Genomic DNA, 227702 nt, shown 5'->3' on the forward strand with positions numbered 1-227702 from the left:
AACCGCTCGCTTCCCTCGAATAATTCTACGTTCAATTTAGCTATAGTGTATCTGCAGTAGGCATTATCAGACTCGGCAAAATACAGGATGTCTGCATAACAATACAAAAACGGCTGTTCCACACCGTCTTTCTCGTATCGCCTATATATATGCTCCAAAGTGCTGGGAGCCACCGGAGCTTCCGCTCCATACTCAGGCTGAGCGTCTCGGCTCTCTTTTGCAGATTTGGCGATCATCAACAGGATTCGCCGAAGTTCCCCGTCATCGTGCATATCGAGGAGGGGTTGTTTCAAAGCCTTCTGCGCGAGGATTATTGCTCCTCGGCTACCTGGACAGAACCGACTTTGGTAGTCGCCTGAATATTCTATCGCTACCAGGCAATACATATAGCCACGATGCAGTGGATACCGGGAGACATAGGCGTACAAAGCTTTGTCGGCAGCTGCTGTGGCGGCGGTGTCGGATGAGGCCGCATAAGCTGCAGACGCGAATACCAGAGGGGCCAGCAATGCCACAGCAGCGAAGGGCGCTCGAACCAATGGCGAAGCCTGCAAACCTGGGATAGATAACGGTCGCCACTCTCGATTGCGCAGCTTCGCAAGAAATTCAACAACCGCCACCGATAACACCCCCATAAGTATCATGGTGCGATATTCATAGTGCATGGGTTGCATATTTTGCAAGCTCCTTCGTAGAACCGGTGAAGGCAATCTTAACAGTCGATTGAGCCACCCGGTCGCCACCCAGCATCCAAACCGACTGCAGTAGGATGCGATGAATTTGAGAACGACAATTTGCCGCCTCGCGCGAACCTAGTTTCCTTACCGAAATCGGCCGAGCCGTCTTTGGGATTCATGATGCTTTGATGCGAGCCAACGGCAGGCGAATTCGTCGATTAAGGTGGATTGCTCGACCGGGGCGCTGTAACCGCGAACAATCGTGGACCTTTTGTTTCAAGTGTTGCAGCGCCGTTGAATATAGTTGTTCCGGTAAGGTCCCTTCGCTGCTCGAAATCCATCCGTCGAACATTTCCCTGGAAACGTGGATGATGCCCCTTTTCGACCTCATCCGAAAAGCGACCAAGCAAATGGCCCAGGCGAAACGTCTGAACGCGAGGCAACGAGGACGTTCTGGACGAAATCCTGAATGGGGACGGATGACGGCCGTGTGCGACAGTATCCATGGGCCTGCGCCCCCCTTGCGCCGCCAATTGCGAACATTAAGCGTTCGCAAAACCGACGTACAGTTTCAGCGACAGACTACGGACTTGGCTGGGGTTGAATATCCAGAGCACTTTGCCTGGAACTGGACGGTCCGACATAACGTCATTGTAACTTCCGGCTCGATAAGACCGCGCAGACTCGGTCGGAGCGGGCCGATCCATTCGCTAACCGGCCCGCCGATGAAACACAAGTGCCTACCTGTCATATTGAAACGCTGCCATCATTGGGGCGGCATTCGGTGGTCAGAAACCACCATGCCCATGTATATTTCGCGGAGCAACGGCCCTACAATTATGCGTGTGCTTAACACCTGCGCCCTTCCGGTATTCCGTGCTCGCTCTTGTCGTTCCTAACAGGTCTTCACCTCAGCGTTTCACCAACCCGTAAGCCGGAGTGATGATGCGTTCACGCATCGTCCCAACGTCGGCGCTACTTCCAGGTTTGCTGTAATTGCCGCCTCTTGTCAGCAGAGCCCAAACTATTCGCGCGGTCTTGTTCGCCAACGCTACCGCCGCCACCTTAAAAGGACGCCTTTTCCGGAGCTTTGCTAGCCACGGAGAGACTCGTTCGGCTGTTTTGGCGCTTCGAATAACCGACATTGCTCCGGTTACAAGCAGAGTTCGGAGGTGGCTATTTCCCATCCTGGAAATATTGCCCAGCGCTTGGCTCTCTCCGCTCGAATGGCTCTTCGGAGTCAGGCCAATCCAGGCCGCAAAATGGCGGGCCGATTTAAATCCACTAAGGTCAGGAACAAGCGCTGTGATGGCGACCGCAATTATAGGCCCGATGCCAGGGATGGTCATGAGTCTCTTGATATCGGCGTCGTTCTTCGTTCGAGCTAGGATTTCGCGATCAAGTCGTGCGATGTATTCGCCCAGAAACTCAATCTGTTTAAGAATTTGCTGCAAGGCGAAGCGAGCGGAAGCCGGAATCCGGCCGTCGTGCTCATCGTTTGCGATGGCGATAAGTGCTTTCAAACCGGTTCTTCCTTGGGGCGTCGCGACCCCCAGTTCAGCCAAATGGGACCGAAGTGCATTTATCGCTTGCGTCCTCTGTCGTATGGCCAAGGTGCGCGTCCGGAAGATCATCGCCGATGCCTGTTGTTCAGCCGATTTGACGGGGACAAACCGCATCGTCTTTCGCGTCAAAGCTTCGTTGATTGCTTCCGCGTCATTGAAATCAGTCTTCCCCCGTTTCACGAAGGGCTTCACATAGGCGGGATGTATTAGACGAACTTCATGTCCAAACTCAGCGATGCGGCGAGCCCAATGATGAGCGGTGCTGCAGGCTTCCAAACCGACTAGGCACGGCGGCAATTTTTTGAAGAATTCGAGAAGGTCCGCCCGTTTGATTTTCCGGTTAAAAGCTGTTGAGCCATCAGCATCCGCTGCGTGAACCTGGAAAACGTTCTTTGCTATATCCAGTCCGATAGTCGCTATTGTCTTCACGACACAACTCCTCAGGTTGGTGAACAACGGCGAGGATTTTGTCGCACGACTCAGGTCGACGGCAAGAATAAGTTCTGGCAGGTCACTTGATCAGGGGCAAACGCTTTACGGATTTCACTTTCAATCCCTGTTCCGACAGCTTAGGTGGCCGTTCGCGGGCGGGATGAGCGGCGACCCAAATTTCCGCGAGTTCCACCATGCGTGAGGTGAGCGAAGGATAGCCCTCGACAATCTCCTCGATAGTCGCGCCTTGAGCTTTTATCGCGGCAATCGTTCGCACTGGAACGCGAGTACCTTTAAATATGGGTTCGCCGCCGACAACACTCTCGATGCTCTGGATCAAATCCTCGGCTTCGCGAAGCGCCTCGGCGGGCGGTCCAACTCCATCTCCAGCAACCAATTCGATATCTCCCTAACAATCCGGCCCGGCACGCCCCGAATGACTCAAGCCATTCCATCCACATCCCCGACGCTCACGTACAGGTTTCCTGTGCTGGAAATCACCACGGCACCGACCTCGCCAAATAAGCAACCGCCTGTGGTCTGATAGAGCCTGATCAGCTCTGCAGCTTGCTCGATGAGGTTTTGTTATTCATGTGGCCAGGGTAGCATCTCGGCCCACTTCACCAAGGTCCTCATGGATCAATGGGACATGTTTCTGCCGACGGCCAAGGGGGCTCGCGAACTCCACTCTAAGACTTCGAAGGATTTCCTCCCGAGAGTGGCCTTCGGAGTGCAAGTTTACGACCCGCGCGACAAAGCCCCGATGATCTGGAGAAATCTTCAGCTCATTGCACGCATCGATGATGATCGCCTGGAGGAATTCGAGGTCGTCAACATCAATCGCGAAATCAGAAAGCAGGCCCAATTCCACCCCCCCGCAGACAGAGGCAGAGAGCGTCTTTACCTAAACATTTCGCGCCTGGGACAAAAAATGGCACACAGCGCGAAACGTTTGCGAAAAGACCCTTCGAAGCCACGTTTTGTGAGTCCGGCACGACAGCCGAATGGAGCGAAACCATCAATTTTCACGATTCCACGTTTGAGTAAGTGGCTGGAGATAGCCCCGGCTCCGGTTAGGAGGCCAGGCTAATTGCGGCTGCCAACGGTGAGAGCCCGGCAACTGGCCCAGGGTGCGTTCCAGTTCGCCTTATCACGCTTCGGATTTGTCCCCGACGGAAGCTGCGACCAAAATTGCAGAATGGGCCCCCCAAAAAAAATCTCGGCGATAGTCGCTCCCCAAGGTATGCGTTCTGATGGAAGAAGAGACTAGAACAGATCGGAGTCGCCGTGTTCACATTGATCGTTGACTACGCCGTCGCACCTGACGGTGGCTCGCTTGCCCTGTCTGTTGAACGACTTGACGGAAAAACGGAGTGCTTCGTCATCAACCGCTCCTTCGCTTCTCGCGGGACCCCCGACTACAACGTAGTCAGATCGACACTCCGTTCCCTCTCTCAAAACGAATGCGAGGAAATTGCGAACCATTTGGACAGGCTAGCTGTCGGGGCGACTTCAATCGATCTAGTCGCTGATTTCATCAAGACCTTAAAAGCTCAGTCGTCGAAGGGGCAGAACATCTAGCTGGAGGACGATTAGCGGAGACCGCTGAGCCACTCGTCTCGCATTGCTGTCGGAGAATGGCGACGCCTGAACTTGAGGCTTGACGCCAGGCCTGGATACAATGGGCAAAGATCATTGCCGATTGACCACGTCCGCGTCGAATCCATAGGCTCTTTGAACCAGCGCAACGCGGATTTCATAACGCGTATACCAGTCTGTCTTGCCCCGACTTTGCGCCTCGACGTGATCGAGAACCGCTTTCCATGCCAGGATGCTTTCCTCGTCCTTCCAATAAGAATTGATGATGCCGAAACCGTCAGCACGGCGGACGCTTTCGAAACCCAGAAAGCCGGGCTGTTGCTTTGCCAATTCCACCATCGCAGCACCGACGTCCCCATAGCCGTCATCGACCTCCGTTCGTTGCGATGAGAAGCAGACGACGTAGTAGGGTGGTGCAGGTAATGTAGCGATAGACATTACAACCTCTCGTTGCTGATACACTCGGACCATTGCATCACGCGTCTTGACGTCAATCCCCTACGTCGTGCATCGGGGATGCGGATAGTCTCAAGGTCCTGTCGATAAAAGGTATTCCAGGCATAGCTTCGGAGCTACTTCCAATAAGGTCTTGGCTTTCACGAGCGGGCACTAAACGCTGTCGCGGTTTGGGCAAGCCGCGAGGGCGAGCCTTAGAAGTTCACCCATTCGGACATGGCTTACGCCATTGCCAACCTTCGATGACGGCGCTGATCTGGGCACTACGACGAGGTCAAGCTTAGGTAACACGATGACATACTGCAACGCCCGAGATTCGTAGCCTAGCCGTAAAGACCAAAAAAAGGCTGCGCAACAGTAGTATTGGCCTTGAAAGTTCTATTTAACCGGGTAGTCTGCAGAAGCCGTCCAACATACTTCGTATCCGCATTTCCTAAACTTGAGGGGGTTTTTGAAATGGACCGCTTGCGCACGCTTTTGCTGTCATGTGCTACTTTGCTTGCAACCAATTCCTGGGCTGCTGACGCCAAGATCGTTTCCTGGAACATTGCCGCGTCGCCATACGAGAAGGTCCTGGCTCGGGCGTCCGACTATAAGAAGATGGCCGACACCTTGTCGCCCGACGTGATCGTGCTGATCGAGCTGACCGGACGACCCGACATCAAGGCAATCGCCGACGCAATCGGCTGGCAGACCTATTTTGCGACGATGTCCGATGGTCAGGTCCAAGGCGACGAAATCCATGCAAGCTTGGAGGTCGGCGTCCTCTCGAAGATACCGATCACATCCGTGATCGAGTTCGATCCGAAGCCGGAAGGACATACCCACCAGGTTCTCACCAACGCCAAGCCGGATGGCGACAGCTCGATACCGGTCACAGAGATGCCGTTGAAGGGCATCGATATGATGGGGTTGGCGGCAACTGATCGCGGAACCCTTCGTGTCGATCTGGCAAATGGCCTGACCGTCTTCCCGGTTCATCTGAAATCGAATTCAAACGACGCCTGCTTTGCCGCCGACGATGCAATCAAGGGCTTGAAAAAACTCGACCTGCCTCCGGTCCCTGCCCTCCAAAGCATTCTGGACAACGGTTCAGACGTGAAGGCCAAGGCGGATAAGGACAACGCCTTCAAGCGCGAACGAGTGATAGCGGCAACCAAAACGGTCGCCGACCAAGCTGTTGCTGATGGCCGCACGGTGCTGATCGCTGGGGACTGGAACACGTCCTTCGAACCCGGCAAGTTCGGCCAGTCTTTCGACGACTGTCAGTTGGCTGCCTTCTCCTGCGCGAAAGCCCCCTTTCCCGCCAGCACCTGCACAGGCGATGGTTTTGACGACACCTTTGCGGTCATGACGGTGCCACTCGTCGGGAGCCCAAAGTGGGCGATGCTGACCAAAGACCTTGGCCGGACATATGACGATACGGATTTCGCCGACAAGGCTATCGACCACATGTCCGTTCCGGCCTCCCAGGCTGCGTCGTTCGTCGCGCCCAAGGTGGCACCAGACACATTCGGCTCCGACCATTTCCCGATCTTCACCGTCTGGACCACCGGTCCCTAATCGCTCGTTCGAACGGAGATATCGGCATGGGAAGAACGCGCGATGCCCGTCCCGACAACGTGCATAGTAAAGTTCGACAGCTCTCCCCTGGGGACCAGCTGCGGCTGACAGCAGGCGAATACAAGCACCCTATCGTTCTGTCAGCGCTCGTCGGGAGCGAGGTCGATCCGATCACCATCTGCAGCTCTGGCGCGGTGCTCGGGTCTGGCCTCACCTTCAGGGAATACAGGAAGACCGGCAACGAGTTGGCGGCTGCTCAGGAGGCCGGAGGGCGCTTTCCGGGTCTCTATTACCTTGCTGACAACGCAGCCCTGGTCCTGAAGAATTGCCAGTGGATCAACATCGAGAAATTGGTCTTTGAAGGCTGCTGGCCAACGGCGGTCTACCTTGAAAACTGCCAGCACATCACGCTGCGAGGTCTCAAGATCAGTGGAGGCACATTCGCCATCGGTGCCACCGGCGTTGCAACGCGTCACATTCTTATTGAGGACTGCGATTGGGTGCAGGACCCAAGCGGAAATGGCTGGGAGATATGCGAGGCCCTTCGCCACGGACGATCTATCGAGAAGGAGCTTGACGGCACCCCATCGAAGCTTTGGCAGGACGTCGATTGGATTCAGGTGCATGGCGAACGGCCGGAGACTGGAAAGTCAGTTAGCATCGAGGACGACGCGCGGGCATACGATGGCGACTTCTTCCGCGCCTGGAGTATTGCGGGCTATGTCGTCATCAAAAACAACATCATCGCTGACGCATTCAACGGCATTCACTTCTTCAACCAGGTCGCCGAGTCGATTGTCGAAAGCTGTTCGCGCAACGTCCTAATCGAGAATAACTGGTTCATCCGCATTCGCGATAATGCCATCGAGCCCGAGCACTTTGCCTGGAATTGGACGATCCGCCACAATATGATCGTCGACTGTTATATTCCGTTCTCGATGCAAATGGCACGATCCGGCTATTTCTACGTTTACGGAAATGTCGGATGGAATCTCCGAAAACCCGGTCCCGACGAGGACACGCACACGAAGGGTCAGCTCTTCAAATTCCCGACTGAGCACGTGGCCGACGGCCCCCACTACGTCGTCAACAACAGCTGGGTTCTGCGTGCCCCGCTAGCGAAGAAGATGCGCTTCGCGAATTTTGTGCACGTCAACAATGCAATCGATTATTACGAAACCGATCCGTCAGTGACGGCACCATTTGGCAAGAATTTCGACGATCCCGCTCCAGCCGGATCACAGAAGGAAGAAACCCTAAAATTTGAGGGTGAACACTTCACAAGGGCATGGCAGTACCTTGGGATGAGATTCGACGGCGACGTGATCAATCATCCATCGTTTCCCGGCGTATTGCGGAAGGCCGGTTTCCCAATCGGCGCTGATGCCAAGGGCCAATCCCCCAACTTCACAAATCAGGTGCCGGGGCTTCCAAGGGGTTTGATGACTGATAGCTGGATCGACGCCGTTGACCTCACCGTGCTGCGGCCCGATGGCACGGTGGCGGCGGCAATCGATGGCACCACGCATCAGATGGGTGCTTGGCAGGGAAACGATCTGATCAGGATGGAAGACCCGGTGTTCTGGTCGCACTGGCCTGGCCGACAGAAACGCTGTGAGGTTTCGTGAAGCGTTTCAAAGTCCCATTTGTCGTCACGCTGGCAAGAACGGTTCGCCTACCTGAGTGCCGCGCTCCTCCATCGTCAATGGCCACAGGCGGAGCCGGGTCGACGAGCTACTGCCGTGGAATTATGCTGGACGAGCAAGCGACTGAGGTCCGCTATCGGCCGATTGCGGACCCAATGCTCGATGTGATCAATTCAGCATCTAAGCACGGGATGCCGATGACCGACTGGGGATAAATTTATGAGGGGCAGACCATCGACTACGAAGCTCCTGCTTGCCACAGCTTTCCTTATAGCGCTGTTCTTATCCGGCGGAGCCATCTTAGACCTGGGTTATGGGTGGTTGACGGCACCTGGTAGAGAAGCCAGCTTCTCAGCCAAGGTACTTTCTGCCGAAGAAGAGACACGCTGCAAAAGTGCGTCACATGCAGCCCTCATCGAAGGTGCCGCAGACCGCTATGTCCAAGCCGGAATCGCTCATGAAATCGGTCACCAGCGGACGGAGAATAACCCGTGGCGCTACACGTCCGTCTCCAATTTCCTAGAGGTCAATCCCGACTGTTGCGAAGTCTTAGCGAACATTCCTGGCGATTATTCGCCTAAGGCACAAAGCCTCGGAGCCCGCACTCCGATCCCCCCGACTGTATGCGGTGAGGATGGCCTTCAAGGAGTGGAGGAGTGATGAAGACACTTTCACGAAGCATGAAGTCGTTCTGGTCAACTGCTTCGGAAAGGCCAGCGGAGGCGTAAGCTTCGATCTGAGACGAGGTATCCTTTGACCGCTGTTGGCGCGTTCTTGCCAAAACCGGTAGGCGGCTATCGGCCCTAAGCGGGCTTTAGAGGTTTTATCTTGTGGCGCACTGATGCCATCAATCTCACGGCGGTAGTCATCGGAACTGCCTGTCGCGCTTGGTCAATGTGGGATGAAGACACCGCTTACGTTTGACAGGCCAGTGGATCGAGAGCGCTTGAACGTGAGACTTGATCATGTGAGCGTGGGCAAGACGATGTTGGTCACTGGCGAAGGCACGCGTTCTATGGAAGAAGAAAGTCTATTGGAGGGCGGCGGGCGTACCCGAGTTTCGCGACGCGGAAGCGTGTTATTTCGCGCATCGGGTCCATGGTCTCATACGGTCATAAGTCTTCTGCAGCATCTTGAGCGCTCTGGTTTTTCTGAAGCACCGCACGTAATAGGCCAAGGTTTCGACGAGCACGGACGTGAAACATTGTCGTTCATTGAGGGTGACGTTCTTCATCCCCAGCCTTGGGCCGACGACGCCGTTCCCCGGTTGGGAGAGATGCTCAGACGACTGCACGACGCCACCAGTTCGTTTTCAGTTCCAAAAGGTGCCGTTTGGCGTCCATGGTTTGGTCGCACTATCGGTCGTGGTCCACTGGTCATTGGTCACTGCGACACTGGACCCTGGAACATTATATCCCGTGCAGGTTTGCCGATTGCTTTAATTGATTGGGAAGTTGCCGGTCCGGTGCGCCAGGATATCGAACTGGTGCAGGCATGCTGGTTGAACGCGCAACTCTATGATGATGACATTGCCGAAAAGGTGGGCCTCGGCCCGGCAACAGCGAGGGCACGACAAGTCCGCATGCTGCTCGACGGATATTGCCTGGCACGGAATGCTCGAAGCGGGTTCGTCGATCAGTTGATCGAATTCGCAGTGCTGGATGCGGCAGCACAGGCAATCGAATCCAGCGTCACGGCGGAAAGTACGGACCCTGAGCCGCTCTGGGCAATAACTTGGAGAACAAAGAGCGCGGCCTGCATTCTCCGGAATCGCCACATGTTAGAGGCCATTCTTGTTTGACGATGCACGCGGCTTCATCATACCGGCGCTCAGACGACTTATTTAAGCATCCGAGATCGCGTGGCAAAGGGGTCGCACGCAATGGTACCGAGACGAAGAATGACTGCCGAACTGGACGCTGCAACTGTCTTGCAGCTCGTCCAGCACCTTGAGCCTGATCTCACCGTCAGCGGTTTCTCCCGGCTGGAGGGAGGCAGCACTGAGGTCTACAAGATCGATCTTGCGAATTCCGATTATGGGTCGCTGGTTCTCAAGATTTATCCGGACAAGCCCGAGTGGGGACCGTCTAAGGAGGCGCTCGTAGCGGGCTGGCTGAAGGATTTGACCTTGCCGGTTCCCACCTGGCTGCGCGTCGATGAATCGCGGTCCCTTTTGCCGCTACGCTACTCCTTGTTGACGCACCTGCCCGGCCGCTCGCTTCGTCACTGGATGGCGGAGCCTGATATCAAAAGCGCCTATCGCCAGATGGGGGAGCTTCTAAGACGCATTCATGCGGTACCGATGCCTGGGTATGGCTACGTGCATGGCCAGGGCATCGACAAACCGGTACACACTAACGCAGATTACATGACGGCAGCGTTTGACGATGTGTTTCGGCGGTTTCGCGAGCTTGGCGGCGATCCCGAGCTGGCGCGTCGTTTGCAACAATTGGCCAAGGGCAGCTTCGATCTTTTCGACGCAAGCGACAGTGCAGTCCTCGCCCACGACGATCTTCATCAGGGCAATGTGTTGGCGTTACGTGACAAGGCTGGCCGACTTGAATTGAGCGGGCTTGTCGATTTCGGAAACGCACGCGCTGCGGACAAGCTCTTCGACTTGGCCAAGGCCCTTTTCTGCTCTGCGCATGAAGACCCGCGCAGCTATCAGCCCATTTTGGAAGGTTACGGCTCGGTCGATCACCCGGACACCGAAAGGGCGCTTCGGCTCTACACTCTTTTCCATCGGGTCAGCATGTGGTGCTGGCTCACGAAGATTGGCGTAGACGCTGCAGCCGAGGACGGCCCTGGCGGGCTTATCCGCGATCTCAGAGAAATGGTCGTGTAGGAAGCAGGTAGAGGCGGGTGCGACACACAGTGCTGGAGCACGGGGGAAGCCTACTCAATGAGGCCAGCGCCTGCCTCAAGTCTGCGGGCATCCGACGCGCCTGGCTCGCCATCGATACAAACACCCGGGCCGAGAAATTCTATCGAGCGGCTGGTTGGGAACATGATGGCCATGTATTTTCTCCGATACTGAGAGTGTTTCTACTGATTTTCTCGCCAATTTGAAATAAGTGACCGCAAAGTCGCGTCGATCTTGCGTATTTCACTCACCGAAATGCTGCTTCAGCGTTATGTGCGCTGACAGATGAAGATCGCGAAGATTGAGGAAGCCAGTACAGAGGTCGATGAGATCACAGGAGATAAATACCTCGGTATCATCGGTAGCCAGATGCCAACGAGTACCTTCAGTGACCGTCCATCCTGGCTTTATCTCCTCTAGACCGTCGATTACTTTCACGGACCCGGCTGTGACCGCGCGTATAGTGTTTCTGTAGCGTAGTGAGGGATCGAAATAATCTTGTGGCGCACGGTCGTAGAACTGGAGCGCTTGGAGTTCGACCAAATCAGACGGTGCTTCATTTCCGAAACCAACACCATCGTAGGAATAATCAATTTCGCCAGTGGGGATTGAAACCTTCCCATTAAATCTGAATTGGATTGCAAGCTTGTTTACACCTAGTTCGCAGCTGTGCAGGTTTGCGCGTGGTCGGCCCGAAAGAAATACCCACGGCACTGAAAATTCGTAAGGGCCTAAGACGACAGCAAATATCCGCCTCGGATTGAGCGCAGGTGCGGGATTCGGCGTTAGGTCGGGTTCGAAAGCGTCTACACACTGAGGGATTCGGCCGCTAGCCGGTTGGGCGAGCACCGTAGAGCCGCTAATGATCAGCGCCATGGTGCACAGCAAGGTCATTATCGTCTTGTGCAGTCTGGTCATGCGTTAAACCTAGACGGGAATGGGCGTTAATATCGGCAACCGGCCGGGCGGTGATGCTAAAAAGGTCCTTCGGGCCAGCGGCAGAATTGACACTGTCGTGCAGCTACCCGGTCCAAATTCATCGGCGGCTCCAATTGACCTGTGAGATGACATCACGGCTGCCGTGGTTGGAGAGCGAGGTGAAGTTTCTGTCTTCGACGATCCAAACGGCCGATACGATGCTTTAGAGGTCAAAGGACAATACGCTTAACTTATGCGGGCCGACATCACGTTCCAAAACGCTCCAGCCAAAAGCGGTGTAGAAGGCTTCCAACTCTTGATGGCAGCATATGTACGAGACCCGATATCCCAGATCGGCAGCAGCTTTTGCTGCTGCCTCGACGAGTGATTTTCCTACGCCACGCTTGCGTTTATTCTCCTCCACCCAAACGGCCGCTACCCATGGCTTGTATTGTTGCCGCTCCTCCAAATCGCAATCGATGAGGAAGGCTGATCCGAGATAGCCGCTTTCGTCATGAGCAACGACCGCCGTAGGGAGAGAGCGATCATCGACCATTTCGGTCAGATGATGCGTAACGTCGGAAAGATGAAGACCCGCGTCTTTCCACCACGCATTCCATATTCGATCAGCAATAATTGGACCGAAATTTTGATGGTCCCGATAGTCCGCAACCTGATGCATATAACACTCCTCCTGCAGGGGAGCCTTCGTAGTGCATGCGGAGTAATATTTCAACCACTGCATGCGCCGCATCGCCAATGGCACGTTAAGCGACGCATCAGGCTGAACCATCTGTGGATGCAAATATTCTGGGGAACGCCAACAGAGACTCTTTGGAGCGAATCGGCTCGTTAGTGCTTCAAGAGTTCGGATCAAAGACGGCAATTCATTTTCGCTGTCGATTTCTTCGACAGGCGCACCGGCACAACTAATTGTGTCTACCTGTGTGAACGGGATAAGCCATTTGTGAAACTCATCCAGCGTCTACCTGTCAAACCCATTTCCCGAACCATCAAAGTCGCCGCGCCATCGAACGTATCGGGGCGAAGCTCGACGGCGTGTTGCGCCACCATATGCGTACGCGCGATGGACGACCTACCCGACGTTCAGCCCCGTTGTGAGCTTTCAAAATACCGCTTCACAGTTTCCTTGACTTCGCTCGAACTGAATCCTGGAATCCACCTGTGCGGTATCGCTACGGTCCTTTCAAGAGGCTGCCGCTTGCGCAACTGTCGGAGTATCTCCGGATCAGCGTCCTTGCGCACGGTCAGATAGATCAGCTCCGCCCAGCGGGTCTGAGGAATATCAACGCGTTCGATCATTGACCAAGGGATGAGTTTTGGCAGTTTTTGAGCAGTAATGCCGTCGGGACCGATCACCATTATTGGTTTCGTGAAGTCCACCTGCCGGGCCTTTACTACAACAAAGACGATGATGACGAGGAACAGGATCGCGAACAAGCCCTCTCCGACACCACTGGTGGGTCTGCTCATTTCGATCTGACCAACGGCGATGAGCGACAGGTAGACGAAGAAGATTGCCATGACGCAGACGACACCGATGAGTGCCCTAGTGCTTGGTTGCAATACCAGGACGGGCTGCGTAGCGCTCTGGTGGCTGTTGATGGTCGTAGGATGATCATTGGTCATTTGTCGAATTCAGCTCTCCGGGGCCCAATTAGCTGTTTTGTAGGCAGAACGTTCACGACTGCTGTGCGCACCAGGGTCGAGGCGTTCTCGGACAGCGGTTTCCTTCACAGATGAACGGGACGGCAAGGCCCTCCCCGATCAGGATTTGTCCGACGTCGCGGCCGTCGACCTTTAAGACGCCGCAACTACGTCCATGATTGCAGGCGTCCGTTCCTTCAGAACCGGCCGGACAAGCACAAGGCACTTTTGTAAGCTGAAGGTTGGGGGACCTGACCAGCTCCCTCAACCGGGAAGATGCCCGCTCTCCCAATTTGCGTTCATATTCACATTGGGGCGAGAACTTCTCAGGCGTGTTAAAACCAACTAGCCGCGTCCCTGCCCGCTCTCCTGCAAGGTGGACCGTATCGCCGTCCGTGACTGTGAATGCTTGGTCGACCGGCCCCATTACATGCGACGACTTGCCGACCGTGCCAAGAAAGGATTGCACCGGTCCAGTTTCGAATAATGAGTAGAGAAGACCGACCATTACGATCAGCGCCACCACCACCGCGTCCCGGACAAGCCGCCTGCGCGACCACCTGATCCGTCGTGACAGGAAGGAAGGCGTGCGGAAGCCAGTGCGATGTGCGTGCCGGGTCGTTCGAGACGTCGCTGCCGCCTCGTGACGCCGAGTTCCGCCGCCTCCAAGGATTTCATTCAGCTTCAGGACTTGTTTATCGCTCAACCGTGCGCGGCTGCCGTACTTCTCCAACTTGGATAGCACATCCAAGAGAAAGCTCCGCTGCCATGGGCTGAGAGCCGCCTCCACCAATGCGCCGCGAATATTCGCTTTGAGATGTTCCGTCTCAAAGAGCACGAGCGTCGCACCGCCTGGCTTCGTATCCGAATGGCTCTGCATCTAGCGAGACGGTTCCATGCCCTGGGTCGACTTTTTATAATGAACCCAAATGGCGACAAGGAAGGCGAGCATGGCGAAACAATACCAGCCGAACATCAGAACAAGGAGCCATAAATGCTCGCCATCGCGAAGGCCTAAAGCCCCTGCGACCAGCGCAATATGAGCGAGGAGAAATCCAATCGTAATGAAGAGCACCCAGCGCAACCCTTGTTAGTATTTTGATTGTACGCAAAACAACCATTGCTTCCAAGATGGGGCTGGCCCCGGTTTAAAACCTGGTAAATGCCGAATTACGAAACGAGTCCGGTCTGCTGGGTGATTGGTCGATGGGGGCTCAAGATTGACCGCGCCTCGGAAGAGACGGCGCGATTGTGACGCCGGTGGTTGCAATTTGTTTGGAATCTCGTCATCTCAATGTGCTGCCGTCGTCCGACATCGCAACACAGGCCGACGGCAGCTCAGGGCGCTCCGACATGAGGTTGTAGAGCGCCCTTTCTTTGCTTGCGGCAGCCGTGCATCAAAGCAGTTATGCGCCATATTTTTCAATCCAGATTTAAGATGCACACGTATATTGCGCTTGGGGACCGCAGTATCCGTGCCTTGAGGGGTCGAGGACAATGAACTGGAACACATCGTCGGCATTCACGCCGGTCGGGCTAGCTCTGCGCGGTCCGGCAACACACAAGCTCGTATGTACGCTCGGCGACGCAGCGCAAATTCTGATCAGGGATTGGCCATCCGATGAAGGCGAAGAATATGTCGCCGCCGTCAAGGCCTGCGTCGATGCCATTAGCGGACAGATTGCTCCGGAGCAATTTCGAGAAGCGCTTTTGCGTGCGGCCGATGAGGCGGGCATAGCAGCTCTAACAGTCGTTCACCGATGACAAGGTAGGAAAGCGGCTGGCCAAGATCATACGGTCGACATCTCCGCGATCAGCATGGTGAACACAATCCCAACCGTTCTCCTAAATGTGAAGATATCGCTTTTTCAATAGCTTAATTCACTCGCGTTATGTTTGAGTGGAATAGGAGAGCGCCCCCATGCCGCGCAGACAGTTTGCCACCTACGCCAGCATACTCACGGTGGCGATGATCGCATTTACCCTTGGCTTCCCATTTCTGCTGTTTGCCCTCGCACGCGCGATCCACTGTGCTCCAGATACCTGTGGAGCAGTTGGGCTCGTTCTCGGGTTGTATGGTCGGATGCTCGGTGTCCTCATATACGGCATCGCAATGCTGACCGTCATATCTGCTCGCTGCAGACGCGCTGGATTGAGTTCTTGGTGGGTTGTCGCATCGCTTTTCTGGCTGCTTGCCGCTCGCGACGTTCTGATGGCAGGCTTGAATTTTTGGGCCGTGGGCTTTTCCTTGGGAATCCTGTCGTTCCAATGGCCGATAACGCTGATCTTCTTCTTTGCCTTCGTTACCTTCCTATCGCTCTGGAAAAGCTCGGACGAGAACGGGAGTGAACCACCGCGAAGGAGCTGGAAGATGGCCCAGGTGAACGCGGCATTATCTGCGATCATCGGTGTCGTCATGTGCATCCCGCTTTTTGTGACACTTGCGTGGATTGGCGGACTTAGGCTGATCAGCCCGCTGAGCGCTGTGATGTTTCCCCAACATTATCTCTACGTTCGCATCGGGACGCACTTCATCACCCTCACGACCGCTCTTTGGTTGCTCCTGTTGGTTTTTGCGGGCGCATTGATCCACATCCTTGTTGCGCAACGTCGGGCAAGCCTCGAAGTGCCTCCCACGAGACTTTCGCGCCCGGTTTCGTAGCAGGGCGACGAAGCTTCGGTGACACGCCCCACAGACGGTTCTTAGTTTCAGCTTGCTGCTCTCTCGATGCAGTTGGAAACGACAAATATTTGAGGTTCATGAATGCAATTTCTCTCTTTGCTAATCCTTTTCCGTGACGGCTTGGACGATTTGACTGCGCTACAAGCCGCGCTTGCCCAGTACCGTGAACCCCTTAGGCAGGTCGCTCCGGACCACTTGAAACTCGGTGCACCGGTTGAACTGGATGTTCAATTGGCCAGCGAGAGCGATGTCCTGATTGAATCCCAAGAGATAGCGGAATTTTTTCCTCAAAAAGACAGTAGCGCAATTGCACTCTGCAATCGGCGTATCGAACTGTCATGGGACATGAAAGCCGATCCGGGCTTGATCACAAATCTCATCGGTTTTGTGGAGCCTGAGGTACGTCGTCTGGTCGGCAAGTGCTGGACGTTCGACCCCCACGGGGGCGTGTGGTTTTAATTGCTCCGAAAACGCAACGACGGGGCAACTCCCTATGGCTTGATGTGACCGATCTCCCCCTGCGAATGCGGCTGCCGCAACGCAGGGCGGGTCGACCAGCGTTAAAGGCAGAGCATCCGAAAGGGCGAACCAAAGTTCATCGAGATCGATTGGGGAAACCTGCTTGGTGTCAGTCCTGCCTAGAAAGCCGGGCTTTTCGTGAAATGAGCGGATCACGTCGAGAGAAGGCCTGAAAACAGCTTCCTGATCTCACTCGCGGCATTTTTCATTCCCGCGATCAAAACCACGAGCCGACGCTGATCCAAAGGAGCAAAAATGCGAGATGATGAAGACAATCCGAGCATGTCGCGTGGCCTTTTGAGGTCGGGACGCTCTGCCTAGTTGTTGTTCTTATCTCGTATTTCTTCTGGGACATGTTCAGCGAGAGCGCTGCCCTTCGGCGGCTGGCGGCGACGGCAAAAAACTATCGTTATGCTGAGAGATGCGATGCCGACGGCAATTTGATTGCCACAGGACAACCGAATTGCGTTGATCTGAATCATTACGTGTTCATCTACGGTCCCGTCAGCAGGGCCTTCCGCAGAGCTTGCTCAGGAAAGACGGCAGCGATGCTATCACTTGAGGCAGGCAAGGTGGCGAGAAGCGAGATCAACCTGGTCGAGAAGATGTTGCAATTTCGAGCTAGGAACGGAGTGAATTCCCCGTGTGGGCCTTACGACTCAGGAAAATGAGCCCGAAACATAAGGTCAGCATTTGCGCCGATTGGCCTCGCTCTGCGCACTTCGGCAGCTTGCAAGGTCGTGCCTACAATCGATATCTCCGCGACTAGCATGGATAAATTGAACGCGCAGCCTTATGCACCAAATAACTGCAAAGGGCAGCAACCACCTAGACCGTGCATATCTCGAAGCGAGCATCGCTTAGAGAAGCGTTGGCTGGGACACCGGCTCCCCGGACGTGGTCATGATGGTCGAACCATAGGGCTCTCGTGATGTCACCACGATCTGGTCGTTTGGAAGCGGCCGGGCGAGCGCCTTCGCCTCCTCCCAGGGTGCACGCATCCATACATCCACCTCTTCCCGCGTCAGCAAGAGGACCGGCATTGCCTTTGGGTGAATCGGTTTGACGATGTCGTTGGGATCGGTCGTCAAAAATCCGTAGAGATCATCTGTGGTCAAGCCGTCTTTGACCTTCCGAACGCTCTGCCACTGCGGAACGTGCACGCCCGCGAAGAACATAAGCGGCTTGCTTTCGTCGCGAGCGAACCACGCATTCGGCGTGCTTCCACCGTCCTGTTTGCTGGCGGGGTCGGGTTCGGCAAAGCTGGTCACCGGCACGATGCAACGGCTCTGCACACCGAACCATTTCTTCCAGTGGGAAACACTGAGGTTCCGGATGTTGGTGACGCCCTTGTCCGGCTCCATCCGGATGAGCATGTCCATGTCGACGGGCTTGCCCTTCTGGCGCAACTTCTCCGACCGAGCCTCGGCCGCCTGCTTGATCACGAAAAACGGCGAAGGCAGCCCCCATCTCGCATATGCAAGCTGCTTCCCGCCGTCCGGCGTATTGCGAACGATTGGCCCAGCTTGGTCCGGGTTCATCTGATAGGCGGGCATCAGATTGATCAGGCTCTCGGCGTCCCGGGCCCATTTGCTAACCCAGTCCTTGTCCTCCATGCGGTAGAGATTGCACATTGATCGCAACGACCTCCCTTTCGCGTTGCGGACAGCCTATGCATTTCAGACAGGACGTCAAATATTAGCCCAGCAGGCGATATTGGCGGAGTGCGATGCTTAGGGTTCCGGCCAAGAGGCTGACGGGCACCGGCGCGTTGGAATGTTTTCGCCTAATAGCGGCGACGTTGCCCCTGATGCTGGCAGTTGGTAGACGTGGATGCCGTTGCTTGAGCACCAAAGAAGAATGCGAACTGATCCCGACAATGCAGAAGAGACTGTCAAGGTTCTTGAGGCCAACGACGGCCTAAGGCGTGTTCGGATAGTCCAGCGATCCGATGCCGTGTACGTTCTCCGACCGGAAGAATGGTATCAAGACGTGTTCGAAGGCGAGATCGTCGCAGAAGGGTGGAAACCCATATATGGCAATTTGGGACTATTCGGAAGCGCCGACTTGGCCGAGAGTGAAGCGATGGCCAGCTTTGAATGGCTAGTGCATTCTCCACGTAAGAATGCCTAGTATGCGGTGTGGATCGCACATTGATCGCACGCCCTTCATTACTCATTGCTCGCAGCCATCCCTTTCGGACAGGGCGTCAAACTGTCGGCCGAGAGTCCCTATCATCGCCACCCGTCGGGCCACTCAGGTTTTTGCTCAACCGACATAGGCGTTTGGCGGAAATCGCTTGTAAACCCACCATCTCTTGGCGACAGGAGCCTTCGGCCCATCTGAAGGAAGTGACGTAAAGACCGTCCTTATCGTTTCATCGCCGAAGTCCGCGACGACCTCAGATGCGACGACTTCCATACGCTCTCGATCTTCATCGTTGAAGTCCGAGGCAACCAAGAATTCGAGGACAATCTCGTTGCCATTCCAGCCGCACGTAACAGCGGCTACTGCTGATGAGACTGCCCCAAGCAACGCGCGTTGCACGCTAAGTCGAAGTCGTATTTCTCGATCAAGTGTGGGCATCGAACCTCTGTTATGGAGCGCTTTACGGCAACATTCCGACGGACTATTCAACAGGATCAATCCCGGCAAAGCTATCGAATATCACTCCGTCCTTTCCCTGATCAGCTCGACGTCCGCCACCGGGATAGAAGGGTGCGAAGTCCATCCCCGTGTGAACGATCATCATCGTAACCGGTGTTCCGTCCCCACGTTGCCCCTCTCCGTTAAGATTTTCCGAGATCAGGGAAACGACCTATCTAGGTCTATTGACGCTAGCTGAGAAGGCATTTGATTGCTGGCCTGCGAGGTTGCCTTTGCGAAGACTTCCCGGAAACAATTATTTGGAACAGCTAGTGGCTTACCGGCGAGCAAGGAGGCCTTGAAACACCATCGGTAACAGCGAAGTGTATGCGAATTGGCTCGGAGCGGGGATTAGATGAATTTGAAAGCAGCGTCAGTAATTGCCTGTACCGTGGGGTCTCTAATCGCGGCATTTGGGATTATCGATGCGGCCACCGCTGCTCCTGAACAGATTGGCTGCTACGGCGACAATTGGGGTCCCACTCTCGCCATGCTTGAGCCGACGCCCGCTGGTCCGATGACGTTCAAGACCTTGCGGTGCACGCCGATCCCAGAAGGCTGGCCGAGGATGGTCCCGCCTGCGCTCTCGCCAAACGGCGAGTTTGTTTACGCGTTCGGTTCTTGGAAAGGTTTGTGGCTCGGTGATGTGACGCGTGGTGGTCGCGCTCATAGGGTGAATGAAAAGCTTCCTGGAGACCTCTTCACACTGACGGCTCCCTTTACTTGGCTGGATGACTCCTCGTCAGTTATCGGCGTGAAGCGTGAGACGACCGTGGCAGGCAGCGTCTCGTATAGTTCTCTGCGGCCATATCTATTCAACATGGACGGCTCACAGACGAAGCTGCCTGAACTCGCTCATCCAGGTGGCTCACTCGATAAGCTTTACTGGATCGATGGTTCGGGGTTAGCACTTGCGGGCTTTGGGATGGACGAGCGTGACGACGAGAAGACAGTCCAGCATGCACCAATACTCGCCTTCGTTGACGCTCATACCGGAGCAATTTTACAAGCGGTGGAAAAGGCAAGCGTGCCAGGGCTAGCCGATCAAAGAAGCCTGGAAGCTGTTAAATCCAAGACCGACCCATCCGGGAAGGCACACGTCCTCATGAAATGGGAGCCCAGCAAATGGTTGCTCTGGGTTCAAGGTCAATCCCCGCAAGTCGTTCCTTTACCGTCGGCTGCTCGGTGGTCACCATTCGTGCTTTCGAGCGATGCCTCGGGCGTCTTGATAATGGGCAATTTGAGCGCGATGGGTTGGGTGTGTGAACTATCAGACCGTTGCCCCCAGCCCATACCACAATCGGGAATGATCGCTGAATTCCGGGACCTCCCAACCGGTCTCGTGAAATGGACGATTTCTGGCACTGCTTCGTATTTTTCCCGGAGTCTGCATCCGGCCGTCAGCCCAGATGGCCGCTGGGGTTTGATATCGCTCCCGGACGAGCAAGGAGCCGCACTTGCATTGATTTCAATGACATCTGGTAAAGTGATTCAGAAAATGCGGCAGCCGGGTTGGGGGCAGATAGGCCTGTCATTCTCCGCTGACAGTAAGTCCGCATTCGTCACGGGTGGAACGATTGTGGCTACATATGCCGTGGCCGAATAAGTGCCGTTTCCATCACCATAAAGCGAGAGTCGCGTGCTGGTTGGATGTCAACCTCTCCGCCAAGTATCGCTGCAGTCGGTAAGCGGTGTCCGGTCGCATCTTGACCGGTATTCTTTATGCACTTCCGAAAACTGTTGTCATGACGGAACGGTCACTTTGCACCAATTGCGGAATTGCCCCGCCCGTAAAGCTGTCAGATGTCATCGGGCTGGCGGTCATCACGGACAAAGCATCGAACCAGCGCGAAATTGGGGTCCGACTTAGTGAGAACGTCTAAACAGGCACCACCCGTAATAAATCGGTAGTGTACCGCCTCACGATATTGATCGCGGTAGAATTCGGATTGGGACAGAAAGAAGCGGCTATTCTCCACGCGATAGGCAAAATGGTAGCGCTTCACACCGATACGCTCGATGCCATACTCTTCGGTGGAAAGCAGAAGCTCATCAAGCACGCGCACAACGTCTGCATCGCTAAAGTGAATTTTTAGCAAATCGTCGCCAGTTGGCAGAGAAAAATGAGCAGTTAGAGGCTTTCCGTCGTCTCCGAAATAACTGTGGCGAAGATCGTAAAGCTCCATCCCGGTGCACGTAAAGTTCTGAAAGACGTCAAATGGTGTGTAGCGCGTCGTCATCATGCTCCCCGGCTTGAGACGCGACTATATTTGTCTGCATCTGATTTTCCAATCGGGCGCGTATCACACTGAAGGATAGTTCCACGGCAATAGCTCTGCAATCCGACGCTGCTTGTGGCCGTTGACAATGGCGGTGAGCGTGGTGGTCAAATATGCAAACGGATCGACGGCGTTGAGCTTGCACGTCTCGATGAGCGAGGCGATGGTTGCCCAGTTCTCCGCTCCGGCATCATGCCCGCCACACCCACCGCCATCGTCAACGGTCACAGGCAGAGCCAGATCGACGTGCTGATGCCTTCGAATTATTCGCGGCGGACAAGCGGCTAAAGTCTGCAGTCGGCCCAAACCGGTCATAACGACCAACTTGCAGCGGGAGGGGCAATGATCGTTTGCGGCGCGAAGCAGAAGCTCGCGATGGCTGCACTCGGCAAAAAGCACACATGGGTCGGCGCAAAAATCGGCGGTGAAACTCTGATTTTTGCGAGTGAGTTCGCGACGAGCTGTACTCGTGTTTCCAGAGGGACCGAAACCTCGCAAATGTTAGGTATTGCGCGACGGTATGATGCCGAACCGTTGCCTAAGCATAGGCTAGGCACCAGCCGGGACCGCGAACCCAACATTGCTCGGTCGGCAGCTCGTCATTACGGTACAGCCGCGTCACCCTCTTGTGCTCCCCGCTCTCGAATGCGGCCGCGAGCGCTTTTTCAGATTCCGCGTCGCGCATTCCCTCACAGGGGAAAATGGCCACCGGGGAAATCCATTGCGCGTGGAATTCCTCACCCTTGCGCGTCACGAGGAACACCGCTCCTCGAAGGTGCATGTTGCTCCAATTGCGTTGGTGAATCCAAGATCGGTTGTAAGCGGGAAGACCACCCTTCCGCCATCATTGAGCCGGTCCAGCCAGGTATCCGCCGGTCGGGTTGCTCCAGCATTTACATAGATCACATCGGCTGAATCGAAAGCCACGAAACTGCCATCCCCCTGAATGACGGAAACGTTCCGATAGGGCGTGAGATTTGCTTTTGCCCGAGCGGCAAGCTGCGGCTCGAACTCGATTGCGGTCACCCTGCCGGATGCGGTCACGAGGTGCGCCATGATCGCAGAATAGTACCCGGCACCAGCACCAACATGCACGATATGCTCGCCTGCTTGCAAAGCGGACTGCGAAAGCAGGAAGGCATGAAGTGACGGCTGCCCGTTGTTGATGTGGCGCTCGGGGACGATGCCAACGATGTCATCCGTATAGAGGTAGACCGGATCGGCAGTCGGGGTTGGAACATAGGCTTTCCGCATTCGGAAAATCGGCCAGGGACCGGGACCAAGGAAATCTTCTCGCGGCACGTCGGCAAAAGCCGCTTCAACACGTTCATCGACAATTCTCACAGCCGCCGTGATCTGCTTCGCATAAGCTCGCCGCACGATCTTCAATTCATCTGGTGTCATCAGCAGACCCAACTCTAATGAATAGTTTTGCTGTCGCGATATTGCCGATTCGAGCAGCAGTCTTGCGACTGAGTTTTGCGACGTCGCATCCGCCAGCGGTACAGAAGGATGCGCAGACCGTCGACAATGACTTCCTCCTTAGGAACGGCATCCTGATCGAAGTTCAGCCGAAAACCAAAGTTGCCGCGATGGCCGAAGCAGAGCGCCTTGCCGCGCGTAGGGAGCGACCTTTCACGGTTTGAGAGAATTGAAGATTGCTCTGGCATTGTCCGCGACGATAGCCGACTGCGTTATGAAAAGCTCGGCGGTGCTTCTGAAATCGTACGAGATGGCGAGCTTGTCTGATAGTTCCTCTGTTGCCGTGCAGGAGAGCCAAGGTTGGCTTTTGGATCGATGGTCGTAGCATTGAGCGAAGTATCCGTCCGGCCGCTGCAGATAGATGTCGTTTTTCGAGCGATAGGTTCTGAGACCATCGGACGCCACAATGGCCCGGTTCTTCAACATGGCGTCACGTTCGCGGGCCGAAGGATCAAAGCCCGAAGCTTTGACGGAAACGGTCATTTTCACAGGCTTGTCGGGAATAACGTCGGTCGGGATCAGGTGACAAGCCATCTCTGCCCAGGGATACTCCGGATGAAGACGTGAGCAGAACGGTCGTTTGGTCTCCATTTCTCTCCGCGCCGGACTGCCATCCAGCGTGAAGACCACGGACTTCAAGGTCGCGCTGCCTCCGTCTGCCTCGTTGCAGAAGGCGCGTGCATCTGGGTTGCTCCAGAGAATGTAATGATCGTCACTCGTTCCATCGCCGTAGAGCAAGATACCAGGTGCGACTGGAATCGTGATGGCGACATCGGCAATCCGGGCAGGATGCAGGTTGTCGAGGCATGCGGCAGAGGGCGGCGCATATCGGGCTTCTCTGATTTTCTGCTGGGTCCAGGTGACCGCGAAAAAAGCTCCGAAGCCTAAAATGAAGACGACAGGAAGCACGTATACGGCCCGCAGCGCCTGCAATCGTGTCGTGCGGCCGATCAATACGACTCCGCTTGCGACGAAACCGCTGGCGGCCCCGATCATCGCGAAGATCACGAGGATGATCCCGAATGCTGCGCCAGCTCCGTCCGAGGCATTGACACTCGCGTATTCGATTTTGGCCAAAACTGCCGCCACGAGCCCAGCGGGTACGAGCAGCCACCAACGCCGCCAGAAACATAAGGCGAGGAAGCCAATGGCGTAGGGTAGGCCCACGAAACTGAGAAAGTGCCCGAGATAGTGCATGAAGTCATCGTGTTCCGCGCTGGATGATGCTTCTATCGCATCAACCTCAAGACGAACCGTGAAGAACTTCGTTTAAATTGCACGCAATGCGGAGTCCGCAGCAGCAATGAAGGACGAGACATTCGAGGTAAATCGCGAGTCATCGGTGGCCCAGTCCCTCTATTACATTTCCGCGACGCTACCAATGTATAACTGTAAGGATTTGATGTCTTTTATAATATATAAAAGAATTCCTTGATCATTGAATATTTCAACAGACAGAATACACTGGCATCCCATTGGGGAGAGAAGCAGCCTTGCCGACGGATACCTCAAGTACCGCCACTCTACAGGCGGCACCATCGTTTAAAAAAAGAATCACCGAAGGCGATCTTCGGGATTTCATTCGAAGTATTCTCGTCCGAACCGTTGCCTTCTTGATTTTAGGAGCATTGCTGTCCTTCGCTTTTGTTGACTGGAGCAATTTTGCTCCCGTTGTTGCGGCGCGTGACGCAATCGGGAATGCCAATATGGAAGCTCAGGCCTACGGAAAGCCATTGCCGTTCTCAAACTTGAAAATGACCTTGATTTCTGTGCAGAACGAGGCCTGTGAAGAACCTCGTGAGGTTCCAGACGACTGCGCACTATCCGCCACTATCAACCGATCACAGCTTGCAAAGCTCATCGCTCTAACCGCACAGAGTGGTGCACGCGTACTTGCGATTGATGTGCTGCCATCTGTCAAAACAACTTGCGACAAGGCGACCACCGATCTTCTGCAGGCCATAACGGCTGCCTCGCAGCAAATGATTGTCGTTATGTTGAGACCGCTAGTCGGTTCGGAGCCCTATTCTGAAGCGCAAATGTTTTGGGACCAATGTTCGGTAGTTCCAGAAATACCCGACTTGCCGGTATTTTTCGGCCACGCCTTTCTTTCCTCAACGTCGTTGGATGACAATTACTTCGGTTTGACCGGAGCAATTCAACCCTGGGTCATCGCGGACATTTCTGGAACAAAACAGGGCGACGTTTACCGCCGACGCATACCTTCATTCTCACTCGTTGTCAGTCTCGCAGCTCAAGCGGAGAATGCAGCCGCCCTGAGGAAGAAGCTAGATGATGCCGGTCTCGAAACGAGACGGCGCGTCGCAACGGCCAATCGGAAAAGCACCGAGAGCCTGCACTATTGCGCTCGGCCCGACGCACGTTGCGACCTGGTCGTTGGAACAATGAAACCTACCCCTGACGCGCTGCGAATAAACTTCCATCTGGGTTGGATAGGAACTGTAACCACAGACTTAGATAGAGAAAAAGCGGCCGTATTGAAGATTGTCCAAAGTCGATATTTCAATTCCGAAACAGCAATATATCAAAGAACAAACGAACCAAATGGTATAACTCTCATCGCTGCGGGAGACCCGGCGTCAGGGGACTGGCATAGCACTCCGATTGGTAGAATACCGGGCGGACTTATCGTTGCAAACGCAGTATACGCGTTCACCAATGCACAATTTCTTCAGGTAGAAGACTCTTCAGGCGTATGGTTCAGTGAGTTAATTTCAATGGTAATTGCCGCCATTAGCGCCGCCGTGGTCAGCACTGTGATCATCTTTTGGCGAGCCTATTGCGATCATCGAAGTGGTAGAGCAGTTCGGCTCGTCCACACTTTGAAATGGGTGTGGCCACTTGTGTTAATTGGGACTTCGATATGTGGCGTTTTGTTAGCTTGGCAAAAAATGCATTCGGACTTCAGCAACGGCGTATTATCCTTTGCGCTTGTGGGGGTCGTTGTTGGAGTGGTGAACATCCGAGATGCTATCGAAAGTTTTCTGTCCACAAAGGTGGAGGACTTGGTATGAAAAGAATAGCATTTGCCTTATTGCTGTTGGAAACTCTGGCGTTTGTCTCGGTGGAATCGTCATCCGACTACGCCAAGGCTGCCGAACGCGAGATCGTGGGTTCCCTTCGCTCGATAGACAACCGCAACCACGGCGGGACCATCAAAAGGACTTCGACAGAAGAGCCAGACCCCAAACCGATTGGACCCGGCGCTTATCTCTATAGCCTTGACCGTCTCAGTTTTTCGTCCATTGAGGTCACAATTGAAGTTTGTAAAGCTTCATCGAAGCATAGGTATTTTAACTCGTCGGCATCGATTAGCATGCCAGAGAGATGCGATAACGATTCCAGAAAACCTAAACCGCCTGCAGTTGGTGGGGGCATGGCTGGAATCGACAATGGTATCAGGGTGGCATCCACAACTACTAAAACCGGTCAACCACCACATGAGCGCAATTTGGCGATCTCATTGGAGCAAGCGCTAAAGTATTACGAGGCAAACGACCTTGTCGGACTTGGAAGTGTTGACGACGGCACCTACACACCGAAGCTCGTGGAGGTCGGACCAACTGACACTCTTTCTAGCCTTGCTGACCGCTTCGGCGTTGCGCCGGACAAACTTCGTTCCGCTAATGCTCTCGGACCGAATGACGAGCCGCAGCCGGGCAATGTAATTGAAGTTCCCCTTGTCACCGGAAAGGAGCTGAATTGGCCTTTGACCGGAGAATTCAACGTCACCGCAAACGGTGGCATCGAAATCGTCGGAGTCAGGAATGCAGCCGTCTGGGCGGCCGCCGACGGCGAGGTCACCTCAGTTACCCAAGAGGACGGACAGCCATGGAAAGTCGTTGCAATAAGCCATAGTGACGGCTTAACAACCCGCTACTATGGATTGCAGCAAACATTCATTACGAAAGGGCAGAAGGTCACAGGGAATACGCTAATTGGCGGGATGGGTAACGATAAACTCTACTTTGCCGTCGACAGACAAGCGAAGCCTATCGACTCATTGAAGGTGCTCAGTATAAACGCCAAATAATATCGGGAACTGACGGAATAGTCCTCAACTGAGGCGTTCATACTTGTGACAATGCTTCGACCCAGTCGAGAAAAAACATGGATTGGCCGTTGCAAACCCGGGCGGCTTCGCGTTTGCAGCGAGAGGCGGTCTCGAAGCGCATGATGGATGACTTTCGCATTGAGGCAAAAAGCATTCATTTCCTAGTGAAAATTCCGGCTCTTCACCTTGAGTTGGTCAATATGCAAATCGGGAATGAAGATATCCCGCGACTTCACTCCTTGGCCCGACGGCTCGCGCGAATCCGGCCTGCCGGGCGTGCCACGGGCTAACTCATCACCTCTCCCCGTCGGCAGTCGGAATTCCAGATCGCGATCCGCAAGCCCCATCAGGCTTCCCGAAAGATCGAACAGCTGCTGGGCAACCAGGTGAACGACATCGCCCTCACGCTGAATTCGGCCATTGATCGCCAACATCGAGGCTCCCAGCGCAACCCTTCTCGACCGCTCGAACAGCTTGGGCCAGATGACGACATTGGCCACACCTGTCTCGTCTTCAATCGTCATGAAGATGACGCCCTTTGCTGAGCCCGGCCGCTGGCGCACCAACACCAGCCCAGCCGCCATCAGCCATCGACCATCGCGGGCCGACATCGCTTCCGCGCAGGTGACGATCCGACGTTCCTCCAGCTCCCGACGGAGAAAACTGACGGGGTGTTCTCGCAACGTCAGACCGGTATGCCCGTAATCGAGGACGACGTTGTGCCCCTGAGTCATCTGCCGCAGTTCGACCGCTGGTTCCTGCTGCTCCGCAATCGTTCTTGCCTCCCGCTCCGCAGCCGCCGCAAAAAGCGGTAGTGGCTCATCTCGCAATGCCTTGATCGCCCACAGCGCATCGCGGCGCTCCAGCCCGAGCGATGGCAGAAAGGCGTCCGCTTCGGCCAGCTCTACCAACGATGCAGCCGGAACGCCCGAGCGCCGCCACATATCGTCGACGCTATCGAAAGGCTGATCGGCGCGGGCAACAACGATCCGGGCAACGTCGGCAGTGGCGAGGCCACGTACCATTCTCATACCCAGGCGAACAGCATGTCGGTCGGAGCCCTCGATGAGTTCGAGCGTGGAATCCCAACGGGACCGGTTGACGCAAACTGGCCGCACCTCGACGCCATGTTCACGAGCGTCGCGAACGATTTGGGCGGGCGCGTAGAACCCCATTGGCTGCGAATTCAGCAGCGCCGCGCAGAAGACATCAGGGAAATGGCACTTGATGTAGCTCGACGCGTAAGCGATCAGGGCGAACGATGCTGCGTGGCTCTCCGGAAAGCCGTAGCTGCCGAATCCTTCGAGCTGGCTGAAGGTCTTCTCCGCGAACTCCGGCGTATAGCCATTGCGGACCATCCCGTTCACAAGCTTGTCCTTGAAACGGCTCACGCCTCCGGTGAACTTGAAGGTCGCCATGCTCTTTCTGAGTTGATCCGCCTCGCCGCCAGTGAAACCGGCACAAACCATGGCCACTTTCATCGCAGATTCCTGAAACAGCGGCACCCCTAGCGTCTTGTTGAGAACCGCCTCCAGTTCGGGTGTCGGGTATTCGACCTTTTCCTTACCCTCTCGGCGACGGAGATAGGGATGCACCATGTCGCCCTGGATCGGACCGGGGCGCACGATGGCCACCTGGATGACGAGGTCGTAGAAGGTTCGAGGTCTCAGGCGCGGCAACATCGACATCTGAGCCCTGCTCTCGATCTGGAAGGTGCCCAAGGTGTCGGCCTTGCGGATCATCGCGTAGGTTTGGGGCTCCTCCTGCGGGATCGTTGCGAGATCGAGATCGATGTCCTTCTCATGGGCGAGGAGCGTAAAACTCTTGGCCATGCAGGTCAGCATACCGAGCGCCAACACGTCCACCTTCATGAACTTCAGGGCTTCGACATCGTCTTTGTCCCATTCGATGACCTGGCGATCCACCATCGACGCCGGTTCGATTGGCACCAGGTCATCGAGACGCTCATGCGTCAAAACAAAGCCGCCGGGATGCTGACCCAGGTGACGAGGTGCACCCATCAGCTGCTGCGCTAACTGAAGCGTCAACGCGAGACGCCGGTCTTCGGGATTGAGATTGAGGTCCCTGACTTGCTTCTCGCCGACGGCTTCTGACCATGCCCAGACACCAGAGGACAGAGCCTTGATCAGGTCCTCGGGCAGGCCTAGTGCTTTACCCACGTCTCGGATCGCACCCTTGGTCCTATATCGTGTGACCGTCGCGCAAAGTGCCGCCTTGTCGCGCCCATAGGTTCGGTAAATCCATTGGATGACCTCCTCGCGTCGCTCGTGCTCGAAGTCGACGTCAATGTCCGGCGGCTCGTCGCGTTCTTGCGACACGAACCGTTCGAACAGAAGATCGTTGGTTTCGGGATCGATGGAGGTGACGCCGAGCACGAAACAGACGGCCGAATTCGCTGCAGACCCTCGGCCCTGGCAAAGGATTCCCTGGGATCGGGCATAACGGACGATGGAAAAAACTGTCAAAAAATAGGGGGCGTATCGCATCGTTTCGATCAGCACCAATTCATGCCGGATGATCTTTTCGACATGGGTGGGCAAACCATCAGGGTAGCGCACCTTTGCGCCTTCCCAGGTGTAGTGCTCCAATGATTGTTGTGCCGACATGCCGGGTATCAGGGCTTCTTCCGGATACTGATAAGTCAGTTCGTCCATTGAGAATTTGCAGCGCTCGACAATCTCCATCGTCCTGGTCAGCGCTTCCGGATATCGCTGGAAGAGACGCTCCATCTCTTCTGGTGGCTTCAAAAACCTGTCGGCGTGCCGTTCGCGCTCGAAGCCGACATCATCGATGGTGGCCTTCGTCCTGATGCAGGTAACGACATCCTGGAGCTGGCGGCGCGAAGGATCGTGGTAGAGCACGTCATTGGTGACGACCGTGCGGACCCTGTACCTTGCCGCAAGATTGGAAATCTCGTGCAGCCGCATCTGGTCGTTAGGACGACGCCGAAGGCAGAGGGATAGATAAGCGCGGTCCCTGAAGACCTCCGACATCTTCCGAAGCTGAACGGCGCAGGTCTCGTCGGCCAGGTCCGGCACCAGAATGGCAAGCAGACCTTCGGCGTAAAGCGCGACGTCTTCGAGGTTCAGAATGCACTTCGCCTTCCCGCCCCGCGACTTGCCAAGGGTCAGCAATCGGGTCAGGCGCGAATAGGCAGCACGATCCGTGGGGTAGACCAGGATCGACGTGCCGTCCTGCAGGTCAAGGCGGCAGCCAACGACGAGACGGACGCCGGTCGCTCGCGACGCTTCCAATGCTCGAACGATACCGGCCAAGGAGTTCCGGTCGACGATGCCGACAGCTTCGATGCCGAGTTTCTTGGCGGTGGCTAACAGCTCGTCGGACGAGGATGCGCCACGAAGAAAACTGAAGTGGGTCGTGACCTGGAGTTCTGCGTATCTCATGCGAATGTCCCGTGGATAAACCACCGATGGGAACCGGTCTCCGAATCGACACCGTCACCGGAACGGTAAATCCAGTAGCGCTCACCCGCCTCATCCTCGACGACGAAGTAGTCGCGGACGGCAACCCATTCGGAGGTTCGCCGCCACCACTCGCCGTAAATGCGCTCCGGACCATCCGCCCGTTTGACGCGCCTGCGCTTGCCACGCCAGGTAAACCAGACAGGTGGATGGTCGGGTAGCAGAGCCATGACCTCGATCAGTTCGGGTCGATCCATCAGGCGCACGGGACGCGGCCAGATCAGTGGCCATGTGTGCCCCTCTTCGTCGGCAACTGGCGAGATGCGCTGCACCGAGCGTTCCGGCACATCGCTCGCAACAGGTGCCAGCCGATAGATGCGTTGCGTCCCACGATTGCCCAATATGTCGATCAAGGAGGTAACGTCGACGGCGGCGGCCTCAACGAGACTGGAAACAATCTGTCGGTCATTCAGCGGCTCGACCATGGTGGCGGCAAGGCTGAGCTTCTCGATACCGAAGCCTGGATCGATCTTCTCGATGCGATCATGGAGGAGCTTCGTGAGCCAGACGGCATCTCTCACGGGCTTCGCCGTCCCTGCTCGCAAAGCCTGAATCGTGTTGTCGAGCCGGTGGACAATCAGGTCCGTACGGCGGACGCCGAGACCTTTTGCCTGCAGTTCGAGACAGAGCTGCGTCACGAGCCGGGAAACGTACTTTGCAATGGTCTCGGCCGCACCGATTGGCTCTGCGAAAGCACGATGGACTTCGATGATCTCAGGACAGCGGATCGGATCAATGGGTTCGGCGACGCGGCCCAACATCTGGTCGAGGCGGCGGCCAATCTCCGGACCAAAGCGGAGGGTCAGTGGCGCACGCGGTGTCGCAGCCAACTCGCCGATTGTTTTGAAGCCGAGCGTGCGCAGGCTGACAATCGTCTCGGCGTTCAACCGCATTGCCGAGAGGGGAAGTCGTGCAACAGCCTCCGCCGTTTTCCCTGTTGAAATAACCTTCGTCTCCGCCCTCATGGACCGCGCCAGCCCGTATGCGGCTCCCCAGGTATCGGCAATGACAGCACGAGCTGGCAGCCCGCGTGCGCGAAACCGGTTCACGAGACCGGACAGCATTAGCTCTTCGCCGCCTTGCAGGTGATCGGCCCCTTCCGTGTCCATGACGATGCCATCAGGAGGATCGGTTGCCACAACGGGTGAATATTGAGACAGCGCCCAAATCGTCAGGCGTTCGAGTGCAGCAAGGTCGGCCGCCGGATCAGCGTCAACCATATGCAGACCCTGGACAAGTGCCTGTGCTTTTGCGGCTGCCATGCCAATGTGCAGGCCGACCATTGCCGCATTCTGATCGACAGCCGACAGCCACCGCTTCGACCCACTCCGGGCGACGACGACAAGCGGCGCTTCAGCCGGAATGGAGGGATCGGCGCGTCTGACCCGATCCGTCGGCAGCGTCGGAAGAAATACTGATACGACCCTGGCCATCACATGCCTCTAAGATGAAATCTGCACTTTCCCCTGCCTTGATCCGGATCAGTTCTGCCAACCATTGGGCTCGGCCCACACCAGGAACAGGCAACGGCTTCGATGGCAAAACCGATATGCGCCAGCGCGAGGCCGCAGCTGTCGGATGTCCGAAATCCCCGGCCTCGGTCTGCCGCCGCCATCGTCGGACGATCAAGCCAATGGTGCCGGAGCTTTCGGCAGCGAGCTGTAGACGGCGCGAGGCAACCATCGGCAACCGCACCAACTCCGCGACGACTGCCCCAAGGCCACCGAAACGCAACGCCTCTTCGCAGGCTTCGAGGACGAACTCCTCTTTGATCGCTTCGACATAGATCACACGATCAGGATGGAGGCCGACTTGGGCCAATGCCGGAGCGAAGAGGTCCGGGCGAGCGAGGCACCAGACGATCTTGCCCTTCGTGCGGGCAGCGATCCCTGCCACGAACAGGGCAGCCGCAGCCCCATCCACGGCTCCTGCTCCGCCCCCGGCAAATTCGTGCAACGCGCCGTAGGCCAGCCCGCCACCTGGAAGGTGGGCGTCAATCTTGGCCACCCCGAACGGCAAGACCGTTTTAGGCCGGGCGGCCGTACCTTCGAGATGCTGGATGCGCACTCGGAGGTCGGAAATAATCCGGTTTGCGCTCGCCTGAGCCATTCTCAGCTTTCATCAAAAACAAGTTTTCTTCTCGCTCGAAAGCAAGCGTGTTCCTCTTTTGTTCTTATTCGAAATGTGAGTCAATGTGCATATAAAAGTGGGCGCTCCGCGAACTGCAACCTGTCCACATGCTACTGCAGCCGAACTGCGAATGGATTCAATCACCTAAAGAGGGGCAATCCACAGGCGCTAAAATGTCATCGATAAGAAAAAATACCTACGATCAAACTGGCCGCGCTCCGCAACTATCAGAGCGCACTCGAATGCAAAACGGTGTGAAGCGAGGCGGTCATTTCCGCCGTTAACGGACCTCGCCCTATAGTCACAACCAAAAAAAGTCGGTGAAGACAACTTAAAGGTTAATTTGACGCTTGACGAAAATGGGTGTGCGGGCACAGTCAGAGCATGTGGTCAGATAACGAAACAAGCATAGATTACCTCAATTACATCGAAGTCGCGGAACTGATCTGTGACATGGTCACCGATGAGAGCCTGTTACCTCTCTCCGTCGGGGTGTACGGCGGCTGGGGCGCTGGAAAATCCAGTGTCCTGAAGCTGGTCGAAAGCTCGCTGTCCAAAAGATCAGACGTCATCGTCATTGAGTTTGACGCTTGGCTCTACCAGGGGTTCGACGAAGCCAAAACTGCCCTGATGACGGTCATCGCGTCCGAACTCATGGCCAAAGCACCTGACTCAGTGAAAGACAAAGCTCTCGATCTGATGCGACGCGCGAATAAGTTGAAGTTCCTTGGCCTGGGAGCCGAACTTGGCTTGGCGGCGATGGGCATGCCAACCTTCGGCTTTGTCTCGAAAATGCTGGGATCAGCACAAGACGCGTACGAAGGAAACGCTGACGAAAAAGACCTCGAAACAATCCAAGACGGCGCAAAGGTTGCCAAAGCCAAAACCGAGGGACTGTTTCGGCCGAAAGATATCAAAACGCCGCCGGAGGAAATCACCGCGTTCAAGGCTGAGTTCAGTGCGGTGCTGCAAGCGATGGGAAAGCGGCTGGTCGTATTCGTCGACAATCTCGACCGTTGCCTGCCCGAAAATGCGATCAAAAGCCTTGAAGCGATGCGCCTTTTCCTATCCATGCCCAATGCGGCCTTCATCATTGCCGCAGACGTGGACATGATCAGACACGCAGTGTCGGCGCAGTTTCAGGGGGCTTCGCCACGCCACGTCGTCGACTATCTCGACAAGCTGATCCAATTCCCGGTGAACGTCCCTAAGCTTGGCATGCGAGAGGTTCTATCATTCCTTTGCATGTTGATCGCCAGCCGCTCCGGCGTACCCGAAGAAAAGATCGAAACTCTCAGGTCCTACCTCATCGGAAGTATCCAGACGTCATGGAGGAATGACGTCGAACTGAAGCGCGACGACGTCGTCGCTGCCCTTGGGGCGGACGCCGCCCTCGCGGCCCAAATAGACATGGCCTTCCGCATCGCTCCGATCCTTGCTCATTCCAAGGCTGTCGGCGGGAACCCGCGCGTCATCAAACGCATGATGAACATCATCAGGATGCGACATGCAACGGCAAAGCGGCGGTCCATGCAATTGGACGAGGCCGTGATTACCAAGCTCGCCCTCTTCGAGCGCTGTACCGACGAGGCGGCATTCAAGGCGTTGCTTGACCTCATCAACGCGGCCCCGAATGGCAAGCCGCAACTGTTCGAGCCAAATCAGAAGGCACCTATCCAAGTGCCTGAGGCATTCGAGAAGCACCGAACTTTTGTTGATGAGTGGCTCGATATCGAACCGTCTCTCAAAGACGTCGATTTGCGCCCGGCCGTGTATCTAGCCCGGGAGACCTTGCCGTTGCAGCTCAAATCAAAAAGCCTTTCGGCCGAGGCCAGAAAGGCCGTGGGCGACCTCCTGAAAATACCAACATTGAGTTCGCAAGCAGCGCTTGTCACGATTTCCAAGATTCCAACCGACGAGACGCTGGACGTCATGCAAGAGCTTGTTGGTGCTCTTCGCCAGAACAGTGACTGGAGCCGCAAGCGGACTGACCTCACGGGACCAATTATCCTGGCGCAGGAGAGACCCGACAGTGCTGGCGTGCTCGCGGCTTTCTTGAATCAAATTCCAGGTAAAGCGCCGTGGCTCCAACACATGTTGAAGGGGCTTAACGAATGAGGGGGGAATATGGGAACATCAGCATCATCAAGGGGCACCAATAGTAGCCAGCCGCTGGTGCCTGCATGGGCGGACGATGAACCAGGCAAGCCATTGCCGACGCCCGAGGCACAACGTTTCCGCTCGTTCAGGACCGCCTTCGGCAAAGCTGTTGCCGGTGGAGGCGACAAAGGCGATCTAAGAAAAGCGCTTGGTCACTTCGCCCGAACAGCGACGGGTGGAAGCGCCGTCGGACCTCGCCGCTTTGGAAATGTTTATACGGCAGGCGGCGGGCTGTATTCGGCCCTGCGCGATATCGCCGATGGCAACGCCGTCCCAGGTCTCGACCCAAGCCAATTTGTCGGCAGGTCGACCGACTACTTTGCCCAAGCGCTTGGTCAGTTTCTAGCAGGCGACACAGCCGACGCCGATAGGATCAACGCCGCTGTCCAGGAAGCGGTGGCTGCCGTTTTAGACTTGAACGAGACGTTTGATCCAGCCGCACTAACGGATGACGTCATCTCGGAACTACTCTCGGAATTTCTGTCGCAGTCCGTTTTCCAGGCCATTGTCGAAGAAGCTGGCGGCGCATGGGACCGCGCCGATGACGAGAAGAAGACTGCTGATTGCGAGCAGGCTTTGCTCGATCTCGTACGGGTGGTCGTCGACAAGTCCCTTCAGCAACGGTTGAAAGGTGGTTCAAGGGGCTTCACCCAAACCGAGATAAAGGACTTCATGCGAGAGGCAACAACGACCGCCTGGAGCGACTGGGAGAGCTACCAATGACCGTCAATCGTCTAAAATTCCACACAAGCGATTTTGATGCAGCCTCCCGTAGCGGAACGGGTATCCTCGACATAAGGCTTTACGGGGTCACGAACCTGGCGGATGCCGCTCACATCGGTAACAGCGTTCCAGAGCAAGTCGAGCGCCTAAGCGCTCCCACCTCAACGGCGGCATTTGACTTTCTCTCAATCGCTCTTGCTGTAACGGCTGCGGATTCTTTTTCACCACGTCACGTCAGCGGCGAAAACGGTTGGGCCCGGACATTTGAGCTGGACGTGCCGCTGGTGAGCCCACAGACATGGCAACCAGTTCGGGAGCGCCTTGAGAAAGTGCTGGCTTTCCTGAGCGGCGACACCTGGACTTTGGCTTTTAGAGCTGGCGGTCGAGGCAAGCCGCCCACCATGCAAACCAGAAAGAGACGATCCGCAAATCTAGGCGGTGTCGATTGCGTCAGCCTTTTTTCCGGCGGCCTCGATAGTTGGATCGGAGTGAACAACCTGCTACGCGACAGGAAGGTCCCCGTCCTTGTCAGCCACGCGTATACGGGCGACCGCCAATATCAGAACAGATTGTTTCCATCTCTTCGCGGCCGGGCCGAGCGCTTTATCGCGAACGCAAGTCCTATGAGGCAGTTCAGTGGTCATGATACCACGATGCGAACCAGGAGCTTTAACTTCCTTGCCTACGCTGCCATCGCAGCAGACGCTGTCGCCCAGCTGAGACCAAATTCCGGGCCGGTGCCGCTCTACGTTCCCGAGAACGGCTTTATCGCCCTCAATGCGCCGCTGACGCCGCGACGGATCGGCTCGTTGAGCACACGAACGACCCATCCCCATTTCCTCTCTGAACTGCAAGATATTTTGACGGCTGTCGGAATTCGGGCAAAGATCGATAATCCGTACAGGCACATGACAAAGGGACAAATGCTAAGGGAGTTCAAGCCGGATAGCTCGGAAATGGCTGCTTCAATGAGGACCGTTTCTTGTGGCAAGTGGAAACGGAAAGGCGTTCAATGCGGCCACTGCGTTCCCTGTATAATCCGACGGTCGGCATTTTTTGCTGCAGGGATAAAAGATGTAACGCAATATGGCCGCACTCTTCGGGATGCAATCAACGACGACAATGTCCACTTGAAGGACGACGTTATGTCGATGGTGGCAGCTGCTCAGACAACGACGAAAGCAACGCTGCACAAACGAGCGTTGTCAAGCGGGCCTCTTCCTTGGAATACGCAGGAACGCCAAGGCTGGTTTGACGTACATGAGCAGGGGCTATACGAGGTCGGGCAGTATCTGCGATCCGAAAGCATCATGAGTTGATCGACTTCCATTGCCACCTTGACCTCTTTCCCGATCCTGTCAGGGCTGTAGCGGCAGCAAGAGAGGCAGACCTCTACGTCCTCTCCGTAACGACCACTCCCAAAGCTTTCATCAAGACCGCCAAACTGGCTTCGGGCTGCAAAAAGATCAAGACGGCTCTCGGTCTTCATCCGGAAATCGCACATGAGCGGAAATCCGAGCTGCCGCTGTTCGACCGCCTGATAACGGAAACGCGCTACGTCGGAGAGGTCGGTCTGGACGGAAGCCGCGACTACGCTGATCATTTTGACGACCAGAAGGTGGTCTTCAATCATATCTTGTCGACCTGTTCCAAGGTAGGTGGCCGCATCCTATCGATACACAGTCGCAATGCCGCCACCAAGGTTTTAGACGCACTGGAGCGCCATCCGGATTTCGGCATTGCTGTTCTTCATTGGTTTTCCGGAACTCCGTCGCAGCTTCAAAGAGCAACTGAGATGGGGTGCTGGTTTTCGGTCGGAGCCCCGATGGTCAAATCTGCCAAGGGGCGAGAATTGATATCCCAGATGCCGATGCAAAGGGTACTCACCGAAACCGACGCGCCCTTCACCTCAAAGCCGGGAGGAACTTATTCTTCTGCGGAAGTGAATTTTGCGACCGAGGGCCTCGCTGCGATCTGGGGGAAAAGCATCGTCGAGACGAACAGGATGATCACGGAGAATTTGAAGTCGTTGCTGAAGAGCTGACGCTAATATTTGCGATCTACCCCCTCGACGAAGATCATCCGTGTGACCTTTCCTTGCAATCACTCCGAATGTAGCGCATCGCCCACGCCGCTGATCATTGTTTTCCCCTTGGGTGGATCGAGGCTTTCAGCAGTCATCCGCGCCTCTCCTTCCCCTTTGGAGTAAATGGCAAGGAGACGAGGATTCCAGCAGATGCAGGCGAGGCGCTCGGAGCATCACCAAGGGTTACCACTTGGGAAATGTTTTATGGCTCGGGACGCGAGACTGAAACGATATATTCTTGAGTGGACAATGCTGACTCTTACGGGCCAAGCCGCTAGCCTCATTTAAAGAAGTTAGTTCCTCCGACGCAGAGAACGCACATCCGGACTTACACATCGTGCATGAAGTGGTTGGAATGTCGCTTTTCAGAAATTCCGTCGTCCATGTTGGTTCCTGGGCCGCCCTCGTCGGCTTCGGGCTTTGGGCCTACCATGAACCCGGTTTCGAGCCGATTATCGGCCTGATCGCCGGGGCAGTCGGTATCGTTACCAACTTCGAGGATTTCCCACTTGGTCGTGGAAACCGCCGGAAACTGACTCCCGAGGCGAAGATTGCGCTACGCGACAAGTGGCGTCCCGTTTTCGAAAATTTCTTTCTCATAGCCGCACGCGACAGCTACCGCACCGACGTCATCGTTCATGATGTTGCCCGCCTCGACCATTATCCGGACATCGACGAGAAAAGCCAAGGCATCTCAGCTTGGTTTCGAGTTGGCTTAATGGGGACCTACAACCGGGGTGTCCTTCTTGGCCTCCGATGGACCTTTCTACGGCAGGAAGGAAATGGTGAATGGGTTGAATATCTGTCTCACCCTCCAGAAGATGCACTGAAGGTCATGCTCTTAGCGGAGATGCCCTACGAGTTGATCGAGTCTTTCACCCCTGACGGCGATAAGTTTTACAACAAGCCGCATCTGTTTTGTCATTTCGACTATGGTGGCCAGCCATATGAGCGCCTCTTTTACGGAGAACAAACCCAACTGTTTGCGAACTCTCCTTATCACTATACGGAGATAGCCGAATTCAAGCCACCACCGTTTTTGGAGCGGCTGAAGGAGAAGTATCGTCTTTTCTGAAACGGACGACGAAGGGGCCCTTCGTCCAACGCCATCAATATCATAGGGTGCTCCGCAGAAGCATGACGACCGATTTTAAAGGGCCGGAAACATCCATAGCGGCTTTGGCCGAAACTACAGCACGTCAAGGAACCGCTGGCGACCGCCATCCCACACCGACCCCGTCCAAGGATCGTCAGGATTTCTTGTTGAGAAATGGCGGTAGTCATTCGCGCACCGCGACCGATTTCCTGACGATGTGCAATTTGCGAACCCAGCCTATCGGAGCTTTGAGAATTCGGACATGAATCCTTGTCGATCTGTTCGTTCGGGGCCGGAATACGGAGAAACCGAGCCCGCGCGGGCATGTCCTCTGGCCGCATATAGAGGAATCTCGATGCCTGATCCGTCGACAGCGTGCCTGTGCCCCAGAGCCGAAGGATTTCCCTTTCCATCTCGTCGTATTTGGCCGGGAAATTGAACGGTGCCATTTCGGCTGCCAGTGCCCGCCCGTAAGCTTCGCTGGCCTTCGCAAGTTCATGGTAGCTGTTAAGCGGCAAATCCCGTTCGATGGCTCGTTTTTCCAACTTGTCACCGTCAATTCCAAGCAAGACAGTGGCCGGTTGAGTTCCTAGCCGGTCGTCGCTCCATGCACGCAACACATGATCCGTCCATTCAGGGTGATCCGGACCGATTTCCTGCGGCTGCTGTTCCCGATAAAGAGCAACGGCCTTGTCGATCATCTCTAGGGCAATAGCTCCCGGCATGTAGCCAGCGTCGGGCCACTCGCCCCAAGCTTCGACATGCCACCACATCGGCGGGCGGTCCCCGTCTTCGACATAGCCAATTTCGAGACTCCATTGTGCCCCTCTCGCTCGGAAATAAAAGGGTCGACCGTCAATGTTACCTTCGCCTTGAACGGGGACGCTTCCGCCAAGCCAACGCAAGACGTATCCGTTGCGCTCGATTCCTTTCATCCTTCCGCCTCCTATTGCACACTGTCGTCGGAAGTCGTCAAAACCCGTGCAGACGCCACTAGTCAGCGTTCAGATCGAGCGTTCGTCGAATCGGCCAGGATTCTCTCAATATCCGGGTGGCTCTCGTAAGACATCGAGATTTGTAGACCGTCAACATCATCGTATTTTACGTTGATCGAGTCCTGCCACAGCGGCTCAGTAGGCTGAATGAAACCCCGTTGCCGGATTTTTGTTGACGTGAACTCGCCTCTCAAAAAACATGTGCTGACGAACGGCGAATTCCACTACAACTTCGGGATATCCTTGATTGGGTCAAAGGGATGATGCCGGGTTTTGTCTTACCATCAGGTCTAGATCGTCAGGGGGCCAACTCGCTTTTTGCCGCACCTCGCAGAAGTTGTCGTAGGGCCATCTTCCAGCGTACCCGCCGCTCGATCAATACATCAGCCTGCTTATCCAGATCGGCTTTGATCGGTTTATGAAATCCGATATCTCCACATGTAAAGGCCTCACCTTCTCCGGGTGTCGTCTTGCTGAGTGACTTCCCCGTTTTGGCACCGGCATGCCGAATGCGAGCCCATTTCGGATGGTTCTCACGGAATATAAATTGCAGAAATAAAGAATGAACACGCGAATTTATGAAAGAAAATTGTCAAAATGCGAAGGCCAGAGACGCCTTCATTCATCCATTGAAGACTTGGTTTAAATAGACATCTCCTTACGATTCGAACAAATCGCCAAGGAAACGGCATCGACAATTAGTTATAATTCCGAAAATCGTAAAGAAATTGAATATAAATTCACTTCGTGAATTATTCATACTGTCTTACGCCGCGATTAACAAGCAACACTACCCGCTCAATAGTCCGCACCTTTACAATAGTCGCCCCTTTGCTTCACGATCACAAGCGTGTTGGACGGTTATCCACACCTAGTGCACTTAGAACACAGCGTCGCGCGGTTTAAAGGAGTGGCGACTATGGGAAAGCCTACAGACGGGAGCGACGGGCACTACAGCGTAAGTGATCAAGCCAAATCAAGCCGATTTCGCGGCAGCAGGCGGTCCACTAACCTCAAATCAAGCTTCCACATAAGTCAGATCAGGCGAAACCGCAGGCATCGTATCATCCGGCTATCCTTTGCTCCGTTTGTACCACCCACCGAGTTGGAGGTGAACACTCTCCTTACAACCCTCGGCGAGGCATTAGAAACGTGTTCTCAGAACTGGAGGAATGCTCGTGACCGTCCAACCAGCTGAGAAAGCGGATAACAACCTGCCCAAGCCGGGCACGACCATGGTCATTTACTGCCGCACCGTATCACGGGATTCCGACATTGACCGGCAGGAACTTCATCTTCGTCAGTTCGCCGAGCGCAACGGTTGGCACATCCTTTCAGTATTTCACGACCGGGGCAAATCCGGACTGTCACGTGAGAGAGATGGGCTAAACCGTCTTTGCTCTCAGGCGCTTCATCCCCGTCGCCCGTTCAACCATATCCTGACTACTTCGCCCTCGCGAATCTCTCGCGACATAGTCCACTACAACGAACTAGTGAGGACGCTGCTCGATAAAGGGGTCCACTGGGTCTTTGCTGATGTACCGACCAACAGTGGGAACCACGGCCCCCTTAGGGATCTGAGCGGCATTTTCGACAGCTACATCGCCCGACGCGAAGCGATTGAAAAACATGAACGGTCGAACAAGGGGGAAAACAGTGACCACTAAAAGGCGTAGCAAAAAATCGGGTGTCCTGCGTGAACCTTTGCCAAAAATAGGTTTCCGGCGTGCTTTCTACTTCAATCAATTCTGTGGCGGGTATGGCCGATGAAAAAGCGTCTTCACCAAAATGCCTATCAGGGGAAAGCGCCAATGATACGACCGACAAATATCTCGCGCCGAGAACGGAGTCCCAGCCGGACATCAGGGCGGGTTAGCATTCTGCTAATCAAGGACGATTGGCCCGACAAGTCACCCATACGCCCAATAGAAGTTCGAGTCGTCCAAGATTATTTGAGTGTCGAGATTAACGCGATCCTGCCGCCCTCGTCCAAGGTTCCTCATTAGCTTCAAACGAAGGAAACGCACGACAATGGAAAGAGTTGATGAAGCATCCAGCCCAAAAGTCAGACGAGCAGCTGGATATTTTAGGGTCTCCACCGGCCGACAAGCAGAAAGCGATTTGTCTATTCCGGATCAACGGAACCAGGCGCTTGAATACTGCCGCCGAAAAGGATGGGAACTGGTCGATGAATTTATCGAACCGGGACAGTCCGCGACCGATGACAATCGCCCGGCTTTACAGGAAATGATCGCGCAAGCGATAAGCCACGGAAATCCCTACGATGTCATCATCGTCCATTCGTACTCGCGGTTTTTCCGCGATGACTTTGCGATGGAATATTACATTCGAAAATTGGCTAAGGCCGATGTCGAAGTCGTTTCAATCACACAGGAACTCGGTAACGACCCGGCCCAGATAATGATGCGACACATAATCGGGCTCTTTGATGAATATCAATCCAGGGAAACCGCTAAACATACGCTCCGATCAATGAAAGAGAACGCTCGTCAGGGCTTCTATAACGGTGCCCGGTTACCACTCGGATACAAAGCCGTAGAAATTGAAACACGCGGTCATCGGGTGAAGAAAAAGGTCGTTGTCGAGCCAACAGAAGCGGAAACGGTCAGACTGCTTTTCCAGCTCTATCTTCGCGGCGACGGCACTAGCGGCCCTCTTGGTTGCAAGGCACTTGTCAGTTGGTTGAATGAGCGAGGATACCGAACCAAAACGGATTCACGGTTCGGCGTCGGATCGGTGGCGTTCATATTGAAGAACCGCAGCTACACAGGCGAGTTTATCTTTAATCGACAAGAGTCAAAGACTCGGAAATTAAAGCCGATTTCGGAACAGGTGGTCGTGCCCGTCCCACCCATTATTTCACGAGAGGAATTCGAGGCCACTCAAGCAACGCTGCAAGTAAGGAATCGCCAAGTGACCCCGCCTCGGATTGTGACAGCGCGGACCTTACTGTCTGGCCTAGTTTATTGCTCGCAATGCGGTGCCAGTATGATGCTACGAACGGGCACCTCCCATACTGGAAAAGTCCATAGGTACTACTCGTGCCGAGCGAACCTGCGGACTGGCAAATCCGCGTGCGACGGCATCTCGATCAGAATGGAAACGCTGGATGCTGACGTGGTGCGACATCTTTCGGATCGATTGCTGACAGTAGAAAGAATAGCGGAACTGATATCGTCCATATCTGCGGATCGAAATGAAAAGAACGCTAGTGCTGGTCGGAGGGTCGCCGAACTAACTTCCGACCTCAGGGAAACTGAGGCTCGATTGAGGCGGATTTATCTTTCCATTGAAGAAGGTGTCGCTCAGGCAGACGATCTATTTCGATCCAGAATTGCCCAGTTACAGGCTGACCGTCAAAAAGCCATCGATGCTTTGGCGCGTTTGAGAGCGACAACCAAAATTGTCGAAGCAGTGACGCCTGAGGCTATTCTCAGATTTTCTGAAGTGATGCGTGAGAATATTGCCACCGGCGAGCCTGGATTTCGCCGCGCGTACATGCGATCTGTCGTTGAGCGCATCGTTGTAGGCCCAAGAACAATCAAAATCTTTGGAATTAAGGCGACGCTCGAAAGCGCTCTAAGAGCTGACTTCTTACCTTACACGTCGGTTCGCAGTTTTGAACGGAATTGGCGACCCCTGCAGGAATCGAACCTGCGACAACCTGCTTAGAAGGCAGGTGCTCTATCCAGCTGAGCTAAGGGGCCGTCCGGCGGCCGCGTCTCACGAGCGCGACCGGATGCGGCATATCTGGACCAGAAATCTCAATGCGTCCAGGGCTGCGTGCGGGTATAGCGGAAATTGTCCGGATAGGCGACGACCTGGCGAACCGGATCCTTCGGTGCGATGACGCGGTATTCGATGCCGTTGCGCTGGGCGTAGGCTTCGGCGAGTTCCTGCGTTTCGAAGGTGAGCTTCACCTGCTGGCGCATATCGCCCGAGGAAGTGTAGCCCATGATCGGATCGATTTTGCGCGCCGACTCCTGATCGTATTCAAGCACCCAGAGATGGGTCTTGGCCTTGCCTGACTGCATGGCGGTCTTGGCTGGACGATAGATCTTGGCAGACATGACTGCAGCGTCTCCGACTATGCGGGCAGCGCCCGCCTTTCATGGTCTCAATCCCGTTGCCGGCCCGTTCTCGGACCTTGGCATCATCGCTGAGGATAATGCCAAGAGATGAATTTTGCTTAGCCGCGAATCCCCGCTTTTTCAAGATAAAAGGCGGTGTGCGACACGGCTGCCGACTCCGTCGCATGACGGCCGACACCGCCTCCCCTTCAAATCCGGTGATTGCCAGCCGGATTTCGCAATATTTCCGCTTGTCTCACCTTGTGATCACAACCTGATTGCCGCTGCCTTCCCTCGGCACTAGTTTACGGCTCAATCGATTTCAGTGGATTTGCAGCTCATGATGAGACGTTCGGCGGAGTTCAATGCCATTGTGATAGGCGCTAGCATCACGGCGTTCTTCTACGTTGTCATCAGCTACGCCCAATATATCGGCCTGATCGCCCACGGCTAATTTAGCCTTGTGCTGACGTACAATTGCGCCAGGCAGACCGAACTCGTGCGCCTGGCAAGCAGGCTGGCCGCCTATCAACATTTTTCTGCCTTGCATCCACAGGTCCGGCGAGGAATCTTCGGCCACAGCTGGATTTATGGGTTGCGACGGCGAAGTGAACCGTGTATCTCCCCTGCCATTCACGGCACGGAGTGTAGCGCAGCCTGGTAGCGCATCTGGTTTGGGACCAGAGGGTCGGGAGTTCGAATCTCTCCACTCCGACCATTCAAATATCCCGATATTGTTGAATTCCTTGACAGCCGCGTCGCGGCTCGCATGCGCCGTCACTTCGCCTTCTTCGTCGTCGTGGCGCTGACGATCCTGTCGCCGGGCTTGATTCCGAGTTTGGCAACGATGCCGGCATTGAGTTCGACGACGTATTTCACCGCAACCATCGAATCGATGATGTCGCGCGAATAGGGCACTGCCTTTTCCTTGACGTGGCGGATCGTGCCGGTGTCGTCGGCAAAAAGCATGTCGAGCGGCAGGATGGTGTTTTCCATCCACATGGTGACGCGCCGCGGCTGGTCGAAATCGAAGATCATGCCGGCATCATCGGCCATCGTCTTGCGAAACATCAGTCCGCGGGCGCGCTGATCCGGGGTCGCGGCGATCTCGACGGTGAAATGCAGCACCTTGCCCGCAGCGGTCTGGATGAGCAGCGGCTCCTTGTCGAACCGCATCTCCTCGTCAGCCAAGGCCGGCAGCGCAACCATGAAAAAAAGCGCCAATAAGGCGCTTCTGATGGCATCAAATAGGATTAGGCCGCGCATGTTCAGTGCGACCGGCTTGCCGGGCTCGGAACGTCGGGATGGATCTCTGCGGCCATCAGGCCCTTTTCGCCGTCGCCGAAGCGGACGAGAACCACCTGGCCGGGGCGGAGCTCCGTCAGGCCGAAGCGGCGGAGCGTCTCCATATGCACGAAGATATCTTCGGTGCCCTCGCCGCGCGTCAGGAAGCCGAAGCCCTTGGTGCGGTTGAACCACTTGACTAGCGCACGCTCGAGGCCGCTCGTCGCGGTAACCTGCACATGGGTGCGTACCGGCGGCAGCTGCGAGGGATGAACCGCGGTCGACTGGTCCATCGAGAGGATCTTGAAAGCCTGGTAGCCGCGCTCGCGGCGCTGGATGAGGGCAACGATGCGCGTTCCCTCAAGGATCGTCTGGTAACCGTCGCGGCGCAGGCAGGTCACGTGCAGGAGAACATCCTGCAAGCCGTTGTCGGGTACGATGAAGCCGAAACCCTTGGCGACATCGAACCACTTGACGACGCCGGTGATTTCAACAAGATCGACCGCCTCTCCTGATAGCTCGTCGAGGTCGGAGTATTCGTTCGATGAAATCCTGTCAGCCATTGTCGCCAGCCCCTCGAATACGCGTCACACTGTTACGGTTAACTGATTCTTGAAATCAAGATTAACATCTTGGTAACGGATAAGCGCAAGTCCTAGTTTTCGGTTATTCCCAGGTGCACATTTTATAAAGTTGACTTGCCCGAAGCTGACCTCGGTTCGCCGAAAAAAGCCAGCCCCAATAAAGGAGTAAATAGAATGCGTTATCTACATACAATGGTTCGTGTCAAAGACCTGGACGCCTCGCTTGCCTTTTACACCACGCTGTTCGGACTGGAGGAAATTCGCCGCCACGAAAACGAGAAGGGCCGCTTCACCCTGGTTTTCCTGGCTGCTCGCGACGATCTCGACCGTGCGCGCAGCGAAAAAGCCCCCTGCCTCGAGCTTACCTACAATTGGGACACGGAAGATTATAGCGGAGGTCGCAATTTCGGCCACCTCGCCTATGAGGTCGACGATATTTACGCCACCTGCCAGAATCTGATGGACAACGGCATCACCATCAACCGGCCGCCGCGCGACGGGAACATGGCCTTCGTGCGCTCGCCCGACGGCATCTCGATCGAAATCCTGCAGAAGGGCAACCCGCTTCCGGCCACTGAGCCCTGGGCCTCGATGGGCAATACCGGCGCCTGGTAAGGGTTTTTGCCGCAAGGCTTTTGCGAGGCTTGCGGCTTTTTCGATTTCGGGTCCGGCCGGCGCCTCGGCGCTTGCCGCGATCCGACGCCGCAGGCAATCTCCTGGCGACTCGAAGCGGATAGAGAAGCGTTTTTCGCTTATTTTCCGCATCAACTGGAGACTGTCGCTTGCGTAAGATGCAGATGCGGATGCCCGTGACGGGCGCTTTGCTGATCGCCACCTCGGTGCTGGCGCTGTCCGGCTGCGCGTCGGACAAGAAGGCGCTCGATTCGGCGGCGGTGGTTCCGGCTGTGCCCGCCGCAGCACCACAGCTGGCCACGGCAGCGCCTGCAAGCCCTGCCCCACGTTCGGTCTATACCGATCCCCGGCTCGTCAACGTCTCCGGCGTCCCGGGCGCGCCTCAGGTCGTGGCACAAGATCCGAATGCAGCCGTCCCGCCCGCCGGTTCGGCAACGGCGGCGCCCGCCAATATCGGCGGGCTCGTCCTGCAGTCGACCCGGATCAACGCGCAGGCGATGAGCATCTTTTCCGATCACCAGCCGGCGCCGCAGAACAACAGCACATCCACCGTCATTCAGCCGCAGGCCTATGTGCCGGTGGAAAGTGCAGCACCGGCGCGAAGCAGCGTCTACAGCCAGCCGCCCGTGCCTCCACAGCCGGCGGAGCCGGTGCTGCCGCAGCAATCCTCGCAGAATAGCAGCACGCAGCTTGCGCCCGTGCAGACGGCGTCGCTGGCGACGGGCAGCATTCCCACCTCGACGATGAACGCGCTCTACAGCGCGCCGAAGCAGAACCTGCTTGGCAGCCTCTCCGGCCTACTGCACAAGGCGTCCCTGCCCGGCATGACGCGCATCGCGCCGAACGGGCTGCATCTCCAGAACGACAAGGTCGAGGTCGGCTGCTTCAAGCCCGACCTGCTGAAAGTGATCAAGATGGTCGAAAGTCATTTCGGCCGGCCGGTCATCGTCACCTCCGGCTACCGTGACGAAGAGCATAACCGCCTCGTCGGCGGCGCCGACGAATCGATGCACAAGAGCTGCGAGGCCGCCGACATCCAGATCGACGGTGTTACGAAATGGGATATCGCCGCCTATATCCGCTCGTTGCCGGACCGCGGCGGCGTCGGCACCTACTGCCACACGGATTCGGTTCACCTCGACACCGGCAAAAGCCGTGACTGGAACTGGGGCTGCGGCGGCAAGCGCGCACCAATAGCGACGGCAAGAGCGATCTGACGGCCGCGCGGTTTTCGCATTACGTTACGGCAGCAGCACCTCGTCTCGTTAAAGAAACAACCGGCAGCCTATTGATTCAGCTTCAATAATCGGCTTCTCGACCGCGCTCGGATTTCCTGTCATTTTTTTGAAAGAAAACCGCAATTCCGCTTGCGGGATTCAAAACGCCTGACTATAAGGGCGCCACCACGAAGGAAGCGCCCTTCGTCTATCGGTTAGGACACCAGATTTTCATTCTGGGAAGAGGGGTTCGACTCCCCTAGGGCGTACCACTTTCTCTCCAAATAGAAGCCATCACTTCCGCTTGCAGAAGCCGGCGCACGCTCCTATTTTAACGAGGCTGCCTGCGCCCTTCGTCTATCGGTTAGGACGACAGATTCTCATTCTGTAAAGAGGGGTTCGACTCCCCTAGGGCGTACCAAATTCTATATAAATCAAATAGTTCTTTCAAAGTGAGACAAAAGTCGCCTCACTGAAATCATTGCGCTCATCTGTCAGTCGATTTCGCGCGTCGACTATTTGTTAGGTTGGCGAGGCCACTTCACCGGTTCCTCTGGCCAGTTTAGATTTTCCGGAGGAAAGCCTTGGCGAGACAACGATGCGAATTGGCTGCCTCTATCCTTTAAGTCCGAAGATGACGGTGTGAAGGTGTTCTTACTCTCGATTGTCGTCAGATAGCCGTCAATCAGTTCGTAGTGCACCTTATCCCGAAGAAGCTCAAAAACGATCACCTCCAGGTTCTCTACTCGACGGTTGAGCTGCGCGATCCGGAAGTCCCGGCGATCATCCTCAGTGTCACCATTCACTCGGAGGTGTTTGTCTGGTTGTAAGCCCACAGTATTCTCCTTCGTTGCCTGAGCTGCAATATCGGCTTAATGCTGCACCGAGGTGGTCGAGACACAGATTTTGTGAGTGATGTGCGTATCTAGCTCCCAAAATATGTGCCAGATTTAGTAGCTTTCAGCCGATCGCCTATACGCATCGTGGGGCTCGATATTTCGTCGCCAACACTTATGCTGCCGAAAGGCGCGTCGCTTTTAATATCTTATCGCCACGGAGCGATCATCCCCGGGTTCATACACTTCGAGGCTATAGATGGTTTTTTTACTCACAGGCATCTCCCCTTCATCAATTCTTTGATTCCGCTGTTTCTTTTGAAGTCAACGAGATCCTAAAGGGATCTGGCGCACACGCCTTGCAAAGCATGGTGCCTTTGGGCCCAGGACTTCCTCCATAAAAATGGGGCCCAAACTGGAATTCGATGGCGCAGCGATCACAGTTGTAGAAGTATTTGTCGTCGCGCATCTCTTTAAACGGCACAGCGGCATCCTCCAGAATCAGTGTCACGCTGTCATGACTATCGGCGAGGACGCAAGATGATCATGACTGAACCGGGGCGACCAATGGGAAGGGCACTATCCGCATCCTTCCGAGATCCTGCGCAGTCTGATTGAGCCCCATGCGCAATTTTGCGCTGGGGTACTGTAACTCAGGCGCGCGGCCGATCTGGCATCGCTAGATCGGCAATGCTTCGGTCGACGACAGTTCTTGGCCGCCTTTGGCGAAAGCCGTATACTTTCCATCGCTGTCGATCGTTACAACTTCGCCGGAAGTCGTCGTGAATGTGATCTGACGATTTCCGAAATCGATATTCTTGACAAAGGCTTCTGGATGAAGCCATCGAGGACACGGGACGCGCGGCGCGGCGCGGCGTGCTTATCACTTCGGAGGTGTTGGATAACCTGTGTCTGCCAAGGCTCATCACTTCGTCCCTCAGTTCATTTTGCGTAATTTCACCGACAATTGTGGTCACCTACATTTCTGGCGGCGCGACAAGGGAGTGGAGAATATCGGTATGTCGTCGCCGAGAAATCTCTTCCAAGAGACGCATCTTTATTCTTCCTACTCACAGGACGGTCGTCGGGATAATCGATTGGAACAGTTTTTTGCTAATAAAATTGAACCCGACACCGCAACGCTGTTCAGACGGTTGCTAGACGAAGTTCGGTCGGGGAGCGTGCCGGAGCTTTCAGCGAAGGACTGGGCAACTTGGAGAAGCTTCTGGTATTTTCAAATGAAGCGATCGCCCGGCTATATGCGCTCGATGGCAGATGTGACCAACGTTGAAAGGTATGTTGACGGCCAACTCGCCAAAGCTCAAGCCGACAATGTTATCGACGCGACAGTCGCGCAGACGCTCAAACCAAGGATGCTTCAAAACATCAATGTCGCCGCACAGGCTGCTGGTCCAAGTGAGAAGGTCCAGAGACGGCTAGCTGGTCTCGGGATAGCTATCTACTATTCGTCAAATGCACATAAGAGCTTCGTGGTCGGCGATATCCCGGGGGCCAGCGTTTCATTGAAGTCGGCTGACGGAACAACGACGTTCGCGCGCTTCTTGCCGATCTCCGATGACGTTGCTTTGGGCTTAAGTGACGGTCCTCCTTCCGTGACCATAGTTAACGTACCGCCCACGGTAGTCCGCAGAATGAACGAGGCGACATTGGCGCGGTCGGAGGTCATCGCTGGAAGATCGAAAGCTCTCGTTGCATCACTCGCGCGCGCAGCAACGATGCAGGTTTCTGCCGCACTCTCTCCTTCCGGATCGGGAACAAAATAGAGACACAGTTTGTCACCTTTTGTGGGTGACAAAAAGTGAGACAAAAACGCCAAAAAAAATTAACAAAATCAAAGGCCGATTTTCCCCATGTCCCCTTAGGGCGTACCACTCCTGATGATAGGCCATCGTCATCCGTTTCGATCGACCTTGGCCGGCCCTATGAGTCCCCTTGAGGAGAACCCTTCGGGTTCGCGCAATGCGGCCCATCCTAGCCCACCGGCTCGATTTTTCTCCACTCCGCCGTAACCAACGCCGCGATTTTCCACAGCAGCAAAAAAATCGGCGAAAACGATGATTTTTTCGCGCCTTGGCGCTTGCGGCCTTCGAAGGTGCTGACTATAAGGGCGCCACCACGAAGGAAGCGCCCTTCGTCTATCGGTTAGGACACCAGATTTTCATTCTGGGAAGAGGGGTTCGACTCCCCTAGGGCGTACCACTTTCTCTCCCTTGACACTTCCCATCGTCAGCGCTCTTGCGCGACCGCTCTATTTTGCCGGCGCTGCATCGCAGACGCGGAGCTGGATGCGGCGTGCGCCCTGGTAATGATCGGCACCGAGCGAACCGGCGACATGCAGGCTGGCGCCGCGTGAATTGATGAGAAGATTACCAAGCGGCGTATCGGCGGCGCGGAAGGCGATGCCGTCGAGCCGCGATCCGTCCATGGCCTCCAGCGTCACCTTCACATGTTTCTCGCCGACCAGGCGGGCATCGCGCAGACGATGCGCCGGCACGGCAAAGAGCGGCTGTGCGTGGCCAGAGCCATAGGGGCCGGCGGCCTCCAGGCGATCGATAAGTTCGAGGGTGGCGCCGCTTGCGCCGATCGCGCCGTCGATCTTCAGCGTTTCGTTGGCGACGAGGCTGGCCACCGTCCTCTCGGCCTTCTCCGTGAAGAAGGTCCTCAGCCTGCCGAGATCGGCGCGCTCGACCGTCAGGCCCGCAGCCATGGCGTGGCCGCCGCCCTTGACGAGCAGCCCCTCGTCGACCGCAGCCCGGACCATCCTGCCCATATCGAAGCCGTTGATCGAGCGGCCCGAGCCGGTGCCGCGGCCGGAGGGATCGAAGGCGATCGCGAAGGCCGGGCGCTTGAATTTCTCTTTCAACCGCGCCGCGATCAGCCCGACGATGCCGGGATGCCATTTCTCATGGGCGGTAACGATGACGGAGGCGCCCTCGCCGTCGCCATATTCGGCAAGTGCCTCGGCTTCAGCCTCCTGCAGCATGATCGCCTCCATCGCCTGGCGTTCGCGATTGAGCTCGTCCAGGCGCTGCGCGATCACCTCCGCCTCTCCGGCGTCATCAAGCGTCAGCAGCCGGCTTCCGAGTGCCGCGTCGCCGATCCGCCCGCCGGCATTGATGCGCGGGCCGATCAGGAAACCGAAATGATAGGGTGTCACCGGGCCGGCGAGCCCCGCCTTGCGGAACAGTGCTGCAAGCCCGGCATTGCTCTGGTGGCGGGCAGCGACCAGGCCCTTCACGACATAGGCGCGATTGAGGCCCTTCAGCGGCACGACATCGCAGACCGTCGCAAGTGCCACGATATCCAGCCATTGCAGCAGGTCGATCGCCAGGATGCGCTTGTTGCCGGCCGCACGCAGCAGCCGGAGCGTCGCAACCAGCACCATGAAGACGACGCCGGCGGCGCAAAGATGCCCCTGCCCCGAGAGATCGTCCTCGCGGTTCGGGTTGACCAGCGCATGGCAGCGCGGCAGCTCATGTGTCACCTGGTGGTGATCGATGACGACGACATCGATGTTGCGCGCGGCAGCGGCGGCCAGAGCCTCATGACTGGTGGAGCCGCAATCGACGGTGACGATCAGTTGAGCGCCGTTATCGATCAACTGGTTGATCGCCGCCGGATTGGGGCCGTAACCTTCGAAGACGCGGTCGGGGATATAGATGGTCGCCTTGACACCGAAATGGCTGAGAAAACGAAACATCAGCGCCGAGGAGGCTGCGCCGTCGACGTCGTAGTCGCCGAAAATCGCGACGCTCTCGCCGCGCTCGATCGCGCGCAGGAGGCGGGTCGCGGCCTTTTCGCAGTCGGTCAGCTTATGGGGATCGGGCATCAGGCTGCGGATCGTCGGATCGAGGAATTCGATCGCCTCGTCTACCGTCACGCCGCGCCCGGCGAGCACCCGGGCGATCAGATCCGGCAATCCATGTATCTGCGACATGGCCAGCGCGCGGTTCTGACCTGCCTGGTCGAGCCGCGCCACCCAGCGATTGTCGAGCGCGGATTTCTCCACGCCGAGAAACGCGCGCTGTACCGGATCGACGAGATCTGCCATGCCACACTCCGCTGACTTCATCTGCTCTTTCTACAGGAGCAGCGGAGATAACATAGCGATGGATTTGCAGACACGGGTTTTTACCAAAACACCGCCCAGATGATCATGGCGATGCCGGCGAACTGCACCAGCAGGAACGAAAACAGCGTCAGCAGAATGGCCCAGTTGCGGCCTTCCGTGTTTTCCTCGTCATCAGCCTCATCAGAGACCTCTTGAAGAATTTCACGGTAGGCCGGCTTGAGGATTTCCTCAGGCATATCAGGATGGTTCGGCGGCACATCGCTCGGGTAGCCATACCCCTTCCCGGCGTGGCTGTCCTTGCTCATGAAATTCTCCACCCAGACGACTCACCATCTTAGGTTTAGTTATATCAATATTTCGGTATCTGTTAATATAGACTTCCGTAACGAAAGGTTGAATAGATAACAAAAAAACCGCCCTGCAGGGACAGGGCGGCGCAACGGTCCTCCGGGACGAGAAAAAGGCTCAGCCTTCCTCTTTCGGCCGTTCGATGCGAATGACCTGCGGCTCGCCGAAGAGATAGCCTTCCGACTTGATCGAGGCGACCGCCCTGCGCACCGACTCTTCCATCGTCGCATGGGTGACGAGAATGATTGTCTGGTGGTGCGATGGCGCCAGATGCTGCTTGGAGCGCTGGACGATCGATTCCAGCGAAATGTTGTTTTCGGCCATACGGGTTGCGACGCTGGCAAAGACGCCGGTGCGGTCGAGCACGGTCAGGCGGATGAAATAGCCGCCCTCGTGGCTCTGCATCTGCGCCTTGCGGTAGGGCTCCAGCGTCGTTGCGGGATGGCCGAGCACCGGCACGCGCTGAGCGCCCGGCTGGCTCTTGGCGATATCGGCGATATCGCCAAGCACCGACGAGGCCGTGGCGTTGCCGCCGGCGCCAGGCCCGACCATCAGCAGTTCGCCGAGCACGTCGGATTCGATCGCCACCGCATTGGTGACGCCGTCGACCTGGGCGATGACCGAATCGACCGGCACCATTGTGGGATGGACGCGCTGCTCGATGCCGGTATCGGTGCGCTGGGCAACGCCCAAGAGCTTGATGCGATAACCGAGCTCGGCCGCGGCGTGGATATCCTCGATCGAGATGTTGGTGATGCCTTCCAGATAGATGTCGTCGGCGGCGATCTGATTGCCGAAGGCGAGCGTCGTCAGGATGGAAAGCTTATGGGCCGTGTCGTTGCCCTCGATATCGAAGGCCGGATCGGCCTCGGCATAACCCAGCCGCTGCGCCTCCTTGAGGCATTCGGCGAAGGAAAGCCCCTCCTTCTCCATCTTGGTCAGGATGTAATTGCAGGTGCCGTTCATGATGCCATAGATACGCGAGACGGAATTGCCCGTCAGCGATTCACGCAGCGCCTTGATGACCGGGATGCCGCCGGCGACCGCCGCCTCGAAGTTCAGCAGCGACCCTTTCTCCTCGGCGATCGTCGCAAGCTCGACGCCGTGATAGGCAAGCAGCGCCTTGTTGGCTGTCACCACATGGAGACCACGCTGGAGTGCCGTACGCACCGAGATGTTGGCAGCCCCTTCGGCGCCGCCCATCAGCTCGACGAAGACGTCGATATCGCCTTTTTCGGCAAGCTCTTCCGGCCGGTCGAACCAGGTAACAGTGGAAAGATCGATGCCGCGGTCCCTCGCCTTGTCACGTGCCGAGACGGCCGTGATGGTGATCGGACGCCCGCAGGTGACGGCAAGCTCGTTGCTCTTCTGCTGAATGATGCGGACAAGCGAGGCGCCAACGGTGCCCAAGCCCGCAATGCCGATTTTGAGGGCATCTGCCATGGATCGATCCTGAAATATCTGTGTGGCGGCAGCCGCCGGACGCGGCTGCCCGAGAGTTGGATTAGCGGTGTGCGTTCAGCGAGATGACGTTGTGCATCGTCTCGTCTGCCGTCGACATGAACTTCTTGATGTTGCGCGCAGCCTGGCGGATGCGGTGTTCGTTCTCGACAAGTGCAAGACGGACGTAGTCGTCGCCCATTTCGCCGAAGCCGATGCCCGGGGCAACGGCGACGTCGGCCTTCTCGACCAGCAGCTTGGAGAATTCCAGCGAGCCGAGATGACGGAACTTTTCCGGGATCTTTGCCCAGGCGAACATCGTCGCAGCCGGCGGCGGCACCTCGAAACCGGCCTTGCCGAAGCTTTCGACCATGACGTCGCGGCGACGTTTATAGACGTTGCGGACTTCCGCAATGTCGGAGCCATCGCCGTTCAGCGCATGCGTCGCCGCCACCTGGATCGGCGTGAAGGCGCCGTAGTCGAGATAGGACTTGACGCGGGTGAGCGCCGCTATCAGTCGCTCGTTGCCGACGGCAAATCCCATGCGCCAGCCGGGCATGGAGAAGGTTTTCGACATCGAGGTGAACTCGACGGTCACGTCCATCGCGCCCGGCACTTCCAGAACCGACGGCGGCGGGGCGCCGTCGAAGTAGATTTCCGAATAGGCAAGGTCGGAGAGCACGATGATGTCGTGCTTCTTGGCGAAGGCGATGACGTCCTTGTAGAAATCGAGCGTCGCGACATAGGCCGTCGGGTTCGAGGGATAATTGAGAACCAGCGCCAAGGGCTTCGGGATCGAATGCCGGACGGCACGTTCGAGCGGTTCGAAGAAGCTCGCATCCGGCTCCACCGACATGGAACGGATCACGCCGCCCGCCATCAGGAAGCCGAAGGCGTGGATCGGATAGGTAGGGTTCGGGCAGAGGATCACGTCGCCAGGCGCGGTGATTGCCTGCGCCATGTTGGCGAAGCCTTCCTTGGAGCCCAAGGTGGCGACCACCTGCGTATCCGGGTTGAGCTTGACGCCGAAACGGCGGGCATAATAGGCGGCCTGGGCGCGGCGCAGGCCCGGAATGCCCTTGGAAGAGGAATAACGGTGCGTGCGCGGATCCTGCACGACCTCGCACAGCTTGTCGACGATCGACTGGGGAGTGGGAAGGTCGGGGTTTCCCATGCCGAGATCGATGATATCGGCGCCGCCCGCTCGCGCGCTTGCCTTCAAACGGTTGACCTGTTCGAAAACATAAGGCGGCAAACGCCGGACTTTGTGAAACTCTTCCATCTCATTCCCCATGGAAAGGCGGCATTTCGGGCCGCAGTCGAAGTTCGTTCCGTCTCCCGGCGGCTGCGACACGAACTTCAGAATCGCAACGCCGTATTCATCAGACCCAAGCGACGCGGCGAATCTTTGACGGAAAGGCCGCGTAACGCGCTTTATCGGGAAAATTGTATCTTCCGATCCTTGCCGAAGGCTTTGCGTCCAAATTGCCTGAAAGGCAAGGTCTATTTGGAGATTTCAGACAGCGTATCAGTGCCGTGCTCGGCGGCGAGACGCCGCATTTCGGCGACCTTGGCCTGATATTCGGCTTCCGAAAGCGCCCCTGCCTTGCGCCGGGCGGCAAGTGCCGTCAGCTGATGCTGCAGTTCGGCCGCCTGCTCGTCGCTCATCTGGACATTGGCGGCGGTCAGCGGCGCGCCGAAATTCGGATAGCCGTCCGGGTATTTTGCAAGGCCGCCCTCGGCCGCCTCGCCCTTGGTGGCAGGCATGACGACGGCGGTCGGCGCCGCTCGCTTGGCGGCGGCTGCGGCTTTTTGTTCCGCCGTCAGATTGCATCCGGCAAGAGCCATCGCCGCCGCGGCGCAGATCAGTGCGGTGCGGTTGAAGGTTGCGATGCGCCGAATGCCGTTCTTCGTCATGCCTCAAAAATCCAGTTTTGACTGCTTCGACTGTTAAATTTGTCGCAGCCACAAAGCAATAGCATGAGCCGATGCGGGTGGAACTTGTTTTCTCGTTCGATCACGATGTACAACGAATGGATAAAAAGAGTGGTGCTGCCGCCGGAGGAAATGGTGACCGACAGCAAGCAGGAGAATGGCGGCAAGGCCGGCTTCGACGCGACCGATCTCGATCCCTATCTGTTGAAGGATCCTGAGGCCATGGCGATGAATTTCGCTCGGGCGCTCGAAAATCTCGGACAAGCAGCGTCTGCCTGGCTTGCGCCGCGCGAACGCGGCGAGATCACCGAAAGCGCCGCGGATCCGATGACCGACATGGTCAAGACGCTTTCCAAGGTCACCGAATACTGGATTTCCGATCCGCGCCGCACCTTCGAGGCACAGACGCAGCTGATGTCCTCGTTCTTCGGCATCTGGATGCGCTCGATGCAGCGAATGCAGGGCGATCCCACGCCACCCGAGCCCGACACCCGCAAGGACAAGCGCTTTTCGGACGAGGACTGGCAGAAGAATCCGTTCTTCGATTTTCTCCGCCAGGTCTATTTGGTGACGACGGACTGGGTGGAAAAGATGGTGTCGGAGACCGAGGGCCTCGACGAGCACACCAAACACAAGGCCGGCTTCTACGTGAAGCAGATCACGGCAGCGCTTTCGCCGACCAACTTCATCGCCACCAATCCGCAGCTCTACCGCGAGACGATCGCGACCAGCGGCGCCAATCTGGTGCGCGGGATGAAGATGCTGGCCGAGGATATCGCCGCCGGACATGGCGACCTTCGCCTTCGCCAGACCGACATGACGAAATTCGCCGTCGGCCGCGACATGGCGCTGACGCCAGGCAAGGTGATCGCCCAGAACGACATCTGCCAGATCATCCAGTACGAGGCTTCGACCGAAACGGTGCTGAAGCGGCCGCTGTTGATCTGCCCGCCCTGGATCAACAAGTTCTATATTCTCGACCTCAATCCGCAAAAATCCTTCATCAAATGGTGCGTCGACCAGGGTCAGACGGTCTTCGTCATTTCCTGGGTCAACCCGGATGCGCGCCACGCCGACAAGGACTGGGCGGCCTATGCCCGCGAGGGCATCGATTTCGCGCTTGATACAATCGAGAAGGCGACCGGCGAGAAGGACGTCAACACCGTCGGCTACTGCGTCGGCGGCACTCTGCTTGCCGCGACACTGGCGCTGCATGCCAAGGAGAAGAACAAGCGCATCAAAACCGCGACACTCTTCACCACCCAGGTCGACTTCACCCATGCCGGCGACCTCAAAATCTTCGTCGACGAGGAGCAGCTTGAAGCGCTCGAAGAGCATATGCAGGCGGCCGGTTATCTCGATGGCACGAAGATGTCGATGGCCTTCAACATGTTGCGCGCCTCCGAGCTGATCTGGCCTTATTTCGTCAACAACTACCTCAAGGGCCAGGATCCCCTGCCCTTCGACCTGTTGTTCTGGAACGCCGATTCGACCCGCATGGCAGCGGCAAACCATGCCTTCTACCTGCGCAATTGCTATCTCAAGAATGCGCTGACGCAGAACGAGATGATCCTCGACGGCAAGTCCGTGTCGCTGAAGGACGTGAAGATCCCGATCTATAATCTCGCCACCCGCGAGGATCACATCGCCCCTGCCAAGTCCGTCTTCCTCGGCAGCCGGTTCTTCGGCGGCAAGGTGGAATTCGTCGTGACCGGCTCCGGACACATCGCCGGCGTCGTCAATCCGCCCGACAGGAAGAAGTATCAATTCTGGACGGGCGGCCCCGCCAAGGGAGACTACGAGACCTGGCTCGAGCAGGCGACGGAGACGCCGGGATCATGGTGGCCGCATTGGCAGGCCTGGATCGAGACGCATGACGGCAGACGCGTGCCGGCACGCAAACCCGGCGGCGATGCGTTGAACGCGATCGAGGAAGCGCCGGGAAGTTATGTGATGGAGCGCGCCTGAGAAGGCCCAACGCATCTCTTTTTGAGACGTCGAAAGACAGAGCGACGCCGCGTAAACAAATTAGAAACCATAATTCGTCATCCTTGCGAGACAGTCGGACGTCGTGGGTGGTCTAAATTCGGCCCATTTGCGCCTGTACCGGCCCCGGCGAAGTGTAGTCAGTCAGTGCCGCCGGCCTGCGTAGCGAGTTTGAAAGACGAGTGTAGTATGGCGTGTGCGGTCGGGACGTTCGATGACGTCACCCCTCTTGGCGGATCTGCTTTCCGTTGGCGCAGATCTCGCAGTTTCCTTTACGGTGTTGTCGGCGCCGGATTTCTGACCTCCACTTGGCTGATCGCGACCTTCGCGACGATGCACTCGATAGCCGCTCCCTATTCTCCGTCCGATCGCCTGGCACAGGTGGCGGCTGCGCCGAAGGTGGCGCCGTCAACGCGCCATGAGAGGCTGATCCATGTCGGCAAGGCCGACCGGCTGGCCGCCTTCGATGCGAAGCCGAAGGTCCCGCTGACGGCGAGCCTCATTCAATCCCATGCAGAAAAGACCGCCGCCGCTGCAACGGCGCTTGCGGTTCTCGCCAAAAACAACCGGCTTGTCATGGCTGCCGAACAGCCGGTCGTGGCGGCGATTTCCGACAGCGCCAAATTCCGCAAGGACGATGTGATCGCGGCGGCGCCGGTCGAGCTCGCCTCGGCCGAGACGGAAGAAGACGACGGCGACCGGATCATCGTTCCCTCGAAAGAGGCGGTCGCCGCAGCCGAACTCCCGACCCTGCTTGCTCTTGCCGATGCCGGATCCCGGCAAATCGCGCCGGCTCCGGTCGAGCCAACCGCATCTCCCCTCAAAACGGCCTCCATTCCCGCATCGGAACCAGCTCCGGTGGTCGTCGCCGCCACGGAAGACGCGCCACCCTTCGATCTCGTGCTGGCGCCGGACGAAGGTTCGGTGCCGCTGCCGATGGCGCGTCCTGACGGACTCATCGGCAAACCGACGCCGGCCCCCAAGGGTTCTGAGCGCTCAGCCGAGCCTGTGCTTGCCTACGCCGAGCCGAACTCGCCGATCGAGGATGACGAGGACGATGCAGTGCCGCGCTACGACAAGCCGGTCTTCTCGCCGAAGCTGCGCGCAGGCGTGGCGATCTACGATATCGAGAACAGCACCGTCTATCTGCCGAACGGCGAGCGGCTCGAGGCCCATTCCGGGCTCGGCAAGATGCGCGACAAGCCGCGTTTCGCCAACAAGAAGATGCGCGGACCGACACCGCCGCATACCTATGCCCTCACCATGCGCGAGAGCCTTTTCCATGGCGTCGAGGCGCTGCGGCTGACGCCGGTCGAAGGTTCGGACGCCATCTATGACCGTGTCGGCCTGCTCGCCCACACCTACATGCTCGGCAAGAACGGCGATTCCAACGGCTGCGTCTCCTTCAAGGACTACCGCCGCTTCCTCGCCGCCTACAAGCGCGGCGACATCAAGCAGCTCGTGGTGGTGCCGCGGTTGAACAACAAACCGTCTTCGACCTTTGCTTCGCTGTTTTCGCGACGCAGCTGAGGATTGGAGAGCGCACTGCCGCTTGCCCGGCAGCGGACGTTACTTCAACCAGGCTGCGATTCGCTCCACCGCCTCGGCGATTTCCGCTTGCGAGCCCGCATAGGACAGACGCAGCGTTCGATTTCCCTCCAGCGGATCGAAATCGAGACCGGGCGTGGCGGCGACGTCGATTTCCGCGAGCATACGTTTGGCGAAGCCCATGCTGTCATTGGTGAAGCGGGTGACGTCGAGATAGGCGTAGAAGGCCCCGTCCATCGGCGAGGCAATGGAAAACCCGATCTGCGGCAGTCGCCGCATCAGCAAATCGCGGTTGGCGGCGTAACTGACCTTGTAACGATCGAGCTCGGCGCCGGCGCTTAGAGCGGCCGTGGCGGCGATCTGGGAAAGCTCGGGCGGGGAAATATAGAGGCTCTGCGCTACCCGCTCGATCGGCCGAACCAGGCGCTCGGGAAGCACCATCCAGCCGATTCGCCAGCCGGTCATGCAATAATATTTGGAGAAGGAGTTGATGACGATCGCCTCGTCGGTCAGCTCCAACGCGCTCGCCTCCTCGCCTGCGAAGGTCAGCCCGTGGTAGATTTCATCGGAGATGAAAGCGATGGAATGGGCCGCGCAGTAATCCGAAAGCGCCTTCAGCCCATCGCGGCCGGTCACCGTGCCAGTCGGATTGGCGGGGCTTGCGAGCAGCACGCCTTTCAGCGTGATGCCGCTTTCCTTCTGCGCCGCTTCGAGGCTTTGCGGCGTCAGGGTGAAGTGGGTCTCGGCCGTTACCGGCACTTCGAGAACCTTCAGACCCAGCGCGCCGAGGATATTGCGATAGGCGGGATAACCGGGTCTTGCGATCGCCACCGCATCGCCGGCATCGAAGAGCGACAGGAAGGCGAGATTGAAGCCGGCCGAGGAACCTGTGGTGATGGCGATGCGTCTGGGATCGATCTCCAGGCCGTGGCGATCCTTGTAGTGCCCGGCGAGCGCCGATTTCAGCCGTGCCGTGCCCAGCGCATCGGTATAACCGATCCGGCCTTCGGCAAGGGCTGCGCGCGCCGCTTCGAGGGCCGCCTGAGGCGCCGGATGCGAAGGCTGGCCAACCGCCATCGAGATGACGGGATGGCCGGCCGCACGCCGCTTCGTCGCCTCCGCCAGGACGTCCATGGCGTGAAAAGGCTCGACTTCGCTGCGTTTCGATATGGAAAACAAGATCGTTTCTCGCTCAGCTTCTGCAATCACGGCCCGACAATTGCCGCATTAATCGGCTCATCACAATCCCGCGAGGGCCGCGCGGGGACGAAAAATTCTGGTTTGAGCAGAACCGAACGCACCGTACCTTGACGCGACGCATTCAAGTCCATTAACCCGGCGACGGTCTTCTCGATGAAGAGACGACCATATCGCCGATGACGAGGATATCATGGCATTCTTCCCGAAGACCTTCACCGCACTGGCGCTTGCCGCATCGATCGCCCTTCCGCTTCCGGCGGCAGCGCTCGACGACCAGCAGAAGAAGGAGTTCGGCGAATTCATCAAGCAATACCTGATCGAGAACCCCGAGATCATGCTCGAAGTTCAGGATGCGCTGCAGAAGAAGCAGGAGGCCCAGCGGTCGGTGAAGGCCAATATGGCGATCGAAGAGAACGCCACCGACATCTTCGAATCGAAGAACGACGTCACGCTCGGCAATCCCAAGGGCGATGTCACTGTCGTCGAATTCTTCGATTATAATTGCAGCTACTGCCGCCATGCGCTTCCCGACATGCAGGCGATGCTGAAGAAGGACAAAAACGTCCGTTTCGTCCTCAAGGAATTCCCGATCCTCGGGCCGGATTCAGTCGCCGCCCACAAGGTGGCCGACGCCTTCCGCAAGCTCGCACCGGAGAAGTATGCCGATTTCCACGTCGCCCTTCTCGGCACCGAAGGCCGTGCCTCCGACGAAACAGCGGTCGCGGTCGCCGCTTCGCTCGGCGTCAGCGAGGACAGGATTCGCGCCGAGATGGCAAAGAGCCCGAATGACGGTATAGTCCAGGCGACCTACCAGCTCGCCTCCAGTCTCGGCATCAGCGGCACGCCCTCCTATGTGATCGGCAACGAACTGGTGCCCGGCGCCGTCGGCCTCGACGATCTCGAAGCTAAGGTCAAGAACATGCGCAGCTGCGGCAAGACCGCCTGCTGAGCAAACCAGTCGCCAGCCGTCAGCCCATCAAATCGCCAAAATCGAAGTGTTTCAACCATGTGGACAAATGTGGCACGATTGCCGCTGGCCAATCCGTAAGGGCTTTCATTCAGCCTTCGCGGAGTCTATAGGTTGCCGTCGTACATTTTACGGAACATTCGATGACGCAAACGATTTTTGTCCTGAACGGCCCCAACCTCAACATGCTGGGTAAACGAGAGCCCGGCATTTATGGCGGCAAGACGCTCAAGGACATCGAGGCAGACTGCAAGGCCGCAGGCCGCGAATTCGGCCTCGATATCGACTTCCGCCAGAGCAACCACGAAGGCACGCTCGTCGACTGGTTCCATGAGGCCGACGAAAAGGCCGTCGGCGTTGCCATCAATGCAGGCGCCTATACGCATACATCGGTCGCGCTGCATGATGCGATCCGCGCTATTTCCATTCCCGTCGTCGAGCTCCACATATCCAACGTGCATGCACGGGAAGAATTCCGTCACAAGTCGATGATCGCGCCGGCATGCAAAGGCGTGATCTGCGGCTTCGGGCCTCACAGCTACATCCTGGCGCTCCACGCGCTGAAGAACATCACGGCATAAGAAGAAGACAGGGCAACACCATGGCTGAAAAGAAATCGGGTATCGACCAGGCACTGATCCGCGATCTCGCCAATATTCTGAACGAAACGGATCTGACGGAGATCGAGGTTGAGCAGGACGACCTGCGCATCCGCGTTTCGCGCGCCGGCACGCCGCAATATGTCCAGGCGCCGATCGCTGCACCTGGCTATGCCGCGCCCGCAGCCGCCGCGGCAGCCGTTGCTGCGCCTGCAGCAGTTCCCAGCCGCAACCCGGCCAATGTCGTCAATGCACCGATGGTGGGCACCGTCTACATGGCGCCAGCCCCGGGCGCGCGTCCGTTCATCGAAGTCGGCGCGACCGTCAAGGAAGGCCAGACGCTGATCATCATCGAAGCGATGAAGACGATGAACCAGATCCCCTCACCGAAGTCAGGCAAGGTGACCGAGATCCTCGTCGATGACGGACATCCCGTCGAATACGGCCAAGCCCTCGTCGTCATCGAATAGGCCGATGCCCATGATTTCGAAAATCCTCATCGCCAATCGCGGGGAAATCGCCCTTCGCGTGCTCCGGGCCTGCAAGGAGCTCGGCATCGCCTGCGTCGCGGTTCATTCCACCGCCGACGCCGATGCCATGCATGTGCGCCTTGCCGACGAAAGTGTCTGCATCGGCCCGCCCTCCTCGCGCGAGAGCTATCTCAACATCCATCAGATCGTCGCCGCCTGCGAGATCACCGGCGCCGACGCCGTGCATCCGGGCTACGGCTTTCTGTCGGAGAATGCCAAGTTCGCCGATATCCTCGAAGCCCACGGCATTACCTTCATTGGGCCGACGGCGGATCACATCCGCATCATGGGCGACAAGATCACCGCCAAGACGACGGCGCTCGAGCTTGGCATTCCCGTCGTTCCGGGCTCGGACGGCGAAGTGAAGACCGAAGAGGATGCGCTGAAGACGGCCGCTGAAATCGGCTATCCCGTGCTGATCAAGGCCACGGCCGGCGGCGGCGGACGCGGCATGAAGGTCGCCAAGAGCGAGGCCGACCTGATCGAAGCCTGGTCGACGGCCCGCACGGAAGCGGCAGCCGCCTTCGGCAACGATGCCGTCTACATGGAAAAATATCTCGGCAAGCCACGCCACATCGAAATCCAGGTATTCGGCGACGGCGAAGGCAATGCCATCCATCTCGGCGAGCGCGACTGCTCGCTGCAGCGGCGCCATCAGAAGGTCTGGGAAGAGGCGAATTCGCCGGCACTCAACGTCGAGCAGCGCATGAAGATCGGCCAAGTCTGCGCCGACGCCATGAAGAAGCTGAAATATCGCGGTGCCGGCACGATCGAATTCCTCTACGAAAACGGCGAGTTCTATTTCATCGAAATGAACACCCGCCTGCAGGTGGAGCATCCGATCACCGAAGCAATCACCGGCATCGACCTCGTGCATGAGCAGATCCGCGTCGCTTCCGGCGGCGGTCTCTCGGTGACGCAGGATGAAGTGCATTTTTCCGGTCACGCCATCGAGTGCCGTATCAATGCCGAGCATCCGCGCACCTTCGTGCCTTCGCCGGGCACGATCACGCATTTCCACGCGCCTGGCGGCCTCGGCGTGCGCATCGATTCCGGTGCCTATCAGGGCTACAAGATCCCGCCCTATTACGACAGCCTCATCGGCAAGCTGATCGTGCACGGCCGCACCCGCGTCGAATGCATGATGCGCCTGCGCCGGGCGCTCGACGAATTCGTCGTCGACGGCATCAATACGACGCTGCCGCTGTTCCAGGATCTCGTCTCCAACCAGGATATCGCCAACGGCGACTACGACATCCACTGGCTGGAAGACTACCTCGCCAACACACCGGCGGCATAGGACAGGAATGGCAGGATCGCGCAGGAAGTCACCAGGCATAACCCCTGACATTCTCCTGCGCGCCTATTCCATCGGCCTCTTCCCGATGGCCGAATCCGCCGACGACCCAGAGATCTTCTGGGTCGAACCGGAACTGCGCGGCGTGCTGCCGTTCGACCATTTCCATGTGTCGAAAAGCCTTGCCAAGACGGTGCGCAAGAAACCCTTCGAGATCCGTTTCGATCACGCTTTCGATCAGGTCATCGCTGCCTGTGCGGAGGAGACATCCGGGCGCCCGAGCACCTGGATCAACAGGACGATCAGATCGCTTTATTCGACGCTCTTCGACATGGGCCATGCCCATACCGTCGAAGCCTGGGAGGGCGATGAGCTGGTCGGCGGCCTCTACGGCGTCTCGCTCGGCTCGGCCTTCTTCGGCGAAAGCATGTTCTCGCGCCGAACGGATGCCTCGAAGATCTGCCTCGTTCATCTGGTCGACCGGCTGCGGGAAAGGGGCTTCACCCTTCTCGACACGCAGTTCACCACCGAGCACCTGAAGACGTTCGGAGCGATCGACGTTCCGAAGGCCGATTATGCCGCGATGCTTACCGCGGCGATGGAATCGCCACACCTTAAGTTTTGAGCCAAACACTGCATGCTTCGGGCGGCACGCGCTAAAGCGCGCAGCGGTTTGCGATAACGACATGCCGAAACAAAGACCTAAAGCGCGACGCGCTTTAGCGGGCTGTCGCCTTGGTGCCGTCGGGAGCCGGGACGTCCGAGCTGGTCTTGCACTCCTTCAGCCAGACGTCGTAGATCGGATGCTCGACGGCGTTGAGGCCGGGGCTGGCAGCGAACATCCAGCCGGTGAAGATGCGGCGGATCTTGCGGTCGAGGGTGATCTCGTCGACCTCGACGAAACCGTCGATCTTCTGTGCTTCCGACTGGTCGCGCGAATAACAGGCCTTCGGTGTCACCTGCAGCGCACCGAACTGTACCGTCTCATTGACATAGACGTCGAAGGTCGTGATGCGGCCGGTGATCTTGTCGAGGCCGGAAAAGACGGCAACCGGATTTTCGATGCGTGCGGCATGTGCCGCAACTGGCGGAAGCAGAGCCGAGAGCGCCAGCAGCGATCCGGCGGCACGCAGGACCATGTTCCGCGTGAAGAGCTTCATATGTACCCGTCTCCAGACATTTTCAGTTCACGGCCGCGGTCAAGCGCGGTCAACCTGCGGGTAAAGGTCAATTGTGGCCAAAAGCCGGGTCTTGGGATCGCCCGGTCGAGCCGTCTCAGTTGCCCGGCGTCCAGGCGTCGTAATCGCCGGTGACGCGCGGACGCTCGCCCGGAACGGCGATGGAGCCTGGTGGACGATAGGCCTGCGGCGAACCGGTATGGTTAGGCCGGTGCGACTTCTGCCAATCCTTGGCGACGTAGTTTTCCTTGGAGGGGGGAACATCGGTGCGATGATGCATCCAGCCATGCCAGCCCGGCGGAATGGCGGATGCTTCGGCATAACCCTTGTAGATCACCCAACGCTTCGGCAGACCGTAGGAGGACATGCCGCCTTCGTAGTAGACGTTGCCGAATTCATCCTCGCCGACGCGCTTGCCAAAACGCCAGGTCGCAAAACGCGTGCCCATCGTCTGACCGTTCCACCAGGTAAAGGTCTGAACCAGAAGATTCCACATGTCTTTTCCTTGTGCCCGCCAGATGCGAGCCAAACCAGAATTCGTTTCCTCGCTTATGCCGTCGCCAAGCCGAATTGTCCAGCGATTCCACGACGGCCATGGGTCATTTCAAAGCCATCTTGAAGCCGAGATGCGAGGGCTTGAAGCCCAGCCTTTCATAGAAACGATGGGCATCCTTGCGTATCGCATTCGAGGTCAACGCAACCCGCCCGATACCGCGGCCTTTTGCCTCGGCAATGGCAAATTCGATCATCAGTCCGCCGACACCCTGCCCGCGCATATCGGCGCGTGTCTGAACCGCCTCGATAATCATCGCCGAGGAGCCGCGGCCAGTGAGCGACGTCGTCACCATCGTCTGAAACGTGCCGACGACCTCGCCGCCACGCTCTGCGACGTAAAGCGTCTGGTCGGGCGAGGCCTCGATGACGGCGAAGGCCCCGAGATAATCCGGGAAGGCTTCAGCTTCCGTGGTATCGCCATGACCGCCGAGCGCATCGGCGGCAAACATAGCTACCAGCGCCGGCAGATCTTCCCGGCGGGCCGGACGAATGAGAATGTCGGGCAACTCGACCGCCATAGTCTCTCAATGCCCTTCGAGTGGTTTTTCGAAGATCAGCGCCGGAATGCCGGATTGTCCGGCTCCGCTATTCTCGTTGCGGCCGACCTCGGTGAAGCCATGCGTGCGATAGAAGGCGATCGCGGCAGCGTTTTGCGGTTCGACTTCGAGGCGCATGATCTCGGCATCGGGAAAGCAGGTTTCGAGCTCGGCGAAGATATCGCGGCCGATACCATGGCGCTGCAGCGCAGGCCTGACATAGAGGAGATGCAGCATGACCGTCTTCGTCAATTGCTGCGACATTGCCGCATAACCCATGCCGCCGATATTGCGGCCGTCATCGGCAACGAGGAATTCGGCATCCTTTCGTACCAGCCGCGTCTTCAGCGCCGCCGGCGAAAAGAGATGGGCGATCAGATCCGCCACCTTGGCTCTGCCATGCAGGCTGTCATAGGTGGCATGAAAGCTCTCGATCAGGAGGGCGCGCACCTTCTCCAGGTCGTGCTCGCCGGCGGTGCGGACGAAATACACCGCTTACTCCTCGATGCCGAGCTTCGCCTTGACGAGGGCCTGGACAGCCTGCGGATTGGCCTTGCCGCCGGTCGCCTTCATCACCTGGCCGACGAACCATGCCGCCATGGTCGGCTTCGCCTTGACCTTTTCGACCTGGTCCGGATTGGCGGCGATGATCTCGTCGACAGCCTTTTCGATCGCGCCGGTATCCGTCACCTGCTTCATGCCACGCGCTTCGACGATCTCGGCGGGATCTCCGCCCTCGTTGAGCACGATCTCGAAGAGATCCTTGGCGATCTTGCCGGAGATGGTTTCGGCCTTGATGAGATCGATGATGGCGCCGAGTTGGGCCGGCGAAACCGGCGTCTGCTCGATGTCATTGCCGGTGCGGTTCAGCGCGCCGAGCAGATCGTTGATCACCCAGTTGGCCGCCGTCTTGCCGTCACGGCCTGCGGCGACCGCTTCGAAATAATCGGCGATCGCTTTTTCGGAAACGAGCACCGAGGCGTCGTAGATCGACAGGCCGAGCTCGCGCACGAAGCGCTCCTTCTTGTCGTCAGGCAGTTCCGGCAGATCGGCTTCGAGCGCCTTGATGAAGGCGTCCTCGAATTCGAGCGGCAGCAGATCCGGATCGGGGAAGTAACGATAGTCGTGCGCATCCTCCTTGGAGCGCATCGAGCGCGTCTCGCCCTTGTTCGGGTCGAAAAGGCGGGTCTCCTGATCGATCTTGCCACCGTCCTCCAGAATGCCGATCTGGCGACGGGCTTCATATTCGATCGCCTGGCCGATGAAACGGATGGAGTTGACGTTCTTGATCTCGCAACGCGTGCCGAAATCCTCGCCCGGCCGGCGGACGGAGACGTTGACGTCGGCGCGCATCGAGCCCTCGTCCATGTTGCCGTCGCAGGTGCCGAGATAACGCACGATCGAGCGCAGCTTGGTCATATAGGCCTTGGCCTCGTCGGATGAGCGCATGTCGGGCTTGGAGACGATCTCCATCAGGGCAACGCCGGAACGGTTGAGATCGACATAGGACATGGTCGCGTGCTGGTCGTGCATCGACTTGCCGGCATCCTGCTCCAGGTGCAGGCGCTCGATGCCGATCTCGATATCCTCGAACTGGCCCTGGCGGTCCGGCCCGAGTGAAATGACGATCTTGCCCTCGCCGACGATCGGATCCTTGAACTGCGAGATCTGATAGCCCTGCGGCAGGTCGGGATAGAAATAGTTCTTGCGATCAAACAGGGAGCGCTTGTTGATCTGGGCTTTCAGGCCGAGGCCGGTGCGAACGGCCTGCCTGACGCATTCCTCGTTGATGACGGGCAGCATGCCGGGCATGGCAGCGTCGACCATCGAGACATTCGAATTCTGCGGCTTGCCGAACTCCGTCGAAGCGCCGGAGAAGAGCTTCGAATTGGACAGCACCTGGGCATGGACTTCCATGCCGACGATGACTTCCCAGTCGCCGGTGGCGCCGGGGATGAAGCGTTTCGGATCAGGCGTGCGGACGTCGACAAGGGTCATCTGATGCTCTTTGCAGGCTGTTCTTTTCCACTGGTGAGGTAAAGGAAATGGCGTGCCGGTGCAAGGCTTTCGCCATGGCGCGCATCGCGGTTTTGCCGTCCATTAACGCAGCCGCGGTAGGGTTCCCCCATGACGATGATCGATATTATCAAATGGGCCTTACTGTTTCTGGCGCTGAACCTCTTGGTATTCTCGATCTATTTCTTCGACAAGCAGGCGGCCCGCCACGGCAGGCGGCGCATCAGCGAGCGCAGGCTTCTCTTGCTTGCCCTGATCGGCGGCAGCCTTGGTGCGGTGGCGGCACAGCAGCTGTTGCGGCACAAGACGAGAAAGGAGCCGTTCCGGTCAATCCTGGCGGCGATCCTGATCCTGCATGGCGGACTGATTGCTATCCTGGCCTTCGTGCCGCAATGGAGCCTTCTGCTTCCTCAGGATTTTTGAAGCGTCAGAATTCCTGCCCATATCCACCTTGGCCGTCCGAAACGAGCTGTTTCGTCAGTCCAACGGAGGGTACGTCGCGATCAAGCTTCGGATTGTAGGCGACCGAGAGCCAATGGATGCTGTAGCCGTGCTTCCGGAAGAAGCCGATCGCCTCGCTGTTGCCGGAATGGGTCTGCATCGCCGCCTTCTCGAAGCCCTGATCGGCGATCTCCTTTTCGATGCGGACGAGAAGGGCCGAACCAAGGCCCTGGCGGGTGAATGCGGGATCGATCCAGAAATCCGAGATGGTTTCGTCCAATCCCTCGCGCGCTGCCCAGCCTGCGACCTGGCCGTTCTGCTCGACGACGGTGATGGTCAGCCAGTCGTTTTCCACGAAGTTCCGGAAGGCGTTGCGCGCTGCATCGATCATCGCGTCCGATTCGCCGATCGACGCCATCGCCTTTTGCCAGGCCCTCAGCCCGATCTCGCTCAATAGCTCCGCTTCACCGTCGCGGGCATTGCGAATGTGGATCAACGACACCTCCGCGTTACCCGTCAACTAGACCATTGAGTCGCGGATTTTACCAGTAGCTCCAACGGGATGATCGACCGAAACCGCGGTTTTCGACTGGTTTTGAGAGGCAAACACGCTCTTGACCGAATTTTCCGGGCTGAATAATAGGTGTTATCGAGGTGTTTTATGTTGAGCCTGCCTGAGACCCGGTAAAGGCCCTGCCCGCAAGTTTTCTTGCGCGCATGGGCCCGAAAAAAACGAAGCCCTGACGTTCGAATGAGCGCCAGATCGTTTTTGTGCGCCCTGCCGGGCGCGATACCGGATCTCAACACATGGACATTTCTCGCACGGAGCAGCGCATCCTGCATCTCATGGCCCAAGGCGGCCGCATTGAAATTACCCGCGACGACGACAGGAAGATCGAGGCGGTCAGTTGCTTCACTCGCGACGGCTGGCTCTATCCCGGCGTCGACCTCGATCTCTTCCGCAGGCTGAAGCGACTGAAGGCAATCAAATCCTCAGGCGGCCACCCCTACCGGATCACCGAAAGAGGGCTGAGTTTGGTCAGGTCGCAGCTGAACAACAGGTAATCGTGGCACCCCGATCGCGTCTGGAACGGGCGCGATCGGGGTATCGCCTCAAGCCTTTGCAGAAAGTTCCGCCCGCATCGCCGACCACTCGTCGGCCATCGTGCCCGCGCCACGCGCCTTGCCGGCGCGGCGATACCAGTAGTCGGCGTTCCAGTCATCGCCCTCAATGCGATGGCAAAGGGCGTGCCCCCAGTCGAACGGCTGTTCGCCTTCGTGGCGCTGGCAGATGTCGTGGACCGCCTGCCAATCCGCCCCCATGGTGAAACCACCGGCAGAGAGGCGATCGAATGCCTCGATCAATTGCGCAAGATCATTGCTGGCCATAAAACCTTCTCCTGGTTCCGGCTATCAATCAGTCAACCATGCGGCAAAACCGACGGTGCCGACCGCTTCGTGGTCGGCAGCCGCTATTTTTCGGATCGTTAGGTCCGTTACCACCACTTGGCCGGCGTAAACCGGCCGGCTGCCTGCTCGATGACATGGGCGGTCTTGAAGAGGGTTTCCTCGTCGAAGGGCTTGCCGATCAGCTGCAGGCCGAGGGGCAGGCCCTTATGGTCGAGGCCGGCCGGCACGGCAATGCCGGGCAGGCCCGCCATGTTGACCGTCACCGTGAAGATGTCGTTCAGATACATTTTCACCGGATCGGCGGCGAGGTTCTCGTCGGCAACGCCAAAGGCGGACGACGGCGTTGCCGGCGTCAGGATGGCATCGACGCCGGCGTCGAAGGCGAGTTCGAAATCGCGCTTGATCAGCGTGCGCACCTTCTGGGCGCGGATATAATAGGCATCGTAATAACCGGCCGACAGCACATAGGTGCCGATCATGATGCGGCGCTTGACTTCCTTGCCGAAGCCTGCGGCACGCGTCTTCTCGTACATGTCGACGATATCCTTGCCGTCGACACGCAGGCCGTAGCGCACGCCGTCGTAGCGCGCGAGGTTCGAGGATGCCTCGGCCGGAGCGACGATGTAATAGGCCGGAAGGGCGTATTTGGTGTGCGGCAGCGAGATGTCGACGATTTCGGCACCCGCTTCCTTCAGCCAGGCGATGCCCTGGCGCCAGAGGGTCTCGATCTCATCCGGCATGCCATCGACACGGTATTCGTTCGGAATGCCGATCTTCATGCCCTTCAGCGACTGGCCAAGCGCTGCTTCGTAATCCGGCACCGGCAAATCCACCGATGTCGTGTCCTTTGCGTCGACGCTTGCCATCGACTTCAAAAGGATGGCGGCATCGCGCACGTCGCGGGCGATCGGGCCTGCCTGGTCGAGCGAAGAGGCGAAGGCGACGGTGCCCCAGCGCGAGCAGCGGCCATAGGTCGGCTTGATGCCGACGGTGCCGGTGAAGGCGGCCGGCTGGCGGATCGAGCCGCCGGTATCCGTCGCCGTGGCGCCGGCGCAAAGATGCGCTGCGACGGCTGCGGCCGAACCGCCCGACGAGCCGCCCGGAACGAGCTGCTGGTTGGAGCCTGCGGCACGCCAGGGATTGATCACCGGGCCGTAATGCGAGGTCTCGTTGGAGGAGCCCATGGCGAACTCGTCCATGTTCAGCTTGCCGAGCATGACGGCGCCGTCGTCCCAGAGGTTCTGCGTCACGGTCGATTCATAACGCGGCTCGAAACCATCGAGAATGTGGCTGCAGGCCTGGGTGTGAACGCCGACGGTGGCAAAGAGATCCTTGATGCCGAGCGGAATGCCTTCGAGTTCGCCCGCCTTGCCGGCGGCGATGCGTTCGTCGGAGTTCTTCGCCATGACGCGGGCGAGATCCGGCGTGATCTTGATATAGGCGTTAAGCCGGCCGTTGGCCGCATCGATCGCCGAGATATAGGCTTCGGTCAGTTCGATCGCGGTGATTTCCTTGGCGCGCAGCTTCTGGCGGGCTTCGGCAATGGTCAGGCTGGTGAGTTCGCTCATCGTGTTTTCGCTTCAGATCTGGAAATGGCAACAGGGTCGGAAAGAGGCTTCGAAGCCTTATTCGACGACTTTCGGCACCAAGAAAAAATTGTGATCGGTGACGGGCGCATTAGCGACGATATCGGCTGCCTTGCTGCCGTCGGTCACCTCATCGGTCCGCTTCTTCATCGCCATCGGGGTAACCGACGTCATCGCCTCGACGCCGTCGACATTCACTTCGGAGAGTTGCTCGACGAAGCCAAGGATGCCGTTCAGCTCGCCGACCATGCGATTTGCCTCGTCCTCGGAGACGGCAATACGGGCAAGGCGGGCGACGCGCTTCACGGTGGCAAGATCGACGGACATGGCATTCTCCGGATAGGATTTTTCCTACCCGCTATAAAGGCCATGCCCGCCGTGTGCAACGGGGTTTCGTTAGATCGACAGGCTCTCGGAAGGCCTGATCGCCTTCACATCCGTCTTCGATCCGTCCATGCCGGCAACGAATTTTTCAGCCGTCTGGTCGATGATCGGAAAGGTGCCGTAGTGGCAGGGGATCGCAGTTTTGAAGTTGAAATAGCGCCGGCAGGCAAGGGCCGCCACCGCGCCGCCCATGGTGAAGCGGTCGCCGACCGGCACGAAGCCGATATCAGGCTGGTGCAATTCGTTGATCAGCGCCATGTCGGAGAAAATGTCGGTATCGCCCATGGCAAGGATCGAGGCTTCGTCGTCGAAATGCAGCATCAGGCCGTTGGCGTTGCCGAGTGCGTGCGAGACGCCATCCTCGGTGATCTGGGCGGAGGAGTGCAGCGCATTGGTGAAGGTTGCCGAAAAGCTGCCGAGCGCGATCGTGCCGCCGGTATTGCCCATCTCGATCTTGTCGACGCCCTTGGAGCCGAGCCAGGCGGCGAGATCGGCATTGGCGAGAACGACAGCCCCAGTTTCCCTGGCGAGTGCCACGGTATCGCCGACATGATCGCCATGGCCATGCGTCAGCAGGATGTGGGTGATGCCGGCGGACACATCCTTGATATCCTGGCCGGAAAAGGAGGCGTTATAGCTGAGGAATGGATCGAGCAGGATCTTCGCCTTTGATGTCTCGATGCGGAAGGCGGAATGGCCGAGCCAGGTGATCTTCATGAAATGTCTCCTTTATTACGTGATGCAAAGCCGGTTTCCGAAAACCGCTCACACTTTTCGGCGTCATGCCCTAAGGACATATCTTATGCGGCCGCAAAGAAAAGCGGCGGCGACTTCAATTTGTTTTGACGGGATGAAACGGCGATGACGGTGCTGACAATCGAGGAAATGGCGGAGACACTTGCCCCGCGACAGGCAATTGCCGGCCTCGATCTTGGCACCAAGACGATCGGGCTTTCGATGTCCGATCTCGGCCGGCGCTTCGCCACACCGCGCACCGTGATCCGCCGCGTCAAGTTCACCATCGATGCCCAGGCGCTGCTGGATTTCGCCACAGTGGAAAAGGTCGCAGGCTTCATCATCGGCCTGCCGATGAATATGGACGGATCAGCGGGTCCGCGCGTGCAAGCGACGCGCGCCTTTGTGCGCAACATGGAGCAAAAGACGGCGCTGCCCTTCGTCTATTGGGATGAGCGGCTTTCGACGGTTGCGGCCGAACGGACACTGCTCGAAATGAACGTCTCGCGCGCCAAGCGGGCCGAACGAATCGATTCGGCCGCGGCAAGCTTCATCCTTCAGGGCGCGCTCGATAGGCTTTCCTTGCTGGCAAGGTCTGATGGAGACGAATTCAGCGCCTGACGCGCCTTCCACCAGGCGATGATCGACTTGCGCTTCCGGAAGGCCAGGATGGCGAAGACGACGAGGCTGTCGACTGCGATCGCGCGGGCAACGAGCGGCGGGATGGTCTCCGGCGGAATGCCGAGCGCCTTGCCGTAAAGCTCGAAGGTCAGGTCATGGACCTGCCGGCTCAGCATGAAGATGCCGAAACTCATGTCGTAATAGGAGAGCCAGTACCATCCGCCCAGAAAGACGATGGGGCCGGCCCAGAAGATCAGAAACCACTTCATGCGGCCTCTCCTCCATGCTTGCGCGCCACGGGCAGATCGAGGGAGACCAACCAGATCGACAATGCCATGATGCAAAGCACCAGCGCGGGAATTGCGATATCCAGCGCCAGGACTGCGAAAAACATCATCGCCGTCACCAGAAACGCGACTTTAGCGATCTTGGTTCCCATGGGCGTCAACTCGTGGCTTCTACTCATACCATCTCTGCTCGCCGCCAGACTGTCGCGTTAAGCACCTCCATGCAACGTAAACCATTTGTTAAGGTTAACGCAGGCCCCGCCCCCTGTGGATGAGGCGGTATCAGCCGTAGACGCCGCGCACGATGCGCTTCAGCGCTAGTGCCGCCTTCTCCCAGTCCTTGGGCGTTTTCAGCGACAGGCCGGCGCACTGCCCGCCGGCTGCGCCGGCAAGCACGAGGTGCTGGATCGCGGCGATGACGACGGCGTTGACGGCTGCGGCATCCACGCCCTTCGGCGGCGCCAGCGAGCCGCGCATGCGCTCGAGCCAGAGCGCGAGCGCCTTCGAACGCGCCTCGGACAAGCGCCTCACCTGCTCGGTGTTTTCCGATATCTCCCAGGCGAGGATGCGACGCATCAGCGGATCGTTTCTCAAGGCGTCGAGGAGGAGAAGCGACAGCCGCTCCATCAGGTCGCCATAGGTGAGCAGGAACATGCCGCCGGCGTCTTCCGGAATGCGATCCTTCACCCATGTGCCGAGATCGGCGCCGATCGCCTCGACTAGGCCGTCGAGGCCGCCATAGTAACGATAGATCAGCTGCTTGTCGCAACCGGCGCGGCGGGCAACCGCGTTGATGCCGAAATTCTGGAAGCCTTCCTCGGCCAGCAGGCCCTTGGCGCCGGCAAGGATGGCGCGCTCGGTGGCGCCGCGATCACGCACGCGCCGTTCCGGCCCCTCGCCGGTCCCAAGTGAATTTTCAAGATTTACGGCTTCATTCAGCATGATCGACCCTTCCCCGCTGTCACCAATCGGTGAGTAGCGGGGAGGCTTCATGCAATCAATCCTATCCCTTTGGGAAGATTGTGGATATTCGAGCCGGACCGTTGATTGTCCGTCGAACGGATGTGGAAGACTGCACGTTGGGCGGACCGGATCCGCTCAGAAATCTCGTCCTGGCGGTTGATCGTGATGGACGAACCCGGCATAGCTGCATTATGAACAAATCTAACAATCTCCGCTAAGGCACTGCAATGGTGAACTATATCGAAGCCTCTACTGCGCCCCCGAAGAATACGGGCGCCATCCGGCTTTATGACGAGCAAGCATTCGAGGGCATGCGCAGGGCATGCCAGCTGACCGCGCGCTGCCTCGATGCGCTTGCCGATATCGTCAAGCCCGGCCTGCTGACCGATGAGATCGACAGGTTCGTCTTCGATTTCGGCATGGATCACGGCGCCTACCCGGCGACGCTGAACTATCGCGGCTACACCAAATCGACCTGCACCTCGATCAACCATGTCGTCTGCCATGGCATTCCGAACGACAAGCCGCTGCGTGACGGTGATATCGTCAATATCGACGTCACCTTCGTGCTCGACGGCTGGCACGGCGATTCCAGCCGGATGTATCCCGTCGGCGTCGTCAAGCGTGCTGCCGAGCGGCTGCTCGAAGTCACCTATGAATCGCTGATGCGCGGCATTGCCGCCGTCAGGCCCGGCGCTCGCACCGGCGCGATCGGCGAGGCGATCCAGACCTATGCGGAAGCCGAACGCTGTTCGGTGGTGCGCGATTTCTGTGGCCACGGTGTCGGCCGGCTGTTCCACGATTCGCCGAATATCCTGCATTACGGCCGCACCAATGAGGGGCCAGAGCTGCGCGAAGGCATGATCTTCACCATCGAGCCGATGATCAACCTCGGCCGACCGCATGTGAAGGTGCTGGCCGACGGCTGGACGGCGGTCACCCGCGACCGCTCGCTGTCGGCGCAGTACGAACACACCGTCGGCGTCACCCCCGATGGCTGCGAGATCTTCACGCTGTCGCCGGGTGGGCTCGACCGCCCCGGCCTGCCGTCACACAACGGGTGACGGTCCGATGGCGAATGGCCCCGTTTCGACATCTTCCGACGACGAGCTGCCTTTCCCAACGCAAGAGTCCCTTGCCGCCGACGAACGCTCGTTCTTTGGCGGACGGCCGCAAAAGCCGTCCGCGCCGAATGCCAGGACCGCCCTGCCCGCCTCGCTCGCCGGCCCGGAGCATTATCACGGCCATCGCGAGCGGTTGCGTGACCGCTTCCGGGAGCTCGGCGACACCGCGCTGGCCGACTACGAAATCCTCGAACTGCTGCTTTTCCGCCTGATCCCGCGGCGCGACACCAAGCCGATCGCCAAGGCACTGATCGAGCGGTTCGGCTCGCTCTCCGGCGTCTTCGGTGCGCCGCAGGCGCTGCTGATGGAAGTCAAGGGCGTCGGCGAGGCCGTGGCGCTCGACCTGAAGCTGATCTCGACTGTCGCCCATCGGACCCTGAAGAGCGAGCTCAGGACCAAACAGGTCCTGTCCTCGTGGTCTTCTGTCATCCAGTATTGCCATGCCGCCATGGCGCATGAGACACGCGAACAGTTCCGCATCCTCTTCCTCGACAAGCGCAATGTGCTGATCGCCGATGAGGTGCAGGGCCGCGGTACGGTCGACCATACGCCGGTCTATCCGCGCGAGGTGGTCAAACGCGCGCTCGAGCTTTCGGCAACGGCGATGATCCTCGTGCACAATCATCCCTCCGGCGACCCGACGCCATCGCGCGCCGACATCGACATGACGAAGGTGATCATCGATGCCGCCAAGGCGCTCGATATCACCGTCCACGACCACGTCATCATCGGCAAGGATGGGCATGTCAGCTTGAAGGGGCTGAAGCTGATCTGAACAAACACCGCGGCTGATCGTCGACGAGATGCAGAGCCCCGGCGCGTCGACCATGCCCCGGTCCATGCCGCGAAAAGACTGAGGCGAGAAGACGGGGGAATGCCGGAGTTGACAGCAGTCGGTGGTGCGGGATTGTATGCAGTTCTGCACCACCACAGCCTGGACAATGCCCGCCCGAAATACCGAGAAGATGAAGCTCCATGACGATCCGCAGCGGTAACACCGATCGATCGACCCGGCTCTGCCGCGACGTGCTCTGCCTCGACGACTTTGAGACAAAGGCGCGGCAACATCTGCCAAAGCCGCTGTTCGGTTATATCGCAGGCGCAACCGAGACCAATGCGTCGCTGCGGCATAATGCAGAAGCTTTCCAGGCCTATGCCTTCCGGCCTCGTGTCCTTCGGGACGTCTCGAAACGCAGCACCGAGACGAGCCTCTTCGGCAAGACCCATGCCGCACCATTCGGCATCGCGCCGATGGGTATCAGCGCGCTGATGGCCTATCGAGGTGACATCGTGCTCGCGCAAGGAGCGGATCAATCGGGAATCCCGATGATCATAAGCGGTTCATCGCTTATCCCTTTGGAAGAGATCGCTGCGGTTTCGCCGCAAGCATGGTTTCAGGCCTATCTCCCCGGCGAACCCGACCGTATCGACGCTCTCATCGATCGCGTCGGCGCGGCCGGCTTGCGCACGCTTCTGTTGACCGTGGACACAGCCACGCTGCCAAATCGTGAAAACAATGTAAGGGCCGGATTTTCGACGCCTTTGCGTCCGGGACTCCGCCTAGCATGGCAGGGCATCTCGCACTCGCGCTGGACCACCGGCACATTCCTGCGCACGATCGTCCGGCACGGCATTCCGCATTTTGAAAATTCCTATGCCACAAGAGGCGCGCCGATCATCTCCTCGAATGTCGCGCGCGATTTCGGCAGGCGCGACCATCTCAACTGGAGCCATCTGGAGCGGATACGCAACAGATGGTCCGGCAAACTCGTGGTCAAGGGGATCATGCATCCTGACGACGCGGCCCGGGCTGTCGACACCGGGGTGGATGGAGTGATCGTCTCCAACCATGGCGGCCGCCAGCTTGACGGCACCGCATCTCCCCTTCAGGCCCTTCCGGAAATTGCGTCCCGTGTTGGAGACAGCGTTGCCGTCATGGTCGATGGCGGTTTCAGGCGTGGAACGGACATCATGAAGGCCCTCGCACTCGGGGCCTGTTTCGTGTTCGTGGGCAGGCCGTTCCTTTATGCCGCAGCCGTCGCGGGCCTACCGGGCGTGCTTAAGGCGGCCGATATCCTGAAGACGGAACTGCATAGCAATATGGCATTGCTCGGCGTCACCAAGGTCGGCGATATTTCCGCGGACTACATCACCCGCGCATGAAAAACCGTCGAGCCACAGAGCATGGCAAGCGCGCCCTGCCGGCGTTCGTCGGCTACGACCCATGGCGTAAAGCTGTTTCCCGAAGGGCTCACTTGCCCGAAAAAGCACCCGTCAGGACCAATCAGGTGGCCGTAAAACAATCTGTAACATTGACCGGCTAACGATGGACGGGCGACATTTTGCGTCGCAATATGATTCCTTTCCAATCCGGGGCTTGATGATGCTTCAGTACGATCTCGTTGTGGTGGGCAGCGGTCCCGCAGGGCGCCGCGGCGCGATCCAGGCGGCAAAACTCGGCAAGAAAGTGCTTGTCATCGAGCAGGGCAAACGCGTCGGCGGCGTGTCCGTGCATACCGGCACCATCCCTTCCAAAACGCTGCGCGAGACTGCGCTTAATCTTTCCGGCTGGCGCGAACGCGGCTTCTACGGCCGGTCTTACCGCGTCAAGGAAGAGATCAGTGCAGATGACCTGCGCCGTCGCCTGCTGATTACGCTCAACCACGAGGTCGAGGTGCTGGAACACCAGTTCGCCCGCAACCGCGTGCAGCATATTCGCGGCAAGGCGAGCTTCATCAATGCGTCGACGCTGCAGGTGATCAAGGATGACGGCGAGACCACCCAGGTCACCGCCGCCAGCGTGCTGCTCGCCGTCGGCACAAAACCGTTCCGCCCCGATTACATGCCCTTCGACGGCAAGACCGTTCTCGACAGCGACGAACTGCTCGACATCCAGGACCTGCCGCGATCGATGGTGGTCATCGGCGCCGGCGTCATCGGCATCGAATATGCGACGATCTTCAGCGCGCTCGACACCGCCGTCACCGTCATCGACCCGAAGGCGACAATGCTCGACTTCATCGACAAGGAAATCATCGAGGATTTTACCTACCAGCTGCGCGACCGGAACATGAAGCTGCTGCTCGGCCAGAAGGCCGACAAGGTGGAGAGGCTCGAAAACGGCAAGGTCGAACTGACGCTCGACAGCGGCCGACGCCTGACGACCGACATGGTGCTTTTCGCCGCCGGCCGCATGGGGGCGACTGATGCGCTGAACCTTCAGGCCATCGGCCTCGAAGCCGACAGCCGCGGCCGCCTCAAAGTCAATCCGGAAACCTTCCAGACATCGGTCGCCAACATCTATGCCGCCGGCGACGTCGTCGGCTTTCCGAGCCTTGCCTCGACCTCGATGGAACAGGGCCGCATCGCCGCCCGCGTCGCGGTCGGCGCAGTCGCCAAGGAGCCGCCGAAATATTTCCCCTACGGCATCTATGCCGTGCCGGAGATTTCGACCTGCGGCCTGACCGAAGAAGAGATGAAGGAGCGCGGTATTCCCTATGAATGCGGCATCGCCCGCTTCCGCGAGACGTCGCGCGGTCATATCATGGGCCTCGACACCGGGCTTTTGAAGCTGATCTTCTCGCTGAAGACCCGCCGCCTGCTCGGCGTGCATATCGTCGGCGAAGGCGCCACCGAGCTGGTGCATATCGGCCAGGCGGTGCTCAATCTCAAAGGCACCGTCGAATATTTCGTCGAGAACACCTTCAACTATCCGACGCTCGCCGAAGCCTACAAGATCGCCGGCCTAGATGCCTGGAACCGGATGGGCGACATCAAGTCGGAACTCTAAAGTCCGTCGCGTCGTCGAGGGAACTGCCGTCTCAGTCCGGCCGCCAAATGGAGCCGAATGACATTGCGCATCATCTCGCTGAACGCATGGGGCGGCAGGCTTCATGAGGCGCTGATTGAATATGTGACGGCGGCCGATCCCGACGTGCTGTGCCTGCAGGAGGTTTTGCGCGCACCCGGCGTCGGCACAGGCTGGTCGGTCTATCGGGATGGCGATGTCGAGCTGCCGCAGCGCTTCAATCTCTTTACCGAGATCAGCACCGCCCTGCCCGGCCACGATGGCTTCTTCTGCCCGACATCGAGAGGCGAGCTCTTCGACGGCGATACCGCCATTGCCGCCGAATTCGGGCTGGCGACCTTTGTGCGCAAAACGCATTCCGTCATCGCCCAAGGGCTGGGCTTCGTGCATGGCCGTTTTTCCGCTGATGGCTGGGGCGAACATCCGCGGCCGCGAACGCCCATTGCATCCGTCTCTTCAGCCATGAGCACGCTTCTACCGTGAGCATCGCCCACATGCATGGCCTGCGCGATCCCGCAGGCAAGGGCGACACGGTGGCGCGCGAAGAGCAGGCCATGGCGCTGGTCAGGCTTATCGAGGGCGTCTGGCCAGGCGACGAAAATCTCGTCGTCTGCGGCGATTTCAACGTGCTGCCTGATAGCGCAACCTTTGCGATTCTCGCCAGACTCGGGCTTTCCGACCTCGTCACCGGAAGCGGCCTTGTAGACACGCGAACCTCCTACTATCTGAAGCAGGGCCGCTTTGCCGACTACATGCTGGTGACGCCAGGGGTGAAGGTTGCCAAATTCGAGGTGGTCGAGGCGCCCGAAGTCTCCGACCATCGCGCATTGCTGCTCGATATCGGGTAGTATATTGAGGAATAATACACTTCGCGAAGCGTTTGCGCGCCGTGCCGCATTTTTACGCCTTAGTTTGACCTCCTAAATCGCATTGATACGCCGTGCTTGTATGTGTCTTCAACGCCATTTTGCCTTCGGGCAAAGCTTCTAAAGAAAGATAGATACTCTTGTCCCATGTCTTGGAAGCCGCGCGCAGACGTTTTCAGCTGATCCTGATCAAGCCGTCGCATTATGACGACGACGGCTACGTCATCCGCTGGTGGCGGGCGATGATCCCCTCCAATTCGCTGGCGGCGCTCTACGGCATTGCCGCCGAATGTGCCGAGCGCAAGGTGCTCGGCGACGATACGGCCATCGACATCACTGTGATCGACGAGACCAATACACGGATCGATATCGCCGGACTGCTGGCGCAGTTCAAGCGTCACGACAATTTCGGCATGATCGCGCTCGTCGGCGTCCAGACCAACCAATATCCGCGCGCCCTCGATATCGCCCGTCCCTTCCGCGATGCCGGCCTGCCGGTTTCGATCGGCGGCTTCCATGTTTCCGGCTGCTTGTCGATGCTGGATGGCAAGGCTGTCGGGCTCGACGCCTGCCGCGACATGGGCATCTCGATGTTTGCCGGCGAAGCCGAGGGCCGGCTCGACATGGTGCTGCGCGATGCCGCCGCCGGCGAGCTGAAGCCGCTCTATAATTTCATGAACGACCTTCCCGGCATCGGCGGCACACCGGTTCCCTTCCTGCCGAAGGACAATATCCAGCGCACGCTCGGGCTCAGCACCAGTTTCGATGCCGGACGTGGCTGTCCCTATCAGTGCTCGTTCTGCACCATCATCAACGTACAGGGACGCAAGTCGCGCTTCCGCTCGGCCGACGACGTCGAAAAGCTGGTGCGGATGAACTGGGCGCAGGGCATCCACAAATTCTTCATCACCGACGACAATTTCGCCCGCAACAAGGATTGGGAAGCGATCTTCGACCGGTTGATCGAACTCAAGGAACGAGACGGCATTCCGCTCGGCCTGATGATCCAGGTCGACACGCTCTGCCACAAGATCCCCAATTTCATTGAGAAATCCAGGCGCGCCGGCGTCACTCGCGTCTTCATCGGCCTCGAAAACGTCAATCCTGACAATCTGACCGCCGCCAAGAAGAACCAGAACAAGATCACCGAATACCGCAAGATGCTGCTCGCCTGGAAGGCACAGGGCATCATGACGCTCGCCGGCTATATCCTGGGCTTCCCCGCCGACACGCCGGAATCGATCCGCCGCGACATCACGATCATCCAGGAAGAGTTGCCGCTCGACGTCATCGAATTCTTTATCCTCACGCCGCTGCCCGGCTCTGAGGACCATCAAGTCCTGTGGAAGAAGGGCATCGAGATGGATGCCGATCTCAATATCTACGATGTCGAGCACGTCTGCACCGCGCATCCGAAGATGAGCAAGCAGGAATGGGAAGACATCTACCACGAGGCCTGGTCGCTCTATTATTCGCCTGATCATATGAAGACCTTGCTTCGCCGCGCCGTGGCGACCGGCGTACCGCTCGCAAGGCTCGTCAAGGTTCTCGTCTCCTTCGCGACCACCGTGCCGCTGGAAAACGTGCATCCGCTACAAAGTGGCCTGCTGCGCCTGAAGACGCCGGGCGAGCGGCGCCCTGACCTGCCGCGCGAGAATCCGCTCGTCTTCTGGCCGCGCTTTGCCTGGGAAACCTTCCGCAAACATGCTTCGCTCGCCGGCACGATCATTGGCCTGACGATTTCGGCGTTCTTGATTTCAAGGGACGCGAAGTCGAAGACCTACATGGATCAGGCTCTGACGCCGGTCGCCGACGACGAAGAGGAAACGCTCCACCTCTTCACACAGACCGCCGGCGGCGCCGCAGCCGTGAGCCATGTCAGGAAAGTGGCGCAACTGACAGCGCATTGAGCGGTAATTCTTGAACGGCGGCTGAGCCCGAAAACATGGGCAGCATCAAACTCTAAGCCAATGCATGTCGCTAAAGCGCGCCGCATGAATCAAGTTTGACAACGCGCTTTGAAGGCTCCAACTTTGTTGGCCGTTTAAGCGACTTGGATCATCTTGGTCGTCTCGGCCACTTGCAGCGTGTCTACGAATTCGACGATCTTGACCGGTTTCCCATCTCGGAAATGGATCTTGTCGACGAATTCCGTATGAAAGCTCACGCCCGATGGGATGTGCCTGACCTCGCCTTCGCGGTGGGCAAAGACCATATGCTCATCCGCGTCCACATAGATGCCGGCTGTCCTGATATTCGATAGATCCCATACAGTGATAAGCTGCGTTATCGCTTGGCGAAAATCATGCCCGCTTGATTCAGTCGAAAAAGGCGCCAGCGGGGTATTGCCGACCATGCGAAAGGTGCAATTCTCGCCGATCAGCGCCAGCGTAGCTTCGACATCGCCACGGTCACGCACAGCATAGATTTCCTCGACGAGCTTCTTCATGTCGTGCTTTGCGGTCATTTTCAGGTCCCTCCACCATCAGCGAAATCTGCATCTAATTATACTTCAATGCAACTCTTTGTTGTTCCTGATGAATAAACACAATGGAGTAGGCGTTCCAGAATGAACTGACCTGGACAATAGAAAAAGGCCCCGCACGATGGCGAGGCCCTTCCAAACTTCTGAACTGAAAAGCGATTATTCGGCGCTTTCGTCAGCCGCCTTCTTCTTCGGAGCAGCCTTCTTCTTCGGTGCGGCTTCTTCGCCTTCACCGGCGTCAGCTGCTTCGGCCTTGGCGGCAGCCTTCTTCTTCGGTGCTGCCTTCTTGGTTTCGGCCTTCGCTTCGCCTTCTTCCTCGGCGAGCAGCTCTTCCTTGGTCACCTTCTTGTCGGTGACGTCGATTTCGGTCAGCAGGTGATCGATGACCTTCTCTTCGAAGATCGGTGCGCGGATCGAAGCGGCGGCACCTGGCTGGCTGCGGAAGAATTCGAGGATCTGCTTTTCCTGGCCCGGATACTGGCGCAGCTGATCGTAGATGGCGCGCTGCATCTCGTCTTCGCTGACCTCGACGCCGGCCTTTTCGCCGATTTCGGAGAGAACGAGACCGAGGCGAACGCGGCGCTCGGCGAGCGTCTTGTATTCCTCGCGAGCCTTCTCCTCGGTCGTGTCTTCGTCCTCGAAGGTCTTGCCGGACTGGGCGAGGTCGTTGTTCACCTGGCTCCAGATGCCGTTATATTCGGCGTCGACGAGCGAGTTCGGGGTCTCGAACTTGTACATCTCGTCGAGCTGGTCGAGGATCTGACGCTTCAGCTTCTGGCGGGTCAGCGAGCCGTACTGCGATTCGATCTGGCCACGGACGATCTCCTTCAGGCGGTCGGCGGATTCGATGCCGAGCTTGGAAGCGAGTTCATCGTTGATCTCGACAGCGGCGGGTGCGGCGACTTCCTTGACTGACACGTCAAAGGTCGCTTCCTTGCCGGCGAGGTTCTTGGCCGGATAGTCGGCTGGGAAAGTGACGGTGATGGTCTTCTCGGCGCCGGCCTTGACGCCGACAAGCTGGTCTTCGAAGCCCGGAATGAAGCGGCCGGAGCCGAGCACCAGTTCGGCGCCCTGGTCGGTGCCGCCTTCGAAGGCTTCGCCGTCGACCTTGCCGACGTAATCCATGGTGATGCGGTCGCCATTCGCGGCCTTGCCGGTCTTGGTCTCATAGGCGCGGGCGCTTTCGGCGACCTTCAGGACCTGCTCATTCACTTCGTCGTCCGAGATGTCGATGACTTCGCGCGTGACCTTGATGCCCTTGACCGACTTCAGTTCGATGGGCGGCAGAACTTCATAGGAGAGCGTGAATTCGAAATCCTGCTCGGCGGCGAGGATCTTGTCGGCTTCGTCCTTGTCTTCCGTCATGGCGATTTCGGGCTGCGTGGCCGACTTCTCGCCGCGGCTGGACAGGATGGCGGCCGGCTGCTCGCGGACGATCTCGTTGACGAGGTCGGCCATGATCGACTTGCCGTAGACCTTCTTCAGGTGAGCGGCAGGTACCTTGCCCGGACGGAAGCCGTTGATGCGAACCTTGTCCTTCACATCGGCAAGACGCTCATTCATCTTGTCTTGCATGTCCTTGGCCGGGATAACGACCTTGATTTCGCGCTTCAGCCCTTCAGCGAGCGTTTCGATAACCTGCATGTCTTCCTACCTTCATTTCGTGGCGGCCGTGCCCAGACGCCGTTCGTTTCGATGAGCACGACGCCGGCGATCCTGCCGCGCGTGGCTTTTCCCAATTCCATATCATTCCGCCCAAAGCGGAATGGCACTCGCGGGCTATTCGGGACAACTCTCAATTGTTCTGGAACAACCGATTCTTAGTCTCCCGCCTGCAAACAGCTTGGTGCGGGTAGAGAGACTTGAACTCCCACGCCTTGCGGCACCAGAACCTAAATCTGGCGTGTCTACCAATTTCACCATACCCGCGTTCACAAAACCGCATGCCTATGCCTGCGCATGAGGCCTTCCGGAGCGCGGCGTCTCTATATCACCCGATTTGGTCGAGGCAAAGGAAAAATGAACGGTAAATGACAGGGGATTTGCGGCCCAGGAGCCGCCCTGCCCCGAAGTGCGACGCGATCAGTAAAGCGGCTCGTCGTAAACCGGCTTGCCGTCAACGAGCAGGCTGCGGATCTGTGCGCTTCCATCAGGCGAGACACGAACTGCGATGGCGACGTTGCCGTCATTGCGGGCCGCCTCGATCGGCTTGCCCTCGCCTTCGGGAACATAGTAGCGCTCCATGCCGTATTCGACACGCATGCTGTCGCCGGCGGCAAGTCCGCCGCTATAAAATGGCTGGCTGCGCAGGATCACGGTCTCCGGCTGCGGAGGCAGTTCGTGAAAGGACGATTCGGTCACCGTCCAGAAACCGTCCTCCTGCTTCTTCAACCGGACCCATAACACCCGTTCGCCGGCCTCGGCCGGAATGCCGCCGGAAACCGTCTGCACAGGCATCGCAACTCCTTCGTTGCCCCGTGGCGGAATTGGTAGACGCACTTGGTTTAGGTCCAAGCGCTGAGAGGCGTGGGGGTTCGAGTCCCTCACTGGGCACCACCCTTTGCTTTGGAGATAATTTCCTGCCACTCAGGTGGTGGATCATTAGCTCCGATGGTGAGCCACGGGGCCATATAATCGGCAGCTTCTTTCGGCCAACCAGCGGCCTCAAAACACTTCCGCCACACGGCAGCCAATTGTCCCCGAAATAGGGGCGGTATGGGCTTTTCCTCCCTCACTGAGCACCATTCTGAAACGAGGCGTCTATCTTCTCCTCGCTGGTGCCCATTAGCTGTGCTATGCGGGCAGCCAATAGTTTCCCATTAGGGGTCAAGAAGCAGACCACATTGCGGCGATCGCTGGGGTCACGCTCACTCTTGACGAGCTTGAGGCCTTCCGCATCGCGGCGAACGGCCTTTACACCGAGGTCACCTAGAGCTCGGCTTACAGACGGCTGTGGGATGCCTGTTATCTTTCTGATCTCGGAGGATGCTATGCCCTCCTGCGATGCGATCACGAGGAAGACCTCGAAGGTCTGCACCGACATGAGTGACTTCTCGTCTTGGAGCTGGCGCACCTCATTCATGACCGCGCTCATGCGCGAAAACAGTGCCTTAACCGTCTTTGTGTTGTTGCCGGAGCGGATAAGCGTGCCCTTGAACATTGAATGTTCTCCTTTACATTCACCAGTGAATAACACTAGATACAGCTTCGCCGCTGTACCCAGTGCTACCCACCAACCCCCAAGGGTTGATGCTAGCGTCTTCAATTGTCAAAGAATCGAGCGGCCAGTCTGCCCCTCACCCGCCGCCTCAGGCCGACTTAAGCGCCCCGATTTGGTGAGAGAAACATATTCACTAGTGGATCTATTGTAAGGTGGCACATTTTAAGTGCGGCCTCCATTTCACATAAGCCGTTGAAAACGAGTCGATATTTTTGTTGAACAAAGACCAGAAAATGCTTTGCCGATAGATTTCGAAGCAATCGCGCGATAACTTCGTTGCAAACGGTCGTGAAGGACTACCTATGGATTACTTTTGGAAAGCGTGGGCGATTTTCGGCAGAGGCGAATTCGGCTCCTTCCTTGCTTTACTTGGGTTCGTCTTCGCGTGGTGGCTTGGAAGAAACCAACATCTATTTACCCACTCAACCCGCAGGAAATACAAAAGGAGTGTCGAGAAGCGACTCGAAAGAATATCTGAGATTCATTGGCTCAAGGATAGAAATCTACACACAGTCTGGATCGTACAAGATCACGCAAGGGGTTTATATTTCTTGGTACTCGGCGCGATTTTCTTGATGCTCGCGTTGTGGTTTTTTGACCACGGGGAAACCTCTGCGACGGTAGTGGGGACTATCGCTCTGGTAGTTAGTGCGGGTTCCATGTTCATGTGGGCCCAAAAGTCAGGTAGGGCGTTCGATGATCTCATATCACTTCATTCTCCAATCACAACGATTGAAAAATTATCGAAAGAGATTGGTGAGACAAATAAGGGCTTGCTTCTGACCGATGCCGAAAGGACTAAAGTTATGCGTGAAATTGAACAACTGAAGGCGAGACTTTAACAGCCAAAAGGCATTATCACCCCAGAAGAAACAGACGCATAGTTAATCGCCGATGAGGTGTCGATACCGAACTAGTTCGTAACGAGACTATCAAATGCAGATCAATCATCTGCCACAGGTAGTAATTATTTCAATGGCTTAGCCATCGTGTGTCACGTTGATGTAGCATTGGTGGCAGCCCAAGGGTCGATTGCGTGCCGTCGAGGGGCCACGGGGGGAACTGCCGGTTCCTTATATCTGATCTGGCCTCAGAAATTTTTGCTTCAGAAATTTTCGTCTAGGGCACGTCCCGCGCCCCCGGTACGACTTACCACCGTCCACCGAGGTTGACCGCACCGCTATTGCTGCGGATGCTGGTGTGTAACGTTTCTGTGGCAGCGATCAGAAAGTCCATCAACTGATGAGCGAACTCTTGGAACGACGGCGTGTGAAAACCAAACTCTTCTGCTATATCGTACGCCTCTTTGCGCTGCTCCTTTGTGAGCTGGTGACCGTTCCTAAGTAACTGAATCACCACCTCGTGTATCGTTCCTTCCGATTTAAGGCCGATAGACGTCGCCAAAGCGACGAGCTTTTCGAGAGCAGCCTTCCCTTCTTCTGGCGTGACCCAACCACTGGTGATCGGTGTCCAGAAAGACCAGTCCAGAAATACTAAGGTTCGAGTGTTGCTCATCTGCCATGGGCGCTCGCGGTGGACGATCATCTTGTTCCGATATAGGCGCGGTAACGCGTCGAGCCAGAGAATGCTCTGTTTGTGAGATTGCCAGAGGGTGGCGAACGGTCCTTGGCCGTCATCCTTAGCAATGTGAATGAAGCTGCTTTTCGAGGGGCGCGGCACTCCTAGGATGTGGCCAGCAACTTGCGCCCAAACGTCGAGCAGCATGCCTGTGAAGATAAGCAACGTTTGAAAATCCAGTGCAATCCGATCACTCAAACTCTGCGCTTCAGTGTGCAGTTCGCCATATGTCAATGGAGCGTGTTGTGCCTGCGGGCGAACGAGATCAAGTGTCAGGTCGGCCTTCAAGAGGAGCACGCGAGTGTCATATAATCGCTCCACGATTATCGCGATCTCTCTGCACCGCTGAAGCGCATGCGCATTCTGATTGAAGAGGAGGTATGATCCCCTCAGAGGCCCGAATACCTCTTGTAGAAGCTCGGTAGTAGTTTTGATATTTGTTTCGGCGCGAGACATCTTCTCACTGAAATCGTCCCGACTTTGCAGGTGCTTCAACAAATCCACTAGGCCGTCCTCTACTTCATTCGAAGTACCTTGACACCTGATGATCGAGCGGTAGCGAGATTATTAGGTGGGCGCGCGTCAGTTGCCCGTGGCGAGCTTCAACAGGCCGCAGAGCAGCCCAACGCCCAACACAAGGGCGATCATCCAGCGGTCGCTCTTTCCCCACCATTTCAACATCGGTTTCCCCTATAGGTCTCCTTAGAGATTCTTGGGGGTTATCATGGTGGTGGATCGGGGGTCAATGCACCCTCGTCCTTCATAAAGATCATCTGGAGAGAGGAACTCTTTTCATCAGTCCCTCCTCTCCTCATCCTTTATTCCTTGGTCTTCCCCTCTCGGGGTTCTCCTTAAGTGGGTGGTAATTATAGGTTGGTCTTCAACCGATGTTGCACCACCTCAGGTCGCTGTCTGTGGGTGCCCCGAAGATGTGTTCGGAGAAGCTCCTCAGCTCCTGTTCGAGCAGCGCTGCCTTGTGTTCGTCAGCGGTCTTGTCGGTGTCTCGGGCCATATGCTCGACCCAGTAGGTCACAGCGATAGCCAGGGCATCAAGTCGGTCGTCGTTGATCAGGGCACCCCGATCTCGGGTGACGCGGGTGAGCTGGTAAAAGAGTTGCCGATGGGGCTCAGCCTCGTGGTCACGCTTGATGACCGCAGCGTCGACTATGAGACGATGCTGGTTGAGGAGAGGCTCGAGAACGTCGCAGATGCGGCGCTCCTTCTGGGTCGAGTGCTTGACCTCCTCGATGGTCACCGGATGTACGCGGGTGAACACCGGCTTCAGGAGCTGGGTGAACACGCCGTCGCCGAAGTTGGCTTCGACGATCACGCGGTTGACGTTGTGGGTCTTGCCCAGCACCGCGAGGGACTTGAGCGTTGCCTCGGAGCAGCCTTCCTTGAACCCGCCGGAGGCAACGAGATCACCCGATTTGGTCGAGGCAAAGGAAAAATGAACGGCAAATGACAGGGGATTTGCAGCCCCGGAACCACCCTGCCCCGAAGTGTGACGCGATCAGTAGAGCGGCTCGTCGTAAACCGGCTTGCCATCGACGAGCAGGCTGCGGATCTGTGCGCTTCCATCAGCCGAGACACGCACTGCGATGGCGACGTTGCCGTCATTGCGGGCCTCCTCGATCGGCTTGCCCTCGCCTTCGGGAACGTAGTAGCGCTCGATGCCGTATTCGACACGCATGCTGTCGCCGGCGGCAAGTCCGCCACTATAAAATGGCTGGCTGCGCAGGATCACGGTCTCCGGCTGCGGAGGCAGTTCGCGAAAGGACGATTCGGTCACCGTCCAGAAACCGTCCTCCTGCTTCTTCAACCGGACCCATAACACCCGCTCGCCGGCCTCGGCGGGAATACCGCCGGAAACCGTTTGCACCGGCACCGAGGAAATGTCGTAATTCAAGACGACGTAGTCGCCGCGCAGGAAATCGCGCGGATCGACGGGCGCCGTCTTCAGCAGCACTTCGGCGCCATCGCTGAGGATCGACGCCCGGCTCTGGATGATCGTGCCGAGGATAAGCGTCTGCAGACCGGCGACGATGATGGCCGAAAGCAGATAGCCCTTACCGGATTGCAGTTTTGCCATGAACGAGTTCATGCCCGCTCCCCCTGTGCATTCGCCGAAAAACGCCGTTCGAGACGGATGACCATCCAGGCAACCAGCGCGACCACGAGACCGGAAAAGAGGAAGAGGCTCGACGTGCCGAGGATCGAGCCGACGGTGACGGAGGCGAGATAGAGCATCTCCGCGGCAAAGGTCGCGTAGGCGAGATATCGCACCGCGCCATTATCCCTGCCACGCAGGACGATCGCCAGCACGGAAGCGGCAAGCGTCACCACTCCGAGCACCACCAGCCCCCAGCCATCCTCGATCTCGATATGCAGCAGCAGGAAGCCGATTACGGCGACGAGGAAGCTGTAGAAGGCAGGAGCCGCACCGGCGCTTCTGACCAAGGAGGCAATAGGCCGAAGCGGCAACGCCGTCAGGACGAAGGCCGCCATGCCGCCGATTGCAAACGCAAGCGCCACGGCGATCTCCTCATAAAGAGTATAGAGCCAGGCGAGCCAACCGATCAGCAGCAGGTAGGCCAGATGGCGGGCTCGCTCAGCGCCGGTATACCGCACCAGCCCGATGACGATCACCGCCATGGCGGGCGCCATCCAGGGGTTGAAACCTATCCAATGCGTGTCGTTGTTTTGAAGATAGACGGCGAAGGACGCCCAGGAGAGGAAGCCGGCGACGACGGTCACGGCGCCCGAACGGAACAGGATCGCCGAGACCGTCGCAATCGCGAACCACAGATACATCACCGTCTGCTCGTCCCCGGAGAGGTGATACATCTGCCCGACCAGCGAGATGGCGCCGCCGAAACTCATCGCGCCGATGACCAGCAACCCGCCTGCGGCCGCTGTCGCACCGCGGGCAAGCATCCGGGCGGCGGCGATATGCACGAACCAGATCAGGGCAAGGATGCCGCCCACGCGCACCAGGCGCGGGATGGCCTCCCAGTTGGAGGCGACGACCAGCAGGATGGCAGCTGCAAGCAGCACCGCTGCCAGCGCCATCAGCACCCTGCCGAGGCTGAAGCTTGCCGGGCGGCTGTCATATTCGGCGAGAAGCGCACCTGCCGTTTCCTGCCCGAGCAGGCCCTTGCCCACCCAGAGCGAGAGATCCCGCTCCAATCTGCCGCGATACATGCTCAACCCCTCGATTTCCGCAACGTCGACTGCGGCGCTGCAGCTCACGCCGTTATAGACGCAGCACGGGTGTTCGCAAACGCTCTTGCGACAAATATACAAGTTCCTCATTGGTCTAAATAGTATCGAGTGTTAACCGGCCGCTAACGTCAGAAGCACTAATATAAGCCTATGGACGGAGAGGTATGCGATCTCTGCATATCCCTCATGAAATTATTGCACTGCACAATACTCATTAGTCATACTATTGATCAACACATCGAAGCACGGGGATGGCGCCCCGGCCCGGCATTAGCCGGAGGCCTGCGGATGCTTTGTCCGTGACGAGATTCGTAGCCGCGCACTCCTCCTCCCAGCGCGCTGCGATAGACTGGCAACACTCCTCCTCCCAGTTGTCAGTCACCATAACGCGCCCGCCGGATCCTCCCCCGGCGGGCTTTTTTGTTTAGTCAAAGCTTCATTAAAACCTTGGCGGCGAGAGGATTTTCGTCCCATGGCGCCGTCATGCCATATTGTCGTCACGCCGACCCACCAACCCCGCGAAGGGGTGGGCGACTTCCAATGCGAAACGGAACGCCTCTTTGCAGCGGAAGCACGGGCGGAATCACCGGAGGAAGCAGCGTTTTCTGTTATGGCACCCCATTCGCCTCTCCCAATCGAACTGCTTTCTCAAAAGTCATTCTGCCTATTCGTTGACCAAAAAATGGTAAGTCTGCGTCAAATACCCTTTGAGCATTGCATAGCTCGCATAGGTGATCTGAAAACTTGTCTGTTTTAGTCTTTCGCGTTGCAACATATATTCGGGTCATCAAATAGAGGTCAGCGCCGATCGGTGGCTGCTGGCGGATGAAACCCTCGGAAAGGGGCTTAACATGAACTTCTCTCGCTCTTTCAATAACTGGCGCAAGTATCGTCAGACCGTCACGGAACTCGGCCGCATGACCAACCGCGAATTGCACGATCTCGGCATCGACCGTTCGGACATCCATCGCGTTGCCCGTGAGGCTTCTCACCGCTAATTCCAGGCGATCACTGCTCCTCCCAAGCACGATTGTTCTCGATCGAAACGCCCGCTGTACCCACAGCGGGCGTTTTCTTTTGTCTGCACGTGGTGGCCGCGGCGGTTGCAGGTTTTTCCCACTCGTTAGCCCGCTCAAAAAATATCCTCTGCTTAATTGAAGAGCATCATAGTGCACAATTGCATGGCAGACGCCTTTTATTTGCACTGCACAATCGGACGGTTCTCGCCTATATAAACATCAACCGCAGAGAGACAGGCGATCCCGCCGTCCCGCGGACATAGGAAGAAGACAATGAACCCGATCCGCATTGCAAGAAGCTGGCTCAGCTACCGTCGTACGCTCAATGAACTCGGCGGCCTTTCGAACCAGACCCTGTCCGATATCGGCGTTAGCCGCTACGACATCCGGAATATCGCATCCCGCTCGTTCCGTTAATAGCGAGTACGATGCTTCCAAGACGGCGCCCAAGGGCGCCGTTTTTGATTCCAGGGTGTTGGATCGCACCTGCCGACATGATATCAGCCCGGAATGAACACGATTTCCTCCTATTCCCCCATCCACGTCGTCGGCGGCGGGCTTGCCGGTTCGGAAGCCGCCTGGCAGATCGCCAGTTCCGGCGTTCCGGTCATCCTGCATGAAATGCGCGGGGTGCGCGGCACGGATGCGCACAAGACCGACGGTCTTGCCGAACTCGTCTGCTCCAACTCCTTCCGGTCCGACGATGCGACCAGCAATGCCGTCGGCGTCATCCATGCTGAGATGCGCATGGCGGGCTCGCTGATCATGGCCGCTGCCGACCGGTGCCAGGTACCGGCCGGTGGTGCGCTGGCCGTCGATCGCGATGGCTTCTCCGAGGCGGTGACCAAAGCGGTCCATGACCATCCGCTCATCACCGTCGTGCGTGAAGAGGTCACCGGCCTGCCGCCAAAGGATTGGGATCTTGCCATCGTCGCCACCGGACCGTTGACGGCGCCGTCGCTCGCGAGCGCCATCCAGACGGAAACCGGCGAGGATTCGCTCGCCTTCTTCGACGCTATCGCGCCGATCGTCTATCGCGAGAGCATCGACATGGATATCTGCTGGTATCAGTCGCGCTACGACAAGGTCGGCCCCGGCGGGACCGGCAAGGATTACATCAACTGCCCGATGGACGAGGCGCAGTACAATGCCTTCGTCGACGCGCTGATATCCGGCGACACGGTCGGTTTCAAGGAATGGGAGGGCACGCCTTATTTCGACGGTTGCCTGCCGATCGAGGTGATGGCCGAACGCGGCCGCGAGACGCTGCGCCACGGACCGATGAAGCCGATGGGGCTGACGAACGCGCATAATCCGACGGTCAAGGCCTATGCCGTCGTGCAACTGCGGCAGGACAATGCGCTCGGCACGCTCTACAATATGGTCGGCTTCCAGACGAAGCTGAAATATGGCGCGCAGGCGGATATCTTCCGGATGATCCCGGGTCTGGAAAATGCGGAATTTGCCCGTCTCGGCGGTCTGCACCGCAACACCTATATCAACTCCCCCACCCTGCTCGATCCGTCGCTGACGCTGAAATCGCGGCCCGGTCTGCGCTTTGCCGGCCAGATCACCGGCTGTGAGGGTTATGTGGAAAGCGCCAGCGTCGGGCTGATGGCCGGGCGTTTCGCCGCCGCCGAACGCAAGGGCGAGGCGATCTCGCTACCGCCGGCGACGACGGCGCTCGGCTCGCTGCTCGGTCATATCACCGGTGGGCACCTCGTCACCGACGAGGAGCCGGGCAAACGATCGTTCCAGCCGATGAACATCAATTTCGGGCTGTTTCCGGAGCTCCAGCCGGGTTCGATCGTCAAGCCCGAAGGCGTCAAGCGCTTTCGTGGCAAAGACAAGACGATCATGAAGCGGCAGCTGATCGCACGCCGCGCGCTTGCCGACTGCGCGGCCTGGCTCGGTCAAGAATCGACGCTTGCCGAAAGCGCCTGATCGGCGCTTTCAAGCACGTCGCGCTCGAAGACTTTGCTTTTATGCATGTCACCATCCCAAAACCCATGCACACTTTTGGGCGACATGTATTATTGCTTGTTCGCCGCCGAAATATTGTCGGCCGGCAGGTCCTTATCCGGCTCGGCGATATAATTGCCGAGCAGCCAGAGCGAAACCTCCGAAGCCTCCTTGGCGGAAGCGAATTCGAAATCGCCGTTGTGATGGGGTGCATCGAGGAAGTCGATCACCAGTCCCCTGCCCGTTTCCGAGCCCACGACGCGCACCCGGCCCGGCTCGATCAGGTGGCAGGAGAAATGGCGCGACATGTTGCGCATGAAGCCGGCCTTGTTGTCGTGCAGGCGCACAAAGACGGCCTGGCCGCTTTCCGTCGCCTGCAGCTGACGGATCGCCTCGTTCGGAAAGGCACGGCCGAACTCGATGATGGCGAGGCCCGTGTCATGCAGGCCATCTTCCTTGTTCTGCGCGGCCATGCGCGTTGCCACGAAAGCAAAGAAAATGACGATGGCGAAAAGGACGCACCAGACGATAATGCCCACGCCGAGTCTCCGTTCAAAGGTAGCGGTCGAAGCCTTGTAACGCGCGAGACTTGCGCGAATTTGACCGATATCAGATTTTTCGGCGTGCTGCAGCCAGCCCCATCCGCAGCTGGCGGCGCCACTGCGGCGGCTGCAGCGGCCGGTCGAACAGCAAGGCGCCGCGTTTCTGCGCCTTGACGAGCACCGGTTCGGCAAGCGTCGCCGGCAGGAAGGCTGGAAAGACGGCAGGCGCAATCGACCCCGCCGCCCTCGCCTTTGCCAGATGTTCGCGACCGAGGCCGGCGAAGGCCTCGATGGCGGCAGAGATGCGCGGCCGGTCTTCGCCGGCGACGAAGGCATCGCGGTCGAGACCGGTGGCCGAAAGGATCTGCAGCGGAATATAGATCTGGCCGCGGCGGCGATGCAGCGGCATCAGCAGCAACAGCCCGGCGACCGCCTGGGCGACGCCGGCATGGCCGGCGGCGTCGGCCGAGCGTGCGGCCTCCTCCGGCGAAAGCACCAGGCTTGCGAGCTGAATCAGCGCCGATGCCGTTTCGCCGGCATAGCCTTCAAGCGAAAGACGTGTCTCCATCGGATCGTCATAGAGATCGAAGGTACGGGCCTCGATCATGTCGATCAGCGTCTTGCGCGGCAGGCGGTGCGTTTCGATCGCGGTGAGAAGGGCTGCGGCGACGGGATTGGCCGCCGTCGAGCCGTGTGCGCTGCCTTCCAGGAGATCGTGCCAATATTGCAGCCGCACCTCACCGGGCAAGGGCTCGTGAACGAGATCGCGGATGCGGGCAAGCTCGGCGTTGAAGGCGTAAAGAGCTGCAAGCGCGCCGCGCTTTTCCTCCGGCGACAGTAGACAGGCGAGATAGCGGTCGCGATCGCTGTCACGCAGCATCGCCAGGCAGATGTCCTGGTTGGTCGCAATATGCGCTTCAGTCATCGTCAGACCGCAATCAACGCCGCGGCGACCGCACGTTGCTCGGCGAGCATGATATTGAAGGTGCGCACTGCAGCCCCGGTGCTCATCGGATCGGAGGAGATGCCGCGCGACTTCAGCGCCAGCCTCAATTCTTCGGGCAGACGGCGAAGCTCGGTTCCGGTACCGACGAGCAGAACCTCGATATCGGCGGCCTCATCCAGCACCCGGCGAAAATTTTCAGGCGAGAGCGGTTTCGACATGTCCATGTCCCAGCCATGAATGCCGGAGGGCAAGCAAAGGATCGAGCCGCGATGCGACATGTCGGCAAAACGAAAGCCGCCATTGCCGTATGCATCGATCGGAGCGCGCCCAGGGAAATGCGCGGCGCGGATTTCTATGCCTTTTGCCATGTTTTCAAACCACCGTGCCGGATTTTACACCAGCATCCGTCTTGTTGCTCTCTTCCCCGTCGGGAGCCTCCGGCCGCAGCCGGAAGACGATCAAGACAGGAGCGGCGATATAGATCGAAGAGAAGGTGCCGAGAGCGACGCCGAAGAGCATCGCAAAGGTGAAGGAACGGATGACTTCACCGCCGAAGAGAAAGAGCGCCAGCAAGGCGATCAGCGTCGTCGCCGCGGTCAGAACGGTGCGCGACAGCGTCTGATTGATCGAAGCATCGATCAGGATCGGCAGCGGCATCTTCTTGTATCGCTTCAGATTCTCGCGCATTCGGTCGTAGACCACGACCGTATCGTTCAGGGAATAACCGACGATGGTCAGCACGGCGGCGACGCTCGTCAGGTTGAACTCGATGCCGGTGAGGACGAAGAGACCGAGCATGATGATGACGTCGTGCAGCGTGGCGACGATGGCGCCGACCGCGAATTGCCATTCGAAGCGGATCCAGATGTAGATCAGGATCGCCGCAAGTGCTGCAAGCACGCCAAGCGTCGCCATCATCGTCAATTCGCCCGAGATGGCGGGACCGACGATCTCGACGCGGCGAAAATCATAATCTTCCTGGAGCTCGCCGCGCACCAGCGTCGCCGCCGACTGCTCGGCATTTTCGCCGCCGCCCTGGGAAGCGATGCGGATCCGCGCGTTCGCCGGCCCGCCCGTGCGCTCGACGCTGATCTCACCGAGATTGAGATCATTGAGGCGCGCGTTGAGATCGGCGATGTCGGCATTGCCCTGCTTTGCCGTGACCTCGATGAGCGAGCCGCCGGTGAAATCAATGCCGAGATGCAGGCCGACGGTGGCAAAGGCGGCCATGGCGATCAGCGAGATGACCGCCGACGCCGTAAAGACATAACGGCGGATCCCCATGAAGCGGATATTGGCGTGTTCGAAAAGATGGGTCAGCACGCTCTTCGGCAGATGCCGGGGATGGCGCCTTCTCAACCAGACGGCAACAATCGAGCGCGTCAGCGTGAATGCCATGAAAACGGTCGTCAGGATGCCGATCGCCAGCGTTACCGCGAAACCGCGGATGGATTCGCTGCCGAGGAAGAAGAGGATGATGGCAGCAATGAAGATTGTCACATTGGCATCGACGATCGTTGCGAATGCGCGCGAGAAACCACGACCGGCGGCCTCCGCAAAGGAATGGGTGGTTTTTTCCTCTTCGCGGATCCGCTCATAGATCAGAACATTCGAGTCGACCGCCATGCCGACGATCAACACGATGCCGGCAATCCCCGGCAAGGTGAGCGTCGCGCCGGCAAGGCTGAGCACCGCGACGATGAGGATCAGGTTGAGGAAGAGCGAGGCGACGGCGATGAGGCCGAGGATGCGATAGAGCGCGATCATCAATGCCGCGACCAATACGACGGCGACGAGGCCGGCAACGAGACCGTTGAAGATGGAATCGGCGCCGAATCTCGGGCTGATGCTGCGTTCCTCAACGCTGGTCAGCGTCGCCGGCAAGGCGCCGGCGCGCAGCATGATCGCAAGGTCGCGGACGCCATCCTCGGAGAAGTTTGCCGAAATCCGGCCCTCGCCGCCGGTGATCGCCGCATCGATGACCGGTGACGACATCACCTGGTCGTCAAAGACGATGGCAAGGTGCTTGCCGATATTCTGCCCGGTCACTTGGGCCAGCCGCTGCGTGCCTTCGGCATCGAGACGATAGGCGATCGAGGTATCCTGCGTCTGTGGATCGACGACAGGCTCGATATCGACCATGTTGCTGCCGGTGATGAAAGCCGTGCGGTCGACGAGATACGGTACCGGCGGATCGTCAAGCGAATAGAGCACCTGCGATGTCGCCGGCCAGCGGCCGTTCAGCGCCTCCTGTCCCGACATGCTTTCGTCGATCAGGTGAAAGGAAAGCTTGGCCGGCTGGTTGAGGATGTTCTTCAGCCGCTCCGCATCGATCGATCCCAGCACCTGCACGACGATGCGGTCGGCGCCATCGGGGCGAACGAGGAAATTATCATTGCCGAATCCGGCGATGCGGCGGCCAACGATATCGAGCGAGCGGGTCCGGGCGGAAGCGACGTCAGCAGTAATGCCGGCGTCGGAAATCTGCAGCGAGAGCTGCCCCTCTTCGCCCTGCTGCAGCGCGACCTCAGGTCCCGAATGACCGCCAGCCGTCGTCAGAGGCTTCAGGAGATCGACCGCCGCCTGTGTCTGGGCCGCATCGGTGATGCGCACGGTAACGGTCTGGTCATTGCCGGTCAGCCCGGTATAGCGGATGCCGGCGCCGCGCAGCGCGTTGCGCACATTCGCGACCACCTCTTCCAGGCGGTCCCTGACGATATCGGAACGCTCGACCTTCAGAACGATATGCGAGCCGCCCTGCAGGTCGAGACCAAGCACTACGCGGTCGTGCCGCAACCAGTCCGGCAGGGAGGATCGCTGCGCCTCAGTCAGCAGATTGGGCGCAGCGATGACGATGGCCGCAAACGCGGCCAGCCAAATCAGAAGTGTTTTCCAGCGGGAAAAATGCAACATTCTCTCGACGATCTTCCGATCCGGCGGTCCTGCCGTTATCGCTTGTTACGCCGCGTCGGCCTTGACCGGTTCACCCTTGACGCGAATTTCGGAGATGCCGCTGCGGACGATGCGCACGCGCACGCCGTCAGCGATCTCGACTTCGACTTCCTTTTCGTCGATCACCTTAGTGACCTTGCCGACGAGGCCGCCACCGGTGACGACCTGGTCGCCGCGACGGATCGCCTTCAGGGTTTCCTCACGCTTTTTTGCCTGTGCGCGCTGCGGACGGATCAGCAGGAAGTACCAGACGACCATCAGCGGCACGAACAGGATGATCATTTCGAAACCGGAGCCGCCGAATCCCGTTGCGGTATCGGTCGCGCTCTGGGCGAATGCCGGGGTGATGAACATGCTAAACTCCTCAGGCTTGGGCGGCGGAACTCCGCCTCTCTTTTCAGGTTGCCGGACTATAGTTACGGCTTCGATGAATGCAACAGAAACAGCCGGAAACCGTACCGATTCCGCTGCCTCATAACCTTTCCGCCACCAAAACGCCATGCTAAAGCGCGTCGCATCGAACTTGATCGATGCGACGCGCTTTAGCTCTTTTGTTTTCAAGCATGTCGTTATCCCGGAACCGCTCCCCGCTTCCGGGCGACATGCATTAGCGGCATCGAAAGATCAAAGCGGATTGCCGCAGTGAGACATCAGGAGGCCACCGATGACCGAGGAAATCAACACAGCCCTACTTGCCGAGCTGAAGCGGCTCGCAGACGCCGTCGAGCGTCTTGCCGGACCGGCACCCGCCCTCAACGACTGGGATGCTGCCGACTGTTTCGTCTGGGCGCCATTGCGCCAGCATCTGCAGCCGGTCAGGAGGCCGAACCGGGTGGCGTTGACGCTCATCCGCGGCGTCGATCACGTGCGCGACATCCTGCACGAGAATACGGTGCGTTTCGCCGAGGGTTATGCCGCCAACAATGTGCTGCTCTGGGGCGCGCGCGGCATGGGCAAATCCTCACTGGTCAAGGCCGTGCACGAGGATGTCAGGCGCGAGAGCAGCGCCTCGCTGAAACTGGTCGAAGTCCACCGCGAGGATATCGCCAGCCTTCCCAATCTGCTCGACCTCCTGAAGGACACGCCGTACCGCGTGATCGTCTTCTGCGACGATCTCTCCTTCGATCACGACGACACCGCCTACAAGTCGCTGAAGGCGGCACTCGACGGCGGCATCGAAGGGCGGCCGGACAATGTGCTCTTCTACGCCACCTCCAACCGGCGCCATCTCCTGCCGCGCCACATGATGGAAAACGAGCAGTCGACGGCGATCAATCCGTCGGAAGCGGTCGAGGAGAAGGTTTCGCTTTCCGACCGCTTCGGCCTCTGGCTCGGCTTCCACAAATGCAGCCAGGAGGATTATCTCGGCATGATCGACGGCTATGCCGATCACTTCAAGCTCGGGCTCGAACGCGACAAGATGCATGCCGAAGCGCTGGAATGGGCAACGACGCGCGGTGCACGCTCCGGCCGCGTCGCCTGGCAGTATATTCAGGATCTGGCCGGGCGCATGCGGGTTCACATCGACCGGGGCTGAAGCGCGTCGCGCCAATCGGAATTCATGCGGCGCGCTTATGCACGTCGTTCTCCCAAAACCGCTACCCACTTTTGGGCCGCATCCGTCAAATGACAAAAGCCCGGCTGGCGGCCGGGCTTTTGCGTTTCCTGGTACGCTATACCTATTCCAGGAAAGTCATCGGGTTGACCGGGGACGCATCCTTGCGCACCTCGAAATGGACCTGCGGCTGCTTGACGTCGCCGCTCATGCCGGAGACGGCGACGGTCTGGCCGCGCTGGATCTTCTGGCCGCGGGCGACGCTCAGCGTATCGGCGTTGCCGTAGACGGTGACGGTACCGTCGTCGTGACGGACGAGAACCGTGTTGCCGAGTTCCTTCAGGCCGTTGCCGGCATAGATGACGACGCCGTTTTCGGCAGCCTTGATCGGCGTGCCCTGCGGTACCGAGATGTCGATGCCGTCATTGCGGTTGCCGTTGACGTTGGCGCCGTACGAAGCAATGACCTGGCCGCGCACCGGCCAGCGATATTTGCCGATGCCGGTCGATTCCGGCGCGGCGGAGCTGACGTCCGACTTCTTCTCGACATCGTCGACGGTCTGCGTGGCGGCCGGCGCCTTATAGGGTGCGGGCTGAACGGAAGCCGTCTGCTGGGCAGCCGCCGGCTGGGTCGGCTTCGGATCGACCTTCTCGGCCGGGATCGAGGCGGTCTTGATATTGTCGGCGGTGCCGTTCGGGATCTTCAGAGCCTGACCGATGCGGAGCGAGCTGGCCGAAAGATTGTTGGCAGCCTTGAGGTCGTCGACATTGCTACCGGTCGCCTTGGCAATCTTTGCCAGGGAATCGCCTTGCTTGACGACATAGGTGCCGGCAGGCGCCTTCGGATCCTTGCCGGCGCCGGCGGGAAGTTTGCCGGTGACATCGCCACTCGCCAGCGTCTTGTCGCGGGCGGAATTGGCGCCCGGAACGACGGCGACGTTCTGCTCAGGCGCCTTCGGCGCCGGCATCTTGCCGGGCTTGGAAAGGTCAGCCGCCTGCGATGCTGCCTTGGCGGCATTGCCGCCGTTAAAGGTCGGGATCAGGATCGCCTGGCCGGGCTGAGCGGCAGATGCCGTCTTCAGAGCATTGACGCGGAGGATTTCCTTTTCCGGTACGCCGAAACGCCTGGAAAGCGTGGCGATGTTTTCACCCGGACGCAGCGTCACCGACGGAGCGTTGGTCGCGGACCAGCCTGAAACCTTCGGCGTCGTGCCTGTCGTCAGCGTATCAGGCGTCACCTTGGGTGCCGCCGGCGCCACCAATCGGGGCCTTTCGGCCTGCGGCGCAGCTGGGAAAGGCTGGGCGAGCGCAACTTCCTTTTCCCGCTGCCGGGACGGAGCAACGGCCGTCGGCGCGGCCAGCTCTGAACGCTGCACTGAGACCGGCGCGGAAGCGAGACGTGCGCTCGAGCTCGACGTGCGGGTCGGATCGTAACCCTGGCGGGCGGGATAAGGCTGGTTCAAAGCGTCATTGCCGCCGCCGTAGCCCGACTGGCTGGCAACGGCCGAACTGCTAAGATCGGCGCGCGGCACAGGATCGCCCTGAGAACCGTTCATATTCCTGCGCGGAATGGAACTTGTGGTGATCTGGTCCTGCCCGGAGGAGGAAAACAAGCCGCCAAACCGTGTCACATCGGAACTGCAGCCCGTTGCGGCACTTGCCAGCAGGCTAATGACCAGAAGATTACCGGCCGACTTCCCGAACTTTGGCGAAAGACTGAAACGCATGACTCGACCCACTGAGAACGCAACCATTTGTGAGTCTATTAAAACGCGTTAGTATTACCACGCAGTTAAGATGCTGGAATCAGTGCGATTTTTTTGAGAAGTTGATAACCATAGCTTACGGGTGAAAAATCGCAGTGTGCCGAGCATGATGCCGAAAAGTCTCGGCGGTTCTCGGACGAGATCACGCGCGCTCTTTTCTGATGGCAAATCTCAGGCCTGTCCGGCCTGAAATCATCCACGTTTACAGCAGCGAGGCAAGACGCGGAACGATCGGCAGATAGGGCGCTTCGAACAGTTCCTCGCGTTCGAAACGGCTGCCGGTTTTCGTCAGCCGCACCATCCGACACTCGTTCTCGGAAATCATCAGCGGCGCGATCATCGAGCCGCCGGAAACGAGCTGGTCGGTATAAAAGCGCGGCATCGCGTTGAAGGCGGCCGTCACCAGGATGCGGTCGAAGGTGCCCTCACCCTGCATGCCGGCACTGCCGTCGGCCTGGCGAATGACGACACTGCGCAGACCAAGCGATTCCATGCGCCGCTGCGCGGCTGATGTCAGCGTCTTGTAGCGGTCGATGGACAGAACACGCTCGGCCAGGCGGCCCATCACGGCGGCGGTAAAGCCGCTTCCAGTGCCGATCTCCAGGACGCGCTGGCCGGGCTTGAGCTTCAGGTGATGCAGGATGCGGACGGCAAAATCGATGCCTTCGAGGAAGGAACCGCATTCGATCGGGATCGTCCGGCTCGAATAGGCGTCGTCGGCGAATTGCGGCGGCACGAACAACGAACGCTGCGTCTGCTCGACCGCCGTCAGCAGATCGAGGTCCGAGATGCCTTCGGCACGCAATCTGAGGACGAGCGCCGCAAAGCCCTCCTTCTCCGCCAGTCTTGCCGTCAAATTTGTGCTCCGTATCCCAAGGCCCGCGCCACGCGGTCCGTCACGGAATAATCGGTCAGATCCAGTTTCAAAGGCGTTACCGAAATCTTATTATGCTTCAGGGCGTGAATATCGGTGCCTTCGACGAAGGCGCCGGCGCGTTCGCCAAACTTCAGCCAGTAGTAGGGAAAGCCCCGGCCGTCGGAGCGGGCGTCGACCTGCAGATTGAAGGCGAGCTTGCCCTGCATGGTCACCTCGGCGCCATCGACTTCGTCGGGACGGCAGTTCGGGAAGTTGAGATTGAGGAACGTGCCCTCCGGCAGGTCCAGGACCATCAGCTTTTCCAGAAGAGCCGGCGCATGCGTCTCGCAGACCTCCCAGGGCACGATGCGCGCACCGTCCTCATAGAGATAGGCCTGGCTCAGCGCGAAGGAGCGCACGCCCTGCATCGTTCCCTCGATGGCGCCGGCGATCGTGCCGGAATAGGTCACGTCGTCGGCAACGTTCGAGCCCGAATTGACGCCTGACAGGACGAGATCCGGCTTGATGTCCATCACCTGCCTGATGCCCATGATGACGCAATCGGTCGGCGTGCCGCGCAGGGCGAAATGCTTGTCAGAAATCTTGCGCAGCCGCAAAGGTTCGGAGAGGCTCAGCGAATGGGCCAAGCCGCTCTGGTCGGTCTCGGGCGCCACGATCCAGACATCGTCGGACAGCGTGCGCGCGATCCGCTCCAGCGCGGCAAGACCTTCGGCGTGAATGCCGTCGTCATTCGTAAGCAGGATGCGCATCGCCTCAAGCCGCCCGTTCGATTTTGGCCAATCCGCCCATATAAGGCAGCAAAACGTCCGGAATCGTGACCGAACCGTCCTCGTTCAGATAATTTTCAAGGACGGCGATCAGGCAGCGGCCGACGGCCGTGCCGGAACCGTTCAGCGTGTGGACGAACCTGTTGCTCTTGTCGTCCTTGCCGCGGTAGCGCGCATTCATCCGCCGGCCCTGAAAATCGCCGCAGACCGAGCAGGAAGAGATTTCACGGAAGGCATTCTGTCCCGGCAGCCAGACTTCGAGATCGTAGGTCTTGCGCGCGCCGAAGCCCATGTCGCCGGTGCAAAGCGTCATGGTGCGGAAATGCAGGCCGAGGCGCTTCAGCACTTCCTCGGCGCAGGCGGTCATGCGTTCATGCTCGGCAACGGCGCTCTCGGCATCGGTGATCGAGACGAGCTCACATTTCCAGAACTGATGCTGGCGCAGCATGCCGCGCGTATCGCGGCCGGCGGAGCCTGCTTCCGAACGGAAGGATGGCGTCAGCGCGGTGAAGCGGAGCGGCAGCTTTTCCTGATCGAGGATTTCCTCGCGCACCAGATTGGTCAGGGTCACTTCGGCCGTCGGAATCAGCCAGCGTCCATCAGTCGTCCTGAAGAGATCCTCGGCGAATTTCGGCAGCTGGGCGGTGCCATAAACGGCCTCGTCGCGCACCATCAGCGGCGAGCTGACTTCGGTATAGCCGTGCTCGCTGGTGTGGAGATCGATCATGAACTGGCCGAGCGCGCGCTCGAGCCTGGCGAGCGGCCCGGTCAGAACCGTGAAGCGCGAGCCGGAGAGCTTGGCGGCGCGCTCGAAATCCATATAGCCGAGCGCTTCGCCGATTTCGAAGTGCTCCTTCGGTGCGTGGTTCCAGCGCGGCTTTTCGCCGACGGTGCGGGTGACGACATTGTCATGTTCGTCCTTGCCGACCGGGACGTCGTCGAAGGGGATGTTGGGGATGCGCGAGAGCGCGTCGCTGAGTTCGGCCGTCAGTTGCCGGTCCTCTTCCTCGATCGCCGGCAGCAGGGTCTTGAGTTCAGAGACCTCGGCCTTCAGTTTCTCGGCCAGCTCGCCGTTCTTCTGGGCCATCGCCGCGCCAATCTCCTTGGAGGCGAGGTTGCGGCGGGACAGCAGGTCCTGCGCCTTCTGCACGGCTGAGCGGCGCTTTTCATCGAGGGCAACGAGACTTTGGGCAAGAGGCTCCGCGCCGCGCTTGGCTAGGGCGGCATCGAGCGCTTCGGGATTCTCACGGATCCATTTGATATCGAGCATCGTCGTTCCAGGTCGTTGCAACAGAGGTGGCCCGGCCAAAGCCTGATCTGGCCTCGACCGGATGTTACAGCGCCGCCCGGTCTTTTCAGACGCGCAAAGGACACCGCAACACTTTGAATTGCTGCCTAATTCCTTAAACCGATTCCGATTTAAGGATTACGCAGTCGGCGGCCTTCATGAAGGGATTTCCGGGATCGCCGCTCAGACGCTGTCCGTCTTGGCAACGTCTGCGGATCCGGTTTCCTTTTCGACCGCCTGCCGGGCACGCTGGCGCTCCACGAGTCGCGCCGCATAGATGGAAATCTCGTAGAGAAGGATCGTCGGTATCGCAAGGCCGATCTGGGACATCGGGTCCGGCGGCGTCAGCACGGCGGCGACGACGAAGGCGAGGACGATGGCAAACTTGCGCTTTTCGGCGAGCCATTGCGACGTCAGAAGACCGACACGGGCGAGCAGCGTGGTGATGACAGGCAGCTGGAAGACGAGGCCGAAGGAGAAGACCAGCGTCATGATCAGGCTCAGATATTCCGAGACCTTCGGCATCAGCGAGATCGCTATCTCGTCATGACCCGGCGCCTGCTGCATCGACAGGAAGAACCACATGACCATCGGCGTGAAGAAGAAATAGACGAGCGCGCCGCCCATCAGGAACAGCACCGGCGAGGCGATCAGGAACGGCAGGAAAGCCTGACGCTCGTTCTTGTAGAGGCCGGGCGCCACGAACTTGTAGACCTGGGCGGCGATGATCGGGAAAGCGACCACAAGGCCGCCGAACATCGCCACCTTGACCTGAGTGAAGAAGAATTCCTGCGGCGCGGTGTAGATGAGCTGGGCCTTCTCGACGTCGAGACCAGCCCACTGGACCGCTGTCTTGTATGGGATGACCAGATAATTGAAGAGATTCTTGGCAAAAAAGAAGCATGCGATGAAGGCGACGAAAAACGCGCCGATCGACCACATCAGCCGCGTGCGCAGCTCCATCAGATGCTCGATCAACGGCTGCGGCTTGTCTTCGATATCACCGCTCATGCCTCGTCCTTCTTTGTCTGCACAGGCTTCTTCGGCGTTGCAGGCTTCCTGACCGCCGTCGTGCGTTTCGGCTTTTCCACAGGCACGGCAACGGCGGCCGCAGCATCGACTTTGTCGGCAGGCTTGACGCGCGGCTTGCGCACGGCCTTCGGCTTGGCGGCAACCGTATCGGCTTGCACAATCGCTGCGGCGACCGGTTCCGACGGCGCAGGTGTCGCTACCAATGGCGGCGTTTCCGGCAAGCTCATCGACGGCGTCGGGGCTGCGACAGCATCGGGAGGCACCTCGGTCTTGTTTTCCGTGACTGTGGTCGCCTTCTGCAGGTCGGCCTTGATCTCGTTACCCATCTGGCGGAGCGGGTTCATCGCCTCGCGCAGGCTGTTGACCGGGTTGAGCTTCTGGGCGTCGCTGATCGTCTGGCGGACATCGTCAAGCTCGGCTTCGCGCAACGCTTCATCGAACTGCGCACGGAAATCACCCGCAACCTTGCGGGCGCGCTGCGTCATCTTGCCGAAAGCGCGCAGCATCGGCGGCAAATCCTTGGGACCGACGACCACGATCAGTACGACCGCGATGACCAAAAGCTCGGTCCAGCCAATATCGAACATGCAAGGCTCCTGGACGGGAAGCGCGGGGGCTGCGCTTTTTCCCGGACTTGGTTACTTCGTTTCGTCGGCCTTGTGATCGACGGTCTTTGCCGTATCCGGCGCGTCTTCGTCCGTCATGCCCTTCTTGAAGCTCTTGATGCCCTTGGCAACGTCGCCCATCAGTTCCGGAATCTTGCCACGACCGAACAACAACAGCACGATGACCAGAACGATCAACCAGTGCCACATGCTAAAACCACCCATTACGCTAACTCCCTGTTTCTATGTTCCCACGATGTAAGGATTTCCGACACCGTTTCCAACATCAAGCCCTTTGAACTGCGCTTAATGTCACGGTATCGCCCTTTATGACAAGCCATTGACCCGCCGAAAAGTGCTGGCTCCATTGTTTTCGCCATGCATGGCAAAAGCAAGACGCAAGCCCCTCAATCTTCAGAGGTGCCGCGTGGCGCCAGCAACCCCAGTTCCTCGAGGTCCATCTGGGTGATCGGGTCTTCGTCCTCGGTCAGTTCGTCGTTCATCAACGGCGAGGGAATGTTGAAGTTTGCCGGAATGCGGCCCGACAGCAAGCCCGCTCCCTTCAACTCTTCGAGACCAGGCAGGTCACGCAGCTCTTCGAGACCGAAATGATCGAGAAAATCGCGTGTGGTGCCCAATGTCACCGGCCGGCCTGGCGTGCGTCGGCGACCACGAAACCGAACCCAGCCAGCTTCCATCAGCACGTCAAGCGTGCCGCGCGAGGTCTGGACGCCGCGGATATCCTCGATTTCGGCACGCGTCACCGGCTGGTGATAGGCGATGATCGCCAGCACTTCCAGTGCGGCGCGCGAAAGCTTCTTCACCTCATTGTCATCACGGCGAATGACGAAGGACAGGTCGGCGGCGGTGCGGAAGGCCCAGGCGCCTTCGACCTGCACGAGATTGACGCCGCGCGGCGCATATTGCTCCTTCAGGCGCAGCATGATCGCATGCACGTCGGTCTTCTCAGGCAGGCGCTCGGCGAGGAAGCCTTCGGAGACCGGCAGCGAGGAGGCGAAGACCAGCGCCTCGGCGATGCGCTCGGCCTCGATCTCGGCCTGCAGGTCGCGGCTCCTGTCTTCGAAATTGCCTTCGAAATCCTCTTCGCCCTTCAGATCGATCAAGCCGGCCGCTCCTGTTCGACCACCTGCAGCGTGGCATGTTTCGGACCGCGGCGCATGTATATCGGCTGAAAGGCGCCGTCCTGGCGGATTTCGAGCTTGCCCTCGCGCACCAGCTCCAGCGAGGCGGCAAAGGCGCTGGCGATTGCCGTGACGCGTTCTTCGGGCGCTTGGAGATAACGCAGCAGATAATGTTCCATCGCCGTCCAGTCGGCGACCTCGCCGATCATCTGGGTCAGCAGTTCGCGGGCATCGGTCAGCGACCAGACGGTGCGCCGCTCGATCGTCACCTGGGTGACGGCATGGCGCTGGCGCAGCGCCGCATAGGCGGTCAGGAGATCATAAAGGCTCGCCGCATAAGCGGATTGCTGGCGATCCGGAATATGCTCGGGCGCGCCGCGCACGAAGATATCGCGGCCGAGGCGATTGCGGTTGACGAGGCCGTCTGCCGCCTGGCGCATGGCTTCGAGGCGTTTCAGGCGGAAGGCGAGCGTTGCCGCCAGTTCCTCGCCGGAAGGGCCATCATCCTTGATCTGCTGGGGAATGAGCAGCTTCGACTTGAGATAGGCAAGCCAGGCCGCCATGACGAGATAATCGGCGGCAAGCTCGATGCGGATACGCCGGGCGCTTTCGATGAACAACAGATATTGCTCGGCGAGCGCCAGCACCGAAATGCGCGACAGGTCGACTTTCTGGTTGCGGGCGAGATAGAGCAACAGGTCGAGCGGACCTTCGAAGCCGGCGACGTCGATCACCAGCGCCGGCTCGTGGCTGGCGCGCTCAGCTCCGTTATCCTGCCACAGCTTGTCCATCGGCGTTGCCGCCTGTGGACGTTCCGTGCCCTTGACCGTGTTCACCTAGCTGCTCCCTTACGATCAGACCGTCGCAAACATCGCTTCGAATTCCGCCCTCAATTCCGCTTCATCGGCGGTATCCGGCGCCGCGAAGCCTGCTTCCACCGCTTTTGCGCGGGCAAGCGATATGCCGGCGAGCGGCGGAACGTTTGCCACAACCTCCCGCATCTCGTCCATATTGCCATTGCAATGCAGCACGATATCGCACCCGCCTGCAATGATATTCGCCGCACGTTCACCGATCGTGCCGGAAAGAGCGTTCATCGAGCTGTCGTCGGAGAGCAGCAGACCGTTAAAGCCGATGTGCTCGCGGATGATGCCGTCGATCACCTTGCGCGAGGTCGTCGCCGGATTGTCCGGGTCGATGGCGGCGAAAACGACGTGGCAGGTCATGGCCATCAACTCGTCCTTCATTGCGACAAAGGGCGGGAAGTCATGGAGCTCCAGTTCATCGCCCGAGACAGTGACGACAGGCAGCTCCAGATGTGAATCCGCAAAGCCGCGACCGTGGCCGGGCATATGCTTCATCACAGGCAACAGGCCACCGGCCTTCAGCCCCTCGGCAGCCGCCCGGCCCATCGCGATGACGGTCTGCGGATCGCCGCCATAGGCGCGGTCGCCGATGACGTTACTGCTGCCCTCGACCGGCACATCGAGCACCGGCAGGCAATCGACATCGATGCCGAGGCTCGAAAGGTCGAAGGCGTGCAACCGCGACATCAGCCAAGCGGCGCGCAGGCCGAGTGCGCGATCGCGGCGATAGAGATCGCCGAGCGCCTGGCCGGAAGGATAACGCGCCAGAACGGGTGGGCGGATGCGCTGGACGCGGCCGCCCTCCTGATCGATCAGCACCGGCGCATGCCAGCCGACGCTATCGCGCAGTTCGGCGACGAGATCGGCGATCTGCCGTGCTTCGGAGATGTTTCGCCCGAAGAGGATGAAGCCCCAAGGTCGCTCGCCCCGGTAAAAGGCTTTCTCTTCGGATGTGAGGGCAAGGCCGCTGCAGCCAAGGATCATCGCTTTTGATTCGGTCATATCAGAATCTTAGAGCGGAGCCCGGCCAGATGCGAGCAAGGTCGGGCGCGATGCACAAAAAAGAGCGGCGGACCGATCCGGCCCGCCGCTCTGATATTCAAAGACGCGATCCTACCTGGAGATCAGGCAGCTTCCACCCACTGCGCGATACTGTTCGCAGAGTGCTGCGGCCTCATCCTTGGAACCGGCCGGTATGCGGACACGGTAGAAAGTGCCCTTGCCGGCGATATCCGCCCTGCGGATCTCGTGGCTGCGGCCGCCGAGCACGCTGGCGAATTTCTTCGACAGGTTGGCATAGGATTTGGTCGCCTCGTCTTCCGACGGCAGCGAGGCGATCTGGATGCCGTAGCCGCCGGCGGATGCGGCCTGCTGCGGCTTTGCGGCGACGGGTGCTGCGGCCGCAACCTCCGTCGTCTTCGGCTGCTGGGCAGGCGGGCGGACATTGCCCTTCTCGGTGACGGTGCCGACGACGTTGACGGGCTGGTCGGCCGGACGGGCGGTCGGAATCGGAGCGGTATCGGCAATCCCCGAGGTCTTGACCGGGCGCACCGGCGGAGCGACCGGAGCGGGATTTGCGGCCTGCGCGTCGGCACTGCCGGCGAGCGGCGGCTGTACCGGCGTGATTTCGACGGGCGCTGCAGAACGCGCATCGGCGGAAGCAACCTCGGCGCTTGCCGGGAAGCTTGCGGCCGTTCCACCGACGGGAGGTACAGGCGGGGTCGATTGCGCGGACGGGGTCGACGGAGCCGTCAACGCCGGCTGAGCCGGCGGCATCGGCTGGGCAGACGGCGTCGCCTGGGCAGACTGTGTCGCCTGGGCAGACTGTGTCGCCTGGGCAGACTGTGTCGCCTGGGCAGATTGTGTCGGCTCGTCGACGGGCGCCGGTTCTTCGCGGGCGACCAACGTACCGTCAGGCTTGACGATCATCGTGCGGACCTTGCGCGGCGAAACGGCCGGCGTCTTGTCGGTGCCGGTTGCCGAAGCGTTGTCGGCGCTGTCCTGGGTTGGCAACAGACGCGGATCCTCCGTCTCACCGACCGCAGTCGGCGTGACCTGATCGTCGACGCTGGCGTTCTCGTCGTCCTCGGGCAGCGCTTCCGGTGTCAGCGTGCGCTGGACCACATCGACGGGTGCCTCATCGGAAGAAACGAGCGCCTTCTGCTTCGGCTCTTCGGCAGAACCCGCAACGCGGTCGTAGACGGCCTTATCCTGGTTCGGCACGGTCTTGCCGCCAGGATTTTCCGGAACGACCTTGACCGGTTCCTTGTCGGCGGTGATCACGCGCGGCTCGCCGGACGCGACAATGCCGAGCCCCTCGCCGTTCCAGACGGAGGAATAGACGCCATAACCGACGCCGGCAAAGACCACGAGCACGACGGCCCCGGCAAGCAACTGGCGCATTGATCGGGCACGGCTGAAATCAGCGGCCTGGCTTGCCGATTCGATGCGGACCTCGGAGGTCTCGCGGCGCTCGACCGGCTCGCGCACGCTGCGGCGGAAATCTTCCTCCAGCGCCCGCTCGAAATCATCGAGGCCATCGGCAATGGTGGGCTTGACCGGCTGTGCAGCGGCGGCGGCCGTATCCCGGACCGGCGTCGGCGTTTGCCGCGGTTTGGCCGGTTCAAAGAAGCTGGCAATCTCGGCGTCGAGATCGAAATCGAAATCCGCGGATTTCGCGACCGGCGCGGGCTGCTCGACCGGCGGCAGCGCCGGCACGTGCATGTCGTCGACGGCCTCCGGACGATCCTCCGGATCGGAGATCATCGCCGGATCGAATGGCAGGTCTTCGGTCGATTCGGAGACAGGCGTCCAGTTGAAAGCCGGAGCCGGAGCTCGAGCTTGAGCCTGCGGCTCGGGAACGAAGGCCGGAGCGGACCGTGCAGGAGCGGCAGTAGCCTGCTCAAAAGCAGGAGCCGGCGGCTCAGGAGCAAAAACCGGAGCGGGCCGAGGAGCGACGGCAGCGGCCTGTTGGGGAGCAGGGGCCGGCGGCTCAGGCTGCGGTGCGGGCTCGGACGGCTCGGAGAAATCGAGATCGGTGAGTTCCAACTCGATGCCGGCAAGATCCAGCTCGAAATCATGGCCGGCGAAGGGGTCGTCGGCTTCCGATACCGGCTGCGGCGCAGACGAATATGTCGCTGCGGCAGGCTGAGGCGCAACGACCTCGGCAAGCTGCGGCGCGATCGGCCTTGCGGCTTCGGCAGCATAGACCGGGGCCAGCTCGACCGGAGCAGACCGGACGGGTGCTGCGGCGAGCGGTGCGGGCGCGATCACCTTGGGCTCGACAGGTGCGGCGGCGACGGGGGCGGCCGGAACGGGCGCGGCCTCGACCGATGCGGGTTGCGGCGAGACGGGCGCCAGATTGGAGCGTTGCGGCACCGGATAACGCGAGACGTCGGCGAGCAGATCGTCGAGATCGAATGTGCCGGCGGTGTGCGGAACATCCGCCACGACCTCGGTCAGCGCGGCATCGGCCTGGATCTCGCCTTCGACGGCGGCGGCGATGAGATCGAAACCGGCGTCGGGACCGAAATCCTCCAGCTCTTCCTCGACTTCGACGAATTCCTCGGCCTCGGCGGTCTCTTCCGGCACGATCACCTCATCATGGCGATCGAGCTCGGCGGGAAAGCCAAGTGACGGAGAAGCGGATTCGAATTCCTCGGAAGGCTGGACAGCGGCGACAAGCGCCGGCGGCTCGACGACAGGTTGAGCCTCGACCACAGGAAGATCGTCGGATGGTGCTTCAGCAACCGGAGCGGCGACCGTTTCGGCCACAGGCTCCGGCAAAACCGGTTCCTCGCGCCTCGGGGCATGGAAATTGGCAAGCGGCAGCCTGATGCTGGCAGCCGACCATTGCGGCGCCTTGGGGGGCTGCGCCAGCGAAGAGACCGGTGCTGCGCCGATCGACAGCTCAAGCTCCTCGATCAGGTCACGCGCACCGCCGAAGGCCGATTGCACCGACGCGTCGGGCTCGGGAGAAAGCTGCTCGGCCCAGTCGGCAGCAGATGCGTCCCCATGCCCTGCGGCGGGCAAAGCTTCTTCAGCCTCAACGGCGGCGACGGAAACCGAAACCGGCTCGGGGGCCTCCGCATGTTCAACAGCGGAAGAAGCATCAAGAACGGGCTCGACGTAATCTTCAGGCGCAAGGTCGTCAGAGATCGGCTCGGCGGGCCGGTCGAGCTCTGCAAGCGGACGTGGCGAATCGTAGCGATCGAACTCGCGCCCAAGTTCGTCCTCGAGATCGAGGGCAGGCTCGCGGCGTCCGGTCTCCGTCACCGTATTCGCCGCAACACGCGGCTCGAAGCCGACGATCCGGGCCAATTCAGCCAACGGATCATCGTCGGCAAACAGGTCGTTTTTTCCGCGCGTATCATACGCAAGTTGTTTATCAGCCATGCCTATTCCCACTCGCAAACGCCAACGCTCAAATGCCAGCGCATTGTGGGGAAATGGTGACGTTATCGCATTTCGTCCGGTGCGGCAGTGCCTGTAATGGCAAGTCCCGACTTCAAAACCGACGCGACGGCGTACACCAGCCCAAGTCTGGCAATACTTGATTCTCGGTTTTTATCATTAACAAATCGTAATTCCGGCTGATCTTTACCTTTGTTCCAGTGCGCGTGGAACGAACTTGCGACGTCGTAGAGGTAAAAAGCGACGCGATGCGGCTCCTGCGACTGGGCCGCTGCCTCGACGATACGGGGGAATTCAGCAAGCTTGGCGACGAGCTGCAATTCGGCCGGATCGCCAATGCCTGCAACGGTTTTCGCCAGTTCCTCGGGCGAAACATCGAGGTCGGGAAAAGCCTCCCTCGCCTGCCGGAAGACCGACATGCAGCGGGCATGCGCATACTGCACGTAAAAAACAGGATTATCTTTCGATTGTTCCGTCACTTTGGCGAAATCGAAGTCGAGTGGCTCGGAATTCTTGCGGTAAAGCATCATAAACCGGACCGAATCACGGCCGACTTCTTCGACGACGTCCCGAAGCGTGACGAAATCGCCCGAGCGTTTCGACATCTTCACCGGCTCGCCGTTGCGATAGAGCTTGACGAGCTGGCAGAGCAGCACTGTCAGCTTCGCCTTACCATCCGAAACACCGCGTGCAACCGCTTCCAGGCGCTTGACGTAGCCGCCGTGGTCGGCGCCAAGCACATAGATCATCTCGTCGAAACCACGGTCGAACTTGTTCTTGAAGTAAGCGACGTCGGCGGCGAAATAGGTGTAGGAGCCGTCCGACTTGATCAGCGGCCGGTCGATATCGTCGCCCACCTCGGTCGAACGGAACAATGTCTGTTCGCGATCTTCCCAGTCCTCGGGAAGCTGGCCCTTCGGTGGCGGCAGCGTGCCCTTGTAGACGTAGCCCTTGAAGGTCAGGTCGTTGATCGCCGTGCGGATCGCGGCCGCACCATTGGCATGCAGGGTGCGTTCGGAGAAGAAGACGTCGTGATGGACGTTCAGCGCCGCCAGATCCTCACGGATCATCACCATCATCGCATCGATGGTGCGATCCTTGACGATCGGCATCCATTGGTCTTCCGGCATGTTGTGCAGCCGCACGCCGTAATCGGCGGCAAGCGACTGGCCGACGGGCACGAGATAGTCGCCGGGATAGAGACCCGAGGGGATTTCGCCGATCTTTTCGCCGAGCGCTTCGCGATAGCGCAGGAAGACGGAACGGGCGAGCACGTCGATCTGCGAGCCGGCATCGTTGATGTAATATTCCTTCTCGACGCCGTAACCGGCAAAAGCGAGCAGGTTGGCGAGCGCGTCGCCGACGACAGCGCCCCGGCAATGGCCGACATGCATGGGGCCGGTCGGATTGGCCGAGACATATTCGACGTTGACCTTCTTGCCCTCGCCGAGCGTCGAGCGGCCGTAATCGGTGCCGGCGCCGATCATCGAGGCGAGCAGCCGCTGCCAGTATCCGACGGCGAGACGGATGTTGATGAAGCCGGGACCCGCGACCGAGACATCGGCGACGTCGGCATCCTCCTTGAGCTTGGCGATGATGACGTCGGCCAGCGCGCGCGGATTGGTTCCGAGCGGTTTTGCCAGCACCATTGCGGCATTGGTCGCGACATCGCCATGGCTCGCGTCACGCGGCGGCTCGACGGTGATGCGGCCGAAATCGAGCTCGGATCGCTTTTCCCTGACCAGATCGATCTGTTCAAGGGCAGTTTTGATCCTGGCTTCGAAGTCGGTAAAAAGATTCATCGCACTCTTCCATGCATAGGCTGTGCCAAAGGCTCAAATCGGCCCTCGGCGTGGGCGACCGCTGCCTATCGCAAATCCGGAGTGTGGTCAAACAACCGCCTGTGGGCGCTGATGGCATATGTGTCGGTCATGCCGGCGAGATAATCGCCGACATGGCGGGCCTTCGGCGCATCGGACAGGCCGGCGATATGATCGACCCAGTAATGGCTCTGCATCTCCTTGGGATTGGCCATGTAGGCGGCAAAGAGATCGGTGACGATCTGGGCGGCACCGGCACGGATGCGCATGATATCGGGATTGCGGTAGATGCGTTTGAAGAGCATGGCCTTGATCTGCCTGTCGGTCTCGGCCATCCCCTCGGAAAAGGTGGCGATAACCCGGTCGGCAGCGCGGATGTCGGCCGCATTCTCAGGGCGGAGGAGCGACAGGCGCTGCTGCGCCACACCAATCACGTCCTCGACCATGCGGGTAATCTGGCGGCGCATGATCTCATGGGTGAAACGGCTCGGCTCCAGATGCGGATATCGCGCCCTCACCTCGGCCATCAGCCCGGCAAGAAACGGGATTTCCTCCAGCATGTCGAAAGTCAGGTAGCCGGAGCGCAGGCCATCGTCGATATCGTGGGTATTATAGGCGATGTCGTCGGCGATCGCCGCGACCTGGGCCTCAAGGCTGGCATAGGTTGCAAGCTCGAGATCGTGCAGCTCGCAATAGTCGAGGATCGGCTGGGGAACGGGACCGCGGGTGCCTAATCCATCAGGCGTCAGAAGCGGGCCATTGTGCTTGACGAGACCTTCGAGGCTTTCCCAGGTCAGGTTGATGCCGTCGAATTCGGCATAACGCCTCTCCAGTTTGGTCACGATGCGCAGCGATTGGGCATTGTGATCGAAGCCGCCATAGGGCAGCAGCACCTCGTGCAGCGCGTCCTCACCGGTATGACCGAACGGCGTATGGCCGAAATCGTGCACGAGCGCCACGCCTTCGGCCAGATCCTCGTCGAGCTTCAGGGCGCGGGCAAGCGCGCGGGCGATCTGCGCCACCTCGATCGTGTGCGTCAGCCGGGTGCGGTAATGATCGCCGTCCTGGGCGATGAAGACCTGGGTCTTGTGCTTCAGCCGGCGGAAGGCGGTGGTGTGGACGATGCGGTCGCGGTCGCGCTGGAAATCGGAGCGCGTCGGGCTTCCATCCTCCTGATAGAGCCGCCCGCGCGTCGTCCAGGGGTCGGCCGCATAAACCGCCCTCTCACTGCTGCCGAAACCCAAAGCACGCGTATCGATCGTCATTCTTCACCGTCATCCTGCATGTTGCCGCATCTGCCCATTGACGCCGCCTAACGCTCTTCATACCTATAGCCCGATGAAACGGCAAAGAGGCGCTTTCCTAACCGCTTCGGCGCATCATCGCCTTTTCGCAGATATCATGGTAAGTTTCTTTGATATCAGGCATTTGAAGATTCAAGTGCCAAAACCCATTCTCTCCGGATCTTGACCCCGGCAGGAGGAAACATGACGGATACGAGTGTAACCCTTTCAGATGCCGCGGCAAAGCGTATCGCTACGATCGTCGGCGCCGAAGCCGGCAAGAGCGCCTTGCGCGTTTCTGTCGAAGGCGGCGGCTGTTCGGGCTTTTCCTACAAGTTCGATCTTGCCGACAGCGCTGACGACGACGACATCATCGTCGAAAAGAACGATGCCAAGGTGCTGATCGACAGCCTTTCCCTCGTCTATATGGCGGGCTCGGAAATCGACTTCGTCGACAATCTGCTTGGCCAATCCTTCCAGATCAAGAACCCGAACGCGGTGGCAAGCTGCGGCTGCGGCACCAGTTTCTCGATCTGAGCGTCTAAACGCACATACGCCCCATCAAACCGGCCGAAGAATTGCTTCCGGCCGGTTTATCGTCTTGTCCGGGGATGAAAGACCGCGATAAAAGAAGCGCACGCAGCGAACAGGGCGAAGAGATGAAGATCGCGACTTGGAACATTAACGGCGTCAAGGCGCGCATCGACAATCTCACGCAATGGCTGAAGGATTCCGATCCGGATATCGTCTGCCTGCAGGAGATCAAGACGGTCGACGAAGGTTTCCCGCGGCTGGAGATCGAGGCGCTCGGCTATCATGTCGAGACGCACGGCCAGAAGGGCTTCAATGGCGTGGCGATCCTCTCCAAGAGTTCACCTTTCGAAGTGAACCGCGGTCTGCCCGGCGATCCGCTGGACGAACAGGCGCGTTTCCTCGAAGCGGCGTTCACCCTGTCCGACTCGAGAATCCTGCGCGTCTGCTGCATCTACCTGCCCAACGGCAATCCTGTCGAAACGGAGAAATATCCCTACAAGCTCGCCTGGATGGAGCGCCTGCAGACGTTCGCCGCCGAACGGCTGGCCTATGAGGAGATGCTGATCCTTGCCGGCGATTACAACGTGATCCCGGAACCGCACGACTGCTTCGATCCCAGGGTCTGGGAAAACGATGCACTGTTCCTGCCACAGACACGGGAGGCGTTCCGCAGGCTCGAAAATCTCGGCCTGACGGATGCGGTGCGCGCGACGACGGATGCGACGCAGTTCTATTCCTTCTGGGATTATCAGGCCGGCGCCTGGCCGAAGAACAACGGCATCCGCATCGACCATCTGCTGCTGTCGCCGGAAGCTGCCGACCGGATGACGTCGGCTGCGATCGAAAAACATGTGCGGGCCTGGGAAAAGCCGTCCGACCACGTGCCTGTCATCGCCTATTTCGATTTCGCGGGCTGAGGCTTTCCGCTACCACTTCACGCCTCCGAATAGACGTGGGCGCTTAGTCGTCGGTACCGCTCGCTATGGTGTGCGACAGCGATACCGCTGTGCGGCGGTCGGCCTCGTTGGCAACCGAGAAGGCCTGCTCCTGCAGCGCTTCCATCCAGCCGCAGTCCTTGGGCTTGCAGCGGTCGAGTGCTGCCGTCATCAGCGCCAGACCGCGGGCGGTCTGGCCTTCGTCGAACAGAATATTGCCGAAGACCGCCATGGCGCCGGGATGGCCGCTCTTGCGGGCCTGGTTCAGCCATTTCTTCGCCTGCTGCGGGCTGGCATTGCCGCCCTCGCCGGCCAGCATCATCTGCGCCAGCTGGAACTGCGCCTCGGGGACGCCAAAGGTGGAAGCCACCTGAAAATAAAGCTGGCGGGCCTGGCTGAGGTCGATCCTGACTGGACTGCCGGCAATGCCATGCCTGTAATAACTGGCGAGCGAAAGCAGCGCGTTGACGAAGAAGCCGGTATCTTCCGAGCCGGGTTCGACGCCCTGCTGGGCGATCTCGCTGTAGATCTTGAAGGCTTCGAAATCATCCTGCGTGACACCGTCGCCATCGGCATACATGTTGGCGAGCGCCCAGCGCGAGCCGGTGTGGCCCTTTTCGGCAGCGTATTTATAGGCTTCGACCGCTTCTTCCTTCTGGCCGTTCTTATAGGCTTTGAAGCCGAACTTGAAGAGATCGAAGGGTCCGGATTCCTTGCTGACGCCACCTTTGATGTCGAATGCACGGCACGGACCGGACAGCGCCAGCGCTACGGCTATCGACATGCCCATCAGCATGAATTTGAACAGTTTGAACTCGGACGTCACCATTTCAACCGATTTCTTTCGCTCATCCCAGGCAGGCGGCAACGGCGCTCATGCCGTGCATCCCGCGGATGTATTTCTTCGAGGCGAGCGATCCCGCGGCGAGCTCCATGGCTCCTTTGCCCGCGTCGCATCCAGCCCACTGGCCTTTTCTCAAAGGCGATATTCTCAGCCCATCCTTCAGAACCACCCGGCTCCCGGCATGGCTCGACTGCAATCTCCGTGGCACTCTTTCGGCAGGTGCGGCATCCGCCTTCCCGCCTCTATCCCATTCGTAAACGGTAAATGTGACGAAACCGGTATCGACCTTTCCGGCAAAGCCGGGCTGCTCATCCGAGCGGGTCGAAAACAGCGACAATGAACGGATCGACGACTTCATCGCGAGACCGGATCGGCGGCCGGAACAGCCTTGTTCGGAAAGCGAAACGACCGCAATCAAACGATTGTCGCCAATCGCGCCGTACGACCTGATGTTACCGGAAAAAAATCGACCCATACTACTATTTACACGCACCGTATGCCTGCCATCACCTCGCCCGGAAATATCGCTGCGCCCTCTTTGTGGCGGGAAATGGACAAATTCGCCTCTCCACCACCATACGCCAAACGTCGTAAAAATGTGTTGCTGAATCGTCACAAATTGGAACGTCGATTTGTCTTGCGACGCCCAAAGAAAAGCCCGGCAAACTGCCGGGCTCTAAGACTTCTACTTGGGCTGCAAAATCAGAACTTGACCTTTACGCTGGTGGAAAGAGCCGCCACCAGATCGTCGCCGAAGGAATAGGAGACGTCGTTGCCGTAGGTCCGGCCATTATAGACGTAGGTGCCGGATTCCCCGCCGGTCATGATGCCGAGCGCGCCGGCCAGACGCCACTCGACATTCTCCACCGGCGTATAGGAGACACCCGCGCCGAGCGTCCATGTGTCGGTCTGGGCGCCGTAGCCCTGGCTCGTGCCGCGATCCCAGGTCAGGCTGAGGGCGCCGGCCCATTGTTCGTTGAACTTGTGGCCAACGCCGCCGCTGATCGTCCAACCGTCGCGGTAGAAGAGATCGAGCGAGGTGAGTTGGCTGCCGGCGCCGCAGGCGACGACGCCCTTGTTGGCCTTCGGGCAGAAGGCGATCGACTGCAGCACGCTCCAGTTCGTCCACTTGACGGAACCGAAGGCAAGCCAATCGGGCGCAATGCCGCTCTGCAGTTTCAATTCGACAGAATCGGGCGCTTCGGCCGAACCGTAGACCGGCGTAACGACGCCGAGGTAGGGATTAGCGGGATTCGCCGGCACCTCGGTCAGGTCGACCGTGCCGGTAAGATTGTCATATTTGACCTTGCTGTTGTAGACTAGGCTGGCGCGGAAGGCATATTCCTCGATTTCGTAGGCGATGCCCGCCCGCCATCCCATGGCCTGGTCGGCAAGGTCCAGACGACCGGTGCCGTCATAGACCAGCGCGGCCGCCCCTGGGATCGGCGCGACGAGGCGTGTCTTGAAACCTTCGACCGTCTGATAGAAGCCGCCGCCGATCAGGCGGAGCTGGCCAGGCCCCATGTCGAAACGATAGGAGCAGGTGGCGCCGTAGTTGCGGGTGCTGATCTTGGTTTCGATGTTGTCGTTGACGCCCAACCAGTCAGCGCCGGGATTGGTATGTGCGCCGAAGGGTGTCGAAAAATCGCCCATACAGTCGATGGCATCGCCGAAACCGACCTTCACCCCGAGATAGGGGATCCAGTAATCCTCCGTATCATCCGCCGTGGTCGAACCGCCGCCGATGCCGTTCGTGCCGAGACCATCGGTGGGATCGGTGTCCCTGACGTTCTTCAGCTTCCGCTGCGGCATGACAAAGGTCGCGCCGGACTGGACGGCGAACCTCGAATTGTCGAAGAGAAGGTCGATATTGTATCCGCCACGCTCCAGGCCGCCGGCGAAGGACGGCGATGCAAGCGACGAAAGAAGAACGAGCGACGTTACGCCCTTGGAAAACATACGCGATGCCATTGTGTCTCCCCCACTCCAGCAATTGATGTGGCGACACTCTAGTAAGTGTTCGCCCGATATGGCAACGCGCCCCATGACAGCGCTCCCAGCCATTGCAATGACCAACTTACGTAAAGAAATTGACGGACACGTCAAAAAACCTGGTTAATAAAATTTTATTCCAGGCTTATCGAATTTCAGGTGGGCTTTTGGGTTTTCATTCCAAACATTGCAGAAGCTGTATCAATCCGACAACAGTGGCAGTTTTCGCCCACTGGATGCCCATTCAGCCACAATCCACAGGCTCCGCGCCTGAAACCAGCCGTTTTCATGACCGAATCGCATGCGGCCAGAACGACAAGAAGACGCGCCGGCAGAGGGCGCGTCTTTGAAATAACTTACCAAAATGGGTCGGTGAAACTTACCCGGCTTCGCTCACCCTGGAAAGAGCGATCCTCAGGCTCGCGATCTGACCCTTCAGTTCATCGAGGCGATCACGCTCGGCCTCGACCACTTCGGGATTGGCGTTGGCGACGAACTTCTCGTTGGAGAGCTTGCCGTCGATGCGGGAGATCTCGCCCTCCATCTTGGCAATCGCTTTTTCCAGACGAGCCTTTTCGGCGGAAAGGTCGATCAGCTTGCCGAGCGGCAGGCAGATGGTGGCCTCGGCGATGACGATCTGAGCGGCACCCTTGGGCGCATCGTCAGCCAGCGATATCGCCTCGACGCGCGCAAGGCGCTTGATGGCGGCGTCGTGGCGGAACAGCCGTTCACGCGTCAGGTTGTTGGCCTTGACGACGACGAGCGGGGCTGTCGCCGATGGCGGCACATTCATTTCAGCGCGGACCGAGCGGATACCGGAAACCAGGTCGATCAGCCAGTTGATCTCGTCGGCGGCCCCATCATCGGCATAGGACGGCGACGGCCATTCGGCGTGGCAGACCAATGTATCGCGCTCTTTGCCTTCGCCTGCGGTATGGGCCCAAAGCTCTTCGGTCATGAAGGGCATGAAGGGATGCAGCAGCTTGTAGATCTCTTCGAGAATGTAAGCGCTGCAGGCCTGGGCTTCGGCCTTGGCGCCCTCATCCTCGCCGTTGAAGACCGGCTTCAACAGTTCGAGATACCAGTCGCAGACCTCGTTCCAGACGAAGCGGTAGAGCGCGCCGGCGGCGTCGTTGAAGCGGAAGACTTCGAGTGCTTCCGTAACGTCACGTTCCGTACGGGCAAGTTCCGTCAGGATCCAGCGATTGATGGTGAGCTCGGCCGCCTCCGGCACGAAATGCGGATCGCTTTTCGCGCCATTCATCTCGGCGAAGCGCGTGGCGTTCCAGAGCTTGGTGCCGAAATTTCGATAGCCGGCGATGCGGGCCGGGTCGAGCTTCACGTCGCGGCCCTGCGCCGCCATGATCGCCAGGGTGAACCGCAGCGCGTCGGCGCCGTATTCGTCGATCAGTTCCAAGGGATCGATGACGTTGCCCTTCGACTTCGACATCTTCTGCCCATTCTTGTCGCGCACCAGCGCGTGGACATAGACGGTCTGGAAGGGCTCGACGGGCTCGCCGTCCTCATCCTTCATGAAGTGCAGGCCCATCATCATCATGCGGGCGACCCAGAAGAAGATGATATCGAAGCCGGTGACGAGAACGTTGGTCGGGTAATAACGCGCCAGTTCGGGCGTCTCGTCCGGCCAGCCGAGCGTCGAGAAAGGCCAGAGCGCTGAGGAGAACCACGTGTCGAGCACGTCCTCGTCACGCGTCAGTATCTCGCCCGGCTTGAAGTTTTCAAGCAAGTCCTCGACATAGGCCTTCATCGGCCCCTCGTGCGAAAGGTAATGCTGGATCGCCGCCTGCAGCGCCTCTTCCTCGGTCTTTTCGACGAAGACCTGGCCGTCCGGGCCGTACCAGGCAGGGATCTGGTGACCCCACCAGAGCTGACGGGAGATACACCAGGGCTGGATGTTTTCCATCCATTCGTAATAGGTCTTGTCCCAGCTCTTCGGCACCATCTTGGTGCGGCCCTCGCGGACCGAGGCGATCGCCGGTTCGGCGAGCGTCTTGGCATCCACATACCACTGTTCGGTCAGCCGCGGTTCGATCGGCACACCGCCGCGGTCGCCGTGCGGGACCATGTGCTTGTGCGGCTCGATCTTGTCGACAAGGCCCGCCTCTTCGAAAATCTCGACGATGATCTTGCGCGCATAGAAACGGTCCTGCCCTTCCAGGCGGTCCCAGGCGCCGTGCAGCGCCGCCGGATGGTCGAGACCTTCGAGAAAGTCCTCATTGTCCTTGATGGTGATCGTGCCATCGCCGTTCATGATATTGATGACGCGAAGACCTGCGCGCTTGCCGACGTCGAAGTCGTTGAAATCGTGCGCGGGCGTTATCTTCACCGCGCCGGTGCCGGCAGTCGGATCGGCATAATCGTCAGCAACGATTGGAATTCTGCGGCCGACGATCGGCAGAATGACATGCTTGCCGACAATGCCCTGATAGCGTTCGTCCTTCGGATTGACGGCAACACCGGTATCGCCCAGCATGGTCTCCGGTCGTGTCGTTGCGACGACCACATAATCGCGCGTCTCGAATTCGGTCGGCTTGCCTTCCTCATCGAATGCAATCGGGTATTGGTAGGTTACGCCCTTTTCCAGCGGATAGCGCAGGTGCCAGAGATTGCCCTTGACCTCGTGCTGCTCGACTTCGATATCGGAAATCGCCGTCAGCAGCTTCGGATCCCAATTGACCAGACGTTTGTCCTTGTAGATCAGCCCTTCCTTGTAGAGCGTGACGAAAACCTCGAGCACGGCCTTCGAGAGGCCTTCGTCCATGGTGAAACGTTCGCGCGACCAGTCGCATGACGCACCAAGACGTTTCAGCTGGTTGAAGATCAGGCCGCCCGATTCCGCCTTCCACTCCCAAATCTTGTCGATGAAGGCTTCGCGGCCCATGTCGCGGCGGCCCGGCAGCTGCTGTTCCATCAGCTTGCGCTCGACGACCATCTGCGTGGCGATGCCGGCGTGGTCCATGCCCGGCTGCCAGAGCACGTCCTTGCCGCGCATGCGCTCGAAGCGCACCAGGATGTCCTGCAGCGTGTTGTTCAGCGCGTGGCCCATGTGCAGCGAACCGGTGACATTCGGCGGCGGGATCACAATGGTGAAGGTCTCGGCCCCGGCTTTGGCGTTCGCGCCGGCGCGGAAAGCGTCCGCCTCATCCCATATCGCGGCGATTTTCGGTTCGACGGCAGCGGAATCATAGGTCTTGTCGAGCATTTTCTGACCAATTTCGAGGTTCGAGGGTGGCGTTTGTAAATAGGATGGTCACGGCCAAGTCAATAAAAAAGCCGCCCCGGAGACCGGAGCGGCTTTTCAGGAAAAAGCAATCCGATCAGCGGCGCGGGCCGCGCGCCACGCGCTCGATTTCCTCGCGCACCAACCGCTCGACCAATGTTGGCAGATTATCATCAAGCCATTCGCGCAGCATCGGGCGCAGCATGTCCTCAGCAATCTCGTCCAGCGAGCGGCGCTCGGCACCGTCGATTGCCGCGGCGAGCTCCTCGAAGGAGCGGCTGATCTGCAGGCCGGCATTCTCCGAAAGCAGCGTCGGCTGGACCTCGTCCATAACGCTCGGCAGGAAACGCTCGGTCGACGACTGAGTGGGTTCCATAGCCGGCAGCGCTGTTTCGACGGCAGGCGCAGGCTCGGCGACGGCAACCCTTTGCGTTTCCGTAAACGTCGGCTCAACCGGCTGCTGGATCGCAACATGCTGGATGGACGCTGCGGCATCCGGGAAAACAGGCTGTGCCGGCTGCGGCTGCGGGGCCGCGGCGCGCGACGGTTCCGGCATTACGGCCGGCTGCGGTTCGGGCTGACGGAAGCCGCTCGGAATTTCGCGCAGGGCCTGACCGGCCTGCACGGCGCTGCGCTCGGAGGCGGCGCGCACGCGGGCGGCGACATCGGCAAGCGACAGAGCGCGGGCCGGAACTTCTGCTTCGGGGGCGGTGCCGGCCGAATTGGCGGCGACGAAACGCGGATCGGAGGAGCGCATGACCGGTTCGGGGAATTCCACGCCGGCATAGGTATCGTCGACCGTCAGATGAATTTCGGAGCCATTGTCATCCTCGTCGGCGCCGTAGACCGGCGGCAGGGATGCGGAAATCGCCTTGCCGGCGCCGGGCTCATTGCTTTCGATGATCTGGCGGATGGACGCCAGAATTTCTTCCATGGACGGTTCACGCGCTACACTTGGCTGAGCCATTTCTATCCCCGTTATCCCAAAACAACGACCGGATGGTGTGGAGCATTCATCCGAATCACCACGACTTTAGAATACCCCAGACGTGAAAAAAATCATCGCGAATCAAATGAATGTGGCCATGCACAGTTTTGTTACCTGATGTTTGCCACCCGCAAAGCCTGTCGCGATTTTGCGGCGGAAACATCGTGGCGGCGTCAGCCTAGATGATGTTTGTGAAGGCTTTCCAGCGGCGTTGACAAAAAACGGGCGCCAATGGCGCCCGTTGCTGAATGTCATCGATAAGAACGATCTCAGAAAACGAATTCGCGCGCCTTGGCGAAACCCGGCAGCGGCTTGACCGAGGCGTTGAAGAAGACGTTTTCCGAAATGGCGCCGCGCTCGGCGACGAAGACCTTGGCGCGGGCGGCGTTGCCGTAACCTTCGACGGTGATCAGACGGCCACCATCGCGCAATTGACCTAGAAGGGCCGCCGGAACCTCTTCGACTGCGCCGTTGATGAAGATCAGATCATAGGGAGCGCCGGCAGCGTAGCCCTTTTCGAGCGGGCCGGTCACGACTTCGACCTTGGCGTAGCCGGCAAGCTGCGCCTTCGCTTCAGTGGCCAGCGTCTCGTCGCATTCGAGCGCGATGACGGAGCCGGCAACGATCGACAGCAGCGCCGAGGTGTAACCCGTACCGCAACCAACCTCGAGCACGAAGTCGTCTTTGGTGATCGCGGCCAGCTGCAGCAGCTTGGCAAGCGGCGACGCTTCCATCAGGAAGCGGGCCGGCTTTGCCGGCGCAGCTGCGGAGATCTCGACGTCGTTGTCGATGTAAGCCAGCAGCTTCGCCTTCTCCGGCACGAAAGCCTCACGCGGCACCGTGAGAAACGCCGTCAGCACGGAATGCGAGGTAACGTCCGTCGTGCGAACCTGGGTATCGACCATCTTTACGCGCGCTGCTTCGAAATCCATCATGTCCTCTCGCTCTTGAAAAGCGGTTCCTGTCCCTCGTCTCTTAATCCCCGCCACGGATGCTTTCAAGGCTTGGCAGGCGCCGGCGAAAAGAATCCGGCAGGGGCCGCTTCCGCGCCACAGGGGCAGGACGGACGCTGCAACTCCAGCGTGGAATCGTTTAGCCCTTCATGTTATGATCTCCAGCGGAGGAAATAGGAGGAGCAGGCCATGTCTGCGATTTTCGAGTATTTCACGCTGTTCGACTTTTTCATCCTCGCGGCGCTTATCGGCATATTCTGCTGCGGGCTGCTGGACGGCGAAACGACTTGGAAGCGATAAGGCGCCGAAGCGCACTCGGAGATATCCCCGCATCGCGTCTGCAGCAATGCATGTCGGCGAGCGATCGTCCGGCATGCGTTCTTTTCCTTTGAAGTCCAGCCCTCAACAGCCGCACGCGCATTAACGTTACGTCAACCATTTTGTTGCGGCGCCCTCGCCTTCCGCTATGGGAGTGCGCATGCAAACCTTCATGATCCAATCGCGCGGCATAGAAGCGCTTCACTATCTATAATGCCGATGCCCGACTGCTGCTGATCAAATACAGCAGCGGCGAGATTCGCAGCATCACCCGCATTTCGCCGCAAGGCATGCGGAGGCTGCTCGGCGCCGGTCCCGATATCGATGAGAGGCCTGAATTGAGCGACCTGCAATATCAGGCGGAAATCCGCAAGGGCGGCCTGAGGGCGCTCTACCGCCTCACGGGAATCAATCCGTTACAGTTCGATTTTTCGCCGGGCCAGCAGGTCTGGTAGCATCGCAAACGCCAATGCCGTGCCACTGAGCCAGCCGCGTTTCACATAGATTATGTCATGTGGAAGATGTTGGAGGCCTCGCCCGGAATTGAACCGGGGTACAAGGATTTGCAGTCCTCTGCGTCACCACTCCGCCACGAGGCCTCACGCGCTCGTTATCTGAGCCGTGGCGAGCGTTTAGAATGATCGTAAGGAAATCGCAAGAGGGCATTTCGGAAAAACGCTATTCGGCAGCTGCCGAAACGACCATTTTTCCATCCCGAAACGGAGCGGGCGCGGGCTAGAATTTCCGCGGCCGTGACGATGCCCCATTTCCTGCCAATGATGGCATTTGAAACAAATTCTTGACTTGACTTCGATCACCGTCCGGGACTCAATTGCCCGCGGGAGGGTATAGGAGCTTGAGATGGATTGGGCTGCCCTCAAATCGAAGCGCGTGCGTGCAGCATACGACGCCGAAACCCGGGATCTGCATGTAAAATTCCCTGGTTCTCCGCCGGTGAAACATGCGGATATTCCGCCGCACGTCCACCAGAACCTGCTGGAAACGGACGATCCATACTTCTATTACCAGTACTATATAGCGCCGTCTCGCGTATCACCAGGCCCTCGACAACCGGCCTCCGTGGCGTCCTACGCGGTGAAACTCGTCCTCCTCCTTGCCGCCTGCAGCCTGCTGATGACGACCGGCCTCGATCCGGACCATGGCGGAACTTTTGAAGAAAGCGAACTCAGATCCAACTAGACCCGAATGTGGATGAGCTGCGCGCCCAGCCCACTCTCGGGGCCCGCGACAAGGCGGCTAGTTCCGGCGTCGAAATTGTTGTCGCTCCTGTTCTGAGAACGGTAGCGCCGATTGTCCCGCTCGCGGTCGTTCCTCCCATCGCGATCATTCCGGCCGTTGAAATTGCGATAGTTGCGAGGCCCGTTGTAGCTGCCGCCCTGACCGTGGTCGACCACGCAGCCTTCGGGACGACGACAGATGCCGCGAGCGTCGAAACCGCCGCTGTCTACTTGGGCCTCGGCGGAAATGCCTGAGAGAAGCGCCGCGGCCGACAGGACGACAACAAAAGATACCTTCATTTCCTCACCTGGACCATTGTGACGCGATTTTGCGTTTTACATTCCATAAACCACGAATGCGAAAAGCGACCCACAGTTCCACGCCCTCCTTGCCGATCAGCCAGCCGGTTTTCGCCGCCTGTGCCACCAGACAGCCAGCCGCCGCCGAAGCCGTCGCGCGAACGGCAGATCGTGCGAGAGCACGAGGAAGCCGAGCGGCAGCATCCAGAAGCCGAGGATGGGCAGGAAACCCAACACGCCGCAGAAAATGAGGGCCATGCCGAGCGCCATCCGCGCGATGCGCGAGCGTGGCATGCCGATGCTGAAAGAGCCGAGTACAAGCCTGCCGCTTGCATGATCGATGCCGAAGCGCACTGCCCCTGCCTTGCGCCTCTCGCCGCCTCTCGTCTCCTCACGATCATTCACATTTGTCATTCCCCAGAGATGGGCGCAGGCATCCCAAATACAAGTTCATTTCATTTTTTTGAAAAAACCGCTTGGCAAATCGGGAAAGCGTTTGTATTAGCCCACTCACACCGCGCCAAGCAGTGATCCCTGGTAGCTCAGCGGTAGAGCATTCGACTGTTAATCGACAGGTCGCCGGTTCGAATCCGGCCCGGGGAGCCATTTTTCAAGTAATCGCCTGTTTCGTTGATAATTCCGAAAGCAGGCGTTTTCTTCCCCACTTTCCCTCCCGCTTTTTGAAATCGATTTTGTCGAAACTGGGGGTCGATAAATTTCTTGTTCTTCTGAATCTTGAATCCGCTGTGATACTAAGGTTCTGCGGTCGCCCCGATGATCGTCTGGACGGATCGGCCCAGCGACTAGCGCCCTCAGAGCGCGTGTCGTACTTCTCGTCGTATCGTGGTTATTGCGCCTACCTAGCCCTAAATCAGCACCCCGCTAATCCTTGCGAAAATTCACGAGGCGCATAAATTCAATCTATCAGATGGCTTTTGCTGGTGACCACGGATGTACTGGCACCGTGCTGATGCAATCAAAGACGGGTCGGCGCGAGCATTCGCCCGACCCTTTCTTTTTTAGCCAAGACCGTTCTGTGGTTACTGCCGATAATCCCCATCCCTGCCCGACACTCCCTTAATCTCCTGGCAGCGCAGCTGGTCAGACCCGGACAGGTAGCGACGTAGATTGCCAAGCCGCATGTCCTTGTGCCGTGGGCAGTTGCCCTCGGTCTTATGAGGCTTGCACAGCCCGCACGACGCCTTGCGAGGACGCTTTCTTTTGTGATGCATGTCCATCTCCGAACGAAATCGGTGCGCCCTGATGGCGCACGCGTATGTGTCGGAGATGAGAAAGCGCTCGCTTTGTCATGGTGCCGTTATATCACGAGTTGGGAGCGAGAGAAGACCGTCGGCGCTGCCCTTGGCCCACCGCGTTTTGAACGCAGACTGTGAATAGAAAACGGGATCAGCCCGGCGCTTTGATTCCAATCTTCATCAACGGTCTCGCAAGCTATGGAATATACCGCCATCCGCGCGCACATCGCCGTCAAGCCGGCAGCCTAATCATGCGCTGTTACGATGGGTAGGCAACCGCTGGCCAAAAAACTGCCGGCGGTGTACAGCAAACACCATGGCGCTAGATCCCGAAAAAGCATTTTTAGATTACAGTGCGGCGGACTGCAGCGTGCAGTTCTGGACCGCTAACGCACCGGCCGTGCAATTCACCTCTTTGGAAGCCGCCGTCAGGTTCGCAAAAGACCATGGCGGCAGGTGGGAAGAGATTGAGATAACAGTCCATCTGCCGCGCGAGGACATCGTATTCGCCACCGGAAAAGTGCATCAACTCATTGATGCTTTACCAGGTGACCTCCGGAAAAAACCGTAATGAAGTGGATCGGCAGTCAATAGGACCGCCGACGCTCCGCCGGCCGCAGCGAAACACATACTATCGCCACAGCACCGGGATAAATCACGGCCATGGCTTTGGGTATGGCGATAGGAATCGGAATAGGCGCCGCAGTCGGCCCGACGCTGTTCGATGACGCCGCGATCGGCGCCGCCGTCGGGGCTGTCATCAAACGGAAATGACCGCCCGCCTGACGCTCCGGACGATCCCGTTCATTGTACGGGCAAGGCGACCACCTCTAATAGCTGCACGAACGGCCGTCACCGGGTCGGAAGCCATCGGCGCAGGCCGGGTTCATTGAATCTCCCGGCTGATATCCCGATGCCGAGCCATATGAATTCGGCGGCGTCGAGCATGCCGAGGTCATGGCGGCAAGACTGATTGCTCCGGCTGCTACAAATGCCCGAAATCTCTTCATCGATGCTTCTCCCGTTTACGCTGCGACCGAGTGATGAGAGCCTCTCCTCTCTCCTCGCAGATCACATTCGCTTCAAGATATAGGCGCGCTCTTCGGCTGGCGTTAGCTCCGAGCGCGCAAGAATTCTCATCGATCTCGATCAGCTCCGCATGAAGATCGTCGATGACCAAGCCGGCCGGGAACAAAGACCGTGGTTCAAAGTTGAGTGGCATCAACCACGTAACGTCAGTTTCTGACAGGAGGTCTTTCATGGGTCGCGGTATTCTTCTTTGGCTGCTTGGTGTTCCACTGCCGATCATCATCCTTCTTGCTCTGTTTATGCGATAGGGACAGATCATGTCGCTTTCAATGACAGGTTCCGGAGAGATTGCTACTCCGGTCGAATCTTCCAAATCCGCCATGACATGGGGGCCCATTTTCGGAGGCGCCGCGGCTGCCATCGGAGTGACCCTCATTCTTTTGCTGCTTGGATCCGGGGTTGGGTTGACGATGGTGTCGCCCTGGTCGGGGCAAAGCAGTTCGCTCGGCACGGTCGGGGTGACGGCGGCGATCTGGCTGGTTGTCGTCCAATGGCTCTCCTCCGGGCTCGGTGGCTATATCACGGGCCGGCTGCGCACGAAGTGGGCAGCTGTCCATACCGACGAGGTGTTCTTCCGTGACACCGCGCATGGCTTCATCAGCTGGGCGCTGGCGACGATCTTCGTCGCCGGCTTTCTAGCCTCGTCGCTGACCTCGCTTGCCGGTGCGGGCGCACAAGCCGTGGGTTCGGCCGCTACCGCCGCAGGTACGGCGGCGTCATCGACGGCATCGGCCGCGGATCTGCCCACCGCCTACTTTACCGACGCTTTGCTGCGTCCTGAGCAGGCCCGTGCAGGAGCAACATCCGATGATACCGCGGCAACGGCTGAGGTCTCCCGCATACTCCTCAACGGTGCTGCCGCCGGCCAGATCCCGGATGACGACAAGGCCTATCTTGCAACCATCGTCTCTGCTCGCACCGGTCTTTCCGAGGCCGATGCGCGCACCCGCGTCGACACTGTGCTGAAGCGCATCGACGACGCCAAGGTCGCCGCCCAGAAAGCCGCCGATGAGGCACGCAAGGCTGCCTCCACCACGGCATTGCTCGGCGCGTTGTCGCTCCTGATCGGGGCTTTCATCGCTGCTGCCGCCGCAGCCTTTGGCGGGTCGCAACGCGACGAAGAGGAAGACCTCCTCGTCACGCCCCGGATCTAAGGCCCGGGCTCAGGATCAACGGAAATCGGGGCGCGAGGTCGAAAGGCCCCGCGCCCCATTTATGTGGAGCCATCCCCGGCTCTTTTTCTCAGTGGCGGTTTATTTCGCATCAAGCGGAACATGTGGCCGTCGTTGAGCTTCGGTTAGGTAAACCCTTTCCGGAGAATGTAGATGGCCAAGAAGACGTCCAGAACCTCGCCCTCGGACAACGCAACGATCCATGATCAGAAACTGCACCGGGGTCCAGGCGGTGAGCTTCATCAGTTTGCCGAAGACGGGATGCCGGTGCTGACCACAGCGCAAGGGGGCCCCGTTTCCGACGATCAAAACACGCTTCGTCTCGGCGCCCGCGGCCCTGCCCTCGTCGATGACTTCCATTTCCGCGAGAAAATCTTTCATTTCGACCACGAGCGCATTCCCGAGCGGGTCGTGCATGCGCGCGGTTACGGCGCCCATGGCTACTTCGAAACATACGAATCACTGGCAGCCTATACGCGGGCCGATCTTTTCCAGCGGCCCGGCGAAAAGACGCCGGCCTTCGTGCGGTTTTCGACCGTTGCCGGCAGCAAGGGTTCCTTCGATCTGGCGCGCGACGTGCGCGGTTTCGCCGTGAAGATCTACACCCAACAGGGGAATTGGGATCTCGTTGGCAATAATATCCCAGTCTTCTTCATTCAGGATGCGATCAAGTTTCCCGACGTCATCCATTCCGTAAAACCGGAGCCCGACAAGGAATTTCCGCAGGCGCAGTCGGCGCACGACAATTTCTGGGATTTCATCACGCTGACGCCCGAAAGCATGCACATGATCATGTGGGTGATGTCGGACCGCGCCATTCCGCGGTCGTTCCGTTTCATGGAGGGTTTCGGCGTTCACACCTTCCGCTTCGTCAACGCGGCTGACGAATCGACCTTCGTCAAATTCCACTGGAAACCGAAGCTCGGCCTCCAGTCCGTCGCCTGGAACGAGGCGGTCAAGATCAATGGTGCGGATCCGGATTTCCATCGCCGCGACCTCTGGCAGGCGATCCAGTCGGGAAACTTTCCCGAATGGGAACTCTGCGTGCAGCTTTTCGACCAGGACTTCGCCGACACGTTCGACTTCGACATCCTCGATCCGACGAAGCTCATCCCCGAGGAGATCCTTCCGGTCAAACCGATCGGCCGTCTCGTGCTCGACCGAATGCCCGACAACTTTTTCGCAGAGACCGAGCAGGTCGCCTTCATGACGCAGAACGTTCCCCCCGGCATCGACTTCAGCAACGATCCCCTTCTGCAGGGACGGAATTTCTCCTATCTCGACACGCAGCTGAAACGTCTGGGCGGTCCGAATTTCACACATCTGCCGATCAACGCGCCGAAGTGTCCCTTCCACAATTTTCAGCAGGATGGCCATATGGCGATGCGCAATCCCGTCGGGCGCGTCAATTACCAGCCGAATTCCTGGAATCAGGGGCCGCGGGAATCCCCGGTTCAAGGCTACCGGCACTTCTCGGCCGAGGAGCAGGGTCCCAAGGTTCGGCTGCGGCCGGAAAGCTTTGCCGATCATTACAGCCAGGCCCGACAGTTCTACATCAGCCAGACTCCACCGGAACAACGCCATATCGCCGCGGCGCTGATCTTCGAACTGAGCAAGGTCGAAACGCCGGTCATTCGTGAGCGTATGGTCTCGCATCTCTTGAACATCGATGAGACGCTGGCCAGCAAGGTCGGCCACGCACTCGGCTTCAAATCGATGCCGAAGCCTGCCGATGCGGCCATGCCGACGCGGCAGGATCTCGAGCCGTCGCCGGCGCTCAGCATCGTCGAGCGCGGTCCGAAGCGGTTCGAAGGACGCAAGCTCGGCATTCTCGTCAGCGATGGCACGGACGCCGCTATCTTCAAGGCGCTGCTTGCCGAGATCACCGAGCAGAAAGCAGCGTTCGAAGTGATCGCACCAAAGATCGGCGGTGTGACGCTCTCGGACGGCAACTGGATCGAGGCGCATCAGATGATCGACGGCGGACCTTCAGTGCTTTACGACGCCGTCGCCCTCCTCCCCTCGGCCGAGGGAACCGGCGACCTGCTGAAGGAGGCAACGGCCCGCGATTTCGTGGCGGATGCCTTCGTGCACTGCAAGTTCATCGGCTATGTGGAAACAGCGCTGCCGTTGATCCAGAAGGCTGGAATTGCCGATTCCCTGGATGAGGGCGTGATTGCGCTCGGAGCGGCGAAGGATGTTACGGCCTTTATCAAGGCGCTTGGCAAACTGCGTGTCTGGGCTCGGGAGCCATCGGTCAAATTGAATTGACCGTGTTATCGCCGTCATCCGGGCACGGGAACGGCCTGTCGTAACCATAAAACCCGTGGAACCGCGGGTTTTATGTCATTCGCGGCGCCCCAGCGTCCGCGCGCTCAGAAACGCGGCCACTCCAAAAAATAAATCATTGTGCACTGCAGCAACCTTTTCGTAGACTGACGCGTTTAGTTCAGCATCACCGCCATCCCGGCTGCTGATTGGCGGAGACTTTCATGAGATCTATGTCAGACACCCTCGCACGCCTTGCTGCGCTGCGAGGAACCCTTCGCGCCCAACCTATGCAGGACAACCCCGACCTCGTCGCCTTGGAGACGTTTGGCTCCAACCCGGGCGCTTTGGTAGGCTATACCTATTTGCCGTCGAAGCGCGGGAAAAACATGGCCCTGGTCGTTGTCCTGCATGGCTGCACCCAGACTGCCGCCGGGTATGATATCGGGTCCGGGTGGTCGCGATTGGCCGAGGATTATGGCTTCGCGCTGCTGTTTCCCGAGCAACGACGGGCAAACAATCCAAACCTCTGCTTCAATTGGTTTAACCCGGAGGACATAAGCCGGGATCACGGCGAGGTCTTTTCCATTCGCCAGATGATCGCAAAGGTCGTTGCGGAACACGGTATCGACGGCAGGCGCGTGTTCGTGACCGGGCTTTCGGCCGGCGGCGCCATGGCCACTGCCATGCTCGCCACCTATCCCGACGTTTTTTCGGGCGGCGCGATCATCGCGGGCCTGCCATATGCAAGCGCCGCAACCATTCCCGAAGCGTTCGATCGAATGCGCGGTCACGGCAGCCCGACCGGCAAAGAGCTTGAACTGCGATTGAGAAACGCTTCAGGGCACAAAGGCCCGTGGCCGACATTATCACTCTGGCAGGGAACCGCAGACAGAACCGTCGTGCCATCCAATGCGAATGCGATCGTGGAGCAATGGAGAAATATTCACGGCGTCGATGCATCACCGGGGCGCGTCGAAGATATCGGACGACATCAGCGAAAGGTCTGGACCGATGCTCCCGGCGCCGAAGTAATCGAGCTCTATACGATTGCCGGGATGGATCACGGCACGCCGCTCGATGTCGGCACCGGCTACGGAGCAAGCGGCCCCTTTATGCTTGACGTCGGAATTTCCTCGACGGTCGAAATTGCCAGATCCTGGGGTCTGGTTCCCTCATTTGAAAAACGGAGCAACGCGAAACCCTCGGCTGCGCAACCGGAAAACGCCGCAGGCCCATTCGGCGCGGGCAGCGACCGGGGCGGCATTCAGAAGGTCATTGAAGATGCCCTCCGGTCCGCTGGGCTGATGAAGTAGTCATGTCGCTAATTAAAGTGGAGATTTGTAGACAAGAATAAATACGCGGAATAGGAATGGCGCTCATCGTCATACGGGGAGACACCATGGTTCCGCTTTCGCTTTTCATCACAACTGCTTCGCGCCGCCGCATGGCGGCTGCACTTGCCGCCGCGCTGTTTGCACCTGCAGCTTTTGCCGAAGAGATCGTCTTCAAGGATCAGGGGAACCGCGAGGTGCGGCTGGCAAAGGCTGCCGAACGTGTCGTCTCGATCGTCATCCCAATGGCTTCCACCGTCATCGCGCTGGATGGCAGCACCCGGAAGCTCATTGGCATGAACCCGACGGCAAAGAGCGCCGTGGTCGAAGGGATTCTCGGAAAGATCTTCCCCGAGGCGAAGGATATTCCGTCTGATGTGACGGCGCCGAATTTCGTGCCGAACGTCGAGGCGCTCACCGCCGCCAATCCCGATCTCGTCATCCAATGGGGCGATCGCGGCGCCGATATCGTCGCGCCCATCACCAATGCCGGGCTCACCACGATGCTGATCCTCTATGGCACGGAAGAGCTGACCCGCGATTATATGACCATGGCCGCGAAGGCAATCGGCAAGCCGGAGCGGATCGGCGAACTGGTGGAATGGCGTGATCGCGTCCAGAAGGATATCGAGGCCAAGACGACTGCTATCCCCGATGACAAGAAGCCGAACGTTCTCTACCTCGGCCGTGCGCTCTCCGATATCAGCGCCTCCGGCACCAAGGGCAATTACAATGCCTGGTCCATCGAGCTTGCGGGCGGCAGAAACGCCTCGGACGAACTCAACGGCACGGTCTCGGTGAACAAGGAACAGATCGCAGCGTGGAACCCCGACGTCATCTTCCTCAATGCATTCGAGGCAAAGCTTGATATCGACTGGGTCTATAACGATCCGATCCTTTCTCTGACCAATGCCGCCAAATCCAAGCGGGTCTACAAGATGCCGCTCGGCGGCTATCGCTGGGATCCGCCGAGCCAGGAATCGCCGTTGTCCTGGATGTGGACGGCCAACCTGCTCCATCCCGAGATCTTCAAATACGACCTGCGGACGGAAATGAAGACGGCCTACAAGACGCTTTACAACTACGACCTGGCCGATAGCGATATCGACAATATCCTTTGGCTGAAGGAACAGGGCGCTGCCGCCGACTACGCGCAGTTCGAGGCGAAGTGACGTCATGGCGACGATAACGCAGGAGGAGACGGCGCCGGCTGCCCGCCGGATTCACCTCGCCAGGCAGACACTGGTCTTCACGTTGCTGCTGGCGCTGCTGGTGATCGCCTTCACCGTCAGCCTCTGCGTCGGACGGTTCTCCGTGCCGGCTGGACGCGCGCTCGAACTGATCTGGCAAGGGATCAGCGATCCCTCGCGGGAGCTTGCCGGGATCGACGAACGCATCGTGCTGCTGGTGCGTGCGCCGCGTGTCGTGCTTGCCGCACTCGCCGGCGCCGGGCTTGCGATCTCGGGCGCCGGCCTTCAGGGCGTGTTTCGAAATCCGCTGGTTTCGCCAGACATACTGGGCATTTCCCAGGGTGCCGCCTTCGGCGGCGCGCTGGCGATCATGCTCGGCATCTGGGGATTTCCGCTGATTGCCATGGTGTTCCTCTGCGGCATGGTGGCCGTCATCCTGGTGGGGCTGCTGTCGCGCATCAACGGCCGGTCGGAAACGGTCACCGTGATCCTGTCGGGGCTGGTCATCAGCTCGATGTTCTCGGCAGTGGTCTCGCTGCTGCAATTCATCGCCGATCCCAACACATCCCTTCCCGCCATCGTCTACTGGCTGATGGGATCCTTTGCGACGGCCACCTGGGAGCGCACGCTGGTGGCAGCACCCGGCCTCATCCTCGGAAGCTGCTTCCTGTGGATGCTCCGCTTCCGGCTCAACATCCTGTCGCTCGACGAAGCCGAAGCCCGCAGCCTCGGCGCCAATACGATACGCGAGAGATGGCTGGTCTTCTGCCTCATCGCCGTCATCGTCGGCAGCCAGGTCGCGGTTTCGGGCATCATCGGCTGGATCGGCATCGTCATTCCCCACGCCGCCCGTTTGCTGGTCGGCCATGATCACCGCGCGCTGTTGCCGGCAGCGGCCGTGCTCGGCGCAGGATTCATGGTCTGCATCGACACCCTCGCCCGCACCGCAACGGCCGCGGAAATCCCGCTCGGCGTCATCACCGCCCTTGTCGGCGCGCCGATCTTTGCGGCTCTCCTGCGCCATCACTATCGCGAAAGGACCGGATCATGATCGGATTGACGGATGCGGTCGTCAGGTTCGGGGCGCGCACCATCCTCGACCGCCTGAGTTTTTCGGTTCCTGTCGGGCGGTCGCTCGCCATTCTCGGCCCCAACGGCCGGGGCAAGACGACGACGCTGAAAGCCATGCTCGGCTTTCAGCGGCTGGACGCGGGCAGCCGTGTCGCGCCTGCCATCGTCGGCTACGTGCCGCAGACCGGAAGCAGCAACCAGCGCTATCGCGCCATCGACGTCGCCGTCATGGGGCGGGCAGCGCATCTCGGCCTGTTCGGGCAACCGGGACCTTCCGATTTCGAAATTGCCCATGCCGCGCTCGAACGCGCAGGGGCGGCCCGCTTTGCCGATCATTTCTTCGACCGGCTTTCCGGCGGCGAACGGCAGCTCGTGCTTCTGGCGCGAGCGCTCGCCACCGGCTCGGAGGCGATCGTCCTCGACGAGCCGGCGGCGGCACTCGACCTTCGCAACCAGGAGCGGCTGCTGAACCTGCTCAAAAGCCTGCGCGAACCGCGCGACAAGGCAATCGCCTTCACGACGCATGATCCGAACCATGCGCTTGCCGCCGCCGACGATGCGCTGCTGATGATGCCGGATGGTCAATCGCTGTTCGGTCCGGTCGCGGAGACGATCACGCCGGAACATCTCGAACGGCTTTACGGTGTCCCGATGCGGGTGGTCGAGCTTATCGGCCCGACAGGCGACGGGCATCAGGCGGTTTTGCCGGCCTTTGCAGGAATTCGCGCCGCATGAGCATCCTTCTGATCCAGTCGCATTATCAAGACCCTTTCGGCATGAGCCCGCCGGCTTTCGCCGAGGCAACCGCGCAGGGCAAGCTGATCACCGTACGCGAGATGGAACTGACCGAGGCGCATTTCGCCGCCGCAAGCGGCCTCATCACCACCACCCATCTCGATCAGGTCGGCTTCCTCAGATATGCGCCGGCGGTGGCGTCCTTCCTCGACCGAGGCGGCCGGTGGATCTTCAACGGCCACATGCTTCGGCCGATCCTGCCGGAACTCGGCGCCTATATCCCGATGCGGCAGCCGAAGAGAGCCGACTTCGTGCAGGTCAGGCAATTCGACCATCCCGTTTTTACCGGCATCGACCAGAGCATGCTGGAAACGAACCGCGGCGTCGCCGGTTTCTACGGCCGCGGACACAATCCGATGCCATCGGGCGCAGTTGCGATCAATACGTTGGGACCAGCTGCCATTCCCGTCGACTGGATCTGGGCGCGGCCGGCGGGCGGAGAACTATTGTCGCATGCCGGAAACGAGTTCTGGGGCTGCGGAGACGATCCCGACATCAAAAAGCAACTGGCCGGCCGTGTTATCGCCTGGCTGGCGGGGGAGCTGACCCGATGAGCGTGCTCGCGATCCATCCCGGCGCCGACTACCACATCGAGACGCTGGAAGCGCCGCGTTACCGGCATCATTTCGACAGGCTGGTGCGCCCGGAGGAGCTGCTCTCGGTCGAACTCCGCGAACACCAGGTACTGTTCATTCCCTGCCGGACGCCGGCGGACCGGATGGCGCCACATGCAGAGCAGCTGCGCGCCTATCTCGACCAGGGCGGCACGATCGTTGCGACCGGCGAGACGGCATGGGAAGCGTTTCTGCCAGCGATCCATTTCACGCCGCAACCGACAAACTGGTGGTGGTGGCTGACCGAGGGCGCCGATCTCGGCGTCAGGATCGCAGCACCCGGCCATTCACTGTTCGAACATCTCGGGCAGGACGATCTGACCTGGCACCTTCATGGCTGGTTCGCTCCACCAGAGGGCGTCGAGGTTCTGGCGGTGAACGAGGAAGGCAAGCCGATCCTATATGTAGACGAGGTCACGACGGCGGGGCGCATGGTGATCACCAGCCTCGACCCCTGCTTCCACCATGGATCGCATTTCATGCCGGCGACGACGCGCTTCCTGGATGGTTTCTTTCCCTGGATGCGCAAAGAACTGGACAAGGGAAAATCGGAATGAACGAAACGAAGATCGAAGTCCTCGAAGACGGCAAGCCGCTTGTCTACGGCTTCGCCGACATCATGCATTATCACGGCTATGGTTTTCCCGGTGGTGTCGCCCATGCCTTCAAGGTGATGGAGCGCGCCTTTCCGCTGCTCAGCACCGGCGGACCGCCGGAGCGCCGCGAAATCTCGATCCGCACGGCCTTTCGCGGTCCGGGCGGGCGCGACGCCTTCGAAATGGTGACACGCGCATTGACGGAAGGACGCTACAGCGTCGACCCCTCGCTCGATCGGCCGGAGCGCGGCGATATCCTCGCCCGCTACGTCTTCGAGCTCAGCTATCGCGGCCGCACCGTCACCCTGCAACTGTGCGACGGTCATGTCCGCGAGGAATTCATCATGCTTGGCCGCAAGCCCGACCGGACACCCCAGGAAGAGGAGCATCTCGCCTGGCTAAAGCAGGAGATGGCGGACCGCCTGCTGGCGTTGCCGCCGGAGGCGGTTTACGAAGAGGGATAGGACGACCACTCAGATTCGGCAGACCTCCCGAAGATCGCCGCTATCGGTTTTGAGACTTGGGCAGTGGTCCGTTTTGGTGGCTGAAGACCAGTTCGCTTTGGACATCTTGCTGAAACTGCAGCACCCGCTGACCGACATCGCTCTCCGGCATCCCTGCCGCCAGAAGCTGATCGGCAAGCCTGCGGCATTCGGCCTTCCAGAATTCTATTGCATCTGCGCCGTGCCGCCGGCCGAGTTCGCGCGCGCAGCGCTCGACATTGGCAGTGCCGGTTCCAGCGGGAAAGGCAATAATCTTGCCTTCATTGGCGCCGGCAGGCCGGCGGGTCATTTCAGTAGCCATCGAACACAGGTTCCTTTGATCCTGTTCGTTGTCTACGGGACTATGGTTAATGCTTTCTATTTGCTGCAGTAAGAAGATCAATCAGGTGGAAATTTAGCGGGCCGCAATGTCACCAGACAATCGGATGGGTTTTGCCGGTGAGCACGTTCACGAACCCCTCCGGCGCCAGCTCAGACGGCGCGACCAGCACCCAGTGCCAGGGCGAGCAAGTTAGCGTCGCAAACGACAGGCGTTCGGGAAATCCCGGCCACCATCGAGGCGAAAAAGTCGGCTCGTACATCCAGTCGATCCCGGCGCCGGCGGCATAAAGAGCCTGCATCTCCGCATCGAGCGCTTCGGCCGAACGCGCCGTCATCAGGCCGCCGACCTCGTAGCGGACGCGGGCGAGAATCTTGCCACCGGATACCAGCACCCAGCCACCCTGCAGCTCGTTCAGGGCATTGACTGATATCGCCATCGCCTCGTCGGACGAGCCGACCGTCCAGATATTGTGCTTGTCGTGCCCGAGCGTGGAGGCGAGCGCCGTCTCCGGCGTGCGCGGCCCGGTGCCCAGCCAGAACATCCTGGAGACCTTGGCCTCTCCGGAAAACCGGTCGACAATCGAGAATTTGGTGACATTGCGCGCGGGATCCCGCTGCACGGCGCCCTCTTCCACCGGCAATTCCATGGTGATGAAATCGTCGTGCCAGTGAAACGGCCGCAAAAGTGCTGCGTTGACCGTGGTCCGGTTCGGCGGCGCCTCGATGCGGAAATCGTCAGCCGTGACCGTCCTGTCTATTTTCACGGTCCGCGTCGCCCATTGCGGCCAATCGATTTCAGGACGCACGCCAATGAATGTCGCACCCTCGGACACAGGCCTCCCGTCGGCCCACACTTTTTCGATCGACAGGCTGGCGACGTCGCTAAGAAGAACGAAATCAGCGAAGCGGCCCGGCGCGATCGATCCGACCCACGGCGTCAGCCGCATATGGCGTGCCGGATTGAGGGTGACGCATTGAATGGCGATTTCCGGTGCAAGGCCGTTTTCGATGGCGAGCCGGACATTGTGGTCGGTCGCACCGATTTTCAGCGTGTCCGAGGCGCTGCGGTCGTCGGTCACCAGAGCGACCTGCGACCAGTCCGTCAGCCCCTTGTCGATCAGCCCGCGGATGACCTCCGGCAGGGAATGCGGCCTGAGCTCGATGAAAAGACCGTGGAGGAGCTTCTGCCAGATCTCATCGAGAAACCAGCCTTCGTGATCGGAGGCGAGACCTGCCGCGGCAAAGGCATTGATCGAGGCCATGTCGCGCAGTCCGGCACCGTGGCCCTCGACCACGCCGCGCTGCTCGAAGGTCGCGCCGATCATGCCCCACAGCCGATCGTAGGAAGGATTGCCGGGATCGGATATGGACGGCCAGTCCATGACCTCGTCGAGCCCGGCGACCATCAGGCTTTCGGAAAGGAAAGCCTTCTGTTCGTCGTAGCCGAACCAGCCGCCACCCCACTCATAGGCGGTCGGCGGAACGGCGGAGCCAGGCAGGGGAAAGATTTTCATCGGCGATCCGCGCCGGCGCGCTTCCAGCCAGAATTCCAGATTGCGGGCGCCGTTGACGTTGGAAAATTCGTGGCTCGCCTCGCATGTCCAGGTCACGCCATGCGGCATCACCAAAGCCGCCTCCCATTCCGGCGTCAGATGGGAGCTTTCGATATGTTTGTGCGCCTCGCCGAAGCCCGGCACGGCCGCAAGATCGGGCTCCGAGAACCGCTCGCTCACTTCGCCTTCGTAACTGCCGGCGGGGCCGACATAGGCGATGCGGCGGCCCTTGATGACGATCTCCTGATCGTCAAGCCACGTCCTCGAATGGACATCGAGCAACCTGCCCACGCGCAACAACCTGTCGGCGGGCCGGCGTCCGAGCGCCGTCAGCACGAGATCCTGCCGTGTCAGAACCTCGTCGGACGCGTTGATCAGCAGATCATCAGGAAGAACAGTGCGCGAAGTGGCCATGAATGGAATGCCCGTGAGAAGCTGGAACCGCCGGACCGTAGAGACCATGCCCGGATGTGTAAAGCGCTGATGAACCACACGTTTTGTGAGCGATGACCAGACGCCATCAACTGGGAGTTAGCTGATGGTCCGGTCCCGGAAAATTCTCCGCACAAGATCGTATTTGCCCAATTATTGAGCTTGCGGCCCGATCGATCAAAAAATAGTATCCCTCAAATCGTGGGGGTATGATCCCGATTGCCAACGCCGCTTTTCACAGAAGGACATTGCTCATGAAGGCCAGACGTTTTGCCCAAATCCTGTCTCTTGCGCTGCTTGCCGCCGTCGGCAACACCGCCGCGGCCCATGCGCAATCGAAGACGCTGACCATCTCCTGGTGGGGCTATAACGGCGAGAAGATGAATGCGAACATCATCACGCCCTTCAAGAAGATCTGCGGCTGCGAGATCGTGTTCGAAACCGGCAACAATGCCGACCGGCTCAACAAGCTGAAATTGCGCGATGGCAAGGGCGTCGATGTCATCTATCTCACCGACAGTTTCTCGCAGCTCGGCATCGAACAGGGACTGTTCCAGGAGATCGATGCGTCGAAGATCCCGAACCTTGCGGATATCTACGAACTGGGCAAGGCGCCTCAGGGCAAATACGGCCCGGCCTATACGATCGGACGCGTCGGCATCGTCTATGACTCCGCCAAGGTCAATCCACCGATCACCGCCTGGGGCGACCTGTGGCGCGACGATCTGAAGAGCTCCGTCTCCCTGCCCGGCATCACCACCACGGCCGGCCCACTGGTCGTTCTGGAAGCCGGCAAGCATGGTGGCGCCGATGCCTATGAAGACACCGACAAGGCCTTCTCGGAAATCGAGGCGCTGAAGCCCAATGTCGTCAAGAACTACAACACCGGCTCGGAGCTGGTGAACCTGATATCAACAGGCGAAGTGCGCGTTGCGCTGGCCCAGGACTTTACCCTGGCATCGATGCAGGCGGCCGTTCCGACGATGACATGGGCCAAGCTCAAGGACGGCGATATCGCCACGCTGAACACCGTGAACATCCCGAAGGGTTCGGAAAATGTCGAACTCGCGCATCAGTTCATCAACTTCATCCTGTCCAAAGAAGTCCAGCAGGCTGAAGCCGAACAAGGCGTCGATGCGCCGATCTCGACGAAGGTTAGCCTGACGCCGGACCAGGCGAAGATCTGGACCTATGGCCCGGATATGGTGGCAGGCCTCACCCGCATCGACTATGCCAAGATGAATGCTGCCAAGGCCGACTGGATCGACCGCTGGAACGAAGTCTTCGGTCAGTAAGTTGCCCGATATCCCGGCCGATTCGCCGCCAGACATTGAAGCGCCGCACATCCGGACCCAGGTGCGGCGCTCTGAATATTCGGACATGCCACGAGTTTTGAGATGAAGCATTTTGCCAGATGGGGATTGACGATGCCGGCGACGATTGCCGTCGTTGTGCTTCTCATCATTCCCGTCGCCATCACCATTGCGGCGACGTTTGCAGAGCCGAAGGGCATATTTGCGCCCTATGTGACATTCTTCAGCAGCGGCTTTCGACGGGCGGTTCTTTATCGGACGCTGGAGGTCGCCCTTGTCACGACGGCGATTTCACTCACAGTGGGTTTCATCACGGCCTATGTGATCGCGCAGATGCCCGGTCGCGCAAAGAGCATCATGATCGTCGCGGCGGTTTTTCCGCTGCTGACGGGTGTCGTCGTCCGATCCTTCGCATGGCTGATCATTCTCGGGAAGAACGGCATCCTGAACGCCATACTGATCTCGACCGGCATTATCGGGGAGCCGCTTTCGATGCTCTATACCGAAGGCTCGGTGATCGTCGCCATGGTCTATCTCTTCGTTCCCCTGATGATCCTGACGCTGGTCGGCGTGCTTGAAGGCATCCCGCGCGATCTGATCGATGCCTCCGCCTCGCTCGGCGCGAGACCGCTGATGACATTCTTTCAGGTGATCCTGCCGCTTGCGACGCCCGGCCTCATCGTCGGCGCGGTCCTGGTCTTCACCGGCAGCTTCACCTCCTATGCGACACCGCAACTGCTCGGCGGAGAAAAGCAGATGATGATGGGGACCTTCCTCTACCAGCGCGCCATGGTGACTTTCGATTGGGTCGGTGCATCGACGATCGCCGCCATCATGGTGGTGCTGACGCTCGGTGTGGTCCTGATCATGAGCCGCATCGCGCGCCGGCTCAATCCGATGGCGGTGTGATGGACAGGCGCATTCACCCGATCCTCGCCGCCTTTGCGGCCTGCGTTTTCTTCTTCCTGCTCGCACCGCTGGTCATCATCATCGGTGCCGCCGTCAGCGACACGACCTATCTGACCTTCCCGCCGCAGGGCCTGACATTGCGGTGGTTCGTCAATATTTTCGAAATCGAGGCCTTCCGCACGACCGCGATCACCAGCCTGCAGGTCGCCTTTCTCGGCACGGCACTCTCCCTGCTGATCGGCGTCCCGGCGGCCTATGCGATCAACCGCTATCGGGTGGAATTGCCGCGCTGGCTTTCCACCATCTTCGTGCTGCCGATCCTGGTGCCGGAGATCGTCTTCGGATTTTCGCTGATGAAATCCGTCACGATCGGCCTCGGGCTGCCGATCTTCATCAGCCTGCTGGTCGGCCATGCGCTGCTGATCCTGCCCTATTCGGTGCGTGTCGTCGGCGCCAGCCTGGCGGCCTTCGATTTTTCCGTCGAAGAGGCGGCGATCAGCCTCGGCTGCCCGCCATTGAAGACCTTCCTGACCGTGGTCCTGCCGAATATCCGCGCCGGGGTCATTGCCGCCTTCATCCTCGCCTTCATCACTTCGATCAACGACGTGTCGGTTTCGGTCTTCCTGACCGGGCCGGGCATCTCGACGCTGCCGATCCAGATCCTTGCGCATATGGAGCAGTTTTTCGATCCGACGATCGCATCGGTATCGGTGCTGCTGATGTTCGTGACAGTCGGCGTCATGGCCGTCGTCGAGGCCACGCTCGGCCTCACCTTCCTGACAAAGTAGAACGCTCTTGACCGTATCCCTTACCATCGATTCCATCTCCGCCCATTACGGCAGCACGCAAGTGCTCAAGGATCTGTCGATCTCAATCATGGCCGGGGAACTGGTCTCCCTGCTCGGCTCCAGCGGCTGCGGAAAGACGACGACATTGCGCCTCGTGGCCGGTTTTCTGCAGCCGAGCAGTGGCAGCATCAAGCTCGGCGAGCGCGACCTGACCGGACTTCCCGCGCATGCGCGCGACATCGGCCTGGTCTTTCAGAACTATGCGCTTTTTCCTCATCTGAGCGTCCAGGACAATGTCGCCTTCGGCCTGAGGCAGCGTCGTATTCCCCAGCCGGAACGGGCGAAAAGAACGATGGCGATGCTAGACCGCGTCGGTCTCTCGGCCTTCGCCGACCGTCTGCCGTCGGCCCTGTCAGGCGGCCAGAAACAGCGTGTGGCGCTCGCCCGGGCGCTGGTCATCGAGCCGCCGCTTCTGATGTTCGACGAGCCGCTTTCCAATCTGGATGCAAAGCTCAGAATCGACATGCGCGTCGAAATCAGGCAGCTCCAGCGCGCCAATGGCACGACGTCGCTTTACGTCACCCATGACCAAGAGGAGGCATTCTCGATCTCCGACAGGGTGGCGATCATGAATGCCGGGCGCATCATGCAGCTCGACGCGCCGGAGGTGCTGTATCGCCGGCCAGCCAACGCCTTCGTCGCCCGTTTTGTGGGCTTCGAGAACCTGATCCGTATGAAGGTGGCTGAGCGCAACGGCGCGCTTGTGGTGGCCGAAACGACGGGTGGAGCACGGCTGCAGCTGTCGCAGGACACATTCGGGCCGATCAAGGACGACTTCGTGCTGGCCTGCCGCGCAGACGGTCTTGCCGTCAGCCGTGACGGTGATGGCATCGCCGCCGTGCTCGGCACGCGCACCTATCTCGGCCGGGCCTATCAGTACAAATGCACGACCGCAGCGGGAGAGATCACCGCCAATGGGCCGCTTTCCGATCCGCTGGAAACAGAGGCTTCCGCCGTGCTGATACCTGTGGCCGAGCAATGCTGCATTCTAGACCCGGAAGATTGAGCCGCTGAGGAGAGACGATGACTAGTGCCATGGACCAAGATATCGATGCCGTTCTTGCCCATGTGGACAAAAGCCTCGATGGCAGCCTGGCGCGGCTTTTCGAGCTGATCCGCATTCCGAGCGTCTCGACCGACCCGGCCTATCGTGATCACTGCCGCACTGCCGCCGAATGGCTGAGCCGGGATCTGGCTGCCATCGGCTTCGAAGCATCGGTACGCAAAACGACCGGCCATCCAATGGTCGTCGCTCATGAGAAGGCGGCATCCGGACCGTATCTGCTGTTTTACGGCCATTACGATGTCCAGCCGGTCGATCCGCTGGCGCTGTGGACGAGCGATCCGTTCGAGCCGCGCATGGAAGCCTTGCCGAACGGCGATACTGCGATCGTCGCGCGCGGCGCGTCCGACGACAAGGGACAATTGATGACCTTCGTCGAAGCCTGCCGCGCCTGGAAGAGCGTCACCGGGAAACTGCCGGTGCAGGTGAGCGTGCTGTTCGAAGGCGAGGAAGAGGCCGGCAGCCCGAGCCTCGCACCCTTTCTGGATGCCACGGCAGACGAATTGAAGGCCGATGCGGTTTTCGTCTGCGACACGGATATGTGGGATCGCGAAACGCCTGCCGTGACGACGATGCTGCGCGGGATCTTCAGCACTGAGATCGAGATCACCTGCGCCGATCAAGATCTGCATTCCGGCATGTTCGGCAATGCCGCGCGTAATCCGCTGCAGGTGCTGTCAGACGTGGTTTCGAGCCTGCGGCGAGCCGATGGCGGCGTCGCGGTCGAGGGATTCTATGATGGCGTGAAAGAGCTCCCCGACGCCATCAAGGCGCTGTGGAAAAGACTGCCCTTCGACGAGGAGGCCTTTCTCGGCGATATTGGCCTCAGAGATCCGGCCGGCGAGGCAGGCCGTTCCGTCCTCGAACAGATCTGGGCGCGGCCGAGCTGCGAGATCAACGGCATGAGCGGCGGCTATACGGGCGAAGGCTTCAAGACGGTCATTCCGGCGAAGGCAAGCGCCAAGATTTCGTTTCGCCTGGTGGAAGGACAAGATCCCCAGGCTATCCGCGATGCCTTCCAGCGGCACGTGCGCGCACGTATCCCCAGGGATTGTTCGGTCAGCTTCAGGGATTACGGGCTTTCGCCGGCAACGGTCATGCCGATCGACAGTCCGTTTCTCACCAGAACGCTTCAGGCGCTTTCGACCGAATGGCAATGCGAAGCGGCCCTTGCCGGCACTGGAGGCTCGATCCCGATCATCGGCGAATTCAAACGCCGGCTCGGATGCGACGCCCTCCTGGTCGGCTTCGCCCGCTTCGACAACCGCGTCCACAGCCCGAACGAAAAATATGATCTCTCCAGCTTTCATAAAGGCATACGATCCTGGGTCCGCATCCTGGCGGCCCTCGCCGACTGACGCGAGTGTACCGCGCCGCGCGCGGCTTTTCGAGAGCTACAAAAGACGCTGTAACACTTTGAACTGCTGCATTATGCAGTAGGCTATGGTGCAGCAAGCGCCCCACATCACCATCGACACCGAGGCAGCAGAGACCACCGATGACGATAACCGCTCCCCGCGATTTCCTGAAAGGCCTGTTCGACGCGGCGGTTCGCGCCGCCGATCCGCTGACCGGCATCAAGGCGCATCTGCCTGAAAGGCCGAAGGGCAGGACCGTGGTGATCGGCGCCGGCAAGGGCGCGGCGCAGATGGCGCGGGCGCTCGAAAGCGTCTGGGACGGACCGCTCGAAGGTGTGGTGGTCACCCGTTACGGCTATGGCTGCGAGACACGCGGCATCGAGATCCTCGAGGCAGCGCATCCGGTGCCCGATGCCGCTGGGCTTGCCGCCGCAAAACGGCTGATGGAGACGGTGAACGGGCTGACGGAAGACGATCTGGTGATCGCGCTGATCTGCGGCGGCGGCTCGGCGCTGCTGCCCGCCCCACCGGACGGGCTGACCCTTGAAGACGAGATCGCGCTCAACGAAATGCTGCTTGCCTCGGGCGCGCCGATCTCGGCGATGAATGTCGTGCGCAAGCATCTCTCCACGATCAAGGGCGGCAGACTTGCGGCAACGACCGAAGCGAGGGTCGTCAGCCTGATCGTCTCCGACATTCCCGGCGACAACCCGGCCCATGTCGCTTCCGGGCCGACGGTCCCCGATGGTTCGACACGGCACGATGCGCTCGAGATCATCAGGCAATACGGATTGCAGTTGCCGCAGGCCGCACTCGACCATCTGAACTCGCCGAAGGCCGATGCACCACGGCCGGACGATCCAGTCTTCTCACGGCACGCGCACCACATTATTGCCTCCGCCGGCGTCTCGCTGGAGGCGGCCGCCGCCCTGGCGAAGTCGCAGGGGATCGAGCCGGCCATTCTTTCGGATGCGATCGAGGGAGAATCGCGCGACGTGGCGCTGGTGCATGCAGCGATCGCCCGCGAGGTGGTGGGCCGGAACAGGCCGTTTTCCAAACCGGTCGTCATCCTTTCCGGCGGCGAGACGACGGTGACACTGAGAACCAAGGGTGGCAAGGGCGGACGCAACGGCGAATTCGCGCTCGCCATGGCGCTTGCGATCGACGGACAGGAGGGCATTCATATCCTCGCCGCCGACACGGACGGGATCGACGGCTCGGAGGATAATGCCGGCGCCTTTGCCGATGGCGAGACGGCAAGGCGCCTTCGCGCCACCGGGCTCGATCCGCGCCGGCTGCTCGACAGCAATGACAGCTATTCGGGCTTTGCCGCCACCGGCGATCTCTTCGAAACCGGTCCGACCGGAACCAATGTCAATGATTTCAGGGCTATCCTGATCCGTTAGAGCAATTTCAGGAAAAGGGCTAAGCGGTTTTCCGTCCGGAATTGCGTAAAACAAAAGCAGCCGGCCGCCGGCGGCGCTGGGGGATCAGGTCTCGATCCGCCCCTGCCCGACCAGCCAACCCACGGATTCCTGCACCGCCTGCAGGGAGGTGTATCTCGGGGTGTAACCGAGCAGGCGTTTGGCTTTGGCGATCGAGCAATTCGGGCTGCGGGCGATATGCTCCCAGGTCGCCTTCGCATCCTCAGCCGTCTGACTTTCGGCCCAGGCGTCGAATGGGGCGAAGGTGAGTTTCGGCTCGTGTCCGAACCATCGCGACATGGCTTCCGCATAACCGCGAAGGGTCAGCGCCTGCTCCGAGACCGCGTGAAAACTTTCACCGGTCGACGCATTCCAGTTGGCGATCGCATCCATGAACATTGCCGCGACATCATCGGCATGGACGTGATGAACGGTTTCCATGCCGAAATTCGGCAGCGCCAGGGTCTCTCCGCGGGCAAGGGTTGAAAAGACCTGCAGGTTGAAATTGCCGGCCGGATTGAGCGGCGTCCAGCCGGGACCGACAATGTGCCCGGGATGGATGATGGTTGCCGGAAATCCGCGAAGCCTTGCCTGCTGCAGCAGATAGGTTTCGATTGCCGCTTTCTGCGTCCCATAGTCGCCGAAGGGAAATTTCGGCGTCTCCTCCAGCGTCGGTACGACCGTCGAATGGCCATGCGTCCAGATCGTGCCGGTATGCAGGAAGTGACCGACATGCCCCGACAGGGCCGTCACCAGATGCTCGGCACTTTCCAGCGTGAAGCAGATCATGTCGATGACGATGTCGGCTTTCAATGCACGTACGGCTGGGCCGAAATCACCCGTCCGCTCCATGGCTGCCCGATCCATCTGACGCTGATCGACGGCAGCCCAGGCGTGGTTTGCCGTATAGGGCTTTGCCGTGCCGCGGCTGATCGTGACGACGTCGTGACCGGCTTCCACCAGACGGGGAACGAGATAGGTTCCGACATGGCCCGTTGCTCCGATTACCAAAACCCGCATCATCGTTCCTCCCTTGGCATTTCCGTGTTGAATATGCTGCGCTTAGGTGATCCTGCAAGCAGACTTTCGTGATCAAGGGGCTGGACCAGGCCCGCTATCGATTCTTGAAAACAAGACAGGTGCCGCCGTGTTTGCGGACCTGGTTGCAGAGGTCGTTGGCTTCCATGCGCGTCTGCCGGCCGATGCGGGCAGCATAACGCGGCCGAAAACCAAAGCTGCGATCGCGCTGGCGCAAGATCAGCGGCTGCTCCGCATTCAGGGGCGCGGGCAGATCCTGCACGGCATCGAGAAACATGCGCCTGACTACCGCGACATTCGCATTCGCCGCAAGCTGGACGCCCCAGGGCGCCCATTCACCCTCCTGACGCCAGGGCGCGTCCTTCAACGTCCGTCTCTCTGCAAGCGCCACGCAGCCATCGAGGAAGGACTTGTCCTTGTCGAGCGGGGCGGCCGCATCTTCCGGTGGGTTATCCTTCCATTCCTCGACCGTATGGGCGGTAATCGCCATGACGTAGCCGCGCGTCTCGTAAGGTAATCTCCCTGACGTTAGGTAAGAGGAAAGTCCGTTTTCGCCGGCATTATAGGCGGCGGCGGCAAGGCCGAGATTGCCGAAACGATTGCGCAATTCGTCGAGATACTGCGCCGATTTCCGCAGGGCTTCCAACACCTGGTAGCTGTCTTCAAGACCGCGCAGTTTCGCCGTTCCGGGCATGAATTGCGCAATCCCCTGGGCTCCCTTGAAGCTGACGGCATCGGGGCGAAAGGTGCTTTCCCGCCAGATGAGACGGGCGAAATAATCCGGCGGCAATTGATTGGCGGTGGCGAAATGCTCGATCGCGACGCAAAGGTCGCGGTTGAAACTATCTTTCCGGATGCAGAGCGTCTCACCCGATCCCAACGCCGAAGGCCCGGAATACAAGCAGGCCGGAGGCCCGGCACTTCCTTCCGGCTGGGCCTTTATCGTGTCCGCTTGGGAAAACAGAAGACCGAGCGAAAGCATGGCCTTCACCGATCTCCTCCCCATGTCGGACTGACGTTTCCGGCCTATCATCGGATCTCAGCAGGTTCGAACTTCCATGTCGACGCTCGATTCTAGATACCATCGATAGAGGCGCGACGCTTCCCCATTTCCATATTTGCAACCGAATTGGCGCCAGGAACGCTCACAGGTTTTTAATTTCGCCATCGATTTTGGAACAAACATATTCGGCCTGCCATGGTCGCAGCGCTATTCTGCTCATCAGGAATGCCTAAGCCAACGAGGATAAGCAGATGATTGATCTCCACTACTGGCCGACGCCGAACGGCAAGAAGGTTTCGATCTTCCTGGAGGAGACGGTCACACCCTATCGGCTGGTGCCGGTCAATATCGGCCGGGGCGACCAGTTCAAACCCGATTATCTCAGACTCAACCCCAATCATCGCATGCCTGCCATCGTCGATCACGCGCCTGCCGATGGCGGCGGTCCGTTGAGCGTCTTCGAATCCGGCGCCATCCTCTTCTACCTCGCCGAGAAGACCGGGAAATTCTGGCCGCAGGATCTGCGCGGCAAATACGAGGTCACGCAATGGGTGATCTGGCAGATGGCGAACCAGGGGCCGAAGCTCGGCGAGGCCGGTCATTTCCGCCGCCTCGCCGATCGCGAAGGCGACCAGTCCTATGCGGTGCGGCGCTTCACCGACGAAGCCAACCGCCTCTACGGCGTTCTCAACATGCGGCTTCGTGACCGGCGCTATCTGGCCGGTGACGAATTCACCATCGCCGACATCGTCAGCTATCCCTGGACCGTCAACTGGCAGGCACAGGGTCAGGACATCAACGAGTTCAAGCATTTCAAGCGATGGTTCGAGGAGGTCGGCGCAAGGCCCGGCGTCCAGCGTGGCCTTGCGGTCGGCGCCGATCTTAGCACCGACAACAGCAAGCTCTCCGAAGAGGAACAGGCGCGCATCCGCAAGATTCTCTACAACCAGCGCGCCCTTCCCGTTCCGGATTGAGTGCCGGCTCGGCCAAGGAAATTCGCTTCTCCGAGCTTCGCCTTGTTCAGTCTTTTAACGGACCTGCCTTGGCGGTCGCAAAAGCTCTTGCACCTGCATCGCGACCGAGGATAACCATATAGTGACAACCGAGCCGGCAGTCAGCCCGAGGCCGGTTCCGGTTTCGCGGCGTTGCAAATCACCTGCCCAAGGAGCCAGGCGGCTTGGGTAGCGGCTGGCGTTGCGACTTGGGGTGTGACAAGCAATGGCAAGACCTGTAATCGGCATCATCGGGAACGCCCGCATCATCGAAAGCCGATTCTCGACCCAGCTTGTCGGAGAATACAATTTGCGGGCTGTGGCCGATGTCGCGGAAGCGCTGCCGCTGATGTTTGCCGGCAATCCTAAACTGGCCGATATCGCAGATCTGCTGGCTGTCGTCGACGGCATTCTGCTGACGGGTGCCAGAGCCAATGTCCATCCCAGCCGATTCAACATGGTGCCGGATCCCAAGCATGAGCCTTATGATGAGGATCGTGACGGGCTGGCGCTACCACTGATCGAAGCCTGTGTTGCGCAAGGCGTTCCTATTTTCGGCATATGCCGCGGTTTTCAGGAAATGAATGTCGCCGCCGGGGGCTCGCTGCATCCCGAAATCCGGGAGTTGCCCGGACGCATGAATCACCGAATGCCGCGCCTTGAGACCGGCGAGATTCATCCCGACCCCACCATCGTTTTCGGTGATCGTCACGATGTTCGACTTATAGAGGACGGGATGTTTGCGCGCATCCTCGGCCGGGAGACGATCCGGGTGAACTCCCTGCATGGACAGGGCATCCTCGAACTTGGTGAAAGGGTCGTTGCCGAAGGCATTGCCGAGGACGGGACGATCGAGGCGATACGGTTCAAGGACGCGTCGGGATTTGCTCTGGGTGTGCAATGGCATGCCGAATACGATCCGCAAACCAACCCTGTTAATCGTGCGCTGTTTCAGGCATTCGGCGATGCCGTGAGAGCTCATAAAGCCATCGCTTAGTCTGATCAGTAAAAAGCCGCCGCGAAGTGCTTTCGCGGCGGCTTGGGGAATGGCTTGAAAGCAGCGATCAGGCCGTCGGCTGCTTGGTCTTCCTGAGATAGGGCAGAACCGTATCGAAGGAGCCGAAACGCGTGATTGCGTCTTCGTTGGAAACCGCGGCGGTGATGATGACGTCTTCGCCCTGGTTCCAGTTCGCCGGTGTCGCCACCTGGTGCTTGGCCGTCAGTTGGATTGAATCGATGGCACGCAGGATCTCATTGAAATTGCGGCCCGTCGTCATCGGATAGGTCAGGATCAGCTTGATCTTCTTATCGGGACCGATGATGAAGACCGAACGCACGGTGGCGTTGTCGGCAGGCGTGCGGCCTTCCGAGCTCTCGCCGGCGCCGGCCGGCAGCATGTCGTAGAGCTTGGCGACTTTGAGGTCCTTGTCACCGATCAAGGGATATTCGACGTCGAAGCCGGTGGCGGTTTTGATGTCGTTCTTCCACTTGGCATGGCTTTCCACCGGATCGACGGAGATGCCGATGACCTTGGCGCCACGCTTGGAAAATTCTCCGGCAAGGCCAGCCATGGCGCCGAGTTCCGTCGTGCAAACAGGCGTGAAATTCTTCGGATGCGAGAACAGGACGGCCCAGCCGCTGCCGATCCACTCATGGAAGCTGATCGGTCCCTGGGTGGTATCGGCGGTAAAATCGGGGGCAATATCGTTGATGCGTAAGCTCATGGTCGGCCCTCCAAAGCCTTGTGTTCAATGTTGTTTATCTCAAATCGAGGCCATGGGATCCGTCCGCCGGAAGCGGTCGCGAGATTGCGGTCAACAGGATCGCACCGGCCGAAGGTAAAAACTTCCCATCCCAGGATTTTAAGTAAGTCATATACCACGATCGCCGAAGGCATGCTCTTTCGATTTCCGGCCTGCTCCGGCATTATTTTTCCGGCAAGTGCGTGCGATGAAGAGACCGACGGTTTTCCATCGGTCCCCGTTCAAAGCTGCAGGAGAACCGCCCTGCCCCTCGCTCAGGCGGCCTGGACCGATTTGATCCTGTCGATGCCGCCGACAACAGGCGCGAAATCGTCCCACACACCCTGGGCGCCCTTCTGCCATTCGTCAAAGGCTTCCGGCTTCAAGAGCTTTCCGCCGTTGGCAAGCGCCGTCTCGACGGATTTGGATTCGTCGTCGACGATCAGTTGGTTGAAATAGGCAGCCCCTTCGCTGGAAGCCTGCTGGAACACCGCCTTCTGCTCGTCGTTGAGGCCGCCCCAGAAGGTCGAGGCATAATAGATGACGCCGGATGCCCAGATGTGGCCGGTCTCGGTCATATCGGGCACGACCTCATAGAGCTTGAAGCCGGCATAGGCCGACTTGGTCAGATCCATCGCGTCGGCGACGCCGGTTGCGAGCGCATTATAGGTCTCGGTGATCGGAATGCCGATCGGCGTCGTGCCGAATGCGCTCCAGAGCTTGGTGTGCAGCGGGCTCTGGATGACACGGATGCGCTTGCCCTTGAGCTGCTCGGGCCGCGTCACCGGTTCTTTGGTCAGGAGATGGCGGGCGCCGTAATTGATGAAATCGCCGACGACGAAATTCTGCGCCTGCAGTTTCTGCTTGAGATCGGCGCCGACATCGCCGGCGACGGTCCTGCGAACATGGTCGGCATCGCGGAAGAGGAAGGGCAGATCGAGGATCTGCAGTTCCGGCGCCCAGCCGGAGAGCGACGAGACCGTCGAGAGGCTGGCCTGGATGGAGCCGAGGCGCACGCCTTCGGCCACTTCCTTCTCGCCGCCGAGCGCGCCGTTCCTGACGATATTGAACTTGAACTGGCCGGGGAGTTTCGCTTCGACCAGTTCGCCGATCTTCACCCAGATCTTCGTTTCCGGCTTGTCGTCACCGAGCAGCGAGGCGATCGTGATCGTCGTCGTGCGGGCGGCGGCCGTGCGGACGAAGGCGGGCGCTGCAAGCGCCGTTCCAGCGAGAGCTGCGGTCTTCAGGAAATTACGTCGGTTGAAATTGTCCATGGGGTTGTCCTGTTTACGAGAAGATGATGGCCCAGGCGCAGAGGATTGCGAGCGAGACCAGGAGAGCGAGCAGATAGGGAACGACCGCCCGAAAGAGCTCTGAGGCGGGAATGCGCGTGACGCCGCTGACGACGAAGATCAGCATGCCGAGCGGCGGTGTCAGTCCGTGGATCATCAGGTTGACGACGATGATCACCCCGAACTGAATGGGATCGATGCCGGCGGCGACCGCTGCCGGCAGCAGGATGGGGCCGAAGAGCAGGATCGCGGCGCCGATATCGAGAACGAGGCCGATCACCAGCAGGATGACGTTCGACAGCAGGATGACCGCAAGCGCACTGCCGCCGAGCACTGTCGTCAGGTGCGAGATCAGTCCCGACACGTCATCGACCGCCAGCAAAAAGGCAAAGGGGCCGGCCGTGCCGATGAGAAGGCCGATCGCCGCCGCTTCGACTGCTGCTTGGCGGAAGGCGGCATAGAACGAGAGAATGCCGAGGCGCGCACCGATGCCGAGCAGCAACGTGTAGAAAGCAGCAAGAGCGGCGGCTTCCGTGGTCGTGACGATGCCGATGCGGATGCCGACGACGACGATGACGCCGAGCCCGAAAGCTGGGATCGCCTGGACCGCCGATTGCCAGCGCTGTCTCGCGTTTGAGCGCGGCAAGGGCACTTGCTCACGTACGGTCAGATGGATGGCGACCGCCAGGCATATGGCCATCAGGCCGCCGGCAAAGAAGCCGCCGACGAGCAGCGAGCCGACGGAAAGATTGGTGGCGGTCGCAAGGATGAGAAATGCGATCGACGGCGGGATGACATTGTCGAGAACCGATGTCGAGGCGATGATTGCCGCCGCCTGCGCCGGAGGGTAGCCGTGTTTGACCAGCTCGGGCTGGAAGGTCGAGGCGCCGAAGGCGGCATTTGCGACGGACGAGCCGGAGGCGCCGGAAAAGAGGACGCTGGTCAACAGCGTCGTCTGCGCCAGCCCGGCCCTACGATGACCGACCATGGCGGCGGCAAAGCGCACGAGCTGGTTGGCGACTCCGGAGGCCGTCAGCAGGCCGCCGGCGAGCAGGAAGAAGGGAATGGCGAGCAGCAGGAATTTCGATATGCCGGTGACGGTCGCGGAAACGATCGCCGGCTCGGGCAGGCTGCTGCCGAAGGCGATGACGACATAGGCTGCGGCAAGAAAGGCATGCGGCAGCGGCGCAGCAAGCACGAGACCGACCGCGGCGATCAGTCCGAGGAAGATGCTCGGCGGCCAGTCGAGATCGAGCGAGACATGCGGGATGCCGGCATAGAGCGCGACACCGACGGCAAGCGAGAGCAAAACCGGCAGGATCTTGCCTTCGGCGATGCGCTGCAGAAGCAGCACGACGAGGATCAGAGCGCCACCGGCGCCGAGAAAGCCGAAGCGGATCCATTCCGGCACGCCGAGCGTCGGCGACACGCCGCCAAGCATCGTCATGATCTCGCTGCCGCCGAAGCTCAGGATCAGCGCCGAAAGCACGGTGAACACATCGGCGCCGATCGGCGTGACCTTCTGCAGGCTTTCCGGCAGCATCTTGACGAAGACGTCGAGACGCATGGCAAGCGCGCTGTTGAGGCTGAGCGGCGCGCCGAGCGCGATCAGACCCACATGCAGCCAGATGCCGAGATCCTCGGCACCGATGAAGCCGGCGCTAAAGAAGTAGCGCAGGCAGACGGTGACGAGCACCATGGAGAGCAGCACGGCGAGAACGAGTGCCGCGGCAATGCCGAGAACCGCTTCGATCGCCCGCAGCAGGCGCGCTGCCACCCCGCTGTCCGGAGCGGCCTGTTCGATCGGATGAAATTCACTGGTGGCCACAAAACTTACCTTCTGGCGAGAGGATCAGACGCTCTTGACGGTCGTAAGATCGCGATCGAAGAGCGTCGACCAGGTGTAGTTCCGCGCCTTCGAGACTTCCCTGCTGACATCGAGCCGCGGCAGCACCTTTTCGCCGAAACGATAGGCTTCCTCAAGCAGCGGCATGCCAGAAAGAATAAAAGTATCGACGCCCGCCTTCTGATAGGCTTCGAGCGTGCGCAGAACCGTATCCGGCGAACCGACGATCGCCGTACCCGGGCCGGGCCTGACCAGGCCAATGCCGGCCCAGAGGTTCGGCGCGACTTCGAGATCGCGCAGGTTTTCCGGCTTGAGGCCGCCATGCAGTGCGGTCATGCGCTGTTGGCCAACGGAATCGCTTCTTGAGACGAAGCGCTGATTGGCGGTGATCGCCGCATCATCCATACGGTCATAGAGATCGGCCGCCGCCTCCCAGGCCTTTTCGTCGGTGTCGCGAACGATGACATAGAGGCGGATGCCATATTCCAGTTCACGGCCGTAGTGGGCGGCTCGCGCCTTTACGGCTTCGACCTTCTCGCCGATCTGGGCGGGCGTCTCGCCCCAGGAGAGATAGGTGTCCACATGTTTTGCCGCGACTTCAAGCGCCTTATCCGAGGAGCCGCCGAACCAGAGCGGCGGTGGTGCGATGCTCTCGCTGACCGGCAAGGCGAGCTTGGCGCCATCCGTCGAGAAATACTTGCCCTGATAGGTGACACTCTCACCGGAAAAGAGCCGGTGCCAGAGCTGAAGATATTCGTCCGCCATGTCATAGCGCTCGTCATGCGGTAGCATCATGCCATAGGCGCCGAGCATCTTGGCGTCGCCGGAAACGACATTGATCAGCAGCCGGCCGCGGGCGAATTCCTGAAAGGTCGCAGCCATCTTGGCAAGCAATGTCGGCGCAACAAGGCCGGGATGGATGGCGACGAGAAAGCGCAGCCGCTCGGTGTGCGCAAGCAGCGCACTCGCCAGCACCCAGACATCATGGGCGCCGGTCGCAAACAGCGCCCCGGTATAACCCAGATGGTCGTAGGCCTGGGCAAGCTGCTTGTAGTAGCCGTAATCGACCTGGCGAGAGCCTTCCGGCTGCCAGGGATAAGCGCCGTCGGGCGCGCACATGTACCAGAAAACGTTCATCTCCCGATTCCTTGTTATTTCGTCATTTCCGGGCGTTTCAGCACGATGGGCTTGTCGAAATGACCGTGGCGCAGCAGCGTGTCGGCCTCTTCCTGCTGTTCGGCAATGATCTCGTCGTCGATCGGAAACACCGTGAAGTCGCGCGAGCGCACCACCTTTTCCCAGGCATCGATATCCGTTCCCCCGCGGTCGCCAGATCCGCTGCGGTCGCCAGATCCGCCGCGGTCGCCAGATGCAAGAAGTCTGGCGGCGGAGCGCGGATCGGCGGCGATCTCGGTGCCGATCCGGCTGAGTTCGGAGACGATCGCCCGGATCTCCGCCGCCGAAAGGCCGTTCCGCTGCAGTGTCCAGAACAGCGAACGGTTGGGAATGGCCGCGCCGCAGCGGACGATCGGCCTGACGTCATCGCGCTCCAGCGCCTTTTCGAGACGTGGCGACATGGCAACCCAGGCATCGACGCGCCCTTCGAGCAGATCGGCGAGCGCATCGCGCGCCCCGCTTTCGACCCGCTCGACATCGGGCAGGCTCATCCCCTCACCTTCGAGGCTGCGGGCCAGCAAATAGGTGTGAAAGGAACCGTCGATCAGCGAGATCCGGCGGCCCTTCAACTCGGCGACGGAGCCGATCGGACTGTCGCTTCTGACGAAGATGGCGCCGTTCGCCGGGCGCGGCGCGGAGGCAGCGATATATTCAACGCCGAGGCCGCGCATATCAGCCTCGATCGGCGGCGTCGAACCAGTGCCACCGAGATTGATGTCGCCACTTTCCAGCAGGGCCGCGGTATCGCGGCCTTCGGCATAGGAGACGAAAACGGGCTGCAGCTCGGCGAAGGCGCCAGGCCAGAGCCGCGCGAGGCGAAGATGCAGGTTATTGGGATGAACGCCAATTCTCATATTGCTTCGACCGTCGTCATGGTTGCTGCAATCAATTTACTTTTTTATAAATTGATTGCGAGGAAGCGATTGTCGTCAGCAGCAGAAAATCGGCTTTGAAATCCCATAAATCGATAGGCAATGAAATCTTTTACCAGATCGAGTGAACTGAGCGAGCCGGAGTTGAAAAATCAGCGCAGTCACTTTACTTTTTTATAGAACCTTCAAGGACGACACCGTTGACGAAGCCCGTTTCCTCAAGAGTCTGCCGCGATGTCGGCGCAGCAAGCGAATTGCTGAAGCTGATCGCCAACGCCAACCGCCTGGCGATCGTCTGCTATCTGATAGAGACGGAAGCTTCGGTCTCGGCGATGGAGGATGAGCTCGGTATCCGCCAGCCGACGCTTTCCCAGCAATTGAGCGAGCTTCGCGAGGCCGGCGTGATCGAAGGACGCCGCGATGGCAAGGCGATTGTCTATCGCGTCATCGATCCTCGTGTCAAAACGATCGTACAAACTCTGCGGGACATGTTCTCTGGCCTCGACGATGTCACCGGGCGCTTCGGAATGACGAAGCTGCCGGTCGACGAAATGATGTTCGATTGAACCTGGGATGATCGACCTCTATACCTGGATCACGCCGAACGGGCTCAAAGTATCCATCGCGCTCGAGGAGTTCGGCCTCTCCTACCGCCCCCACACGATCGATATTACCAAGGGAGATCAATTCCAGCAGGACTATCTCGCCATCAATCCGGGTGGCAAGATTCCTGTTATCGTCGATCACGAGACCGGCATCACGCTTGCCGAATCCGGCGCCATCCTGCTCTACCTCGCCGAAAAGACTGGCCGCTTCCTGCCCCGGCAGGGTGCAGCCCGGCATCACACGATCGAATGGCTGATGTGGCAGATGGGCGGCTTCGGGCCGACGCTCGGCAACGCCCATTATTTCCTGACCTACAATGCAGGCCAAGCGCCCTTCGCAGAGGATCTCTTTCGCAGGGACACTCGCCGCCTCTATGAAACGCTGAACGCGCGGCTCGCAGGCCGCGACTATCTCGTCGACGATTATTCCATCGCCGACATGGCGGTCTGGCCCTGGGTTTCCCGTTTTCAGCGCCACGAGATCGACCTGAGTGCATTCCCGAACGTCAAACGATGGTATCTCAGGCTTGCGGCGCGGCCACAGGTCAAGCGCGGCTATGACGTTCCCCATTTCACATCCGAAATACCGCAGCCCTGAAGACCTTGCCGACGCGGTATATTGATCCCGCCTGAAATTTCGGCAATTTGATTATATTTTGCGCACGCCTATTTTTGCACATTTTTCAGGCGGACGCCTTGCTAAATTTGCTGCACTGCGTCATGAATATAGCAATGACGCATCTCGATCTGACAATTCTGGTGATCGACGAAAATGCCATTCGCGCCTCCATCATCGAAGAAGGCCTGCGCGAGGCAGGGCATGTGCGCGTCACCGTCGTGCATGAGGTCAACGGCATCGCGCGAATCATCGAAACGCTGATGCCCGATGTGATCATCATCGATATCGAAAATCCCAATCGCGACATGATGGAGCATCTGTTCCAGCTGACGCGCACCGTCAGTCGCCCGATCGCCATGTTCGTCGATCGCTCCGACACGGCCTCGATCGAGGCAGCTGTCGATGCCGGCGTCTCGGCCTATATCGTCGACGGATTGAAGAAGGAACGCGTCAAACCGATCCTCGACATGGCCGTCAGCCGCTTCAATGCCTTCAACCGGCTACGGCGGGAGCTTGCCGATGCCCGCTCCGCGCTGGAGGAGCGCAAGCTGGTCGAGCGCGCCAAGGGCATATTGATGAAGATGCGCGGCCTCTCCGAGGAAGAGGCTTTCGCCCTGCTGCGCCAGACGGCGATGAACGAAAAGAAGAAGATGTCGGAAATTGCCCAGAGCGTCGTCACTGCCGCGGGGCTGTTGATGTAATGGCCGACCTGATGAATTTCCGGAGGAAACCGGAGTGGATATGATGACAACGACCTCCAACGCCGGCGGCGAGCTGCCCTCGCCCGTGCGGGTGAACAGCGAAGGACCGAAAGTGCTGCGGGCCGGTTTCATTCCGCTCGTCGATGCATCGGTGCTGATTGCGGCGGCGGAATTCGGCTTCGCGCGCAAGGAAGGCCTGACGCTCGATCTCGTCAAGGACGTCTCCTGGGCGAATGTGCGCGACCGCCTGGCATTCCGCCAGTTCGACATCGCCCACATGCTGTCGCCGATGCCCGTCGCCTCCATGCTCGGTCTCGGCTCCAATCCCTCACCGACGATCACGCCATTTTCGCTGGGGCGCGGCGGCAACGCGATCACGCTATCGACGCGGCTCTTCGACAGGATGCGGAATGACGTGGGATTGCCGGAAACGGCAAGCGCGCTCGACAATGCCCGCGCCCTGGCAAAAACATTGGCGGCAATGAAGGCCCGCGGCGAGCCGCTGCCGACTTTCGGGGTCACCTACCCCTTCTCCTCGCACAATTACGAATTCCGCTACTGGCTGGCAGCCGGCGGCATCGATCCCGACAAGGACGTCAAGCTCGTGGTCGTGCCGCCGCCCATGACTTCGGATGCACTGGCAGCCGGTGCGATCGACGGTTTCTGCGTCGGTGCGCCGTGGAACATGGTCGCTTCCGAGCGCGGCGTCGGCCGCATCGTCGCCGCCAAACAGGATATCTGGCCGTCGGCACCTGAAAAGGTGATCGGCATGCGGCCGGACTGGGCGGAAAGCCATCCGGAAACCGTTTCCCGGCTGATCGTGGCGCTCGACGCGGCAGCCCAGTGGTGCGATCGGCCGGAAAATCACGATGCGCTGGCGGCAGCTCTTGCCGACCCGCGCTATATCGCTGCCCCCGTCGAAATCATTCGCCGTGTGCTCGCCGGCGAATTCAGCCTCGACGCAAAGGGTAACCGCCGCATCATCACCGATTATTTCATCTTCCATTCCGGCTTCGCCAATTATCCCCGGCCGAGCCAGGCGCTGTGGATCTACAGCCAGATGATCCGCTGGGGACAGGCCGAGGTCAGCCTCAACATGGCAAGGGCCGCAGCATCCGCTTACCGCCCGGATCTCTATCGCACGGCTCTCGGTGACGACAACGCACCTGAAGATGCCGATATCCGCATCGAAGGCAGTGACGAGGGCGACCGTTTCATGGACGGCCACGTCTTCGACCCGGCGAGGCTGCCTGACTATGTCGCAGGTTTTGCCGTCAAAAGCGCCCTCGCCTTCGTTTCAGACGACGAGGTCTAACCGATGCCGGCCTGCACAAAACGCCAGCAAGCATCTGCCCGCCTCACGACAAGCGCACAAAATATTTGCATGAGCGGGCGGCGGCCCGAAAAACAAGCAGGCGGCGCGTTTCGTAAAATATCATTTGCATTCAGTAGCTTGAACGTAAATCACCAAACTGGCACGCAGCTTGCATGATCTTTGTAGCACCGGTCAATGACGATCAGCGCAGAGTGAGCGCGCGATAGACGCTCACGGAAGACACAGAGATTGCTCTTCGGATTGAAGAGGCAGGTTTTAGCTTGAGCAATCCGGCCAACGGATTGCCTCCAGGCAACTGGGCCAGAAGGCCCAAGAATTCGGCGTCCAACGGCGGGCGCCACCAGCAAAGCCGCTGATCAGGATATTTCGCGCGCCTCGGGTATGCGCGTCCTGACCAGCGGCTTTTTGTTTTAACCCTCAGCGATGGATCGGCACGACCTTGTCGGGCCTCGGAGAAGTTATGTCTGTCATCGAGAAAGCACAGCCCATGTCCGCCGGCGAACCAGCCAAGGCATTGTGGATCTCCACTGTAGCCTTCACCCTCTGTTTTGCCGTCTGGACGATCTTCGCGATCATCGGCATTCGCATCAAGCAGGATCTCGGCCTGAACGAGGCCGAGTTCGGATTGCTGGTCGGCACCCCCGTGCTCACCGGTTCGCTGGTGCGCATCGTTCTTGGCATCTGGACGGGGCGTTACGGCGGCCGTCTCGTCTACACGCTGACCATGCTGGCCGCCGCATTGGCGACCTTTCTGCTCTCTTACGCCCAGACCTATACGCAGATGTTGGTCGCCGGGCTCGGCGTCGGCCTCGCCGGCGGCTCCTTTGCGGTCGGTGTCGCCTATGTCTCGCCTTTCTTCCCGGCGGAGAAGCAGGGAACCGCGCTCGGCATCTTCGGTGCCGGCAATGTCGGCGCGGCTGTGACCAAATTCGCCGCCCCCTTCGTGCTGCTCGCTTGGGGCTGGCAGGCGGTTGCCGAGATCTGGGCCGTCGGTCTGGCGCTGATGGCAATCGTCTTTTGGTTCACCACGACCGATGATCCGGCCTTCCGTCTCCGCCGCGAACGCCGCGTTGCTACCAAGAGTTTCGTCGAAGAATTCGCGCCGCTGCAGAACGTTCAGGTCTGGCGCTTCTCGCTCTATTATTTCTTCGCCTTCGGCGGCTTCGTCGCCCTGTCGCTGTGGCTGCCGCGCTATCTGGTCGGCGTCTACGGCTTCAACCTGGAAACCGCCGGCATGGTCGCCGCCGCCTATTCCATCCCCGGCAGCATCTTCCGCGCCTTCGGCGGCGTGCTGTCGGATAAAAAGGGCGCGCGCAGCGTGATGTATACGATGCTTGCCGTTTCGGCCGTCGCCACCCTCATCCTTTCGCTGCCGGCTGCTTCTGGGTCCGGGACGGGTCCGGCGTTCGGCATCACCCCCGTCATCTTCATCGTCGTCATCTTCGTGCTCGGCTTCTTCATGAGCCTCGGCAAGGCTGCCGTCTACAAGCACATTCCGGCCTATTACCCCGAAAACGTCGGCGCAGTCGGCGGCGTCGTCGGGATGATGGGCGGCCTTGGCGGCTTCATCCTTCCGATTGCCTTTGGCCTCCTCAAGGACATGACCGGCCTTTGGTCCAGCTGTTTCCTGCTGCTCTTTGCGATCGTCGTCATCTCTCTCATCTGGATGCACCTGTCCGTCAAGCAACTGTCGCGCCAAGGGCACTCGGCGCCCGTGGCTGCAACCTGATCTAAGGACCTGGAAATATGACCGAAAAACTTGTCATCATCGGCAATGGCATGGCGCCCGGGCGCATGCTGGAGCACCTCTTCGAGCAGGCGCCCGGACGCTATGAAGTCACGATCTTCAATGCCGAGCCGCGCGTCAATTACGACCGCATCATGCTGTCGCCGGTTCTCTCCGGAGAAAAGGACTACGAGCAGATCATCATTCACGGTGACGGCTGGTATATCAAGCACGGCATCATGCTCTACAAGGGCCACAAGATCGTCAACATCGATCGCGCCGCCAAGACCGTCACCTCCGACCACGGCGTCACCGAAAGCTACGACAAGCTGGTGATCGCAACCGGGTCCGTGCCTTTCATCATCCCCGTTCCCGGCAAGGATCTGCCCGGCGTCATCACCTATCGCGACCTCGACGACGTGCAGGCGATGTTGCTTGCCGCCCAGTCGCGCGAAAAGGCGGTCGTCATCGGCGGCGGCCTGCTTGGCCTGGAGGCAGCGGCCGGTCTTGCCCAGCGCGGCATGGATGTCACCGTGTTGCACGTCATGCCGACGCTGATGGAGCGCCAGCTCGACCCCGCCGCCGGTTATCTGCTGCAGAAGGCGGTCGAGGAACGCGGCATCAAGGTCATCTGCAAGGCCAATACCAAGGCGATCGTCGGCAACGGCAAGGTCGAGGGCATCGAGCTCGACGACGGCCGCATCATCCCGGCAACGCTGGTCGTCATGGCCGTCGGCATTCGTCCAAGCGTCGGCCTGGCAAAGGACGCCGGCATTGCGGTCAATCGCGGCATCGTCGTCGATGCCGGCATGCAGACCTCGGACGGCGATATTCTCGCGCTCGGCGAATGCGCCGAGGTCGGCGGCATGGTCTATGGCCTTGTTGCGCCGCTCTATGAAATGGCCCGTATCGCCGCCTCGCATCTCTCCGGCGATCGCTCGCCCGCCTTCGTTCATGCGGATACGCCGACCAAGCTCAAGGTCACCGGCATCGAGCTTTATTCACTCGGCGATTTCGCCGATGGCGACGATCGCGAGGAGATCGTGCTGCGCGATGCCAGCGCCGGCGTCTACAAGCGCCTGGTGCTGAAGGACAATAAGATCATCGGCACCGTACTTTACGGCGAAACTGCCGATGGTGCCTGGTTCAATGACCTGAAGAAGAAGGCAACCGATATTTCGGAGATGCGCGAGACGCTGATCTTCGGACAGGCCTATCAGGGAGGGTCGCCGCTGGACCCTATGGCGGCCGTTGCAGCCTTGCCGGATGACGCGGAGATTTGTGGCTGCAACGGCGTATGCAAGGGCAAGATCACTTCGACGATTTCAGGCAAGGGGCTGACGTCACTCGATGACGTACGCGCCCACACGAAGGCATCTGCCTCGTGCGGTTCCTGCACCGGCCTCGTCGAACAACTCATGGCGCTGACGCTCGGCGACAGCTACAATCCGACTGCGGTACAGCCGATGTGCACCTGCACCGAACTCGGCCATGACGACGTTCGCCGGCTGATCAAGGCCAAGGGTCTGAAGAGCATCCCTGCCGTCATGCAGGAACTCGAGTGGAAGACCTCCTGCGGCTGCGCCAAATGTCGGCCGGCGCTCAACTATTACCTGGTCTGCGACTGGCCGGACGAATATGCCGACGACTACCAGTCGCGGTTCATCAATGAGCGCGTGCATGCCAACATCCAGAAGGACGGCACCTACTCCGTCGTTCCGCGCATGTGGGGCGGCGTCACCAATTCGAACGAGCTGCGCGCCATCGCCGATGTCGTCGACAAGTTCGAGATCCCGATGGTGAAGGTCACCGGCGGCCAGCGCATCGACCTGCTCGGCATCGAGAAGGAAGACCTGCCCGCCGTCTGGGCCGATCTTGGCAAGGCCGGCTTCGTCTCCGGCCAGGCTTATGCCAAGGGTCTGCGCACCGTGAAGACCTGTGTCGGCTCGGACTGGTGTCGCTTCGGCACACAGGATTCCACCGGCCTCGGTATCCGGATCGAAAGGTTCATGTGGGGCTCCTGGACGCCGGCCAAGCTGAAGATGGCCGTCTCCGGCTGCCCACGCAACTGCGCGGAAGCAACCTGCAAGGACATCGGCGTGATCTGCGTGGATTCCGGCTTCGAGATCCATTTCGCCGGTGCGGCCGGCCTCGACATCAAGGGCACGGAGGTCCTCGGGCTTGTCCGGACCGAGGACGAGGCGTTGGAGTATATCGTGGCCCTGACGCAGATGTACCGCGAGCAGGCCCGCTATCTCGAGCGCATCTACAAATGGGCCAAGCGCATCGGCCTGGAGGAAATCCGCCGTCAGATCATGGGCGATGCCGAAAAGCGCAAAGCCTATTACGAGCGCTTCGTCTTCTCCCAGGAATTTGCTCAGGTCGATCCCTGGTCGGAGCGTGTTTCCGGCAAGGACAAGCATGAGTTCAAGCCGATGGCGACGATCGGTTATCCGCAGGCTGCAGAATAAGGAGATGGACATGAACTGGATCGCAATCGGTGACATCTCCGACATCCCGTTGCGCGGCGCGCGCTGCGTGAAGACGCCGCAAGGCAAGATCGCCGTCTTCCGCACGGCCGAAAACGAGGTCTTCGCCATCGAGGATCACTGCCCGCACAAGGGCGGCCCGCTCTCCCAAGGCATCGTCCACGCCAAGTCGGTCACCTGCCCGCTGCACAACTGGGTTATCTCGCTGGAAACAGGCAAGGCGCTCGGCGCCGACGAAGGCGAGGTCCGGACGATACAGGTGCTGAACGAAGACGGCAGGCTGTTCATCGCTCTGGAAAGCCTGATGATGGCGGCGGAATAGATGGCGGCTGAGGTCAAGACCACCTGTCCCTATTGCGGTGTCGGCTGCGGCGTTATCGCCACGGTCGACGAGGCCGGCGCAGTCAGCGTCAAAGGAGATCCCGAGCATCCGTCGAATTTCGGCCGGCTCTGCTCGAAGGGGTCAGCCCTTTCCGAAACCATCGATCTCGATGGCCGGCTTCTCCACCCCGAGATCGAAGGCGAACGGAGCGGCTGGGACGAGGCGCTTGATCTGGTCGCCCGTCGTTTTTCTGAAACGATCGCCGAACACGGGCCCGACGCCGTTGCCTTCTACGTCTCCGGCCAGTTGCTGACCGAGGATTACTATGTCGCCAACAAGCTTATGAAGGGCTTCATCGGCTCCGGCAATATCGACACCAATTCAAGGCTTTGCATGTCCTCTTCCGTGGCGGGGCATCGCCGCGCCTTCGGCGCCGATACGGTGCCCGGGACCTATGAGGATATCGAACTTGCGGATCTGGTGATCCTGACCGGCTCCAACCTTGCCTGGTGTCATCCCGTCATCTACCAGCGGCTTGCCGCCGCAAAGACGGCGCGGCCAAACATGCGGATCGTCGTCATCGATCCGCGCCGGACGATGACCTGCGACATCGCCGACCTGCATCTCGCCATCCGTCCGGACGGCGACGTTGCGCTGTTCATGGGACTGCTTGCCCATCTCGCGACAAGTCCGGCAATCGACCAGAATTATATCGGCGCCCATACCGAAGGTTTCGGCGACGCTTTTGCGGCGGCCGCCGCGCTCGATATCAACGATCTCCTGGAGAGGACCGGCCTGCCGGCCATGCAGATCAGGGAGTTCTTCCGCCTGTTCGAGACGACGCCGAAAGTCGTGACCTGCTACAGCCAGGGCGTCAACCAATCCTCCTCCGGCACCGACAAGGTCAATGCCATCCTCAACTGTCACTTGGCAACCGGCCGCATCGGCCGCCCTGGCATGGGACCGTTTTCGCTGACCGGCCAGCCGAACGCCATGGGCGGGCGCGAGGTCGGCGGCCTCGCCAATATGCTTGCCGCCCATATGGCGATCGAGAATGCCGAAGACCGAGACCGTGTACAGCGCTTCTGGAACTCGCCCGTCATCGCCGCAAAGCCCGGCCTGAAGGCGGTCGACATGTTCCAAGCCGTGGCCGATGGGCGCATCAAGGCCCTGTGGATCATGGCGACCAATCCCGTCGTCTCGATGCCGGATGCCGATAGCGTCGAAAGCGCGATCGCCGCCTGTCCTTTCGTCGTCGTGTCGGACATCCTGAAAGAGACGGATACGACCCGGCACGCAGATGTGCTTTTGCCCTCGCTCGGCTGGGGCGAGAAGGATGGCACCGTCACCAATTCCGAACGGCGCATTTCAAGGCAACGGCCGTTTCTCGACATCCCCGGCGATGCAAGGGCCGACTGGTGGCAGCTTGCGGAGGTCGGACGCCGCATGGGATTTGCCGCCGCCTTCGATTTTGATGCGCCGGACGCAATCTTTGCGGAGCACGCCGCGCTTTCCGCCTTCGAAAATAACGGCAGCCGCGATTTCGATATCGGCGCGCGCGCAGGCATAAACGGCAGCGCCTATGACGAGCTGTCGCCCTTCCAGTGGCCGCAGGCGGCAGGGACAGAACCCAGCATCACCCGCTTCTTCGCCGAGGGTGGTTTCTTCCATCCCGATCGCAAGGCGCGCTTCGTCGCGGTCAAACCGCCCGCAACCGATCGCACCAATGCCGAGTACCCCTTCACGCTAAATACCGGACGCATCCGCGACCAGTGGCACACGATGACCCGAACCGGAAAGAGTGCGCGGCTTTCCGCCCATATCGCCGAACCCTTTGCCGAGATCCATCCGCGCGACGCGATCGAGACCGGCATATCAAGCGCGGGCCTGGTCGAGATCGACAGCCCGCACGGCAAGGCAATCGTCAGGGCGCTGGTCACCGATCGCCAGGCACGCGGCGGCATCTTTGCGCCGATGCACTGGAACGACCAGTTTGCTGCAAAAGCGCGGATCGACGCGGTGGTCGCGCCGATAACCGATCCCGTTTCCGGTCAGCCGGCGTCGAAGAACGTTGCCGTCGCCGTCCGGCCCTTCCGCGCCACCCATTACGGTTTCGCCGTCTCTGCCACAAAACCCGCCGCGCCTGATGCCGCCTATTGGGCGCTGGCGAAAGCCGCCGGCGGCTGGCGGCTGGAGCTTGCCTTCGGCGAAACCGTCGAAGACTGGACGGCCTGGTGCCGCGCGGTTTTCGCCATTCCGGCCGAGATCGAACCGCTTGGTTATGCCGACCGGCAATCCGGCGACCTCAGGCTCGCCTTCTTCGACGGCGAGGTCCTGCTTGCGGCGCTGTTTCTGGCACGCGAGCCCGTCGCCGTCGCGCGCAACTGGGCGATCTCGCAGCTTTCAGCCTCGCATGGCGACCTCAGGAAACGCTTTGCGCTCGTTGCGGGTCGTCCGGGAGCAGGCAGGCCAGATCCGGGCGCCACCGTCTGCTCCTGCTTCAGTGTCGGGGTCAACCAGATCGCGGCTGCCGTGCGCGGCGGATGTCACAGCGTCGAGGCGGTCGGCAAGGAAACCAGCGCTGGAACCAATTGCGGCTCCTGCCGCAGCGAAATCGGCAGCATCATCGATCGCTGTCTTGCCGCAGCCGCGGAGTGAACCGCGCAGAAGCAAGCAGGGGAGCACTGTCAGGCCGCGTTCGGGACGATCAGCATCCGGTGATCGGGGGAGATGCGGATCGAGATCTCGTCATAGGATGAAAGCGTCGGGTGCGGCGTCTCCATCTTTTGGTGATGTGTTGCCGTGATGACCATGACATCGGCACCCGCCGCCTCGCCGGCGGTAATGCCGGCTGCGACATCCTCGAACACCAGGCAATCCTGCGTGCTGACGCCGAGGCGCTCGGCGCCGAGAATATAACATTGCGGGTCGGGTTTTCCGACCTTCACGTCCTCCGCCGTCACCATGAATTTCGGCACCGGCAAGCCTGCCGCCTCCAGTCGGCGGTGAGCAAGGCGCAATGGCGAGGAGGTAACGATCGCCCAGCGATCCGGGGGCAGTGAACTCAGGAAGGTCGCGGCGCCGGGAATGGCAACGACGTCGCTGACATCGGCGATTTCGGCCTCGGTCACCAGCTTTGATTCATGTTCGGGATCGACTCCCGGCAGGTTCAGCCGGGTGATCGTGTCAATGCCGCGCGATCCATGCATCTTCGGTAAAAAGGTGGCGACATCGAGCCCGTGGCGCCTTGCCCAGTCGCTCCATACACGCTCGGCCGCACGGATCGAATTGAGGATGGTGCCGTCCATATCGAACAGGAAGGCGGCATAGGGCTTCTCGAAGCCGCGGGGCATCGGCAGGGGCAAAGGCGGATCCTTTTAAGGAGGGATGTCGGATGGTCGCTATCGATTGATGAAACGGCAAATCGTTGTGTTTTGCAAGCTTTCGGCTCAACGGGTGACCGCCCCAAACTGCTTTGGCCTAGAAGGCTGTGCTGGCGGTCGTGGTGATCAGGTTGCAGGAGAGTCGAAGGCCGATCGGATCGTGGCACAGATCATCCGCGCCGCTGGCGAGTTCCAGCCCGGCTGGAGCATCGGCACGCAGGTAGGTCTGCGTGGTCAGGTCGACGCGCACGGGAGCAGCGGTCCAGAGTGAGGGACGGCTGACGTCGATTGCGGAAATTTTAGCCTTGTCATTCCTGACGGCGTAGGAGGCGACCGCCATGCCACTCATCGTCAAGGTGAGTGCAAGTACGATCTGGAGACCGAGATCTGCGGCTTCGCGAAAGGAGATGAACATAGCGGCCTCATGCCACGGTTTTTTAGTATCTCCGCATGCAAGTAGGACATGTGCTGGCGCCGATCCAGCGACATCGCCCGTTAAGGTTTACGCATAACCATGCCGGGTGTGCCGCAGAGCTTGAATGCAGGTTTTCTGCAAATTTCGGAACAATGATTCCATCAGGCAGTTACCCCAGGGTCATCCAAGATGAAAATCCAAGGAGGATATCCCATGTCTAGATCCCTTATTGCCGCTTCGCTGCTCGCGATCGGCATGGCGTCGTCGGCTTTTGCCCAGTCTAACCCGAGTCCGATCGGGCCAACGAATGGCGGCTCGACCGATCCCGGTTCCGGCACCTATTCATCCGATTACACCAACGATGACAACGGAATTCGTCCGGTAACGGTCTCGCCGGTCGATCCGACGACGACACAGAGCATCGGCCGGCCGCAGACGATGGAATGCCCCGGCATGCCGCAACAGATGTCCGGCGTCGACACGCGCGGCGGTCAGAGCGGCGCATCGATCAGCGAAGCCTGCCGCGAATACGACAACTAAGCGACAGACTCCCGCTTTCAGAAAAAGGCCGGTTCACACCGGCCTTTTTCATGCCGCCGACAGCCGTGAAAGCTTTTTTCCACCGGATGAAACTTTTGATCCGGGCGTTCCGTACATGCGTAGCGGGTTGAAAAGAACGCAAGCGGGGAACGGCTTCATTGGCAAAGGACGCGGCAAAACCGGTCATCCTCTGGTTTCGCAAGGACTTGCGCCTTGACGACAATCAGGCACTCACCGCCGCCCATCGCTCCGGGCGGCCGATTATCCCGCTCTATATTGGAGAACCGACAGTAGCAGGCACCGGTCCGCTGGGTGCTGCACAGGCCTGGTGGCTGCATCATTCACTGGAAGCGCTCAACAGGTCGCTGCAAAAGCTGAATGGACGGTTGGTGTTGGCAAGCGGCGAGGCGCTCGAAGTGCTTTGCGCCTTTATCAAGGAAAGCGCTGCCGAAGCCGTCTTCTGGAACCGGCGCTACGATCCAGCCGGAATCTCCATCGACGCCCGTATCAAGCACGAACTGGAAAAGCAGGCGATCGAGGCAAGAAGCTTTGGCGGCCAGCTGCTGCACGAACCTTCCCGGCTGATGACCGGCAACGGCACGCCCTATCGCGTCTACACGCCATTCTGGCGCGCGCTGGAGGGTGGCGGCGAACCGGAGCCGCCGCTGGAGGCGCCGGCAAAACTGCGGCTTGCGTCGCAACCGAAATCAGAAGTGCTGGAGAGATGGAAGCTGCTCCCGACGAAGCCGGACTGGGCAGGCGATTTCGTCGATCTCTGGACACCCGGCGAAGAGGGTGCCCAGCAGAGGCTCCATGCCTTCGTTGAAGACGCGCTCGACGGCTACAAGGAAAACCGAGACTATCCAGCGAGGCCGGCGACATCGATGCTGTCGCCGCATCTGGCGCTGGGCGAGATATCCCCTGCCCGCATCTGGGATGCCACACGCGGCCTGTCGCAACGGATGCCGGCAGCCGACATCGTACATTTTCGCAAGGAGATCGCCTGGCGCGAATTTTCCTATCACCTGCTTTTCCATTTTCCGCGTCTTGCCTCTGCCAACTGGAACGATCGTTTCGACGGCTTCGAATGGCGCAACGACAGCGGAGATTTCGAGGCGTGGCGCCGCGGCATGACCGGCTATCCGATCGTCGATGCCGGCATGCGCCAGCTCTGGCGCCATGGCTGGATGCACAATCGCGTGCGCATGATCGTCGCCTCCTTCCTCATCAAGGATCTGATGATCGATTGGCGCCGGGGCGAGGCCTGGTTCCGGGATACGCTTGTTGATGCCGATCCCGCCAACAATGCCGCAAGCTGGCAATGGGTGGCGGGCTCGGGAGCCGATGCCTCGCCGTTCTTCCGCATCTTCAATCCGGTACTGCAGGGCGAAAAATTCGATCCCGACGGCGACTATGTCAGGACTTACGTGCCGGAGCTTCGAGAGCTCGGGGCAAAATACATCCACCGGCCGTTCGAGGCGCCGAAGAGCATGCTCGACGAGGCTGGCATCACGCTTGGCCAAACCTATCCAAAACCGATCGTCGATCACGCGAACGCCCGCAACCGGGCGCTCGCCGCTTACAGCGCAACAAGGGATGCCGCATGAACGCACACTTCCGTCCCGCTCCACGCCGGCTGAGGATCGCCGTCATCGGCTCCGGCATCTCGGGCGCCTCCGCAGCCTGGGCACTGTGTCAGGTGCATGACGTTACGCTGTATGAAAGCAAGGCGCGGGCCGGAGGCCATACGGCGACGGTCGACGTGGATTACAACGGGGTTCAAATTGCCGTCGATACCGGCTTCCTCGTCTATAACGAGCAGAATTATCCCAATCTGACGGCGCTGTTTGCCGAACTCGGCATCGCTACGCATGCAAGCGATATGAGCTTTTCGCTCTCGCTCGACCGCGGCAGACTGGAATGGAGCGGCGGCGGACTGTCCTCGATCTTCGCGCAGAAGCGCAACCTGCTGCGGCCCTCGTTCTTGTGGATGATCCGCGAGATCCTCCGATTCAACCGCACCTGCCTCGAAGATCGCACCGCCGGTCATCTCGCCTCGCGCTCGATCGGCGATTATCTCGACTGGCGCGGCTTCTCGCCCGGTTTCACCAACAACTATCTCGTGCCGATGGCGGCGGCGATCTGGTCAACACCATCAGCACGCATGCTGCAGTTTCCCGCTGAGCAGTTCGTCAATTTCTTCGACAATCACCGGCTGATCTATCGCCGCCAGCACCAGTGGCGCACGGTGACCGGCGGCAGCCGCACCTATCTCGACCAGTTGCTTCGGCCGCTCGGCGAACGCGTGAAACTTTCCTGCGGCGTGCGCGGGGTCATCCGCTCCGAGCGCGGCGTCACGATCATCGACGAAACGGGCGACGAACACCCGTTCGACAAGGTAATCTTTGCCTGCCACAGCGATCAGACAGCCCGCCTGCTCGTCGATGCCACCGATCGGGAAAGCAGGCTGTTTGCTGCCATTCCCTACCAGCCGAACCGCGTCGTCCTGCATCGCGACCAATCGCTGATGCCGCAGCGGCGCAAGGTCTGGGCCTCATGGAACTATCTGCGCTCCAGCCGTGAAGATGGAAACGCGGACGTCGCCGTGACTTACTGGATGAACCGGCTGCAGGGCATCGATGAGAAATTCCCGCTATTCGTCACCCTCAATCCCGACCGCGAGCCGGACCGCCGTAAAGTGTTTGCCGAATTCACCTATGAACATCCGCAGTTCTCGGCGGAAGCCATGAGCGCGCAACAAGCGCTCACGACCATTCAGGGACAAAACAATTGCTATTTCGCCGGCGCCTGGACGGGTTACGGATTCCACGAGGATGGTCTCGTTTCCGGTCTGGCAGCGGCGGAGGCCCTGGGCGGGATCATACCCTGGCGAGCTGTCCGAACCTCACGGCAACCTCAACCGGATGCTGCGGCATGACAAGGCGCGGCGAAAAGCATGGCATGAACACAGCGGCCAACGGCCCTCCACCGGATGCCGCGGCAGCGCTCTATGTCGGCGAGATCATGCATCAACGGATGAAACCGTTCGGCCATCGCTTCCGCTACCGTGTCTTCTCGCTGCTTGTCGATCTCGACAGGCTGGACGAGGCCGGCGGGCTATCGACGTTATTTTCCGTCAACGGGCGCAATCTCGTCTCGTTCCAGGAAAGGGACCACGCCGAAACCAGAAATATGTCGCTGCGCACCTATGTCGACGGGCTGCTCGCCGAGGCTAGGCTCGACCGCGCGGACAGGATACTGCTCGTCTGTTATCCCCGCATTCTCGGCTATGTCTTCAATCCGCTCTGCGTCTATTACGCCTATGATGCCGGCGGCGTGCTCGCCGCGATGATCTACGAGGTGCGCAATACTTTCGGCGAGCGGCACAGCTATGTCTGCCCGGTCGGCCGTGGCGAGATGTCGGAAAGCGGGCTTCGCCAGAGCTGCGACAAGCTCTTCCACGTCTCGCCCTTCATCGGTATGGCGGCGCGCTATAATTTCCGCATGCTGCCGCCCGGTAAAGAGATCCGCTGGCGCATCCTTGAAACAGATAGTGAAGGACCGCTGCTCTCGGCGACATTTTCCGGACGGCAGGTGCCTTTGACAAACGCTTCGCTGCTGGGCTTGACGGCGCGCATACCCATCCTCACTTTCAAGATCATGACCGGGATCCATTGGGAAGCACTCAAGTTGTGGCTGAAGGGCGCGCGGTATGTCAGGCGTCCTGCGCCCCCACCTGCAGTCAGCGTCCGCCAAACCCGCCCGCTTGCGGAAGCGGCGGAATGACATTAGCGTTCGATGCAATAGTCGGGGGGCGGCCGCGCGTATCATCAAGGGTGCTTCGTCCCTAACCGGCAAGAAAATGCTGGAGGAGGAGGAGAAATGAGCAAGGCGCAGGACTGGAATCTGCTGGCTCGCGACGCGGTGACGCTAACGGCCGAAAACATGTCCCGTATAGTGAAGGGCCTGCCCTTCAAGGCGAAGCTGGCGGTGCGCGGACTTCTGCGCATGCAGCACGGCTCGCTTGCTGTCACGCTGCCCGACGGGCGTAGGCTGCTGGTCGAAGGCAAGAAGGCCGGGCCGAAGGCGGCGCTCAGCCTCAACAACTGGAACCTTGCTTATCGGGCGCTGACGAGCGGCACGATCGGGGTCGCCGAAACCTATATGGACGGCGACTGGGACAGCCCCGACATCACCGCCTTCCTCGAACTTTTTCTCGTCAACGGCGAGGCCGCCTTTAGCTATGCGCATGGCAAGGGCGGTCTTGGCCGCCTCTTCGAGCGCGTCCGCCACTGGATGAACGCCAACACCAAGACCGGCTCGAAGCGCAACATCTCCGCCCATTACGATCTCGGCAATGATTTCTACAGGCAATGGCTCGATCCGAGCATGACCTATTCCTCGGCGCTCTATTCGACCGGCGCCAACGACCTGCAATCGGCCCAGAACGCCAAATACCGCGCGCTCGCCGAGGCGACGGGCATCAGCCCTGGCGACCACGTGCTGGAAATCGGCTGCGGCTGGGGCGGGTTTGCCGAATTTGCCGCAAGCGAGTTGAACTGCAAGGTAACCGGGCTGACGATCAGCCGCGAGCAACTCGCCTTTGCCGAAGAACGCATCCGCAAGGCCGGCCTCGACGACCGCGTGGAATTCCGCTTGCAGGATTACCGCGACGAGACCGGCCTCTACGACCGGATCGTCTCGATCGAGATGTTCGAAGCGGTCGGCGAGAAATACTGGCCGTCCTATTTCTCCAAGCTCAGGCAATGTCTGAAGCCGGGCGGCAAAGCGGGCCTGCAGATCATCACGATCAAGGACGAGTCCTTCGACCAGTATCGCAGCAACCCCGACTTTATCCAGAAATATGTCTTTCCGGGCGGCATGCTGCCGACGCGCAATCATCTGGCCGAACTTGCCGGCAAGGTCGATCTGTCGCTGGTCAAGGATTTCGGCTTCGGGCTCGACTACGCCCGCACGCTTGCCGAATGGCGCGAGCGTTTCTGGTCGGTCTGGGAACGCATCCGCCCGATGGGCTTCGACGAGCGTTTCAAGCGACTCTGGGAATTCTATCTGTTCTATTGCGAGGCCGGCTTTCGTGCCCGCAATATCGATGTGCGCCAGGTCGTATTCTCGCGCCGTTGATCATTCCGCAGCATGCGGTGTCACCGGATGGCGACCAGCCGACGGCGGCCGCTCCCGCCAGCCGGTCACGCGGTTCACCAGCGTGAAATAAACGCTATAGGGGAGCAGGCGCGCGAGCTTCAGCATGGTGGTGAAGCGCTTCGGAAACGTGATCTCGAAGGCCTGCGATTTCAACCCGGCGGCAATCTCCCGGGCGGCCTCCTCGACCGATACCAGAGCTGGCATCGGAAAGGCATTCTTCCTCGTTGCCGGCGTATCGACGAAGCCCGGGCAGACGAGCTGGATGCGGATGCCCATCTTGTCGAGATCGAATTTCAGGCTTTCGGCCATATTGATCAGCGCCGCCTTGGTGGCGCCATAGGCAGCTCCCGTCGGCAGGCCGCGATAGCCGGTGACGGAGGAAACGATGGCGATCTGTCCCTGCCCTTTTGCCTTCATATGGCGGATCGCCGGCAGCAGACAGTTGACGACGCCGGAAAGATTGACGGCAAAGCTCTTCTCGAAATCGGTGCGGTTCAAATCCTCGGCATGGACGGGCAGGTAGACGCCGGCATTGAGGATCGCCATGGCGAGCGTGCCGTGCTCATATTCGATGGAGGCCATGACATGTTCCATGTCCTCGGCATCGGTGACGTCGCCGTCGAGCACAATGATACTGCCCGAGAGGCCATTGGCTTCGGCTTGCAGTTCGACCAGCTTTTCGTGGCTTCTGGCCGTGACGGCGACCTTATATCCTTCGCCGGCGAGCCTCAGCGCAAGCGCCCGGCCGATGCCTGTACTCGCACCCGAAATCCAGACGATTCCATGTTCGGGATGGGCAATGAAATCACGCATGACATGTTCCTCCGGGCTGCCTGATCAAATGCGAAAACAGGTCCGGAAGTTCCTCAACCCCTCCGGATTTACGGCTCTATCACACTATTGTGGCTGCTTTCAGCCGATCAGGTCGCCGATCATCTGGCGGAAGGATCCGGTGAGCTTGACCGGTCCGTCCGAGACGGCAAAGGCGATGCAAGGCCTGTCCTTTTCGGCGACCGGCCGGTGGTCGACCGTCTCGTCGGCAATGGAGATGTCGCCGGGGCCGAAACGGCCGCGTTCATCGTTGAAGGCGCCGTCGAGAATGAGGATCAGTTCCATGCCTTTGTGGGTGTGCGCCGGCAAGGCGCGGCCCGGCCGGATCCACATCAGGCTGACCTCGCAGCCGTCCATGTCGAGCGAGTATTCCTTGAAACCGGGCAACCGCCGGCGCCAGGGCACATCCTCGGCCTCGAAGCCCAAGAGGGCGCGCAACGCTTGCGGAAACAGCGCGTTTTCCGGTCGCGCGACCGTCCGTGGCGCAGGGACGGGAGACGCAGAGGAAAAGATCGCCGCAAGCCGCCCGTCGCGATCGGCAATGGCGGCTTCAGGCGCGTTTTCCAAAGCTTCGCCTGCCAGCAGCTCGAGGCTGTTCACCAGGCTGCGATTGTCCGGTTTCATTTCGAGATGCGACTGCACCAGCACACGCGCCGGCTCGGGCAAGGAGCCGACAACATAATGCGCCATCAATGCATCGATCGTGTCGATCTGCTCGTGAACCATGTCGGTTTTGGTCACGCCCTGTTGCCGCGCTCCGTTTTCGCTTTGTCGTCATCCGTACGGGGAAAGTCAATCTTCGGATCACCCCTCACACGGCGGGATTGCGAGCCATGCGTCATTTCGGAGGAGGAAAGCCAAATTTTATCGTGTCCGACAGAGGCGTGGAATAGCATTTCTTGCCAACTCAGCCTTGTGAAGGGAAAAGACCGTTCCTAAAGTAAGAGTTCGAATAGAGGCAGATTCCATGACCTTCCACCCCTCCGTCCTCGACGCCATCGGCAACACGCCCCTGATCAAACTCAAGGGCGCCTCAGAGATGACCGGCTGCACCATTCTCGGCAAGGCGGAGTTCCTGAACCCCGGCCAGTCGGTCAAGGATCGCGCCGCGCTCTACATCATCCGCGACGCAGAGCGGAAGGGATTACTTCGCCCGGGTGGCGTCATAGTCGAGGGTACGGCCGGCAATACCGGCATCGGGCTGACGCTGGTCGCCAAGGCGCTCGGTTACCGCACCGTCATCGTCATTCCGGAAACGCAGAGCCAGGAAAAGAAGGACGCGCTGAAGCTGCTCGGAGCCGAACTCGTCGAAGTGCCCGCCGTTCCCTACAAGAACCCGAACAACTACGTGAAGGTGTCCGGGCGGCTCGCAGAGCAGCTGGCGAAGACCGAGCCGAACGGGGCGATCTGGGCAAACCAGTTCGACAACGTCGCCAACCGCCAGGCGCATGTCGAAACGACGGCAAAAGAAATCTGGAAAGACACCGACGGCAAGGTCGACGGCTTTATCTGCTCGGTCGGCTCCGGCGGCACGCTGGCAGGTGTCGCCGCCGGCCTCAAGGCTTTCAAGGCAGACGTCAAGATCGGCATCGCCGATCCCGATGGCGCCGCACTCTATGAATTCTACCAGAACGGCGCGCTGAAATCCGAGGGATCCTCGATCACCGAGGGCATCGGCCAGGGCCGCATCACCGCCAATCTCGAGGGCTTCACGCCTGACTATGCCTATCGGATCCCCGACGCCGAAGCGCTTCCTTATCTCTTCGATCTCGTCGAGAACGAGGGCCTCTGCCTCGGCGGATCGACGGCGATCAACATTGCCGGCGCGGTCAACCTCGCCCGGGATCTCGGACCTGGTCACACGGTGGTGACGATCCTCTGCGATTACGGCAACCGCTATCAGTCAAAACTCTTCAACCCGGATTTCCTGACGTCGAAGGGGCTGCCCGTTCCGGGCTGGATGGCGAAGTCGCCCGATATCCACGTTCCCTACGAGCCCGTGTGAGACGCCATGCCCGTCAATGCCCTTTATCGTGACGACTTCTATCTCTCGACGTGCGAGGCGGTCGTCATCGCCGTTCACGAAGACGGGGGCATCGAACTGGACCAGACCTGCTTCTATGCCACATCAGGCGGCCAGCCCGGCGACACCGGCGAACTCGAGCGCGCCGACGGCAGCAAGATCGCGCTCGGCCAGACGAAACATGGTCCGAGCAAGGATGTCATCATCCACGTGCCGCTCGAAGGTGCGCCGCGGCCTGTGCTCGGCGAGACGCTGGTGCTGCATGTCGACTGGCCGCGCCGCTACAGGCTGATGCGCATGCACACGGCCTGCCACCTGCTTTCCGTCGTCTGCTCCTATCCGATCACCGGGGCTGCCGTCGGCGAGGAGGAAAGCCGCGTCGACTTCGACATGATCGAGACGATCGACAAGGACGAGGTGACGGCCAAGCTGATGGAACTGGTCGAGCAGAACCATCCGGTTACCCTGCAATGGATCACCGACGAGGAGCTTGTGGCCAATCCCGATATCGTCAAATCGAAGAACGTCCGCCCGCCGCTGGGGCTCGGGCGCGTCAGCCTCGTCTGCATCGGCGAGAACTCCTCGATTGACAGCCAACCCTGCGGCGGCACACATGTCTCCGAGACTCAGGAAGTCGGCCGGATCCATATCGCCAAGATCGAGAAGAAGGGCAAAGAGAACCGGCGCTTCCGCATCCGCTTCGGCACGCCCGGCGACGAAGCCTGACCATCAAGGGAGACCATCATGAGTGAGACCAAGAGCCGTTTCGTCGTTTCGGCCGACTGGCTGCAGTCCGAGCTCGGCAAAGCCGACCTGCGCGTGCTGGACGCCTCCTTCTATTTGCCGGCGCAGAAGCGCGATGCCGATGCCGAATATGCGGCCGGCCATATTCCCGGCGCCATCCGCTTCGATCAGGACAAGATCGCCGACCATTCGACGTCGCTGCCGCACACGATTCCCTCGCCCGATTATTTCGCCGCCGAAGTCGGCCGGCTCGGCATCAGCGAGAATGATCGGATCGTCGTCTATGACGGTATCGGCCTGTTCGCCTCGCCGCGCGTCTGGTGGCTGTTCCGGGTGATGGGCGCGAAAAATGTCTTCGTGCTCGATGGCGGTCTCGACGGCTGGAAGGCCGAGGGCCGTCCGCTTGAAACCGAAGCGCCCAATCCTGCGCCGGCGACCTTCACGCCTGGCTTCGACGAGAGCCGCGTGGTGACGCTCGATACGATGCGCGACATCGTCTCCAGCGGCGCGATGCAGATCGCCGATGCCCGCAGCGCCGGCCGCTTCGCAGCCGCCGAACCCGAACCGCGTGCCGGCATGCGCTCCGGCCATATGCCTGGCGCCCGCAGCCTGCCCTCCGGCGCTTTCGCCAGCCAGGGCCGATTCAAGTCGCTGCCCGAACTCAGGCAGACGATCGAGGATGCCGGCATCGATCTGTCCAAGCCTGTCGTCACCTCCTGCGGCTCGGGAATCACCGCCGCGATCATCACGCTGGCGCTGGAATCGCTCGGCCATCACGACAACAAGCTTTATGACGGCTCGTGGAGCGAATGGGGCAGTCGTGACGATACGCCCATCGTCACCGGTCCGCCGACGCCGGTCAAAGTCTGATCGCCATGGGAAAGGCACCCGCTTCGCTGAAAGCTCACATCACCCGGCTCGAAATGACGGCGCCGCCGAAGGCGAGCATGCCGGTGCCCGTCAATATCCAGACGGCGATCATGCGCACTCCCGAGATCCCACTGCCCTTCTACCGCTATCTCTACCGCCAGGTGGGCGCGCGCTGGCAATGGGTGGACCGGTTGCGCATGAGCGACGAGCAGCTTGCCGAGACGCTGAACGACAAGCGCAACAATATCAGCGTTCTCTACGTGAACGGCGCGCCCGCCGGCTTCTATGAATATTTCTGCGAAGACGAGGATATGATCGAACTCAGCCATTTCGGCCTGATCGAACATGCGCTCGGTCTCGGCATCGGCAAGTGGTTCCTGCTGCAGGCGCTCTATGCCATCTGGTCGCTCAATCCGAAGCGGGTCACCACCACCACCAACAACCTCGACCATCCGCGTGCGCTGCAGCTCTACCAGATGTACGGCTTTTCGCCAGTTTCGACCGGCACCGGCATCGTCCGGCCGCTCAGCGACAAGGAGCTTCTGGAGATTGCGCGGAAAAGCTGACGGTTTCTTTCCCTACGTAAGTGGAGCTGCTAACGCTGCGTCAGGCTGTTCGGGCGGCGCGGATCGTTGCGGCGCTCGAAATCGAGCGTGCGACCCGACTGTTCCTTCAGTTCCGCCACATCCCGCCGCAGAGCCCTGAGCTCTTCCAGTATTTCCGCATTCTGTTGCGCCAGTAGCGCGAGATCGACATCGGGCATGGGCTTCTCCTTTTCCTCATGCAGTTTTGCGGAATTCGATAGCAAATGCCAGCCATGTCGGCTTGGCCCAAAGCCGACATTCATGCTGAGCGGAAATCACTTGACGCGCGGGGGACTGTCGCCGCACCGGCGGCCGGTGATCAGCCATGCGCGCGAATCGAATTGAATTCCGTGAGGTGTCTGGTGCGCCTCCAGCATGTCGAGCAGCCGCGCCCGTATTTCGGCTGTCCTGGCGGGACGATCGAGGGCGCTCTTCACATTTTCAAATGTCTGAATCGTCGCCAATGCAGTCTCGGGATCCGGACCGTAGAACACAGGCTCGTTGATTTCACGAAACTCGATGGCAGTGAATCCTGCCGTTTCGAGCAGTCCGGACGTTACCGAGGGTTCGCTCAGCGAAAAGGCTTTGCTGGCCGCCGGACCGGTTGAATCCGGATCAAGCGCCTCATGTATAGCGGTCGCCCACTCATTGTGGTCTCTGCCCTGCCAGACCATGAAAATGAAACGTCCACCTGGGCGTACAGCGTTGGCGATATTGGCGAAAGCCACCGCCGGATCGGCGAAGAACATGACGCCAAATCGACTGATGCAAAGATCGAATTCCCCTTTTGCGAAGACATGGTTCTGTGCATCCGCCAGTTCGAACGTCGCATTGGGTATTCCCTCCTCGGCGCTGCGCCGGCGGGCAATCTCCAGCATCGTGGCGGACAAGTCTATCCCGTGCGCCCGTCCTGCTTCCGCAGCGCGAGCGGCGTCACGTGTGGTTTGTCCGGCGCCGCAACCGATATCGAGAACACGATCAGACCGCCCGACCGCGGCGGCGACCCGAAAATGCGCGTTGTGAAGAGCAAGCTCGGCATCGTAGAAGTCCGCGAAGTTCAATGCTGCTTCTTCAGCCACCATCTGTCCCTCCAAACCGAAATTCAAGAGGTCGCCAGCGGGCGCACCCTCTCAAAACCGAGCAGCGGCCCGACCCTGTGCCACCCGATCGTGTACCACGGTATGAAGACGCCAAACATACCCGGGGCGGCGACGAGAGACACGATCGAGCCGACGACAGGCTGCCGCGAGAAGAAAGCTGGTCCATGACAGGCCTCAGCCCCCGCTTAGGGAGCGACCCGTGGTGTCCGCTTTTCGCGAATTCCCGCAGTGTCTGAGTTTACGAGGAGGGTGGGAGCGTGCGGCTGCGAAAGAGGCATACTCCGCGTTTCGCTCGATCGCCCAATTGCCTGCGGCGCGCAAGAATCGGGTGGCTTGCACACTCGTCCGGGTGCATTTCATGGCAATCACAAAGGAGATCTGCCATGACCGCCATTCGTTTTGTCGCCATGCCGACGACCGACGCCGAACACCTCTGGAACGGCGGCCGCGACGCCTATTACAGGCTGCCCGAGACGATCGTTTCCGATGGTCCCGGTCATCCCTGCCGCCATTGCCTCGAAAATATCGATGCGGGCGAGGCGTTGCTGGTCTTCGCCTACCGGCCCTTCCCCGAGCTGCAGCCCTATGCTGAAACCGGCCCGGTCTTCCTGCACAAGCAACCTTGTGCACGCTATGCCGCCGAAGAGATCATGCCGTCGGTGCTGACGACGAGCCGTGACTTCATCGTCCGCGGCTATAACGAAAATGACCGCATCGTCTACGGCACCGGCGCGGTGACTGCTATCGGCGATATTTCAGCCTACGGCGAAGAGCTGTTGGGACGGCCTGATATCGCCTATGTGCATGTGCGCTCAGCGCGCAACAACTGCTTCCAATGCCGGATCGACAAGGTAAGGGCGCCGACCCTGGTGGAGGCCGGCGCCTGATAGGCGCAATAGGAAGTCGTCAATCTGTTGGGATTGCGCGCCTTCTAATGTTCTAAACGCCGCGCAAGGCAATGATCCGCGAACCCGCGGCAGTCTGCCGTTGATGTGCGAGCGGTGCATATTCGGGCGATGCAAAGAGACCACGGATGGCATCCATATCGAGAAATTCGATGATCAGCATATTGGTCGCCTGCCAGCCTTCGAGTTCGAGCGGTGCGTCATCGAGAGCGATGAGACGTCCGCCGGCCTTTGCCACCAGGGGCAAGGCCTTCGAGCGGTAATCGGCAATGGCTTCGGGGTCGTGTATATCGAGATCGACAACGAGATAGGCGGACATGATGATATCCTTTCAATCAGTGTGAAGTTCAGGGGATGTGTTTTTTGCGTGCTGCGGCGCGCCTTAGGGCAAATGCCGCCACTTAACCATGCGCTTCCGGAGATCGAGCGTGCCGCCATCCACGGTGAAGCTGCCGTCACCGCGATGATGCATGGTCCGTCGTTCCTTGCCGGTCTCGTCGATCCAGATCCTCTTCGCTTCGAGGATGAAGAGATTGTATCGATCGACGAGGCTCGGATCGGCAACACGGCATTCGATATTGGCAAGGCAGTCCACCAGCAACGGCGCCGCAACATCCTTTGCTGGACGAGTCCTCAAGCTGAACCGCTCGAACTTGTCCACCGTGTCACCGGAGCAGTTGCCGATGTCCACCACGGTTTCGGCAAGGTCGACAGCTGGAATCGCGATCACGCATTCGCCGGTCTTTTTCAGGGTGTGGTGGCTGAAGCCCCAAGGGTCGATGACGCAACCGATCAGCGGCGGCGCATGCTGGATCATCATGTGAAAACCCATCGTCATCACATTTGGCGTGCCCTCAAGGCTCGTCGTCACAAGAACGATCGGGCCAGGTTCGAGCATGCGATAGGTCTGTGAGGCGGAAATCTCTCATCCTGCGCTCCTTCGCGGGTCTCTTCCCCGCACCTATGCGGGCAAACTGACAGACGTTCTGGCTTGGTTACCAGCCCTGTTCGACCGGCAGAACGAAGAGTTCCGCGACATTCACATGCGTGGGCGCCTGCGCCGCGAAGACGATGGTGTCGCCGATGTCTCCGCCCTGCAGGAATGTCATCTGCTTGGCAAGGTCGTCCATCTGCTTGATATAGCCAGGCTCCGTGATGTGATCGTACAGTTCGGTTGCCACGGCGCCCGGCTGGATGCAGGTCACCCGAATATTGTGCTTCTGGCCCACTTCCATGCGCAGGCCGTCGGAGAATGCGGCGACCGCATGCTTGGTGGCGCAATAGACCGAAAGGCCCTTGAAGACCTTGCGGCCCGCAATCGACGACATGTTGAAGATGTGGCCGGAATGCTGGTTGATCATCTGCGGCAGAACGGCAGCCGTGGCGTTCAGCAGGCCTTTCACATTGACGTCGACCATCCGGTGCCATTCGTCGACTTTGAACTGATCGACATCCGAAAGCGGCATCAGGCCGGCATTGTTGACGAGAATGTCGATCGAACCATAGGCACCCACCAGCTTTTTGACGCCGGCTTCGACGGAGGCTGGATCGACCACGTCCATTTCGATCACGAGGGCTTCACCGCCCTTCGAGACGATCTCCTTTTTGAGGTCTGCAAGCTTGTCGGTGCGACGGGCGGCGATACCGACCTTTGCGCCGGCCTCAGCGAGCTTCAATGCGGTTGCGGCGCCGATGCCGCTCGAGGCGCCGGTGACCAGCGCGACTTTTCCATTGATATTGGTCATGGTTTATCTCCTTGTCTTGGCGCCCTTCCAACTGAAAGGGCGGTCATGTTCGACAAGGAGGAACATAAGGAGGAGGGATTGATCCCTCTCTCGGGACCTTGCGAGATCTGTCGGGATCTTGCTCAAATCGGCAACTCTAACGCATGTCGCGCAAAAGTGTGCAGCGGTTTTGCGATAACGACATGCGTAAAAACAAAGACCTAAGCGCGATCAGCGAATCTGAAAGATCGCGACGCGCTTCAGCTGCGACGGTAGTCGCTGGGGGAGACGCCAGCCTCACGGCGAAAAATCTGAGCAAAATGGCTGGGGCTCGAATACCCCACGGACATGCCGATCTCGATGATGCTGGTACCGGTTTCCTGCAGAAGTTGCTGGGCTTTGGCTATGCGTTGGCGAATGAAATAATGGGATGGAGAAAGGCCAGTGGCCTTCTTGAAGAGGCGGCTGAAGTGAAACGCGCTCATGCCGGCCGCTTGTGCCAGACGTGCGAGATCAAACGGCTCCTGAAGGTTGGCTTCCATGAACGCGACGGCCCGCCGTAGCTTGGCACCCGGGAGGGCATTTGACGGCCGCGCCTCGGCGTCAAATGTTGCATATTGCCGGATAAGATGAACGGCAAGCGTCTGCGCCAATCCCTCAACGAAGAGCCGACTTCCCTGCCCTTGGGCAGTCAGTTCAGCATGGATCAGTTCCAGCATGCTGGAAAGATGTTGGTCGCGGCCGCCCGATATGTCGCGCAGGCGCATCGCGTTGGCAGCCTTGCCGAGAACCGCTTCCGCCACCCGCTCAAACAACGGAACGGAGAGATAGAGATGCATCACCTGGAAAGGTTCGTCTCCCTCGGCACGCCAGCGCATTTCGTATGGCGTGGGCGACCGCGTCAGAAAAAAGTCCCCGACTCTGACTGTGTTGGCCTCCCACTCCCCACCCAGATCGCGTTCTTCCACGCATGCCTGACCTGAGATCACCCAAACAATGAGAGGTTCGGCGACCGCCGGAACAAGAAAGGGGTGTTGAACCGTCAGGCGGGAAAACACCTGAACGAATATATCCGTCCAGGCCGGTCCATCCCCGCTGACGAGTGTTCTGCCGGCAATATATGTTTCAAGGCCGGCAGGTGACGTTCGAAGCGGGACCGGCGATATTTCCTCTCGACTATCGACCGTCATTGCTGCTCCGTTTAGAGGCGACTGCCCATCGGCATGATACGATAGACACTGGTCGGCGGGACACAACTCATTGCTCTAATTGACGGGAAAAGCATACCTCCAACGCCGCCGACGGTCGCGGTTCGATTACAGCTACGCCGCATACAAAGAAGGCGGCATCCCCTCGGATACCGCCCTCCCGGCCGAAAAATAGCGCTGTAAGTCGTTACCTAGAGTCAGCTAGCTTACGCTACGTTCAGCACGCTTTCCGGCGCGAAGGCCTCGTAGCCCAGCGCGTCGGCGACCGGCTTGCTGGTGATGCGGCCCTTATGGACGTTGAGGCCGTTCCTCAGATGCTTGTCTTCGGCGATGGCGCGCAGGCCGCGATCGGCAAGCGCCAGGCCATGAACCAATGTGGCATTGTTCAGCGCGTGCGCCGAGGTGACCGGCACGGCGCCCGGCATGTTGGCAACGCAATAATGCACGACGCCGTCGACTTCATAGGTCGGATCGGAATGGGTCGTCGCATGCGAGGTCTCGAAGCAGCCGCCCTGGTCGATGGCAACGTCGACGATGACGGAGCCCTTCTTCATGCCGGACAGCATCTCGCGGGTGACGAGCTTCGGAGCGGCAGCGCCGGGGATCAGTACGGCGCCGATAATGAGATCGGCCGAGAAGACTTCCTCCTCCAACGCCTGGATGCTGGAATAACGGGTGTGGATGCGGCCTGCGAAGATATCGTCGAGCTGGCGCAGTCGCGGCAGCGACCTGTCGAGGATGCTGACATCGGCGCCAAGGCCGGCAGCCATCCTGGCTGCATGCAGGCCGACGACACCGCCGCCGATGACCGCGACCTTGGCCGGCAACACGCCGGGCACGCCGCCGAGCAGGACGCCGAGGCCACCATTGGCCTTCTGCAGCGCGGTCGCTCCCGCCTGGATCGACAGGCGTCCGGCCACCTCCGACATCGGCGCCAGCAACGGCAGGCCGCCGCGCTCGTCGGTCACCGTCTCATAGGCGATCGCGGTGACGCCGGAGGCGATGAGGCCTTTGGTCTGTTCGGGATCCGGCGCCAGGTGCAGATAGGTGTAGAGAAGCTGGCCGTCACGGAGCTGCGCCCATTCGGCGGGCTGCGGCTCCTTCACCTTGACGATCATGTCGCACTTTTCGAAGATATCCTTGGCGGAGGCGGCGATCTTGGCGCCGGCCGCGGCATAGGCGGCATCATCAGCGCCGATACCGACGCCCGCTTTGGTCTCCACCCAGACCTCGTGGCCGTGGGCAACATATTCGCGCACCGAAGCCGGCGTCAGGCCGACACGATATTCATGATTCTTGATTTCCTTCGGGCAACCGACACGCATGCGCGTTCCTCTCATTTTATCTCCGCGGCCGCGGATTTTTTCAGATGAGGAATCCAACCATCAAGGCAGTGAAATGTCCTTGCAAAGACGATTTGCGAAGACGCGATTTTTCGGCGATTATTGCGCCTTTCCTACCTTTCTTCGAAGGTTCTTCGAATGGCCGATCTCGATACCATCGATCTTGCGATTCTCCGGGCATTGCAGGCCAACGCCCGCATCACCAATGCCGAGCTTGCCGAAAGGATCGGATTGTCGCCTTCGGCCTGTTCACGCCGGCTCGACATCTTGGAAAGAAGCGGCGTCATCGGCGGCTACCATGCGCGGCTTTCACACAAGGCGCTCGACTACAAGATGATCGCCATCGTGCATATCTCGCTCTCCGGCCAATTCGCCAAGACGCTGGCGGAATTCGAGGCAGCGGTGAAGCTCTGCCCGAACGTGCTCGTCTGCTACCTGATGTCGGGCGAATACGACTATATCTTGCGCGTCGCCGCCCGCGACCTCGAGGACTATGAGCGGATCCACCGCGACTGGCTGTCGGCCCTGCCCCACGTCGTCAAGATCAATTCGAGCTTCGCGCTTAGAGAAATCATCGACAAGCCGAATGTCGGCCTTTGAGGCCTTGCATCTTTGCCGAAAGCCTGCCCAGACTTTCGATGCGCGCAGGCGTTTCCCCCACTACAGCGCCGCGCGTCTTTTCAGACGTGCAGAGGACGCTGTAACATTTTGGACTTCTGCGTAATTTCACCCTTAAATCGGAATCGATTTAAGGGTGAAATTACGCAGTAATGGCAAATCATGACATCGAAGACCCAAGGCTATATTTTCGCGCTGCTGGCGATCACCATCTTCTCCCTGCAAGATGCTATCTCGAAACATCTGGCGACGGCCTATCCGCCAATCTTCGTGACGATGATCCGCTACTGGGCCTTTGCGCTTTTCACGATCATCCTCGCTTCGAAGATGCGCGGCGGCATCAAGGCGACGGCGCGCACCAAACGCCCTCTCCTGCAGGTGACCCGCGGCGTGCTGCTTGCGGTCCAGGTGGTTCTGGCCATCACCTGCTTTGCGATGATCGGCCTTGCCCGTTCACAGGCGATCTTTTCCGCGACGCCGATCCTGATCGCGCTGCTGGCGATGCCGATCCTCGGCGAGCGGGTCGGGTGGCGGCGGTGGGCAGCGATCGGCGCTGGACTTTTCGGGGTGCTGCTGATCCTGAAGCCGGAAGGCGAATTTTTCGACGTGAAGCTGCTTCTCGCCGTCATTTCCTGCTTCAACTTCGCCTTCTACGTCATCGCCACCCGTCTTGTCAGCCGCGACGATTCGTCGATGACCAGCTTCTTCTATACCGGCGTCGTCGGCGGCGTCACGATGACGCTCATCGGACCGTTCTACTGGAGCTGGATGTCGTCGGGCGACTGGGGCTGGATGGCGCTCGTCTGCGTCACCAGCATTTCCAGCCATTATTTCCTGATCCGCGCCTATGATGTTCTCGATGCCGCCGCCGTCCAGCCGCTGACCTATCTGTCACTTGTCTACGCCTCGGTCATCGGCATGGCGGTCTATGACGAAACGCTCAGTCTCAACACGATCATCGGTTCGATCATCGTGGTTGCCGCGGGCATTTTCACGGTCTGGCGCGAGCATGTGGTCGGAAGCAGGGCCACTGCTGCCAATTGATGTTTCACTGCAATTTTAGCCAAGCCCCTAAAACCATTTCAATTTTCCGGCGCTATGCTCCCTCGGTATACCAAGGGAGACCGTATGACCCGCAACTTGAAAATCACGGCCCGGAAGACTGATCGGAAAAACTGCCGCGTGTTCGGCCATGTCAAATATCTGAACAGCCAGGTGGATGCCCGCATCCTCGACCTATCGCCAACCGGTGCCGCCCTGGAGATGAAGGGGCCGCTCCATGCCGCCTCAGGCAGCAAGGTGCGCATCGAGGCCGAAAACCTCGGGCTGCTCGAAGGCATCATCCGCTGGAAGCATAATGGCCGCGTCGGCATCCAGTTCGACGTGAATTCGAATGCGCGGGCGCAGATTTCCTCCTATTTCCGGTTTTTCCATAAGGAGATGCGACCGGTGCTGGCGGTACGCCAACTGGCCAAAGCCGGCGCCAATAGCGACCGGACGGCTCATTTGGCAACGTCGACGCTGAAATCGTAAGGCTGCACGGCCTTTGCGCCGAATGACCGGCTGAGATCGTTCCAGTAGCTGCGGTTGACGTTGACGTCGAGAGTGACCGAGCCTTGCGTCTGCGGCAGCCTGGCGCCGAGGTCCCTGACGTCGACAGTGGCGGTATTGGCGTTGGAGCCAGACAGCAGGATCGTTTCCGTGCCGAGAGGCACGTTGACTGCGCCGGGCGCCTGGCTGCTGGAGAGCGGCTCGCTTGATATGATCTGGCCGTCTCCACCGAGGAACTTGATATCGCAGGTCTGGCATTCGCCCTGCGTCCAGCCGGGATTGACCTTCAACTCGACCCGCGGCGGCAGGGAGCGAGTGCCGTCCTGAGCATGGGCGACGCCGACGATGCCGAACAGGCTGGCGGCCGAGCTGACCTCGATCGGCCTCGGGTTGGCTGCACTCCCCTGTGCAGCGGCCATGATCAGAGCCGGTGCGCCGATGCCAAGAAGAAGCGCCTTCTGCAACTGCTGTTCGCGATAGATCAGGGCGATAGCGCCGCCGATAATGAAGAAGACGACGATGGCGGCAAGCGCGCAGGCAACCGAGATCCAAGGGTTTGCCGTCGTCGTCAGCCATTTCTCCACATCGCCGCTGTAGAGCGCCTGCGCCTTGTCGACCAGACTGGGTGCGATGCCTCCGAAACCTCCGACCAAAGCGATAACGACCTTGTTCATAATGCCATCTCCCCAATGGTTCCAGCTATTACCACTGTACCATAAATTGCATTTCACGACCATGCTGCTTTCCCGCTGGATTGTTTTGCCGTTCTGTCATTTTCACGGTGTACTCCTCGGCAAATCGTCCTAATTCTGACGGGCCGGACGATGCATGATCCCTATTAGGAGAATTTCCATGTCTTCCATTTTCGATGTTGGCGCGATGAGCCGCCGTTCCCTGCTCGGCGGCCTCGCCGCCACTTCCGCCCTGGTGCTGCTGCACCCTTTCAGCGCGCGCGCCAGCGCCAACCAGGCGCATCTCAGGCTGATGGAAACGACCGACATTCACGTCAACGTCTTCCCCTATGACTATTATGCCGACAAGCCGAACGACACGATGGGCCTGTCGCGCACCGGGACGATTGTCGACGCGATCCGCGCAGAGGCCGTCAACTCGCTGCTGATCGACAATGGCGACGTGCTGCAGGGCAATCCGATGGGCGATTACATGGCCTATCAGCACGGCATGAAGGACGGCGACGTCCATCCGGTAATCAAGGCGATGAACACGCTCGGCTATACGGTCGGCACGCTCGGCAATCACGAGTTCAACTACGGCCTCGACTTCATGTTCAAGGTCCTGGCAGGCGCAAACTTCCCCTTCGTCTGCGCCAACCTGACCAAGGGCCATCTCGCCTCGGACCCGAAGCAGGACGACCTCTTCTTCAAGCCCTACATCATCGTCGAAAAGCAGATCAAGGACGGTGCCGGCAATGAGAGCCCCGTCAAGATCGGCTTCATCGGCTTCGTACCGCCGCAGATCATGCTCTGGGACATCAAGAACCTCGAAGGCAAGGCACAGACGCGCGACATCGTCGAGGCCGCCAAGGCCTGGGTTCCCGCCATGAAGGAAGCCGGCGCCGATATCGTCATTGCGCTCTCGCATTCCGGCATCGACGGCAGCGCACCGTCCGAAAAGATGGAAAACGCCTCGCTGCATCTCGCCGCCGTCGACGGGATCGACGCGATCTTCACCGGCCACCAGCATCTCGTCTTCCCCGGCCCGAAGAGCTGGGACGGTGTGGCCAATGCCGATCCCGTCAAGGGCACGCTGCATGGCAAGCCCGCCGTGATGGCCGGCTTCTGGGGCTCACATCTCGGCCTTATCGACCTGCTGCTCGAAAAGGACGGCAATAGCTGGAGGATCGTCGATTTCACCTCGGAAGCACGGCCGATCTTCCATCGCGACGACAAGAAGAAGGTGGTTGCCGACTACGCCGACAAGAAGGATGTGGTCGAGGCCGCCAAGGCCGAGCATGAGGCGACGCTTGCCTATGTCCGCACCCCGGTCGGCAAGACCTCCGCACCGCTCTATTCCTATTTCGCACTGGTCGCCGACGATCCCTCGGTACAGGTCGTCAGCCAAGCGCAGACCTGGTACATCAAGCAGATGCTCGCCGACACCGAATTCAAGGATCTGCCGGTGCTTTCGGCGGCGGCCCCCTTCAAGGCCGGCGGTCGCGGCGGCGCCGACTACTATACCGATGTTCCGGCCGGCGATATCGCCATCAAGAACGTCGCCGACCTCTATCTCTACCCGAACACGGTGCAGGCCGTTGCCATTACCGGCGCACAGGTGAAGAACTGGCTCGAAATGTCGGCCGGCATGTTCAATCACATCGAGGCCGGCTCGAAGGATGGGGCGCTGCTCAACAATGATTTTCCGTCCTACAATTTCGACGTGATCGACGGCGTCACCTACCAGATCGACCTGTCGCAGCCGCCGAAATATGATTCGTCCGGCAAGCCGATCAATCCGGACGCCAACCGCATCCAGAACCTCGCCTTCAACGGCAAGCCGATCGACCCGGCCCAGAAGTTCGTCGTCGTCTCGAACAACTACCGCGCCGGCGGCGGCGGCAATTTCCCTGAGATCACCGCGGACAAGGTGATCTTCCAGGCACCGGATACCAACCGCGACGTCATCGTCCGCTATATCCATGATCAGGGCACGATCAATCCGTCGGCCGACGCAAACTGGACCTTCAAGCCGCTCCCGGGCACGACCGCGACCTTCGAGAGCGGGCCGAAGGCGAAGCAGTTCCTCGCCGAGGTGAAGAGCGTCAAGATCGAGGATGCCGGCGAAGGGGCCGACGGTTTCTCGAAATTCAGGCTGGTTCTTTAGGCGGAAGACAATATCAGCGAAGGCGCGGCACCCGCGCCTTCGTCATTCGGCCGCGAGCGGCGTACCAGCGTCCTGCAGTTCCGCTATCTGAGCATGGAAATCGGCTTGGCTCGGGCAGGCGGAAAGCCGCGTGCGGAACGCGTCGATCATCCAGGTGGCGGCAGGTCCGGGCGGGTTGGCGAGCTGACGGACCGAATATATGGGATACTCCCCCTGTTCGTAGGCATCCAGATCGAGATGAACGAGCCTGCCGCTCGTCAGATCGTCATGAATCACGGAAGCCGGGAGGCCGCCCCAGCCAAGGCCGGCCTTGATGAGCTGGTGCTTCGTCGCAATATCGCTGACGCGCCATGTCTTGTAGGAGAGAACGTTGAAATCGCGCCCCTTCGTCCGTCCCGACGCATCGGTGACGACGAGTTGCACTTCCTCGCGGACGTCGCCGAGCGTCAGCGGCCGGCCGATCCCGGCAAGCGGGTGGTTATGGGCGGCAACCGGCAACATGAAGGAATGACCGATCCGCTCCGTGACAATCGAATCGTCCTGCTTGACGACCGCGCCGCCAATCCCGATCGTCGCCTTGCCGCTGAGGACGAGATCCATGACCATTCCGAGCTCACCGACATTGAGGCTTAACGAAACGGATGGAAACATCTCCCGGAATTCGCGGAGGACGTCCACCAGGGCTCGCGAAGGCACCATGACACTGATGGCGACGGAAACCTCCGCTTCGAGCCCTTCCCTCAGGCTCTTGACGCGCGCCCGCATGACTTGCAGATCGCCCAGAATGCGCCGCGCATCCTCCAGCATCGCCTTGCCCGCCTCCGTCAGCTTCGGCTGACGCGCGCCGGAGCGCTCGAAAAGCGGGACTTCGAGCTGTGCCTCCAGATTGGCGATCGTATAGCTCACGACCGATTGGGCACGGTTCAGCGCCCGCGAAGCGGCCGAGAAGCTGCCGGTCTCGGCAACGGTCAGAAACACCTGCAATTGGTCCAGAGTGGGGTTTGGCAGCATCTTCTATCCATTCCATCGATAGTTTCGATCGACATTATCACCGTTTTTTCGATAGCAGGCCAGACCTATTTTCCTCATCGAGACTGCGGCTCACCTCCCAGCAACGGGCCGTCAAATCCCATTCGAAAGGAAATGCACCATGTCGTCCATCCTTCTTCTGACGTCCAGCCCGCGTGCCGAATCGCTCTCGACGCCGATCGCCGTCGATCTCGCCGAAAAGCTGAAGAGCCAGAACCCGGGCAGCGTCGTCGTTCGCCGCGACCTTGCCGCCAACCCGCTGCCGCACATCGATGACCTCTTCACCGGCGCAATCCGCAAGCCGGCAGAGGCCCGTACCGCTGAGGAAGCCGCAGCCGTCGAGACTTCCGACGAACTCGTCAACGAGCTGCTCGCCGCCGACACGATCGTCATCAGCACCGGCCTCATCAACTTCAACATCTATTCGTCGCTGAAGACCTGGATCGACAACGTCGCCCGCGCCGGCCTGACCTTCAAATACACGGAAAGCGGCCCGGTTGGTCTCGCAACCGGCAAGAAGGTTTATGTGGTGCTCGCCTCGGGTGGTGTCTACTCGCAGGGGCCGGCCGCCGCTTTGAACCATGCCGTGCCGTACCTGAAGTCGGTTCTCGGCTTCCTCGGCATCAGCGATATCGAGACCATCTATGTCGAAGGCCTGGCCTTTGGTCCGGAAGCTGCCGAAAAGGCGATCGACGCCGCCAAGTCGCGCGTCCAGGAAATCGCACTGGCCGCCTGATCGACTCGTCGACGCTCCATGGAACGGCCGGCCTTTGCCGGCCGTTTTTCATTTGTCGATATCGGCGACAAAATCCCGGACTGTCGCCAGGATTTCGGCCGAGAGTTCTTCATCGGACGAAATCCTGGCAAGGCCGACGCCGCCGGCCATCATCGCGAAGGCCATGATCGCCTTGCGGCGCCTTTCCCGTTCGTCCGCTCCCGCAGCCTTGCTCGCCAATGACGCGAAATTGCGCCGGAGCCCGTCCGTCGCGATCCCCCGCGCCTTCTCGCCGCTGCGGGATATATCGGAGGTCAGCGCTGCGAAAGGGCAGCCCTCGCCGGGATTGTCGCGGTGATAGGCGCTGACATAACGATCGGCGACATCGGCAGCCGTCATCTCCGCCGGGTTCACCCCCTCGGCCTCCAGCTTGCGCCCCCATGAATCGAAAGCGGACTGGATCGCTTCGGCAACCAGATCGTCACGGGAGGCGAAATGTTTGTAGAAGCCGCCGACGGTCAGTCCGGCCTCCTTCATCAGGTCGGCGACGCCAATACCTTCGAGCCCCTCCTCGCGCAGCCGCTTCGACGCGATCTCGACAATCTTCTCGTGCGTCTTTTGTTTCTCCAACTGCGAACGCCCCATTGGACATCTCCCCGGCACCAATCGAATGAGCATGATGTCGGCCGAAAGCCGCTTACACTTTTCGGCATCATGCTTCTCTTGACTCATGTGGATTATCATCATAATCCTTGTAGATAACGATCATAATCCAGATCGTTGCCAATTCCAAGAGGAGCATGAATCATGCGTCTAAGAAACAAGATCGCCCTGATTACCGGCGGAAACAGCGGCATCGGTCTTGCGACCGCCAGGGTCTTCATCGACGAGGGTGCCAAGGTGGTGATCACCGGCCGCAACCCGGAAACGCTCGCGGCTGCCGAAAAGGCGCTCGGCGCCGGCGTGCTGGCGCTGAAGGTCGACGTCACCGATGCCGCCGCCACCGAGAAGGCGTTTGCGGAAGCCGCCGGAAAGGTCGGCAAGTTCGACATCGTCTTCGCCAATGCCGGCATCGGCGGCGCGACGCCGCTCGGCGAGACATCGCCAGAGCAGTTCAACCAGATCATCAGCACCAATCTCACGGCGGTTTTCTTCACCGTGCAATCAGCCCTGCCGCATCTCAATGACGGCGCTTCGGTGATCCTCAACGGTTCGGTGCATGCCGTGCTCGGCGCTCCAGGCTGGTCGGCCTACGCGGCGACCAAGGCGGCAGTCCGGGCAATGACGCGCAATATGGCATCCGAGCTCGCGCCGCGCGGCATCCGCGTCAATCAGGTAACGCCCGGCGGCACGAAGACGCCGATCTGGTCGCCGATGGCCCAGACAGAAGATGCGATGTCGGCGCTCGAAGCGCGCATCGGCGGCATGAGCCCGCTCGGCCGCATGAGCGAAGCCGACGAAATCGCCAAGGCGGCGCTCTATCTGGCCTCGGATGACTCGGCCAATGTCACCGGCATCGAGATCACAGTCGACGGCGGCATGACGAGTGCGCCATCCGGCGCCAAGATCTTCCGCGCTGCCTGAGTGAGCCGGGCTGGGCAGGTCAAACTTGCCCGGCCCCTCGCCGACCTCGGTCACCCGTCATAGAGTGCTTGTATTGTCTCTTACGGATGCTTTGTTTCGTTCTTGCGTTGCACGGTGGGCAACACGAAAGAGGACGATTGCCAAATTCAGGACGGCAAGCAGGAGCAAGACACAGAGCATGGTCTGGATGCCGGAGGAAACGATCAGATTGCCGGCGATCAGTGGAAAGCCGAAGACGCCGATGGAATAGGCGAGCGAGAATAACAAAAGCGACTGAGGCATAAGGCCGGCGGGAGCCTCATTGGCCGCCAGGCCGTTGATGACGGAATATGTCAAGCCATAGCCCACCCCCAGCATCGCTGCGCCTCCCAGATAGGCAAGCTGATTTGATGTCAGCATCAGGAACAGCACGATCGATGCCAGCGTCAGACTTGTCAGGACCACAAGCGAATAGAGTGGGTCTTTCTTGACCACATATCCCGCCACGAACAGCCTGCTCAGAATTGCGGCGGACATGAAGCCGATGAAGAACAGGGAGTAATCGAACCCATGCGCCTTGGCGTAGCTGGTTTGAAAGCTGGACAACCCACCAAAAATCGCGCCTCCGATGCCGACCATAGTGATGGAATACATGGCTCGCGAACCGATCACCTCACGCGCTGCGCCAAACGAGATCTTGTTGACATGGGGCAGGATTTTGCCGGCCTTGGTCAGCCGGAGGTGGAGCCAAAAGTAAAGCGCACCGCCGGCGAGACTGGAAAGGAACGCAAATCCGAAGGCCGCCTCGATCGGCATCGACCAGCCTGTGGCAATGCGGCCGACGATCGGTCCGGCGCCGATGCCCGACATCATCGATCCCGAAAGCAGAGCAAAAAACCTGATCCGATGTTCGGGTTCGACGATCGCGGCGACCAGAATGGGTCCGAGCGCATAGAAGGTGCCCCAGCCTATGCCGAGGATGAAACCGACCGCCATCAGGCTCAGCCCAGCTGAGGGTACCATGGCAAATCCCAGCGCTGACGCGGCAAGAAACAATCCCGAGACAGCCACCGCCCGCGCCGAGCCGATGGCATCCGCGATGTGGCCGGACAGGATCACGAGAATGACGGTGCTGACAGTCGCAGCCGAAATGATCAGGCCGGCCAGCGCCTCGTCGCCGCCACGCTGGCCAACCAGCACCGGGATCAGAAAGGTCACGCCATAAGCGATCGAAAGAAGAAACCCGCCGATACATAAAACGGTAAACTCGCCGCCATCGACTTTCTTCCGTGCAATTGAATCACTCATGTCTCCGCGCCCCTCGCAGGAAAACTCATCTGGGATATTTCCGCCATGGAGATCACGTTTGAATTTTGCGAACAAGCCGTTTTTATGTTGCTCATAACGTATTGAAAATACATACATAGGCAGACAAATGTTTCGATTTAAGCAACATCTTCAACATCCCCGACCGACGCGCTGCATCGATCGACGTTAGGAAGCGGCTCCCGAAGTCCGCAGCCTTGCGCACCATCAGCATCGATACGAATTCACGAGGAATACCTACGGGCTGGCCGCGTTCAGCCAAACGGGGAAAGAGCCTCAATCGAGGCCAGCCGGGCCAACTGAGTTGGTCGGGTTAACTGGGTCAGCCCGAGCCACGGGCTAACTGAGTTTCACCACGCCCGAGCGGCCGACGACGCAGTTGCGGCCGCTCTTCTTGGCTGCATAGAGCCTGCCGTCGGCAGCCGTCAGCACGGCGGTGAAATCGACGCCGTCCTCGTCGGCAGTCGCAACGCCGATGCTGACAGTGATCGGCGTGTCATCCGGCGTCTTGACGCTGGTCGCGATCGTCCAGCGCAGGCGCTCGGCAAGCAGCAGACCTTCCTCGTGGTCGGTGCCTGGACAGACGGCAACGAATTCCTCGCCGCCGAAGCGGAAGACGCGATCGCTCGAGCGCAACGTCGTGCCCAATCGGGCTGCGATCGCCTTCAGCACCTCGTCGCCCTGGAGATGGCCGTAGCCGTCATTGACATCCTTGAAGTGATCGGCGTCGATAATGAGGACGGTGGCGAATGACCCCTGCTTCAGTGCCTCGAGCAGCATCAGCGGCGCTTCCATTTCCATGCGCGTCCGATCGTAGACACCAGTGAGCATGTCGCGGCCGGTGCGCTCCAGAAGATCGTTGTAGCGCTCGCGGAACGTCAGGTCACCGAACACGTCGCTGATCGAACGTGCGGACCCGGCTGCGCCGATACGGCGAATACGATATTCATAGAATGCGAACATCGCCGCGTAGAGGCAGACGGCAAGCATTTTCGCCTTCCATCCGCCCCAGAATGCGGCGATCGGCACATCCAGGAAGTAATGCAGCGCGGCGAAAAAGCCGATCTGGTCGAAGGTCAGCAGCACGAAGCCCGAAATCAGGAAACGCAGGACGACGCGGCGGCGGAAGAAATCGCCGAGTTTTTCGTAGAGCAGGATGATGCCGAGCGAATCGACATAGAGCAGCGCCGTGCCCCAGACCATCAGCCAGCCCATCTCCTTGAGAAAATCGACATCGGGTGTGTGGTTGGTCGATATCTGCAGCGGCTGGTGCAGTTGTAGCACCCAGGCAATACCGACGGTGAGCAGGTTGCCGAGGAAAAGACCATAGATCGGCTGGCGCACCGTCGCGGCATCTTCCTGCAGGTAAAGCATCAGGATCATCATCAGCTTGCCGGAGAAGAAGACGGATGAGCCCGGCGACACATCCCCGAACGGCAGCGAGACGTAAAAGACCGCCGCCAGATAGGTCTCCATGAAATGCATGACGCCGAGCGCCGTCAGGAAAACCCCGAGACCGAGCCGGTGACGGAAATGCAGAAGCGTCACCATCAGCACGAAATAGGCGATGGCTTCGACGACGAAGAGAGCGAGGTTGAGTGTCTCCATCACAATACCTCGGCTCCGGACATCAGCCCCCAGCACCCTGCCGGCGCGACGATCGCGACAGCGGATCCTTTGGTCGATCGTCCGAAAAAGTCAAACACGAGGGCGTCCCGCAAATCCTGCAGGCGATACCTTTCACCGCAATCCTTTAAGATTGCGTGAGCAGGATCGCTCGCCGATGGACGTCCAGATCAGGCGATTGAAAAACAAGAATAATTGTGGCCGGCATCAAATACCTGTCCGGCGGTATCTATTTCAAACCTGACGAAGTTTCTCGCCGTCGCCAAAGAGCGACGAACCATGCTGATCGATGATCTGCTGCGCCTTGCGCACCGTGCATTCGAGCGCGTCATCGGAGGAGGAAAACAGATCGGCGCGGATGAAATTGCGCACCAGTACCTCGTCGCCAACCTTCTTTTCGATGCGGCCGGCAAGGCGATACTGGCCGCCTTCCTTGCGCGGCTCGGCATAGATCGTGCAATCGCCGTAAAGCTGCGGCTCGCCGGAAGGGCCTGCCGCCTCCGAAGCCGGTTTGCCGCCGCCGGAGAACATCGAAAAGATATTTGAAATGAACGAAGCCATGCTCCGCCTTTAGCACGACCGTATCGCTGTCGCCAAGTCAAATGATCAGATTGGCGAGGATCTCGTTTTCGGTGATATCCTCGTAACCCATGCCGGCTGCTTCGAAATTTCCGATCAGCCGAGCGAAATTCTCAGGCGCCTTGGTTTCGATGCCAATCAGGATCGAGCCGAAATTACGCGCCGATTTCTTCAGATATTCGAAGCGGGCGATATCGTCGTCAGGGCCGAGCAGATTGAGGAAATCCCGGAGCGCGCCGGGGCGCTGGGCGAGCCGCAGGATGAAGTATTTCTTCAGCCCTGCGTAACGCATGGCTCTTTCCTTTACGTCAGGCAGACGCTCGAAATCGAAATTGCCGCCGGAGACGACAGCAACGATGGTCTTGCCGCGAATCGCTTGGCCGTCCATCGCGGCGATCGCCGTCAGCGACAAGGCACCGGCCGGCTCCAGCACGACGCCCTCGACATTCAGCATTTCCTGAATAGTAACGCAGATGGCGTTCTCCGGCATGAGTTGCACCTGCTCGGCCGGGAACTCACGAAGAGCGGCGAAATTCAGGTCGCCGATCCGCGCCACTGCAGCGCCATCGACGAAATTGTCGACCTTGGCAAGCGTCGTCACCGCGCCCGCCTCGATGCTGCGCTTAAGACTCGGCGCACCGGCGGGCTCGGTGAAGACGAAAGCCGATTTCGGCACGGTGCCGTCGAGATAGCCGGTGATGCCGGCGGCCAGTCCGCCACCGCCAACCGGCAGGACGACCATGTCCGGCACTGTTCCCTCCGGCAGCTGCTGCATTATTTCGGCGGCGACGGTCGCCTGGCCTTCGATGATGTCGGCGTGGTCGAAGGGCGGCACCATGACGCCGCCAATCGCCTCCACATGTTCGCGGGCGGCCTGGTAGCATTGGTCGAAGAAGTCGCCAAACAGCCGGATGGTGATGAATTCGGCGCCGAACATGCGGGTCTTGTCGATCTTCTGCTGCGGTGTCGTCACCGGCATGAAGACGACGCCCGGCACGCCGAAATGGCGGCAGACGAAGGCAAAGCCCTGGGCATGATTGCCAGCCGAGGCGCAGACGAAGGTCTTGCCGGCAGCACCCTGCCCGATCGCCTTGCGGAAGAAATTGAAGGCGCCGCGGATCTTGTAGGAGCGCACCGGCGACAGATCCTCGCGCTTCAGCCAGATATCGGCTCCGTAGCGGGCCGACAGATGATCGTTGAGCTGCAGCGGCGTTGCCGGAAACAGGCTGCGCATTGCCTCTTCGGCGCTTTCGACATCAAGTCTCGTCACGGGCGTGGTCCATTCTCATGAGTAGCCGCTGCCGCTATGGCACAGGCCAACCGGCAAAAGAAAGCCCGTTTCGGCCATTTCCGGTTCTCTCCCGGGAAAGCCTTTCTTAAGTCAATCGCGAAATCGGCGGCAGATGAACTGATTTTAACTGTCAATGAAAAGCCAAGCCACTAATATGAAGCCATGATGATCTTCAAATTTGCAAGGCCGCTCGCCTGGCTGCTGCTCGCCCTCATCCTCTTCGTCACGGTTTCGCCGATCGGGCTGAGGCCGGAAACGGTCACGACGGTCGATACCGACCGCGGGGGCGCCTATGTTCTCGTCGGCCTCGCCTTCGCGCTCGCCTATCCGAAACAGTGGAAGATGGTGGCGGTGCTGCTGATTGCCGGTGCAGTCGCCATCGAATATCTGCAGTATTTCGCACCAACACGCCATCCGCGCCTGCACGATGCCGGCATCAAGGCGGCGGGCGCAGCCCTCGGGCTGCTGGCAGGCTGGCTGATCAACAGGTGGCGCGAGACCAAAGCGCCAAACGCGCTTCCGCTCACAGAGCGATGATCACCATCAGGAACAGACCGCACATAATCCCGAAAATCGAATTCGGGATCTGTCCAGATCGAAAGTAATAGAGCGTCCTTAGCGCGTCTTCTTAGACGCGCTAAGGACGCTCTAGAAACCCTGCAAATGCATTGCCCAGAAGAACAGCGGTATCGCGGCTATCGCAGTCCCCAGAACAAGTGCGACACTGGTCTTGAAGATGCGGATGCGCCGAACCTTAGTCCCACTCCAATCGTAAACCATCGTCTTACTCCCCAAGACAACCCTTACTCAACTGTCGCGGCGCAATCGTTACGCCGGAAATTCCTTTGTCAAGCGATAACTTGCTTTTATGCACAATATACAAGCAGATTCAATACAGGCATATTCAAACAGGATTATGAAGGTGGTGCGGGCGACGGGGGTCGAACCCGTACAGCCAAGGCCGAGGGATTTTAAGTCCCTTGCGTCTACCAGTTTCGCCACGCCCGCTTGCGGCATTTTCAATATCTTGCGTCATGGGCGATGGGAAGAGCCGCGAGGTGTAAAAATCATGCCTGTTTTGCCGGCAGCACCGACGAATGATCGGCCAGGCATTTCCCTCCCGAAAGCCCTCGCCGATGAAGGCTGCCAGTCTCTCGTGGGAAAAAACAGAAAAGGCGCGGCGAGCCCCATGCCCGCCGCGCCTTCATTATTTCAGCGTCAAAGATCAGGCGAGCTTGGCAGCCAGCTTGGCGACGTGGGCGCCCTGGTATTTCGCGCCTTCCAGCTCGATCTCGGAAGGCTGGCGCGAGCCGTCGCCGTTGGTGATGGTGGAGGCGCCGTAAGGCGAGCCGCCCTTGACTTCTTCGGTGCCCATCTGGCCCTGGAAGGCATAAGGCAGGCCGGCAACGACCATGCCCTGGTGCAGGAAGGTCGGGATGAAGCCGAGAATGGTCGATTCCTGGCCGCCGTGCTGGGTGGCCGAAGAGGTGAAGACCGAACCGAGCTTGCCGACGAGTTTGCCGGCGAACCAGAGGCCGCCCGTCTGATCCCAGAAATTGCGCATCTGCGAGGCAACCGTGCCGAAGCGGGTGCCGGCGCCGACGATGATCGCGTCATAGTCCGCCAGTTCGTCGACGGTGGCGATCGGAGCCGCCTGGTCGACCTTGTAATAGGAAGCCTTGGCGACGTCTTCCGGAACCAGTTCCGGAACGCGCTTGACGGTGACCTCGGCGCCGGCCGACTTCGCGCCTTCGGCGACCGCATAGGCCATGGTTTCGATATGGCCGTAAGCCGAATAATAAAGGACGAGAACCTTCGCCATCTTCTATCTTCCTTGAAACATCGGGTTGAATTTCGTGCCCGACGCGATTTCTATCAGCGCGCCTGGGCGAACACAGCCCTGCGCTCAAGAACTCAGTGTTCACCACCCGGAGACGAAAATTCGCTTGCGGTTTTCATTTCGGCAAAAATGACGCATCGCCCGAGTTAAAGAGTTAGCGCATGATGTCGTCCGAAAACCGCCTGGACTTTTCGGCATCATGCTCTGGTGTTTGCAAAGCGAGCGAACGGCGCTACCTATTCCCCAGCCTCACATCACGGAACATCCCATGAGCCAAGACATCGTCGTCACCGCCGCCATGCTCGCCATCGGCGACGAACTTCTCTCCGGCCGCACCAAGGATAAAAATATCGGCCATCTCGCCGATTTGCTGACGCTTTCCGGCATCGATCTCAAGGAGGTGCGCATCGTCGCCGACGACGAGGAGGCGATCATCGAGGCGCTGAACGCGCTTCGCGGCAAGTATGACTACGTCTTCACCTCAGGCGGCATCGGGCCGACGCATGACGACATCACCGCCGACGCCATCTCCAAGGCTTTCGGCGTGCCCTGCGAATATGACGAGACGGCAATGACGCTGCTTGCCGAGATGTACCGCCGCCGCGAGATGGAATTCACCGAGGCGCGCCAGCGCATGGCGCGCATGCCGCGAGGGGCTGTGCATATCGCCAATCCAGTCTCGACCGCGCCAGGCTTCATCATCGGCAACGTCCATGTCATGGCCGGCGTGCCGCAGGTCTTCCAGGCGATGGTCGACAATGTGCTGCCGATGCTTCGAATCGGCACGCCGGTGCTCTCGCTCGCCATCGCCTGCCCTTACGGTGAAGGCGAGATCGGCACGCCGCTGACCGCGATCCAGAAGGCACATCCGGAAACCAGCATCGGTTCCTACCCGCGCTATATCGGCCAGAAATTTTCGACCGAGATCGTCGTACGCGGCCGCTCGCAGGCGGCAATCGATGCTGCCGGCGCCGAGGTGCAGGCGATGATCGACGCCATCCGCCAAAGGAAGGACATCGCCGAAAACCATTCCGCCGAGGCTTGAGGGCGACGCCGGAACTGGACGCCATCCTTGATCCCGATCAAGGAACAGGAGAACGGTCCGGCGCATTCCTTCCCTCGCGCAAGTCATTTCAGCGCAAGGAGAATTGATATGTCTTACAAAACCATTCTCGCCATTCTCGATACATCCGACAATAGTACCGCGGTTGCCGATTTCGCCTTTGCCATCGCTGCTGAAAGCGGCGCCCATGTGATCGGCCTGCATGCCGAAATCATTTCCGCCGTGCCGCTGGTCGCGCCGATGGAAATCCCCGATCCCGTTGCCGTGCAGGCGCTGCAGGATATGGCGCATAGCGAAACGATTGCCGTCGAGCGCATCTTCAAGGCGAAAGCGGAGGCGGCTGGCGCCTCCTTCGAATGGCGCAGCTTTGCCACATCAACCGGATACGGCTCCGCACCGCTGATCGAAAGTGCGCGCAGCGCCGATCTCCTGATCGCATCGCAGGCTGATCCGGCCAGACCTTCCGACAGCCACGTCGACGTCGACAGTTTCCTTTTCGAAACCGGCCGGCCGGTGCTGATGATCCCCTATATCATTCGCCAGCCGAAGCCGATCAAGCGCGTGCTGATCGCCTGGAACGGCTCGAAAGAGGCGGCGCGCGCAACCTTCGACGCACTGCCGATCCTCAAAGCCGCCGACGAGGTGGAGATCTTTTCGGTCGATCCGACCGACACGGCGCTGCAATCGCCGCTGACCGCTGGCGCCGACATCGCCGCGACGCTTGCGCGTCATGGCGTGAAGACGACGCTTTCGACGGCCCAGAGTGTGGATAAGAGCGCATCGCATGTCATCGAGAACCGGCTTTCGGACAGCAGCATCGATCTTCTCGTCATGGGCGCCTATACGCATTCGTGGCTCTGGCAGATGATCTTCGGCGGCACAACGAAGACCTTGCTGCAATCGATGACGGCGCTGACGCTGTTGTCGCGTTGATTGGCTGCTCTTGCCTTTTGCCGGCAAATCCCGCTAATTGCGGCGACCGATGACAGCTTCGAGCCTCGGCCCCATCTCGCGCAGTTCCGGCTGCGCGATTTGCGTTTTGCCAATCGCCGCTTCAAGCCCATCCGGTCGCCGGCAAACGGCGTGTCGTTTTTTCATGCCGCGGAGAGCAGCCCGATGTCCCTTCCCGATAAAGCCTTTCCCGTTTCCTGGGATCAGTTCCACCGCGATGCGCGCGCCCTTGCCTGGCGGCTTGCCGGCTTGAATCAGACGTTCAAGGCGATCGTCTGCATCACCCGCGGCGGCCTCGTTCCGGCTGCAATCATCTCGCGCGAGCTGAACATCCGGCTGATCGAGACCGTCTGCGTCGCGTCCTATCATGACTATGTGAACCAGGGCGACATGCTGCTGCTCAAGGGAATAGCGCCCGAACTTATGGAGAATGGCGGCGAAACCGTGCTGGTCGTCGACGATCTGACCGATACGGGCAAGACCGCCGCACAGGTGCGCACCATGCTGCCGAGAGCACATTTCGCCTGCGTCTACGCCAAGCCGAAGGGCGTGCCGACCGTCGACACCTTCATCACCGAGGTCAGCCAGGATACCTGGATCTACTTCCCCTGGGACATGGGCTTCACCTATCAGGAGCCGATCGCCAAGAGCGCGGGCTGATCACCACCGATCAAAACGCGCAACCTTCGCATTTACTACTTGAAATTGTTCCAGATTTTGTCGGCGAGGTTTCCTGAATCCGCTATCGGGATCTGCACATCTATTTTATCTTTTGCTTATAGACTGCTGCCTAATTCCTTCTATCGGAATCGATTCAAGGATGAAATTATGCAGCAATTCAAATTGATGCAGCGTCCTTTGCGGCTCTCGAAAGACCGCGGCGCTGAAGGGCGTGCGAATCGTATCAAATTGCGCTTAAAGCGTGCAACGATCGATACGGTACAAGGAAACAAGATGGCACGGTGGGGGCATATAAGAGCGGTTGTGACCGTCGGGCTGGCGGCCTTTCTGTTGCCGCTGGCGCCTGTCCGCGCTGAACCTGCCTATATTCCCCTCGTGCGCGACTATGTCGAGAAGCGGGTCCGGCCAATTGTGGAAACGCCGTTGGTGCTGAAAGCCATTGCCGAGCAGAACGCAAAATTCGGCAATGTCAGCGAAATGGATATGCGGGTGCTCGACGAGACCTACCGGTCTGAGGTCGATCAGCACCACCTGCAGATGGTCAAGCTGCTGCTCGACAAATCCGTGTCGCATTACCTGAGGGAAAAGCAGGACGCCTCGCAGGGCGCGATTCTCGAATTTTTCGTCACCGACAGCCACGGGCTGAATGTCGGGCAGAGCACCATCACCGCCGACTATTGGCAGGGCGACGAGGAGAAATACCTCAGAACCTTCGCCAACGGCTCCCGCGAGATCTTCATCGACCGGGCGGAACGCAACGAATCCAGCCAAAATCTCGAGACGCAGGCGAGCTTCGTCGTCATGGACAAAGAGAACAGGCCGATCGGCGTCGCCATCGTAACCATCGCCATCGATGCGCTCTAACAGCATGTCGTGCAAAAGTTTGCGGTTTTGCGATAAGGACGCGCTTTAGGAGCGCTGATTTCACCGGCGAATCGGCATGCCCATTTGCGCCGGAAATGCCATCATAAGATTTGTCGCAGGACGCTTTTTTGCCATTCTAAGGTTTTCCTTAGCCGGCAACGCCTGCAAGCCATTGTAATTTCAGCGCTCCCCGGCTTTCCCCAATCTCCACAGGCGCATCCACAACATGTTGTGGTTAGCAATCAATTAAAAGCCAGCCCTTGACGGAATCAGCTGTTTCAAACTTTACTGATCCTGATGTTGCGGCGGCGACAGGACCGGAGGTAACGAGCCCGGTTCCCTTTTGAAAATTAGGACGCGGAATCAGGGCGATGGACCGAAAACGGTTCAGGCCCGACAGGATTTTTGCGCGGTTTTCAGCCTCCAAAAAAAGTGACATCGGGGCTGGCGATAATAAGCTGTTAATACTATATTTAGTGTTTGCAGCCACCATCACCACAAGATACAGGAAGGACATCTCCGGATGACACCCCTGTCACAATACGGAAACGAGACTGGCTGCACGACGACAAAGTGCCGCCGGATAGGAATTTTGCGCCTCGGTCGCGGGGACCAGGCGCCAACACGAGGTCAAGACCATGCGCATCGAACGTCGTTTCACGAAGGCCGGCCAAGGCGCCTATGCGGATATCGAATTCCGCAAGGCGACGAGCGAGATCAAGAACCCCGATGGTTCGGTCGTGTTCCGCCTCGAGAATATCGACGTTCCCGCGCAGTTCTCCCAGGTCGCGACCGACGTTCTGGCGCAGAAGTATTTCCGCAAGGCCGGCGTTCCCACCCGGTTGAAGAAGGTCGAGGAAAATGACGTTCCGTCCTTCCTGTGGCGCTCCGTTCCCGACGATGCTGCGCTGAAGACCCTGTCCAAGGATGAGCAGACCGGCTCCGAAATCGATGCGCGCCAGGTCTTCGACCGTCTTGCGGGCACCTGGACCTATTGGGGCTGGAAGGGCGGCTATTTCTCCTCCGAGGAAGATGCCTCGGCCTTCAAGGACGAGCTTGCCTATATGCTCGCCACCCAGCGCGTCGCCCCGAACTCGCCGCAGTGGTTCAACACCGGCCTGCACTGGGCCTACGGCATCGATGGTCCCGGCCAGGGCCATTTCTACGTCGATCCCTTCACCGGCAAGCTAACCAAGTCCAAGTCGGCCTACGAACACCCGCAGCCGCATGCCTGCTTCATCCAGTCTGTCGAGGACGATCTCGTCAACGAAGGCGGCATCATGGACCTCTGGGTGCGTGAAGCGCGCCTGTTCAAATACGGCTCCGGCACCGGCTCCAACTTCTCGATGCTGCGCGGCGAAGGCGAAAAGCTTTCGGGCGGCGGCCGCTCCTCCGGCCTGATGAGCTTCCTGAAGATCGGCGACCGTGCCGCCGGCGCGATCAAATCGGGCGGCACGACGCGCCGCGCCGCCAAGATGGTGGTCGTCGACATCGACCATCCCGATATCGAGGAATACATCAACTGGAAGGTCAAGGAAGAGCAGAAGGTTGCCGCTCTCGTCACCGGCTCCAAGGTCGTCGCCAAGCATCTGAAGGCGATCATGAAGGCCTGCTTCAACTGCGAAGGCGGCGACAACGGCGATTGCTACGATCCCAACAAGAACCCGGCCCTGAAGCGCGAAATCCGCGCCGCCAAGAAGGACCAGGTTCCGGAAAACTACGTCCAGCGCGTCATCCAGTTCGCCCGCCAGGGCTACAAGGATCTCCAATTCAAGACCTACGACACGGATTGGGATTCGGAAGCCTACCTCACGGTATCCGGCCAGAACTCCAACAATTCCGTCTCGATCAAGGACGACTTCCTGCGCGCCGTCGAGAATGATGGCGAATGGAACCTGACCGCCCGCAAGGACGGCCGGGTGATGAAGACGCTGAAGGCCCGCGATCTCTGGGAAACCATTTCCTATGCCGCCTGGGCTTCGGCCGATCCGGGCATCCACTTCAACACGACGATGAACGACTGGCACACTTCGCCAGCCGGCGGCCCGATCCGCGGCTCGAACCCGTGCTCGGAATACATGTTCCTCGACGATACGGCCTGCAACCTTGCCTCGCTGAACCTGCTGCAGTTCAAGGACAAGGCCACCAAGCGCATCAACATCGCCGATTACGAACATGCGGTTCGCCTTTGGACCGTCGTGCTCGAAGTCTCGGTGATGATGGCGCAGTTCCCGTCCAAGCGCATCGCCGAACTCTCCTACGAATACCGCACGCTGGGCCTCGGCTACGCCAATATCGGCGGCCTGCTGATGTCATCAGGCATTCCCTACGACTCCACTGAAGCCCGCGCCATTGCAGGCTCACTAACCGCGATCATGACCGGCATCTGCTATGCGACCTCGGCCGAAATGGCTGCCGAGCTCGGCCCGTTCCCGAACTTCGCGCCGAACCGCGAGAGCATGCTCAAGGTCATTCGCAACCATCGCCGTGCCGCGCATGGCGAGAACTCCGGCTATGAGGCGCTGTCGATCAACCCGGTCGCGCTGATCCATTCGGAAAACCCGGACCAGGATCTCGTCGCCCACGCCAAATCGGCCTGGGACAAGGCGCTCGAGCTTGGTGAACAGCATGGCTACCGCAATGCCCAGGTCTCGGTCATCGCGCCCACGGGCACGATCGGTCTCGTCATGGATTGCGACACCACAGGCATCGAGCCCGACTTCGCCCTCGTCAAGTTCAAGAAGCTCGCCGGCGGCGGCTATTTCAAGATCATCAACCGCGCCGTGCCCGACGCGCTGCGCACACTCGGCTATTCGGAAAGCCAGATCGCCGAGATCGAGGCCTATGCCGTCGGCCACGGCAACCTGAACCAGGCGCCGGCCGTCAATCCGTCGTCGCTGAAGTCCAAGGGCTTCACCGACGAGAAGGTCGAAGCCGTCAACGCCGCGCTGAAGAGCGCCTTCGACATCAAGTTCGTCTTCAACCAGTGGACGCTCGGCGCCGACTTCCTGAAGGAGACGCTGAAGGTTTCCGACGAACAGCTCGGCGACATGAGCTTCAGCCTGCTCGACCATATCGGCTTCTCGAAGAAGGACATCGAAGCCGCCAACATCCATGTCTGCGGTGCGATGACGTTGGAAGGCGCACCCTTCCTGAAGGCCGAACACCTGCCGGTGTTCGATTGCGCCAATCCCTGCGGCAAGATCGGCAAGCGCTACCTCTCGGTGGAAAGCCATATCCGGATGATGGCGGCTGCCCAGCCGTTCATCTCAGGCGCGATTTCCAAGACGATCAACATGCCGAACGAGGCGACTGTCGAGGATTGCAAGAACGCCTACATGCTCTCCTGGAAGCTTGGCCTCAAGGCCAACGCTCTCTATCGCGATGGCTCGAAGCTGTCGCAGCCGCTCAATTCCTCGCTGATCGAGGACGAAGACGACGAGGATGCGCTGGAGGAACTGCTGCAGGCGCCGCTGGCCGCCCAGGCCGTTACCGTCACCGAGAAGATCATCGAGCGGGTGATCGAACGAGTTTCGCGCGAACGCGAGAAGCTGCCGAACCGCCGCCAGGGCTATACCCAGAAGGCCGCCGTTGGCGGACACAAGGTCTATCTGCGCACCGGCGAATTCGGCGACGGCCGCATCGGCGAGATCTTCATCGACATGCACAAGGAAGGCGCTGCCTTCCGTGCGATGATGAACAATTTCGCCATCGCCATCTCGCTCGGCCTGCAATATGGCGTGCCGCTCGAGGAATATGTCGAGGCCTTCACCTTCACCAAGTTCGAGCCGGCCGGCATGGTCATCGGCAATGACGCGATCAAGAACGCCACCTCGATCCTCGACTATGTCTTCCGCGAGCTTGCCGTCTCCTATCTCGGCCGCCACGACCTGGCGCATGTCGATACGTCCGACTTCTCGAACACGGCGCTCGGCAAGGGCATTCAGGAAGGCAAGACCAACCTGCTCTCCACCGGCTGGACCCGCGGCTACAAGCCGACGCTGGTGTCCGGCACCGGCGGCGAACGCCAGGCAGGCGAACCCAAGGGTGCGGCCACCGCCGCCCCTGCCCGCGCCGCCTCCACCGGCACCGTGACTGCCTTTGCAGGCGCGGCTGCCCGCAAGCTGGAGCCGACGGTCGCCATCGCCACCTCCGAAATCGTTGCCTTCAAGCGCGATTACGAGGAGCGCGCCAAGGAATTGGCGGAAGAGATCGCCGAAGAGGTGACCGAGGAACTCACCAGCGACGCAACGGCGTTGTTCTCCGACAAGGCGGCGGCAGACGCGGCAACGGCGAAATCCGAAGCCAAAAAGCGTGAAGCCGAACGCCGCCAGCGCTCGATCATGCAGGGCTATACCGGCAACATGTGCTCAGAGTGCCAGAACTTCACGATGGTGCGGAATGGCACCTGCGAGAAGTGCGACACGTGCGGTGCTACGAGCGGGTGCAGCTGAGGAGGCGTGTTTTCTAACGCGTCACGCGCACATAGGTCTGCTCAGAAATGAAAGGGAAAACGGACATTTTGCATCTGCCGATTGCACCAAACGGCCAATTTGCCCGCGCTTGCAACCGGCGATCATGAAGCCCCGAACAAAGTTGGCTCCAGGCGCGAAAGCGGCTGGAGCTTCGGGATGAAAGACAGGCATTCTGCGACCCCGTTCTCGGTCGCCCAGCCTGCTCGCCGGATTTACCTGGAGAGCGCGCAGCAGCGCGCGGCTCTTCCGTTTCACGCCGCGATCAAGCGACGCATAAGAAAAACGCCATACGGCACTGAAATTTAAGAGATTTTTATCGATTTTCACTTCCCTTTTTCGGGGCAATATCGTAGCCTCAGGGCGCGAATCAGTAGAGAGGAAAGGAGGGTAACTTACTGGGAAGTTTGGAGATTTATCTCCGCGATGCCGTAACCGAGATTGCAGTCTCGGTCACGACATTTTGCGAATAACGAATTCGACATTCGCATGGCAGTCGAACCGAAGCTCTCCGCCGTTTACAAAAGCACTATAGGAGGATTCGGGGCTCTCTGTCGAGGTTGGTCGCATTCTTACCCACAGTTCGAAAAGGAACTTGGATATGACCACACGCAAGACAATCGACGTCGGAAGAGATTCCGGATCGGGCCGCTTCATTACCGTGAAGCAAGCCGAGGCACGTCCTACCACGACGACCGTCGAACGTATCCCGAAGCCCGGCCGTGGCGACACCCAAGGCGAGCCCAGCCGCCGCAAGTAAGCGGCAGAGGCGCCTCGTGCAGGCGCCTCTAACGCATGCTCGAATCCTATAGAGGTGATAAATGACCGACATTGAAGACGTCGGCCTGACGGCCGCGTTGCGAAATTTTGGCGAGCTCGTTCGGTGCAAGCGTCAGGCTTGCCGCTGGTATTTTCGAGAGCTGGCCGAAAAGACAGGGATCGACATCGCAAAACTCAGCGATGTGGAACAGGGCGTCGAGGCGTTGACGGATATCGAACGCGAAACGCTCTGCGAGTTCTTCGGTATCGATATCGACGCTTTCCCCAAAATGCTCCGTAACGAACGCAGGAAGGCGGCGAGCGAGAACGCCGAGACGCCAGATGGGCTTCGCTCAGCACCTGTCGTCGACCTAACGAGGTATCGCGAGTCATGGCAAAAGATCACTACACTTCCACGGGACTGACCACCCCGAAGATGATGACGGTGGCCCTCCGATATCGGGACGAGTTCGACATGCAACATGTCGAACTCGTCGACATCGTCGACATCATCGAGTTCAAGCTCGTTCAGAGGTTTCCCGACTTCCGGCTGGTGATCGCTCGCGACGCCGAGATGAAGGAGGACGCTTTAGCCGAGCCTCTGAAGAGCCGGATCACTGTCCGGCAGTCTGTTTACGTCGCGGCGTGCGACGGAGATTTCGAGGCAAGGTTCGTCCTCGCGCACGAACTCGGGCACTTTCTCCTTCATCGAGAAAAAGACGTATCTATGCACAGTGATCCCAGAGGCGCCGTCCAGGCCATCCGGGGAATGAAGGCAACCGAAAGCACCGAAGACCAGGCAGACATGTTTGCCCGGCATTTCCTCGCGCCCCCTCACCTTTCCTATCGGTACCGGCACGAACCGAAGATGTTGGCGATGGTGACCGGTGTTCCGCCGCGGATCTGCCGCGGAAACATAACGATGTCGAAGTGGCAGGAAACGATCGCGATGCGAGCCAAGGGAGGGAATGCCAGCCGCAAGAGCGGCGTTTGATTTCGTCTGCAGTGCAGTCCCCCACGGTGCGGGCCGCTGTCAGAAGCGACCGCATTCTATTAAAAGGTCCTAGCATGTCAGTTCCGAAAATAGGCTTCTCCGCATTTCTCAAGATCATAAACAGCAACCCTCGTCCCCAGCGATCGATCGTCCGGCAGCGATGCGGTCCGAGCTCCGGCGGCTACGACTTCCACAAAAGCTTTCGCCACCGCGTCCAGCAGGTTTCCTTCGACGGCCTGTCGCCGGACGCCGCCCTTGCATCCACGCAACAGATTGCGCGCGAACCTGAGCGGAATTCGGCCCGACGAGCCTTAGAACAATTCTTCGAGTGGAAGTCGCGCCACCCTGGCGAGATGGCTTCCTGCCAACCGGTCTCCTTTACCAGTCCCGCCGGCCTGTTCAAGCTGGAGTTCGTTCCGGACTTTCTCCTGGAGATCGGTGGACGTCGGACCGCAGTCCATCTGTGGAACACGCAGCATGATCTGAGCCCGCATCTCGTGCTTGCGGCACTGAGCTCGGTCGCGGCCCGCTGCCCTGAGGAAGATCGGCCGGACGACTTCGCGGTCCTCTCGCTACGCGACCAGACGATCTACCGTTGGTCCGATGCGGATCGCGAAACGAGAGCACTCGGCGAGCGTCTCCTGGAGCTTCTCGACATGCAGTTCGCGGCGGCGCGACGAGAGCTTGGGCTGCCCGCGTCGCCTGACCTCGATCAGCCACGTACTCGTCCCTGAGCGTGGTCGGCCATTGCAATAGTTGGAGTGAAGAATGGCAAGCGTGTTTTTCTCCTATTCCCATGCAGACGAAGAGCTTCGGGACCAGCTCGAAAGACAACTCTCGATCCTGAAGCGGCAAGGCGTGATCGAGACATGGCACGACAGACGGATCGGAGCTGGCGAAGAAATCGACAAGGCCATCAGCGACAACCTGATGGCCGCCGACATTATCCTGCTGCTCGTCAGTCCCGATTTCATCAATTCGGACTACTGCTACGACCGGGAGATGACAGTCGCCATGGAACGTCACGAGGCCGGCAGTGCGGTCGTCATTCCTGTAATCCTCCGGGCCTGCGACTGGCATGGAGCGCCATTCGGCAAGTTGAATGCCACTCCGCCGGACGGCCGTCCGATCACGCAGGCGGTCGACCGCGATCAAGCCTTCCTCGAGGTCGCGAAAGCAGTCCGCGCTGCGGTCGGGCGGATCAGCTCGCCAAGCGCGACGCCCGCATCGAGGCGCGATCACGCTTCGCCCTTGCCGACATCACGATCGATGGCAGAGACCATCTTCGGAGGACCTCGGTCGAGCAACCTCCGTATGACCAAGACCTTCACCGACCGCGACCGTGACCGGTTCAAGGGCGACAGCTTCGAATACATCGTCAAGTTTTTCGAGAACTCGCTGCAGGAGCTGCAGATGCGGAACGAGGGGGTCGAGGGCGATTTTCGGCGCATCGACGCCAGCCGCTTCACGGCCTCGGCCTATCGTAACGGGAGAGCACTTAGCAGATGCACGGTGTTCGTCGGAGGTGACCGAGGTTTTATCGATGGCATCGCCTATTCCGAAGGCGAGACGTCATCCAGCAACTCCTTCAACGAGATGCTGCACGTCGAGTACGACGACCAGTCACTCTTCCTTCGAAGCACGGGAATGCGGATCGGAAAAGGAAGCAATGCCGAAAGCAAGCTGACGCCTGAGGGCGGCGCGGAGCTGTTCTGGACGATCTTCATGGAACCTCTTCAGCGTGATCGCGGATAGGCCAACCTGGGACACGTCGCGCAGCGTGCCTTGAGCTGCCGCACCTCGCCCGCGGACCGGCGATGCTTACTCTTCATACCGATAGGAATTGGCATCGCATTTGTGCCACATCTTATCGCTCTCGGGTTCATCCTCATGGCCATAGCACCAGTCAACGCGATCGAGCAGTGGACTGATCTGATCGCGCCGTTTGCAGGCTCGCTCCGTCTCGGTGCCGTAGCGATCGGTGTTGCCGCGGCAGATATCGTCCAGTCCTATCCACTGATGGGTCGACCGATCCGGCGCTTTGGCTCCTTTGTCCGTGGCGATCACCTTTCCGGTTTCGGACTCGATCTGCAGCGAGGCCGTGTTCCACACGAAAGAGAACTCCGCCATCCCGGAGGACGTCCTATCCGTATCCCGATTTCGGGCAAACCACTCGACAATTCCTGACATTTCGCATTTTCCGGCGCAGCTGGCAGTCACGGAGCCGGGTTTGACGCTGTATATGCGCTCCGGCCAGCGTTGGGCGAAGGCCGCCTTTTGCTTTAAGATGACGTCTTTGTCGACCAAGGTCCCGACAAGGAGATCTCGTCGGCATAGACGCTCCTCATGAAACACGCGACCCGGTATATGCCGGCCATTGATGCGAGAGCCGCAGGAAGAAGGGGACGTGCTTCGAATTTCGTCCCGGGTCCGGGTCCGGCTCTGCCGTTACGGTTTCACACGATCGGGATGCGCCGCCTGGAAGGCCGGCAGGTCGGCGCATCTGGTGTCGATATCGGCGATGCGCCTGAAAGCGGCCATATCAACGCCCCAGCGGCGGGCGTTGTAGACCTGGGGAACCAGACAGAGATCCGCCATCGTCGGCGTATCTCCAAAGCTGAACGCGCCATCGGCTTTGCCGATCATCGCTTCCAGTTTGCGCAGTCCGTCGGTGATGAAATGCTTCATCCATTCCTCGCGGGCATCGCGCTTCTCCGTCATGGTCATCAGGTGCGACACGACATGCAGGTTGCAGATCGGATGGATGTCCATGGCGACCGCATATGCGAGAGCGCGGACTTTCTGGCGATCGGCAATGTCAGATGGCAGCAATCCGCATTCCGGCCTGGTCTCAGCGAGATATTCGACGATCGCCAGCGACTGCGTCAGTGTTTTCCCGTCGATCACCAATGTCGGCACAAGCCCCTGCGGGTTGAGGGCCAGATAGTCCGGAGTCTTGTGTGCGCCCTCCAACAGGTTGATGGACACGGTCTTGTAATCGATGCCCAGGAGATTGAGCGCGATGCGGACGCGATAGCTCGCCGATGATCGCCAGTAGTCGTAAAGGACGACCTCGTTCATTGCGGCCCGGCTCCGCTATATTTTTCGACCGTCTGCTCGATCGCCCCGAAAATCGAATGGCCGGCATGATCCTTCATCTCGATGCGGACCTGATCCCCGAACTGCATGAAGGCGGTCTTCGGCGATCCGGTCTCGATCGTCTCGATCATCCTGAGTTCGGCGATGCAGGAGTAGCCGTCTCCTCCCCCTTCCACCGGCTTGCCGGGGCCGCCGTCCAGCTTGTTTGACACTGTTCCCGAGCCGATGATCGTTCCGGCCAGGAGGTTACGGGTTTTGGCGGCATGGGCGATCAGTTGGCCAAAATCGAACGTCATGTCGATGCCGGCGTTCGCCTTGCCGAATGGCCTTCCGTTCAGGCTCACGAGCAGCGGAAGATGCAGCTTGCCACCGTCCCAGGCATCTCCGAGCTCGTCCGGCGTCACGGCGACCGGAGAAAATGCCGATGCCGGCTTCGACTGGAAGAAACCAAATCCTTTCGCCAGCTCGTCCGGGATCAGACCGCGCAGCGACACGTCGTTGACAAGCATCACCAGACGGATGGCGTCGCCCGCCGCCTGCGGGCTGCAACCCATGGGAACGTCGCCGGTGATGATGGCGACCTCGCCCTCCATGTCGACCCCATAAGCCTCGTCGGCCGCCAAGATCGGGTCGCGTGGTGCCAGGAAAGCGTCCGACCCGCCCTGATAGATCAGCGGATCGGTCCAGAAGCTCGCCGGCATCTCGGCACCGCGCGCCTTGCGCACCAGTTCGACATGGTTGACGTAAGCGGAACCATCGGCCCATTGATAGGCCCGCGGCAGAGGTGACGTAGCGTCATGTTCGTGAAACCGGATCGTCGGCTGGGCGCCGGTCTCGACGCCTTCAGCAATGAGCGCGAGCCTCGGAGCCACATGCTCCCAGTCATCGAGTGCTGCCTGCAATGTGCGGGCGATATGACCGACCTCGGAACAGCGGGTCAGGTCGCGGGAAACGACGACGAGCCGGCCGTCCCGCGTGGAGTCTTTTAACGTTGCAAGTTTCATGTCCGAAATTCCGTGCCGGAGGATGACTTCACTTGATGCATCATTTGATGCCGGGGGTTCCGTCGAACTTGCGTTCCAGGCCGTCCCAGCATTCCAGGTAATCATCCTGCAGCGTTTCGAGCTCGGCTGCGTATTTCGTCAGTTGCTGCGGGTACCTGGTCTCGAACATGAAGGCCATGGTGTGATCAAGCTTCACCGGCTTGAGCTCGGAATTGGATGCCTTTTCGAAGGCGAGCGCGTCCGGCCCGTGGGGAAGCATCATGTTGTGCAGGCTCATGCCACCAGGCACGAAGCCTTCCTCCTTGGCGTCATACTGGCCATGGATCAGGCCCATGAATTCGCTCATGATGTTGCGGTGGTACCAGGGCGGACGAAACGTGTGCTCGGCGACCAGCCAGCGCGGCGGAAAGATCACGAAATCGACATTCGCCGTGCCGGCATCTTCGGTGGGCGCGGTCAGCACCGAAAAGATCGACGGATCGGGATGATCGAAGCGGATCGCGCCGACCGGAGAAAATGTCCGCAGGTCGTATTTGAACGGGGCGTAATTGCCGTGCCAGGCCACCACATCGAGCGGCGAATGGCCGATATCCGTGACATAGAATTTTCCGCACCACTTCACATGCACGCGGCAGGGCGTTTCCTTATCCTCGAATGCGGCGACAGGCGTCTTGAAGTCGCGCGGGTTTGCCAGGCAGTTGGCGCCGATCGGTCCGCGATCCGGCAGCGTGAATTTCGCGCCGTAGTTCTCGCATATATAGCCACGCCAGACCGTCTGCTCGCCGCCCTTCAGAATCTTGAACATCATGCCGCGCGGGATCAAGCATATTTCCAGGGGCTCGACGTCCATGATGCCCATCTCGGTGAACACTCTGATGGCGCCGAGCTGCGGCACGATCAGCAATTCACCATCGGCATTGAAGAAGTAGTCGTCGACCATGTCCTCATTAAAGACATAGGCATGGGCGGACATGCCCACCTGGGTGGCGGCATCGCCTGCCGTGGTGATGGTCCGCACCCCTTCGAGGAATGTCAGTCTCTCCGCGGGTGCGGGGATGGGATCCCAGCGAAGCTGGCCGAGAGGAAGCGAGTGTTCGTCCAGGCAAGGCGCGGTTTTCCAGAGCGGATAGGACGCGTTGGAGAAGCGGCGGGTGTGACGCACGCTCGGGCGGATGCGGTAAAGCCAGGACCTTTCGTTGGTCCCGCGCGGCGCAGTGAACGGCGAGCCGGAAAGCTGCTCCGCATAAAGACCGTAATTGCACTTCTGCGGGCTGTTCTGGCCTTGCGGCAAGGCGCCGGGGAGCGACTCGGTTTCGAAGTCATTGCCGAACCCCGGCATATATTTCAGCGTGTTTGCTGTCGCGGCTTCACCATCCGACGTCTGGATCGATGTCTGGTCCATGCTCACTCCTCCCCGAACACTCCAGCGCCGCGCGTCTGAAAGATGCGCGGCGCTAGTGAGTTTACTCCGCTGCAGTGCCGATGACACCACGCTTGATCTGATCGGCCTCGATCGACTCAAAGAGAGCCCGGAAATTGCCTTCGCCGAAGCCTTCGTCGCCCTTGCGCTGGATGAACTCGAAGAAAATCGGCCCGATCACGGTCTTGGAGAAGATCTGCAGCAGGATTTTCGTCATGCCGCCATTCACCACACCTTCGCCATCGATGAGGATGCCGTGCTTCTTCATGCGTTCGACAGGTTCACTATGGCCGTTCACGCGTTCATAGGACATGTCGTAATAGGTCTCTGGAGGACCCGGCATGAAGCGCAGGCCGTTGTCGGCAAGCCTGTCGGTGGCGTCGTAAATATCCTCCGTTCCAACGGCGATGTGCTGGATGCCCTCGCCCTTGTACTTCTTCAGATATTCCTCGATCTGGCTGGTGTCGTCCTTCGATTCATTCAGCGGAATGCGAATTTTACCACAGGGCGAGGTGATGGCGCGGCTCACCAGGCCGGTGATGCGTCCATCGATGTCGAAGAAGTGGATCTGCTTGAAATTGAACAGGTTGCGGTAGAAATCCCACCACTTGTCCATGTTGCCGCGGAAGACGTTGTGGGTGAGATGGTCGAGATAATAGAAGCCGATCCCCTGGGGATGCAGGTCGCGCTCGCCAAGCCAATCGAACTCGGCTTCATAAGCCGATCCCTTTGCCCCATAGGTCTCGACGAAGTAGAGCAGCGAGCCGCCAATGCCGACAATCGCCGGGACATCGAGCATCTTGTCGTCCCCTTCATAGGGAACTGCGCCTTTCGACACCGCGTGATCGAAGGCGTGCTTGGCGTCGACGACGCGCCAGGCCATCGAAGGGGCACAGGGACCATGATTTGCGACGAAACGCGCGGCATGACTGCCGGGTTCGGCGTTGAGGACATAGTTGATATCACCCTGGCGCCAGACGGTGATATCTTTCGTCTTGTGCCTGGCGACCGCAACGTAGCCCATGCGTGTGAAGAGCTCGCGCAGCGTCTCGGGTTCAGGATGGGCGAATTCGACGAATTCGAAGCCGTCGGTGCCGGCCGGATTGTCGGCGGTGATTTCCGATGGCGGCGCGTCATGCGGGAAAGGACCCATTTTCTTTCCTCCAGAGGAGATTGCATTTGATATGCAAAGTGTGGCCCAAAACGCGTGCAAAGTTCTTGCATTCTTTATGCTCCGGGAAGAGATTACGCACGATCTGTGAGCGTTTTGGAGATTTCGCGCAATGGATGAGCCGCTCGATAAATTGGATCTGCGCCTGCTCCAGGAACTTCAAAAGGATGGCAGGCTGACGAACAACGAGTTGGGCGAGCGGATCGCGCTTTCGCCGTCGCAATGTTCGCGCCGGCGGACAAGACTGGAGGCTGAAGGATATATCCGCAGCTACCGCGCTTACCTCGATCGGCAGAAGCTGGGCCTCGATATGCTGGTGGTCATTTCCGTGACGCTTGCGACCCACAACAGAGACAATGCCCGCCGGTTTTCCCAACTGATCAACGGACTGCCGGAAGTTCTCGAAGCCTATGCGCTGACCGGTGAAATGGATTATCACCTGACGGTGGCGACCCGCGGGCTCGCCGACCTCTCCAAATTCGTCAACGACGTGCTGTTGCCCCATGAGTCGGTGCAGCACGTGAAGACGTCGATCGTCCTCGATACGCTGAAGACATTCGAAGGCTTTCCGGTACTGATGCCGGGGCACTGACATGGCGCCAGCAAGCGATGATGTCGACGGCATCGCCCCTGTGCAGTCATATCTAGAGCGGCAATTCGGTCGAGAATTTCAGCTCGCGCAGAACAAAGCTCGAGACGACTGTGCGCACATGCGGGTTGCGCATGAGGTAGCGGGTCATGAAGGCTTCGTAGCTTTCCACATCGCTTGCCCTTATCTTCAGCATGTAGTCGAAGGCGCCGGACAAGGCGTAGCACTCCATGATCTCCGGCCGTTCCAGCACCACGGAAGCGAAAGACGCGACCGCCTCTTCGTGGTGATCCTCCAGCGTGACATGCGCGATCACGCAGAGCTTGAGATCGAGTTTTCCAGGATCGAGCAATGTCACACGCTTGCGGATGACGCCGTCGGCTTCCAGCTCCTGGATCTTCCGCCATGCAGAGCTCTGCGACATGCCGGCCTTTTCCGCCAGGTCGGCCAGCGACAGACTGCCGTCGGCCTGGACGAGCTGCAGAAGCTTGCGGCGAAAATTCCCAGGTTCTTTCATTTTTGGCGTCACTTTCGGGAATATTTGCCACCACTATGGCGAGAGCCAGCATGAAAGAAAAGAAAATCCTCCAAACTCGGATCATAATGGCAGGAAAAGCGCCCTGCTCGGGAGGATCAGCACATGACAAAGGAAAGCAGCTACACCGCCAAACTGCCCGGCCCGGACGGTTTGTACGACTACACCCCGGATGAAGATGTTATCTGGGGTGAACTCTACCGGCGTCAGATGAAGCTGCTGGCCGATACGGCCTGCCGCGAATATCTGGACGGCGTCAAAATGCTGGGGCTGAAGCCCGATAAGGTGCCTCAGCTTCTCGACGTCAACAGACGCCTGAACGAGACCACCGGCTTCGGCGTGGAAGGCGTGCCGGCGCTCATTCCGCCCTCGCGCTTTTATGAGCTTCTGTCGCAAGGCAAATTCCCGCTCGCAACCTTCCTGCGCCGTCGCGAGCATATCGACTATATCGAGGAACCGGACCTGTTCCACGAGGTTTTCGGCCATTGCCCCATGCTCACCAACCAGAGCTATGCCAATTTCGTCCGGCATTTCGGCGAAACGGCCGTCCGCCTCGGCAAGGGCTATTCATGGCACCTGTTCCGTATCTTCTGGTTCACCGTCGAATTCGGCCTGATCAATACGCCGCAAGGCCGCCGTTGCTTCGGCGCGGGCATCGTCTCATCGCCCAGCGAAGCGAAGGCGGCAATGGAGGGGAAGGCGTGCGAATTCCGGCCGTTCGATCTGCTGAGCGTGCTGAGAACGCCCTACCGGATCGATATCCTCCAGCCGATCTACTATGTCATCGACGGCTTCGCCGATCTGGAAGCGATCGTGGAGCAAGATATCGAGGCCACCATCCTCAAGGCAAAATCGCTGGGTGATTTCGCCCCCGCTTTCGAAGCCAAGGCTTCGTGAATCGCGGATGATAGGGCGGTTTGCCTCGCCGCGGTGCGGCGAGGCAACAGTTTTACGAGCGCTATTGCATGACCGCCGCGAACCGCATCCACTTGGCGATCGAGTCGATCGGCGTGTTGTCTGGCATCTTGAGAGGGCTCTGACTGGGCGTGAACCCACGCGAAAGAGCCGAGTCCGGATCTGCAAGCAGCACGCCCACGAAGGTCGACGCCACGAGACAGCTCCCAACTTCACCCAATCGATTTCCGCCTGCAGCCTCGGCTTCGGCCAGAATGTAAAACCAGAGCGGTGTACGTTCGTGGAAACGCGATGCAGTGCCGGCGAGGAAGTTCTTCAGATCGGGCTTCGCGGCGAACAATGCTGAGACATCTTGGATCGGCGAGGAGTGCACCGCGCCAGTCTGGTTGAGATGCTTGTGTAAAGCCTGACCCGTCGGGAGCCTGAGATTGTAGCCCCGACGAAGGTTGCGCCTTGCCAGGTTCTTGAACAACTCCTTAAGCTGTTGGTCGGCCTGGTCCTCCCCCTCCTTGAACAGCGTATGCAATGGCGGAGCAAGTTCCGTATCGATCCTCCTGGCAAGACGGGCCGGCTCCCCATCGCTCGCATCATGGGGATCGGCTCCCGTAAAGCGCGTCCAGTCGATTATCCAGTTCTTGGGCAGCTTCTTCTCGTCATCCAGCCTGCCGCCGCCGCCGGTGAATTCGAAAAGCAACCTCAAGGTGGCGCGCGGTAGAAAACCTGTGCCCGGCCGCCCAAAGTTCTTGTTGTAGTCATAGAAGGTTCTGACCATGGAATGACCGAACCGATAGGCTGCGGTGGAGAACTCCAACGGCAGAGCATTGCCGAGCCGGGTATTCTGCCTCCGGGCATCGAACTCGGCTCTGAATTTGAAGAAATGAGATGCCCGATCGTTGACGACGCGGTCCACCACAACCGGATCGCAAACGCCCTTGAGATATCCTTCGACAATCAACCATTGGTAATGAAGTCTTGTCAGAGCCTGCGCCGAGCTGAAATCGGCGATCCAGCCCGTGTCATGCGATGCAAGATAGTCGACGGCCTTGTTATGGAACCGGAGAAAGCTCAGATGGAACTGCGCGACGACGAGATTTTCATCGTTGCGATTGTCCCCGATTATCGCCCGCTGGGGCAAGCTATCAGAGAATTTCTGAAACGCCTCGGGAGTCATCGCGGCCTGAGCCAGACGTAAAGCCGCCTCCCGGACAGACGACTGGACCTGGCCGTAGCGAGGGAGGTCGCGATGTTCGTCGAGGTTGTCGGGAAGTGGCCCCGGATCGACGGCTGTCCCGACACGCATTTTGTTTTTCAGCGTGGGGTGGCGAAGGCCGGAGATCACTTTGACAACATCCGCATCTATCCCCTCGCCGACGGCAGATCCGCCGTAGACACTATCCAGATCGAAACGGGGCGAGCGAGCATTTCTGAACTGGCTCTCCACTGTCGACGAGGCGACAGGCGGGTGTGCGTTGACCATGCTCGAGATCGCTCCTTCGCGATCAGTTCGGGCCGTCAGCTCGTGATCCAGGAATTGTCCCCAATATGTGAAGACAGGCGGGAGCGTCGAATCTTCCGTCGGATCCTCGCTCGTCGGCGTCGCGACAACATCGATCATCATTTCGCCGAGCTCATCGAGCTCCCCAAGCGTTTCCGCCGTGTTGGGAAGGTAATTCTCTGGCGCATCTAATGGCGGTACGAAATATCCGAAGTCAGCTTCTTCATCGACCGCGACGTCACCCGTCGCTGGCCGCCCGGCCCGAACGCTCGGCCCTGGAACTGCGCGCTCTTTCTCCGCACCCCCGTGCGATTGAAAAACGATTGCCATTGGCAACACCCTCCGTTTTCCAGCCCGCGGGATAATTCATACACCTAGAACGCGAAGTCAACTAATCATATTGGGCTATTATTCATCTTAAAGTTGGTAAATTACCGGTAAAGCTCAGTCGATGTCTGTGCGGTTTCAGCGCACTCGTTTTTTGCGCATCGTATTCCCTGCCCCGCGGTTGGCGCCTCGTTGTAAGCGGTGCCATTGCCGGTATCGCTGGCGCTTTTCGCCGCAAGTCCGTTATTGCAAGGCAGTATCGATAATCGGACAGAGCCACCTCAGGCACAAAAATAGCGAGGAAATACAATGGGGAGGAGATGTAGAAGTATAGGCTACCTGAAAAGCAATGAAACGCCGGCGAACGACCGCTAGAATTTTCATTTGCTAACTCAACAATAAGATGTATATTTGCCGCCGAGATTTCGGCCAGGGGAAGTACATCCCGAAATCGACCTACAAGGTACAATTTATTATGCTTGCTTGCCGAATGCTCCAGTTTTCGGTTGGCGAAGCTTTGAGTTCTGGCGGCAAGTCAGCGGAAAAACATCTGGTCAATCCGCATCGATCCACCAGCAGCTCCGCCGCTGTCCCGAACCCGAGTTTCGGCTCGATTAACGGGGTATGCCGCGCCAAGCTTGCGGCTTTTGTATTGCTTTAAAACCGTGAAAGATGGGGGAGAGTTGGTATCATGGCGAAATCAACGCGAGGCAGGGTCAACGCACAAGGCGACGGCACATCGGGTCTTGGCATGGTGGTGCGATTTACACCCAAAGCAAGGAGCGAGGGTGTACAGCAACTCGAAAAAGGCGGCTTCCGTGTCGCATCGTCCAAAGATTTTCGCAGCGCCGTGGCGGTGCCAAATGATTTCGATGGCGCTGATGTTCAGTACTTCGAACGTTTCGGAATCGCAATTGTGCGCCGGGATGGCGAGAGACTGAAACCCATGTTGCAAAATGCCATGCAGCGGAAGGTCATCAGCGCGGCTCGGCCAGAGCGATCCTATCGTGCCCTCGGCGGCCCGCTGACGAAGCGGCTAGACCTCGCACAGGCAACGGTGGGCGGCGTTGCAACCTCTTTGGACCGTGACTACCTGCTCGGCTATCGTGACGCTGTGAACGAACTGGTCGATCGCTTATTGGGCAAAAGGGGGCCAGAGGGGCTTGTGGCCCGGGCTGCCTTTGACGAGACCAGCAACACTTGGGGACTGCAGGCTATCAGGGCTATCGAAGGTGACCTGAGCGGGGTCGGCATAAAGGTAGCAATACTGGATACCGGATTTGACGAAACTCATCAGGATTTTGTCGGCCGTTCCGTCACCAAGAAGCTCTTTGCAACACGCAGTTCCGAAGGCGATGTTCACGGTCACGGAACGCATTGCATCGGCACGGCATGCGGTCCATTGCGACCGACCAGCGGCCCACGCTACGGCATCGCCTATGAGGCGGAAATCTACGCTGGAAAGGTGCTGGGCGACGACGGCTTCGGCACCGACCGGTCGGTCATTGCCGGCATGGAATGGGCGCTGGATGAAGGTTGCCATGTTATTTCGATGTCGCTAGGCGCTGCAACGCAAGTTGGGGATGCGCCGAGTGACGACTACGAGCAAATTGGGCAGGTATGTTTAGACGCGGGAACTTTAGTTGTTGCCGCAGCCGGGAACGAAAGTTCTCGTCCTCAACAGATTGCGCCAGTTGGTTCTCCGGCGAATGCGTCCACGATCCTGGGAGTTGGCGCCGTGGATCGCTCCTTCGTGCCGGCGTCGTTCTCATGCGGCGGTTTGAATCCTGGTCAGGAAGTGGACATTGCCGCTCCTGGCGTCGACATATTTTCGAGCTTGCCCGATGACAAATATGACCGGTGGGATGGCACCAGCATGGCGACCCCACATGTTGCCGGCGTTGCGGCTCTTATTGCTCAGTCTGATCCGAAGTTTCGCGGATGGGCGCTATGGGCGCGCTTGATTCAGCTTACAAAGCCTCTATCTTCCTCTGCTAGGGATGTTGGCAAGGGCCTGCTCCAGGCAAGAGGAAGCGGCGAGGTATGACGACCGATAAGATTGAAGTTACCATTCGGATCGACAAAAACGAGGCCCGCAGTTTGGGAGAGGTCGTCGGCGACTTGAAGTCGCAAGGCCTCGAACAGGTGCAAAGCCACGAGCGCTTCATGATTGTCAACGGTAGTGTCAATCCTGACGCACTCGATGCGCTTCGCGCGGTAAAGGGAGTCGCTTCGGTTCGGAAAGATGTCGCATACAAGCCTCAAGCGAACTGATCATGCGCGTGGCACGGCTTATGCGCAGGCGCTGACGAAGGTCGTCAGTAGCAAGCAGAGAAGAGTGGGTTTTTCAATGCATTCCCCCTCACTTCGGCGTGGCTGAACTTCGACTGACGAAGTCCACTAGCACACCGGGCTTGACCATGCCGGCCAGCTCTTCGGCATCCCAGTTCGTCAGCCGCACGCAGCCATGCGATCCCACCTTGTCGATGAGCTTCGGCTCCGGTGTCCCATGTATCCCATAGGTCGGCTCGGTCAGGTCGATCCAGACCGTACCAACCGGACCGTTCGGCCCTTTCGGGATCGTCAGGACCTTGTCGTTCTTTCCCTGCTTGAAGTTGCGCTTCGGGTCATATCTGTAGACCGGCATCCTCGCGACGCCCTTGACCTTGTGCTTGCCTGACGGCGCCGGATTGTCTTCGCTTCCGATCGTTGCGGGATAGACTGCAAGCAGCGATCCATCCGCGGCATAGGCGAGCACCTGCCCCGTCTTCCTGTCAGCCTCGATCCTCTTGACCTTTCCGTCCCTTGGAGGACCCGGGTCCACCACCCACACCGTGTCGCCAGGAGCAAATTGCGAAGCCGGGTTGAGCGCATGCACGAGATCGATCCCCATGTGGAACCGCTCGGATAACTTCTCGGCAACGCTCGTATATCCCAGGCTTTGCATCTTTGCCTTCTCGCCATAGTCTTCAGGGATTTTGTCAACGAGACCCGCGGCATCCTCTGCCGAGACGACATAGCTTTCAACGATCGGGGCAACGATAGCGGCATTGCCTTCCAGGCGGGAGGCGACCTCTGGATCCAGCCTCCCATCGACAGACAGATTGTTCATCGCCTCGAAGCCGGCCACGGCCTTGTCGACGTTTTCGCCGGAGAGGCCATCGATCACGCCGGGAGACGAGCCTGTACGGTCGAGCAGAACCTGAAGGCGGACGATCGCCGGGTCTGGATCTCCCGGCGCAGATTTCTCAGTCCCGATGGACACAATCGACGCGGTATTGATGTCTTCAGGTCGGAGTTCGCGCGCGGCGGCACCGCCAACGGAGAAGGCCAGAGCGAGCAGCGACATCGGCAGGGCTGTTTTCATGGACGACAAATGGCCGGCGGCGCAACTTGTTCCAGTGCGAACCGAGCCAGGCGGGTGTTCACGATGATTTCAATGTCCAGCCTCAGCAAATTCAGTACAACGGCCATTCGATCCGAAGGAGCTCGTGAATGCCGCGCGAGAGCGTCAATGACCTGATGGCCTTTCTGGCGGTCGCCCGAGAGAAGAACTTTACGCGAGCGGCTGCGAAGCTGGGCGTGTCTCAATCGGCGCTCAGCCACGTTGTCCGCCAGCTCGAGACGCGGCTCGGAATCCGGCTGCTGACCCGTACCACGCGGGCCGTTTCGCTCACCGACGCCGGAGAGCGGTTGTTCCAAGGCGTGGGGCCTCATTTCGACGAGATCGAGGCGCAACTTGAAACCCTCACCGAATTCAGGGAAAAGCCAGCCGGGAACCTCCGCATCACGGCATCAGACCACGCAATTAGATGGATCATCTGGCCGAAACTCCAGCGCTTCCTACCGAACAACCCTGACATCAAGGTGGAGCTGATCCGCGAAAACGGGCTGTCTGACATCGTGACCGAGCGCTTCGACGGCGGCGTCCGGATGGGGGAGCAGGTGGCGAAAGACATGATTTCGACACGCATCGGGCCTGATTTCCCTTTTGCCGTCGTCGGCGCCCCCTCATATTTCGAGGGCAAGGGGGTTCCGGAGCATCCACAAGACCTCGTCCGCCACAACTGCATCAACGAGCGCCTGCCCACATATGGCGGCTTCTGGGCATGGGAGTTCGAAGACAACGGGAAAGAGATCAGGATCAGGGTAGAGGGACAGCTTGCCTTCAATAACTCCTATCAGAGTGTGGAAGCGGCGCTGGACGGACTTGGCTTGGCATACGTACCGGAAGACGTCGCGCTACCTCATATCGCGGAGGGCCGTCTGAGACGCGTGCTGGAAGCCTTTTCCCCACACTGGGATGGCTACCATCTCTACTATCCCAGCAGAAGGCAGTCCTCTCCGGCTTTCGTGGCGCTCGTCGACGCCCTGCGCCATCGAGCCTGACGATAGTCATCCTCTTTTCTACGACGCCCTTAAGGAAAACGCTGACGCGCAGCATCGCATCCGGTGAGGCGCTAATTTGGTCGCCCGCTGGTGACCCTCTCAATGAATTGTCTTCGATCGCTTCTCGGTATGCGAAATGTCATCGAGCGTCGCCATAAGCTTTTCGAACTCGTTCAAGACACGATTGAACTCGGCGTCCTGCATGTTGGCGATTTCGGATATCGTCGAGGACACGGAAGCGATCAGCTTGTCGATCCAAACGCAGCGCTGGGCCGGCACATGTCCGAGAACCTCCCGCCGATGCGTCTTCAGCTCGCGGAGGATGCGAACGATAAGGGCTCCCCGGTCCGCCCGGCTCAAGAGCGGAAGCCTTGTCTGTGCCTGCTGGATTTCCGTTATCAGCGTCGTCGCCATCCCCGATCTCCAACCCTCGTGCAACCAGGTATCACAACCGTAGCGTTTGCAACACGGACTTTAGTCCGGTTGGCCAGGTCGTGCAATCGGGTAGGCACCGCGCCACCACATCAGTTGCTCGCCGCTACGAGATCCGACACATCGCAGCTGCGCCGCGGTCCGTCCCATGGTTGATACGTATTGTCTTGCGGTCGATACGACTTGTAGCGAGCGGCGCACCGGGCTGCCGCCTGTGCATTCACTTTCGTGCCAACGCCTTCATCGGCCCCGGCGACGATCCGCCGGAACGGCGAAGCGCACTCGCGCGTCTCGCCGCTATAGGATCGATAGCTG

213 protein-coding genes, 10 tRNA genes and 7 pseudogenes (2 of these 230 only partly in view) are annotated in these 227702 nt (G+C 59.5%); 111 read left to right on the forward strand and 119 right to left on the reverse strand.

Going from position 1 to position 227702, the window contains the following annotated elements; genetic code table 11:
* The 4 genes and pseudogenes from GR198_RS07275 to GR198_RS07290 all read right to left on the reverse strand — a co-directional run.
* Window positions 1-674, reverse strand: the 5' portion of a protein-coding gene (locus tag GR198_RS07275) for a hypothetical protein (protein WP_164068100.1). The gene continues 70 nt to the left of window position 1, outside the view; the window shows 674 of its 744 coding nt (coding positions 1-674); it begins with the start codon at window positions 672-674; the stop codon falls past the left edge of the window.
* A gap of 914 nt (window positions 675-1588) precedes the next feature.
* On the reverse strand, window positions 1589-2671 hold the full coding sequence (locus tag GR198_RS07280; RefSeq protein ID WP_164068102.1) for an IS110 family transposase: 1083 nt from the start codon (window positions 2669-2671) through the stop codon (window positions 1589-1591).
* Window positions 2672-2753: 82 nt separating this feature from the next.
* A pseudogene (locus tag GR198_RS07285) lies at window positions 2754-3041 on the reverse strand (DUF433 domain-containing protein); the annotation flags it as partial.
* A 1325-nt stretch (window positions 3042-4366) separates the two neighbouring features.
* A complete protein-coding gene (locus GR198_RS07290) occupies window positions 4367-4711 on the reverse strand; it encodes an antibiotic biosynthesis monooxygenase family protein (protein WP_164068103.1) in 345 nt (114 codons plus the stop codon).
* Window positions 4712-5098: 387 nt separating this feature from the next.
* On the opposite strand from GR198_RS07290, the gene GR198_RS07295 reads away from it, so the two are divergent.
* The 4 genes from GR198_RS07295 to GR198_RS07310 all read left to right on the forward strand — a co-directional run bounded on the left by GR198_RS07295 (window position 5099) and on the right by GR198_RS07310 (window position 10783).
* On the forward strand, window positions 5099-6292 hold the full coding sequence (locus GR198_RS07295) for a hypothetical protein (protein WP_164068104.1): 1194 nt from the start codon (window positions 5099-5101) through the stop codon (window positions 6290-6292).
* A gap of 26 nt (window positions 6293-6318) precedes the next feature.
* Entirely contained in the window at window positions 6319-7920 is a 1602-nt protein-coding gene (locus tag GR198_RS07300; RefSeq protein WP_164068106.1) for a right-handed parallel beta-helix repeat-containing protein, read from the forward strand.
* A gap of 970 nt (window positions 7921-8890) precedes the next feature.
* Window positions 8891-9739 (forward strand): aminoglycoside phosphotransferase family protein, encoded by an 849-nt coding sequence (locus GR198_RS07305; protein ID WP_312876441.1) that lies wholly within the window; start codon window positions 8891-8893, stop codon window positions 9737-9739.
* A 99-nt stretch (window positions 9740-9838) separates the two neighbouring features.
* The gene (locus tag GR198_RS07310; protein ID WP_164068108.1) at window positions 9839-10783 is read left to right on the forward strand and encodes a phosphotransferase family protein; all 945 of its coding nucleotides are present in this window, start codon (window positions 9839-9841) and stop codon (window positions 10781-10783) included.
* 261 nt (window positions 10784-11044) lie between these two features.
* Here the strand turns inward: GR198_RS07310 and GR198_RS07315 are convergent, their stop codons facing one another.
* Window positions 11045-11719, reverse strand: a complete 675-nt coding sequence (locus GR198_RS07315) for a hypothetical protein (protein WP_164068110.1) — start codon at window positions 11717-11719, stop codon at window positions 11045-11047.
* 223 nt (window positions 11720-11942) lie between these two features.
* On the reverse strand, window positions 11943-12401 hold the full coding sequence (locus GR198_RS07320; RefSeq protein WP_164068112.1) for a GNAT family N-acetyltransferase: 459 nt from the start codon (window positions 12399-12401) through the stop codon (window positions 11943-11945).
* A 311-nt stretch (window positions 12402-12712) separates the two neighbouring features.
* Here GR198_RS07320 and GR198_RS35710 point away from each other — a divergent pair.
* Window positions 12713-12811 (forward strand): annotated as a pseudogene (locus GR198_RS35710) (GNAT family N-acetyltransferase); the annotation flags it as partial.
* A 15-nt stretch (window positions 12812-12826) separates the two neighbouring features.
* Here GR198_RS35710 and GR198_RS07330 read toward each other — a convergent pair.
* Window positions 12827-13369 carry a PH domain-containing protein gene (locus tag GR198_RS07330; RefSeq protein WP_164068114.1) on the reverse strand — a complete coding sequence of 181 codons (543 nt, stop codon included), beginning with the start codon at window positions 13367-13369 and terminating at the stop codon, window positions 12827-12829.
* A gap of 1515 nt (window positions 13370-14884) precedes the next feature.
* On the opposite strand from GR198_RS07330, the gene GR198_RS07335 reads away from it, so the two are divergent.
* The 3 genes from GR198_RS07335 (at window position 14885) to GR198_RS07345 (ending at window position 16529) form a co-directional block, all read left to right on the forward strand.
* Window positions 14885-15151: a DUF982 domain-containing protein gene (locus tag GR198_RS07335; protein ID WP_164068116.1), complete on the forward strand. Its 267-nt coding sequence runs from the start codon at window positions 14885-14887 to the stop codon at window positions 15149-15151.
* A 157-nt stretch (window positions 15152-15308) separates the two neighbouring features.
* Entirely contained in the window at window positions 15309-16049 is a 741-nt protein-coding gene (locus GR198_RS07340; RefSeq protein WP_164068118.1) for a hypothetical protein, read from the forward strand.
* 102 nt (window positions 16050-16151) lie between these two features.
* Window positions 16152-16529 carry a hypothetical protein gene (locus GR198_RS07345; RefSeq protein WP_130793076.1) on the forward strand — a complete coding sequence of 126 codons (378 nt, stop codon included), beginning with the start codon at window positions 16152-16154 and terminating at the stop codon, window positions 16527-16529.
* A gap of 920 nt (window positions 16530-17449) precedes the next feature.
* On the opposite strand, the gene GR198_RS07350 is transcribed toward GR198_RS07345, so the two are convergent.
* Window positions 17450-18223, reverse strand: coding sequence for an SOS response-associated peptidase family protein (locus GR198_RS07350; protein WP_164068120.1), 774 nt, complete (start codon window positions 18221-18223; stop codon window positions 17450-17452).
* Between the two features lie 1367 nt (window positions 18224-19590).
* Here GR198_RS07350 and GR198_RS07355 point away from each other — a divergent pair.
* Complete coding sequence (locus GR198_RS07355) at window positions 19591-20841, forward strand: hypothetical protein (protein ID WP_164068122.1); 1251 nt, start codon at window positions 19591-19593, stop codon at window positions 20839-20841.
* A gap of 193 nt (window positions 20842-21034) precedes the next feature.
* On the opposite strand, the gene GR198_RS07360 is transcribed toward GR198_RS07355, so the two are convergent.
* The 3 genes and pseudogenes from GR198_RS07360 to GR198_RS07370 all read right to left on the reverse strand — a co-directional run bounded on the left by GR198_RS07360 (window position 21035) and on the right by GR198_RS07370 (window position 22918).
* A complete protein-coding gene (locus GR198_RS07360) occupies window positions 21035-21475 on the reverse strand; it encodes a hypothetical protein (protein ID WP_164068124.1) in 441 nt (146 codons plus the stop codon).
* Window positions 21476-21538: 63 nt separating this feature from the next.
* Window positions 21539-21712, reverse strand: a pseudogene (locus GR198_RS07365) (transposase domain-containing protein); the annotation flags it as partial.
* A 552-nt stretch (window positions 21713-22264) separates the two neighbouring features.
* Window positions 22265-22918, reverse strand: coding sequence for a protein-L-isoaspartate O-methyltransferase family protein (locus tag GR198_RS07370; protein ID WP_246711057.1), 654 nt, complete (start codon window positions 22916-22918; stop codon window positions 22265-22267).
* 17 nt (window positions 22919-22935) lie between these two features.
* Between GR198_RS07370 and GR198_RS07375 the strand changes: the two genes are divergently transcribed.
* The gene (locus tag GR198_RS07375) at window positions 22936-23160 is read left to right on the forward strand and encodes a hypothetical protein (RefSeq protein ID WP_164068126.1); all 225 of its coding nucleotides are present in this window, start codon (window positions 22936-22938) and stop codon (window positions 23158-23160) included.
* On the opposite strand, the gene GR198_RS07380 is transcribed toward GR198_RS07375, so the two are convergent.
* Window positions 23150-24193, reverse strand: a complete 1044-nt coding sequence (locus GR198_RS07380; protein ID WP_164068128.1) for a hypothetical protein — start codon at window positions 24191-24193, stop codon at window positions 23150-23152. The two genes, GR198_RS07375 and GR198_RS07380, sit on opposite strands and share 11 nt — an antisense overlap.
* Before the next feature lie 296 nt (window positions 24194-24489).
* On the opposite strand from GR198_RS07380, the gene GR198_RS07385 reads away from it, so the two are divergent.
* Window positions 24490-26031 carry a CHASE2 domain-containing protein gene (locus GR198_RS07385; protein ID WP_164068130.1) on the forward strand — a complete coding sequence of 514 codons (1542 nt, stop codon included), beginning with the start codon at window positions 24490-24492 and terminating at the stop codon, window positions 26029-26031.
* Window positions 26028-27050 carry a peptidoglycan DD-metalloendopeptidase family protein gene (locus GR198_RS07390; RefSeq protein ID WP_164068132.1) on the forward strand — a complete coding sequence of 341 codons (1023 nt, stop codon included), beginning with the start codon at window positions 26028-26030 and terminating at the stop codon, window positions 27048-27050. Before GR198_RS07385 ends, GR198_RS07390 begins: the two co-directional genes overlap by 4 nt.
* A gap of 182 nt (window positions 27051-27232) precedes the next feature.
* Here the strand turns inward: GR198_RS07390 and GR198_RS07395 are convergent, their stop codons facing one another.
* The 3 genes from GR198_RS07395 to GR198_RS07405 are packed head-to-tail and all read right to left on the reverse strand — an operon-like array spanning window position 27233 to window position 32683.
* The gene (locus tag GR198_RS07395; protein ID WP_164068134.1) at window positions 27233-30496 is read right to left on the reverse strand and encodes an error-prone DNA polymerase; all 3264 of its coding nucleotides are present in this window, start codon (window positions 30494-30496) and stop codon (window positions 27233-27235) included.
* Window positions 30493-32007 (reverse strand): Y-family DNA polymerase, encoded by a 1515-nt coding sequence (locus GR198_RS07400; RefSeq protein WP_164068136.1) that lies wholly within the window; start codon window positions 32005-32007, stop codon window positions 30493-30495. Before GR198_RS07400 ends, GR198_RS07395 begins: the two co-directional genes overlap by 4 nt.
* The gene (locus GR198_RS07405; protein WP_130790944.1) at window positions 31928-32683 is read right to left on the reverse strand and encodes an ImuA family protein; all 756 of its coding nucleotides are present in this window, start codon (window positions 32681-32683) and stop codon (window positions 31928-31930) included. Before GR198_RS07405 ends, GR198_RS07400 begins: the two co-directional genes overlap by 80 nt.
* Window positions 32684-33088: 405 nt before the next feature.
* Here GR198_RS07405 and GR198_RS07410 point away from each other — a divergent pair, with 405 nt between their 5' ends.
* The 5 genes from GR198_RS07410 to GR198_RS07430 all read left to right on the forward strand — a co-directional run bounded on the left by GR198_RS07410 (window position 33089) and on the right by GR198_RS07430 (window position 38748).
* On the forward strand, window positions 33089-34822 hold the full coding sequence (locus tag GR198_RS07410) for a KAP family P-loop NTPase fold protein (RefSeq protein WP_130827401.1): 1734 nt from the start codon (window positions 33089-33091) through the stop codon (window positions 34820-34822).
* A gap of 9 nt (window positions 34823-34831) precedes the next feature.
* A complete protein-coding gene (locus GR198_RS07415) occupies window positions 34832-35587 on the forward strand; it encodes a hypothetical protein (RefSeq protein ID WP_164068138.1) in 756 nt (251 codons plus the stop codon).
* Complete coding sequence (gene qatC / locus GR198_RS07420; RefSeq protein WP_164068140.1) at window positions 35584-36906, forward strand: Qat anti-phage system QueC-like protein QatC; 1323 nt, start codon at window positions 35584-35586, stop codon at window positions 36904-36906. Before GR198_RS07415 ends, qatC begins: the two co-directional genes overlap by 4 nt.
* Complete coding sequence (qatD, locus tag GR198_RS07425) at window positions 36903-37631, forward strand: Qat anti-phage system TatD family nuclease QatD (RefSeq protein ID WP_164068142.1); 729 nt, start codon at window positions 36903-36905, stop codon at window positions 37629-37631. Before qatC ends, qatD begins: the two co-directional genes overlap by 4 nt.
* A gap of 397 nt (window positions 37632-38028) precedes the next feature.
* A complete protein-coding gene (locus GR198_RS07430) occupies window positions 38029-38748 on the forward strand; it encodes a hypothetical protein (RefSeq protein ID WP_164068144.1) in 720 nt (239 codons plus the stop codon).
* Here the strand turns inward: GR198_RS07430 and GR198_RS07435 are convergent.
* Window positions 38676-39704 carry a hypothetical protein gene (locus GR198_RS07435; protein WP_164068146.1) on the reverse strand — a complete coding sequence of 343 codons (1029 nt, stop codon included), beginning with the start codon at window positions 39702-39704 and terminating at the stop codon, window positions 38676-38678. The two genes, GR198_RS07430 and GR198_RS07435, sit on opposite strands and share 73 nt — an antisense overlap.
* Window positions 39705-40942: 1238 nt before the next feature.
* Between GR198_RS07435 and GR198_RS07440 the strand changes: the two genes are divergently transcribed.
* Complete coding sequence (locus GR198_RS07440; RefSeq protein ID WP_164068148.1) at window positions 40943-41431, forward strand: recombinase family protein; 489 nt, start codon at window positions 40943-40945, stop codon at window positions 41429-41431.
* A gap of 364 nt (window positions 41432-41795) precedes the next feature.
* The gene (locus GR198_RS07445) at window positions 41796-43457 is read left to right on the forward strand and encodes a recombinase family protein (protein ID WP_164068271.1); all 1662 of its coding nucleotides are present in this window, start codon (window positions 41796-41798) and stop codon (window positions 43455-43457) included.
* Here the strand turns inward: GR198_RS07445 and GR198_RS07450 are convergent.
* The 3 genes from GR198_RS07450 to GR198_RS07460 all read right to left on the reverse strand — a co-directional run bounded on the left by GR198_RS07450 (window position 43416) and on the right by GR198_RS07460 (window position 44435).
* Window positions 43416-43492: transfer RNA gene (locus tag GR198_RS07450), tRNA-Arg, on the reverse strand. The two genes, GR198_RS07445 and GR198_RS07450, sit on opposite strands and share 42 nt — an antisense overlap.
* A 57-nt stretch (window positions 43493-43549) precedes the next feature.
* Window positions 43550-43855: an ETC complex I subunit gene (locus GR198_RS07455; protein WP_003539138.1), complete on the reverse strand. Its 306-nt coding sequence runs from the start codon at window positions 43853-43855 to the stop codon at window positions 43550-43552.
* A 322-nt stretch (window positions 43856-44177) separates the two neighbouring features.
* Window positions 44178-44435, reverse strand: coding sequence for a hypothetical protein (locus GR198_RS07460; RefSeq protein WP_164067642.1), 258 nt, complete (start codon window positions 44433-44435; stop codon window positions 44178-44180).
* 61 nt (window positions 44436-44496) lie between these two features.
* Here GR198_RS07460 and GR198_RS07465 point away from each other — a divergent pair.
* A tRNA-Pro gene (locus GR198_RS07465) sits at window positions 44497-44573 on the forward strand.
* Between the two features lie 59 nt (window positions 44574-44632).
* Here GR198_RS07465 and GR198_RS07470 read toward each other — a convergent pair.
* Window positions 44633-45121 (reverse strand): DUF192 domain-containing protein, encoded by a 489-nt coding sequence (locus GR198_RS07470; protein ID WP_011651707.1) that lies wholly within the window; start codon window positions 45119-45121, stop codon window positions 44633-44635.
* A gap of 2 nt (window positions 45122-45123) precedes the next feature.
* The gene (locus GR198_RS07475; RefSeq protein ID WP_003539135.1) at window positions 45124-45702 is read right to left on the reverse strand and encodes a cold-shock protein; all 579 of its coding nucleotides are present in this window, start codon (window positions 45700-45702) and stop codon (window positions 45124-45126) included.
* Window positions 45703-45897: 195 nt separating this feature from the next.
* Here GR198_RS07475 and gloA point away from each other — a divergent pair, with 195 nt between their 5' ends.
* The 6 genes from gloA to GR198_RS07505 all read left to right on the forward strand — a co-directional run bounded on the left by gloA (window position 45898) and on the right by GR198_RS07505 (window position 50629).
* On the forward strand, window positions 45898-46338 hold the full coding sequence (gloA, locus tag GR198_RS07480) for a lactoylglutathione lyase (RefSeq protein WP_130792841.1): 441 nt from the start codon (window positions 45898-45900) through the stop codon (window positions 46336-46338).
* Between the two features lie 176 nt (window positions 46339-46514).
* A complete protein-coding gene (locus tag GR198_RS07485; RefSeq protein WP_409514051.1) occupies window positions 46515-47573 on the forward strand; it encodes a YcbK family protein in 1059 nt (352 codons plus the stop codon).
* 197 nt (window positions 47574-47770) lie between these two features.
* Window positions 47771-47845: transfer RNA gene (locus GR198_RS07490), tRNA-Glu, on the forward strand.
* A gap of 74 nt (window positions 47846-47919) precedes the next feature.
* A tRNA-Glu gene (locus GR198_RS07495) sits at window positions 47920-47994 on the forward strand.
* A 1323-nt stretch (window positions 47995-49317) separates the two neighbouring features.
* Window positions 49318-50193: a DUF4238 domain-containing protein gene (locus GR198_RS07500; RefSeq protein ID WP_164068150.1), complete on the forward strand. Its 876-nt coding sequence runs from the start codon at window positions 49318-49320 to the stop codon at window positions 50191-50193.
* 361 nt (window positions 50194-50554) lie between these two features.
* Window positions 50555-50629 (forward strand) — tRNA-Glu (locus tag GR198_RS07505).
* A gap of 49 nt (window positions 50630-50678) precedes the next feature.
* On the opposite strand, the gene recJ is transcribed toward GR198_RS07505, so the two are convergent.
* From recJ to GR198_RS07530, 5 genes are all read right to left on the reverse strand, one after another.
* Window positions 50679-52481: a single-stranded-DNA-specific exonuclease RecJ gene (gene recJ / locus GR198_RS07510; RefSeq protein WP_164023720.1), complete on the reverse strand. Its 1803-nt coding sequence runs from the start codon at window positions 52479-52481 to the stop codon at window positions 50679-50681.
* Between the two features lie 80 nt (window positions 52482-52561).
* On the reverse strand, window positions 52562-52807 hold the full coding sequence (locus tag GR198_RS07515; protein ID WP_164023719.1) for a hypothetical protein: 246 nt from the start codon (window positions 52805-52807) through the stop codon (window positions 52562-52564).
* 160 nt (window positions 52808-52967) lie between these two features.
* A complete protein-coding gene (locus tag GR198_RS07520; protein ID WP_029873131.1) occupies window positions 52968-54293 on the reverse strand; it encodes a homoserine dehydrogenase in 1326 nt (441 codons plus the stop codon).
* A 61-nt stretch (window positions 54294-54354) separates the two neighbouring features.
* On the reverse strand, window positions 54355-55572 hold the full coding sequence (locus GR198_RS07525) for an LL-diaminopimelate aminotransferase (RefSeq protein ID WP_164045614.1): 1218 nt from the start codon (window positions 55570-55572) through the stop codon (window positions 54355-54357).
* Window positions 55573-55793: 221 nt separating this feature from the next.
* The gene (locus tag GR198_RS07530) at window positions 55794-56207 is read right to left on the reverse strand and encodes a hypothetical protein (protein ID WP_020049736.1); all 414 of its coding nucleotides are present in this window, start codon (window positions 56205-56207) and stop codon (window positions 55794-55796) included.
* A 150-nt stretch (window positions 56208-56357) separates the two neighbouring features.
* Here GR198_RS07530 and GR198_RS07535 point away from each other — a divergent pair, with 150 nt between their 5' ends.
* The gene (locus GR198_RS07535) at window positions 56358-58193 is read left to right on the forward strand and encodes a PHA/PHB synthase family protein (RefSeq protein ID WP_246711074.1); all 1836 of its coding nucleotides are present in this window, start codon (window positions 56358-56360) and stop codon (window positions 58191-58193) included.
* 207 nt (window positions 58194-58400) lie between these two features.
* A complete protein-coding gene (locus GR198_RS07540) occupies window positions 58401-59741 on the forward strand; it encodes a DUF2778 domain-containing protein (RefSeq protein ID WP_164068152.1) in 1341 nt (446 codons plus the stop codon).
* Between the two features lie 39 nt (window positions 59742-59780).
* Here the strand turns inward: GR198_RS07540 and GR198_RS07545 are convergent, their stop codons facing one another.
* The gene (locus GR198_RS07545) at window positions 59781-60938 is read right to left on the reverse strand and encodes a pyridoxal phosphate-dependent aminotransferase (RefSeq protein WP_029873126.1); all 1158 of its coding nucleotides are present in this window, start codon (window positions 60936-60938) and stop codon (window positions 59781-59783) included.
* A gap of 211 nt (window positions 60939-61149) precedes the next feature.
* Between GR198_RS07545 and GR198_RS07550 the strand changes: the two genes are divergently transcribed.
* The 5 genes from GR198_RS07550 (at window position 61150) to aat (ending at window position 64977) form a co-directional block, all read left to right on the forward strand.
* The gene (locus tag GR198_RS07550; protein WP_164068154.1) at window positions 61150-61908 is read left to right on the forward strand and encodes a DsbA family protein; all 759 of its coding nucleotides are present in this window, start codon (window positions 61150-61152) and stop codon (window positions 61906-61908) included.
* A gap of 161 nt (window positions 61909-62069) precedes the next feature.
* Window positions 62070-62507 carry a type II 3-dehydroquinate dehydratase gene (gene aroQ, locus GR198_RS07555; protein WP_029873124.1) on the forward strand — a complete coding sequence of 146 codons (438 nt, stop codon included), beginning with the start codon at window positions 62070-62072 and terminating at the stop codon, window positions 62505-62507.
* A 20-nt stretch (window positions 62508-62527) separates the two neighbouring features.
* Window positions 62528-62995, forward strand: a complete 468-nt coding sequence (accB, locus tag GR198_RS07560) for an acetyl-CoA carboxylase biotin carboxyl carrier protein (protein ID WP_029873123.1) — start codon at window positions 62528-62530, stop codon at window positions 62993-62995.
* A gap of 4 nt (window positions 62996-62999) precedes the next feature.
* Window positions 63000-64355, forward strand: coding sequence for an acetyl-CoA carboxylase biotin carboxylase subunit (gene accC, locus GR198_RS07565; RefSeq protein ID WP_029873122.1), 1356 nt, complete (start codon window positions 63000-63002; stop codon window positions 64353-64355).
* Between the two features lie 7 nt (window positions 64356-64362).
* Complete coding sequence (gene aat / locus GR198_RS07570; RefSeq protein ID WP_029873121.1) at window positions 64363-64977, forward strand: leucyl/phenylalanyl-tRNA--protein transferase; 615 nt, start codon at window positions 64363-64365, stop codon at window positions 64975-64977.
* Window positions 64978-65071: 94 nt separating this feature from the next.
* Here aat and GR198_RS07575 read toward each other — a convergent pair whose 3' ends face one another.
* The 5 genes from GR198_RS07575 to gatB form a co-directional block, all read right to left on the reverse strand.
* Window positions 65072-65512, reverse strand: coding sequence for a DUF2155 domain-containing protein (locus tag GR198_RS07575; RefSeq protein WP_029873120.1), 441 nt, complete (start codon window positions 65510-65512; stop codon window positions 65072-65074).
* A 115-nt stretch (window positions 65513-65627) separates the two neighbouring features.
* Window positions 65628-66026 carry an NADH:ubiquinone oxidoreductase subunit NDUFA12 gene (locus GR198_RS07580; protein WP_018073408.1) on the reverse strand — a complete coding sequence of 133 codons (399 nt, stop codon included), beginning with the start codon at window positions 66024-66026 and terminating at the stop codon, window positions 65628-65630.
* A 103-nt stretch (window positions 66027-66129) separates the two neighbouring features.
* Window positions 66130-66603 (reverse strand): GNAT family N-acetyltransferase, encoded by a 474-nt coding sequence (locus tag GR198_RS07585; protein ID WP_164052131.1) that lies wholly within the window; start codon window positions 66601-66603, stop codon window positions 66130-66132.
* A 6-nt stretch (window positions 66604-66609) separates the two neighbouring features.
* Window positions 66610-67113 carry a GNAT family N-acetyltransferase gene (locus tag GR198_RS07590; protein WP_029873118.1) on the reverse strand — a complete coding sequence of 168 codons (504 nt, stop codon included), beginning with the start codon at window positions 67111-67113 and terminating at the stop codon, window positions 66610-66612.
* Between the two features lie 3 nt (window positions 67114-67116).
* Window positions 67117-68619, reverse strand: a complete 1503-nt coding sequence (gatB, locus tag GR198_RS07595; protein WP_029873117.1) for an Asp-tRNA(Asn)/Glu-tRNA(Gln) amidotransferase subunit GatB — start codon at window positions 68617-68619, stop codon at window positions 67117-67119.
* 129 nt (window positions 68620-68748) lie between these two features.
* On the opposite strand from gatB, the gene GR198_RS07600 reads away from it, so the two are divergent.
* Entirely contained in the window at window positions 68749-69060 is a 312-nt protein-coding gene (locus GR198_RS07600) for a DUF1294 domain-containing protein (protein ID WP_164068156.1), read from the forward strand.
* Between the two features lie 4 nt (window positions 69061-69064).
* Here GR198_RS07600 and GR198_RS07605 read toward each other — a convergent pair whose 3' ends face one another.
* Window positions 69065-69574 carry a GNAT family N-acetyltransferase gene (locus GR198_RS07605; RefSeq protein ID WP_003539063.1) on the reverse strand — a complete coding sequence of 170 codons (510 nt, stop codon included), beginning with the start codon at window positions 69572-69574 and terminating at the stop codon, window positions 69065-69067.
* Window positions 69575-69885: 311 nt separating this feature from the next.
* Here GR198_RS07605 and GR198_RS07610 point away from each other — a divergent pair, with 311 nt between their 5' ends.
* Window positions 69886-70143: a YjhX family toxin gene (locus tag GR198_RS07610; protein ID WP_029873115.1), complete on the forward strand. Its 258-nt coding sequence runs from the start codon at window positions 69886-69888 to the stop codon at window positions 70141-70143.
* Window positions 70144-70191: 48 nt separating this feature from the next.
* Here GR198_RS07610 and GR198_RS07615 read toward each other — a convergent pair whose 3' ends face one another.
* The 4 genes from GR198_RS07615 to GR198_RS07630 all read right to left on the reverse strand — a co-directional run bounded on the left by GR198_RS07615 (window position 70192) and on the right by GR198_RS07630 (window position 73175).
* Window positions 70192-70467 (reverse strand): hypothetical protein, encoded by a 276-nt coding sequence (locus GR198_RS07615; RefSeq protein ID WP_029873114.1) that lies wholly within the window; start codon window positions 70465-70467, stop codon window positions 70192-70194.
* Between the two features lie 107 nt (window positions 70468-70574).
* Window positions 70575-72056 (reverse strand): Asp-tRNA(Asn)/Glu-tRNA(Gln) amidotransferase subunit GatA, encoded by a 1482-nt coding sequence (gene gatA / locus GR198_RS07620; RefSeq protein ID WP_029873113.1) that lies wholly within the window; start codon window positions 72054-72056, stop codon window positions 70575-70577.
* A gap of 57 nt (window positions 72057-72113) precedes the next feature.
* On the reverse strand, window positions 72114-72401 hold the full coding sequence (gene gatC / locus GR198_RS07625; protein ID WP_003558942.1) for an Asp-tRNA(Asn)/Glu-tRNA(Gln) amidotransferase subunit GatC: 288 nt from the start codon (window positions 72399-72401) through the stop codon (window positions 72114-72116).
* 69 nt (window positions 72402-72470) lie between these two features.
* On the reverse strand, window positions 72471-73175 hold the full coding sequence (locus GR198_RS07630) for a metal-dependent hydrolase (RefSeq protein ID WP_029873112.1): 705 nt from the start codon (window positions 73173-73175) through the stop codon (window positions 72471-72473).
* 144 nt (window positions 73176-73319) lie between these two features.
* Between GR198_RS07630 and ruvX the strand changes: the two genes are divergently transcribed.
* Window positions 73320-73814 (forward strand): Holliday junction resolvase RuvX, encoded by a 495-nt coding sequence (gene ruvX / locus GR198_RS07635; protein ID WP_029873111.1) that lies wholly within the window; start codon window positions 73320-73322, stop codon window positions 73812-73814.
* On the opposite strand, the gene GR198_RS07640 is transcribed toward ruvX, so the two are convergent.
* The 3 genes from GR198_RS07640 to GR198_RS07650 all read right to left on the reverse strand — a co-directional run bounded on the left by GR198_RS07640 (window position 73751) and on the right by GR198_RS07650 (window position 75043).
* A complete protein-coding gene (locus tag GR198_RS07640) occupies window positions 73751-74083 on the reverse strand; it encodes a DUF6105 family protein (protein ID WP_017991219.1) in 333 nt (110 codons plus the stop codon). The two genes, ruvX and GR198_RS07640, sit on opposite strands and share 64 nt — an antisense overlap.
* Window positions 74080-74280 (reverse strand): hypothetical protein, encoded by a 201-nt coding sequence (locus GR198_RS07645; protein WP_017991218.1) that lies wholly within the window; start codon window positions 74278-74280, stop codon window positions 74080-74082. The genes GR198_RS07640 and GR198_RS07645 overlap by 4 nt, the downstream gene beginning before the upstream one ends.
* 103 nt (window positions 74281-74383) lie before the next feature.
* The gene (locus tag GR198_RS07650) at window positions 74384-75043 is read right to left on the reverse strand and encodes a TetR/AcrR family transcriptional regulator (protein ID WP_029873110.1); all 660 of its coding nucleotides are present in this window, start codon (window positions 75041-75043) and stop codon (window positions 74384-74386) included.
* A 248-nt stretch (window positions 75044-75291) separates the two neighbouring features.
* Here GR198_RS07650 and map point away from each other — a divergent pair, with 248 nt between their 5' ends.
* The 6 genes and pseudogenes from map (at window position 75292) to GR198_RS07680 (ending at window position 82772) form a co-directional block, all read left to right on the forward strand.
* Window positions 75292-76128 carry a type I methionyl aminopeptidase gene (map, locus tag GR198_RS07655; protein WP_029873109.1) on the forward strand — a complete coding sequence of 279 codons (837 nt, stop codon included), beginning with the start codon at window positions 75292-75294 and terminating at the stop codon, window positions 76126-76128.
* A gap of 7 nt (window positions 76129-76135) precedes the next feature.
* On the forward strand, window positions 76136-76963 hold the full coding sequence (radC, locus tag GR198_RS07660; RefSeq protein ID WP_029873108.1) for a RadC family protein: 828 nt from the start codon (window positions 76136-76138) through the stop codon (window positions 76961-76963).
* Between the two features lie 200 nt (window positions 76964-77163).
* Window positions 77164-78351, forward strand: coding sequence for an alpha-hydroxy acid oxidase (locus GR198_RS07665; RefSeq protein ID WP_164068158.1), 1188 nt, complete (start codon window positions 77164-77166; stop codon window positions 78349-78351).
* A gap of 220 nt (window positions 78352-78571) precedes the next feature.
* Window positions 78572-79978: a Si-specific NAD(P)(+) transhydrogenase gene (sthA, locus tag GR198_RS07670; protein ID WP_029873106.1), complete on the forward strand. Its 1407-nt coding sequence runs from the start codon at window positions 78572-78574 to the stop codon at window positions 79976-79978.
* Between the two features lie 57 nt (window positions 79979-80035).
* A pseudogene (locus GR198_RS07675) lies at window positions 80036-80844 on the forward strand (endonuclease/exonuclease/phosphatase family protein).
* 158 nt (window positions 80845-81002) lie between these two features.
* Window positions 81003-82772, forward strand: coding sequence for a B12-binding domain-containing radical SAM protein (locus GR198_RS07680; RefSeq protein WP_029873105.1), 1770 nt, complete (start codon window positions 81003-81005; stop codon window positions 82770-82772).
* 134 nt (window positions 82773-82906) lie between these two features.
* On the opposite strand, the gene GR198_RS07685 is transcribed toward GR198_RS07680, so the two are convergent.
* The 4 genes and pseudogenes from GR198_RS07685 to GR198_RS07700 form a co-directional block, all read right to left on the reverse strand.
* Window positions 82907-83329 carry a nuclear transport factor 2 family protein gene (locus tag GR198_RS07685; protein WP_130707546.1) on the reverse strand — a complete coding sequence of 141 codons (423 nt, stop codon included), beginning with the start codon at window positions 83327-83329 and terminating at the stop codon, window positions 82907-82909.
* A gap of 177 nt (window positions 83330-83506) precedes the next feature.
* A complete protein-coding gene (gene tig / locus GR198_RS07690; protein WP_029873104.1) occupies window positions 83507-84991 on the reverse strand; it encodes a trigger factor in 1485 nt (494 codons plus the stop codon).
* Window positions 84992-85191: 200 nt separating this feature from the next.
* Window positions 85192-85276, reverse strand: a tRNA-Leu gene (locus GR198_RS07695).
* A 153-nt stretch (window positions 85277-85429) separates the two neighbouring features.
* A pseudogene (locus tag GR198_RS07700) lies at window positions 85430-85807 on the reverse strand (GDYXXLXY domain-containing protein); the annotation flags it as partial.
* Between the two features lie 12 nt (window positions 85808-85819).
* Here GR198_RS07700 and GR198_RS07705 point away from each other — a divergent pair.
* Window positions 85820-85903, forward strand: a tRNA-Leu gene (locus GR198_RS07705).
* A gap of 175 nt (window positions 85904-86078) precedes the next feature.
* On the opposite strand, the gene GR198_RS07710 is transcribed toward GR198_RS07705, so the two are convergent.
* Window positions 86079-86507, reverse strand: coding sequence for a MarR family winged helix-turn-helix transcriptional regulator (locus tag GR198_RS07710; RefSeq protein WP_029873102.1), 429 nt, complete (start codon window positions 86505-86507; stop codon window positions 86079-86081).
* 362 nt (window positions 86508-86869) lie between these two features.
* Between GR198_RS07710 and GR198_RS07715 the strand changes: the two genes are divergently transcribed.
* Complete coding sequence (locus tag GR198_RS07715) at window positions 86870-87409, forward strand: hypothetical protein (protein WP_029873101.1); 540 nt, start codon at window positions 86870-86872, stop codon at window positions 87407-87409.
* A gap of 307 nt (window positions 87410-87716) precedes the next feature.
* Here the strand turns inward: GR198_RS07715 and GR198_RS07720 are convergent, their stop codons facing one another.
* From GR198_RS07720 to GR198_RS07735, 4 genes are all read right to left on the reverse strand, one after another.
* The gene (locus tag GR198_RS07720; protein ID WP_164068160.1) at window positions 87717-88649 is read right to left on the reverse strand and encodes a hypothetical protein; all 933 of its coding nucleotides are present in this window, start codon (window positions 88647-88649) and stop codon (window positions 87717-87719) included.
* A 376-nt stretch (window positions 88650-89025) separates the two neighbouring features.
* Window positions 89026-89613, reverse strand: a complete 588-nt coding sequence (gene terL, locus GR198_RS07725) for a phage terminase large subunit (RefSeq protein ID WP_164068275.1) — start codon at window positions 89611-89613, stop codon at window positions 89026-89028.
* 45 nt (window positions 89614-89658) lie between these two features.
* A complete protein-coding gene (locus GR198_RS07730; protein WP_029873098.1) occupies window positions 89659-90249 on the reverse strand; it encodes a GDYXXLXY domain-containing protein in 591 nt (196 codons plus the stop codon).
* A complete protein-coding gene (locus GR198_RS07735) occupies window positions 90246-91349 on the reverse strand; it encodes a DUF2157 domain-containing protein (protein ID WP_029873097.1) in 1104 nt (367 codons plus the stop codon). The genes GR198_RS07730 and GR198_RS07735 overlap by 4 nt, the downstream gene beginning before the upstream one ends.
* A gap of 872 nt (window positions 91350-92221) precedes the next feature.
* Between GR198_RS07735 and GR198_RS07740 the strand changes: the two genes are divergently transcribed.
* From GR198_RS07740 to trmFO, 3 genes are all read left to right on the forward strand, one after another.
* Window positions 92222-92368, forward strand: a complete 147-nt coding sequence (locus tag GR198_RS07740) for a DUF1127 domain-containing protein (protein WP_003539019.1) — start codon at window positions 92222-92224, stop codon at window positions 92366-92368.
* 294 nt (window positions 92369-92662) lie between these two features.
* Complete coding sequence (locus tag GR198_RS07745) at window positions 92663-92806, forward strand: DUF1127 domain-containing protein (RefSeq protein WP_003539017.1); 144 nt, start codon at window positions 92663-92665, stop codon at window positions 92804-92806.
* Window positions 92807-92899: 93 nt separating this feature from the next.
* On the forward strand, window positions 92900-94333 hold the full coding sequence (gene trmFO / locus GR198_RS07750; protein ID WP_029873096.1) for a methylenetetrahydrofolate--tRNA-(uracil(54)-C(5))-methyltransferase (FADH(2)-oxidizing) TrmFO: 1434 nt from the start codon (window positions 92900-92902) through the stop codon (window positions 94331-94333).
* 89 nt (window positions 94334-94422) lie between these two features.
* Here trmFO and GR198_RS07755 read toward each other — a convergent pair whose 3' ends face one another.
* The 5 genes from GR198_RS07755 to yajC all read right to left on the reverse strand — a co-directional run bounded on the left by GR198_RS07755 (window position 94423) and on the right by yajC (window position 99145).
* Complete coding sequence (locus GR198_RS07755) at window positions 94423-94890, reverse strand: hypothetical protein (protein WP_029873095.1); 468 nt, start codon at window positions 94888-94890, stop codon at window positions 94423-94425.
* A gap of 70 nt (window positions 94891-94960) precedes the next feature.
* The gene (locus GR198_RS07760; protein WP_029873094.1) at window positions 94961-95818 is read right to left on the reverse strand and encodes a phytoene/squalene synthase family protein; all 858 of its coding nucleotides are present in this window, start codon (window positions 95816-95818) and stop codon (window positions 94961-94963) included.
* A 2-nt stretch (window positions 95819-95820) separates the two neighbouring features.
* Window positions 95821-96207 (reverse strand): Mth938-like domain-containing protein, encoded by a 387-nt coding sequence (locus tag GR198_RS07765; RefSeq protein WP_003539009.1) that lies wholly within the window; start codon window positions 96205-96207, stop codon window positions 95821-95823.
* A 4-nt stretch (window positions 96208-96211) separates the two neighbouring features.
* Complete coding sequence (gene secDF / locus GR198_RS07770; RefSeq protein ID WP_029873093.1) at window positions 96212-98752, reverse strand: protein translocase subunit SecDF; 2541 nt, start codon at window positions 98750-98752, stop codon at window positions 96212-96214.
* A gap of 45 nt (window positions 98753-98797) precedes the next feature.
* A complete protein-coding gene (yajC, locus tag GR198_RS07775; protein WP_003539006.1) occupies window positions 98798-99145 on the reverse strand; it encodes a preprotein translocase subunit YajC in 348 nt (115 codons plus the stop codon).
* Between the two features lie 310 nt (window positions 99146-99455).
* On the opposite strand from yajC, the gene GR198_RS07780 reads away from it, so the two are divergent.
* A complete protein-coding gene (locus GR198_RS07780; protein WP_029873092.1) occupies window positions 99456-100328 on the forward strand; it encodes an ATP-binding protein in 873 nt (290 codons plus the stop codon).
* Between the two features lie 142 nt (window positions 100329-100470).
* Here GR198_RS07780 and GR198_RS07785 read toward each other — a convergent pair whose 3' ends face one another.
* From GR198_RS07785 to GR198_RS07845, 13 genes are all read right to left on the reverse strand, one after another.
* Window positions 100471-102072, reverse strand: a complete 1602-nt coding sequence (locus tag GR198_RS07785) for a M23 family metallopeptidase (RefSeq protein ID WP_032984250.1) — start codon at window positions 102070-102072, stop codon at window positions 100471-100473.
* Window positions 102073-102313: 241 nt separating this feature from the next.
* Window positions 102314-102967: a protein-L-isoaspartate(D-aspartate) O-methyltransferase gene (locus tag GR198_RS07790; RefSeq protein WP_011651660.1), complete on the reverse strand. Its 654-nt coding sequence runs from the start codon at window positions 102965-102967 to the stop codon at window positions 102314-102316.
* On the reverse strand, window positions 102964-103737 hold the full coding sequence (gene surE / locus GR198_RS07795; RefSeq protein ID WP_027666036.1) for a 5'/3'-nucleotidase SurE: 774 nt from the start codon (window positions 103735-103737) through the stop codon (window positions 102964-102966). The genes GR198_RS07790 and surE overlap by 4 nt, the downstream gene beginning before the upstream one ends.
* Window positions 103738-103741: 4 nt before the next feature.
* The gene (gene serS, locus GR198_RS07800) at window positions 103742-105025 is read right to left on the reverse strand and encodes a serine--tRNA ligase (RefSeq protein WP_029873090.1); all 1284 of its coding nucleotides are present in this window, start codon (window positions 105023-105025) and stop codon (window positions 103742-103744) included.
* A gap of 201 nt (window positions 105026-105226) precedes the next feature.
* On the reverse strand, window positions 105227-106054 hold the full coding sequence (tatC, locus tag GR198_RS07805) for a twin-arginine translocase subunit TatC (protein WP_029873089.1): 828 nt from the start codon (window positions 106052-106054) through the stop codon (window positions 105227-105229).
* Window positions 106051-106662, reverse strand: a complete 612-nt coding sequence (tatB, locus tag GR198_RS07810; protein ID WP_029873088.1) for a Sec-independent protein translocase protein TatB — start codon at window positions 106660-106662, stop codon at window positions 106051-106053. The genes tatC and tatB overlap by 4 nt, the downstream gene beginning before the upstream one ends.
* A 51-nt stretch (window positions 106663-106713) precedes the next feature.
* Window positions 106714-106905 (reverse strand): twin-arginine translocase TatA/TatE family subunit, encoded by a 192-nt coding sequence (locus GR198_RS07815; protein WP_017960199.1) that lies wholly within the window; start codon window positions 106903-106905, stop codon window positions 106714-106716.
* Between the two features lie 182 nt (window positions 106906-107087).
* Window positions 107088-107804 carry an SMC-Scp complex subunit ScpB gene (gene scpB / locus GR198_RS07820; RefSeq protein WP_029873087.1) on the reverse strand — a complete coding sequence of 239 codons (717 nt, stop codon included), beginning with the start codon at window positions 107802-107804 and terminating at the stop codon, window positions 107088-107090.
* A complete protein-coding gene (locus tag GR198_RS07825; protein WP_029873086.1) occupies window positions 107801-108658 on the reverse strand; it encodes a segregation and condensation protein A in 858 nt (285 codons plus the stop codon). The genes scpB and GR198_RS07825 overlap by 4 nt, the downstream gene beginning before the upstream one ends.
* Before the next feature lie 18 nt (window positions 108659-108676).
* A complete protein-coding gene (gene nagZ, locus GR198_RS07830; protein ID WP_164068162.1) occupies window positions 108677-109690 on the reverse strand; it encodes a beta-N-acetylhexosaminidase in 1014 nt (337 codons plus the stop codon).
* A gap of 111 nt (window positions 109691-109801) precedes the next feature.
* Window positions 109802-113083, reverse strand: coding sequence for an SPOR domain-containing protein (locus GR198_RS07835; protein WP_246711058.1), 3282 nt, complete (start codon window positions 113081-113083; stop codon window positions 109802-109804).
* 62 nt (window positions 113084-113145) lie between these two features.
* The gene (argS, locus tag GR198_RS07840; RefSeq protein ID WP_029873083.1) at window positions 113146-114903 is read right to left on the reverse strand and encodes an arginine--tRNA ligase; all 1758 of its coding nucleotides are present in this window, start codon (window positions 114901-114903) and stop codon (window positions 113146-113148) included.
* A 65-nt stretch (window positions 114904-114968) separates the two neighbouring features.
* On the reverse strand, window positions 114969-116186 hold the full coding sequence (locus tag GR198_RS07845) for a deoxyguanosinetriphosphate triphosphohydrolase (RefSeq protein ID WP_029873082.1): 1218 nt from the start codon (window positions 116184-116186) through the stop codon (window positions 114969-114971).
* Between the two features lie 222 nt (window positions 116187-116408).
* Between GR198_RS07845 and erpA the strand changes: the two genes are divergently transcribed.
* Complete coding sequence (gene erpA / locus GR198_RS07850; RefSeq protein ID WP_029873081.1) at window positions 116409-116741, forward strand: iron-sulfur cluster insertion protein ErpA; 333 nt, start codon at window positions 116409-116411, stop codon at window positions 116739-116741.
* Between the two features lie 122 nt (window positions 116742-116863).
* Complete coding sequence (gene xth, locus GR198_RS07855) at window positions 116864-117655, forward strand: exodeoxyribonuclease III (protein WP_029873080.1); 792 nt, start codon at window positions 116864-116866, stop codon at window positions 117653-117655.
* A 43-nt stretch (window positions 117656-117698) separates the two neighbouring features.
* Here the strand turns inward: xth and exoR are convergent, their stop codons facing one another.
* The 7 genes from exoR to GR198_RS07890 form a co-directional block, all read right to left on the reverse strand.
* A complete protein-coding gene (exoR, locus tag GR198_RS07860; protein ID WP_011651648.1) occupies window positions 117699-118502 on the reverse strand; it encodes an exopolysaccharide production regulator ExoR in 804 nt (267 codons plus the stop codon).
* 19 nt (window positions 118503-118521) lie between these two features.
* The gene (locus GR198_RS07865) at window positions 118522-119133 is read right to left on the reverse strand and encodes a hypothetical protein (protein ID WP_245279666.1); all 612 of its coding nucleotides are present in this window, start codon (window positions 119131-119133) and stop codon (window positions 118522-118524) included.
* 86 nt (window positions 119134-119219) lie between these two features.
* A complete protein-coding gene (locus GR198_RS07870; RefSeq protein ID WP_029873078.1) occupies window positions 119220-120488 on the reverse strand; it encodes an OmpP1/FadL family transporter in 1269 nt (422 codons plus the stop codon).
* A gap of 400 nt (window positions 120489-120888) precedes the next feature.
* A complete protein-coding gene (locus tag GR198_RS07875; RefSeq protein ID WP_164068170.1) occupies window positions 120889-123732 on the reverse strand; it encodes a valine--tRNA ligase in 2844 nt (947 codons plus the stop codon).
* A 115-nt stretch (window positions 123733-123847) separates the two neighbouring features.
* Window positions 123848-124717: a DUF2497 domain-containing protein gene (locus tag GR198_RS07880; RefSeq protein ID WP_029873076.1), complete on the reverse strand. Its 870-nt coding sequence runs from the start codon at window positions 124715-124717 to the stop codon at window positions 123848-123850.
* Window positions 124718-125007: 290 nt separating this feature from the next.
* A complete protein-coding gene (locus tag GR198_RS07885) occupies window positions 125008-125673 on the reverse strand; it encodes a protein-L-isoaspartate O-methyltransferase family protein (RefSeq protein WP_029873075.1) in 666 nt (221 codons plus the stop codon).
* Between the two features lie 165 nt (window positions 125674-125838).
* Window positions 125839-126066 (reverse strand): hypothetical protein, encoded by a 228-nt coding sequence (locus GR198_RS07890; protein WP_164067644.1) that lies wholly within the window; start codon window positions 126064-126066, stop codon window positions 125839-125841.
* 91 nt (window positions 126067-126157) lie between these two features.
* Between GR198_RS07890 and GR198_RS36205 the strand changes: the two are divergent.
* Window positions 126158-126464, forward strand: a pseudogene (locus GR198_RS36205) (hypothetical protein).
* Window positions 126465-126534: 70 nt separating this feature from the next.
* On the opposite strand, the gene GR198_RS07900 reads toward GR198_RS36205, so the two are convergent.
* Window positions 126535-126608, reverse strand: a tRNA-Cys gene (locus GR198_RS07900).
* A gap of 262 nt (window positions 126609-126870) precedes the next feature.
* Between GR198_RS07900 and GR198_RS07905 the strand changes: the two genes are divergently transcribed.
* On the forward strand, window positions 126871-127209 hold the full coding sequence (locus GR198_RS07905) for a KTSC domain-containing protein (RefSeq protein ID WP_003538940.1): 339 nt from the start codon (window positions 126871-126873) through the stop codon (window positions 127207-127209).
* On the opposite strand, the gene GR198_RS07910 is transcribed toward GR198_RS07905, so the two are convergent.
* Window positions 127206-127547: a hypothetical protein gene (locus GR198_RS07910; RefSeq protein ID WP_029873074.1), complete on the reverse strand. Its 342-nt coding sequence runs from the start codon at window positions 127545-127547 to the stop codon at window positions 127206-127208. The genes GR198_RS07905 and GR198_RS07910 overlap by 4 nt on opposite strands.
* A 96-nt stretch (window positions 127548-127643) precedes the next feature.
* Window positions 127644-127961, reverse strand: coding sequence for a membrane protein (locus GR198_RS07915; RefSeq protein WP_029873073.1), 318 nt, complete (start codon window positions 127959-127961; stop codon window positions 127644-127646).
* Window positions 127962-128078: 117 nt separating this feature from the next.
* Between GR198_RS07915 and GR198_RS07920 the strand changes: the two genes are divergently transcribed.
* Window positions 128079-128153: transfer RNA gene (locus GR198_RS07920), tRNA-Asn, on the forward strand.
* A 966-nt stretch (window positions 128154-129119) separates the two neighbouring features.
* Window positions 129120-129374, forward strand: coding sequence for a hypothetical protein (locus GR198_RS07925; protein WP_017993759.1), 255 nt, complete (start codon window positions 129120-129122; stop codon window positions 129372-129374).
* A 259-nt stretch (window positions 129375-129633) separates the two neighbouring features.
* Here the strand turns inward: GR198_RS07925 and GR198_RS35720 are convergent, their stop codons facing one another.
* Entirely contained in the window at window positions 129634-129813 is a 180-nt protein-coding gene (locus GR198_RS35720; protein ID WP_017993757.1) for a hypothetical protein, read from the reverse strand.
* A gap of 336 nt (window positions 129814-130149) precedes the next feature.
* Between GR198_RS35720 and GR198_RS07935 the strand changes: the two genes are divergently transcribed.
* The 9 genes from GR198_RS07935 (at window position 130150) to GR198_RS07975 (ending at window position 139396) form a co-directional block, all read left to right on the forward strand.
* Window positions 130150-131046: a hypothetical protein gene (locus GR198_RS07935; RefSeq protein WP_029873072.1), complete on the forward strand. Its 897-nt coding sequence runs from the start codon at window positions 130150-130152 to the stop codon at window positions 131044-131046.
* Between the two features lie 171 nt (window positions 131047-131217).
* Window positions 131218-133335 carry a catalase gene (locus tag GR198_RS07940; RefSeq protein WP_029873071.1) on the forward strand — a complete coding sequence of 706 codons (2118 nt, stop codon included), beginning with the start codon at window positions 131218-131220 and terminating at the stop codon, window positions 133333-133335.
* A 221-nt stretch (window positions 133336-133556) separates the two neighbouring features.
* Complete coding sequence (locus GR198_RS07945; protein WP_029873070.1) at window positions 133557-134648, forward strand: extracellular catalytic domain type 1 short-chain-length polyhydroxyalkanoate depolymerase; 1092 nt, start codon at window positions 133557-133559, stop codon at window positions 134646-134648.
* Between the two features lie 56 nt (window positions 134649-134704).
* Window positions 134705-135838 carry an ABC transporter substrate-binding protein gene (locus GR198_RS07950; protein WP_029873069.1) on the forward strand — a complete coding sequence of 378 codons (1134 nt, stop codon included), beginning with the start codon at window positions 134705-134707 and terminating at the stop codon, window positions 135836-135838.
* Between the two features lie 4 nt (window positions 135839-135842).
* Window positions 135843-136907, forward strand: a complete 1065-nt coding sequence (locus GR198_RS07955) for a FecCD family ABC transporter permease (protein ID WP_029873068.1) — start codon at window positions 135843-135845, stop codon at window positions 136905-136907.
* Window positions 136904-137662 (forward strand): ABC transporter ATP-binding protein, encoded by a 759-nt coding sequence (locus GR198_RS07960; protein ID WP_012757211.1) that lies wholly within the window; start codon window positions 136904-136906, stop codon window positions 137660-137662. The genes GR198_RS07955 and GR198_RS07960 overlap by 4 nt, the downstream gene beginning before the upstream one ends.
* Window positions 137659-138276: a hypothetical protein gene (locus tag GR198_RS07965; protein ID WP_164068172.1), complete on the forward strand. Its 618-nt coding sequence runs from the start codon at window positions 137659-137661 to the stop codon at window positions 138274-138276. Before GR198_RS07960 ends, GR198_RS07965 begins: the two co-directional genes overlap by 4 nt.
* Window positions 138273-138893 (forward strand): hypothetical protein, encoded by a 621-nt coding sequence (locus GR198_RS07970; RefSeq protein ID WP_164068174.1) that lies wholly within the window; start codon window positions 138273-138275, stop codon window positions 138891-138893. Before GR198_RS07965 ends, GR198_RS07970 begins: the two co-directional genes overlap by 4 nt.
* Window positions 138890-139396, forward strand: coding sequence for a hypothetical protein (locus GR198_RS07975; RefSeq protein ID WP_164068176.1), 507 nt, complete (start codon window positions 138890-138892; stop codon window positions 139394-139396). Before GR198_RS07970 ends, GR198_RS07975 begins: the two co-directional genes overlap by 4 nt.
* Window positions 139397-139436: 40 nt before the next feature.
* Here GR198_RS07975 and GR198_RS07980 read toward each other — a convergent pair whose 3' ends face one another.
* Both GR198_RS07980 and GR198_RS07985 read right to left on the reverse strand, forming a co-directional pair.
* Complete coding sequence (locus GR198_RS07980) at window positions 139437-139736, reverse strand: DUF6074 family protein (protein ID WP_003538909.1); 300 nt, start codon at window positions 139734-139736, stop codon at window positions 139437-139439.
* A gap of 109 nt (window positions 139737-139845) precedes the next feature.
* A complete protein-coding gene (locus GR198_RS07985) occupies window positions 139846-141771 on the reverse strand; it encodes an adenine deaminase (RefSeq protein WP_164068178.1) in 1926 nt (641 codons plus the stop codon).
* Between the two features lie 224 nt (window positions 141772-141995).
* Between GR198_RS07985 and GR198_RS07990 the strand changes: the two genes are divergently transcribed.
* The 6 genes from GR198_RS07990 (at window position 141996) to GR198_RS08015 (ending at window position 148638) form a co-directional block, all read left to right on the forward strand.
* On the forward strand, window positions 141996-143036 hold the full coding sequence (locus GR198_RS07990; RefSeq protein WP_029873061.1) for an ABC transporter substrate-binding protein: 1041 nt from the start codon (window positions 141996-141998) through the stop codon (window positions 143034-143036).
* Window positions 143037-143138: 102 nt separating this feature from the next.
* Window positions 143139-143963 (forward strand): ABC transporter permease, encoded by an 825-nt coding sequence (locus tag GR198_RS07995; protein WP_164068180.1) that lies wholly within the window; start codon window positions 143139-143141, stop codon window positions 143961-143963.
* Window positions 143960-144751: an ABC transporter permease gene (locus GR198_RS08000; protein ID WP_062944651.1), complete on the forward strand. Its 792-nt coding sequence runs from the start codon at window positions 143960-143962 to the stop codon at window positions 144749-144751. The genes GR198_RS07995 and GR198_RS08000 overlap by 4 nt, the downstream gene beginning before the upstream one ends.
* Before the next feature lie 7 nt (window positions 144752-144758).
* Window positions 144759-145817, forward strand: coding sequence for an ABC transporter ATP-binding protein (locus tag GR198_RS08005; RefSeq protein ID WP_164068182.1), 1059 nt, complete (start codon window positions 144759-144761; stop codon window positions 145815-145817).
* 17 nt (window positions 145818-145834) lie between these two features.
* A complete protein-coding gene (locus GR198_RS08010) occupies window positions 145835-147232 on the forward strand; it encodes a dipeptidase (RefSeq protein ID WP_164068184.1) in 1398 nt (465 codons plus the stop codon).
* Between the two features lie 140 nt (window positions 147233-147372).
* Window positions 147373-148638 (forward strand): glycerate kinase type-2 family protein, encoded by a 1266-nt coding sequence (locus tag GR198_RS08015; protein ID WP_164068187.1) that lies wholly within the window; start codon window positions 147373-147375, stop codon window positions 148636-148638.
* 84 nt (window positions 148639-148722) lie between these two features.
* Here GR198_RS08015 and GR198_RS08020 read toward each other — a convergent pair whose 3' ends face one another.
* Entirely contained in the window at window positions 148723-149679 is a 957-nt protein-coding gene (locus tag GR198_RS08020) for an NAD-dependent epimerase/dehydratase family protein (RefSeq protein WP_204337033.1), read from the reverse strand.
* Between the two features lie 91 nt (window positions 149680-149770).
* Entirely contained in the window at window positions 149771-150727 is a 957-nt protein-coding gene (locus GR198_RS08025) for a lytic transglycosylase domain-containing protein (protein ID WP_164068190.1), read from the reverse strand.
* A gap of 221 nt (window positions 150728-150948) precedes the next feature.
* Here GR198_RS08025 and GR198_RS08030 point away from each other — a divergent pair, with 221 nt between their 5' ends.
* Entirely contained in the window at window positions 150949-151671 is a 723-nt protein-coding gene (locus GR198_RS08030) for a glutathione binding-like protein (protein ID WP_164068192.1), read from the forward strand.
* Window positions 151672-151915: 244 nt separating this feature from the next.
* Window positions 151916-152686 (forward strand): gamma-glutamyl-gamma-aminobutyrate hydrolase family protein, encoded by a 771-nt coding sequence (locus GR198_RS08035; RefSeq protein WP_017993734.1) that lies wholly within the window; start codon window positions 151916-151918, stop codon window positions 152684-152686.
* Between the two features lie 67 nt (window positions 152687-152753).
* Here the strand turns inward: GR198_RS08035 and GR198_RS08040 are convergent, their stop codons facing one another.
* From GR198_RS08040 to GR198_RS08060, 5 genes are all read right to left on the reverse strand, one after another.
* Window positions 152754-153413: a peroxiredoxin gene (locus GR198_RS08040; RefSeq protein WP_003538881.1), complete on the reverse strand. Its 660-nt coding sequence runs from the start codon at window positions 153411-153413 to the stop codon at window positions 152754-152756.
* Between the two features lie 293 nt (window positions 153414-153706).
* On the reverse strand, window positions 153707-154705 hold the full coding sequence (locus GR198_RS08045; RefSeq protein ID WP_164068194.1) for a TRAP transporter substrate-binding protein: 999 nt from the start codon (window positions 154703-154705) through the stop codon (window positions 153707-153709).
* A 13-nt stretch (window positions 154706-154718) separates the two neighbouring features.
* A complete protein-coding gene (locus tag GR198_RS08050) occupies window positions 154719-156551 on the reverse strand; it encodes a TRAP transporter large permease (protein ID WP_164068196.1) in 1833 nt (610 codons plus the stop codon).
* Between the two features lie 24 nt (window positions 156552-156575).
* Window positions 156576-157706, reverse strand: a complete 1131-nt coding sequence (locus tag GR198_RS08055; RefSeq protein ID WP_164068198.1) for an LLM class flavin-dependent oxidoreductase — start codon at window positions 157704-157706, stop codon at window positions 156576-156578.
* 14 nt (window positions 157707-157720) lie between these two features.
* Entirely contained in the window at window positions 157721-158599 is an 879-nt protein-coding gene (locus tag GR198_RS08060; RefSeq protein ID WP_164068200.1) for an ABC transporter substrate-binding protein, read from the reverse strand.
* A 218-nt stretch (window positions 158600-158817) separates the two neighbouring features.
* Between GR198_RS08060 and GR198_RS08065 the strand changes: the two genes are divergently transcribed.
* The 8 genes from GR198_RS08065 to GR198_RS08100 all read left to right on the forward strand — a co-directional run bounded on the left by GR198_RS08065 (window position 158818) and on the right by GR198_RS08100 (window position 169073).
* Window positions 158818-159183 (forward strand): ArsR/SmtB family transcription factor, encoded by a 366-nt coding sequence (locus GR198_RS08065; RefSeq protein ID WP_164068201.1) that lies wholly within the window; start codon window positions 158818-158820, stop codon window positions 159181-159183.
* A 7-nt stretch (window positions 159184-159190) separates the two neighbouring features.
* Window positions 159191-159820, forward strand: a complete 630-nt coding sequence (locus GR198_RS08070) for a glutathione S-transferase family protein (RefSeq protein ID WP_164068203.1) — start codon at window positions 159191-159193, stop codon at window positions 159818-159820.
* Between the two features lie 134 nt (window positions 159821-159954).
* Entirely contained in the window at window positions 159955-160542 is a 588-nt protein-coding gene (locus GR198_RS08075; protein ID WP_018241751.1) for an ANTAR domain-containing response regulator, read from the forward strand.
* Window positions 160543-160576: 34 nt separating this feature from the next.
* A complete protein-coding gene (locus GR198_RS08080) occupies window positions 160577-161857 on the forward strand; it encodes a CmpA/NrtA family ABC transporter substrate-binding protein (RefSeq protein ID WP_312876438.1) in 1281 nt (426 codons plus the stop codon).
* Between the two features lie 481 nt (window positions 161858-162338).
* A complete protein-coding gene (locus tag GR198_RS08085; protein ID WP_164068205.1) occupies window positions 162339-163607 on the forward strand; it encodes an MFS transporter in 1269 nt (422 codons plus the stop codon).
* 17 nt (window positions 163608-163624) lie between these two features.
* The gene (gene nirB, locus GR198_RS08090; RefSeq protein WP_164068207.1) at window positions 163625-166075 is read left to right on the forward strand and encodes a nitrite reductase large subunit NirB; all 2451 of its coding nucleotides are present in this window, start codon (window positions 163625-163627) and stop codon (window positions 166073-166075) included.
* A 4-nt stretch (window positions 166076-166079) separates the two neighbouring features.
* Window positions 166080-166415, forward strand: a complete 336-nt coding sequence (nirD, locus tag GR198_RS08095; RefSeq protein WP_017960132.1) for a nitrite reductase small subunit NirD — start codon at window positions 166080-166082, stop codon at window positions 166413-166415.
* Complete coding sequence (locus GR198_RS08100) at window positions 166416-169073, forward strand: nitrate reductase (protein WP_164068209.1); 2658 nt, start codon at window positions 166416-166418, stop codon at window positions 169071-169073. It begins immediately after the preceding gene.
* A 29-nt stretch (window positions 169074-169102) separates the two neighbouring features.
* Here GR198_RS08100 and GR198_RS08105 read toward each other — a convergent pair whose 3' ends face one another.
* Together GR198_RS08105 and GR198_RS08110 are read right to left on the reverse strand one after the other, a co-directional pair.
* Window positions 169103-169780 carry an HAD family hydrolase gene (locus tag GR198_RS08105; RefSeq protein WP_164045549.1) on the reverse strand — a complete coding sequence of 226 codons (678 nt, stop codon included), beginning with the start codon at window positions 169778-169780 and terminating at the stop codon, window positions 169103-169105.
* A gap of 115 nt (window positions 169781-169895) precedes the next feature.
* On the reverse strand, window positions 169896-170213 hold the full coding sequence (locus GR198_RS08110; protein WP_029873043.1) for a hypothetical protein: 318 nt from the start codon (window positions 170211-170213) through the stop codon (window positions 169896-169898).
* A 213-nt stretch (window positions 170214-170426) separates the two neighbouring features.
* On the opposite strand from GR198_RS08110, the gene GR198_RS08115 reads away from it, so the two are divergent.
* The 5 genes from GR198_RS08115 to GR198_RS08135 all read left to right on the forward strand — a co-directional run bounded on the left by GR198_RS08115 (window position 170427) and on the right by GR198_RS08135 (window position 175895).
* Entirely contained in the window at window positions 170427-170753 is a 327-nt protein-coding gene (locus tag GR198_RS08115) for a hypothetical protein (protein WP_003538855.1), read from the forward strand.
* A gap of 158 nt (window positions 170754-170911) precedes the next feature.
* Complete coding sequence (locus tag GR198_RS08120) at window positions 170912-172360, forward strand: cryptochrome/photolyase family protein (RefSeq protein WP_164045548.1); 1449 nt, start codon at window positions 170912-170914, stop codon at window positions 172358-172360.
* On the forward strand, window positions 172357-173691 hold the full coding sequence (locus GR198_RS08125; protein ID WP_164068211.1) for an NAD(P)/FAD-dependent oxidoreductase: 1335 nt from the start codon (window positions 172357-172359) through the stop codon (window positions 173689-173691). The genes GR198_RS08120 and GR198_RS08125 overlap by 4 nt, the downstream gene beginning before the upstream one ends.
* Window positions 173688-174539 (forward strand): DUF1365 domain-containing protein, encoded by an 852-nt coding sequence (locus tag GR198_RS08130; RefSeq protein ID WP_029873040.1) that lies wholly within the window; start codon window positions 173688-173690, stop codon window positions 174537-174539. Before GR198_RS08125 ends, GR198_RS08130 begins: the two co-directional genes overlap by 4 nt.
* A gap of 96 nt (window positions 174540-174635) precedes the next feature.
* Window positions 174636-175895, forward strand: coding sequence for an SAM-dependent methyltransferase (locus tag GR198_RS08135; RefSeq protein ID WP_029873039.1), 1260 nt, complete (start codon window positions 174636-174638; stop codon window positions 175893-175895).
* On the opposite strand, the gene GR198_RS08140 is transcribed toward GR198_RS08135, so the two are convergent.
* Window positions 175896-176729 carry an SDR family NAD(P)-dependent oxidoreductase gene (locus GR198_RS08140; RefSeq protein ID WP_029873038.1) on the reverse strand — a complete coding sequence of 278 codons (834 nt, stop codon included), beginning with the start codon at window positions 176727-176729 and terminating at the stop codon, window positions 175896-175898.
* 99 nt (window positions 176730-176828) lie between these two features.
* The gene (locus tag GR198_RS08145; RefSeq protein WP_029873037.1) at window positions 176829-177488 is read right to left on the reverse strand and encodes a ChrR family anti-sigma-E factor; all 660 of its coding nucleotides are present in this window, start codon (window positions 177486-177488) and stop codon (window positions 176829-176831) included.
* Window positions 177489-177714: 226 nt separating this feature from the next.
* Here GR198_RS08145 and GR198_RS08150 point away from each other — a divergent pair, with 226 nt between their 5' ends.
* From GR198_RS08150 to GR198_RS08165, 4 genes are read left to right on the forward strand one after another with little or no spacing between them, the layout of a single operon-like run.
* Window positions 177715-178752, forward strand: coding sequence for a cysteine synthase A (locus tag GR198_RS08150; RefSeq protein ID WP_020049631.1), 1038 nt, complete (start codon window positions 177715-177717; stop codon window positions 178750-178752).
* A 6-nt stretch (window positions 178753-178758) separates the two neighbouring features.
* Window positions 178759-179496 (forward strand): alanyl-tRNA editing protein, encoded by a 738-nt coding sequence (locus GR198_RS08155; protein WP_029873036.1) that lies wholly within the window; start codon window positions 178759-178761, stop codon window positions 179494-179496.
* Between the two features lie 18 nt (window positions 179497-179514).
* A complete protein-coding gene (sseA, locus tag GR198_RS08160) occupies window positions 179515-180384 on the forward strand; it encodes a 3-mercaptopyruvate sulfurtransferase (RefSeq protein WP_029873035.1) in 870 nt (289 codons plus the stop codon).
* Between the two features lie 5 nt (window positions 180385-180389).
* On the forward strand, window positions 180390-180950 hold the full coding sequence (locus GR198_RS08165; RefSeq protein ID WP_011651594.1) for a GNAT family N-acetyltransferase: 561 nt from the start codon (window positions 180390-180392) through the stop codon (window positions 180948-180950).
* A 29-nt stretch (window positions 180951-180979) separates the two neighbouring features.
* Here the strand turns inward: GR198_RS08165 and GR198_RS35310 are convergent, their stop codons facing one another.
* The gene (locus tag GR198_RS35310) at window positions 180980-181147 is read right to left on the reverse strand and encodes a hypothetical protein (protein ID WP_003538834.1); all 168 of its coding nucleotides are present in this window, start codon (window positions 181145-181147) and stop codon (window positions 180980-180982) included.
* Window positions 181148-181243: 96 nt separating this feature from the next.
* Window positions 181244-182050, reverse strand: a complete 807-nt coding sequence (locus tag GR198_RS08170) for a class I SAM-dependent methyltransferase (protein WP_029873034.1) — start codon at window positions 182048-182050, stop codon at window positions 181244-181246.
* A gap of 401 nt (window positions 182051-182451) precedes the next feature.
* On the opposite strand from GR198_RS08170, the gene GR198_RS08175 reads away from it, so the two are divergent.
* A complete protein-coding gene (locus GR198_RS08175) occupies window positions 182452-182955 on the forward strand; it encodes a DUF1203 domain-containing protein (RefSeq protein ID WP_029873033.1) in 504 nt (167 codons plus the stop codon).
* Between the two features lie 52 nt (window positions 182956-183007).
* Here GR198_RS08175 and GR198_RS08180 read toward each other — a convergent pair whose 3' ends face one another.
* The 5 genes from GR198_RS08180 to ald all read right to left on the reverse strand — a co-directional run bounded on the left by GR198_RS08180 (window position 183008) and on the right by ald (window position 187230).
* Window positions 183008-183292 carry a DUF1330 domain-containing protein gene (locus tag GR198_RS08180; protein ID WP_029873032.1) on the reverse strand — a complete coding sequence of 95 codons (285 nt, stop codon included), beginning with the start codon at window positions 183290-183292 and terminating at the stop codon, window positions 183008-183010.
* 63 nt (window positions 183293-183355) lie between these two features.
* Window positions 183356-183871, reverse strand: coding sequence for a flavin reductase family protein (locus GR198_RS08185; protein ID WP_029873031.1), 516 nt, complete (start codon window positions 183869-183871; stop codon window positions 183356-183358).
* 97 nt (window positions 183872-183968) lie between these two features.
* Window positions 183969-184718 carry an SDR family oxidoreductase gene (locus tag GR198_RS08190; RefSeq protein ID WP_029873030.1) on the reverse strand — a complete coding sequence of 250 codons (750 nt, stop codon included), beginning with the start codon at window positions 184716-184718 and terminating at the stop codon, window positions 183969-183971.
* A 239-nt stretch (window positions 184719-184957) separates the two neighbouring features.
* A complete protein-coding gene (locus GR198_RS08195) occupies window positions 184958-185887 on the reverse strand; it encodes a helix-turn-helix domain-containing protein (protein WP_029873029.1) in 930 nt (309 codons plus the stop codon).
* 224 nt (window positions 185888-186111) lie between these two features.
* Window positions 186112-187230 (reverse strand): alanine dehydrogenase, encoded by a 1119-nt coding sequence (gene ald, locus GR198_RS08200; protein ID WP_029873028.1) that lies wholly within the window; start codon window positions 187228-187230, stop codon window positions 186112-186114.
* A gap of 156 nt (window positions 187231-187386) precedes the next feature.
* On the opposite strand from ald, the gene GR198_RS08205 reads away from it, so the two are divergent.
* The 3 genes from GR198_RS08205 to GR198_RS08215 all read left to right on the forward strand — a co-directional run bounded on the left by GR198_RS08205 (window position 187387) and on the right by GR198_RS08215 (window position 189399).
* Entirely contained in the window at window positions 187387-187848 is a 462-nt protein-coding gene (locus GR198_RS08205; RefSeq protein WP_003538804.1) for an Lrp/AsnC family transcriptional regulator, read from the forward strand.
* A gap of 180 nt (window positions 187849-188028) precedes the next feature.
* A complete protein-coding gene (locus GR198_RS08210; RefSeq protein WP_029873027.1) occupies window positions 188029-188910 on the forward strand; it encodes a DMT family transporter in 882 nt (293 codons plus the stop codon).
* Between the two features lie 84 nt (window positions 188911-188994).
* Window positions 188995-189399, forward strand: coding sequence for a PilZ domain-containing protein (locus GR198_RS08215; RefSeq protein ID WP_029873026.1), 405 nt, complete (start codon window positions 188995-188997; stop codon window positions 189397-189399).
* Here the strand turns inward: GR198_RS08215 and GR198_RS08220 are convergent.
* Complete coding sequence (locus GR198_RS08220) at window positions 189369-190091, reverse strand: hypothetical protein (protein WP_029873025.1); 723 nt, start codon at window positions 190089-190091, stop codon at window positions 189369-189371. The two genes, GR198_RS08215 and GR198_RS08220, sit on opposite strands and share 31 nt — an antisense overlap.
* Before the next feature lie 178 nt (window positions 190092-190269).
* On the opposite strand from GR198_RS08220, the gene GR198_RS08225 reads away from it, so the two are divergent.
* Entirely contained in the window at window positions 190270-192258 is a 1989-nt protein-coding gene (locus tag GR198_RS08225) for a bifunctional 2',3'-cyclic-nucleotide 2'-phosphodiesterase/3'-nucleotidase (RefSeq protein ID WP_164068213.1), read from the forward strand.
* A 42-nt stretch (window positions 192259-192300) separates the two neighbouring features.
* Here GR198_RS08225 and GR198_RS08230 read toward each other — a convergent pair whose 3' ends face one another.
* Entirely contained in the window at window positions 192301-193269 is a 969-nt protein-coding gene (locus GR198_RS08230; RefSeq protein WP_164045536.1) for a LysR family transcriptional regulator, read from the reverse strand.
* 139 nt (window positions 193270-193408) lie between these two features.
* Between GR198_RS08230 and GR198_RS08235 the strand changes: the two genes are divergently transcribed.
* Window positions 193409-194023, forward strand: coding sequence for an FMN-dependent NADH-azoreductase (locus GR198_RS08235; protein WP_029873022.1), 615 nt, complete (start codon window positions 193409-193411; stop codon window positions 194021-194023).
* A gap of 48 nt (window positions 194024-194071) precedes the next feature.
* Here GR198_RS08235 and GR198_RS08240 read toward each other — a convergent pair whose 3' ends face one another.
* Entirely contained in the window at window positions 194072-194647 is a 576-nt protein-coding gene (locus GR198_RS08240) for a TetR/AcrR family transcriptional regulator (protein WP_164068215.1), read from the reverse strand.
* Between the two features lie 162 nt (window positions 194648-194809).
* On the opposite strand from GR198_RS08240, the gene GR198_RS08245 reads away from it, so the two are divergent.
* Window positions 194810-195586, forward strand: a complete 777-nt coding sequence (locus GR198_RS08245; protein ID WP_029873020.1) for an SDR family oxidoreductase — start codon at window positions 194810-194812, stop codon at window positions 195584-195586.
* A 57-nt stretch (window positions 195587-195643) separates the two neighbouring features.
* Here GR198_RS08245 and GR198_RS08250 read toward each other — a convergent pair whose 3' ends face one another.
* The 4 genes from GR198_RS08250 to ilvA form a co-directional block, all read right to left on the reverse strand.
* Window positions 195644-196873, reverse strand: a complete 1230-nt coding sequence (locus GR198_RS08250) for an MFS transporter (RefSeq protein ID WP_029873019.1) — start codon at window positions 196871-196873, stop codon at window positions 195644-195646.
* Between the two features lie 357 nt (window positions 196874-197230).
* A complete protein-coding gene (locus GR198_RS08255) occupies window positions 197231-198502 on the reverse strand; it encodes a GGDEF domain-containing protein (RefSeq protein ID WP_029873018.1) in 1272 nt (423 codons plus the stop codon).
* A 249-nt stretch (window positions 198503-198751) separates the two neighbouring features.
* Window positions 198752-199078, reverse strand: a complete 327-nt coding sequence (locus GR198_RS08260) for an HlyU family transcriptional regulator (protein ID WP_003538786.1) — start codon at window positions 199076-199078, stop codon at window positions 198752-198754.
* Between the two features lie 37 nt (window positions 199079-199115).
* The gene (gene ilvA / locus GR198_RS08265; protein ID WP_029873017.1) at window positions 199116-200366 is read right to left on the reverse strand and encodes a threonine ammonia-lyase; all 1251 of its coding nucleotides are present in this window, start codon (window positions 200364-200366) and stop codon (window positions 199116-199118) included.
* 183 nt (window positions 200367-200549) lie between these two features.
* On the opposite strand from ilvA, the gene GR198_RS08270 reads away from it, so the two are divergent.
* Window positions 200550-200924 carry a VanZ family protein gene (locus tag GR198_RS08270; protein ID WP_026158643.1) on the forward strand — a complete coding sequence of 125 codons (375 nt, stop codon included), beginning with the start codon at window positions 200550-200552 and terminating at the stop codon, window positions 200922-200924.
* A gap of 386 nt (window positions 200925-201310) precedes the next feature.
* Here the strand turns inward: GR198_RS08270 and GR198_RS08275 are convergent.
* Both GR198_RS08275 and wrbA read right to left on the reverse strand, forming a co-directional pair.
* A tRNA-Leu gene (locus GR198_RS08275) sits at window positions 201311-201395 on the reverse strand.
* Between the two features lie 217 nt (window positions 201396-201612).
* Complete coding sequence (wrbA, locus tag GR198_RS08280) at window positions 201613-202209, reverse strand: NAD(P)H:quinone oxidoreductase type IV (protein WP_003538774.1); 597 nt, start codon at window positions 202207-202209, stop codon at window positions 201613-201615.
* Between the two features lie 286 nt (window positions 202210-202495).
* Here wrbA and GR198_RS08285 point away from each other — a divergent pair, with 286 nt between their 5' ends.
* The 4 genes from GR198_RS08285 to GR198_RS08300 all read left to right on the forward strand — a co-directional run bounded on the left by GR198_RS08285 (window position 202496) and on the right by GR198_RS08300 (window position 205786).
* Complete coding sequence (locus GR198_RS08285; protein WP_164068217.1) at window positions 202496-203272, forward strand: competence/damage-inducible protein A; 777 nt, start codon at window positions 202496-202498, stop codon at window positions 203270-203272.
* Window positions 203273-203380: 108 nt separating this feature from the next.
* The gene (locus tag GR198_RS08290) at window positions 203381-204223 is read left to right on the forward strand and encodes a universal stress protein (RefSeq protein ID WP_029873015.1); all 843 of its coding nucleotides are present in this window, start codon (window positions 203381-203383) and stop codon (window positions 204221-204223) included.
* Between the two features lie 183 nt (window positions 204224-204406).
* Complete coding sequence (gpt, locus tag GR198_RS08295; RefSeq protein WP_029873014.1) at window positions 204407-204901, forward strand: xanthine phosphoribosyltransferase; 495 nt, start codon at window positions 204407-204409, stop codon at window positions 204899-204901.
* Between the two features lie 294 nt (window positions 204902-205195).
* Entirely contained in the window at window positions 205196-205786 is a 591-nt protein-coding gene (locus GR198_RS08300) for a hypothetical protein (RefSeq protein WP_029873013.1), read from the forward strand.
* 235 nt (window positions 205787-206021) lie between these two features.
* On the opposite strand, the gene GR198_RS08305 is transcribed toward GR198_RS08300, so the two are convergent.
* On the reverse strand, window positions 206022-206303 hold the full coding sequence (locus tag GR198_RS08305) for a hypothetical protein (protein WP_155248934.1): 282 nt from the start codon (window positions 206301-206303) through the stop codon (window positions 206022-206024).
* 121 nt (window positions 206304-206424) lie between these two features.
* Between GR198_RS08305 and GR198_RS08310 the strand changes: the two genes are divergently transcribed.
* Window positions 206425-210240 carry a vitamin B12-dependent ribonucleotide reductase gene (locus GR198_RS08310; RefSeq protein ID WP_164068219.1) on the forward strand — a complete coding sequence of 1272 codons (3816 nt, stop codon included), beginning with the start codon at window positions 206425-206427 and terminating at the stop codon, window positions 210238-210240.
* Window positions 210241-210261: 21 nt separating this feature from the next.
* Here GR198_RS08310 and GR198_RS08315 read toward each other — a convergent pair whose 3' ends face one another.
* Window positions 210262-210588: a hypothetical protein gene (locus GR198_RS08315; protein WP_164068221.1), complete on the reverse strand. Its 327-nt coding sequence runs from the start codon at window positions 210586-210588 to the stop codon at window positions 210262-210264.
* 271 nt (window positions 210589-210859) lie between these two features.
* Between GR198_RS08315 and GR198_RS35315 the strand changes: the two genes are divergently transcribed.
* The 5 genes from GR198_RS35315 to GR198_RS08335 all read left to right on the forward strand — a co-directional run bounded on the left by GR198_RS35315 (window position 210860) and on the right by GR198_RS08335 (window position 213766).
* Window positions 210860-211018: a hypothetical protein gene (locus GR198_RS35315; protein WP_165505266.1), complete on the forward strand. Its 159-nt coding sequence runs from the start codon at window positions 210860-210862 to the stop codon at window positions 211016-211018.
* Between the two features lie 61 nt (window positions 211019-211079).
* Window positions 211080-211442 (forward strand): helix-turn-helix domain-containing protein, encoded by a 363-nt coding sequence (locus tag GR198_RS08320; RefSeq protein WP_131644092.1) that lies wholly within the window; start codon window positions 211080-211082, stop codon window positions 211440-211442.
* Window positions 211409-212011: an ImmA/IrrE family metallo-endopeptidase gene (locus tag GR198_RS08325; RefSeq protein WP_131644093.1), complete on the forward strand. Its 603-nt coding sequence runs from the start codon at window positions 211409-211411 to the stop codon at window positions 212009-212011. Before GR198_RS08320 ends, GR198_RS08325 begins: the two co-directional genes overlap by 34 nt.
* A 74-nt stretch (window positions 212012-212085) precedes the next feature.
* Complete coding sequence (locus GR198_RS08330; protein WP_131644094.1) at window positions 212086-212745, forward strand: hypothetical protein; 660 nt, start codon at window positions 212086-212088, stop codon at window positions 212743-212745.
* Between the two features lie 34 nt (window positions 212746-212779).
* Window positions 212780-213766: a toll/interleukin-1 receptor domain-containing protein gene (locus tag GR198_RS08335; protein WP_164068223.1), complete on the forward strand. Its 987-nt coding sequence runs from the start codon at window positions 212780-212782 to the stop codon at window positions 213764-213766.
* A gap of 66 nt (window positions 213767-213832) precedes the next feature.
* Here GR198_RS08335 and GR198_RS08340 read toward each other — a convergent pair.
* The 5 genes and pseudogenes from GR198_RS08340 to hppD all read right to left on the reverse strand — a co-directional run.
* Window positions 213833-214368, reverse strand: a pseudogene (locus GR198_RS08340) (hypothetical protein); the annotation flags it as partial.
* A gap of 91 nt (window positions 214369-214459) precedes the next feature.
* Window positions 214460-215092 carry a maleylacetoacetate isomerase gene (maiA, locus tag GR198_RS08345; protein ID WP_164068225.1) on the reverse strand — a complete coding sequence of 211 codons (633 nt, stop codon included), beginning with the start codon at window positions 215090-215092 and terminating at the stop codon, window positions 214460-214462.
* Window positions 215089-216114 (reverse strand): fumarylacetoacetate hydrolase family protein, encoded by a 1026-nt coding sequence (locus GR198_RS08350; protein WP_164068227.1) that lies wholly within the window; start codon window positions 216112-216114, stop codon window positions 215089-215091. Before GR198_RS08350 ends, maiA begins: the two co-directional genes overlap by 4 nt.
* 40 nt (window positions 216115-216154) lie before the next feature.
* Entirely contained in the window at window positions 216155-217516 is a 1362-nt protein-coding gene (hmgA, locus tag GR198_RS08355) for a homogentisate 1,2-dioxygenase (RefSeq protein WP_164068229.1), read from the reverse strand.
* A 61-nt stretch (window positions 217517-217577) separates the two neighbouring features.
* Window positions 217578-218687, reverse strand: coding sequence for a 4-hydroxyphenylpyruvate dioxygenase (gene hppD, locus GR198_RS08360; protein ID WP_164068231.1), 1110 nt, complete (start codon window positions 218685-218687; stop codon window positions 217578-217580).
* Window positions 218688-218817: 130 nt separating this feature from the next.
* On the opposite strand from hppD, the gene GR198_RS08365 reads away from it, so the two are divergent.
* Complete coding sequence (locus tag GR198_RS08365) at window positions 218818-219297, forward strand: Lrp/AsnC family transcriptional regulator (protein ID WP_003558671.1); 480 nt, start codon at window positions 218818-218820, stop codon at window positions 219295-219297.
* Window positions 219298-219349: 52 nt separating this feature from the next.
* Here GR198_RS08365 and GR198_RS08370 read toward each other — a convergent pair whose 3' ends face one another.
* A complete protein-coding gene (locus GR198_RS08370; protein WP_003547665.1) occupies window positions 219350-219811 on the reverse strand; it encodes an Lrp/AsnC family transcriptional regulator in 462 nt (153 codons plus the stop codon).
* Between the two features lie 123 nt (window positions 219812-219934).
* Here GR198_RS08370 and GR198_RS08375 point away from each other — a divergent pair, with 123 nt between their 5' ends.
* Complete coding sequence (locus GR198_RS08375; RefSeq protein WP_029875578.1) at window positions 219935-220726, forward strand: phenylalanine 4-monooxygenase; 792 nt, start codon at window positions 219935-219937, stop codon at window positions 220724-220726.
* 61 nt (window positions 220727-220787) lie between these two features.
* Here GR198_RS08375 and GR198_RS08380 read toward each other — a convergent pair whose 3' ends face one another.
* Window positions 220788-222569, reverse strand: coding sequence for a peroxidase family protein (locus tag GR198_RS08380; protein ID WP_164068233.1), 1782 nt, complete (start codon window positions 222567-222569; stop codon window positions 220788-220790).
* Window positions 222570-223257: 688 nt separating this feature from the next.
* Here GR198_RS08380 and GR198_RS08385 point away from each other — a divergent pair.
* Entirely contained in the window at window positions 223258-224613 is a 1356-nt protein-coding gene (locus GR198_RS08385) for a S8 family peptidase (protein ID WP_164068235.1), read from the forward strand.
* Complete coding sequence (locus GR198_RS08390) at window positions 224610-224840, forward strand: hypothetical protein (protein WP_164023625.1); 231 nt, start codon at window positions 224610-224612, stop codon at window positions 224838-224840. The genes GR198_RS08385 and GR198_RS08390 overlap by 4 nt, the downstream gene beginning before the upstream one ends.
* Before the next feature lie 88 nt (window positions 224841-224928).
* Here the strand turns inward: GR198_RS08390 and GR198_RS08395 are convergent, their stop codons facing one another.
* The gene (locus GR198_RS08395) at window positions 224929-225942 is read right to left on the reverse strand and encodes a L,D-transpeptidase family protein (protein ID WP_164068237.1); all 1014 of its coding nucleotides are present in this window, start codon (window positions 225940-225942) and stop codon (window positions 224929-224931) included.
* 119 nt (window positions 225943-226061) lie between these two features.
* Between GR198_RS08395 and GR198_RS08400 the strand changes: the two genes are divergently transcribed.
* On the forward strand, window positions 226062-226955 hold the full coding sequence (locus tag GR198_RS08400) for a LysR family transcriptional regulator (RefSeq protein WP_062944590.1): 894 nt from the start codon (window positions 226062-226064) through the stop codon (window positions 226953-226955).
* Between the two features lie 99 nt (window positions 226956-227054).
* On the opposite strand, the gene GR198_RS08405 is transcribed toward GR198_RS08400, so the two are convergent.
* Together GR198_RS08405 and GR198_RS08410 are read right to left on the reverse strand one after the other, a co-directional pair.
* Window positions 227055-227369 carry a hypothetical protein gene (locus GR198_RS08405; protein ID WP_029875572.1) on the reverse strand — a complete coding sequence of 105 codons (315 nt, stop codon included), beginning with the start codon at window positions 227367-227369 and terminating at the stop codon, window positions 227055-227057.
* A gap of 110 nt (window positions 227370-227479) precedes the next feature.
* On the reverse strand, window positions 227480-227702 hold the 3' portion of the coding sequence (locus GR198_RS08410) for a BA14K family protein (RefSeq protein ID WP_164068239.1). Its footprint extends 359 nt past the window's final position; the window shows 223 of its 582 coding nt (coding positions 360-582); the start codon falls outside the window, past its right edge; it ends in the stop codon at window positions 227480-227482.

This window comes from Rhizobium leguminosarum (assembly GCF_010668065.1).
In the GTDB taxonomy this organism is placed as follows: Bacteria; Pseudomonadota; Alphaproteobacteria; order Rhizobiales; family Rhizobiaceae; genus Rhizobium; species Rhizobium leguminosarum_S.

What these genes read in the sequence shown, in the direction of transcription:
- GR198_RS07290 (WP_164068103.1), bottom strand. Translation starts at nt 4,711, where the DNA reads ATGTCTATCGCTACATTACCTGCACCACCCTACTACGTCGTCTGCTTC.
- GR198_RS07300 (WP_164068106.1), top strand. Translation starts at nt 6,319, where the DNA reads ATGGGAAGAACGCGCGATGCCCGTCCCGACAACGTGCATAGTAAAGTT.
- GR198_RS07310 (WP_164068108.1), top strand. Translation starts at nt 9,839, where the DNA reads ATGACTGCCGAACTGGACGCTGCAACTGTCTTGCAGCTCGTCCAGCAC.
- GR198_RS07315 (WP_164068110.1), bottom strand. Translation starts at nt 11,719, where the DNA reads ATGACCAGACTGCACAAGACGATAATGACCTTGCTGTGCACCATGGCG.
- GR198_RS07320 (WP_164068112.1), bottom strand. Translation starts at nt 12,401, where the DNA reads ATGCATCAGGTTGCGGACTATCGGGACCATCAAAATTTCGGTCCAATT.
- GR198_RS07330 (WP_164068114.1), bottom strand. Translation starts at nt 13,369, where the DNA reads ATGACCAATGATCATCCTACGACCATCAACAGCCACCAGAGCGCTACG.
- GR198_RS07335 (WP_164068116.1), top strand. Translation starts at nt 14,885, where the DNA reads ATGAACTGGAACACATCGTCGGCATTCACGCCGGTCGGGCTAGCTCTG.
- GR198_RS07340 (WP_164068118.1), top strand. Translation starts at nt 15,309, where the DNA reads ATGCCGCGCAGACAGTTTGCCACCTACGCCAGCATACTCACGGTGGCG.
- GR198_RS07345 (WP_130793076.1), top strand. Translation starts at nt 16,152, where the DNA reads ATGCAATTTCTCTCTTTGCTAATCCTTTTCCGTGACGGCTTGGACGAT.
- GR198_RS07350 (WP_164068120.1), bottom strand. Translation starts at nt 18,223, where the DNA reads ATGTGCAATCTCTACCGCATGGAGGACAAGGACTGGGTTAGCAAATGG.
- GR198_RS07355 (WP_164068122.1), top strand. Translation starts at nt 19,591, where the DNA reads ATGAATTTGAAAGCAGCGTCAGTAATTGCCTGTACCGTGGGGTCTCTA.
- GR198_RS07360 (WP_164068124.1), bottom strand. Translation starts at nt 21,475, where the DNA reads ATGACGACGCGCTACACACCATTTGACGTCTTTCAGAACTTTACGTGC.
- GR198_RS07370 (WP_246711057.1), bottom strand. Translation starts at nt 22,918, where the DNA reads ATGACACCAGATGAATTGAAGATCGTGCGGCGAGCTTATGCGAAGCAG.
- GR198_RS07375 (WP_164068126.1), top strand. Translation starts at nt 22,936, where the DNA reads ATGAATAGTTTTGCTGTCGCGATATTGCCGATTCGAGCAGCAGTCTTG.
- GR198_RS07380 (WP_164068128.1), bottom strand. Translation starts at nt 24,193, where the DNA reads ATGCACTATCTCGGGCACTTTCTCAGTTTCGTGGGCCTACCCTACGCC.
- GR198_RS07390 (WP_164068132.1), top strand. Translation starts at nt 26,028, where the DNA reads ATGAAAAGAATAGCATTTGCCTTATTGCTGTTGGAAACTCTGGCGTTT.
- GR198_RS07395 (WP_164068134.1), bottom strand. Translation starts at nt 30,496, where the DNA reads ATGAGATACGCAGAACTCCAGGTCACGACCCACTTCAGTTTTCTTCGT.
- GR198_RS07400 (WP_164068136.1), bottom strand. Translation starts at nt 32,007, where the DNA reads ATGGCCAGGGTCGTATCAGTATTTCTTCCGACGCTGCCGACGGATCGG.
- GR198_RS07405 (WP_130790944.1), bottom strand. Translation starts at nt 32,683, where the DNA reads ATGGCTCAGGCGAGCGCAAACCGGATTATTTCCGACCTCCGAGTGCGC.
- GR198_RS07410 (WP_130827401.1), top strand. Translation starts at nt 33,089, where the DNA reads ATGTGGTCAGATAACGAAACAAGCATAGATTACCTCAATTACATCGAA.
- GR198_RS07415 (WP_164068138.1), top strand. Translation starts at nt 34,832, where the DNA reads ATGGGAACATCAGCATCATCAAGGGGCACCAATAGTAGCCAGCCGCTG.
- qatC (WP_164068140.1), top strand. Translation starts at nt 35,584, where the DNA reads ATGACCGTCAATCGTCTAAAATTCCACACAAGCGATTTTGATGCAGCC.
- GR198_RS07430 (WP_164068144.1), top strand. Translation starts at nt 38,029, where the DNA reads ATGTCGCTTTTCAGAAATTCCGTCGTCCATGTTGGTTCCTGGGCCGCC.
- GR198_RS07435 (WP_164068146.1), bottom strand. Translation starts at nt 39,704, where the DNA reads ATGAAAGGAATCGAGCGCAACGGATACGTCTTGCGTTGGCTTGGCGGA.
- GR198_RS07445 (WP_164068271.1), top strand. Translation starts at nt 41,796, where the DNA reads ATGGAAAGAGTTGATGAAGCATCCAGCCCAAAAGTCAGACGAGCAGCT.
- GR198_RS07455 (WP_003539138.1), bottom strand. Translation starts at nt 43,855, where the DNA reads ATGTCTGCCAAGATCTATCGTCCAGCCAAGACCGCCATGCAGTCAGGC.
- GR198_RS07470 (WP_011651707.1), bottom strand. Translation starts at nt 45,121, where the DNA reads ATGCGCGGCCTAATCCTATTTGATGCCATCAGAAGCGCCTTATTGGCG.
- GR198_RS07475 (WP_003539135.1), bottom strand. Translation starts at nt 45,702, where the DNA reads ATGGCTGACAGGATTTCATCGAACGAATACTCCGACCTCGACGAGCTA.
- gloA (WP_130792841.1), top strand. Translation starts at nt 45,898, where the DNA reads ATGCGTTATCTACATACAATGGTTCGTGTCAAAGACCTGGACGCCTCG.
- GR198_RS07485 (WP_409514051.1), top strand. Translation starts at nt 46,515, where the DNA reads ATGCAGATGCGGATGCCCGTGACGGGCGCTTTGCTGATCGCCACCTCG.
- recJ (WP_164023720.1), bottom strand. Translation starts at nt 52,481, where the DNA reads ATGGCAGATCTCGTCGATCCGGTACAGCGCGCGTTTCTCGGCGTGGAG.
- GR198_RS07515 (WP_164023719.1), bottom strand. Translation starts at nt 52,807, where the DNA reads ATGAGCAAGGACAGCCACGCCGGGAAGGGGTATGGCTACCCGAGCGAT.
- GR198_RS07520 (WP_029873131.1), bottom strand. Translation starts at nt 54,293, where the DNA reads ATGGCAGATGCCCTCAAAATCGGCATTGCGGGCTTGGGCACCGTTGGC.
- GR198_RS07525 (WP_164045614.1), bottom strand. Translation starts at nt 55,572, where the DNA reads ATGGAAGAGTTTCACAAAGTCCGGCGTTTGCCGCCTTATGTTTTCGAA.
- GR198_RS07530 (WP_020049736.1), bottom strand. Translation starts at nt 56,207, where the DNA reads ATGACGAAGAACGGCATTCGGCGCATCGCAACCTTCAACCGCACCGCA.
- GR198_RS07535 (WP_246711074.1), top strand. Translation starts at nt 56,358, where the DNA reads ATGGTGACCGACAGCAAGCAGGAGAATGGCGGCAAGGCCGGCTTCGAC.
- GR198_RS07540 (WP_164068152.1), top strand. Translation starts at nt 58,401, where the DNA reads ATGGCGTGTGCGGTCGGGACGTTCGATGACGTCACCCCTCTTGGCGGA.
- GR198_RS07550 (WP_164068154.1), top strand. Translation starts at nt 61,150, where the DNA reads ATGGCATTCTTCCCGAAGACCTTCACCGCACTGGCGCTTGCCGCATCG.
- aroQ (WP_029873124.1), top strand. Translation starts at nt 62,070, where the DNA reads ATGACGCAAACGATTTTTGTCCTGAACGGCCCCAACCTCAACATGCTG.
- accB (WP_029873123.1), top strand. Translation starts at nt 62,528, where the DNA reads ATGGCTGAAAAGAAATCGGGTATCGACCAGGCACTGATCCGCGATCTC.
- accC (WP_029873122.1), top strand. Translation starts at nt 63,000, where the DNA reads ATGCCCATGATTTCGAAAATCCTCATCGCCAATCGCGGGGAAATCGCC.
- aat (WP_029873121.1), top strand. Translation starts at nt 64,363, where the DNA reads ATGGCAGGATCGCGCAGGAAGTCACCAGGCATAACCCCTGACATTCTC.
- GR198_RS07575 (WP_029873120.1), bottom strand. Translation starts at nt 65,512, where the DNA reads ATGAAGCTCTTCACGCGGAACATGGTCCTGCGTGCCGCCGGATCGCTG.
- GR198_RS07580 (WP_018073408.1), bottom strand. Translation starts at nt 66,026, where the DNA reads ATGTGGAATCTTCTGGTTCAGACCTTTACCTGGTGGAACGGTCAGACG.
- GR198_RS07585 (WP_164052131.1), bottom strand. Translation starts at nt 66,603, where the DNA reads ATGGCGGTCGAGTTGCCCGACATTCTCATTCGTCCGGCCCGCCGGGAA.
- gatB (WP_029873117.1), bottom strand. Translation starts at nt 68,619, where the DNA reads ATGACCCTTGTCGACGTCCGCACGCCTGATCCGAAACGCTTCATCCCC.
- GR198_RS07600 (WP_164068156.1), top strand. Translation starts at nt 68,749, where the DNA reads ATGACGATGATCGATATTATCAAATGGGCCTTACTGTTTCTGGCGCTG.
- GR198_RS07610 (WP_029873115.1), top strand. Translation starts at nt 69,886, where the DNA reads ATGGACATTTCTCGCACGGAGCAGCGCATCCTGCATCTCATGGCCCAA.
- GR198_RS07615 (WP_029873114.1), bottom strand. Translation starts at nt 70,467, where the DNA reads ATGGCCAGCAATGATCTTGCGCAATTGATCGAGGCATTCGATCGCCTC.
- gatA (WP_029873113.1), bottom strand. Translation starts at nt 72,056, where the DNA reads ATGAGCGAACTCACCAGCCTGACCATTGCCGAAGCCCGCCAGAAGCTG.
- gatC (WP_003558942.1), bottom strand. Translation starts at nt 72,401, where the DNA reads ATGTCCGTCGATCTTGCCACCGTGAAGCGCGTCGCCCGCCTTGCCCGT.
- GR198_RS07630 (WP_029873112.1), bottom strand. Translation starts at nt 73,175, where the DNA reads ATGAAGATCACCTGGCTCGGCCATTCCGCCTTCCGCATCGAGACATCA.
- ruvX (WP_029873111.1), top strand. Translation starts at nt 73,320, where the DNA reads ATGACGGTGCTGACAATCGAGGAAATGGCGGAGACACTTGCCCCGCGA.
- GR198_RS07640 (WP_017991219.1), bottom strand. Translation starts at nt 74,083, where the DNA reads ATGAAGTGGTTTCTGATCTTCTGGGCCGGCCCCATCGTCTTTCTGGGC.
- GR198_RS07645 (WP_017991218.1), bottom strand. Translation starts at nt 74,280, where the DNA reads ATGAGTAGAAGCCACGAGTTGACGCCCATGGGAACCAAGATCGCTAAA.
- GR198_RS07650 (WP_029873110.1), bottom strand. Translation starts at nt 75,043, where the DNA reads ATGCTGAATGAAGCCGTAAATCTTGAAAATTCACTTGGGACCGGCGAG.
- map (WP_029873109.1), top strand. Translation starts at nt 75,292, where the DNA reads ATGGTGAACTATATCGAAGCCTCTACTGCGCCCCCGAAGAATACGGGC.
- radC (WP_029873108.1), top strand. Translation starts at nt 76,136, where the DNA reads ATGGCGAATGGCCCCGTTTCGACATCTTCCGACGACGAGCTGCCTTTC.
- GR198_RS07665 (WP_164068158.1), top strand. Translation starts at nt 77,164, where the DNA reads ATGACGATCCGCAGCGGTAACACCGATCGATCGACCCGGCTCTGCCGC.
- sthA (WP_029873106.1), top strand. Translation starts at nt 78,572, where the DNA reads ATGCTTCAGTACGATCTCGTTGTGGTGGGCAGCGGTCCCGCAGGGCGC.
- GR198_RS07685 (WP_130707546.1), bottom strand. Translation starts at nt 83,329, where the DNA reads ATGACCGCAAAGCACGACATGAAGAAGCTCGTCGAGGAAATCTATGCT.
- tig (WP_029873104.1), bottom strand. Translation starts at nt 84,991, where the DNA reads ATGCAGGTTATCGAAACGCTCGCTGAAGGGCTGAAGCGCGAAATCAAG.
- GR198_RS07710 (WP_029873102.1), bottom strand. Translation starts at nt 86,507, where the DNA reads ATGTTCAAGGGCACGCTTATCCGCTCCGGCAACAACACAAAGACGGTT.
- GR198_RS07715 (WP_029873101.1), top strand. Translation starts at nt 86,870, where the DNA reads ATGGATTACTTTTGGAAAGCGTGGGCGATTTTCGGCAGAGGCGAATTC.
- GR198_RS07730 (WP_029873098.1), bottom strand. Translation starts at nt 90,249, where the DNA reads ATGAACTCGTTCATGGCAAAACTGCAATCCGGTAAGGGCTATCTGCTT.
- GR198_RS07735 (WP_029873097.1), bottom strand. Translation starts at nt 91,349, where the DNA reads ATGTATCGCGGCAGATTGGAGCGGGATCTCTCGCTCTGGGTGGGCAAG.
- GR198_RS07740 (WP_003539019.1), top strand. Translation starts at nt 92,222, where the DNA reads ATGAACTTCTCTCGCTCTTTCAATAACTGGCGCAAGTATCGTCAGACC.
- GR198_RS07745 (WP_003539017.1), top strand. Translation starts at nt 92,663, where the DNA reads ATGAACCCGATCCGCATTGCAAGAAGCTGGCTCAGCTACCGTCGTACG.
- trmFO (WP_029873096.1), top strand. Translation starts at nt 92,900, where the DNA reads ATGAACACGATTTCCTCCTATTCCCCCATCCACGTCGTCGGCGGCGGG.
- GR198_RS07760 (WP_029873094.1), bottom strand. Translation starts at nt 95,818, where the DNA reads ATGACTGAAGCGCATATTGCGACCAACCAGGACATCTGCCTGGCGATG.
- GR198_RS07765 (WP_003539009.1), bottom strand. Translation starts at nt 96,207, where the DNA reads ATGGCAAAAGGCATAGAAATCCGCGCCGCGCATTTCCCTGGGCGCGCT.
- secDF (WP_029873093.1), bottom strand. Translation starts at nt 98,752, where the DNA reads ATGTTGCATTTTTCCCGCTGGAAAACACTTCTGATTTGGCTGGCCGCG.
- yajC (WP_003539006.1), bottom strand. Translation starts at nt 99,145, where the DNA reads ATGTTCATCACCCCGGCATTCGCCCAGAGCGCGACCGATACCGCAACG.
- GR198_RS07780 (WP_029873092.1), top strand. Translation starts at nt 99,456, where the DNA reads ATGACCGAGGAAATCAACACAGCCCTACTTGCCGAGCTGAAGCGGCTC.
- GR198_RS07785 (WP_032984250.1), bottom strand. Translation starts at nt 102,072, where the DNA reads ATGCGTTTCAGTCTTTCGCCAAAGTTCGGGAAGTCGGCCGGTAATCTT.
- surE (WP_027666036.1), bottom strand. Translation starts at nt 103,737, where the DNA reads ATGCGCATCCTGCTTACGAATGACGACGGCATTCACGCCGAAGGTCTT.
- serS (WP_029873090.1), bottom strand. Translation starts at nt 105,025, where the DNA reads ATGCTCGATATCAAATGGATCCGTGAGAATCCCGAAGCGCTCGATGCC.
- tatC (WP_029873089.1), bottom strand. Translation starts at nt 106,054, where the DNA reads ATGAGCGGTGATATCGAAGACAAGCCGCAGCCGTTGATCGAGCATCTG.
- tatB (WP_029873088.1), bottom strand. Translation starts at nt 106,662, where the DNA reads ATGTTCGATATTGGCTGGACCGAGCTTTTGGTCATCGCGGTCGTACTG.
- GR198_RS07815 (WP_017960199.1), bottom strand. Translation starts at nt 106,905, where the DNA reads ATGGGTGGTTTTAGCATGTGGCACTGGTTGATCGTTCTGGTCATCGTG.
- nagZ (WP_164068162.1), bottom strand. Translation starts at nt 109,690, where the DNA reads ATGACCGAATCAAAAGCGATGATCCTTGGCTGCAGCGGCCTTGCCCTC.
- GR198_RS07835 (WP_246711058.1), bottom strand. Translation starts at nt 113,083, where the DNA reads ATGGCTGATAAACAACTTGCGTATGATACGCGCGGAAAAAACGACCTG.
- argS (WP_029873083.1), bottom strand. Translation starts at nt 114,903, where the DNA reads ATGAATCTTTTTACCGACTTCGAAGCCAGGATCAAAACTGCCCTTGAA.
- GR198_RS07845 (WP_029873082.1), bottom strand. Translation starts at nt 116,186, where the DNA reads ATGACGATCGATACGCGTGCTTTGGGTTTCGGCAGCAGTGAGAGGGCG.
- erpA (WP_029873081.1), top strand. Translation starts at nt 116,409, where the DNA reads ATGACGGATACGAGTGTAACCCTTTCAGATGCCGCGGCAAAGCGTATC.
- xth (WP_029873080.1), top strand. Translation starts at nt 116,864, where the DNA reads ATGAAGATCGCGACTTGGAACATTAACGGCGTCAAGGCGCGCATCGAC.
- exoR (WP_011651648.1), bottom strand. Translation starts at nt 118,502, where the DNA reads ATGGTGACGTCCGAGTTCAAACTGTTCAAATTCATGCTGATGGGCATG.
- GR198_RS07870 (WP_029873078.1), bottom strand. Translation starts at nt 120,488, where the DNA reads ATGGCATCGCGTATGTTTTCCAAGGGCGTAACGTCGCTCGTTCTTCTT.
- GR198_RS07875 (WP_164068170.1), bottom strand. Translation starts at nt 123,732, where the DNA reads ATGCTCGACAAGACCTATGATTCCGCTGCCGTCGAACCGAAAATCGCC.
- GR198_RS07880 (WP_029873076.1), bottom strand. Translation starts at nt 124,717, where the DNA reads ATGGCTCAGCCAAGTGTAGCGCGTGAACCGTCCATGGAAGAAATTCTG.
- GR198_RS07885 (WP_029873075.1), bottom strand. Translation starts at nt 125,673, where the DNA reads ATGATGGATTTCGAAGCAGCGCGCGTAAAGATGGTCGATACCCAGGTT.
- GR198_RS07890 (WP_164067644.1), bottom strand. Translation starts at nt 126,066, where the DNA reads ATGCCGGACGATCGCTCGCCGACATGCATTGCTGCAGACGCGATGCGG.
- GR198_RS07905 (WP_003538940.1), top strand. Translation starts at nt 126,871, where the DNA reads ATGGATTGGGCTGCCCTCAAATCGAAGCGCGTGCGTGCAGCATACGAC.
- GR198_RS07910 (WP_029873074.1), bottom strand. Translation starts at nt 127,547, where the DNA reads ATGAAGGTATCTTTTGTTGTCGTCCTGTCGGCCGCGGCGCTTCTCTCA.
- GR198_RS07915 (WP_029873073.1), bottom strand. Translation starts at nt 127,961, where the DNA reads ATGACAAATGTGAATGATCGTGAGGAGACGAGAGGCGGCGAGAGGCGC.
- GR198_RS07925 (WP_017993759.1), top strand. Translation starts at nt 129,120, where the DNA reads ATGGCGCTAGATCCCGAAAAAGCATTTTTAGATTACAGTGCGGCGGAC.
- GR198_RS35720 (WP_017993757.1), bottom strand. Translation starts at nt 129,813, where the DNA reads ATGAAGAGATTTCGGGCATTTGTAGCAGCCGGAGCAATCAGTCTTGCC.
- GR198_RS07935 (WP_029873072.1), top strand. Translation starts at nt 130,150, where the DNA reads ATGTCGCTTTCAATGACAGGTTCCGGAGAGATTGCTACTCCGGTCGAA.
- GR198_RS07940 (WP_029873071.1), top strand. Translation starts at nt 131,218, where the DNA reads ATGGCCAAGAAGACGTCCAGAACCTCGCCCTCGGACAACGCAACGATC.
- GR198_RS07945 (WP_029873070.1), top strand. Translation starts at nt 133,557, where the DNA reads ATGAGATCTATGTCAGACACCCTCGCACGCCTTGCTGCGCTGCGAGGA.
- GR198_RS07950 (WP_029873069.1), top strand. Translation starts at nt 134,705, where the DNA reads ATGGCGCTCATCGTCATACGGGGAGACACCATGGTTCCGCTTTCGCTT.
- GR198_RS07955 (WP_029873068.1), top strand. Translation starts at nt 135,843, where the DNA reads ATGGCGACGATAACGCAGGAGGAGACGGCGCCGGCTGCCCGCCGGATT.
- GR198_RS07960 (WP_012757211.1), top strand. Translation starts at nt 136,904, where the DNA reads ATGATCGGATTGACGGATGCGGTCGTCAGGTTCGGGGCGCGCACCATC.
- GR198_RS07965 (WP_164068172.1), top strand. Translation starts at nt 137,659, where the DNA reads ATGAGCATCCTTCTGATCCAGTCGCATTATCAAGACCCTTTCGGCATG.
- GR198_RS07970 (WP_164068174.1), top strand. Translation starts at nt 138,273, where the DNA reads ATGAGCGTGCTCGCGATCCATCCCGGCGCCGACTACCACATCGAGACG.
- GR198_RS07975 (WP_164068176.1), top strand. Translation starts at nt 138,890, where the DNA reads ATGAACGAAACGAAGATCGAAGTCCTCGAAGACGGCAAGCCGCTTGTC.
- GR198_RS07980 (WP_003538909.1), bottom strand. Translation starts at nt 139,736, where the DNA reads ATGGCTACTGAAATGACCCGCCGGCCTGCCGGCGCCAATGAAGGCAAG.
- GR198_RS07985 (WP_164068178.1), bottom strand. Translation starts at nt 141,771, where the DNA reads ATGGTCTCTACGGTCCGGCGGTTCCAGCTTCTCACGGGCATTCCATTC.
- GR198_RS07990 (WP_029873061.1), top strand. Translation starts at nt 141,996, where the DNA reads ATGAAGGCCAGACGTTTTGCCCAAATCCTGTCTCTTGCGCTGCTTGCC.
- GR198_RS07995 (WP_164068180.1), top strand. Translation starts at nt 143,139, where the DNA reads ATGAAGCATTTTGCCAGATGGGGATTGACGATGCCGGCGACGATTGCC.
- GR198_RS08010 (WP_164068184.1), top strand. Translation starts at nt 145,835, where the DNA reads ATGACTAGTGCCATGGACCAAGATATCGATGCCGTTCTTGCCCATGTG.
- GR198_RS08015 (WP_164068187.1), top strand. Translation starts at nt 147,373, where the DNA reads ATGACGATAACCGCTCCCCGCGATTTCCTGAAAGGCCTGTTCGACGCG.
- GR198_RS08020 (WP_204337033.1), bottom strand. Translation starts at nt 149,679, where the DNA reads ATGATGCGGGTTTTGGTAATCGGAGCAACGGGCCATGTCGGAACCTAT.
- GR198_RS08025 (WP_164068190.1), bottom strand. Translation starts at nt 150,727, where the DNA reads ATGATAGGCCGGAAACGTCAGTCCGACATGGGGAGGAGATCGGTGAAG.
- GR198_RS08030 (WP_164068192.1), top strand. Translation starts at nt 150,949, where the DNA reads ATGATTGATCTCCACTACTGGCCGACGCCGAACGGCAAGAAGGTTTCG.
- GR198_RS08035 (WP_017993734.1), top strand. Translation starts at nt 151,916, where the DNA reads ATGGCAAGACCTGTAATCGGCATCATCGGGAACGCCCGCATCATCGAA.
- GR198_RS08040 (WP_003538881.1), bottom strand. Translation starts at nt 153,413, where the DNA reads ATGAGCTTACGCATCAACGATATTGCCCCCGATTTTACCGCCGATACC.
- GR198_RS08045 (WP_164068194.1), bottom strand. Translation starts at nt 154,705, where the DNA reads ATGGACAATTTCAACCGACGTAATTTCCTGAAGACCGCAGCTCTCGCT.
- GR198_RS08055 (WP_164068198.1), bottom strand. Translation starts at nt 157,706, where the DNA reads ATGAACGTTTTCTGGTACATGTGCGCGCCCGACGGCGCTTATCCCTGG.
- GR198_RS08060 (WP_164068200.1), bottom strand. Translation starts at nt 158,599, where the DNA reads ATGAGAATTGGCGTTCATCCCAATAACCTGCATCTTCGCCTCGCGCGG.
- GR198_RS08070 (WP_164068203.1), top strand. Translation starts at nt 159,191, where the DNA reads ATGATCGACCTCTATACCTGGATCACGCCGAACGGGCTCAAAGTATCC.
- GR198_RS08075 (WP_018241751.1), top strand. Translation starts at nt 159,955, where the DNA reads ATGACGCATCTCGATCTGACAATTCTGGTGATCGACGAAAATGCCATT.
- GR198_RS08085 (WP_164068205.1), top strand. Translation starts at nt 162,339, where the DNA reads ATGTCTGTCATCGAGAAAGCACAGCCCATGTCCGCCGGCGAACCAGCC.
- nirB (WP_164068207.1), top strand. Translation starts at nt 163,625, where the DNA reads ATGACCGAAAAACTTGTCATCATCGGCAATGGCATGGCGCCCGGGCGC.
- nirD (WP_017960132.1), top strand. Translation starts at nt 166,080, where the DNA reads ATGGACATGAACTGGATCGCAATCGGTGACATCTCCGACATCCCGTTG.
- GR198_RS08100 (WP_164068209.1), top strand. Translation starts at nt 166,416, where the DNA reads ATGGCGGCTGAGGTCAAGACCACCTGTCCCTATTGCGGTGTCGGCTGC.
- GR198_RS08110 (WP_029873043.1), bottom strand. Translation starts at nt 170,213, where the DNA reads ATGTTCATCTCCTTTCGCGAAGCCGCAGATCTCGGTCTCCAGATCGTA.
- GR198_RS08115 (WP_003538855.1), top strand. Translation starts at nt 170,427, where the DNA reads ATGTCTAGATCCCTTATTGCCGCTTCGCTGCTCGCGATCGGCATGGCG.
- GR198_RS08125 (WP_164068211.1), top strand. Translation starts at nt 172,357, where the DNA reads ATGAACGCACACTTCCGTCCCGCTCCACGCCGGCTGAGGATCGCCGTC.
- GR198_RS08130 (WP_029873040.1), top strand. Translation starts at nt 173,688, where the DNA reads ATGACAAGGCGCGGCGAAAAGCATGGCATGAACACAGCGGCCAACGGC.
- GR198_RS08135 (WP_029873039.1), top strand. Translation starts at nt 174,636, where the DNA reads ATGAGCAAGGCGCAGGACTGGAATCTGCTGGCTCGCGACGCGGTGACG.
- GR198_RS08140 (WP_029873038.1), bottom strand. Translation starts at nt 176,729, where the DNA reads ATGCGTGATTTCATTGCCCATCCCGAACATGGAATCGTCTGGATTTCG.
- GR198_RS08150 (WP_020049631.1), top strand. Translation starts at nt 177,715, where the DNA reads ATGACCTTCCACCCCTCCGTCCTCGACGCCATCGGCAACACGCCCCTG.
- GR198_RS08155 (WP_029873036.1), top strand. Translation starts at nt 178,759, where the DNA reads ATGCCCGTCAATGCCCTTTATCGTGACGACTTCTATCTCTCGACGTGC.
- sseA (WP_029873035.1), top strand. Translation starts at nt 179,515, where the DNA reads ATGAGTGAGACCAAGAGCCGTTTCGTCGTTTCGGCCGACTGGCTGCAG.
- GR198_RS08165 (WP_011651594.1), top strand. Translation starts at nt 180,390, where the DNA reads ATGGGAAAGGCACCCGCTTCGCTGAAAGCTCACATCACCCGGCTCGAA.
- GR198_RS35310 (WP_003538834.1), bottom strand. Translation starts at nt 181,147, where the DNA reads ATGCCCGATGTCGATCTCGCGCTACTGGCGCAACAGAATGCGGAAATA.
- GR198_RS08170 (WP_029873034.1), bottom strand. Translation starts at nt 182,050, where the DNA reads ATGGTGGCTGAAGAAGCAGCATTGAACTTCGCGGACTTCTACGATGCC.
- GR198_RS08175 (WP_029873033.1), top strand. Translation starts at nt 182,452, where the DNA reads ATGACCGCCATTCGTTTTGTCGCCATGCCGACGACCGACGCCGAACAC.
- GR198_RS08180 (WP_029873032.1), bottom strand. Translation starts at nt 183,292, where the DNA reads ATGTCCGCCTATCTCGTTGTCGATCTCGATATACACGACCCCGAAGCC.
- GR198_RS08185 (WP_029873031.1), bottom strand. Translation starts at nt 183,871, where the DNA reads ATGCTCGAACCTGGCCCGATCGTTCTTGTGACGACGAGCCTTGAGGGC.
- GR198_RS08190 (WP_029873030.1), bottom strand. Translation starts at nt 184,718, where the DNA reads ATGACCAATATCAATGGAAAAGTCGCGCTGGTCACCGGCGCCTCGAGC.
- GR198_RS08195 (WP_029873029.1), bottom strand. Translation starts at nt 185,887, where the DNA reads ATGACGGTCGATAGTCGAGAGGAAATATCGCCGGTCCCGCTTCGAACG.
- ald (WP_029873028.1), bottom strand. Translation starts at nt 187,230, where the DNA reads ATGCGTGTCGGTTGCCCGAAGGAAATCAAGAATCATGAATATCGTGTC.
- GR198_RS08205 (WP_003538804.1), top strand. Translation starts at nt 187,387, where the DNA reads ATGGCCGATCTCGATACCATCGATCTTGCGATTCTCCGGGCATTGCAG.
- GR198_RS08210 (WP_029873027.1), top strand. Translation starts at nt 188,029, where the DNA reads ATGACATCGAAGACCCAAGGCTATATTTTCGCGCTGCTGGCGATCACC.
- GR198_RS08215 (WP_029873026.1), top strand. Translation starts at nt 188,995, where the DNA reads ATGACCCGCAACTTGAAAATCACGGCCCGGAAGACTGATCGGAAAAAC.
- GR198_RS08220 (WP_029873025.1), bottom strand. Translation starts at nt 190,091, where the DNA reads ATGAACAAGGTCGTTATCGCTTTGGTCGGAGGTTTCGGAGGCATCGCA.
- GR198_RS08225 (WP_164068213.1), top strand. Translation starts at nt 190,270, where the DNA reads ATGTCTTCCATTTTCGATGTTGGCGCGATGAGCCGCCGTTCCCTGCTC.
- GR198_RS08230 (WP_164045536.1), bottom strand. Translation starts at nt 193,269, where the DNA reads ATGCTGCCAAACCCCACTCTGGACCAATTGCAGGTGTTTCTGACCGTT.
- GR198_RS08235 (WP_029873022.1), top strand. Translation starts at nt 193,409, where the DNA reads ATGTCGTCCATCCTTCTTCTGACGTCCAGCCCGCGTGCCGAATCGCTC.
- GR198_RS08240 (WP_164068215.1), bottom strand. Translation starts at nt 194,647, where the DNA reads ATGGGGCGTTCGCAGTTGGAGAAACAAAAGACGCACGAGAAGATTGTC.
- GR198_RS08245 (WP_029873020.1), top strand. Translation starts at nt 194,810, where the DNA reads ATGCGTCTAAGAAACAAGATCGCCCTGATTACCGGCGGAAACAGCGGC.
- GR198_RS08250 (WP_029873019.1), bottom strand. Translation starts at nt 196,873, where the DNA reads ATGAGTGATTCAATTGCACGGAAGAAAGTCGATGGCGGCGAGTTTACC.
- GR198_RS08260 (WP_003538786.1), bottom strand. Translation starts at nt 199,078, where the DNA reads ATGGCTTCGTTCATTTCAAATATCTTTTCGATGTTCTCCGGCGGCGGC.
- GR198_RS08270 (WP_026158643.1), top strand. Translation starts at nt 200,550, where the DNA reads ATGATGATCTTCAAATTTGCAAGGCCGCTCGCCTGGCTGCTGCTCGCC.
- wrbA (WP_003538774.1), bottom strand. Translation starts at nt 202,209, where the DNA reads ATGGCGAAGGTTCTCGTCCTTTATTATTCGGCTTACGGCCATATCGAA.
- GR198_RS08285 (WP_164068217.1), top strand. Translation starts at nt 202,496, where the DNA reads ATGAGCCAAGACATCGTCGTCACCGCCGCCATGCTCGCCATCGGCGAC.
- GR198_RS08290 (WP_029873015.1), top strand. Translation starts at nt 203,381, where the DNA reads ATGTCTTACAAAACCATTCTCGCCATTCTCGATACATCCGACAATAGT.
- gpt (WP_029873014.1), top strand. Translation starts at nt 204,407, where the DNA reads ATGTCCCTTCCCGATAAAGCCTTTCCCGTTTCCTGGGATCAGTTCCAC.
- GR198_RS08300 (WP_029873013.1), top strand. Translation starts at nt 205,196, where the DNA reads ATGGCACGGTGGGGGCATATAAGAGCGGTTGTGACCGTCGGGCTGGCG.
- GR198_RS08305 (WP_155248934.1), bottom strand. Translation starts at nt 206,303, where the DNA reads ATGTCCTTCCTGTATCTTGTGGTGATGGTGGCTGCAAACACTAAATAT.
- GR198_RS08310 (WP_164068219.1), top strand. Translation starts at nt 206,425, where the DNA reads ATGCGCATCGAACGTCGTTTCACGAAGGCCGGCCAAGGCGCCTATGCG.
- GR198_RS35315 (WP_165505266.1), top strand. Translation starts at nt 210,860, where the DNA reads ATGACCACACGCAAGACAATCGACGTCGGAAGAGATTCCGGATCGGGC.
- GR198_RS08320 (WP_131644092.1), top strand. Translation starts at nt 211,080, where the DNA reads ATGACCGACATTGAAGACGTCGGCCTGACGGCCGCGTTGCGAAATTTT.
- GR198_RS08325 (WP_131644093.1), top strand. Translation starts at nt 211,409, where the DNA reads ATGGCAAAAGATCACTACACTTCCACGGGACTGACCACCCCGAAGATG.
- GR198_RS08330 (WP_131644094.1), top strand. Translation starts at nt 212,086, where the DNA reads ATGTCAGTTCCGAAAATAGGCTTCTCCGCATTTCTCAAGATCATAAAC.
- GR198_RS08335 (WP_164068223.1), top strand. Translation starts at nt 212,780, where the DNA reads ATGGCAAGCGTGTTTTTCTCCTATTCCCATGCAGACGAAGAGCTTCGG.
- maiA (WP_164068225.1), bottom strand. Translation starts at nt 215,092, where the DNA reads ATGAACGAGGTCGTCCTTTACGACTACTGGCGATCATCGGCGAGCTAT.
- GR198_RS08350 (WP_164068227.1), bottom strand. Translation starts at nt 216,114, where the DNA reads ATGAAACTTGCAACGTTAAAAGACTCCACGCGGGACGGCCGGCTCGTC.
- hmgA (WP_164068229.1), bottom strand. Translation starts at nt 217,516, where the DNA reads ATGGACCAGACATCGATCCAGACGTCGGATGGTGAAGCCGCGACAGCA.
- hppD (WP_164068231.1), bottom strand. Translation starts at nt 218,687, where the DNA reads ATGGGTCCTTTCCCGCATGACGCGCCGCCATCGGAAATCACCGCCGAC.
- GR198_RS08365 (WP_003558671.1), top strand. Translation starts at nt 218,818, where the DNA reads ATGGATGAGCCGCTCGATAAATTGGATCTGCGCCTGCTCCAGGAACTT.
- GR198_RS08370 (WP_003547665.1), bottom strand. Translation starts at nt 219,811, where the DNA reads ATGAAAGAACCTGGGAATTTTCGCCGCAAGCTTCTGCAGCTCGTCCAG.
- GR198_RS08375 (WP_029875578.1), top strand. Translation starts at nt 219,935, where the DNA reads ATGACAAAGGAAAGCAGCTACACCGCCAAACTGCCCGGCCCGGACGGT.
- GR198_RS08380 (WP_164068233.1), bottom strand. Translation starts at nt 222,569, where the DNA reads ATGGCAATCGTTTTTCAATCGCACGGGGGTGCGGAGAAAGAGCGCGCA.
- GR198_RS08385 (WP_164068235.1), top strand. Translation starts at nt 223,258, where the DNA reads ATGGCGAAATCAACGCGAGGCAGGGTCAACGCACAAGGCGACGGCACA.
- GR198_RS08390 (WP_164023625.1), top strand. Translation starts at nt 224,610, where the DNA reads ATGACGACCGATAAGATTGAAGTTACCATTCGGATCGACAAAAACGAG.
- GR198_RS08400 (WP_062944590.1), top strand. Translation starts at nt 226,062, where the DNA reads ATGCCGCGCGAGAGCGTCAATGACCTGATGGCCTTTCTGGCGGTCGCC.
- GR198_RS08405 (WP_029875572.1), bottom strand. Translation starts at nt 227,369, where the DNA reads ATGGCGACGACGCTGATAACGGAAATCCAGCAGGCACAGACAAGGCTT.